Source organism: Variovorax sp. 10L421 (genome assembly GCF_056395365.1).
Genome location: NZ_JBFTJJ010000005.1, coordinates 55,619 through 217,448, shown reverse-complemented (window position 1 = coordinate 217,448; position 161,830 = coordinate 55,619). Strand labels below are relative to the sequence as shown.

At 66.7% G+C, this 161,830-nt stretch carries 154 protein-coding genes and 1 tRNA gene (1 of these 155 only partly in view); 89 read left to right on the top strand and 66 right to left on the bottom strand.

Annotated features, from left to right (window positions below):
• From AC1DFC_RS10820 to AC1DFC_RS10750, 15 genes are all read left to right on the top strand, one after another.
• Window positions 1–145 (top strand): EF-Tu C-terminal domain-related protein (locus AC1DFC_RS10820; protein ID WP_478084152.1); only part of this gene is annotated, 145 nt, incomplete at its 5' end.
• Between the two features lie 21 nt (window positions 146–166).
• Complete coding sequence (gene rpsJ, locus AC1DFC_RS10815; protein WP_007838118.1) at window positions 167–481, top strand: 30S ribosomal protein S10; 315 nt, start codon at window positions 167–169, stop codon at window positions 479–481.
• A 388-nt stretch (window positions 482–869) separates the two neighbouring features.
• Window positions 870–2,258 (top strand): hypothetical protein, encoded by a 1,389-nt coding sequence (locus AC1DFC_RS10810; RefSeq protein ID WP_478179219.1) that lies wholly within the window; start codon window positions 870–872, stop codon window positions 2,256–2,258.
• 17 nt (window positions 2,259–2,275) lie between these two features.
• Complete coding sequence (locus AC1DFC_RS10805) at window positions 2,276–2,830, top strand: hypothetical protein (protein ID WP_478179218.1); 555 nt, start codon at window positions 2,276–2,278, stop codon at window positions 2,828–2,830.
• Between the two features lie 213 nt (window positions 2,831–3,043).
• The gene (gene rplC / locus AC1DFC_RS10800) at window positions 3,044–3,724 is read left to right on the top strand and encodes a 50S ribosomal protein L3 (RefSeq protein ID WP_007838124.1); all 681 of its coding nucleotides are present in this window, start codon (window positions 3,044–3,046) and stop codon (window positions 3,722–3,724) included.
• Complete coding sequence (gene rplD, locus AC1DFC_RS10795) at window positions 3,724–4,344, top strand: 50S ribosomal protein L4 (RefSeq protein WP_478179217.1); 621 nt, start codon at window positions 3,724–3,726, stop codon at window positions 4,342–4,344. The genes rplC and rplD overlap by 1 nt, the downstream gene beginning before the upstream one ends.
• A complete protein-coding gene (rplW, locus tag AC1DFC_RS10790) occupies window positions 4,341–4,676 on the top strand; it encodes a 50S ribosomal protein L23 (RefSeq protein WP_007838129.1) in 336 nt (111 codons plus the stop codon). Before rplD ends, rplW begins: the two co-directional genes overlap by 4 nt.
• Before the next feature lie 2 nt (window positions 4,677–4,678).
• Window positions 4,679–5,503, top strand: a complete 825-nt coding sequence (gene rplB, locus AC1DFC_RS10785; protein WP_007838130.1) for a 50S ribosomal protein L2 — start codon at window positions 4,679–4,681, stop codon at window positions 5,501–5,503.
• Window positions 5,504–5,513: 10 nt separating this feature from the next.
• Window positions 5,514–5,792 (top strand): 30S ribosomal protein S19, encoded by a 279-nt coding sequence (rpsS, locus tag AC1DFC_RS10780; protein WP_007838132.1) that lies wholly within the window; start codon window positions 5,514–5,516, stop codon window positions 5,790–5,792.
• Between the two features lie 9 nt (window positions 5,793–5,801).
• Window positions 5,802–6,134, top strand: coding sequence for a 50S ribosomal protein L22 (gene rplV, locus AC1DFC_RS10775; protein ID WP_007838134.1), 333 nt, complete (start codon window positions 5,802–5,804; stop codon window positions 6,132–6,134).
• A 17-nt stretch (window positions 6,135–6,151) separates the two neighbouring features.
• A complete protein-coding gene (gene rpsC / locus AC1DFC_RS10770; RefSeq protein ID WP_007838135.1) occupies window positions 6,152–7,063 on the top strand; it encodes a 30S ribosomal protein S3 in 912 nt (303 codons plus the stop codon).
• Window positions 7,064–7,092: 29 nt separating this feature from the next.
• On the top strand, window positions 7,093–7,509 hold the full coding sequence (rplP, locus tag AC1DFC_RS10765; RefSeq protein ID WP_007838137.1) for a 50S ribosomal protein L16: 417 nt from the start codon (window positions 7,093–7,095) through the stop codon (window positions 7,507–7,509).
• A gap of 55 nt (window positions 7,510–7,564) precedes the next feature.
• A complete protein-coding gene (rpmC, locus tag AC1DFC_RS10760) occupies window positions 7,565–7,774 on the top strand; it encodes a 50S ribosomal protein L29 (protein ID WP_056589463.1) in 210 nt (69 codons plus the stop codon).
• Between the two features lie 9 nt (window positions 7,775–7,783).
• Window positions 7,784–8,053, top strand: a complete 270-nt coding sequence (rpsQ, locus tag AC1DFC_RS10755) for a 30S ribosomal protein S17 (RefSeq protein ID WP_007838145.1) — start codon at window positions 7,784–7,786, stop codon at window positions 8,051–8,053.
• Window positions 8,054–8,128: 75 nt separating this feature from the next.
• Entirely contained in the window at window positions 8,129–8,635 is a 507-nt protein-coding gene (locus AC1DFC_RS10750; RefSeq protein ID WP_007838146.1) for a peroxiredoxin, read from the top strand.
• Window positions 8,636–8,720: 85 nt separating this feature from the next.
• Here the strand turns inward: AC1DFC_RS10750 and AC1DFC_RS10745 are convergent, their stop codons facing one another.
• Both AC1DFC_RS10745 and AC1DFC_RS10740 read right to left on the bottom strand, forming a co-directional pair.
• Window positions 8,721–9,308 carry a GNAT family N-acetyltransferase gene (locus tag AC1DFC_RS10745; protein WP_007838148.1) on the bottom strand — a complete coding sequence of 196 codons (588 nt, stop codon included), beginning with the start codon at window positions 9,306–9,308 and terminating at the stop codon, window positions 8,721–8,723.
• Window positions 9,305–10,015, bottom strand: coding sequence for a cytochrome b/b6 domain-containing protein (locus tag AC1DFC_RS10740; RefSeq protein WP_007838150.1), 711 nt, complete (start codon window positions 10,013–10,015; stop codon window positions 9,305–9,307). Before AC1DFC_RS10740 ends, AC1DFC_RS10745 begins: the two co-directional genes overlap by 4 nt.
• A gap of 158 nt (window positions 10,016–10,173) precedes the next feature.
• On the opposite strand from AC1DFC_RS10740, the gene AC1DFC_RS10735 reads away from it, so the two are divergent.
• Window positions 10,174–10,620, top strand: coding sequence for a c-type cytochrome (locus tag AC1DFC_RS10735; protein ID WP_007838151.1), 447 nt, complete (start codon window positions 10,174–10,176; stop codon window positions 10,618–10,620).
• Between the two features lie 68 nt (window positions 10,621–10,688).
• On the opposite strand, the gene AC1DFC_RS10730 is transcribed toward AC1DFC_RS10735, so the two are convergent.
• The gene (locus AC1DFC_RS10730) at window positions 10,689–11,186 is read right to left on the bottom strand and encodes a TlpA disulfide reductase family protein (RefSeq protein ID WP_007838153.1); all 498 of its coding nucleotides are present in this window, start codon (window positions 11,184–11,186) and stop codon (window positions 10,689–10,691) included.
• A gap of 91 nt (window positions 11,187–11,277) precedes the next feature.
• On the opposite strand from AC1DFC_RS10730, the gene AC1DFC_RS10725 reads away from it, so the two are divergent.
• The 15 genes from AC1DFC_RS10725 to AC1DFC_RS10655 all read left to right on the top strand — a co-directional run bounded on the left by AC1DFC_RS10725 (window position 11,278) and on the right by AC1DFC_RS10655 (window position 25,030).
• A complete protein-coding gene (locus AC1DFC_RS10725; protein WP_007838154.1) occupies window positions 11,278–11,823 on the top strand; it encodes a hypothetical protein in 546 nt (181 codons plus the stop codon).
• Between the two features lie 132 nt (window positions 11,824–11,955).
• Window positions 11,956–12,411 carry a PTS sugar transporter subunit IIA gene (locus AC1DFC_RS10720; protein WP_007838155.1) on the top strand — a complete coding sequence of 152 codons (456 nt, stop codon included), beginning with the start codon at window positions 11,956–11,958 and terminating at the stop codon, window positions 12,409–12,411.
• A complete protein-coding gene (locus AC1DFC_RS10715) occupies window positions 12,380–12,649 on the top strand; it encodes an HPr family phosphocarrier protein (protein ID WP_007838156.1) in 270 nt (89 codons plus the stop codon). Before AC1DFC_RS10720 ends, AC1DFC_RS10715 begins: the two co-directional genes overlap by 32 nt.
• 10 nt (window positions 12,650–12,659) lie before the next feature.
• Window positions 12,660–14,468 (top strand): phosphoenolpyruvate--protein phosphotransferase, encoded by a 1,809-nt coding sequence (ptsP, locus tag AC1DFC_RS10710; protein ID WP_413333411.1) that lies wholly within the window; start codon window positions 12,660–12,662, stop codon window positions 14,466–14,468.
• A gap of 132 nt (window positions 14,469–14,600) precedes the next feature.
• Window positions 14,601–14,975 (top strand): DUF4148 domain-containing protein, encoded by a 375-nt coding sequence (locus AC1DFC_RS10705; RefSeq protein ID WP_413316128.1) that lies wholly within the window; start codon window positions 14,601–14,603, stop codon window positions 14,973–14,975.
• Window positions 14,976–15,028: 53 nt separating this feature from the next.
• Window positions 15,029–15,493, top strand: coding sequence for a Spy/CpxP family protein refolding chaperone (locus AC1DFC_RS10700; protein WP_413316129.1), 465 nt, complete (start codon window positions 15,029–15,031; stop codon window positions 15,491–15,493).
• 94 nt (window positions 15,494–15,587) lie between these two features.
• Window positions 15,588–15,989, top strand: a complete 402-nt coding sequence (locus tag AC1DFC_RS10695) for a DUF4260 domain-containing protein (RefSeq protein ID WP_413316130.1) — start codon at window positions 15,588–15,590, stop codon at window positions 15,987–15,989.
• On the top strand, window positions 15,983–16,375 hold the full coding sequence (locus tag AC1DFC_RS10690; RefSeq protein WP_478179216.1) for a hypothetical protein: 393 nt from the start codon (window positions 15,983–15,985) through the stop codon (window positions 16,373–16,375). The genes AC1DFC_RS10695 and AC1DFC_RS10690 overlap by 7 nt, the downstream gene beginning before the upstream one ends.
• A gap of 50 nt (window positions 16,376–16,425) precedes the next feature.
• Complete coding sequence (locus tag AC1DFC_RS10685) at window positions 16,426–17,124, top strand: response regulator transcription factor (RefSeq protein ID WP_007830136.1); 699 nt, start codon at window positions 16,426–16,428, stop codon at window positions 17,122–17,124.
• A gap of 38 nt (window positions 17,125–17,162) precedes the next feature.
• Window positions 17,163–18,518: a HAMP domain-containing sensor histidine kinase gene (locus tag AC1DFC_RS10680; RefSeq protein WP_413316132.1), complete on the top strand. Its 1,356-nt coding sequence runs from the start codon at window positions 17,163–17,165 to the stop codon at window positions 18,516–18,518.
• A gap of 118 nt (window positions 18,519–18,636) precedes the next feature.
• Window positions 18,637–19,680, top strand: a complete 1,044-nt coding sequence (locus AC1DFC_RS10675; protein ID WP_007830142.1) for an NADP-dependent oxidoreductase — start codon at window positions 18,637–18,639, stop codon at window positions 19,678–19,680.
• A gap of 170 nt (window positions 19,681–19,850) precedes the next feature.
• Window positions 19,851–20,420, top strand: coding sequence for a fimbrial protein (locus AC1DFC_RS10670; RefSeq protein WP_478179215.1), 570 nt, complete (start codon window positions 19,851–19,853; stop codon window positions 20,418–20,420).
• A gap of 151 nt (window positions 20,421–20,571) precedes the next feature.
• Window positions 20,572–21,348, top strand: a complete 777-nt coding sequence (locus tag AC1DFC_RS10665; protein ID WP_007830144.1) for a fimbrial biogenesis chaperone — start codon at window positions 20,572–20,574, stop codon at window positions 21,346–21,348.
• A 20-nt stretch (window positions 21,349–21,368) separates the two neighbouring features.
• A complete protein-coding gene (locus AC1DFC_RS10660) occupies window positions 21,369–24,032 on the top strand; it encodes a fimbria/pilus outer membrane usher protein (protein WP_478179214.1) in 2,664 nt (887 codons plus the stop codon).
• Window positions 24,029–25,030 carry a fimbrial protein gene (locus AC1DFC_RS10655; protein ID WP_007830156.1) on the top strand — a complete coding sequence of 334 codons (1,002 nt, stop codon included), beginning with the start codon at window positions 24,029–24,031 and terminating at the stop codon, window positions 25,028–25,030. Before AC1DFC_RS10660 ends, AC1DFC_RS10655 begins: the two co-directional genes overlap by 4 nt.
• Window positions 25,031–25,037: 7 nt before the next feature.
• Here AC1DFC_RS10655 and AC1DFC_RS10650 read toward each other — a convergent pair whose 3' ends face one another.
• The 9 genes from AC1DFC_RS10650 to AC1DFC_RS10610 form a co-directional block, all read right to left on the bottom strand.
• A complete protein-coding gene (locus tag AC1DFC_RS10650) occupies window positions 25,038–25,361 on the bottom strand; it encodes a hypothetical protein (protein ID WP_007830158.1) in 324 nt (107 codons plus the stop codon).
• Window positions 25,362–25,437: 76 nt separating this feature from the next.
• Complete coding sequence (locus AC1DFC_RS10645; RefSeq protein ID WP_007830159.1) at window positions 25,438–26,277, bottom strand: DMT family transporter; 840 nt, start codon at window positions 26,275–26,277, stop codon at window positions 25,438–25,440.
• Between the two features lie 199 nt (window positions 26,278–26,476).
• Window positions 26,477–27,187: a helix-turn-helix transcriptional regulator gene (locus tag AC1DFC_RS10640; protein ID WP_413333424.1), complete on the bottom strand. Its 711-nt coding sequence runs from the start codon at window positions 27,185–27,187 to the stop codon at window positions 26,477–26,479.
• Between the two features lie 79 nt (window positions 27,188–27,266).
• Window positions 27,267–28,418, bottom strand: coding sequence for an SLC13 family permease (locus tag AC1DFC_RS10635; protein WP_413333426.1), 1,152 nt, complete (start codon window positions 28,416–28,418; stop codon window positions 27,267–27,269).
• Entirely contained in the window at window positions 28,415–29,668 is a 1,254-nt protein-coding gene (locus tag AC1DFC_RS10630) for an MFS transporter (protein WP_478179213.1), read from the bottom strand. The genes AC1DFC_RS10635 and AC1DFC_RS10630 overlap by 4 nt, the downstream gene beginning before the upstream one ends.
• A gap of 18 nt (window positions 29,669–29,686) precedes the next feature.
• Entirely contained in the window at window positions 29,687–30,439 is a 753-nt protein-coding gene (locus tag AC1DFC_RS10625; RefSeq protein ID WP_478179212.1) for a hypothetical protein, read from the bottom strand.
• 150 nt (window positions 30,440–30,589) lie between these two features.
• Entirely contained in the window at window positions 30,590–31,945 is a 1,356-nt protein-coding gene (locus AC1DFC_RS10620) for a sigma-54-dependent transcriptional regulator (RefSeq protein WP_478179211.1), read from the bottom strand.
• Complete coding sequence (locus AC1DFC_RS10615; RefSeq protein WP_478179210.1) at window positions 31,930–33,390, bottom strand: sensor histidine kinase; 1,461 nt, start codon at window positions 33,388–33,390, stop codon at window positions 31,930–31,932. The genes AC1DFC_RS10620 and AC1DFC_RS10615 overlap by 16 nt, the downstream gene beginning before the upstream one ends.
• Window positions 33,387–34,916: a class I adenylate-forming enzyme family protein gene (locus AC1DFC_RS10610; protein WP_478179209.1), complete on the bottom strand. Its 1,530-nt coding sequence runs from the start codon at window positions 34,914–34,916 to the stop codon at window positions 33,387–33,389. Before AC1DFC_RS10610 ends, AC1DFC_RS10615 begins: the two co-directional genes overlap by 4 nt.
• A 195-nt stretch (window positions 34,917–35,111) precedes the next feature.
• Between AC1DFC_RS10610 and AC1DFC_RS10605 the strand changes: the two genes are divergently transcribed.
• Window positions 35,112–35,354 carry a GlsB/YeaQ/YmgE family stress response membrane protein gene (locus AC1DFC_RS10605; RefSeq protein WP_007830172.1) on the top strand — a complete coding sequence of 81 codons (243 nt, stop codon included), beginning with the start codon at window positions 35,112–35,114 and terminating at the stop codon, window positions 35,352–35,354.
• A gap of 13 nt (window positions 35,355–35,367) precedes the next feature.
• Window positions 35,368–35,862 carry a hypothetical protein gene (locus tag AC1DFC_RS10600; RefSeq protein WP_007830173.1) on the top strand — a complete coding sequence of 165 codons (495 nt, stop codon included), beginning with the start codon at window positions 35,368–35,370 and terminating at the stop codon, window positions 35,860–35,862.
• Window positions 35,863–35,877: 15 nt separating this feature from the next.
• On the opposite strand, the gene AC1DFC_RS10595 is transcribed toward AC1DFC_RS10600, so the two are convergent.
• From AC1DFC_RS10595 to AC1DFC_RS10555, 9 genes are all read right to left on the bottom strand, one after another.
• Window positions 35,878–37,305, bottom strand: coding sequence for a glycosyltransferase family protein (locus AC1DFC_RS10595; protein ID WP_007830177.1), 1,428 nt, complete (start codon window positions 37,303–37,305; stop codon window positions 35,878–35,880).
• Window positions 37,306–37,351: 46 nt separating this feature from the next.
• The gene (locus AC1DFC_RS10590; RefSeq protein WP_478179208.1) at window positions 37,352–38,458 is read right to left on the bottom strand and encodes a DegT/DnrJ/EryC1/StrS family aminotransferase; all 1,107 of its coding nucleotides are present in this window, start codon (window positions 38,456–38,458) and stop codon (window positions 37,352–37,354) included.
• On the bottom strand, window positions 38,455–39,408 hold the full coding sequence (locus AC1DFC_RS10585) for a Gfo/Idh/MocA family protein (protein ID WP_478179207.1): 954 nt from the start codon (window positions 39,406–39,408) through the stop codon (window positions 38,455–38,457). Before AC1DFC_RS10585 ends, AC1DFC_RS10590 begins: the two co-directional genes overlap by 4 nt.
• 19 nt (window positions 39,409–39,427) lie before the next feature.
• The gene (locus tag AC1DFC_RS10580) at window positions 39,428–40,204 is read right to left on the bottom strand and encodes a hypothetical protein (RefSeq protein WP_478179206.1); all 777 of its coding nucleotides are present in this window, start codon (window positions 40,202–40,204) and stop codon (window positions 39,428–39,430) included.
• A complete protein-coding gene (locus tag AC1DFC_RS10575; protein ID WP_478179205.1) occupies window positions 40,201–41,571 on the bottom strand; it encodes a glycosyltransferase in 1,371 nt (456 codons plus the stop codon). The genes AC1DFC_RS10580 and AC1DFC_RS10575 overlap by 4 nt, the downstream gene beginning before the upstream one ends.
• Before the next feature lie 101 nt (window positions 41,572–41,672).
• A complete protein-coding gene (gene lipA, locus AC1DFC_RS10570) occupies window positions 41,673–42,674 on the bottom strand; it encodes a lipoyl synthase (protein WP_007830183.1) in 1,002 nt (333 codons plus the stop codon).
• 7 nt (window positions 42,675–42,681) lie between these two features.
• Entirely contained in the window at window positions 42,682–43,410 is a 729-nt protein-coding gene (lipB, locus tag AC1DFC_RS10565) for a lipoyl(octanoyl) transferase LipB (RefSeq protein ID WP_478179204.1), read from the bottom strand.
• A 31-nt stretch (window positions 43,411–43,441) separates the two neighbouring features.
• Window positions 43,442–43,750 carry a YbeD family protein gene (locus AC1DFC_RS10560; RefSeq protein WP_478179203.1) on the bottom strand — a complete coding sequence of 103 codons (309 nt, stop codon included), beginning with the start codon at window positions 43,748–43,750 and terminating at the stop codon, window positions 43,442–43,444.
• Entirely contained in the window at window positions 43,747–44,640 is an 894-nt protein-coding gene (locus AC1DFC_RS10555; RefSeq protein ID WP_478179202.1) for a D-amino acid aminotransferase, read from the bottom strand. Before AC1DFC_RS10555 ends, AC1DFC_RS10560 begins: the two co-directional genes overlap by 4 nt.
• A gap of 157 nt (window positions 44,641–44,797) precedes the next feature.
• On the opposite strand from AC1DFC_RS10555, the gene AC1DFC_RS10550 reads away from it, so the two are divergent.
• From AC1DFC_RS10550 to AC1DFC_RS10455, 20 genes are all read left to right on the top strand, one after another.
• The gene (locus tag AC1DFC_RS10550) at window positions 44,798–45,283 is read left to right on the top strand and encodes an ATP synthase subunit I (RefSeq protein ID WP_007830187.1); all 486 of its coding nucleotides are present in this window, start codon (window positions 44,798–44,800) and stop codon (window positions 45,281–45,283) included.
• 4 nt (window positions 45,284–45,287) lie between these two features.
• Window positions 45,288–46,157 (top strand): F0F1 ATP synthase subunit A, encoded by an 870-nt coding sequence (atpB, locus tag AC1DFC_RS10545; RefSeq protein WP_007830189.1) that lies wholly within the window; start codon window positions 45,288–45,290, stop codon window positions 46,155–46,157.
• A gap of 61 nt (window positions 46,158–46,218) precedes the next feature.
• Window positions 46,219–46,482, top strand: a complete 264-nt coding sequence (gene atpE / locus AC1DFC_RS10540; RefSeq protein WP_007830191.1) for a F0F1 ATP synthase subunit C — start codon at window positions 46,219–46,221, stop codon at window positions 46,480–46,482.
• Window positions 46,483–46,563: 81 nt separating this feature from the next.
• Complete coding sequence (locus AC1DFC_RS10535) at window positions 46,564–47,034, top strand: F0F1 ATP synthase subunit B (protein WP_007830193.1); 471 nt, start codon at window positions 46,564–46,566, stop codon at window positions 47,032–47,034.
• An 8-nt stretch (window positions 47,035–47,042) separates the two neighbouring features.
• A complete protein-coding gene (locus AC1DFC_RS10530; protein WP_007830197.1) occupies window positions 47,043–47,573 on the top strand; it encodes a F0F1 ATP synthase subunit delta in 531 nt (176 codons plus the stop codon).
• 39 nt (window positions 47,574–47,612) lie between these two features.
• A complete protein-coding gene (gene atpA, locus AC1DFC_RS10525; RefSeq protein WP_007830199.1) occupies window positions 47,613–49,226 on the top strand; it encodes a F0F1 ATP synthase subunit alpha in 1,614 nt (537 codons plus the stop codon).
• A gap of 33 nt (window positions 49,227–49,259) precedes the next feature.
• Complete coding sequence (gene atpG / locus AC1DFC_RS10520) at window positions 49,260–50,135, top strand: F0F1 ATP synthase subunit gamma (RefSeq protein WP_007830201.1); 876 nt, start codon at window positions 49,260–49,262, stop codon at window positions 50,133–50,135.
• A gap of 89 nt (window positions 50,136–50,224) precedes the next feature.
• Window positions 50,225–50,611 carry a hypothetical protein gene (locus tag AC1DFC_RS10515; RefSeq protein ID WP_007830202.1) on the top strand — a complete coding sequence of 129 codons (387 nt, stop codon included), beginning with the start codon at window positions 50,225–50,227 and terminating at the stop codon, window positions 50,609–50,611.
• A 134-nt stretch (window positions 50,612–50,745) separates the two neighbouring features.
• Window positions 50,746–52,146 (top strand): F0F1 ATP synthase subunit beta, encoded by a 1,401-nt coding sequence (gene atpD / locus AC1DFC_RS10510; protein WP_007830203.1) that lies wholly within the window; start codon window positions 50,746–50,748, stop codon window positions 52,144–52,146.
• A gap of 12 nt (window positions 52,147–52,158) precedes the next feature.
• Window positions 52,159–52,578: a F0F1 ATP synthase subunit epsilon gene (locus AC1DFC_RS10505; RefSeq protein WP_007830205.1), complete on the top strand. Its 420-nt coding sequence runs from the start codon at window positions 52,159–52,161 to the stop codon at window positions 52,576–52,578.
• Between the two features lie 226 nt (window positions 52,579–52,804).
• Window positions 52,805–53,974, top strand: a complete 1,170-nt coding sequence (locus AC1DFC_RS10500; protein ID WP_478179224.1) for an ROK family protein — start codon at window positions 52,805–52,807, stop codon at window positions 53,972–53,974.
• Window positions 53,971–55,509, top strand: a complete 1,539-nt coding sequence (locus AC1DFC_RS10495) for a sugar ABC transporter ATP-binding protein (RefSeq protein WP_478179201.1) — start codon at window positions 53,971–53,973, stop codon at window positions 55,507–55,509. The genes AC1DFC_RS10500 and AC1DFC_RS10495 overlap by 4 nt, the downstream gene beginning before the upstream one ends.
• Complete coding sequence (locus tag AC1DFC_RS10490) at window positions 55,472–56,503, top strand: ABC transporter permease (RefSeq protein WP_007830211.1); 1,032 nt, start codon at window positions 55,472–55,474, stop codon at window positions 56,501–56,503. The genes AC1DFC_RS10495 and AC1DFC_RS10490 overlap by 38 nt, the downstream gene beginning before the upstream one ends.
• A gap of 43 nt (window positions 56,504–56,546) precedes the next feature.
• Window positions 56,547–57,509, top strand: coding sequence for a substrate-binding domain-containing protein (locus tag AC1DFC_RS10485; RefSeq protein WP_007830212.1), 963 nt, complete (start codon window positions 56,547–56,549; stop codon window positions 57,507–57,509).
• A gap of 109 nt (window positions 57,510–57,618) precedes the next feature.
• Window positions 57,619–58,782: a Gfo/Idh/MocA family protein gene (locus AC1DFC_RS10480; protein ID WP_042672931.1), complete on the top strand. Its 1,164-nt coding sequence runs from the start codon at window positions 57,619–57,621 to the stop codon at window positions 58,780–58,782.
• 25 nt (window positions 58,783–58,807) lie between these two features.
• Window positions 58,808–59,512 carry a phosphatase PAP2 family protein gene (locus tag AC1DFC_RS10475; protein WP_007830214.1) on the top strand — a complete coding sequence of 235 codons (705 nt, stop codon included), beginning with the start codon at window positions 58,808–58,810 and terminating at the stop codon, window positions 59,510–59,512.
• 77 nt (window positions 59,513–59,589) lie between these two features.
• Window positions 59,590–60,117, top strand: a complete 528-nt coding sequence (locus AC1DFC_RS10470; RefSeq protein WP_007830215.1) for a DUF3617 domain-containing protein — start codon at window positions 59,590–59,592, stop codon at window positions 60,115–60,117.
• Window positions 60,118–60,208: 91 nt separating this feature from the next.
• Window positions 60,209–61,336, top strand: a complete 1,128-nt coding sequence (locus tag AC1DFC_RS10465) for a ligase-associated DNA damage response exonuclease (RefSeq protein ID WP_007830216.1) — start codon at window positions 60,209–60,211, stop codon at window positions 61,334–61,336.
• Entirely contained in the window at window positions 61,333–62,988 is a 1,656-nt protein-coding gene (locus tag AC1DFC_RS10460; RefSeq protein WP_478179200.1) for an ATP-dependent DNA ligase, read from the top strand. Before AC1DFC_RS10465 ends, AC1DFC_RS10460 begins: the two co-directional genes overlap by 4 nt.
• Window positions 62,985–65,738: a ligase-associated DNA damage response DEXH box helicase gene (locus AC1DFC_RS10455; protein ID WP_478179199.1), complete on the top strand. Its 2,754-nt coding sequence runs from the start codon at window positions 62,985–62,987 to the stop codon at window positions 65,736–65,738. The genes AC1DFC_RS10460 and AC1DFC_RS10455 overlap by 4 nt, the downstream gene beginning before the upstream one ends.
• A 5-nt stretch (window positions 65,739–65,743) precedes the next feature.
• Here the strand turns inward: AC1DFC_RS10455 and trxC are convergent, their stop codons facing one another.
• The gene (gene trxC, locus AC1DFC_RS10450; RefSeq protein WP_413313317.1) at window positions 65,744–66,193 is read right to left on the bottom strand and encodes a thioredoxin TrxC; all 450 of its coding nucleotides are present in this window, start codon (window positions 66,191–66,193) and stop codon (window positions 65,744–65,746) included.
• Window positions 66,194–66,270: 77 nt separating this feature from the next.
• On the opposite strand from trxC, the gene pdeM reads away from it, so the two are divergent.
• Window positions 66,271–66,948 (top strand): ligase-associated DNA damage response endonuclease PdeM, encoded by a 678-nt coding sequence (gene pdeM / locus AC1DFC_RS10445; RefSeq protein ID WP_478179198.1) that lies wholly within the window; start codon window positions 66,271–66,273, stop codon window positions 66,946–66,948.
• A 45-nt stretch (window positions 66,949–66,993) separates the two neighbouring features.
• On the opposite strand, the gene AC1DFC_RS10440 is transcribed toward pdeM, so the two are convergent.
• From AC1DFC_RS10440 to AC1DFC_RS10430, 3 genes are all read right to left on the bottom strand, one after another.
• Window positions 66,994–67,524 (bottom strand): TPM domain-containing protein, encoded by a 531-nt coding sequence (locus AC1DFC_RS10440; protein WP_007830225.1) that lies wholly within the window; start codon window positions 67,522–67,524, stop codon window positions 66,994–66,996.
• A gap of 5 nt (window positions 67,525–67,529) precedes the next feature.
• Window positions 67,530–68,390 (bottom strand): TPM domain-containing protein, encoded by an 861-nt coding sequence (locus tag AC1DFC_RS10435; protein ID WP_478179223.1) that lies wholly within the window; start codon window positions 68,388–68,390, stop codon window positions 67,530–67,532.
• A 125-nt stretch (window positions 68,391–68,515) separates the two neighbouring features.
• A complete protein-coding gene (locus tag AC1DFC_RS10430) occupies window positions 68,516–69,115 on the bottom strand; it encodes a LemA family protein (RefSeq protein WP_007838488.1) in 600 nt (199 codons plus the stop codon).
• 46 nt (window positions 69,116–69,161) lie between these two features.
• On the opposite strand from AC1DFC_RS10430, the gene AC1DFC_RS10425 reads away from it, so the two are divergent.
• On the top strand, window positions 69,162–69,938 hold the full coding sequence (locus AC1DFC_RS10425) for a hypothetical protein (protein WP_007838490.1): 777 nt from the start codon (window positions 69,162–69,164) through the stop codon (window positions 69,936–69,938).
• Here AC1DFC_RS10425 and AC1DFC_RS10420 read toward each other — a convergent pair.
• From AC1DFC_RS10420 to AC1DFC_RS10390, 7 genes are all read right to left on the bottom strand, one after another.
• On the bottom strand, window positions 69,918–70,592 hold the full coding sequence (locus tag AC1DFC_RS10420) for a cysteine hydrolase family protein (protein ID WP_478179197.1): 675 nt from the start codon (window positions 70,590–70,592) through the stop codon (window positions 69,918–69,920). The two genes, AC1DFC_RS10425 and AC1DFC_RS10420, sit on opposite strands and share 21 nt — an antisense overlap.
• A complete protein-coding gene (locus AC1DFC_RS10415) occupies window positions 70,589–71,521 on the bottom strand; it encodes an ABC transporter permease (protein WP_478179196.1) in 933 nt (310 codons plus the stop codon). Before AC1DFC_RS10415 ends, AC1DFC_RS10420 begins: the two co-directional genes overlap by 4 nt.
• Complete coding sequence (locus AC1DFC_RS10410; protein ID WP_478179195.1) at window positions 71,518–72,642, bottom strand: ABC transporter permease; 1,125 nt, start codon at window positions 72,640–72,642, stop codon at window positions 71,518–71,520. Before AC1DFC_RS10410 ends, AC1DFC_RS10415 begins: the two co-directional genes overlap by 4 nt.
• Window positions 72,635–74,152, bottom strand: coding sequence for an ABC transporter ATP-binding protein (locus AC1DFC_RS10405; protein ID WP_478179194.1), 1,518 nt, complete (start codon window positions 74,150–74,152; stop codon window positions 72,635–72,637). Before AC1DFC_RS10405 ends, AC1DFC_RS10410 begins: the two co-directional genes overlap by 8 nt.
• A 23-nt stretch (window positions 74,153–74,175) precedes the next feature.
• Window positions 74,176–75,285: a BMP family ABC transporter substrate-binding protein gene (locus AC1DFC_RS10400; protein WP_413313306.1), complete on the bottom strand. Its 1,110-nt coding sequence runs from the start codon at window positions 75,283–75,285 to the stop codon at window positions 74,176–74,178.
• A gap of 68 nt (window positions 75,286–75,353) precedes the next feature.
• The gene (locus tag AC1DFC_RS10395; protein ID WP_413331651.1) at window positions 75,354–75,740 is read right to left on the bottom strand and encodes a VOC family protein; all 387 of its coding nucleotides are present in this window, start codon (window positions 75,738–75,740) and stop codon (window positions 75,354–75,356) included.
• Window positions 75,741–75,744: 4 nt separating this feature from the next.
• Window positions 75,745–76,746, bottom strand: coding sequence for an isopenicillin N synthase family dioxygenase (locus AC1DFC_RS10390; RefSeq protein WP_007838509.1), 1,002 nt, complete (start codon window positions 76,744–76,746; stop codon window positions 75,745–75,747).
• Window positions 76,747–76,939: 193 nt separating this feature from the next.
• Between AC1DFC_RS10390 and rutR the strand changes: the two genes are divergently transcribed.
• Window positions 76,940–77,644, top strand: coding sequence for an HTH-type transcriptional regulator RutR (rutR, locus tag AC1DFC_RS10385; RefSeq protein WP_413313304.1), 705 nt, complete (start codon window positions 76,940–76,942; stop codon window positions 77,642–77,644).
• A 156-nt stretch (window positions 77,645–77,800) separates the two neighbouring features.
• On the opposite strand, the gene rutF is transcribed toward rutR, so the two are convergent.
• Genes rutF through rutA form a run of 6 tightly spaced genes read right to left on the bottom strand, consistent with a single transcriptional unit; the run spans window position 77,801 to window position 82,106 of the window.
• The gene (rutF, locus tag AC1DFC_RS10380) at window positions 77,801–78,349 is read right to left on the bottom strand and encodes an NADH-dependent FMN reductase RutF (protein WP_413313302.1); all 549 of its coding nucleotides are present in this window, start codon (window positions 78,347–78,349) and stop codon (window positions 77,801–77,803) included.
• A gap of 12 nt (window positions 78,350–78,361) precedes the next feature.
• Entirely contained in the window at window positions 78,362–78,964 is a 603-nt protein-coding gene (locus AC1DFC_RS10375) for a malonic semialdehyde reductase (RefSeq protein WP_007837396.1), read from the bottom strand.
• Entirely contained in the window at window positions 78,961–79,767 is an 807-nt protein-coding gene (gene rutD, locus AC1DFC_RS10370) for a pyrimidine utilization protein D (protein WP_478179193.1), read from the bottom strand. Before rutD ends, AC1DFC_RS10375 begins: the two co-directional genes overlap by 4 nt.
• A 5-nt stretch (window positions 79,768–79,772) precedes the next feature.
• On the bottom strand, window positions 79,773–80,165 hold the full coding sequence (gene rutC / locus AC1DFC_RS10365; RefSeq protein ID WP_007837393.1) for a pyrimidine utilization protein C: 393 nt from the start codon (window positions 80,163–80,165) through the stop codon (window positions 79,773–79,775).
• Window positions 80,166–80,188: 23 nt separating this feature from the next.
• On the bottom strand, window positions 80,189–80,980 hold the full coding sequence (gene rutB / locus AC1DFC_RS10360) for a pyrimidine utilization protein B (RefSeq protein WP_478179192.1): 792 nt from the start codon (window positions 80,978–80,980) through the stop codon (window positions 80,189–80,191).
• Window positions 80,981–80,993: 13 nt separating this feature from the next.
• On the bottom strand, window positions 80,994–82,106 hold the full coding sequence (rutA, locus tag AC1DFC_RS10355; RefSeq protein ID WP_478179191.1) for a pyrimidine utilization protein A: 1,113 nt from the start codon (window positions 82,104–82,106) through the stop codon (window positions 80,994–80,996).
• Window positions 82,107–82,323: 217 nt separating this feature from the next.
• On the opposite strand from rutA, the gene AC1DFC_RS10350 reads away from it, so the two are divergent.
• From AC1DFC_RS10350 to AC1DFC_RS10340, 3 genes are read left to right on the top strand one after another with little or no spacing between them, the layout of a single operon-like run.
• On the top strand, window positions 82,324–82,776 hold the full coding sequence (locus AC1DFC_RS10350) for a YybH family protein (RefSeq protein ID WP_007837388.1): 453 nt from the start codon (window positions 82,324–82,326) through the stop codon (window positions 82,774–82,776).
• Entirely contained in the window at window positions 82,776–83,804 is a 1,029-nt protein-coding gene (locus tag AC1DFC_RS10345) for a YheT family hydrolase (protein ID WP_413331644.1), read from the top strand. Before AC1DFC_RS10350 ends, AC1DFC_RS10345 begins: the two co-directional genes overlap by 1 nt.
• Window positions 83,805–83,823: 19 nt before the next feature.
• Window positions 83,824–84,387 carry a DUF2946 family protein gene (locus AC1DFC_RS10340; protein WP_007837384.1) on the top strand — a complete coding sequence of 188 codons (564 nt, stop codon included), beginning with the start codon at window positions 83,824–83,826 and terminating at the stop codon, window positions 84,385–84,387.
• A 75-nt stretch (window positions 84,388–84,462) separates the two neighbouring features.
• Here AC1DFC_RS10340 and AC1DFC_RS10335 read toward each other — a convergent pair whose 3' ends face one another.
• The 4 genes from AC1DFC_RS10335 to AC1DFC_RS10320 all read right to left on the bottom strand — a co-directional run bounded on the left by AC1DFC_RS10335 (window position 84,463) and on the right by AC1DFC_RS10320 (window position 91,055).
• Window positions 84,463–85,065 (bottom strand): c-type cytochrome, encoded by a 603-nt coding sequence (locus AC1DFC_RS10335; protein ID WP_007837382.1) that lies wholly within the window; start codon window positions 85,063–85,065, stop codon window positions 84,463–84,465.
• A 115-nt stretch (window positions 85,066–85,180) separates the two neighbouring features.
• Window positions 85,181–86,602 carry an efflux transporter outer membrane subunit gene (locus AC1DFC_RS10330; protein WP_007837380.1) on the bottom strand — a complete coding sequence of 474 codons (1,422 nt, stop codon included), beginning with the start codon at window positions 86,600–86,602 and terminating at the stop codon, window positions 85,181–85,183.
• Window positions 86,595–89,759, bottom strand: a complete 3,165-nt coding sequence (locus AC1DFC_RS10325) for an efflux RND transporter permease subunit (protein ID WP_478179190.1) — start codon at window positions 89,757–89,759, stop codon at window positions 86,595–86,597. Before AC1DFC_RS10325 ends, AC1DFC_RS10330 begins: the two co-directional genes overlap by 8 nt.
• 18 nt (window positions 89,760–89,777) lie before the next feature.
• Window positions 89,778–91,055: an efflux RND transporter periplasmic adaptor subunit gene (locus AC1DFC_RS10320; protein ID WP_478179189.1), complete on the bottom strand. Its 1,278-nt coding sequence runs from the start codon at window positions 91,053–91,055 to the stop codon at window positions 89,778–89,780.
• Window positions 91,056–91,231: 176 nt separating this feature from the next.
• Here AC1DFC_RS10320 and AC1DFC_RS10315 point away from each other — a divergent pair, with 176 nt between their 5' ends.
• The 9 genes from AC1DFC_RS10315 to AC1DFC_RS10275 all read left to right on the top strand — a co-directional run bounded on the left by AC1DFC_RS10315 (window position 91,232) and on the right by AC1DFC_RS10275 (window position 97,887).
• Window positions 91,232–91,906, top strand: coding sequence for a TetR family transcriptional regulator (locus AC1DFC_RS10315; protein ID WP_042674111.1), 675 nt, complete (start codon window positions 91,232–91,234; stop codon window positions 91,904–91,906).
• A 43-nt stretch (window positions 91,907–91,949) separates the two neighbouring features.
• Window positions 91,950–92,024: transfer RNA gene (locus AC1DFC_RS10310), tRNA-Arg, on the top strand.
• Between the two features lie 175 nt (window positions 92,025–92,199).
• Window positions 92,200–93,429: a tyrosine-type recombinase/integrase gene (locus AC1DFC_RS10305; RefSeq protein WP_478179188.1), complete on the top strand. Its 1,230-nt coding sequence runs from the start codon at window positions 92,200–92,202 to the stop codon at window positions 93,427–93,429.
• A gap of 478 nt (window positions 93,430–93,907) precedes the next feature.
• Window positions 93,908–94,621: a hypothetical protein gene (locus AC1DFC_RS10300; protein WP_478179187.1), complete on the top strand. Its 714-nt coding sequence runs from the start codon at window positions 93,908–93,910 to the stop codon at window positions 94,619–94,621.
• A 188-nt stretch (window positions 94,622–94,809) separates the two neighbouring features.
• Window positions 94,810–95,145: a helix-turn-helix transcriptional regulator gene (locus tag AC1DFC_RS10295; RefSeq protein WP_478179186.1), complete on the top strand. Its 336-nt coding sequence runs from the start codon at window positions 94,810–94,812 to the stop codon at window positions 95,143–95,145.
• Window positions 95,146–95,194: 49 nt separating this feature from the next.
• The gene (locus tag AC1DFC_RS10290; protein WP_478179185.1) at window positions 95,195–95,779 is read left to right on the top strand and encodes a hypothetical protein; all 585 of its coding nucleotides are present in this window, start codon (window positions 95,195–95,197) and stop codon (window positions 95,777–95,779) included.
• Window positions 95,766–96,176, top strand: a complete 411-nt coding sequence (locus tag AC1DFC_RS10285) for a hypothetical protein (RefSeq protein ID WP_478179184.1) — start codon at window positions 95,766–95,768, stop codon at window positions 96,174–96,176. The genes AC1DFC_RS10290 and AC1DFC_RS10285 overlap by 14 nt, the downstream gene beginning before the upstream one ends.
• On the top strand, window positions 96,173–97,366 hold the full coding sequence (locus tag AC1DFC_RS10280) for an AAA family ATPase (protein WP_478179183.1): 1,194 nt from the start codon (window positions 96,173–96,175) through the stop codon (window positions 97,364–97,366). Before AC1DFC_RS10285 ends, AC1DFC_RS10280 begins: the two co-directional genes overlap by 4 nt.
• On the top strand, window positions 97,366–97,887 hold the full coding sequence (locus AC1DFC_RS10275; RefSeq protein ID WP_478179182.1) for a hypothetical protein: 522 nt from the start codon (window positions 97,366–97,368) through the stop codon (window positions 97,885–97,887). The genes AC1DFC_RS10280 and AC1DFC_RS10275 overlap by 1 nt, the downstream gene beginning before the upstream one ends.
• A gap of 1,066 nt (window positions 97,888–98,953) precedes the next feature.
• On the opposite strand, the gene AC1DFC_RS10270 is transcribed toward AC1DFC_RS10275, so the two are convergent.
• From AC1DFC_RS10270 to AC1DFC_RS10255, 4 genes are all read right to left on the bottom strand, one after another.
• Window positions 98,954–100,006 (bottom strand): asparaginase, encoded by a 1,053-nt coding sequence (locus AC1DFC_RS10270; RefSeq protein ID WP_478179181.1) that lies wholly within the window; start codon window positions 100,004–100,006, stop codon window positions 98,954–98,956.
• 242 nt (window positions 100,007–100,248) lie between these two features.
• Window positions 100,249–100,857 (bottom strand): glutathione S-transferase family protein, encoded by a 609-nt coding sequence (locus AC1DFC_RS10265; RefSeq protein WP_478179180.1) that lies wholly within the window; start codon window positions 100,855–100,857, stop codon window positions 100,249–100,251.
• Window positions 100,858–100,885: 28 nt separating this feature from the next.
• Entirely contained in the window at window positions 100,886–101,746 is an 861-nt protein-coding gene (gene fghA, locus AC1DFC_RS10260; protein WP_478179179.1) for an S-formylglutathione hydrolase, read from the bottom strand.
• A 3-nt stretch (window positions 101,747–101,749) separates the two neighbouring features.
• Window positions 101,750–102,868: an S-(hydroxymethyl)glutathione dehydrogenase/class III alcohol dehydrogenase gene (locus tag AC1DFC_RS10255; RefSeq protein WP_478179178.1), complete on the bottom strand. Its 1,119-nt coding sequence runs from the start codon at window positions 102,866–102,868 to the stop codon at window positions 101,750–101,752.
• Between the two features lie 658 nt (window positions 102,869–103,526).
• Here AC1DFC_RS10255 and AC1DFC_RS10250 point away from each other — a divergent pair.
• From AC1DFC_RS10250 to AC1DFC_RS10230, 5 genes are read left to right on the top strand one after another with little or no spacing between them, the layout of a single operon-like run.
• On the top strand, window positions 103,527–104,705 hold the full coding sequence (locus tag AC1DFC_RS10250) for an aminotransferase class V-fold PLP-dependent enzyme (protein WP_478179177.1): 1,179 nt from the start codon (window positions 103,527–103,529) through the stop codon (window positions 104,703–104,705).
• A gap of 44 nt (window positions 104,706–104,749) precedes the next feature.
• Window positions 104,750–105,649 carry a transporter substrate-binding domain-containing protein gene (locus AC1DFC_RS10245; protein WP_478179176.1) on the top strand — a complete coding sequence of 300 codons (900 nt, stop codon included), beginning with the start codon at window positions 104,750–104,752 and terminating at the stop codon, window positions 105,647–105,649.
• A 33-nt stretch (window positions 105,650–105,682) separates the two neighbouring features.
• Window positions 105,683–106,450 (top strand): amino acid ABC transporter permease, encoded by a 768-nt coding sequence (locus tag AC1DFC_RS10240; RefSeq protein ID WP_478179175.1) that lies wholly within the window; start codon window positions 105,683–105,685, stop codon window positions 106,448–106,450.
• A complete protein-coding gene (locus tag AC1DFC_RS10235; RefSeq protein ID WP_478179174.1) occupies window positions 106,447–107,139 on the top strand; it encodes an amino acid ABC transporter permease in 693 nt (230 codons plus the stop codon). Before AC1DFC_RS10240 ends, AC1DFC_RS10235 begins: the two co-directional genes overlap by 4 nt.
• A gap of 19 nt (window positions 107,140–107,158) precedes the next feature.
• Entirely contained in the window at window positions 107,159–107,950 is a 792-nt protein-coding gene (locus AC1DFC_RS10230) for an IclR family transcriptional regulator (RefSeq protein WP_478179173.1), read from the top strand.
• Between the two features lie 443 nt (window positions 107,951–108,393).
• Here AC1DFC_RS10230 and AC1DFC_RS10225 read toward each other — a convergent pair whose 3' ends face one another.
• The 5 genes from AC1DFC_RS10225 to AC1DFC_RS10205 all read right to left on the bottom strand — a co-directional run bounded on the left by AC1DFC_RS10225 (window position 108,394) and on the right by AC1DFC_RS10205 (window position 111,546).
• Entirely contained in the window at window positions 108,394–108,663 is a 270-nt protein-coding gene (locus AC1DFC_RS10225) for a hypothetical protein (RefSeq protein ID WP_478179172.1), read from the bottom strand.
• A 553-nt stretch (window positions 108,664–109,216) separates the two neighbouring features.
• Window positions 109,217–110,059 carry a hypothetical protein gene (locus AC1DFC_RS10220; protein WP_478179171.1) on the bottom strand — a complete coding sequence of 281 codons (843 nt, stop codon included), beginning with the start codon at window positions 110,057–110,059 and terminating at the stop codon, window positions 109,217–109,219.
• Between the two features lie 8 nt (window positions 110,060–110,067).
• Entirely contained in the window at window positions 110,068–110,523 is a 456-nt protein-coding gene (locus AC1DFC_RS10215) for a hypothetical protein (protein ID WP_478179170.1), read from the bottom strand.
• A 1-nt stretch (window position 110,524) separates the two neighbouring features.
• Window positions 110,525–111,337 (bottom strand): TIGR04255 family protein, encoded by an 813-nt coding sequence (locus tag AC1DFC_RS10210; protein ID WP_478179169.1) that lies wholly within the window; start codon window positions 111,335–111,337, stop codon window positions 110,525–110,527.
• Window positions 111,334–111,546 carry a hypothetical protein gene (locus tag AC1DFC_RS10205; protein WP_478179168.1) on the bottom strand — a complete coding sequence of 71 codons (213 nt, stop codon included), beginning with the start codon at window positions 111,544–111,546 and terminating at the stop codon, window positions 111,334–111,336. Before AC1DFC_RS10205 ends, AC1DFC_RS10210 begins: the two co-directional genes overlap by 4 nt.
• Window positions 111,547–111,975: 429 nt before the next feature.
• Between AC1DFC_RS10205 and AC1DFC_RS10200 the strand changes: the two genes are divergently transcribed.
• Entirely contained in the window at window positions 111,976–113,529 is a 1,554-nt protein-coding gene (locus AC1DFC_RS10200; protein WP_478179167.1) for a DNA cytosine methyltransferase, read from the top strand.
• Window positions 113,530–113,683: 154 nt separating this feature from the next.
• Here the strand turns inward: AC1DFC_RS10200 and AC1DFC_RS10195 are convergent, their stop codons facing one another.
• The 6 genes from AC1DFC_RS10195 to AC1DFC_RS10170 are packed head-to-tail and all read right to left on the bottom strand — an operon-like array spanning window position 113,684 to window position 123,918.
• The gene (locus AC1DFC_RS10195; RefSeq protein WP_478179166.1) at window positions 113,684–114,172 is read right to left on the bottom strand and encodes a very short patch repair endonuclease; all 489 of its coding nucleotides are present in this window, start codon (window positions 114,170–114,172) and stop codon (window positions 113,684–113,686) included.
• A gap of 58 nt (window positions 114,173–114,230) precedes the next feature.
• The gene (locus AC1DFC_RS10190) at window positions 114,231–116,000 is read right to left on the bottom strand and encodes an AIPR family protein (protein ID WP_478179165.1); all 1,770 of its coding nucleotides are present in this window, start codon (window positions 115,998–116,000) and stop codon (window positions 114,231–114,233) included.
• A 2-nt stretch (window positions 116,001–116,002) separates the two neighbouring features.
• On the bottom strand, window positions 116,003–117,013 hold the full coding sequence (locus tag AC1DFC_RS10185) for a PD-(D/E)XK motif protein (RefSeq protein WP_478179164.1): 1,011 nt from the start codon (window positions 117,011–117,013) through the stop codon (window positions 116,003–116,005).
• Complete coding sequence (locus tag AC1DFC_RS10180; protein WP_478179163.1) at window positions 116,997–119,921, bottom strand: Z1 domain-containing protein; 2,925 nt, start codon at window positions 119,919–119,921, stop codon at window positions 116,997–116,999. The genes AC1DFC_RS10185 and AC1DFC_RS10180 overlap by 17 nt, the downstream gene beginning before the upstream one ends.
• Window positions 119,918–121,411, bottom strand: coding sequence for an ATP-binding protein (locus tag AC1DFC_RS10175; protein ID WP_478179162.1), 1,494 nt, complete (start codon window positions 121,409–121,411; stop codon window positions 119,918–119,920). Before AC1DFC_RS10175 ends, AC1DFC_RS10180 begins: the two co-directional genes overlap by 4 nt.
• Window positions 121,408–123,918 (bottom strand): sigma-70 family RNA polymerase sigma factor, encoded by a 2,511-nt coding sequence (locus AC1DFC_RS10170; protein ID WP_478179161.1) that lies wholly within the window; start codon window positions 123,916–123,918, stop codon window positions 121,408–121,410. Before AC1DFC_RS10170 ends, AC1DFC_RS10175 begins: the two co-directional genes overlap by 4 nt.
• A 770-nt stretch (window positions 123,919–124,688) precedes the next feature.
• On the opposite strand from AC1DFC_RS10170, the gene AC1DFC_RS10165 reads away from it, so the two are divergent.
• Entirely contained in the window at window positions 124,689–125,381 is a 693-nt protein-coding gene (locus tag AC1DFC_RS10165) for a glutathione S-transferase family protein (RefSeq protein ID WP_007837376.1), read from the top strand.
• Here AC1DFC_RS10165 and AC1DFC_RS10160 read toward each other — a convergent pair.
• Both AC1DFC_RS10160 and AC1DFC_RS10155 read right to left on the bottom strand, forming a co-directional pair.
• On the bottom strand, window positions 125,367–126,269 hold the full coding sequence (locus AC1DFC_RS10160; RefSeq protein ID WP_042674124.1) for a LysR family transcriptional regulator: 903 nt from the start codon (window positions 126,267–126,269) through the stop codon (window positions 125,367–125,369). The two genes, AC1DFC_RS10165 and AC1DFC_RS10160, sit on opposite strands and share 15 nt — an antisense overlap.
• Window positions 126,270–126,392: 123 nt before the next feature.
• Complete coding sequence (locus AC1DFC_RS10155) at window positions 126,393–126,635, bottom strand: helix-turn-helix domain-containing protein (RefSeq protein ID WP_007837372.1); 243 nt, start codon at window positions 126,633–126,635, stop codon at window positions 126,393–126,395.
• Window positions 126,636–126,847: 212 nt separating this feature from the next.
• On the opposite strand from AC1DFC_RS10155, the gene AC1DFC_RS10150 reads away from it, so the two are divergent.
• The 3 genes from AC1DFC_RS10150 (at window position 126,848) to AC1DFC_RS10140 (ending at window position 128,699) form a co-directional block, all read left to right on the top strand.
• Window positions 126,848–127,522, top strand: coding sequence for a hypothetical protein (locus tag AC1DFC_RS10150; RefSeq protein WP_478179160.1), 675 nt, complete (start codon window positions 126,848–126,850; stop codon window positions 127,520–127,522).
• Between the two features lie 90 nt (window positions 127,523–127,612).
• Window positions 127,613–128,242: a restriction endonuclease gene (locus AC1DFC_RS10145; RefSeq protein WP_478179159.1), complete on the top strand. Its 630-nt coding sequence runs from the start codon at window positions 127,613–127,615 to the stop codon at window positions 128,240–128,242.
• Between the two features lie 4 nt (window positions 128,243–128,246).
• The gene (locus AC1DFC_RS10140; RefSeq protein WP_478179158.1) at window positions 128,247–128,699 is read left to right on the top strand and encodes an amidohydrolase family protein; all 453 of its coding nucleotides are present in this window, start codon (window positions 128,247–128,249) and stop codon (window positions 128,697–128,699) included.
• On the opposite strand, the gene AC1DFC_RS10135 is transcribed toward AC1DFC_RS10140, so the two are convergent.
• Window positions 128,603–129,817 (bottom strand): citrate synthase, encoded by a 1,215-nt coding sequence (locus tag AC1DFC_RS10135; RefSeq protein WP_478179157.1) that lies wholly within the window; start codon window positions 129,815–129,817, stop codon window positions 128,603–128,605. The genes AC1DFC_RS10140 and AC1DFC_RS10135 overlap by 97 nt on opposite strands.
• Before the next feature lie 117 nt (window positions 129,818–129,934).
• Here AC1DFC_RS10135 and AC1DFC_RS10130 point away from each other — a divergent pair, with 117 nt between their 5' ends.
• Both AC1DFC_RS10130 and AC1DFC_RS10125 read left to right on the top strand, forming a co-directional pair.
• Entirely contained in the window at window positions 129,935–130,888 is a 954-nt protein-coding gene (locus AC1DFC_RS10130) for a 2-hydroxyacid dehydrogenase (RefSeq protein ID WP_478179222.1), read from the top strand.
• 89 nt (window positions 130,889–130,977) lie between these two features.
• Window positions 130,978–131,952, top strand: a complete 975-nt coding sequence (locus AC1DFC_RS10125; RefSeq protein ID WP_007837361.1) for a Bug family tripartite tricarboxylate transporter substrate binding protein — start codon at window positions 130,978–130,980, stop codon at window positions 131,950–131,952.
• 15 nt (window positions 131,953–131,967) lie between these two features.
• Here AC1DFC_RS10125 and AC1DFC_RS10120 read toward each other — a convergent pair whose 3' ends face one another.
• The gene (locus AC1DFC_RS10120) at window positions 131,968–134,388 is read right to left on the bottom strand and encodes a CHASE2 domain-containing protein (RefSeq protein WP_478179156.1); all 2,421 of its coding nucleotides are present in this window, start codon (window positions 134,386–134,388) and stop codon (window positions 131,968–131,970) included.
• A gap of 3 nt (window positions 134,389–134,391) precedes the next feature.
• A complete protein-coding gene (locus AC1DFC_RS10115) occupies window positions 134,392–135,126 on the bottom strand; it encodes a response regulator transcription factor (protein ID WP_007837353.1) in 735 nt (244 codons plus the stop codon).
• A gap of 208 nt (window positions 135,127–135,334) precedes the next feature.
• Here AC1DFC_RS10115 and AC1DFC_RS10110 point away from each other — a divergent pair, with 208 nt between their 5' ends.
• The 6 genes from AC1DFC_RS10110 (at window position 135,335) to AC1DFC_RS10085 (ending at window position 155,547) form a co-directional block, all read left to right on the top strand.
• The gene (locus tag AC1DFC_RS10110; RefSeq protein ID WP_413313269.1) at window positions 135,335–136,315 is read left to right on the top strand and encodes a LysR family transcriptional regulator; all 981 of its coding nucleotides are present in this window, start codon (window positions 135,335–135,337) and stop codon (window positions 136,313–136,315) included.
• 455 nt (window positions 136,316–136,770) lie between these two features.
• The gene (locus AC1DFC_RS10105) at window positions 136,771–137,364 is read left to right on the top strand and encodes a hypothetical protein (protein WP_478179155.1); all 594 of its coding nucleotides are present in this window, start codon (window positions 136,771–136,773) and stop codon (window positions 137,362–137,364) included.
• A 128-nt stretch (window positions 137,365–137,492) separates the two neighbouring features.
• Window positions 137,493–140,405: a beta strand repeat-containing protein gene (locus tag AC1DFC_RS10100; RefSeq protein WP_478179154.1), complete on the top strand. Its 2,913-nt coding sequence runs from the start codon at window positions 137,493–137,495 to the stop codon at window positions 140,403–140,405.
• 208 nt (window positions 140,406–140,613) lie between these two features.
• Window positions 140,614–147,846, top strand: a complete 7,233-nt coding sequence (locus AC1DFC_RS10095) for a hypothetical protein (RefSeq protein ID WP_478179221.1) — start codon at window positions 140,614–140,616, stop codon at window positions 147,844–147,846.
• Window positions 147,827–154,735 carry a beta strand repeat-containing protein gene (locus tag AC1DFC_RS10090; protein ID WP_478179153.1) on the top strand — a complete coding sequence of 2,303 codons (6,909 nt, stop codon included), beginning with the start codon at window positions 147,827–147,829 and terminating at the stop codon, window positions 154,733–154,735. Before AC1DFC_RS10095 ends, AC1DFC_RS10090 begins: the two co-directional genes overlap by 20 nt.
• Window positions 154,736–154,818: 83 nt before the next feature.
• Window positions 154,819–155,547, top strand: coding sequence for a glutathione S-transferase (locus tag AC1DFC_RS10085; protein WP_007837340.1), 729 nt, complete (start codon window positions 154,819–154,821; stop codon window positions 155,545–155,547).
• On the opposite strand, the gene rsmI is transcribed toward AC1DFC_RS10085, so the two are convergent.
• On the bottom strand, window positions 155,544–156,494 hold the full coding sequence (rsmI, locus tag AC1DFC_RS10080; protein ID WP_478179152.1) for a 16S rRNA (cytidine(1402)-2'-O)-methyltransferase: 951 nt from the start codon (window positions 156,492–156,494) through the stop codon (window positions 155,544–155,546). The genes AC1DFC_RS10085 and rsmI overlap by 4 nt on opposite strands.
• 46 nt (window positions 156,495–156,540) lie before the next feature.
• Here rsmI and AC1DFC_RS10075 point away from each other — a divergent pair, with 46 nt between their 5' ends.
• The 3 genes from AC1DFC_RS10075 (at window position 156,541) to AC1DFC_RS10065 (ending at window position 158,495) form a co-directional block, all read left to right on the top strand.
• Window positions 156,541–156,918, top strand: a complete 378-nt coding sequence (locus tag AC1DFC_RS10075; protein WP_007837338.1) for a YraN family protein — start codon at window positions 156,541–156,543, stop codon at window positions 156,916–156,918.
• 129 nt (window positions 156,919–157,047) lie between these two features.
• On the top strand, window positions 157,048–157,692 hold the full coding sequence (locus AC1DFC_RS10070; protein ID WP_007837337.1) for an SIS domain-containing protein: 645 nt from the start codon (window positions 157,048–157,050) through the stop codon (window positions 157,690–157,692).
• Window positions 157,689–158,495 (top strand): BON domain-containing protein, encoded by an 807-nt coding sequence (locus AC1DFC_RS10065; RefSeq protein ID WP_007837336.1) that lies wholly within the window; start codon window positions 157,689–157,691, stop codon window positions 158,493–158,495. The genes AC1DFC_RS10070 and AC1DFC_RS10065 overlap by 4 nt, the downstream gene beginning before the upstream one ends.
• A 147-nt stretch (window positions 158,496–158,642) precedes the next feature.
• Here the strand turns inward: AC1DFC_RS10065 and AC1DFC_RS10060 are convergent, their stop codons facing one another.
• From AC1DFC_RS10060 to AC1DFC_RS10050, 3 genes are all read right to left on the bottom strand, one after another.
• Window positions 158,643–159,551: an NAD(P)-dependent oxidoreductase gene (locus AC1DFC_RS10060; RefSeq protein WP_042673388.1), complete on the bottom strand. Its 909-nt coding sequence runs from the start codon at window positions 159,549–159,551 to the stop codon at window positions 158,643–158,645.
• A 161-nt stretch (window positions 159,552–159,712) separates the two neighbouring features.
• On the bottom strand, window positions 159,713–160,849 hold the full coding sequence (locus AC1DFC_RS10055; RefSeq protein WP_007833325.1) for a PilT/PilU family type 4a pilus ATPase: 1,137 nt from the start codon (window positions 160,847–160,849) through the stop codon (window positions 159,713–159,715).
• Between the two features lie 136 nt (window positions 160,850–160,985).
• Window positions 160,986–161,830, bottom strand: the 3' portion of a protein-coding gene (locus AC1DFC_RS10050) for a type IV pilus twitching motility protein PilT (RefSeq protein ID WP_007833310.1). Its footprint extends 199 nt past the window's final position; 845 of the gene's 1,044 nt are visible here — the last part of the coding sequence; the start codon falls outside the window, past its right edge; its stop codon occupies window positions 160,986–160,988.

Below are 161,830 nucleotides of genomic sequence, written 5' to 3'. Positions count from 1 at the left end.
GGAAATGGTCATGCCCGGCGACAACGTCAGCATCACCGTGAAGCTGATCAACCCGATCGCGATGGAAGAAGGCCTGCGCTTCGCCATCCGCGAAGGCGGCCGCACCGTGGGTTCGGGCGTCGTGGCGAAAATCCTCGACATCTAAGCCGGACGCAAAGGAATCACCATGGCTACCAAGCAAAAAATCCGCATCCGCCTGAAGGCATTCGACTACAAGCTGATCGACCAGTCGGCCGCTGAAATCGTGGACACCGCCAAGCGCACCGGCGCGATCGTCAAGGGCCCCGTGCCCCTGCCGACCCGCATGAAGCGCTTCGACATCCTGCGTTCGCCGCACGTCAACAAGACGTCGCGCGACCAGCTGGAAATCCGTACGCACCAGCGCCTGATGGACATCGTCGACCCGACCGACAAGACCGTGGACGCGCTGATGAAGCTCGACCTGCCGGCCGGCGTGGACGTCGAAATCAAGCTGCAGTAATCCATTCGGCTTCGCGCCGCGGTTACTGACGAAGCCCGCCTGCAGAAATGCAGGCGGGCTTTGTTTTTTGTCTCACGAATGTGGCATCCTCGCCGGTCTGCGGCCCCCATGGGGCGGGGCGCAATGCAGCTGAAACGAGGGCAGCACAGCTATGAGACAAGGCATCTCTTTTGCGTCCGGTTTGATGGCGTGCATCGCGGCGGCGTTGTTGGCCGCTTGCGGCGGTGGAGGAGGAGGGGGCGGTGGGGGTCTTCCTGTGCTGTCCCTGCCTCCTGCGGCAACAGGAGGCGGCGGTGGTGATGTGCCCGTGCCTCCTGTGGCAACGACGCAAGTCGCTTTGACCGGTACGACTACCTATGAGTTTGTGCCCAATCCGAATGGCCCTCTCGTGTACGCCGACACCTCGGTCAAGCCGGTGCGTGGCGCTTTTGTCGAAGTTCTCGATGCCACCAGCGGCAGCCAACTGGCCACGACCTCCACAGACGACGGTGGCGCCTATGCTGTGACCGTTCCGGCGAACACGGCTGTCATCGTACGGGTGCGGGCCCAATTGACCCGCACCGGCTCGGCGCCGAGCTGGGACGTCACCGTGCGCGACAACACCCGGTCGAACGCGATCTATTCCATGCAGTCGTCGGCGTTCGCCACGGGAGGCGCGGCACTCACCCGCGATCTGCGCGCCGGCAGCGGCTGGGGTGGATCGAGCTACACCAGCCAGCGCGTGTCCGGGCCGTTCGCCGTGATGGACACGATCTACACCGCGATGCAGAAGGTGCTGTCGGTGGCGCCGGCGACGGCGTTTCCGTCGCTGAAGGTGTTCTGGAGCGTCAACAACACGAACGCCAGCGGAAACATCGCGCTGGGACAGATCGGCACCACGTTCTTCGTCGGCAGGAGTTCGGGTGCAGAAATCTATGTGCTCGGCAAGGAGGATGTGGACACCGACGAATTCGATGCGCCGGTGATCGCGCACGAGTGGGGGCACTACTACCAGGCCTCCTTCAGCCGGGACGATTCGACGGGCGGCGCCCATTCCACGAGCGAGCTCATCGATCGCCGGCTTGCCTTCTCCGAAGGATGGGGCAACGGCTGGTCGGGCATCGCGTTGGGGCGGAGCAACTATGTCGATTCGGGTGGGCCCGGCCAGGCCCAGGGCGGCAGCCTCGACCTCACGAGGGGGCCGGCATCCAACCCGGGCTGGTTCCGCGAATCCTCGATCCAGTCGATCTTCTGGAATCTCAACCAGCAGGTCGGGTTCAAGCCGATCCACGACACGATGACGGGGTTCCAGTTCCGCAGTGGTGCGCCGGTCACGTCGATCCATCCGTTCGCGGCGGCATTCAATACGACGGCGCCGGGCAGTGCGCAGGCGCTGGCTGCGCTGCTGGCGGGGCAGAACATAGCGGGCAGCAGCGATGCCTATGGCTCATCGGAAAGCAATGATGGCGGCTTGCCGATCGTGCTGCCGATGTACAAGCCGGCAGCGATCGGCGGCTCGATTACACAAGCTTGTGTGACGAATGCCGCCGATCCGCAGCGCGATGGCAACAAGCTGGGCAGCTTTGCGTACTTGAGGTTTACGGCTCCGGCTAGCCGCAGTTACCAGTTCGTGGTCTCCCCGCCGGTGGGTGCCAGCACCAATTTCGCGATCTACAAAGGTGGTGTGGTGAGCCGCAATACCAGTGCGGTCAACCTTTCGGCCGGCGACTATGTCCTGGTTGTCAACGATCTCAATAACTCCGCTGCTAGCACGTGTTTCAACGTAACCATTCAATAGCGGTGAGGAAGGCCACCATGAACCCCCGTTCCAGCTCGATGATTGCCGCTGCGGCATGGCTGACGCTCGCTGCCACGTCGGCGCCGGTTTTCGCGGACGGCGTGCCCGCGCCCCGAGCGGCCAAGCACGCTGCTTCTTCGCGCCATGCGGCCATGACGGTCGCGGCGCGCAAGCCCAATGATTCCGGTGTCGTGATCCAGTACAGGGTCGACGGCAGGGCCCAGATCGGCCGGCCGGTTTCTGTCGTTCTGCAGTTCGACGGCGTGAGCGATCCGGCCGGGGCCACCGCGCGCCTGACGACGGATGCCGGCCTGACCCTGACGACGAGCAGCAGCCTGGCTCTCCCGGCCGGCCAGCGTACGACCGCCACCGCCACGGTGACGAGCGACCGCGAGGGCCTTGCCTACCTGAACGTCTTTGTCACGCAGAACGGCGCCATGAGCATCGTCGCGATCCCTGTGCAGACCGGATCGGCGGTGCCGGCCATGAAGGGTGCCGGCGAGGTGAAATCGTCCGACGAGGGCGAAAAGATCATCTCCTTGCCCGCCAAAGAGCCAAAAGAGCCCAAATAGGGCCCCAAACAGGCGCAACAATCGCCCTTGCAATGGGCCCGCGCCGCGGGCTATAATCGCTGGCTCTGCCCTTGGTGCGTCCATGCGGGTGTAGTTCGGGCAGAGATTTATCAACCTTCTTTCGCGGGCCGGGAACCTTGGGGAATCGGCCAAACGCTGTCGCCAATTGAAGTGGCAGCGGCGAAGGAAGTCTTCCATTTTTGGAGAAAACAAATGAGTCTGAGCAACTCCCTCGGGTTGCTGGGCCGCAAGGTGGGGATGATGCGTCTCTTCACCGATGACGGGGACGCAGTTCCTGTCACGGTGGTGGATGTGTCCAACAACCGTGTGACCCAGATCAAGTCCCAAGAGACCGATGGCTACGTCGCCCTGCAGGTGACGTTCGGTTCGCGCAAAGCATCGCGCGTGACCAAGCCCGAAGCCGGCCACCTCGCCAAGGCGGGTGTCGAAGCTGGCGAAATCATCCAGGAATTCCGCGTTACCGCAGAAACCGCAGGTCAGCACAAGGCTGGCGGCGTGATTGCGGCAGCCAGCGTGTTTTCCGTGGGCCAGAAGGTGGACGTGCAAGGCACCTCCATCGGTAAGGGCTACGCTGGCACGATCAAGCGCCACAACATGAGCTCGCAACGCGCGTCGCACGGTAACAGCCGTTCGCACAACGTTCCCGGCTCGATCGGCATGGCACAAGACCCCGGTCGCGTGTTTCCCGGCAAGCGCATGACGGGCCACCTCGGCGACGTCACGCGCACGACGCAAAACCTCGACGTGTTCCGCATCGACGAAGCACGTCAACTGCTGCTCATCAAGGGCGCGATTCCGGGTTCGAAGGGTGGCTTCGTCACCGTGCGTCCCGCCATCAAGGCCAAGCCGCAAGCGGCTGAAGGAGCGAAGTAATGGAACTCGAACTCCTGAACGAACAAGGCCAGGCCGCGTCGAAGTACGACGCCCCCGAGACCGTGTTCGGCCGTGACTACAACGAAGACCTGGTCCACCAGATCGTCGTTGCGTTCCAGGCCAACGCCCGCCAAGGCACGCGCGCCCAGAAGGACCGCGAGCAGGTCAAGCACTCGACCAAGAAGCCTTTCAAGCAAAAGGGAACGGGCCGCGCCCGTGCCGGTATGACGTCCTCGCCGCTGTGGCGCGGGGGTGGCCGGATCTTCCCGAACATGCCTGACGAAAACTTCTCGCAGAAGATCAACAAGAAGATGTACCGCGCCGGCATGGCCGCCATCTTCTCGCAGCTCGCTCGCGAAGGCCGTCTGGCCGTGGTGGATTCGCTGACCGTGGATTCGCCCAAGACGAAGCCGCTGGCAGCCCGTTTCAAGGCAATGAATCTCGAGTCCGTGCTCGTGATCGCCGAAGAAGTCGACGAAAACCTGTACCTTGCCTCGCGCAATCTGGTGAACGTTCTCGTGGTCGAACCCCGCTACGCCGATCCGGTGTCGCTGGTTCACTACAAGAAGGTGCTGGTCACCAAGGGTGCCGTCGACAAGCTCAAGGAGATGTTCRCATGAGCCGCGTGAACCCTACCGCCGCTGAACGTACGTTCGAAGAAGGCCGCCTGATGGCGGTGCTGGTCGCCCCGATCGTGTCCGAAAAGGCCACGATGGTCGGCGAGAAGTCGAACGCTGTCACTTTCAAGGTGCTGCAAGACGCCACCAAGCCCGAGATCAAGGCCGCTGTCGAACTGATGTTCAAGGTCGAAGTCCAGGGCGTGTCGGTGCTCAACACCAAGGGCAAGACCAAGCGCTTTGGCAAGTCCATCGGCCGCCGCGACAACGTTCGCAAGGCCTATGTGACCCTGAAGCCCGGTCAAGAGCTCAACCTCGTCGGGGAAGGCGCTTAATCATGGCCGTCATCAAGATGAAACCCACTTCGCCGGGCCAACGCGGCGCGGTGAAGATCTCGCGTGACCACCTGTTCAAGGGGGCTCCTCACGCTCCCCTGCTGGAACCCCAGTTCCAGAAGGCCGGCCGCAACAACAACGGCCACATCACGATCCGTCATCGTGGCGGCGGTGCCAAGCACCACTACCGCGTTGTCGACTTCGTGCGCAACAAGGACGGCATCCCGGCCAAGGTCGAACGCATCGAGTACGACCCGAACCGCACCGCCCACATCGCCCTGGTGTGCTACGCCGACGGCGAGCGCCGCTACATCATCGCCCCGCGCGGTCTGGAAGCTGGTGCAACGCTGCTGTCGGGCGCTGAAGCCCCGATCCGCGCCGGCAACACCCTGCCGATCCGCAACATTCCGGTCGGCTCGACGATCCACTGCATCGAACTGCAACCCGGCAAGGGCGCGCAGATCGCGCGTTCGGCCGGCACGTCGGCCACGCTGCTGGCTCGCGAAGGCGTCTACGCCCAGGTCCGCATGCGTTCGGGTGAGGTGCGCCGCATCCACATCGAATGCCGTGCAACCATCGGCGAAGTGGCCAACGAAGAGCACAGCCTGCGCCAACTCGGCAAGGCCGGTGTGAAGCGTCACATGGGTATCCGCCCGACCGTTCGCGGCGTGGTGATGAACCCGGTCGACCACCCGCATGGTGGCGGCGAAGGCAAGACTGGCGAAGGCCGCCATCCTGTCGACCCATGGGGCAATCTGACCAAGGGCTATCGCACCCGTAACAACAAGCGCACGCAGGTCTTCATCGTGTCGCGTCGCAAGAAGTAAGGGATAGCCAATGACTCGCTCTCTCAAAAAGGGTCCTTTCGTCGACCATCACCTCGTGGCCAAGGCCGACAAGGCCGTGACGACCAAGGACAAGAAGCCGATCAAGACCTGGTCGCGCCGCTCGATGGTTCTGCCCGAGTTCATCGGTCTGACCATCGCTGTGCACAACGGCAAGCAACACGTGCCCGTGTACATCACCGACCAGATGGTCGGCCACAAGCTCGGCGAATTTGCGCTCACGCGTACGTTCAAGGGGCACCCCGCGGACAAAAAAGTCCAGAAGAAGTAAGGAACGACCATGTCTGAAACACGTGCAGTCCTCCGCGGTGTCCGCCTGTCGGTCGACAAGGGCCGTCTGGTCGCGGACCTGATCCGCGGCAAGAAGGTCGATCAAGCGCTCAACGTTCTGCAATTCACGCAGAAAAAGGCCGCTGTGATCATCAAGAAGGTGCTCGAGTCGGCGATTGCCAACGCCGAGCACAACGACGGTGCCGACATCGACGAGCTGAAGGTCAAGACCATCTACGTCGAGCAAGGTGCAACGCTCAAGCGTTTCACCGCTCGGGCCAAGGGTCGCGGCAATCGCATCAGCAAGCCCACGTGCCATGTGTACGTGACGGTCGGCAACTAAGAAGGCCTGGAAGAAATATGGGACAGAAAATCCACCCAACCGGGTTCCGCCTTGCGGTCACCCGTAACTGGTCCAGCCGCTGGTACGCAAGCGACCGCGATTTCGCGGGCATGCTGGCCGAAGACATCAAGGTTCGCGAATACCTGAAGAAGAAGCTGAAGAACGCTTCGGTCTCGCGCGTCATGATCGAACGTCCCGCCAAGAACGCACGCATCACGATCTACTCGGCACGTCCGGGCGTCGTGATCGGCAAGAAGGGCGAAGACATCGAGAACCTCAAGCGCGAACTGGGCAAGCAGCTCGGCGTGCCGGTTGCAGTCAACATCGAAGAAGTGCGCAAGCCTGAAATCGATGCGCAGCTGATCGCCGACAGCATCACGCAGCAGCTCGAAAAGCGGATCATGTTCCGCCGCGCCATGAAGCGCGCCATGCAGAACGCCATGCGTCTGGGTGCCCTGGGCATCAAGATCATGTCGGCTGGCCGCCTGAACGGCATCGAAATCGCGCGTACCGAGTGGTACCGCGAAGGCCGCGTGCCGCTGCACACCCTGCGCGCCGACATCGATTACGGCACCTCGGAAGCCAAGACCACCTACGGCGTCATCGGCGTCAAGGTCTGGGTCTACAAGGGCGACACGCTGGGTCGCAACGACCTGCCGGCCGTCGAAACGCCGCGTCCCGAAGAAGAACGTCGTCCGCGTGGTCCGCGCCGCGATGGCCGCCCGGGTGGCGACCGTCCGGGTTCGGACCGTCGTGGTCCCGGCCCGCGCGCCGGTGCCCGCGGCCCGATCGGTGGCAACACCGCTCCGGCCGATGGCAGCGACAAGCCTGCAGAAGCAACCGGCGGTGCCGGTGACTCGAAACCCGCCGTTAAGCGCGTCCGCAAAGCCGCGCCAGCTGCAGCAGCTGACGGTGCCAAGACCGAGTGATCGGTCTTAGAACTACGGAGTAACAAAACATGCTGCAACCTGCACGCAGAAAGTTCCGCAAGGAACAAAAGGGCCGCAACACCGGCATCGCAACCACGGGTAACTCGGTTGCGTTCGGTGACTTCGGTCTCAAATGCACCGATCGCGGCCGCCTCACGGCGCGCCAGATCGAAGCCGCTCGCCGCGCGATCTCGCGTCATGTGAAGCGCGGTGGCCGTATCTGGATCCGCGTGTTCCCGGACAAGCCGATCTCTACCAAGCCCGCTGAAGTGCGGATGGGTAACGGTAAGGGCAACCCCGAGTACTACGTCGCCGAAATCCAGCCTGGCAAGATCGTGTTCGAGATCGTCGGCGTGCCCGAAGAACTCGCCCGCGAAGCGTTCCGCCTGGCCGCCGCCAAGCTTCCGCTGCGTACGACGTTCGTCGCTCGCCAGCTCGGCGCCTGAGAGGAGAACACTGATGGCAACCCGTAAGAAAAAAGAAACCGCGGCTCCGGCCAAGGTGACGAAGGCCGCAACCCTGCGCACGAAGGACGTCGCAGGCCTGCAAGCCGAAATCAAGGATCTGCAGAAGGCCCATTTCGGTCTGCGCATGCAGAAGGCCACGCAACAGCTGTCGAACACCTCGACGCTGCGCGTGACGCGTCGCGACATCGCTCGCGCAAAGACCATTCTTGCTCAGAAGCAGCAAGAAACCCCCGCCGCCAAGTAAGGAGTGAACATGACGGAACCTAAAAAATCCCTCAAGCGCACCTTGATCGGCAAGGTGGTCAGCGACAAGCGTGCCAAGACCGTGACCGTGCTGGTCGAGCGCCGTGTGAAGCACGAGCTGTACGGCAAGATCGTGGCCAAGACGAGCAAGTACCACGCCCATGACGAAAAGGGTGAGTACAAGCTGGGTGACACCATCGAGATCACGGAAAGCCGTCCGATCTCGAAGACCAAGAACTGGGTCGTGACCCGTCTGGTCGAGAAGGCCGTTCTGGTCTGATCTCCCCGGCTCGCTACAGCCCATCCGGAAACGGCCCACAATGTGGGCCGTTTTTCTTTTTCAGGAGCACTTTCAATGATCAAAGTCGGCGACACCCTTCCCTCGGCCACCCTGCAGGAATATTCCGAAGTCGAGGGCGAAGGCTGCAGCATCGGCCCGAACGCCGTGGACGTGGCCAAGGCTTCGGCGGGCAAGACCATCGCGCTGTTCGCGCTGCCCGGCGCCTTCACGCCCACCTGCTCGGCCAAGCACGTGCCGGGCTACGTGCAGCACTTCGACGACTTCAAGGCCGCTGGCGTGGACGAGATCTGGTGCGTGAGCGTGAACGATGCCTTCGTGATGGGCGCCTGGGCGCGCGACCAGAAGACTGGCACCAAGGTGCGCATGCTGGCTGACGGCAGCGCCGACTTCGCCAAGGCCACCGGCCTCACGCTGGACCTGACCGGCCGCGGCATGGGCCTGCGCAGCAACCGCTACTCGATGCTCGTGAAGGATGGCAAGGTCGCGACGCTCAACGTCGAAGGACCGGGCAAGTTCGAAGTCAGCGACGCCGACACGCTGCTGGCCCAAGCCCGCGGTTAAATAAATCCGGATCCTTCGAGGGGCCTCCCCGCCCACCCCCGGCAGGGGGCGTAGCGACACGAAGTGCGCGCAGCCTGGGGTCGAGCTAAAGCTCCACTTTCAGGTAGTGGGCCCCGGCGACGGGGTTGTGATAGTAGGGTGGTACCTCTGCGAAGCCCAGGTCTTCATAGAGGGCGCGCGCCGATTCCATGTCGTCGAGTGTGTCGAGCAGCACGCAGCCATATCCCGCGCTGCGTGCGGCATCGAGGATCGCCTCGGCCAGTTGCCGGCCCAGGCCCAGGCCGCGGAAGCCGGGGCGCACATACAGGCGCTTCATCTCGGCGGCGTTCGCGTAGTCCGCGCTGTCGAGCGGGCGCAGCGCGCAGCACCCCGCCACATGCGCCAGCGTGCCGTCGGCGCGCCGCAGGGTCGGCGCCTCGCGCCCGGCGTCTTCCTTCACGTTGGCCGGATCGACCAGCGCCAGCAGCAGCAGGCCGCGCGGTTCGGCGTATTCGCCCGGCAGTTGCGCCAGTTCGCCGTCGAAATCCTGAAAGTCCAGGTCGATGTCCAGCGAGGCCGCGTAGTCGCGGAAGATCGCGCGTGTGGCCTCGATCTCGTGAGCTTCTTCGGGTGTGAGCAGCACGACCGCCGGCATGTCCGACAGCGGCAGGGGGCGTGAAACAGAAAAGCTCATACGCGCAGCGAGGAAACCCAATACGCCACGCCCGCGCACAGTGCGAACAGCACCAGCGCCAGCCAGCGCGACGCCGCGTCGTCGCGGCTCGGCGCCACCTCGGCGTTCTCGGCGGAAACCAGCTTGTCGCCCGTCACCATCGGCCGCACCAGTCGGTGCCGCTTGACCAGCACGTAGAACAGCACCGCGAGCAGGTGCAGGCTCACGAGGGCGATCACGATCCACTTGCCCTGCGCCTTGTGCCAACCGGTGGCCAGGCTCACGAGCTCGCCCGAGACGAAACGCGTGAGCGGCCCCGATGCCGAGATTTCGTCGTCCGCCATCAGCCCGGTTGCCACCTGCAAGGCCAGGATCGCCAGCACCGCGAACACCGACAGTGCGCCCAGAGGCGTGTGCCCGATCAGATGGTCCGGGCGCGCTCGTCCGCGCAGATAGGCCGCCATCGAACCCGGGCCGTAGACGAAGGCTGCAAAGCGTGACCAGCGTCCGCCCACGAAGCCCCAGAGCAGCCGGAACAACAGCAGCGCGAGCACCGCGTACCCCAGGCGGAAGTGCCATTCCATGGCATCGTTCAACCCGGTGCCGATCATGCCGATGACGGCTGCGGCCAGCGCCCAGTGGAAAAGGCGTGTCGGCAGGTCCCAGACCCGCGTGCGGGCGCTGGAGCCTGAGGCCGCCGGGAAGGCAGCCACGGAAGAATCGGTCATCGAGAAGGGCGCGGGGCGCAATGCTGCGGAAGGCGCAGATTAGCAAAGTCCAGGCCCCGGCCTGCTTCGGGTTGTTGCTATGCGGCTGTCGCAGGCAGCCCCTACACTCGGCCGCTGCGCCGCGCTCGACGGCATTTCCCCCACAATGAGGACCCCCGATGACCCGACTTGCTCCGTTCGCCCTTGCAGCCGCCTGCGCTGTCCTGTCCCTGCCCGCTGCAGCGCAGTTCGCCAAGTCCGAGGACGCCATCAAGTACCGCCAGAGCGCGCTGTTCGTGATGAGCCAGCATTTCGGCCGCCTAGGCGCCATGGCCAACGGACGCGCGCCCTACGACGCCTCGGCTGCCGCGGCCAACGCCGAAATGGTCGCCGACATGGCAAAGCTGCCGTGGACGGCCTTCGGCGCCAGCACCGAGGGCGGCAAGGCCAAGCCCGAAATCTGGAAGGAAGACGCCAAGTTCAAGGAGCGCCAGGAGAAGCTGATCGCCGAAACCGCCAAGCTGGTGACTGCCGCCAAGGCCGGCAATCTCGACGCGCTCAAGGCCCAGTTCGGTCCGACCGCAGCGAGCTGCAAGGCCTGCCACGACAGCTTTCGCAACCAGTAAGCCGTCGCCTCGCGAAAAAAAACAAAGGCGCTCTTTCGGGAGCGCCTTCTTGCGGGAGGAGCGGAAGATCAGGCCTCGGCCAGCAGCTTCTCGATCAGCTTGTGGAGTTCGGCGAAATCGGGCTCGCCCACATAGCGCTTCACGATCTCGCCGCGCTTGTTGACCAGGTAAGTGGTCGGCGTGAGCTTCACGTCGCCCCAGGCTTGTGCCACGCTGCCGGTGTTGTCGATCGCCACCTTGAACGGCAGCTTGCGCGTTTGCGCGAAGTTGACGACATAGCTCGGCGGGTCGTAGCTCATGGCCACTGCCAACGTGTCGTAGCCCTGTGCCTTGTACTTGTCGTAGGTCGCGATGACCTTGGGCATTTCGCCGACGCAGGTCACGCAGCTCGTGGCCCAGAAATTGACCAGGGTGACCTTGCCCTTCAGGTCTGCCGTGCTCTTTTGCGTGCCGTCGAGCAGCACGAAGGTAGAGGCCGGTGCGGCGGTGGCGCCGGAGCCGAGGTACACGCCCACGCCGGCGGCCAATGCGAGGACGACGGCGGCAGCGGCGATGTATTTCTTCATGGCAACACGGAAGACAAGGGCGGCGCGATTTTAGTTCCGCCCGCCGGATCGTGCTCGCGGCGCCTGGGCGCGGCTCGATAATCGTTCTCCGATGCCGTCTCCCGTCCTCCATTCCCGGTTCGTGCTGGCAGCGGCAGCCTTGGTCGCCGCCTGCAGCCCGACCTTCAACTGGCGCGAAGTGCCGGTCGCCGAATCCGGCCTGATCGTGCTGCTGCCCTGCAAGGCCGACCGGGCGAACCGCGCGCTGCCGCTGGGTGCCGAATCGGTGCAGGTCGACATGACGGGCTGCGAAGCCGGCGGTGCGACCTTCGCCATCGCGCACGCCTCCGCCAGCGGCCCCGAGCAGGCCGAGGCCTGGCTCCGCGCATGGCACGCCGCCACCCGCGGCCAGCTGGGCGAGGCGCAGGTGGCGGAAACTCCCGCCAGCGTCCAGCGCGCGACCGCCGCGCCGGCGCCGCTGCGGCTCGATGCCCAGCCGCGGCAGCAGCAGCAGGGCGCATCGGCGCCGGTACAGGTGCTCTGGTTTGCCCAGTCGCAGAAAGACGGCACCGTGGCGCTCTACCAGGCCACCGTGCTGGGCAAGCCTTCTTCGCCCGAAGCATCGAAAACCTTCTTCGAGAGCTTGCGGCTTCCATGAAGGCCGATCTGCTATGGTTCTGATAGCTACCCGGCTGGCGGCACTGTCCGTTTTTCGGGGCTGCTGCGTTGTGTCGTATATCTACTTCCCCTGGGCGCCCCCGCATAATCGATGCGTCGCCCTCCGCCTCGCATGAACAGCATCCTCATCATCGCCCACTCACCGTTCGCGCACGCGCTGCGGCAGTGCGCGCTGCATGTGTTTCCCGATTGCGAGCAGGCCATCGTCGCGCTCGACGTCCTGCCCAACGTGTCGCCCGAAGAAACGCTGGCCGCCGCGCGCATCACGCTCGCGCAGCAGCTGCACACGCCGCGCTCGCAGGTGCTGGTGCTGGCCGACGTGTTCGGCGCCACGCCCTGCAACGTGGCGCAGAAGCTGGTGGACGGCGTCCGGTCGCGGCTGGTGGCGGGGGTCAATCTTCCGATGCTGCTGCGCGCCGTCACCTATCGGCACGAGCCCCTGGATACGCTGGTGCAGCGCGCCCTCGCGGGCGGCACCGCCGGCGTCATGCAGGTGGCGGTGGCGGCTCCCCAGAACCAGGCAAAAAGAAAGCACAGTGATCAAGAAATCCGTGACCATCAGCAATAAGCTGGGCCTGCATGCACGCGCGTCGGCCAAGCTGACCAAGCTCGCAGGCAGCTTTCCCTGCGAGGTGTGGCTCTCCCGCGGCGACCGCCGCATCAACGCCAAGAGCATCATGGGTGTCATGATGCTGGCCGCCGGACTGGGCAGCACCGTCGAGCTCGAAACCAACGGCGAGCAGGAAGATGAAGCAATGAACGCCATCGTGCTCCTGATGGACGACAAGTTCGGCGAAGGCGAATAAGGACCGTCCCATGACTTTTGCAGTCCACGGCCTTCCCGTCGCCCGTGGCATTGCCATCGGGCGCGCGGTGCTGGTGGTGTCGAGCCGCATCGACGTGGCCCACTACTTCATCAAGCCTGAAGAAATCGAGACCGAGATCGACCGCGTGCGCACCGCGCGCAACGCGGTGGCCGACGAGCTCACCAAGCTGCAGGCCAGCGTTGCGCAGATGGGCCCGAACGACACGCCGCACGAACTCTCGGCGCTGCTCGAGGTGCACCAGATGCTGCTGCAGGACGAGGTCCTCACCGGCGGCGTCAAGCACTGGATCACCGATCGGCTCTACAACGCCGAATGGGCGCTGACCACGCAGCTCGAGATCATCGCGCGCCAGTTCGACGAGATGGAGGACGAGTACCTGCGCGAGCGCAAGGCCGACCTCGAGCAGGTGGTCGAGCGCCTGCTGCACCGCATGAAGGGCACGGCCGCCGTGCTCGCGCCGAGCCCGCCTCGCCGCAAGCGCGCCACCTCCCAGGACGACGACAACGACAACGACGATCCCACCGCGGGCGACGGCATCGACGTGCCGCTGGTGCTCATCGCGCACGATCTCTCGCCGGCCGACATGCTGCAGTTCAAGAAGAGCGTGTTCGCCGGCTTCGTCACCGACGTGGGCGGTCGCACCTCGCACACCGCCATCGTGGCGCGCAGCATGGACATCCCGGCCGTGGTCGGTGCGCGCACCGCGAGCCAGCTGGTGCGCCAGGACGACTGGGTCATCATCGACGGCGACGCCGGCGTGGTGATCGTCGACCCTTCTCCGATCATCCTGGCCGAATACGGCTTCAAGCAACGCCAGGGCGACCTCGAACGCGGCCGGCTCGCGCGGCTGCGCCACAAGCCCGCCGTCACGCTCGACGGCCAGCGCGTGGAGCTGCTCGCCAACATCGAGATGCCGGAAGACACCGTGGGCGCCGTCAAGGCCGGCGCGGTGGGCGTGGGGCTGTTTCGCAGCGAATTCCTCTTCATGGGCCGCGAGTCGACCACGCGCCAGACCCGCCTGCCCGACGAAGAGGAGCAGTACCAGGCCTACAAGCGCGCGGTCGAGGGCATGCAGGGCATGCCCGTCACCATCCGCACCATCGACGTGGGCGCCGACAAGCCGCTGGACGGCAAATCGGCCAACAAGCAGGAGCACCTGAACCCCGCGCTCGGCCTGCGCGCCATCCGCTGGAGCCTGGCCGACCCGGCGATGTTCCTCACGCAGCTGCGAGCCATCCTGCGCGCTGCGGCGCACGGCGAGATCCACCTGCTGATTCCCATGCTCGCGCACGCGAGCGAGATCCGCCAGACGCTGTCGCTGATCGACTTCGCGCGCACCGAGCTCGACAACCGCGGCGCGGTGTACGGCCCGGTGAAGCTCGGCGCCATGATCGAGATTCCCGCGGCCGCGCTCACGCTGCGCATCTTCCTGAAGCACTTCGACTTCCTGTCGATCGGCACCAACGACCTGATCCAGTACACGCTGGCCATCGACCGCGCCGACGAGTCGGTGGCGCACCTCTACGACCCCGCGCACCCGGCGGTGCTGCGCCTCGTGGCCGACACCATCGCCGAGTGCCGGCGGCAGGGCAAGGGCGTGGCCGTGTGCGGCGAGATGGCGGGCGACGTGGCCTTCACGCGGCTGCTGCTGGGCCTGGGCCTGCGCAGCTTCTCGATGCATCCCTCGCGCATCCTCGCGGTCAAGCAGGAGGTGCTGCGCGCCGACACCGGCAAGCTCGAAGCGTGGGCGAAGGGCGTTCTCGAATCGGACGATCCCGCCGCAGCCATGGCGGGTTGAGCGTACTTTTCATCCGCGTCCGGCGGCGGGTGAAAAGAAACGAAACACGCCGAAACCGCGGCGAAAGGACTTTCGGCAGCGCCGCGAGCACGATCAGGTCTTCTCTTCAACCCCGAAAGAAAGACCTGCATCATGAAATCTCTCTCCCTGACCCAGCTCGTTGCCGTCGGCTCCTTCGCCATGCTCGCCGCCGCGGGCGCCAAGGCCGAAAGCTACGAGGGCGTGCAACCCGCCGTGTCGGCCAAGAGCCGCGCCGACGTCAACGCCGAAGCCGTGCGTACCGCATCGGCACCCGACCAGAACGTGGTGCGCGGCTCGCGCGGCGCAGAGGGCATGGCCGTGTCGACCGAGCGCGCACGCGTCGTCGCCGAAGCCGTGCGCGCCGCCGCCGCACCCGACCAGAACGTGACGTCCAGCTCGCGCGTGAACAGCCGGGTCGTCTCGACGATGCAGAACCCCGTCGACGCGCGCGCCGCAGCCGCCAGCGCCAAGAGCAGCCGGCTGTAAGACCTCCCCCCAACGATGCCCTCGGGCGACTCGAGGGCGAGCAAGGAATCATCATGAAGCACTGGATCAAACGCACTCTTTTCGGATTCGCGGGCGCCGCGATGGTCGCCGGCAGCATTGCCGGCTGCGCCGGCCAGCGACATGGCTGGGACGGCGACAGCGCCGACTTCCGCGCGAAGATGGTCGAGCGCGTGGGCAGCAAGCTCGAACTCGACGCCAACCAGAAGCAGAAGCTCACCGTGCTCGCCGAGAAGCTGCAGGCGCAGCGCGAAGCCATGCGCGGCGCCGGCGGCTCGGGCGACCCGCGCTCGCAGTTCAAGGCGCTGTTCGCGGGCAACAAGCTCGACCAGGCCGGCGCCGCGCGCCTGGTCGACGAGAAGACCACCGCCGTGCGCAACGGCAGCCCCGAGATCATTGCCGCCGCCGCCGACTTCTATGACAACCTGAATGCGGCGCAACAGCAGAAGGTGCGCGACTTCATGGAGCGCGGCGGCCGCCGCTGGAGTCACCGTGGCTGAACCCGGCTCACCTCCAGGTTTTGCGCACTTCGTGTCGCTGCGCCACCCCCCTCTCCGGGGGCGACACCAGTGGCCCGGCGAAGCCGGTTCCACGGTGTCTCCCGAAGAGGCCGCGGCGGTAGCCGCGGGCGGCGTGCGCACCCTGCTGCGCCTCGAAGGCGCAGTGGTGCTGGGCGTGGCGCTCGCCGCCTACGCCCGGTTCGGGGCGGGCTGGGGCGTGTTCGCGCTGTGGCTGCTCGCGCCCGATCTGTCGCTGCTGGGCTACCTCGCGGGACCGCGCACGGGAGCGGCGCTCTACAACGCCGCGCACTCGTACGTCGGCCCGGTGCTGCTGCTGGCGCTCGGCGTGTTCGCGGCCATGCCGTGGGCGGTGGCCGGCAGCCTGATCTGGCTGGCCCACATCGGCATGGACCACGCGCTCGGCTACGGGCTCAAATACGCGACCGGCTTCGCCGCCACGCACCTGGGCCGCATCGGCAAGGCTGATCCATGGTGAGCCGCGACGGCGGCGCTTCCCATGCCATGCACGCGCCTGCCGCGCGCGCATGGATGCTGACAGAGGCGCTCGCGCTGGGCATCGCGTCGATGGTGCATGCGGGGTTCCTCGCGCCCGGCTACGCGCATTCGGCAGCCCGCACCGCAGAGGCGGTGATCGCCGCCGTGCTGGTGCTGGCCTCGGTCGAGACCTGGCTGCGGCCCCACCATGCGCGCCGCGCGGCCATCTTCGGCCAGGGCTTCGCGCTGCTGGGCACGCTGGTCGGGCTCGGCACCATCATCGCGGGCATCGGCCCGCGCACGGTGCCCGACGTGGTCTACCACGCGCTGCTGCTTTCCATCCTCGTGACGGGCCTGACCTGGGCGCTGCGATGCCGGCGGGTCTGATGGTCAGCGAGGTCATTCGCCACCTTCTTGTCCGGAGGCACAATCCCGCCATGCCGCGCATCCTGCTGATCGACGACGACGAACATCTCGCCGCGCCGCTGACCACCTACTTCGCACGCTTCGGCTGCACGCTGGAAAGCGCCGTTCGCCCGAGCGAAGGCCTCGCCAAGTTGCGTGCAGGCACCTACGACGCCGCCATCCTCGACGTCATGCTGCCCGAGATGGACGGCTTCGAGCTGTGCCGCGAGATCCGCAAGGAAAGCGACATTCCCATCGTGATGCTCACCGCGCGCGGCGAGGTCATGGACCGCGTGGTCGGCCTCGAACTCGGCGCCGACGACTACGTGCCCAAGCCGTTCGAGCCGCGCGAACTGGTGGCGCGCGTGCAGACCATCCTGCGCCGCCAGCGCAGCGCCGCGCCGCAGGCAGTGGCCAACGGCACGCAGCATCGCGTGTTCGACGGCCTGGCTATCGACCTCGACCGGCGCCAGGTGCTGCGCCACGGCGAGCGCGTAGAGCTCACCGGCACCGAGTTCGAACTGCTGGCGTTGCTGGCGGCCGAGCCCGGCAAGGTGTTCAGCCGCGACGACATCCTCAACCGCCTGCGTGGCCACGAGGCCGAGCTCTACACGCGCGCGGTCGACATCGTGGTGAGCCGGCTGCGCAAGAAGCTCGAGCCACTGGACTGCATCAAGACACTGCGCAACGCCGGCTACGCGCTGGCGGTTGCGCGCAGCGAGCCCGCATGAGATCTCGCCGGGGAGGTTTGCGCAAGGCGTGGCGCGAAATGGCCTGCCGCCGTGACGAGCTGCACAGGCAATGGCATGCCCAGTGGCACGAGAAGGTGCAGGGCAAGCGCCGCTGGCGCCGCTCGCTGCGCATACGGCTGGTGATGATGTTCGTGATGCTCGCGCTGGTGATGGCGGCGGTCTTCATGGTCGGCATGAAGAAGTCTTTTTCCACCGGCTGGGCCGAGGCCGCCAAGCCGATGCTCACGGACTACACCGACCGCCTGGTCGCGGAGATCGGCACGCCGCCCGACGTGGCGCGGGCGCAGGCGCTGGTGGCGCGGCTGCCGATCACCATCCGCATCGTCGGCCCCAAGGTCAACTGGGACTCCAACCCCCGCGGCGCGAGCAGCCCGGGCGGCTGGATGCACGACCGCGAAGAGGCGTTCGGAGGCGACAAGTGGTTCATCCGACCCACTACCGACGGACACCGCGTGATCTTCGGCTGGGCGCCCAAGCTCTGGCAGCTCGCGCCGCGGGTCATCGGCTGGGCCACGCTGGGCGTGCTGCTGTCCTGCGTGCTGCTGGCATATGCCTACGTGAGCCGGCTGCTGCGGCCGCTGATCGACATCCGCGAAGGCGCGCAGCGCTTCGGCCGCGGCGAGTTCACACAGCCCATTCCGGTGCGCCGCAACGACGACCTGGGCGACCTCGCGCAGCACATCAACACCATGGCCGACGACATCCAGGCGATGCTCGATGCCAAGCGCGGCCTGCTGCTCGCGCTGAGCCACGAACTGCGCTCGCCGCTCACGCGCGCGCGCCTCAATGCCGAGCTGCTGCCGGCTACGCCCGAAGGCCAGGCAGAGCGCGAGGCACTGCTGCGTGACTTGAACGAGATGCGCGACCTCATCAGCGACCTGCTCGAAAGCGAACGCCTCGCGAGCCCGCACGTGGCGCTGCTGCGCGAGCCGGTCGACCTGGCGGCGCTGATCCGCGAGATCGTGGCCGAGATGCCTGGTGCGCAGCACGTGCACCTCGACCTGGCCGATGGCCTGCCGCCGCATGCCGTCGACCGCATGCGCATCCGCCTGCTGGTGCGCAACCTGCTGGACAACGCGCTGCGCTACAGCGCCGACGCACCGCGGCCGCCGTGCGTGTCGCTGCGCGCGGTACTCGACGGCAAGAAGCAGGGCATCGAGATCGAGGTGCGCGACCACGGCCCCGGCGTGGACGTCGAACAGCTCGGGCGCCTGACCGAACCCTTCTACCGCACCGACGGCGCGCGGGCGCGCGCCACCGGCGGCGTTGGCCTTGGCATGTACCTGTGCAGGCTGATCGCCGAAGCGCACGGCGGCGAGCTGACCGTGCGCAACGCCGAGCCCGGGCTGCAGATCGTCGTCCGGCTGGCCTGACGCCCGGCGGAGCTGGCGGGCCGGCGGGTGCTGTCGCCTGCGCTACCAGCGCGCCTGTGGCCCGCGGCTACGATGCGCCTCCGTGCCAGCGTCCGGCATTCAAGGTCAAGGAGACACCATGAGCAGCCCCCTCACCAACCACCAGGTCCGCCTCGCCAAACGTCCCGAAGGCGCGGCCACGCGCGAGAACTGGAAATTCACCACCGAACCCGTCGGCGAGCCGGCCGAGGGCGGCGTGCTGGTCAAGACGCTGTCGCTGTCGCTCGACCCGGCCATGCGCGGCTGGCTCAACGACGCCAAGAGCTACATCCCGCCCGTGGGCATCGACGAAGTGATGCGCGCCGGCGGCGTCGGCCGCGTCATTGCCTCCAAGAACCCGCAGTTCGCGGTGGGCGACACCGTGTACGGCACGCTGGGCGTGCAGGAATACATCCTGATCCCCGAAGACCAAGTCAAGCGCAACGGCCTGGTGAAGATCGACTTGCGCGTGGGCACCATCACCCAGTGGCTCAACGTGCTGGGCATGCCCGGCATGACTGGCTACTTCGGCCTGATGGACGTGGGCATGCCCAAGGCCGGTGAAACGGTGGTGGTTTCCGGCGCGGCCGGCGCCGTGGGCCAGACCGTGGGCCAGTTGGCCAAGATCAAGGGCTGCCGCGTGGTCGGCATTGCCGGCGGCGCCGCCAAGTGCGACTGGGTGGTAAAGGAGCTGGGCTTCGACGCCTGCATCGACTACAAGGCCGGCGCCGGTGCAGTGCGCGAAGGCCTCAAGGCTCATTGCCCGAAGGGCGTGGACATCTACTTCGACAACGTCGGCGGCGAGATCCTCGACATGGTGCTGGCGCGGCTCGCGCGCAAGGCCCGCATCATCATCTGCGGCGCCATCAGTCAGTACAACAACGCCAACAGCATGCCGGCGGCCGGCCCGAAGAATTACCTGAGCCTGCTGGTCAACCGCGCGCGCATGGAAGGCATCGTGGTGTTCGACTACGCCGACCGCTATCACATCGCCGTCGCCGAAATGGCCGGCTACCTGAAAGACGGGCGCATGAAGAGCAAGGAAGACGTGGTGAAGGGCCTGGACACCTTCCCGGAATCGCTCAACAAGCTGTTCGCCGGAGAGAACTTCGGCAAGCTGGTGCTGCAGGTGGCTGACGAATAGCGTCCCGATTTCCAGTAGCGGGGGTTTATTTCACGGTTATTCGAAAGAGACTATTAACTATAGTTAACTCCACTAACTTCACCCATTTTGCGTTTTTGAGTCCCTAGACTGCGGCTGCCTTGCCGAAATGCAGGTAGTTACATAGTCATATCAATACTCAGGGAACGCAAATGCCAAAGACCATCTTCGTCAAACTCGCAACGCTGGCCGTGGCCGGCATGCTGTCGCAAGGCGCTTTCGCCGCGGACGGCACCGTCAACTTCACCGGCGAGATCGTCGACGCGCCTTGCTCGATTTCGCCCAACAGCCAGAACATGACCGTGCCGCTGGGCAAGGTTTCGCGCACCGTGTTCGGCACTGTCAGCGGTACGCCGCCCGTGAGCACCGCGACGATCGGCAAGAAGTCCACGCCCGCCCACTTCACGATCGACCTGCTGGGTTGCGGCGCGACCGCCAAGGGTGCGACCGTGACCTTCTCGGGCACCGCCGACCTCGACGACGCCAGCTATCTGCGCGTGGCCAACTCTGGCCAGGTGGGCGTGGGCGCGGCTTCGGGCGTGGCGATCGAGCTTGGCGATTCCGCCGGCACCAAGATCGCGCTGGGTTCGCCGTCCGGCGAATACGTCCTGGGCCTCGGTGACAACTCGCTGAAGTTCCAGGCTGCGTACGTCGCGACCCGCACGGCCCTGACGGTCGGCCCGGCCAACTCGGTCGCGCAGTTCACGGTTGCCTACAAGTAAGTAGCCCCCTTCGCCGGCGCCGAGCCCGGACCCCGCGTCCCCGGCCGGCGCCGGCATTTCCCTCTTTCCCGTTTTCTCGGCGGTGCCGCGATGCGCCGCCGTGCCGGGGTGCGTGCGTTGCGCATCTCGCTCGCGCCAAGGACTTTTTCTCATGTGCAGCAACAATCGCTTCCGCTGGGCTCTTGCCGTCCTGCTGATGCTGGGTCTCCAGTGGCCGGCCGGCGCGGGCGTGATGCTCGGCGGCACCCGCGTGATCCTCGGTGAAAAGGACCGCGAAGCTTCCATTCCGGTGAAGAACACCGGCACCACGCCCTACGTGGTCCAGGCCTGGATCGATGCCGGCGAAGGCAGGAACAAGACCCCGCTGCTCGTCACGCCGCCGCTGTCGCGGCTCGACCCCGGCATGGAAAACATCCTGCGCATCATGCGAGTGGGCGGCGAACTGCCGGCCGACCGCGAGTCGGTGTTCTGGCTCAACGTCAAGGAGATTCCCGAGAAGCCGAAGGAAGAAAACGTGCTGCAGATTGCGGTGCGCAGCCGCATCAAGCTGTTCTACCGGCCTGCGAAGCTCGCGGGCAAGCCCGAGGAATCGCGCGCCCAGCTCAAGTGGGCGGTCGGCGCCGGTGCGCAGGGGCAGGGCGCCGTGCTCAAGGTCGGCAACCCCACGGCCTATCACGTGACCTTCACCGCGCTGAACGTCAACGACGGCCAGCAGCTGATCAATGCCGACATGGTGCCGCCGTTCGGCGAAATGGCGTATCCGCTGAGCGCCGTGAAGACGCCGCAGGCGGTCCAGCTCAACTTCACCACGCTCAACGACTACGGCGGCGAGTCGCCCGAAGAGTTCGTCAAGGTGCCCGCAGGTGCCGAGCCGGTGGCCGTGCAGGCCGAGCCGGTCCCGCTGCCCGCGCGCAGTGCGAAGCCTTGAGACGCGAGGGATGAACCGCCATGCGTTGCTCACCCGCTTTCCACGCGCTGTTCCGGCTGACGATATGCGCCGCCTTGCTGGGCGCCGTGGGCCTGCCCGGCCATGCGCAGCAGCAGGTGGCCGGCTCCAGCTTCAATGAAGAGTTCCTCGGCATCGGCGGCGACCAGCCGCATGCGGACCTGTCGCTTTTCTCCTTCGGCAACCGCGTGCTGGCCGGCAGGTACATGGTCGACGTGTCGCTCAACGAACGCGGCGCCGGACAAACCGAAATCCGCTTCGTCGAGAAGGATGGGAGGAACGACGCCGTGCCCTGCCTCACGCGCCCCATGCTCGACGACTGGGGTGTCAACGTGGCGGTGTTCCCCGCGCTGGCGAACGTTGCGGAAGATGCCTGCGTCGACCTGGCTGCGACCATTCCCGATGCGGCGTTCACCTACGACGGCGGCAAGCAGCGCCTGTTCGTCAGCATTCCGCAGGCGGCGCTGAAGCGCTCGGCGCGCGGCGCGGTCGGTCCCGAGAAATGGGACAGGGGCATCACCGCCGGCATGTTCGACTACCAGCTGAATTTCGCGCGCTACAGCGGCAACCGCTACCGCAACGATGCCAACCCCTTTGCGGTGCCGCAGAACGTGTTCGACGGCAACCCCTTTGCCGATCGCAACAGGAACATCCTCCAGCGCAACACCCTGTTCGCGGGCCTGCGCGCCGGCTTCAACCACGGCGACTGGCGCTTGCGTCACTTCTCGACCTACAACCGGGGCATCGACGGCCGCAGCCGCTGGCAGGGCATCAGCACCTACGCGCAACGCGACCTCGCCTCCATCCACGGCCGGCTGCTGATCGGCGACGGCAACACGCCGGGCAACTTCTTCGACAGCCTGCCGTTTCGCGGTGTGCAGCTGTCGTCCGACGATGCGATGCTGCCCGACAGCCAGCAAGGCTATGCGCCCACCATCCGCGGCGTGGCGCAGACCAACGCACGCGTCACGGTGCGCCAGAACGGCTATGCCGTCTACAGCACCTTCGTGGCGCCGGGCCCGTTCGTCATCGACGACCTCTATCCGACCGCGTCGAGCGGCGACCTCGAGGTGACCATCGTCGAGGCCGACGGCCGGCAGACCCGGTACACCCAGGCCTTCTCGGCCGTGCCCACGCTGCTGCGCGAAGGTACCTGGCGCTATTCGGCCACCGCGGGCAAATACCGCAACGGCTATCACGGCGGCACACCGGGCATGCGGCGTTCCCTCTCGCAGCCGGCTTTCATGCAGGCGACGCTGGCGCGCGGCCTGGGCAACGAGGTCTCGCTCTACGGCGGCGCGCTGATGGCGAACATGTACCAGTCGCTGCTCGTGGGCGTGGGCAAGAACCTGCGCGATTTCGGGGCCGTGTCGGTCGACTTGTCGAGCGCGCGCACCACCGACCGCACCCGCGCCCAAGGCGTGAGGACATACGGCGGGCAGTCGCTGCGCTTCCTCTATTCGAAAGCCTTTCTCGATTCGGGCACCAATTTCCGCGTGGCCGGCTACCGCTATTCGACCAGCGGCTACCGCACCTTCCAGGAAGCGGTGCAGATGCAGGACCTGCGACCCTTCGAATCGTTCAACAGCCGCCGCAACGAGGTGCGCTTCGAACTCTCGCAGCAACTCGGCGACCAGGGCACGGTGTACGCGTCCGCACGCCAGCAGAGCTACTGGGGCACCGCTGCCAAGGACCGGCTGGTGCAGCTGGGCTACTCGGGCAACTACAAGCAGTTCGGCTACAGCGTGTTCTACAACCACACCACCAGCCTGAACCGGCCGGCTAGCCGCCAGATCATGTTCACGCTGACCGTTCCGCTCGGCGACACCCGCGCCAGCGCCCAGTACGCCGTGACCCGCGACGGCAGCAGCCGCGTCAACCAGCAGGCCAGCGTCTATGGCTCGGCCTTCGAAGACAGCCGCCTGACTTACAACGTGACGGCCGGCCATGCGAACCGGGGCGGTAGCGACAGCGGCAGCGCGGGTGCGAGCTACCTGTCGCCGGTCGGGCGTTTCGACGTCGGCCACTCGATGGGCCGCGGCTATGGCCAAAGCACCTTCGGCATGGCCGGTGGGGTGCTGTTCCATGGCGGCGGCGTCACGCTGTCGCAGCCGCTCGGCGAAACCGTGGCGCTGGTGCGGGCGCCAGGGGCGCAGGGCGTGGGCTTCGAGTCGCAGCCCGGCGTGGCAACCGACCGGGCCGGCAATGCCGTCGTTCCCAACCTGACGCCGTACCGCCTGAACCGCCTGGCCATCCGCACGGCCGATCTCGGCGACACGGTGGAAGTGAAGAACGCCGCGACCGAGGTGGTGCCCACGCGCGGCGCCGTGGTGCACGCGAAGTTCGAGACCTCGGTGGGCTTCCGCCTGCTGATGACGCTGACCGATCCGGGCGGCCGCATGCTGCCCCTGGGCTCGAAGGTCGAGAACGAGGCGGGCCAGGAAGTCGGCGTGGTCGGTCCCGAGGGGCAGGCCTTTGTCACGGGGGCGGGCAGCACCGGCCGCCTGACCGTGCGGTGGGGGGCTGGCAAGGCCGACCAGTGTGTCGTGTCCTACAGCCTTCCCGAAGAAGAGAACCCACCGCCGATCCGCGAGCTGAGCGGGCAATGCGATACCACCACAACCGCGCCCACGCCAAACGACAAACAACCAAAGGGAACGGAATGAGCCACAGCATTTCTTCTGGCCTCATGCGTATCGCCGTTGCAGCAGCGGCGGCGCTGCTCGGCGCGCAAGGCGCCTGGGCGGCGTGCACGCGCTACCCAGGTGCGACGGAGAAGTTCATCACCATGGACATGGGCAAAGTGATCATTTCCAATGATCTGCCTGTCGGAGCCGTGATTGCGAGGAAGGTGTTTCCTATTCCAACCAGGGGCACGTCGGAGTACATGTTCGACTGCACCCGGGGCGGCGGCACGCTCATCGGGGAGATGCTGCTGGGAGCACCGATGCCGAGCGATCCGACGACCTACTCGACGGCGGTGCCAGGTATCGGCATCCGCTTGTCGCGAGTGATCGACGCAACCTTGACCGTGAACTACCCGCACCGGCTTCCGCGTGGACCCTTCTACATCTACTTTCCGCTGGGAACGCAGTTCCAGGTCGAGCTGATAAAAACAGCGGCCGCTACAGGAAACGGGGCACTGGCCTCGGGGACCTATACCCGCTACTACGGTGACGGCGACGGTGTGTCGATGCTGACTACCGTGCTCTCCGGCAATGGCATCACCATCGCCGCGCCGTCATGCTCGGTGGACCTGGGCTCCCGGAACGTTTCGGTGCAGTTCGGGAGGGTGCCCCAGAGCAACTTCAAGGGCAGGGGCTCCACCACCGGCGACCGCAACTTCAACATCAAGCTCAGCTGCCAGGCCGGGCAGAACACGCAGAACACCGTCTACCTGCGGATGGATGCGACGCAGGACCCGTCGAACGAACAGGGCGTCCTGAAGATCACCCAGGGCGGCTCGGGCACCGCCACTGGCGTGGGCATCCAGGTGGTCGACAACCAGGGCGTGCCGGTGAAGTTCGGCGAAGACACGCTGGTCGGCCCGTCGAAGAATGGCGACTATGTGCTGCCGTACACCGCGCGCTACTACCAGACGGGCAACAAGGTGACGCCGGGGCGTGCGGACGGCACGGCCACCTTCACCCTCGACTACAAATAGCCTGCGCTCAGTTTTCGTCGGGGCGCATGGGAATGTCGCCCATCGCCTCGTCCTCGCGCAGGCCGCGCGCGGCCTTCAGCAGCTCGATCGACAGCCCTTCGCCGTGGCCGGCGAAACCCTTGGCGATGCCTTCGAGCACCGTCGACAGGCCGGTTTCGCCGTCGCTGCGCGCGTCCATGCTGATGTTCAGCACCCGGGCCGCCATCTGGCGGTAGGTGACGGCGCCCGCGCCCTCCAGCGCGGCCACGAGGTCGAGGTACAGCGCCAGGTTCAGGTCGAACACCAGCTTGGGCGTGATCTCGAAATCCTCGCTCTTGTTCTTGCTGTCCATGGGAATTGGCTCCTTTTTTTCCTTGGCCCCCACTCTAGCCAGAAAAAAGCGGGCAATCCGTCGGATACAGCCTGATTCAGCGTGCGCGGGTGCCCATGATTGCGGCCGAGATGATGAGCCAGGCCGCGAGCACGATGGTCCAGGTCAGCGGCCTGCCGGTGACGAGCAGCAGCAGCGCAGTCGAGCCCAGCGGCGTGATATAGCTCAGGATGCCGATCTGCCGCGCGTCGCCGCGCTTGAGCGCCATGTCCCACACGAAGAAGGCCGCGCCCAGCGGACCGAGGCCGCACAGCACGAGCAGCAGCCAGTCGCGGCCCGACAGCGTCACGGAAGGTTCGAGCACCGCATGGCAGGCCAGCGAGAGCAGGCCCGAGACCAGCCCGAACAGCCCGATCGCCGAGGTCGGGAAGGCCGCGACGCGCTTCGTCCACAGCGAGTAGCTGGCCCAGACGAAAGCCGAGGCCAGCGCCGGCAGGAAGCCCCAGTAGCCGGCGACGGCCGTGGCGCCAACCCTTGCGCCGAGGATCGCGGCAGCCGCGCCTGCGAAGCCCAGCAAGCCCGCCACCAGGTGCAGCGGCCGCAGCGAAACGCCCGGCAGCAGCACCGGCGCCAACACCACCATGAGCAGCGGCCACAGGTAGTTGACCAGGTTGGCCTCGACCGGCGGGGCGTAGCGCAGCGCGATGAACAGCAGGAAGTGATAGCCGAACAAGCCGTAGATGCCCAGCGCCAGCGTGCGCGGCGGCACCCTCCAGGCGCGGCGGTCGCGCAGCACGAGCGGCCAGCTCGGCACGCTGCCGATGATGAGCGCGAGGCCGGTGAGCAGGAACGGGGGCAGGTGGGACAAGGCCGTGCCGAGCGAGGCGAGTGTGGTCCAGAGCGCGATGGCGAGAAGGGCGTAGACGGTCGACGACATGGAGGCCGAGGCTACGCGATGAGGTCGTCGTGCAATGACGGTTCGTCGTCGCGTAACGACGGTTTGCTCTCCTGCTCCTTCCCCCTCTGGGGGAAGGTCGGGATGGGGCAGGCCTTGGAGCGGGTGCTGCGCCGTTTTCGACGCCGCCGTGCCCCCACCCCGGCCCTCCCCCAGCGGGGGGAGGGAGAAAGGCGGGGGATCAGCGACGCAATGCGGCGGTCAGAGCCGATGGCGAGCGATAGCCCGTTAGGCGCGCCGTTTCGGCCACGCTCATTCCGCCGAGCCGCAGCTCGCGTGCATGCGCCAGCCGCAGCGAGCGCAGCCAGTGCATCGCGCCCATGCCCTGTTCGTCGCGGCAGCGCTGCGCGAACTGGCTCGGGCTGAGGCAGGCGGCACCGGCCAGGTCGGTCACGCCCAGCGGCTCGTGCCAGCGGGCGCGGGCCCAGTCGGCGAGCACAGGCCAGTCGATGCGACGGCGGCGTGAATCCGCATGAGAGGGCGGCGCGGGGTTCCAGGCCTCCAGCAGCAGCGCGGGGCCGTTCTGCAGGGCCAGGGCCGAGGCCTGCGGCTGCCGCAGGCATTGCGCCAGGTAGCGCGCCAGCGTGTGCAGCTGCGGCGCACCGGGCGGTGCGCGCTCGGCGCAGCGGGCCCATGCCGCGTGTGTGGTGTCGAGCACCAGGCACACGCTGCCTTGCTTGCGCGCGCTGAAGTCGTGCCGGTCGCCGGGTGCGACCACCTGCGCCTCGCCCACGCCGATGCCGGCACCGCGGCCTTCCACTTCGATCTCCAGCACGCCGTCGAGGCCGATCAGCACCTGGAAATGATCGTGCGCGTGGCTGCCGTGCGAGTCGCCGTAGTTGCGCAGCGAGAGTGCGTGGCTCGTCGGCGGGGAAGAGGCAGGGACGTGCATGTTCTTGCGTATTCTCCGTGCAGCCTCTTCGACGCGCCAGCTGACGGCCTTCAGGCTCCTGAAGGCGTGCGCGGCGCCATCAACCGAGCCGCAGCAGCACCGCCGACGCCGCGCACACGATCAGAAACGGAATGCTGATGCGGTGGAACTCGCGCAGCCCGTGCGGCACCTTGGCCAGCCGCAGCGCGATCAGGTTGGCCAGCGAGCCCAGCACGCAGCCGAAGCCGCCCACGCTCACGCCGGCCGCGAGCGCGGGCAGGTCGTGCACGTAGCGGTCCAGCAGGATGGTTGCCGGCACGTTGCTGATGAATTGCGAGGTGACGATGGCCGCGAAGTACGCGCGCCAGCCTTCGGCAATCGGCCACCGTCCCACGGTCGCGGCCACGGCCGGCAGCTCGGCGAGCTGGCGCAGGTCGACGAACATCAGTGCGATGATCGCCAGCAGCGCCCAGTCGACATCGCGCAGCACGCGGCGCTGGAACAGCAGGTAGGCGCCGAACACCACCGCCAGGCCCGCCAGCAGCCAGTGCCGGTCGAGTGCGACGACGAAGCCCACGAACAGCACGCCCGACAACGCCAGCAGGCGCGGTCGCACCGCGGCAGGCTCGGCGGCGGGCTTGAGCGCGATCGGCGTTCGCGGCGCCAGCAGCCACACGGCCACGACCAGCCAGAGCAGCATGACGAGCACCGTGGGCGCCATCATGGCCATGAAGCCGCCGAAGCTCTCGCCGGTGCGGTGCCACAGGTACAGGTTCTGCGGATTGCCGATGGGCGTGAGGGCAGAGCCCGCGTTCACCGCCAGCGCTTCCAGCACCACCAGCCGCGCCAGCGGCAGGTGCGCCTGCGTGGCCAGCACGCGCGTGAGCGGCACCAGCAGGAACAGGCTCACGTCGTTGGTGACGAGCGCTGACAGCACGGCGGCGGTGGCGCTGAGCAGCAGCGCGAGCTGGCGCAGGTTGGTGGTGCGTGCGAGCAGGCGCTGCGCGGCCGATTGCAGCATGCCGCTCCTCTCCACCCCCTGCGTGATCGCGAGCAGCCCGGCCAGGGCTCCCACGGTCTGCCAGTCGACCAGCTGGAGCCAGTCCATCGGTGCGCGCGGCCGCAAGAAGGCGAACGCCACAGCCACCACCAGCAGCACCCAGAGCAGGCCATTGCCGCCGCTTTCGTGCGGCAACGGGGCGTTGTCGTCGGGGGCGGCAGGAGGCAGGACGGGCGCAGTATCTTTGGTCATGGGGCGGTGGTGGTCAGGGCGGAGGCGGCCGGCGCGCTCGCGGGAGAAGAACGAGGCCGGTGGCGAGTTTCGGGCATTGCCAGGGCAAACAGCGTCAAGGCCCCGGCCGCAATGCCCGCGAGCATGACAAATGCCGTGCCGTAGCCGGCCAGGTGCGCGACCGTGCCCGCGACCAGGTTGCTGAGCGCAGCGCCCAGCCCCACGCAGGCCCCACCGAGGCCGAGCGCGAAGTTGAAGTGGCCGCTGCCGCGCGTCAGGTCGCCGATCATCAGTGTGAACATGGCGCCGAAGACGGCCGCGCCGATGCCGTCGAGCACCTGCAGCGCCAGCAGCGCGGCAGGGCTGTCGGCCAGCAGGTAGAGCAGCCCGCGCACCGGCAGCACCGCGAAGCCGACCAGGAAGATCGGCTTGCGCGCGAGCCGAGGCGCCCAGCGACCGACCGCGAGGCCGATCGGGATGGTCACCAGCTGCGTGACGATCACCCCGCCCGAGAGCCACAGCGTGGCTGAACTGCCGGACTGCGTGCCGACCTTCTGCGCCACCAGCGTGAGCATCGCGGCATTGGCCAGGTGGAACAGGAAGGCGCAGGCGAGCAGCACGAAGAGGCGGTGGTCGTGCCAGCGTGCCGTGGAGGGCGCACCGCCGGCGTGCGCATCGGCGCCGCGCGCAAGGCGCAGGTCGATGTCCCGGTGGCGGATCGCGAGCGCCGCCGCGATGGTCGGCAGCGCCATCGCCACCGCATAGAAGAACATCGCATGCGGCCCGAAGGCATGGCCCACCCAGCCGGTGCCCAGTGCCCACAGCACCGTGCCGGCCGCCGTGATCGCGACGTTGCGGCCGATGCGGGCATCCAGCCCCGCACGGCCCACCATGCCCAGGCTGATGGCGGCGATGGCGGGCGCAACCAGCGTGCCGGCCGCGCCGATCAGCGACTGTCCCGCGAGGATGACGCCGTATCCCGGCCAGTTCGCCATGACCACGAGGCAGCTCGCGATGAGCGCGATGGCCCCGGCGATCCAGCGCGGCTTGTGCCGCGCGCTGTCGATCAGCGCGCCGGCCGGCGCCTGCATCGCCAGCCCGACCAGCGCCGAGACGAACATCACGGTGCCGATGCGCTGTGGATCCCAGGCCAGCGTGCCGGCCATGAAGACGATCAGGAACGGACCGACGCCGCCCTGGATGTCGGGCGCGAAGAAGGCGAGTGCGTCGAGTGCGCGCAGGCTGCGGCGGGAGGGGGCGGCGGTGGTCATGGCGGGCCGGTGCGGGGATCAGGAAGCGGGCGCTGGCGGGGGCGGCATCATCATCGGCGCGGCGGGCGGCATGGGACCGGCGCCGCGCGGACCCCAGGGGACACCGGCCCCGCCGAACACTTCGCGCACCGTGTCGGCGGTCGGGCCGAGGCTCGTCGCTTCGAGGGCGGTGCCTTGTGCGCCGCGCGTGCCCCAGCCGCGCGCATGCAACTGCGCGCCGGGCTGCAGCTGGGCGCCGTACATCGCGCCGATGTGCGGCGGGAAGCGCACGATGGTCTTGTCGGCGAGCACCACGCCGTGCACGTCGCCGCGGTCGGTGTACAGCAGGCGCTCGATGCGGCCCCCCGCCGACATGGCCACGAGCGTGCCCGGGTCGCGCAGCGGCGGCGGGGCCATGCCCGGCATCGGCGGCTGGTCGGCCACGCTGCGGCCGTTGGCGCCGATGGTCTGTGCGCGCACCACCGGCACGCTGGGGGCGCGCCAGCCGCTGACCTGCGCCGTGTCGCCGGGCCTGAGCATCTGCATCATGGCGGCCGAGAGGTGCGGTGGAAAGGCGACCTGCGTGCCATCGGAAAGCAAGAGGCCATCGGCCTCGCCGTTCGGGTTGATCAGCCATTGCTGCACGCGGCCGGTGGCAACCATCCCGGCCTGGAATGCGATGGCGCCGTGCGGCGGGGGCATGGGTCCGTGCGGCGGCGCGGGTGGCAGCTGGGCGAAGGCGGCGCTGCCGGCCAGCAGGCAGGCGGCGGTGAGGGCGAGGCGGGAGGTCATGAGCGGTTCCTTGTGGAATGGAGACCCCAAGGACATCTCACACAACGTGCCAGCGCATGAACCCTTTGAAATCAACGACTTGCGCGCACCGTGCGGGCGGCGGCCGCATGATCCGGGGACACCATGCGTCCGCTTTCCGGACGCTTCGTCTCAGTCGATCCCGTACTGCGTCAGCTTGCGATAGAGCAATTGACGGTGAATGCCCAGGCGGCGTGCGGCCTCGGCACGGTTGCCCTGCGTTTGGGCCAGCGCGTGGGCGATCAGCAGGCGCTCGAGCTTTTCGACGGCGGCGGGCAGTTCGCCTTCGAGCCACTCGGCCGGCACCGTGCCGGGCGCTTCGCCGCGTGGCGCGGCCCCGGGGCCGATGGCCAAGTCCGCCGCGCCGATCACGCGGTGCCGTACCAGCGCATGGCAGCGCTCCATCACGTTGCGCAGTTCGCGCACGTTGCCGGGCCATGGGTGGCTCAGCAGCCGTTGCGCGGCCTCGGCCGACAGCGCCTTCGGCGCATCGGATGCGGCCGCGCGGCGCAGGAAGTGCTCGGCCAGCGGGATGATGTCGGCCAGCCGCTCGCGCAGCGGCGGCATGCGGATCGACAGCACGTCGAGCCGGTACAGCAAGTCTTCGCGAAAACGGCCCTCGCGCACGGCGGCGGCCAGGTCGCGGTGCGTCGCGGCGATCACGCGCACGTCGACCTTCACCGTCCGGTGGCTGCCCAGCGGCGTAACCTCGCCCTCCTGCAACGCACGCAGGATCTTGGCCTGCACGTCCAGTGCCATGTCGCCGATCTCGTCGAGCAGCAGCACGCCGCCATCGGCCGCGCGAAAGCAGCCGGGGCGTTCGCCGCTCGCGCCGGTGAAGGCGCCGCGCACGTGGCCGAAGAGTTCGCTTTCGAGCAGCTCCTTCGGAATCGCCGAGCAGTTGACGGCTACGAAGGGCCGGTCGGCTCGGGCCGAATGGCGGTGCAGCGCGCGCGCCACCATTTCCTTGCCGGTGCCGGTTTCGCCGAGGACCAGCACCGGCATCGCGCTGGCGGCGGCCAGGCCGATGCGCTTGTGCACCTCGCGCATCGCGTGGCTCGGGCCGATCAGGTTGCTGCCGTCGCCGTCCTGCGGCACACCGGAGGGCGACGCTGCCGCGGGCTGCTGCAGCGCGCGTTCCAGCACCTCGCGCACCGCCTCGCGGCTGATCGGCTTGGCCAGGTGATCGAAGGCGCCCAGGCGCATCGCCTCGATGGTGTTGCCCGCGCTCGCGAACGCCGTGAGCACGATCACCGGCGGCAGGCGCACGAGCCTGGCCTGCATGGCTGCGAGCGTCTGCAGGCCATCCATGCCGGCCATGCGGTGGTCGAGGAACACGGCGTCGAAGCGCTCGCGCGACGACGACAGCGTTTCCAGCGCCTCGGCGCCGCTGGCCGTCGCCACCACGCAGTGGCCGAGGCCCTGCAGCGTTTCGGCGAGCGTGTCGCGGAAGGCGTTGTCGTCGTCGACGATCAGGAGGTGCGCCACGGAAGCTCCAGTTCGAAGCGGGTGCCCGGTTGCATGGGAACATGATGCAGCTCGCCGCCGTGCGCCAGCGCCACTTCGCGTGCCAGCGCCAGGCCCAGCCCGGTGCCGTCGGCGCGGCCGGTGGCAAAGGGCTCGAAGAGGCTGGCCTGCAGCGGTTCGGGTACGCCCGGGCCGTCGTCGTCCACGCGGATGAGCAGCATGCGCGCATCGGGCTGCACGACGGCCAGCACCACGTGGCCGCCGCGCGGCGCATGGCGCACGGCGTTGTCGAGCAGGTTGTCGACGGCGCGCGCAAGGTGTACCGGGTCGAACACGGCGCTGGCGGGCAAGTCGTGATGCAGCGAGATCTGCACGCCGCCTGCCGCTGCCTTCGGCGCGACGGCGGCCACGCGCTCTTCGAGCCAGCGATGAAGCGCCACCTCGGCCGGTGCGAGGGCTACCGGCTGCACCAGCGCGAGCAGGCTTTGCACGAGGCCGTCGAGCCGGTCGATCTGCCCGACGATGACCTGCAGCGCCTGGCCCTGCCGCTCGGGCGCGGCGGCCAGCGCGTTCTCGGCCTTCAGCCGCATCGTGGCGATCGGGTTGCGGATCTCGTGGGCGATGCCGCCGGTCATGCGGCCGAGCGCCGCCAGGCGCTGGTCGCGGCTGTGCTGCTGAGCGGCCGCCCGCACGTTCATGCGCGCCTCCTCGAAGCGCAGGCGGTAGCGGTTGAAGCCGTCGACGATGCGGTCGAGTTCGTGCACGCCGGTGCGCGGCAGCTCGGGCATGGCATCGCCGTCCGCATCGGCCTGCGCGAGCCGGGTTTCGAGGCGCTGCACATGGCGCAGTCCGCGTCGAAGGATGAAGCCAAGCCAAAGGCCCGATGCCAGCACCAGCGCCAGCAGGACGCCCAGGCCGGTGCGCAGGCTGTCCTGCGCGGCCAGCGCGCCGCTGCTGGTGCGAGTCATGGTCCACGCCGCCAGGTCGTTGCCCGGCGCGGCCAGCGGGCAGGCCGAGACGATCAGCGCCTCACGGCTGCCGCGCACCACATCGGTCTGCGGCTGCCGGGTGCGCGTCGCGAGCTGTGCCATCTCGGCGATCAGCGGCTGCTCGGCCGCGGGCACGTCGCGCTTGACGCCGCTGCCTTCGTAGGTGGGGTAGGCATAGGCCAACTGGCCGCCGGCGGCCTGCCACACGCCGCCCTCGACATGGGGCGCCTCGATCAGCACCAGCTGCAGCAGTACCTGCAGCAGATCGACCTGCGGCTGCGCCGAGGAAGGTGCGGCCGCCGACCTGGCATAGCGCGCCGCGATCGCGCGGCACGACTGCTCGGTCGCAGCGCGCCCCGCAGCCACCTGCGCGCCGGCACTGCTGCGGTAGAGCGTGAGCATCACCACGGCCAGTGCGGCGCACATGCCGAACAGAAGCATCCAGAAAAAGACCAGCTGACCGCGAAGGGATTTCATCCACCGCGTTCACGCAGTTCGCGCTTGAGCACCTTGCCGATGGCGCTGCGCGGCAGCTCCTCGATGAAGGAGAGACGTGCCAGGCGCTGCGTCTTGCCGAGCTGGGCGTTGGTCCATTGCAGCAGCGCGTCCTCGGTTGTGCTGTCGCCCTCGCGGCGCACCACGAAGGCCACCGGCGTTTCGCCCCATTGCTCCGACGGCACTCCGATTACCGCCACGTCGGCCACCGCCGCATGGCCGCGCAGCACGGCCTCGAGGTCGCTCGGGTAGATGTTGAAGCCGCCGCTGATGATCATGTCCTTCTTGCGGTCGAACAACGTGAGGAAGCCGTCGGCGTCGAAGCGCCCTATGTCGCCGGTGCGGATGAAGCGCTTGCCGGTGGCGTCGAACCATTCGGCCTCGCGCGTCTTCTCGGGCTGGCGGTGGTAGCCGGTCATCATGCCGCCCGAGTGGCCCACCACCTCGCCGGCCACCTCGGTGTTGCCGCGCGGCAGTTCGTTGCCTTCCTCGTCGATCAGGCGGATGTCGCTGCCCTCGGCGGGCTGGCCTACCGTGTGCAGCTTGGTCGGGTGCAGGTGCGCCTCCAGGATGCAGGTGCCGCCGCCCTCGGTCATCCCGTAGAACTCGATCAGCCCGCCGGGCCAGCGCTTGAGCACGTCGGCCTTGAGTGCGGCGTTGAAGGGCGCGCTGGTGCTGAACTTGAACCGGAACGACGACAGGTCGTGTGCGTCGAAGCGCGGATGCGCCATCAACCGCTGGTACTGCACCGGCACGAGCATGGTGTGCGTCACGCGGCGTTGCTCGGCCAGCTGCAGGTAGCCGAGCGCGTCGAACTTGGGCATCAGCACCACGCAGCCGCCGAAGGCGATGGTGGGGAAGAACACCACCAGCGTGGTGTTGGAGTACAGCGGCGTTGACAGCAGCGTGACGGTGTCGGGACCGTATTCGTATTTGGCGCCGCGCTGTACGTGGGCCCAGCGCATGCCGTGGCCCTGCACGATGCCCTTGGGCTCGCCCGTGGTGCCCGACGAATAGATGATGTTGAAGGGCCACGAAGGCTGCGTCTCCACGGCCTTGGGCTGCACACCTGCCGGCGCGAGCCAGCCTTCGAAGTCGCGGCCCACGTTCGAGCCGTCGAGCGCAATGCGTGCAATGCCGCCTTCCTTCGCGGGGCCGATCACCTCGGCGGCCGAGGCGTCGCTGAACAGGATGCGCGCATCGGCGTCCTCGATCATCCGGGCCAGGCTGGCGGGCGTGGAGCCGGGCGCCAGCGGGGCCACCGCGACGCCCGCGCGCAGCGCGCCCAGGAACACCGCCGCGTAGTTCACCGACGACGAGGCGCAGATGGCGATGGCATCGCCGGGCTGGAGCCCGTCGCGCTGCAGGCTGGCCGCGACGCGGTCCATGAGCGCGTCGAGTGCGTGGTAGTCCAGCGTGCGCCCGGCATCGGCCAGCGCGGCGTGGTCGGGCGTGTGTTGCGCATGGAGGTGGACCAGATCGGCAATGGCGCCGAAATTGCGTTCCATTTCGGCTTGAACGGCAGGGTGCGTTTGCAAGGTCATTCCTTCTTCTTGAGCAACCGGCAGGATAGCGAAATGCTGCCGCTTTCGGCCAGCTCCTTGGCGACCGCGCGGCTGTCGGAGGGCATACCGTCAGGCCGCGCTCAGGATGGGCGGGCAACGATCCCGCATCATCTTTTTTCAACAGACAGGGAGTCTCTCTTGCACATCATCTGGACCATCTTGATCGGCTTCATCGCGGGGCTGATCGCCCGCGCCATCCTTCCGGGCAACAACTCCATGGGGTTCATCCTCACCGTGGTCCTGGGCATTGCCGGGTCGCTGGTGGCGACCTATGCAGGACAGGCCCTGGGGCTGTACGCTGCGGGCGCGGGCGCCGGCTTCATCGCCTCGGTGATCGGCGCGGCCCTGCTGCTCGGGGTCTGGCATCTCGTGGCCCGGTAACAAGGAGATCTCCATGGGTTTACTCGACATCCTCCAGCAGGCCATCGGCGGCAACGGCAGCCCCGAGGCCCACCTCGACAAGGTCACGCAGCAGGCATCGACCGACGAAGTCGGTGCGGGGCTCGCCGCGGCCATGCGATCCGACCAGACGCCGCCTTTCGGCGACATGGTGGGCAAGCTGTTCGGCCAGTCGTCGCCGCAGCAGCAGGCCGGCGTGCTCAACCAGATCCTGGCCACGCTGGGCCCGGCAGCGGCCTCGGCGCTGGCCGGCGGCGTGCTCGGCCGCATGCTGCAGCCGGGGCAGACGCAGGTCACGCCCGACCAGGCCTCGCAGCTGTCGCCTGCGCAGGTGACCGAGATTGCCGCGCATGCCGAGCAGCAGCACGCGGGCGTGATCGACGAGGTGAGCCGGTTCTATGCGCAGCACTCGGGGCTGATCAAGACACTGGGCGGCGCGGCGATTGCCATCGCGCTGGCGAAGATGAAGGAGAACGCCACGCGCGGTTGAGGCTGCGCGGCCCCGTCAGCGGGACGACGCAGTGGTGTCGGGCTGCGCCGTGTCGCCGCCGCGTTCGTACGCATCACGCGCCAGGCTGCGCCGGTTCCATAAATGCATGGATGCCGCACGCTGCGGCGTCAGCTGCGTCGGGAAATGCACGAAGTGGCTGTCGGCGGTCGCGTAGATCGCGGGCGCGTCCAGCGACAGCGTGTCCACCACCTGGGCTTCGGTGACGAGGCCGTGGGCATTGAAGACATTCGCGAAGTAGGTCTGGTCGCCGCCGTTGGCGTGCACCGACGAGCGGTCGGGCGCGGCCTCGATCTGCCGGCAGACGTCTTCCACCAGCGCGTGCATCGCGGGCGTGTTGCGCACGCCGACCACGCTGGAGTTCATGTTCCAGGCCGTGTGGTCGTTGCCCACCAGCGCCTGCCGGCCGTCGACCAGCGGCTCCATGCGCAGCGACTGGTTCATGGCCAGGATGTCCGCATCGATCCACAGCAGGAACTCGTGCTCCGCGAGGTGGCGCCGCATGACGTGCGGCTTGGCCCACGAGCCTGTCAGGCCGTTGGCAAAGCCGGGCACCTTGCGGTAGAGGTGGTAGCCGTAGCCATGGCGCAGGCAGTAGCGCGCGAGGCTTTCTTCGTGGATGCGGCCGTAGCTGGCGATGTGGTGCGTGTAGATGCTGACGAAGGCGATGCGCGCGCCGGGGTTCAGGTGCAGGTCGTCCTCGGGTGGGGGCGTGGTCCCGGCGAGTAAGAGGAAGGGCGGGCGTTCGTCGGCGGCCAGGGCCGCGGCGTCCTCCACGAGGTTCTGCACGCCGCGGAAGTCGTAGTCCAGCGCCGGCGTCCACTGGTTTCCGGCGCCTGCGCGGCGCCAGGTGGGCGCGTCGCTGGCCACCAGCGGGCGCACACCCTGGATCGATTCGTAGTAGCTGCCCGCGGGCCAGTTGGCCTGCACATTGGCGTGGATGCCGTTGAGCAGGGGAAGGGCGCAGGGGCGGGGCGGGAAGACACGGGCGACCAGCGCGTTCTCGGGCTGCTCGTTGTCCTCCAGGATGCGCACTGCCCAATGGGAGACATGGTCGACCAACTGGCGCACCTGCTCGCGCACCGCGGCCGTGTTGCGCAGCAGCAGCATGCTGGTGTTGCAGAGCGCGTCGTCGTCGGGTTGCGCGCAGACCAGCGCGTCGATGCCGTCGAACACCTCTTCCAGCGGTCGGGGCCAGTAGACGACAGCGAACTGGTCGAGTACCAGCAGCAGGCTGCCCTCGTCGGCCTGCGCCAGGTGCTGGTAGATCGCGTGGTAGCGGAAGAAGACCGGCTGGCGCGGACCCCACACATGGGTGCTGTCGGCGATGCGGTGCGCGTAGCCGTACCGGCGCGCATAGGCTGCGTGGTTCTCGACCAGGCCCTCGACGGGGCGTGTGGCCAGCGTGGTCAGGATGGTGGCCATCTGATCCGTTCTCCCTTTCGATGTGGTCCCGCGGCGTTGGCCGCCGCTATGCGCCGGAAGCTTGCCGTACGACGCCGATGATGTACTCGATTTCCTCGTCGCCAAGCATCGGATAGAGCGGCAATGCGAGCGAACAGCCGGCCAGTTTTTCGCTGTGCGGCAGGGCGCGGGTGCCATGCCAGGGCCGCAGCGCCTCGTGCCGGTGCAGCGGCTGCTCGTAGTAGACCCGGGTGGCGATCCCTGATGCGGCCAGCCGCCCCGCGAAGGCCGCGCGTTCGCGGGGGCCGGGCAGGGTGATGACGAAATAGTTCCACGCGTGGCCCGCCGAGCCTCGCGGCAAACCGATCGGACAGTCCGCCCAGGCCGCCATGTAGCGCGCTGCGATGGCGCGCCGTCGCGCGATGTTGTCCGGAAAGTCATCCAGCGCGGCATTGAGCAGGCAGGCCTGCAATTCGTCCATGCGGCTGTTGTGTCCGAGGCAGTGGTGCCGGCCGTCGGCGTAGCCGTGGTTGCGCAGCAGCCGCGCCTTGCGGGCATGCTGCGGATCCTTGAAGGCCAGCGCACCGGCGTCGCCGGCGGCGCCGAGGGTCTTGGTCGGATAGAAGCTCATCGCCGCGGCGTCGCCCCAGGTGCCGGCGGCATGGGCGCCCAGGCATTGCGCTACGTCCTCGACCAGCCACAGCTTCTCGTCGCGGCAGTAGGCGGCCAGTTCGGGCAGGCCGCTCGGGTCGCCGAAGAGGCCGACCGCGAGGATTGCGCGGGTGCGCGGCGTGCGGGCGTCGCGGAAATGCGCGAGCGTCGGCAGGAAGTCGTCCGGCGCGCTGTCGACGAAGACCGGCCGCGCGCCCGCAGCGAGCACCGCTTCCGCGCAGGCGACGAAGGTGTAGCTCGGCAGCAGGACTTCGTCCAGCGCGTCCCCTCCGCCCGCGCTTCCGATGCCGAGGCTCTTGAAGGCCAGCAGAAGCGCTTCGGAGCCCGATCCCACGGCCACGGTCTCGCGGCCTTGCAGCAGGCCGGACAGCCGTGCCTCGAAAGCCTCGGCCTGCGGACCGAGGATGTACACGCCGCTGCGCAGCACTGCGGCGAGGGACTGGGCCAGGTGCGCCGCTCTCGGTTCGGTGGATGCGGCCGACCGGAACAGCGGGATCTTCATGCGTGCAGTACCTGGCAAGCCCGGGTCACGGCCGCCAGGCCATCGGCACCCGACGCGACGCGGCTGGCCTGGCCCAGGATGGCGCGCCTGAAGCCGTGGTACTGACGTGCCAGGGCGTCGTCGCTGGTCGTCGTCGTCGAACGCGCGCCGCTGCGCAGGTCCAGCAACTGCTCCCGGTGGCCGTCGCACACCTGCAATCGAGCGATCGCCGGCGTGCTGGCGTAGCCGCTCTCGAATTCGGCGACCAACGTGCCCAGCCGCACGCGCGCACGCACGCTGTGCACGTCGATGTGCCGTGCGAGCACTTCCATTGGCGCTTCCGCGGGAATCGCGCACAGCCAGGCGAACAGGTCGAGGTCGTGCACCATCAGGTCCAGCACGCTGTCCCTGGCCATGGCAACGCGCGTCGAATAGCGGCGAAACCGCATGAACGGACGCTGGTCCTGGCGGTGGCTTGCCGCGGCATTGCGCAGCCGGGCGAGGAGCACGGTGCCGAACACGGGGTTGAAGCGCTCGATGTGGCCGGTGCTCAGCGTCACGCCGCATTGCCGCGCCGTGCGGACCATCAGGGCACCGTCGTGCCGGTCGATGCAAAGCGGCTTTTCGACCAGCACGTGGCAGCCGCGCCGCATCAACGACAGGGCAAGCTCGGCGTGCGCGTCGTCGCTGGTGGCAACGGTGGCCGACGCGATACCCGGCGGCAGGTCGTCAAGGCTGGACAGCAATGGCAGCGCCGCGAGTTCTGCGCCGGCGCGGGCCGACGACGAGCAATCCACGAGGGCACGCAGCTGGAAGCCGCGCAGGGCGAGGAGTTTTCGGGCGTGGATGCTGCCGAAGCGGCCAAGGCCCACGATCGCATGGGCCAGTGCGGCGTCGACCGGGCTCGCGGCTGCCGTATCGGCGGCGATGGCGGTCGTGCTGTCGTCGCTGGCTGGCGTCGTGAAGGTCATCGAGGCATCGATGGATGTGTCATCGCGTCGCGTCGCGCAGCCGATCCGCCACGGCCTGCAGATGCGCGCCGCGGATGACGTGCTTGTAGACGCCGGCCGCGACGCGTTCCTCCCCGAAGATTTCGAAGGCGGGTTTGGTGGCGGGCGCCTCCGCCAGTTCATAGCGCGTGGGCTGCGCGGCGAAGAGGCATTCCCGGCCGTAAGCCTGGGCGCCGAACTCGGCGATGAAGCCCGCCAGCTCGCGTTCCAGCTGGCCGCCGAAGCTGTGCGCGTAACCGTGCATGTCGTCGAGCTTGGCCTGCAACTCGGGGCCGTCGAGCTCGACCATGACATGGCGCTCGGAAGCCAGCCGTGCCGGTGGACTCGGATGGCCCACGGTGGGATAGCCGAGCGATACGACCGTGCGGCCGCGCGCCACGGCGTGCGCGGCGACCTGGTTGGCCAGCAGGCGGCACAGGTCGTGCGAAGGGTTGTAGTCCTCGGCTTCATCGGCAACGATGCAGTCGATGCCTTGCTCCACGACGTGCGTCGTCAAGGCGTGGACCCACTGCGTGAACAGGCGCGTGTCGCCTTCGAGCAGCGCCCGATAGATGTCGGCATCGGCAACCGGCTGCACCACATCCGCAATCCAGCGGGCCCCCGCGCGTGCGAGGTTGTCGATCGTCGGTTCGAGCCGCGGCACGCCGCTCGAACCGGCGCCGTTGGTCAGCACCACGAAGTCCGGCCGCTCGTTGCGCAGCCACTTCCACAGCAGCAGTTCGTGCCCCGAATGGGCGGCGATCACCAGCGCCTTCATGCGCGCGGACCGCCGGGCCGGACGAGGGTTGATACCCGCCGCAGCGGTCCGGTCACACGCCACGAACGGCTGGCGTAGACCTCGCGCAGCTGTGCCTGGAGCAGGGCGAGTTCGGTGCGCGCCTGCCGGGTCTGCTGCTCGGCTTCGGCCAGCCGTGCGTTGCAATCGGCGTTCGATTGCGACGCCTGCGCCGCCTGTACGGCCTGCGCGGCGGTCTGCATGGCGAGCTGCGCTGCGGCCTGCATGGCGGCGAGCTCCGTCCGCCGGCGTGCCTCTTCGGCCTGGCGTTGCAGCTCTGCCTGCAGCGCGTCGATTCGAGCCTGATGCATGCGTTGATGGTCGTTGAAGGATTGCTGGATCCACCCGATGTGCTGCTGCAAGGACGCAACAGCCAGATGCGCCGCCGACGGGTTGCCGCGCCGGATCCAGTCCTCCATATAGCGGGCCACCTCATTCGCGCGCTGGCTTGCGGGCACCTCGATCACGGGGTGCTGCAGGGCCATGCGCTGCGCGCAGCGCTCAAGCGCGCCGAGCGTTGCGTCGAGGCCGCCATGCGCACGCATCCATTCGCCGGCCTTGCCCGCATCCTCGGCGTCGTATCGATCGAGTTCGGCGCCCACGTTCTCCCGCGTGATCGGCCGGATCAGCAGCGCCCGGCCGAAATTCCAGCGCCGCGCGTGGGCCACGGTGGCCGCCGTCACCATCTCGCCCATGCCCGAACTCGGATCGAGCACCACCACCGCGTTGCCGGTGCACAGCGCCTCGGTGGCGCAGCGCCCCTTGCCGAAGACGATGTCGTAGCGGCCGAGTGCCTCGGCCGGGTCGGGCAGGTGGTTGCCGGTGCCGCTGCCGATCACGTCCAGCGACAGTCCGCGCTGCACGCAGGCGGCGCGGATTTCCTCGAGCTGCGCGTCGTGCGAGGCGTAGTTGCTGAAGACCAGCGCCGTCCGGGGCCGGGCCGGCAGCCCGCCGCGCCGCGGAAAGCGCGAAAGATCGATCCCGTTCTGGATCAGCTCGATGCGTTCGCGCGCGATGCCGAACTCGTGCACCAGGCGCTCGGCGCAGTTCTCGTCGACGGCCACATGGCATACGACCTGCGTGAACTGCGCCGGGCGTCCGTGTTCGGCGCTTCGGTCGTGGCATATCGTGAGGACCGGCACGTCGTGGAAATGCAGCAGCGCGCGAACCGTCTCGTGGTGCGTGTTGCCGATGATCACGTCCGGCCGCGCCGCAATGTCGCTCAGTTCGGTGACGCAGGCAATCGAGGCAAAGCGCAGTTCGTCGGCCATGTCCCCGAAGGCCGTTGCAAAGATCGTGACGGCGTGGCCGCGGCGGCGCAGCCACAGCGCCAGGTCGCGGGTGAACATTTCCGCCCCCGTGCGATGCACGAGATAGCACATCGCCAGCAGGATGTGCAGGGGCCTGCCTGACTGCGGCGCGTCCGCCGCTGGGACGGTCGCCGCGGCGTTCAATCGAGCGAGGGCGCGCCGGCCAGAACGTGTCCTGCCTGCTGGTCGGCGTGGTAGCTGGAGCGCACCATCGCGCCCACCGCCGCGTGGCTGAAGCCCATCTTGTAGGCCTCTTCCTCGAACATCTTGAAGGTGTCCGGGTGCACGTAGCGGCGCACCGGCAGGTGCGAGCCCGACGGCGACAGGTACTGGCCGATGGTCAGCATGTCGATGCCGTGCGCGCGCATGTCGCGCATGACTTGCAGGATCTCCTCGTCGGTCTCGCCGAGGCCCACCATGATGCCGCTCTTGGTCGGCACGTCGGGGTGCAGCGCCTTGAACTTCTTCAGCAGGTTCAGGCTGAACTGGTAGTCGCTGCCGGGGCGCGCTTCCTTGTACAGGCGCGGCGCGGTCTCGAGGTTGTGGTTCATCACGTCGGGCGGCGCGGCCTTGAGGATTTCAAGGGCGCGGTCGTCGCGGCCGCGGAAGTCGGGCACGAGGATCTCGATCTGCGTCGTCGGCGAGAGCTCGCGGATGTTGCGGATGCAGTCGACGAAGTGCTGGCTGCCGCCGTCGCGCAGGTCGTCGCGGTCGACGCTGGTGATCACCACGTACTTCAGGCGCAGCTTGGCGATGGTCTTGGCCAGGTTGAGCGGCTCGTCCTTGTCGAGCGGGTCGGGGCGGCCATGGCCCACGTCGCAGAACGGGCAGCGGCGCGTGCACTTGTCGCCCATGATCATGAAGGTGGCCGTGCCATTGCCGAAGCATTCGCCGATGTTCGGGCACGAGGCCTCTTCGCAGACCGTGTGCAGGTTGCTCTCGCGCAGGATCTGCTTGATCTCGTAGAAGCGCGTGGTCGGGCTGCCGGCCTTGACGCGGATCCACTCGGGCTTCTTGAGCACCTCGCCCTGCTGCACCACCTTGACGGGGATGCGCGAGAGCTTGGCCGCGGCCTTCTGCTTGGCCAGCGGGTTGTAGTTTTCGGCGCTTTGGGCGTCGCGGACGACTTCTGTGGTGCTCATTGGTGTGTCAAGGCGCGAGGAAGGCGCCGAGCTTCTGGCTCAGCACCGTGGCGGCTTCTTCCCATGTGGTTTGGATGCCGATTGTAGAAAGGTCGACCGTCTGCAGCCCCGCATACCCGCATGGGTTGATGCGGGAGAAGGGTTCGAGGTCCATCTCGACATTGAGCGCCACGCCGTGGTAGGTGGCGTGGCGGCTCACCTTGATGCCCAGCGCGGCGATCTTGCCGAGACCGCGAAACGGGTCGCCCGCAGGCAGCGGGCCGGCCAGCGCCGAACCGTTTGAAGGCGATGCTTTCAGCATCGCGTGCGAGAACGGGTCGTCCAGCCGTACGTAGATGCCCGGTGCGCTCGCCACGCGGTGGCCGGTGACGCCGAAATGAGCCAGCGTGCGCAGCACCGATTCCTCGATGCGATAGACGTATTCCTTGACGAAGTAGCCCGCGCGGCGCAGGTCGATCAGCGGGTAGGCCACCACCTGGCCGGGGCCGTGGAACGTGACCTGGCCGCCGCGGTCGGTCTGCACGACGGGAATGGCGCCGGGGTTCAGGATGTGGTCCTGCTTGCCCGCAATGCCTTGCGTGAAGACCGGGGCGTGTTCGCAAACCCATAGCGCATCGGGCGTGTCCGCTGTGCGCTCCTGCGTGAACTGCTTCATTGCCGCGAAGGTGTCGGCGTAATCGACGCGGCCCAGCGGGCGCAGCTCGATGGCGGGGACGATGGCGGCGGTGCCTGTCATGGCGTGGTTCGCCGTGCGGACGGCACGGGGGTCAAAGCACGACCTTGACCATCGGGTGCGCCGACAGCGCGCGGTAGATGTCGTCGAGCTGCTCGCGGCTGGTGGCCGTGACGGTGATGGTCACGCCGAGGTAGTTGCCGGCCTTGCTGTCGCGCAGCTCGACGGTGGTGGCGTCGAAGGCGGGGTCGAAGCGCTCGGCGATCTGGGTGACGGCGTGCACGAAGCCGTCGACCTTGGCGCCCATCACCTTGATCGGAAACGGCGAGGGGTACTCGATCAGCGATTCCTTGCGCGGATCGGGGATCGCGGTGGTGTCGGTGGTGGTCGTGTTGTCGGTCATGCCGGGGCTCCGTGTTTCTGTGCGTTGTGTTGCTTGGCCTGCTGGTAGGCCGCATACAAGCTCTGGTAGATGGGGCCGGGGCGGCCATTGCCAATAGCCTGCCCGTCGAGGCTGACGACGGGCAGCAGCTCCTTGCTGGCCGAGGAGATCAGCAGCTCGTCGGCGGCGAACACCTCGTCGCGCGAGATGGGGCGCAGCGCGAACGCAATGCCCTGCGCCTTGCACAGGCGCTCGAGCAGCCCGTAGCGGATGCCGGTCAGCACGAGGTTGTTCTTCGGCGGGCCCGCCAGCGTGCCGTCCTTCACGATCCACACGTTGCTCGACGAGGCCTCGCTGAGCCATTCGTCGCGGAACATGATGGTCTCGGTCGCGCCGGCTTCCACGCTGATCTGGCGCGCAAGCACGGCGCCCAGCAGGCTGGTGCTCTTGATGTGGGCCTTCTGCCAGCGGAAGTCGGCCGCGGTGACGCAGGCCACGCCCTTGGCGCGGATGGCATCGGAGATGGGCGGCAGCGGGTTCACCATCACGAACACCGTCGGGCGGATGCCGCGCACCATCGCGTGGTCGCGCGGGGCCACGCCGCGCGTCACCTGAAAGTAAACGGACTGGGGGGCGTTGCCGCCGGGCGCGACCAGCCGCATCACGATCTCGCGCCACTGCGCGAGCGACAGCGGGTTCTCGATCTGCAGTTCGGCGAGCGAGCGGTCGAGGCGGGCCATGTGCTCCTCGAAGCAGAAGGGCTGGCCGAAGTAGACGGGGACGTATTCGTAGATGCCGTCGCCGAAAATGAAGCCTCGGTCGAGGACGCTGATCTTCGCGTCGCGCAGGGCGGTGTATTCGCCATCGAGGTAACAAAGCGTGGCGGGCAGGGCATCGGTGATAGGGTGCATGCCGGAATTATGGTTGCGTGCGCCGCGTCGGGTTCGCGTCAGGGAATGCGGCATCGATTTGCATGCGCGGCAGCACGGGTGGCGGGACAGGCTGGGTTTTTACTTATAATCAATGGCTTTGTAGAAATTCTGGGTCGTCATCCGGGCTTCATTCGAAATGAAAAAAATCGCCCGTCAAGACTCGGAGGTCGCTGAAGACCTCGACGCAGAATTCAAGCCGTTGACCGCCGATGAGGCGCGTGAACTGCGGGCAAAGAACCCTTCGGTCTCCCCATGGCGGGTGGTCGCGGGGCAGTTGGTTGTCGGTCTGGTGGTGGCTCTGGCCGCCTGGGGACTGACGGGGAGGCAAAATCTGGGTTGGTCCGCCGCTTATGGCGCGATCGCGGTGGTCATTCCGGCGGCGGTGTTCGCACGCGGGTTGACCGGCAGGTTCTCTTCCCTGAATCCAGGCACTGCGGTGTTCGGATTCTTCCTCTGGGAAATGGTCAAGATGGCCTTGTCCGTGGCGATGCTGATCGCCGCGCCGAGGCTGATAACGGCGCTGAGCTGGCCAGCAATGCTGATCGGCCTGGTGGTGACAATGAAGGCGGCCTGGTTGGCGGTGATGTTCTCGCCCCGGCGCCGGCAACAACGAGACGAGTAACGGAATGGCTGCTGAAAACGCTGCGGAACATGGTCAGACCGCTGGTGAATACATCGTTCACCACTTGACGCATCTGCAAAGCTCCAAGCCTGCAGGTGTGGCCGATCTTTCGGTCTTCAACTTCGATTCGCTGTTTTTCTCCATCGCTCTGGGTGTCCTGGGCTGCTGGTTGCTCTGGCTGGCTGCACGCAAGGCCACGTCGGGCGTTCCGGGCCGCTTCCAGGCTGCCGTCGAACTGCTGGTTGAAATGGTCGACCAGCAAGCCAAGGGCATCGTCCACAACGCCACGAGCCGCAAGTTCGTCGCACCGCTGGCCCTTACCATCTTCGTGTGGATCTTCCTGCTGAACGCAATGGACCTGTTTCCGGTCGATTTGTTCCCGGCGATCTGGGCCAAGATCTTCCACATCGCGGGTGAAGACCCGCACCACGCCTACCTGCGCGTCGTGCCTACCGCCGACCTCTCGGTGACGATGGGCATGTCGGTGGCCGTGCTGCTGATCTGCATCTTCTACAACATCAAGATCAAGGGCGCCGGCGGCTGGATCCACGAACTGTTCACCGCACCCTTCGGCAACCACTGGGCGCTGTACCCCTTCAACTTCGCCATGCAGATGATCGAGTTCATCGCCAAGACGGTCTCGCACGGCATGCGGTTGTTCGGCAACATGTACGCCGGCGAACTGATCTTCCTGCTGATCGCCCTGATGGGCGGTGCCTGGTCCGTGTCGGCCACCGGCATCGGCCTGGCCATCGGCCACATCATCGCGGGCACGGCCTGGGCCATCTTCCACATCCTGATCATCACGCTGCAAGCCTTCGTGTTCATGATGCTGACGCTGGTCTACATCGGCCAGGCCCACGATCACCACTGATCATCCGCTTTCGTTTTTTGTTTTTCGTTTTCTCTTCAACCAAAGTCCTCTAGGAGTCATCATGGAAGTTATTAGCTTTGTTGCACTGGCCGCCGGCCTGATCATCGGTCTGGGCGCTGTGGGCGCATGTATCGGCATCGGCATCATGGGCAGCAAGTACCTCGAGTCGGCCGCACGTCAGCCTGAACTCATGGGCGAACTTCAAACCAAGATGTTCCTGCTGGCTGGTCTGATCGACGCCGCTTTCATTATCGGCACCGGTATCGCTCTGTGGTTCGCAACGGCCAACCCGTTCCTGGCTCAGATCGCCAACCTGCCGAAGTAAGTCTTTCTCGTCGGACCTGCGTCGTCGTTCCCTAGTCCCCTAGCGAATGGCTTCGATTCAATCCCAAAGAGAGGGTGAAAAGTGAGCATTACCGGTACCCTGATCGTTCAGATGATCGTGTTCCTGATCCTGGTCGGGTTCACGATGAAGTTCGTGTGGCCGCCGATCGCGAAAGCGCTGGACGACCGCGCTGCGAAGATCGCCGAAGGCCTCGCTGCCGCCGACAAGGCCAAGTCCGAGCTGTCCGCCGCCAACAAGCGCGTGGAAGCCGAATTGGGCCAGGCACGCAACGAGTCCGCACAGCGTCTTGCCGACGCCGAACGTCGCGCCCAGGCCATCGTTGAAGAGGCCAAGGCCCGCGCGACCGAGGAAGGCAACAAGATCGTTGCAGCCGCACGCGTCGAAGCCGACCAGCAGGCACTGAAGGCCCGTGAAGCCCTGCGCGAGCAGGTTGCTGCGCTGGCCGTCAAGGGCGCAGAGCAGATTCTGCGCAAGGAAGTGAATGCGGGCGTTCACGCCGATTTGCTCGCCCGCCTGCAGACCGAACTCTGATAGAAGCCATGGCTGAACTCGCCACCATTGCACGCCCCTACGCCGAGGCGCTTTTCAAGGCGTCGTCGTCCGACGTCGCCGGAACCAGCGTCTGGCTCGAAAAGCTTGCCGCCATCGGGGCCAATCCGGAGCTCCAGCAGCTCGCCGACAACCCCAAGGTTACGGCCGAGCAGGTTCTCGGCGTGGTCGCCGGTGCATTCGCTGCGCCGTTGCCCGCAATGGCCCAGAACTTCCTGGCTGCGCTCCTCGAGAACGGGCGTTTCTCGGTGCTGCCGGAAATTGCGAAGCAGTTCCGGACACTGTCCAACGCGAAGAGCGGCTCGTCCGACGCCGTGGTCTACAGCGCTTTCCCGATCGAAGTCTCGGCTCTGGCCAGTGTGGCGGCCGCGCTCGAAAAGCGCTTCGGTCGCAAGCTCCAGGTCACGGTCCAGCAGGAGCCGGAACTGATCGGTGGCATTCGTGTGGTGGTCGGCGACGAGGTGCTCGACACCTCCGTCAAAGCGCGCCTTGAACAAATGAAAGTTGCGCTGGCGGCCTGACCGGTCTCCATCGCCTTACAAAGAAAGAAGGAAAGAGTCATGCAACTCAATCCCGCAGAAATTTCCGAACTGATCAAGAGCCGCATCGAGGGCCTCGGGGTCAGCGCCAACATCCGCAACGAAGGCACCGTGGTTTCGGTGACCGACGGCATCGTGCGCGTGCACGGCCTGTCGGACGCGATGCAAGGCGAAATGCTTGAATTCCCGCCGAGCGCAGACGGCACGCCGTCGTTCGGCCTCGCACTGAACCTCGAGCGCGACTCCGTCGGCGCCGTGATTCTGGGCGAGTACGAGCACATCTCCGAAGGCGACACCGTCAAGTGCACGGGCCGCATCCTGGAAGTGCCCGTGGGTCCTGAACTCATCGGCCGCGTGGTGAATGCCCTGGGCCAGCCGATCGACGGCAAGGGTCCCATCAACGCCAAGATGACCGACGTGATCGAAAAGGTCGCTCCCGGCGTGATCGCACGGAAGTCCGTCGACCAGCCGATGCAGACCGGCCTGAAGTCCGTCGACTCGATGGTGCCCGTCGGCCGTGGCCAGCGCGAGCTGATCATCGGCGACCGCCAGACCGGCAAGACGGCTGTCGCCATCGACGCGATCATCAACCAGAAGGGTCAGAACATGACCTGCGTCTACGTTGCGATCGGCCAGAAGGCTTCGTCGATCAAGAACGTGGTGCGCGCACTCGAACAAGCCGGCGCGATGGACTACACCATCGTGGTGGCGGCATCGGCTTCCGAATCGGCGGCCATGCAGTACGTGTCGGCCTACTCGGGCTGCACGATGGGCGAATACTTCCGCGACCGCGGCCAGGACGCGCTGATCGTCTATGACGACCTGTCCAAGCAAGCCGTGGCCTACCGCCAGGTCTCGCTGCTGCTGCGCCGCCCGCCAGGCCGCGAAGCCTACCCCGGCGACGTGTTCTATCTCCACAGCCGCCTGCTCGAGCGCGCAGCCCGCGTGAACGCCGACTACGTCGAAGCTTTCACCAAGGGTGAAGTCAAGGGCAAGACCGGCTCGCTGACCGCACTGCCGATCATCGAAACGCAAGCCGGCGACGTGTCCGCTTTCGTGCCGACCAACGTGATCTCGATCACCGACGGCCAGATCTTCCTGGAAACCAACCTGTTCAACGCCGGTATCCGTCCCGCCATCAACGCCGGTATTTCGGTGTCGCGCGTGGGTTCGTCGGCGCAGACCAACCTGGTGAAGAACCAGTCTGGCGGTATCCGTACCGACCTGGCGCAGTACCGCGAACTCGCGGCCTTCGCCCAGTTCGCCTCGGACCTCGACGAAGCCACCCGCAAGCAGCTCGACCGCGGTGCCCGCGTGACCGAACTGCTCAAGCAGACCCAGTACAGCCCGCTGCCCATCTCGCTGATGAGCGCCACGCTGTTCGCGGTGAACAAGGGCTTCATGGACGACATCGACGTCAAGAAGGTTCTCTCGTTCGAACACGGCTTCCACCAGTTCCTCAAGTCGAGCCACGCACCCCTGCTGGCCACGATGGAAAAGAACGGCGCCAAGTGGGACCCGAAGCCCGCGAAGGCCGACGACAGTGACGAGAAGAAGGCTTTCAAGAAGGTCTGCCAGGACGCGGAAGCCGAACTGCTGGCCGCCGCCACTTCGTTCAAGAAGTCGTTCGCCTGATCGACGCCTTGATCGACGCAAGAAGGAGCTCTCATGGCAGCTGGTAAGGAAATCCGCGGCAAGATCAAATCGGTGGAAAACACCAAGAAGATCACCAAGGCCATGGAAATGGTCTCGGTTTCCAAGATGCGCAAGGCGCAGGAACGCATGCGCGCCGCTCGCCCCTACAGCGAAAAGATCCGCAACATCGCGGCCAATCTCGGCAAGGCGAACCCGGAGTACACCCACGCGTTCATGAAGACGACCGAGGCCAAGGGCGTCGGTTTCATCATCGTGACCAGCGACAAGGGCCTGTGCGGCGGCTTGAACACCAACCTGCTGCGTGCCGTGACGGCCAAGCTGCGCGAAGCGCAGGCAGCGGGCAACGTGGTCGAGTCGGTTGCCATCGGCAGCAAGGGTCTGGGTTTCCTCAACCGCATCGGCGCCCGCGTGGTGGCGCATGTGACGCACCTGGGCGACACGCCGCATCTCGACAAGCTCATCGGGCCGGTCAAGACGCTGCTCGACGCCTATGCCGAGGGCAAGCTGTCGGCTGTGTACCTGTGCTACACGAAGTTCATCAACACCATCAAGCAAGAGCCGATGGTGGAGCAACTGCTGCCGCTGAAGGCCGAGACGCTGCAGGTCGAGTCGGGTCATCATTCGTGGGACTACATCTACGAACCCGACGCGCAAAGTGTGATCGACGAGCTGCTGGTGCGCTACGTGGAATCGCTGGTGTACCAGGCCGTGGCCGAAAACATGGCGTCCGAGCATTCGGCGCGCATGGTGGCCATGAAGGCTGCGACCGACAACGCGGGCAACGTGATCAGCGAACTGAAGCTGGTCTACAACAAGACCCGCCAGGCCGGCATCACCAAGGAGCTGTCCGAGATCGTGTCCGGCGCGGCTGCGGCCGCAGGCGTTTGATCGAGGCAATGCAACAGGCCGCGTTGCTGATCGGATGCGCTCTGCGCATTCGCTAACCCAAGGCCTATTTTTAGGGGACTCTGCGCAAAATGAAGAAGATTCTTGCCCTGGTGGCGGTTGCCGCCGCCCTGACTGCCTGCTCCAAGAAGGAAGAGGCGCCTGCGCCTGCACCGGCTCCCGCCGCTGCACCCGCAGCGCCCGCTCCGGCCCCAGCTCCCGCAGCAGCGCCGGCCGCTCCCGCCGCAGCAGCCCCGACAGCATCGGCCGACCTGCCGCAGGAGTGCAACGACTACCTCGCCAAGGTGCAGGCGTGYGTTTCTTCGCAAAGCGGTGCTGCCGCCGACGCGATGAAGGCCAACCTCGACCAGACGAAGGCCACCTGGGCTTCGATGGGCGCGGACAAGGCTGCACTGGGCCAGGCCTGCAAGGCAGCTTCGGACGCCTTCGCTGCGCAAGCAACGGCCATGAAGTGCTGATGAGCTGACGACGACAAGAAACTCAAGGGTGCCGGCCCGTCCGGCATTCTTGCAAAAGCGGCCCGTTTCGGCACCAGGACGCTTCTGCAAGAACCTGTCGCAAATTTATTGAGATCCATCCAGAAGGAAACGCCATGGCTGAAGGAAAAATTGTCCAATGTATCGGCGCCGTGGTCGACGTGGAGTTCCCGCGTGACCAGATGCCCAAGGTGTACGACGCCTTGAAATTCGAAGGCAGCGCGCTGACTCTCGAAGTCCAGCAGCAGCTCGGCGACGGCGTGGTGCGCACGATTGCGCTGGGCTCGTCCGACGGCCTGCGCCGCGGCATCATCGTGAAGAACACCGGCGCACCCATCACGGTGCCCGTGGGCAAGGCCACGCTCGGCCGCATCATGGACGTGCTGGGCGCGCCCATCGACGAACGCGGCCCGGTCGGCCAGGAGCTCACCGCTTCGATCCACCGCAAGGCTCCCGCGTACGACGAACTGTCGCCTTCGCAAGACCTGCTGGAAACCGGCATCAAGGTGATCGACCTGGTGTGCCCGTTCGCCAAGGGCGGCAAGGTGGGCCTGTTCGGCGGCGCCGGCGTGGGCAAGACCGTGAACATGATGGAACTCATCAACAACATCGCCAAGGCTCACTCGGGTCTGTCGGTGTTCGCCGGTGTGGGTGAACGTACCCGCGAAGGCAACGACTTCTATCACGAGATGGCCGACTCCGGCGTGGTGAACCTCGAGAAGCTCGAAGACTCGAAGGTCGCCATGGTCTACGGCCAGATGAACGAACCCCCGGGCAACCGTCTGCGCGTGGCGCTGACCGGCCTGACCATTGCCGAGTCGTTCCGCGACGAAGGCCGCGACGTGCTGTTCTTCGTGGACAACATCTACCGCTACACGCTGGCCGGTACCGAAGTGTCGGCTCTGCTGGGCCGCATGCCTTCCGCCGTGGGCTACCAGCCGACGCTGGCCGAGGAAATGGGCCGCCTGCAGGAGCGGATCACGTCGACCAAGGTCGGCTCGATCACCTCGATCCAGGCCGTGTACGTCCCAGCCGACGACTTGACCGACCCGTCGCCCGCTACCACCTTCGCTCACCTGGACTCCACCGTGGTGCTGTCGCGCGACATCGCTTCGCTCGGTATCTACCCCGCCGTGGACCCGCTGGACTCGACCTCGCGCCAGCTCGACCCGAACGTGGTCGGCGAAGAGCACTACAACGTGGCCCGCGCCGTGCAAGGCACGCTGCAGCGCTACAAGGAACTGCGCGACATCATCGCCATCCTGGGCATGGACGAGCTGGCTCCCGACGACAAGCTCGCCGTGGCCCGCGCCCGCAAGATCCAGCGTTTCCTGTCGCAGCCGTTCCACGTGGCCGAAGTGTTCACGGGCTCGCCTGGCAAGTACGTGCCGCTGGCCGAAACCATCCGTGGTTTCAAGATGATCGTGAACGGCGAAGCCGACCACCTGCCGGAACAAGCGTTCTACATGGTGGGCAGCATCGACGAGGCGTTCGAAAAGGCCAAGAAGGTCGCTTAAGAAGGAATCACCATGGCAGGCACCATTCATGTGGACGTGGTCAGCGCGGAAGAGTCGATCTTCTCGGGCGAAGCCAAGTTCGTCGCGCTGCCCGGTGAAGCCGGTGAGCTCGGCATCTACCCGCGCCACACCCCGCTGATCACGCGCATCCGCCCCGGCGCCGTGCGCATCGAAACGGCCGACGGCGGCGAAGAGTTCGTCTTCGTGGCCGGCGGCATTCTCGAGGTGCAGCCCAATGCCGTCACCGTGCTGTCCGACACCGCGATCCGCGGCAAGGACCTCGACGACGAAAAGGCCAATGTGGCCAAGGCCGCAGCCGAGGAAGCACTGAAGAATGCGAAGAGCGACATCGACATCGCGATGGCGCAATCGGAGCTGGCCGTGATGGCCGCCCAGATCGCTGCGCTGCGCAAGTACCGCCAGAAAAAGTAATCGGCCTTCCCGATTGCTCGGTCAAGAAGCCGCCCTCGGGGCGGCTTTTTGCTTTTGAAGCTCGCATCGCTCCGTCTCGCTTCGATCTGAATTTGGTCAAAGTTCAGCCTTGTCCGGCTAAAGGCCTCCGCCTAGTATTCGCCTTCGCCCCAACCAGGGCGCGGCGAAGACAAGAACACCGGAGACAAGACGCGTGGCACGTTGGAGTGGCATCACTGCGGACGAGATGCGGCTGCTGGAAACGACCTTCTGGTCGGCCGGCGGTTCGCGCCATGCCATGGCCGAACAGCTCGGTTTTTCCAAGAGCAAGGCCAACGGGCTGATCGCCGGCCTCGTCGACCAGGGCCTGCTTGCCGAAGCCGGCCTGCAGCGCTCCTCGGGCGGGCGCCGCGCCGAGAATCTCCAGCTGAATGCCGGGCTCGGCGTGCTCGTCGGCATCGACATCGGCGCCACCAGTCTCGATGTGGCCGTGCTGCGGCCCGACCTCACTGTGCTCGCGCAGCACGACGAACCAGCCGACGTGCGCGAAGGCCCGGCCGTGGTGCTGGCGCGCGTGCGCACGCTCATGCGCGAACTGCTGGCCCGCTGCAATGTGGGCGCCAGGGACGTGCTCGGCATCGGCATTGGCGTGCCCGGCCCCGTGAACTTCGAGATCGGACAGCTCGTGAACCCGCCACTGATGCCGGCGTGGGACAGCTTCTCGATCCGCGACTACCTGCGCGAGGACTACGCGGCGCCTGTCTTCGTCGACAACGACGTGAACCTGATGGCGCTTGGCGAACTCTGGCGCCTCAAGCGTTCGCTGAGCAACTTCCTCGTCATCAAGATCGGCACCGGCATCGGCTGCGGCATCGTCTGCCACGGCGAGGTGTACCGCGGCGCCGCCGGTTCGGCCGGGGACGTGGGCCACATCTGCGTCGACCAGGAAGGCCCGCGCTGCCACTGCGGCAATCTCGGCTGCGTCGAGGCCATGGCCGCCGGTCCCGCGATCACGCGCATGGCGATGCAGGCGGCCGAAGCCGGCGAAAGCGCGGCGCTCGCCGAGTGCCTGCGCGTGCACGGCCGTATCGACGCGATCGATGTGGGCCAGGCCAGCCGCGGCGGCGATACGGCGGCCAACGCCATCATCCAGCGCGCAGGCAGCCTGATCGGGCAGATGCTTGCGTCGGTCGTCAACTTCTTCAACCCGTCGCACGTGTTCATCGGCGGCGGCATCACGCGCATCGGCCCGCTGTTCCTCGCGGCCGTGCGGCAGAGCGTGTACCAGCGCTCGCTGGCACTCTCCACGCGGCATCTCGAGATCCAGTACACGCCGCTCGGCACGCAGGGCGGCCTCGTCGGCGCGGGTGTGCTCGCGATGCACGAGACGCTGAAGGTCCGAGGAGTGGCGCCATGACGGCGGCAGGCACCGGCAAGGGCAGCGTGGCCGTCGAGTTCGACGGCGTGGTGAAGGCCTTTGGCCCCGTGCAGGTCTTGCATGGCGTGAGCTTCGCGCTCGCGCCCGGCCGCGTGTATGGGCTGCTCGGCGAGAACGGCGCGGGCAAGTCGACGCTGATGAAGATCCTCGCGGGCTATGAATCGCTGAGCGGCGGCACGCTGCGCATCAACGGCCAGCCGCAGCAGTTCGGGAGTTCGCGCGACGCCGAGGCGCTGGGCATCGTGCTCATCCACCAGGAGTTCAACCTCGCGGAAGACTTGAGCGTGGCGCAGAACATCTTCCTGGGCCATGAAAAGAAGAAGGGCTGGCTGCTCGATGACGCATCGATGGAGCGCGACGCCGCCACGGCACTCGCCGCGGTCGGGCTGAACATCGACCCGCGCACCAAGGTCCGTCGCCTCATCGTCGCCGAGAAGCAGCTCGTCGAGATCGCCAAGGCCATCGCCCGCCGCGCGCGCCTGCTCGTCATGGACGAGCCCACCGCGACGTTGACGCCGGGCGAAACCGAGCGCCTGTTCAAGCTCATCGCCCAACTGCGTGCCGACGGCGTGACCATCGTCTACATCTCGCACAAGCTCGACGAAGTGGAGCAGGTCACCGACGAAGTGATCGTCATGCGCGATGGCCGCTTCGTCGCGCGCGCGCCCACGGCCGAGGTCACGCGCCAGCAGATGGCCAACCTCATGGTGGGCCGCGAACTGGCCGACCTCTACCCGCCGCGCGACGTGGTCGTCGCCGCCGACGCGCCCGCCATGCGCGTGCGCAACTTCTGCGTGCCCGGCTGGGCGCAGGACGCGAGCTTCGAAGTGCGCCCCGGCGAAATCCTCGGCTTCGCGGGCCTCGTCGGCGCGGGCCGCACCGAACTCTTCGAAGGCCTGCTAGGCCTGCGTCCCGCGAGCGGCAGCGTCGAGATGCTCGGCAAGCCCGTGCCCCACGACAAGGGCTGGCGCAACCCGCGCGATGCCGCCAAGCACGGCCTCACCTACCTCAGCGAAGACCGCAAGGGCAAGGGCCTGCACGTCAACTTCGGCCTGCGTCAGAACCTCACGCTGATGGCGCTCGAGCGCTATGCACAGCCATGGCTCAGGCCCGAGGCCGAACGCGGCGCGCTGGCCGAGGCGGTGAAGGACTACGGCATCCGCACCGGCTCGCTCGACGTCAGGGCCTCGTCGCTGTCGGGCGGCAACCAGCAGAAGCTCGCGCTCGCCAAGGTGCTGCAACCTCGCCCCAATGTGGTGGTGCTCGACGAGCCCACGCGCGGCGTCGACGTGGGCGCCAAGCGCGACATCTATTTCCTGATCCAGCGACTCGCCCGCGAAGGGCTCGCGGTGATCGTCGTTTCGTCGGAGCTGATGGAGCTGATCGGCCTGTGCCACCGCGTCGCGGTGATGCGCGCGGGCCGGCTCGTCACCACGCTCGATGCAGGCCATCTGACCGAAGAGGAGCTCATCGCTCATGCCACCGGAACCGCAAACTCCCCCGCAGTCGCTTGAGGCCGCGCAGCAGCAGCACCGCAGCGAGGCGGCGCCGCGCTGGACGCAGCGCCTGCACGGGCTCGGCCCGGTCATCGGACTCGCGCTGCTGTGCATTGCCGGCACGCTGCTGAACGGCGACTTCGCCACGCTCGACAACGCGATGAACGTGCTCACGCGCACCGCCTTCATCGGCATCATCGCGGTGGGCATGTGCTTCGTGATCATCTCGGGCGGCATCGACCTGTCGGTGGGCTCGATGGCCGCGCTCATCGCGGGCAGCGTGATCATGTTCATCAACTGGGCCGGCCCGGCGTCGGGCTCGCCGCTGTTGGCGGTGGTGATGGGCGCGGTGCTGGCGGTGGTGCTCGGCGCGGTGTTCGGCCTTGCGCACGGCCTGCTGATCACCAAGGGGCGCATCGAGCCCTTCATCGTGACGCTGGGCACGCTCGGCATCTTCCGTGCCTACCTCACGTACTTCGCCGACGGCGGCGCGCTCACGCTCGACAACGAGCTGTCGGACCTCTATGCGCCCGTGTACTACGCGAGCCTTGCGGGCATCCCGGTGCCGGTGTGGGTGTTCGTGATCGTCGCGATCATCGGCGGCGTGATCCTGAATCGCACGGCCTATGGACGCTACGTGCAGGCCATCGGCTCCAACGAGCAGGTGGCGCGCTATGCGGCCGTGGACGTCGACCGCGTGAAGATCCTGACCTACGTGCTGCTCGGCGTGTGCGTGGGCATCGCCACCCTGCTGTACGTGCCGCGCCTGGGCTCGGCATCGCCGACCACCGGCCTGCTGTGGGAACTCGAGGCCATCGCGGCCGTGATCGTCGGCGGCACCGCGCTCAAGGGCGGCGCGGGCAGCATCACCGGCACCGTGGTGGGCGCGATCCTGCTCTCGGTCATCAGCAACATCCTGAACCTCACCAGCATCATCAGCGTGTACCTGAACGCTGCGGTGCAGGGCTTCGTGATCATCATCGTCGCGTTCCTCCAGCGAGGTCGCCGCTAATCCCTTTCCCGTTCGTTCCATCAACCACAAGGAGACACCCAGCATGACGACTTTCACCCGACGCCTCGCACTCACGGCGGTTGCCGCCGCAGCGTTCGCCAGCCTGCCCGCGTTTGCCGCGGAAAAGGTCAACCTCGGCGTTTCGATTCCCGCGGCCACGCACAGCTTCATGGGCGGCATCAACTACTGGGCCAACCAGGCGAAGAAGGACCTCGAGAAGGAACACAAGGACCTGAAGATCACGATCAAGACTGCGGCGAACGCGCCCGAGCAGGCCAACCAGCTGCAGGATCTTTCGACGGTCACCAAGATCAACGCGCTGGTCGTGTTCCCGTTTGAATCGGCCGCACTGACGAAACCGGTCGCGCAGGTCAAGGCCAAGGGAGCGTACGTCACCGTGGTCGATCGCGGCCTGACCGACACCAGCGCGCAGGATGCGTACGTGGCGGGCGACAACACCGCCTTCGGCAAGATCCCGGCCGAGTACATCGTCAAGCAGCTCGGCGGCAAGGGCAACGTGGTGGCGCTGCGCGGCATCGCGACCACGCTGGACAACGAGCGCATGGACGCGTTCAACGCCGTGCTCAAGGGCAGCCCCGACATCAAGCTGCTCGACGCCAAGTACGCCAACTGGAACCGCGACGATGCCTTCAAGGTCACGCAGGACTACCTCACGCGCTTCAAGAACATCGACGCCATCTGGGCGGCCGACGACGACATGGCCGTGGGTGTGCTCAAGGCCATCGAGCAGGCCAAGCGCGACGACATCAAGATCATCTTCGGCGGCGCGGGCGCCAAGGGCATGGTCAAGACCATCATGGACGGCAAGGACAAGCGCATTACGGCTGACGTGAGCTACTCGCCGAAGTTCATCTACGACGCGATCAAGCTGACGGCCGAGGCGCGGCTGAAGGGCGAGAAGCTGCCGGCGACGACGATCATTCCTTCGGTGCTGATCACGAAGGAAAACGCCAAGGACTTCTACCACCCCAACTCGCCGTTCTGAGTTCTCCCCCAGGCTTCGCGCACTTCGTGTCGCTACGCCAACCCCCTTCCGGGGGCAACACCTGCGGCCCGGCGAAGCCGGTTCCGCGGTGTTCCTTGAAGAACACGACATGACCGATACCTCTCTTCGCAAGCTCCGATATGCCATGGTCGGCGGCGGCCGCGACGCCTTCATCGGCGGCGTGCACCGCAAGGCCATGGCGCTCGACGGCCAGATCGAACTCGTGGCCGGCGCGCTGTCGTCGAGCCCGGACAAGGCGCGCGCCTCGGGCCGCGACCTCGGCCTGGCCGACGGCCGCAACCACGGCGACTGGCAGTCGCTGCTGGCCGACGAGCTGAAGCGCCCGCTGGAAGAGCGCATCGACTTCGTGTCGATCGTCACGCCCAATCACGTGCACTTTCCGGTGGCGCAGGCCTTTGCCGAAGCCGGCTTCCATGTGGTGTGCGACAAGCCGCTGGTGCACACGCTCGCGCAGGCCGAGGCGCTGGTCGCCGCCGTGGCGAAGCAGGGCACGGTGTTCGGCGTTACCTACAACTACACGGGCTACCCGATGGTGCGGCAGGCGCGCGAGATGGTGCGCTCGGGCCAGATCGGCGAGGTGCGCAAGGTCGTCGTCGAATACAACCAGGGCTGGCTCGCGAGCCATGTCGAAGGCGGCACCAACAAGCAGGCCGACTGGCGCACCGACCCCGCGAAGAGCGGTGCGGCCGGTGCCATCGGCGACATCGGCTCGCATGCCGAGAACCTCGTCGCCACCGTCACCGGGCTGCAGATCGACAGCTTGTGCGCGGACCTGAGCGCGCTGGTGCCGGGCCGCATGCTCGACGACGACGGCAGCCTGCTGCTGCGCTTCGAGGGCGGCGCGCGCGGCGTGCTGATCGCCTCGCAGATCAACACCGGCCTGGAAAACGACCTGCGCCTGCGCGTCTCCGGCACGCTGGGCACGCTCGAGTGGCGCCAGGAGCAGCCGAGCCAGTTGATGCATCTGCCGCACGACGGACCGAAGCGCGTGCTGACGCGCGGCGCGCCCTGGCTGTGCGAATCCGCGAAGCGCGCGAGCCGGCTGCCGGCGGGGCATCCCGAAGGTTTCATCGAAGCCTTCGCGAATGTCTATGCGGGCGTGGCGGCGGACATCCGCGCGCGGCTGGCGGGTCAGCCGGCCGACCCGCTGGACGCCGACTACCCGCGCGTGGAGGACGGCGCGCGCGGCGTGCGGTTCATCGAGCGCACTGTGGCCTCTGCGAAAAGCGAATTAAAGTGGACGCCCTGGTAGCGCGCTGCGCGCTGCACAGGCTTCCATGACACCTTCCGCCTCCGACGCATCTTCTTCATCGACGGCACAGCAGCCCTGGGTGCCTGCCCTGTGGCGGCGCTGCATCACGCTGTTTCCGTTGAAGCTGGTCGGCAACACGGTCGCCACTCTCGGCTTCTTCCCCCTGTACTTCTGGATCATGAAGCACGCCGGCCAAGCCTGGGTGCTGCCGCTCACGGCCGTCGACCATCTCATCGCCTTCTGGCCAGCACTGCTGCCGGTGTACCTCTCGCTCTGGGGCTACATCGCGCTGCCGGTGCTGCTGGCCAAGGACAAGCGCGAGCTGTCGAGCTTTTCCTTCGGCTGCGCGGCGATGACGGTCTTCGCGCTGCTCGTGTTCTGGTTCGTGCCCACGGCGATTCCGAACTTCGTGGTCGACACCGCGCCGGGCACCTCGCTGCAGTTCCTCAAGATGGTCGACTCGGCGGGCAACGCCTTTCCTTCGCTGCACGTCTCGTTCTCGGTGTTCACCTGCGTCGCGCTGGCGCGGCAGCTGCGCGAAATGGGGGCGCCGCGCTGGTTGCGCATCGCCAACATGGCCTGGGCCGTCGGCATCGTCTACTCGACGATGGCGGTGCGCCAACATGTTTTGATCGACGTGCTGGGCGGCCTGGCGCTGGGCGTGGCGCTCGGTGTCGCCACACGGCAGCGCGGCCCGGCGCTCGCACCGGTGCACGCGCGACCGGCGTAGGCCGATTGCGGTATTCCGCCGCGGCGGGGTGCGCGGTACAACCCGGGCATCGTCGTCCACCGGTGCGGGAGCCCGCCATGAAGATTCGTTTGTCCTCCCTCGCAGCCTGCATCGCGGCCGGTGCCGTCGCATGCCCTGCGTTCGCCCTCGACTTTCCCTCGCGCAAACCCGGCCTGTGGGAAATCCAGACCGGGGACGGCACGGGCAAGGGACCCGGCGCCGGCCACACCGTGCAGCAGTGCATCGACGCGGCCAGCGACAAGGCGCTGCGTGACATGGGCCAGGGCATGGGCAAGGACATGTGTTCGAAGCAGGAGCTGCGTTCCGACGGCGGCAAGCTGGTGATGGACTCGGTCTGCAAGATCGGCAATACGGTCGCCACCTCGCATGCGGTGTTGAGCGGCGACTTCGGCACGGCCTATCGCATGGAAAGCAAGTCGACCTACAACCCGCCGCTGATGGGCCGTGCCGAAGGCGCGAGCGTCATGGAGGCCAGGTGGATCGGCCCCTGCAAGGCCGACCAGAAGCCGGGCGACATGGTCATGTCCAATGGCATGAAGATGAACGTGCTCGACATGGCGAAAAACCGGCCGAAGAAGCCGTAGCCCGCCGCACGCCGGGTAGGCGCCGGCCCACAGCGCTTTGCGCCCGCCGTGGCGCGGCGGGAAACCGTCGCTGCGCCTACGATGGCGTGCCATGCCCGCACAGCAGGAAGCAGACCTCCTCGTCGTCGCCCGGCCCGAGGGCCTCTATTGCCCACCCGGCGATTTCTACATCGACCCGTGGCGGCCGGTGGCGCGCGCCGTCATCACGCATGCGCATTCGGATCATGCGCGCGCCGGACACGCACGCTACCTGGCCCACACCGACAGCGCCGGCACGCTGCGTGCGCGCCTTGGCAGCGGCATCGACCTGCAGACGCTGGCCTACGGCGAGGCCATCGAGCACCGTGGCGTACGCGTCTCGCTGCATCCGGCCGGCCATGTGCTGGGCTCGGCGCAGGTGCGGCTCGAACATGGCGCTCGCGTGTGGGTGGCCTCGGGCGACTACAAGACCGAGCCTGACGGCACCTGCCCGCCCTTCGAGCCCGTGCCTTGCGACACCTTCATCACCGAGTCGACCTTCGGCCTGCCGATCTACCGCTGGCCCACGCAGGCCGTGCTGTTCGCGGAGATCGACGCGTGGTGGCGCGCCAATGCGCAGGCCGGGCGCGCATCGGTGCTTTTTTGCTATGCGTTCGGCAAGGCGCAGCGCATCCTGCATGGCGTGGATGCGAGCATCGGGCCGATCGTCGTGCACGGGGCGGTGGAGCCGCTCAATGCGGTGTACCGGGCGGCGGGCGTCTCTTTGCCGCCCACCTTGCGTGCGGACGATGAGGGTGTCGACGCCGCGTTGCTGAAGCGTTCGCTGGTGCTCGCTCCGCCATCGGCGCAGGGCTCGCCATGGATGCGCCGCTTCGGCAACTACGCCGATGCGTTCGCCAGCGGGTGGATGCAGCTGCGCGGCACGCGCCGCCGAAGAGGCGTGGACCGCGGCTTCGTGATGTCCGACCATGCCGACTGGCCCGGCCTGCAGCAGGCGATTGCCGGCACCGGCGCAGAGCGCGTGTTCGTCACGCACGGCAGCGTGCAGGTGATGGTGCGGTGGCTCACGGAGAACGGCCTCGATGCGCAGGGCTTCAAGACCGAGTACGGCGACGAAGACGATCAGGAAACTCCCTCCCCTTCCGGGGGTGGGCCGGGGAGGGGGCTTGCGGCGCTCGATGGAGACGCCGCGAGCCCCCATCCCAACCTTCCCCCAAAGGGGGAAGGAGAAATACCGTGAGAGCGTTTGCCGCGCTCTACCGCGAGCTCGATGCGAGCACGTCTAGCCTCGCCAAGCAGGTCGCGCTGCAGCGGTACCTGCGCGAGGCCGACGCGGCCGATGCGGCATGGGCGGTGTACTTCCTGGCCGGCGGCAAGCCGCGCCAGCTCGTGCCCACCAAGCTGCTGCGCCTGCTCGCACAGGAGGCGGCGAGCCTGCCCGAGTGGCTGTTCGACGAAAGCTACGACGCCGTGGGCGATCTCGCCGAGACCATCGCGCTGCTGTTGCCGCCGCCGAGCGAGGTGCACGACCTCGGTCTCGCGGGTTGGGTCGAGCAGCATCTGCTGCCATTGCGCGAAGCCGCGAAGACGGCACCCGGGCAGCTCGCCGACCGGCTGCGCGCGCAGTGGCGACAGCTCGCGGTCGAAGAGCGGCTGGTGTACTTCAAGCTCATCACCGGTGCATTTCGCGTGGGCGTGTCGAAGCTGCAGGTGACGCAGGCGCTCGCCGCGGTGGGCGGCATCGATGCCAAGCGTGTCGCGCAGCGGCTCATGGGCTACACGCACATCGGGGCACGGCCCCGGGGCGACGACTACCGCGCGCTCATCGCACCCGAGTCGAGCGCCGAGCAGGTGCAGAAGACCAGCGGCCAGCCGTATCCCTTCTTCCTCGCGCATCCGTTCAACATTCCGCTCGAGCAGTTCGATACCGTGCTGGGGTCGCCGTCCGGCTGGATCGTCGAGTGGAAGTGGGACGGCATTCGCGCGCAGCTCGTGAAGCGCGCAGGCGCCGTCTGGGTGTGGTCGCGCGGCGAAGAGCTGGTGACGGAGCGCTTCCCCGAGCTTGCCGTGCTGGGCGAGGCCTTGCCTGACGGCACGGTGCTCGACGGCGAAATCGCCGTGTGGCGTGAAGGCAAGGTACAGCCCTTCGCCGAGCTGCAGAAGCGCATCGGCCGCAAGACGCTCGGCGCCAAGCTGCTGCGCGACATTCCCGTGGTGCTGCTGGCCTATGACCTCCTCGAATGGGAAGGGCGCGACCTGCGCGCGCTGCCGCAGTCGGAGCGCCGCGTGTTGCTCGACGAGCTGATCACGCGGATGCAGCACCCTTCGCTGCTGCCGAGCCCGATGCTCACCGGCACCGGCTGGCCCGATCTCGCAAGGCAGCGCGAGGCCGCGCGCACCATGGGCGTCGAAGGCATGATGCTCAAGCGCCGCGATGCGCAGTACGGCGTGGGCCGCACCAAGGACGTCGGCGTGTGGTGGAAGTGGAAGATCGACCCGCTCAGCGTCGACGCGGTGCTGATCTACGCACAGCGCGGCCACGGCCGGCGCGCGAGCCTCTTCAGTGACTACACCTTTGCCGTGTGGGATGCTCCGCCCGAGCAAGCCGACCGCAAGCTCGTGCCCTTCGCCAAGGCCTACTCGGGCCTTACCGACGCCGAGATGGCGCGCGTGGACGCGATCATCCGCAAGACCACGGTGGAGAGCTTCGGGCCGGTGAAGAGCGTGAAGCCGACGCTGGTGTTCGAGCTGGGCTTCGAGGGCATCGCGCGCAGCACGCGGCACAAGAGCGGCATTGCGGTGCGCTTTCCGCGCATGCTGCGCTGGCGGGAGGACAAGCCCGTGGAGGAGGCGGACACCTTGCAGACGCTCGCTGCGTTGCTTCCCTCATGACCGACCCAATGGATCCCGAATTTCTCCCTCCCCCTTTGGGGGAGGGCAGGAGTGGGGGCAAGCGGCGTATCCGGAGCCAGCGGCCTGTCGTCGAAGGCCGCTTGCCCCCATCCCGGCCTTCCCCCGGCAGGGGAAGGAGCAAATCCAAGTCCGTGAAGCCTGCGCTCGACGCGTGGTTCGCCGCACGCGGGTGGAAGCCTTTCAAGTTCCAGCGCGAGGTGTGGAAAGCCATCGGCGAAGGCAGGTCCGGCCTGCTTCACGCGACCACCGGCGCGGGCAAGACCTACGCCGTGTGGCTCGGTGCGTTGCAGGCTTTCTCTCAAGCGCGCAAGGCAACGGCACACCCCGCCGCCCCTCCGCTCACTGTGCTGTGGCTCACCCCGATGCGCGCGCTTGCGGCCGACACGCTGCGTGCCCTGCAGCAGCCCCTCGAAGCCCTCGGCGCCGATGTGCATCCGTGGAGCACCGGCGTGCGCAGCGGCGACACCTCGTCGGCCGAACGCAGCGCGCAGAACCAGCGCCTGCCCAGCGTGCTCGTCACCACGCCTGAAAGCCTGTCGCTGCTGCTCTCGCGCGCCGATGCAAGCGAAGTGCTCGGCCATGTGCGCATGACCGTCGTCGACGAATGGCACGAGCTGCTCGGCAACAAGCGCGGCGTGCAGGTGCAGCTCGCGCTGGCACGGCTCAAGCGCTGGAATCCCGGCCTCGCGATCTGGGGCATGTCGGCCACGCTGGGTAACCTGCACGAGGCGATGCATTCGCTGCTGGGCCATGCGGACGGCGTGCTCGTGCAGGGTCAGGTGCCGAAGAAGCTCGTCATCGATTCGCTGCGGCCCGGCACCGCCGAGCGCTTTCCCTGGGGCGGCCACCTCGGGCTCACGATGCTGCCCCAGGTGATCGCGGAGATTGCCGCGAGCAAGACCGCGCTGGTCTTCACCAACACGCGCTCGCAGTCGGAGATCTGGTACCAGGCCATGCTGGAGGCCAAGCCCGAGTGGGCCGGCCTCATTGCGCTGCACCACGGCTCGCTCGACCGCGAGGTGCGCGAATGGGTCGAGCTGGGCCTCAAGAGCGGCGAGCTGAAGGCCGTGGTCTGCACCTCGAGCCTGGACCTGGGCGTGGACTTCCTGCCGGTCGAGCGCGTGCTGCAGATCGGCTCGCCCAAGGGCGTGGCGCGGCTGTTGCAGCGCGCCGGCCGTTCGGGCCATGCGCCGGGGCGGCCGTCGCGCATCACGCTCGTGCCCACGCACAGCGTCGAGATGGTCGAAGGCTCGGCCGCGCGCGCGGCCATCGCGGCGGGGCATATCGAGGCGCGCCACTCGCCCGACCAGCCGCTCGACGTGCTGGTGCAGCACCTGGTGACGGTGGCGCTGGGCGGCGGCTTCATGCCCGATGACCTGTATGACGAGGTGTGCGGCACGGCCGCGTACCAAGGCCTCTCGCGCGAGAGCTGGCAGTGGTGCCTCGACTTCGTCTCGCAAGGCGGCCCCTCCCTCGCGGCCTACCCAGACTACCGGCGCGCGGTGCCCGATGCCGAGGGCGTGTGGCGCGTGCCCGACGCGCGGCTCGCGCGCCGGCATCGCACCAACATCGGCACCATCGTGAGCGATGCGAGCATGTCGGTGCAGTATCTCGGCGGCTCGAAGATCGGCAGCGTCGAAGAAAGTTTCGTCGCGCGCATGAAGGCCGGCGACTGCTTCCTGTTCGGCGGGCGGCTGCTCGAACTCGTGCGCATCCACGACATGACCGCATGGGTGCGGCGCGCGAGCGGCAAGCGGCCCGCGGTGCCGCGCTGGAACGGCGGGCGCATGCCGCTGTCGAACACGCTGGCCGACGCGGTGGTGCAGCAGCTGGCGCAGGCCGGCGAGGGGCGCTACGACTCGCCCGAGCTGCAATGCGTGCGGCCGCTGCTCGAGATACAGCAGCAGTGGTCGGCGCTGCCGACGCCGCAGACGCTGCTGGCCGAGACGCTGGACACGCGCGAGGGCTCGCACCTGTTCCTCTATCCGTTCGCGGGCCGGCATGTGCACCTCGGGCTGGCAAGCCTGCTGGCCTGGCGTGTCGCGCAGCACGAGGCGCGCACCTTTTCCATCGCGGTCAACGACTACGGCTTCGAGCTGCTGAGCGCGACCGGGGTCGATTGGGCCGTGCTGCTGCCGCAGGTGCTGAGGCCGCCGGAAGGCGAAGCGCCCGCGGTGCTGCTGCACGAGGTGCTGGCCTCGCTCAACGCGGGCGAACTCGCGCAGCGGCGCTTCCGCGAGATCGCGCGCGTATCGGGGCTGATCTTCCAGGGCTACCCAGGCGAGAAGCGCAGCAGCAAGCAGCTGCAGGCCTCGTCCTCGCTGTTCTGGGAGGTGTTCCGCAAGTACGACCCCGGCAACAGGCTGCTGCAGCAGGCCGAGCAGGAGCTGCTCGCGCAGGAGCTCGAGATCGGCCGCCTGCGCGCCAGCCTCGCGCGCATGGCCACGCAGCAGCTCGTGCTGAAGCCGCTCGCGCGGCCGACGCCGTTTTCGTTTCCGCTGATGGTCGAGCTGTTCCGCGAGAAGCTGTCGAACGAGAACGTGGCGGACCGCATCGCCCGCATGGTCGAGCAGCTCGAGAAGGCCGCGGGCGGCGTGGTCACGGCCGGCGGCGTCGAGCGCGTGAAGGGCACGCTGTCCTTCGGCCAGGAGGGGCCGGGCAAGCCGCCGAAGCCCGTGGGGCAGCGGCGCGACCGGCGCAGGCCGTCACGCCCGTTGCCGCCGCTGTGAGCCGCTCAGCCCGCGCCGTGCGCCTTCACCCACCGCACGATGTCCGCCGCGCCCATCGCGCCGGCCTGCCGCGCCACCTCGCGGCCGCCGCGGAACAGCACCAGCGTCGGGATGCTTCGGATATTGAAGCGCGCACCCAGGGCAGGCACGGCCTCGGTGTCGACCTTGGCGAGCCGCACCCGTGGTTCCAGCTGGGCCGCGGCCTGTTCGTAGCCCGGCGCCATCTGGCGGCAGGGGCCGCACCAGGGCGCCCAGAAGTCGACCAGCACCGGGATCTCGTTGCGCGCGATGTGGCGGTCGAAGGTGGCTTCGTCCGGCAGCGCGGTGGAATGGCCGGCGAACAGCGGGCGGTGGCAGCTGCCGCAGTCGGGCGCGCTGTCCAGCTGCGCCGCGCGCACGCGGTTGGTCGTGTGGCAGTGCGGACAGACGATGTGCAGCGGGGGCGATTCGGTCATGTGCAGGAACTGGGGACGGCCAGGGCCGATTGCAAGGCGGCCGCGGGAACCTGCGTCTTTTGCGACACTTCCAGCCCGTGAGCCATTCCGATTCTTTCCCGTCGCCGTTCCCGCTCCGCTGGGCGGGCGAGCTGCTGCAGCTCTTGCCCGAGCGGGCGCTGTGGTGGCCCGATGCGCGCGTGCTGTTCGTGGCCGACCTGCACCTGGGCAAGGCCGCGGCCTACCGCGCGCTCGGCCAGCCGGTGCCGGGCGGCACGACGCAGGAAAACCTTGCGCGGCTCGATGCGTTGATGGCCCGGCTGGCCCCGCACCGCATCGTATTCCTCGGCGACTTCCTGCATGCGGCGCAGGCGCGCACGGTGCTCGCCGCGGTGGAGGCCTGGAGGGCGCGCCATGCCGGCATCGCGATGACGCTGGTGCGCGGCAACCACGACAGCCGTGCGGGCGATCCGCCGGATGCGCTCGGCATCGACGTGGTCGACGAGCCTTTTCTGCTCGGGCCGTTCGCCTGCTGCCACCATCCGCAGACGCATGCCACGCACTTCGTGCTCGCGGGGCACCTGCACCCCGTTTGCAGGCTCCACGGCCCGGGGCGCGACAGCGTGCGGCTGCCGTGTTTCGTGAGCGATGCGCAGCAGGCGGTGCTGCCGGCTTTCGGCGAGTTCACGGGCGGGTGGCTGATGGAGCAGGCGCCGGGGCGGCGCTTTCATGCAGTGGGTGGCGACGCGGTGTGGGCGCTGCCCGAGCAGGAATGATTTGGGCTCCTTCCCCCAGCGGGGGAGGGAGAAAGAAAGAGAAAGTCAGAGCACCACCGGCTCGTCCGGCAGTTCGTTCACGTCGATTTCGTTCTCGCCCAGCGGAAAGTGCTGCACCAGCAGGGCCGAGATTTCTTCCAGCGCCTGCGTGAGCCCGTCCTCGAAGCGGCCCTCGCGGAAGGCCGCGCCCATGCGCTGCGCCATCGCGGCCCATTCGGCATCATCGACGCGCGCGTTGATGCCGCGGTCCGCCACGATCTCGATCGCGTGCTCGGCCAGCAGCAGGTAGATCAGCACGCCGTTGTTGTGCGCGGTGTCCCACACGCGCAGCTTGCCGAACAGCGTGACGGCGCGCTCGCGCGGCGGTGCATGGCGCCACAGGTACGACATCGGCAGGCCGGCCTCGACGCAGATGCGGATCTCGCCGCTGTGGCGCCGCTCGCTCGCGGCGACGCGGCCTGCGAGGCGCTCCAGCGCGGCTGCGGGCAGCGCGCGGCGAACCTCGGACTCGTCGATCCAGCGGTGGCGCCAGATGCGGCCGAGCTTCGAGAAGAAGGTTGCGTCGGTTGCCGTCATCGTGTTCACCAGTCCCCCGACGCACCGCCGCCGCCGAAATTGCCGCCGCCGCCGGAGCTGAAACCTCCGCCGCCGCCGCCACCACCACCACCGCTCCAGCCTCCGCCGCCACCGGAACTCCAGCCGCCCCCACCGCCGCCGCCCATCCGCCCGGCACCTGCGACCAGCGAGACGATGAGCGCGACAAGCGCCGCGATCACCGCGATGGCGATGCTGGTGGTGATGAAGAACACGACCACGCCGACGCCGCCCCCCACGACCACCGTGCCCAGCTTCTTGCCGAGGATGGCGCGCGCGATCGGCGCGCCGATGAAGACGCCGACGAACAGGAAGATCGCGAGGTTCTCCCAGTCGAAGCCACCGCCGCCTCCGCCGCCGTGGCTGCCCGTGTCGCGCGAGGGCTCGGGCAGCGGCTCGCCGTCGACCAGCCCGATGAGCCGGTCCACCGCCGCGTTCAGCCCGCCCGCGAAGTCGTTGCCGCGAAAGCGCGGCTTCATCTCCTCGTCGATGATGCGCACGGCCGCAAGGTCGGGCACCGCGCCTTCGAGCGCCTTGGCGGTGGCGATGCGCATCTTGCGGTCGTCCTTGGCCACGACCACCAGCAGGCCGTCGCCGACGTCCTTGCGGCCGATCTTCCAGGCGTCGCCCACGCGCTGCGTATAGCTGGCGATGTCCTCGGGCGCGGTGGTCGGCACCATCAGCACCACGATCTGCGAGCCCTTGCGCTGCTCGAAGGCCGCGAGCTTGGTGTCGAGGCCGTTGCGCTGCGCGGCATCGAGCGTGCCGGTCTGGTCAATCACGCGCGCGGTGAGTGCGGGCACCGGCAGCAGGCCTTGCGCGAATGCGCCGCCCATCGTCAGCAGCATGAGTGCCGCCAGGAGGCGCGCGCCCCATTCCAGAAACACCGCGGAACCGGCTTTGCCGGGCCGCCGGTGTTGCCCCCGGCGAGGGGGAAGGCGCAGTGACACGAAGTGCACGAAGACTGGGGGAGTTACTTTTTCGGGGTGCTGAAGTCGACCGTCGGCGGCGTGGAAATCTGCGCCTCGTTCTGCACCGAGAAGTTCGGCTTCGGCGCGTAGCTGAAGATCTTGGCCGTGATGTTGGTCGGGAAGCTGCGTGCGAGCACGTTGTACTCCTGCACGCTCTCGATGTAGCGGTTGCGCGCCACGGTGATGCGGTTCTCGGTGCCTTCGAGCGTCACGCGCAGGTCGCGGAAGGCCTGGTTGGCCTTGAGCTCGGGGTAGCGTTCCGCCACCACCATCAGCCGCGACAGCGCCGACGAGAGCTCGCCCTGCGCCTGCTGGAACTTGTTGAAGGCCTCGGGGTTGTTAAGCGTCTCGGGCGAGACCTGGATCGAGGTGGCCTTGGCGCGCGCCTCGATCACCTTGGTGAGCGTGTCCTGTTCGAAGCTGGCCTCGCCCTTCACGGTGGCCACGATGTTGGGCACGAGGTCGGCGCGCCGCTGGTACTGGTTGAGGACCTCGCTCCAGGCCGACTTGCTGGCCTCGTCGAGGGACTGGAACTGGTTGTAGCCGCAGCCGCTCAGGGACACGACAGCCGCAAGGATCAATAGCCAGCGCTTCATCATCATTTGCATTACCTCCGCAGAAGATGCGGAAGGTAGCATAGGTGGCTCGATGTCCCTCGATCCCCTCCACGCCCTGCAGGCCGCCAACCGTGCGGTATTGCCCGTTGCTTCCGACGCCTTCGGCACCCTGCTGGTCGCCGGTGCGACTGGCGCATTGGGGGCGGAACTGCTGCGCCGGCTCGCGGGCAGCCACCGCCATGCCCACACGCGCGTGCTGGCGCGCGAGCCGATCCGCGACGGGCTGCGCGGCGTCGAGACCTGCCTGAGCCCGGCCGAGCCGATCGCGCAATGGCCGCTCACCTCCGCCCACACGGCCATCGTCGCCTTCGACCCGCCGCGGCTGTACCACGACCGCGAACGCGCGCTGTGGGTGCCCGAGCCCTCGGACCTGCCCGCGCTGGCGCGCTGGCTGCGCGCCAGCGGCGTGCAGACGCTGGCCATCGTGCAGCCGCACGACCAGGGCCGGCTGCCCGAGGCGCTCAAGCGCGGGCTCGCGAGCCTCGACGAGCAGGCGGTGGTGGCCTGCGGCTTCGAGCGCGTGATCCTCCTGCGCTCGGCGCGCAAGCCGGCGAACGCGAAGTTCGCCAATCCCCTCGAGCGGCTGGCCGCATGGATGCTGTCCGTCGTGCGCTTCATGGTGCCGAGCAGCGAGCAGCCGGTGCGCGCGTCGAAGGTGGCGGAGCTGGTCGACGTGGCGCTGCGCATCGCGCCGCCGGGCGTGCACGTGGCCGCGCCCGAGATGGTGTGGCAGGCCGCGCAGGGCGACATGCTGGCGGTGGCCGAGCGCTGGCTCAGTCCTGCCGCTTCAGCCGCGCCATTGGCGTAGCAGCTGGGCCGAATCGACCACCAGCCCGAGGTGCAGCGACACCATCGCCAGCGCCGCGCCTTCCAGATGCGGGTCGGTGCCGCGCACGAGGTCGCGCAGCACGATCACGCGGTAGTTGTGGTTGTTGGCGTCGAAGGCCGTGTTGAGCACGCAGCAGTCGGTGAAGCCGCCGTTGAGCACCACCGTCTCGATGCGCTGGTTGCGCAGCAGAAAGTCGAGGTCGGTCGGGTAGAACGCCGACAGCCGGCGCTTGCTGTCCACGCGCATGTCGCCGGGCTCGACGCGCGTGACCCACTCGGTCCACTTCGAGCCTTCGATGGCGTGCGCGTCGGCGTTCGGAATCTCGCCCACGTGCAGCGGAAAGGTGCGCCGCCACGCTGACGGAATGCCGCGGATGTCGTCCACGCCATCGGGGCGCAGCACCGACTTGATGTGCACGATGCGCACGCCGAGCGCGCGCACCTCGTCATGAAAGCTGTCGATGGGCGCCACCACGTCGCGCGCCCGGGGCGCGGGGCAGGGGCAGTCGGGGCTGTCGTCGAGGTGGCCGCGGTGCATGTCGATGGAGACGACTGCCGTGGTCGCGGGGTTCAGGTAGTCGGCGAACCGCGCCGCGTCGAGTTCGCGCTCTTCGTTGTAGACCCAGGCCTTCATCGCCGTTCTTCTCTCACATAGGGTTGACCCAGCGCACCGGGCTCTTCATCGGCGCCGCGCCGCGAGAGAGCGACCCACACCATCACGCCGAGCGTCACCGCATACGGCGTCATCATCACGAAGTACTGCGGCAGTTGCACGCCGGCCGCGGCCAGCTGCGGAATCAGCGCTTCGATGCAGCCGAACAGCACGGCGCCCGCCAGCGCCTTCCACGGCGACCAGCGCGCGAAGATCACCAGGCCCACCGCGATCCAGCCGCGCCCACCCGTCATGCCCGCGATCCACAGCTTGGTGCTGACCACCGAGATGTACGCGCCCGCCAGCCCCACGAGGGCCGAGCCTGCGAGCACGGCAGCGAAGCGCCATGCCGTCACGCGAATGCCGGCCGCGTCCGCCGCCTGCGGGTTCTCGCCCACGGCGCGCAGCCGCAGGCCGGTGGAGGTGCGTGCGAAGAACCACGCCACCGCGCCGAAGATCGGCAGCGTGAGCCACACCATCGCGTTCTGCTCGAAGAGCTTGCCCACACCCGGCAGCATCGACAGCGGCCACAGGCCCATCGCGCCGATGCCTTCGGTCGCGTGGTTGGTCCAGTCGGCCATCGAGCCCACCAACGCCGTGAGCCCCTGGCAGAAGAACACCAGCGCGAGCCCGGCAATCACCTGGTTCACGCGCAACCAGATCACCATCACCGCGAACAGCACCGACACCATGCCGGCCGCCAGCATCGCGAGCACCAGCGACACCGCCGGCTGCCCGATGGCGATCTGCGCGCCGATGCCGGCCAGCGCGCCGACCAGCATCAGCCCTTCGGCGCCGAGCGAGAGCACGCCCGCGCGCTCGCTGATGATCAGGCCCAGTGCGGCCAGCGCATACGGCACGGCGAAGTCCGGCGTGCTCGCGAGCCAGTTGAGAACGATGCTGACGCTCATGCTGCGGCCTCCCCGCCCACCCGGCGCAGCCGGTGGCGAATGAAGAAGTCGCTCGACGCCACGCACACCACGATGACCGCCTGGATCAGCTGCACCATGGAGAACGGCACCTGGTAGAACACCTGCAGGCTGCGGCCGGTGACGAACAGCGCCGCCACCAGCAGCGCCACCACCGTGGCCGCAAGCGGGTTGTTGCGCGCGAGGAAGGCAATGAGGATGCCCGAGAAGCCATAGCCCTGGTAGAAGGCCTGCGTGAGCCGGCCCTCTTGCCCCGCGACCACCGCGAAGCCCGCGAGCCCGGCCATCGCGCCCGACAGCAGCACCGCGCCATAAATAGTGCGCCGCACCGGTACGCCGTTGGCATGCGCCACGCGCGGGTTGGCATCGACGAAGCGCAGATACAGCCCCACGCGGCTCACGCTCGCCAGCCACCACGCCAGCAGCGCGACCACGCCCGCGAGCAGGATCGAGCTGCCCACGCCGGCGCCCAGCTCAGGCAGCCGCTCGAAGGCGCGGAACTGCGGCGAGTAAGGGAAGTTGTCCTTCGGGTCCTTCCAGCTGCCATAGACCAGATGCAGCAGGAAGTTGGCCGCCATGTAGTTGAGCATCAGCGTCGAGATGATCTCGTTCACGCCGAGCTTCAGCTTGAGCCACGAAGGCCCCAGCACCCACAGCAGGCCGCAGCCGATGGCAGCCGCGAACATCAGCGGCAGGCGCAGGTTTTCGGGGCCGATCTGCCACATCGAGACGGTGGTCGCGCCGATGGCGCCCCAGATCATCTGGCCTTCGAGCCCCAGGTTCCAGAAGCGCGCGCGGAAGGCGATGGAGCCCGCGAGGCCGACGAGGATCATCGGCGCGGCCTGGAACAGCACGGCGCGGAAGTTCTGGCCGTCGAAGAAGGTCTGCATGACGAACTCGTTCGCGAGTTCGTCGGCTGGTACGCCCGCCGCCACGAGGATCGCGGCGGAGATGGCGAAGCCCACGAGCAGGGCGGCCGCGAGGATCAGCGCCTGCCAGCGCCAGGCCATGTGCTGGCGGATTTCGAGCGCGTAGCGGCGGCCGGCGAGCGGCGGGGTCTTGGGAGGATGTGCCATGTCGGCTGCCAACGCTGCTTCAGCCATGGTCCACCATCGCCTGTCCGATGGCTTGCCGGTCGGCGGGCTGCGCGAATTCGCCGGCGATGCGACCGCGCGCCATCACGCCCACGCGGTCGGCCAGCTGCAGCACCTCGTCGAGGTCCTCGCTGATGAGCAGCACCGCCGCGCCGCTGTCGCGCGCGGCGCGAAGCCGCGCATGCACCTCGGCGCTGGCGCGCACGTCGAGCCCGCGGCTGGGGCTGTGCGCGAGCACCAGCGTGGGCGACTTGCCGAATTCGCGCGCCAGCACGAGCTTCTGCGCATTGCCGCCCGACAGCAGTGCGGCCTTCTGCGCGACCGAGCGCACGCCCTGCACGTCGAAGGCGCGCACGGCTTCCTGCGTATCGCTCTGGATGCGGTTGCGGCGCAGGCGCCACACGGGGCCGTAGCGGCCGGTGTGCACGCGGCCGATGGCGTAGTTCTCGGCCACCGAGAGGCCACCCGCGAGCGCGAGCCCGTAGCGGTCGGCCGGAATGGCGGCAATGCCGATGCCGCGGCGTGCCGATGCGGCCATGGCGCCATGGCCCTCGAGCCGGATCTCGCCTTCGGTGGCTTCGCCCGGCAGGCCCATGATCGCGCCCGCCAGCTCGCCCTGTCCGTTGCCGCCGACACCGGCGAGGCCGTAGATTTCACCGGCGTGCAGTTCGAGATCCACGCCGTCGAGCACGCGCCGGCCTTCGGGCGAGGCCGGCGTGCGCAGTCCGCGCACGGACAAGCGCACCGGGCCACGCGATATGGTCGAGGCCTGGAAGCCTTGCATTGCAATCGACTCACCCACCGTGAGCTTCACCAGCTCGGCAACAGAGGCTTCGTTGGGCCGCAGCGTGGCCACCGTGCACCCGCCGCGCATCACCGTCACGCGGTCGGCATACGTCTTCACGTCGGCCATCTTGTGCGTGACCAGCACCACGGCCGCCCCGGCGCGCGCCAGCCCTCGTACCGTTTGCAGCAGGCGCGAGGCCTCCTGGTCGGTCAGCACGGCCGTGGGCTCGTCGAGGATCAGGATGCGTGCGCCCGCGAGCAGCACCTTGAGGATCTCGACGCGCTGCTGTTCGGCAATCGAAAGCGCATCGATGCGCTTCGACGGATCGATGTCGAAGCCCAGCTCCGAGGCCTTGTTGCGAATGTCGCGCTCGATCTCGCGAAGCCGCTCGCCATGGCTTTGAAACTCGGCCGGCGGCGGTGCCGTGAGCAGAATGTTCTGCGCCACCGTGAAAGGCCGCACCAGCTTGAAATGCTGGTGAACCATGCCGATACGGTGCTTCGCTGCGTCGCGCGGACCGGCGAAGCGCACCGCGTTGTCGTCCACCATCAGTTGCCCGGCCTCGGGCGCATAGAGCCCGGCCGCGATGTTCATCAGCGAAGACTTGCCCGCGCCGTTCTCGCCCAGCAACGCATGCACCTCGCCCCAGCGCGCGGCAAAGTGAGCGTCGGTCAATGCCGCGAAGCCGTCGAAGGACTTGCGGATGCCGGTGAGTTCGAGCGCATTGGGCATGAGGTTCCGGAGGCCTTGCTTGCTTACTTCTGCGTAACCACGCCCTTGACGAACCAGTCCATCTTCCACAGGTCCGCATCGGACAGCACCGCGCCCTTGGCCACGCGCTCCTTGCCGTCGCGGTCGGCGAGCGGGCCGGCGTAGACCTGCTTGCCCTTCATGATCGCGTCGCGCTCGGCGGTGATGAGCGTGGCCTTGTCCTTGGGCACCGCGGGGCCAAACCCCGCAATGTCGGTGCCGCCGTCCTTCATCTCGATGAAGGCTCCGTATGGCGAAGGCTTCCATCCACCCGCCATCACCTTCTTCAGTTCGGGTGTCAGGAAGCGGTCCCACACCCACACCGACGAGCACAGCGTGGCCTTGGGCGCGAACTGGCGCAGGTCGCGGTGGTGGCCGGTGCCGTACACGCCGCGTTCCTGCGCGACGATCTGCGGCGTGGGGCTGTCGACGTGCTGGCCGATCACGTCGGCGCCCTGGTCGATCAGTGCGGCGGCGGCGGCGCGTTCCTTCACCGGGTCGTTCCAGGCGCCGGTGTAGATCACGTTGACCGTGGCGTTCGGGTTCATCTTCTGCGCGCCGAGAGCGAAGGCGTTGATGGTCCAGTTCACCACGCCGAAGGGATTGGCCGCGACGAAGCCGAGCTTGCCGGTCTTCGACGCCGCGCCGGCCGCCATGCCGCAGAGATACTGGCTCTCGTAGGTGCGGCCGTAGAAGGATTCGAGGTTGCTGCCGTTGGTGGTGCCCGAGCCGTTGAGGAAGGCCACGTCGGGGTACTTGGCTGCCAGGTCCTTGAAGCTGTCGGAGTAGCCGAAGGCCGTGCCGATCACGATGTTGGCGCCGCGCTGGATGAACTTCTCGGCCGCGGGCTTGATGGCCGAGGCGTCTTCCGGCACGTTCTCGACGAACTGGATCTTCTGGCCGATTTCCTTCTCGACCTTCGCTCGGGCTTCGTCGAAGGCCTGCGTCCAGCCGCCGTCGTTCTTCGGGCCGAAGTAGAGCATCGCGATCTTCGGCTTGTCCTTCAGCGTGAAGCCATCGGCGGCCGCGGCGGGCAGCGTGGTGAAGAACGCGCCGCCGGCCGCGATGGTCATCGCGAGGCCCAGGCCGGGAGTGAGGGTGCGCAGCTGCTGCATGGAACTACCTTGGGTGAGGGGCTTTGAAGAAAGGGAGGGACGAGAAAATCGAAAACGGGCAGTGCGCGTCACATCATGAAGTTGATGCGGAACACATTGCCCTCGGGGTCCAGCAGCACCGACTGGTACCAGTTGTAGTAGGTGACGTACGGCGGCTTGACGAGCGTGGCACCCGCTTCGAGCGCAACGGGCACCATGCGGTCGACGTCGGCTTGGCTGTCGACGTCGATGTTCAGCAGGAACTTGACGCCGCGCGTGTCGGAGAACTCGGCGAGGTGCAGCAGTTCGTAGGCATCGAGCGCGTTGAAGCCCAGGCTCGACTTGCCGGTGTCCAGCCCGCGGAAGATCGGCGAGCGGATCGCCTCGATCTCGGCGAAGCCGAACACGCGCTGGTAGAAGCCGCTGAGTGCGACCACGTCCTTCGCGAAGACGTTGACGTAAGACAGGTGGGCCATGCGTTCAGGCCGTCACTTTGGTGCCGCCGAAGGTCGTCTGCTTGACGAACTTCGATGTGAGGTGGTCGCCCGAGGAGATGGGCGCGTACTTCGCCTCTTCGCCCGGCGCGAGGCAGCTCGGCAGGCACTCGACCATCGCGTCGTAGTTGGGCTGATGGAAGAACACCAGCGACTGCCGGCGGTTGGTGCTCGCCACCTCGAACGGCGGATTGATCACGCGGTGCAGCGTGGACACCCATTGGTCGTTGGTCCACTGCATCATGAGGTCGGCGATGTTGACCACCAGGCCGCCTTCGACCTGCGGCACGTCGACCCACTGGCCGGCTTTGTTGAAAACCTGCAGGCCCTTGTCGTCGGGCAGCACGATGGTGAGGCTGCCGTAGTCGCTGTGCGCGCCCGCACGCAGCTGGCCGGGCAGCGGCTGTTCGCGCTGGGGCGGATAGCTCAGCACGCGGAACATGCTGATGTGCCTGTCGATCTTGTCGTCGAAGAAGGTCTCGGGCAGCGACAGGCCGAGCGCGAAGACGCGCATCAGCGAGCGCGAAAGATCGCTCATCGCCTCGAAGTAGCCTTCATAGGCTTCGCGGAAACCTTCGATGGGCGGCCAGCTGTTGGGCTCGAAGTGCGGTCCGGCGGCGGGACCGCGGTGGTAGTCGTCGTTCGGCACGTTCGACGGGCCGATGGAGAACGATTCCTTCAGGTCGCCCGGCGCCGCTTCTTCGAGGCTGTACGAAAGGCCTTCCTCGCCCACTGCGCTGTAGCCGCGCACCGCGTCTTCGCGCGGGCGATCGACCTTGCGCTTCTCGCCCAGCGGCATGTCGAAGAACCTGCGCGAGAGCGACGACACGCGCGAGATCAGCTCGGGCGAAATGCCGTGGTTGGTGATGACCAGGAAGCCGATGCTGCGGCAGGCCGCATCGACCTTCTTCGCGACCTCGGCCTTGCCTTCGGCAGTGCCGGCGAAGTAGGGCGCGAGATCGATGATGGGGACGGACAGCAGGGTCATGGCAGGTTCCTCATGCTTGGCATGCCTTTCGCCATGCAACGTCTGTGCCAGTTGGACCAAATGGACAAAACGCATCCGTCGCGTCAGCATGGTGCGCAACCTTGCGCCGCGAAGGCAACAGCGGCGCAAGGCGATGCACCGTGGCCTTACAGTGGTGCGCCGTCTGCCGATTCATGAACTAGAGCGAGGGAAGATGCCGAAGACCAAAGCGCTGGCCGCAAGCGCCAGCAAAGAGAGCCCGGTGCGCAAGCGCGCCAAGCCCGCGGTGCGCAGCGCGTCCGCGGTGAACCGCCGGCTGCGCCAGATCGAGGACAAGCGCAGTGCGATCCTTGGCGCGGCGCTGGGGTTGTTCTCGCGCTTCGGCCTGCACGGCACGTCGATCGACCAGGTGGCGGCGCGCGCCGATGTGTCGAAGAGCAACCTGCTCTATTACTTCGCGAACAAGGAAGAGCTTTACGTCAATGTGCTGCGAGACCTGCTGGCGCTGTGGCTCGAACCGCTGCGCGGCTTCAGCGCCGAGCAGGACCCGGGCGAGGCCATCGGCGGCTACATCCGCCGCAAGCTGGTGGTGTCGCGCGACCGGCCCGATGCGTCGCGGTTGTTCTGCCTTGAAATGATCCAGGGCGCGCCGCTGCTGCGCGATGAACTCGACCGTGAGCTGCGCACGCTGGTGGAGAAAAAATCGGAAGTGATTCGCGCGTGGATCGAGGCCGGCAAGCTGGCGCCGGTCGACCCGCATCACCTGATTTTCGCGCTGTGGGCGGTGACGCAGCACTACGCGGACTTCGGCGTGCAGGTGCAGGCGCTGACGGGCCACACGCTGGACGATGCGGCGTTCTTCGAGCAGACCGTGGAGAGCGTTCAGCGCATCGTGCTGCAAGGCGTTGCGCCCCGCTGAATCTTGCCTTGCTCCCTCTCCCTCTGGGGGAGGGTTGGGGTGGGGGCAAGCAGCGTGTCCATCGAGCGCTCTGCCTGCCCCCATCCCAGCCTTCCCCCAGAGGGGGGAAGGAGCAATTCAAAGGCATTGCCTGCGAATGCAGAAGGGTAAGAAGCGTCAGTGCTGCGGCGGCGCAGCGATCTCGTGATAGCTCCTGTCGAAGTAGATCAGCCCCTGCGCCGCGCCACCGATGGCAATCGCCACCGCTTCGCAGAACAGCACGTCATGCGTGCCCGCGCTCGTTGAATGCACCACGCGGCAGTCGAAGGACACGGCCGCGTCGTCGAGCATCGGCGAGCCCGTGGTCTTGTGGCTCCAGTTGCCGGCGGCGAAGCGTTCGTCCATCGGCGTCTTGCCGCCGAACAGCGCGGAGAGCGACTGGTGCCCCGCGGCCAGCACGTTCACGCACAGCACGCCGTTGGCCTTGAACGCCGGATACACCGAGGCCGAGCGGTTCAGGCACACCAGCAGCGTCGGCGGTTCGTCGGTCACGCTGCACACGGCCGAGGCCGTGAAGCCGGCGCGGCCTGCGGGGCCGTCGGTGGTGATGATGTTCACCGCGGCGCCCAGGCGTGCCATTGCATTGCGGTAGTCGGCCTTCGGCAGGCCCGTAGGCAGGCCGGGTGGGTTCGATGCTGCAGGGTGGGAGGCCATGGCGTTCAGCATGTCGTGACTCTTTCAGGCCAGCACACAGGCTTCGTCGAAGGGCAGCCGCGGCAGGCGGCCGAACACCTTCGACGCATCGCCGTGGCCCAGGTTGATGAGGAAGTTGGTGGTCCAGTCGGTGCCCTCGAAGAAGGCGGCATCGACCTTCGCCTTGTCGAAGCCCGACATCGGCCCGGCGTCGAGGCCGACCGCGCGCGCGGCGAGCAGCAGGTAGCCCGCCTGCAGGCTGGCATTGCGGAAGGCGGTCTCGTGCGCGGCCTCGGGGCTGCCGGTGAACCAGCTGCGCGCGTCGGCATGCGGGAACAGCGTGGGCAGCTTGTCGTAGAACCTGCGGTCCCATGCGGCGATGACCGTAACGGGTGCGGCCATTGTCTTGTCGAGGTTGCCCTTGGAGAGCGCCGGTGCGAGGCGCTGTTTGCCTTCAGGCGTGCGCACGAACACGAAGCGGGCAGGCGAGCAGTTGGCCGAGGTCGGGCCGAGGCTTGCGAGCGCGTAGATCTGCTGCAGTTGTGCATCGGTGACCGGTTCGCCGGTCCAGCCGTTGTGGCTGCGCGCGCCGGTGAAAAGCAGCGACAGCGCGGCGTCGTCGAGTGTGGTGGAAAGCGTTTGGGTCATGCGGGAACGGCGGGTGCGCTGACCCGGGAAAGAAAGTCGAGCAGGCTGCGGTTGAAGGCTTCGGCCTCGGTCACGCTGTGGGCATGGCCGCCGTGCGGCATGAAGTCGAGCGTGACGTCGCGCAGGCCATCGGCCAGGCGCTGCGAGCAGGTCCAGGGCACGAGCGCGTCGTCCTTGGCTGCGGCGACCAATGCAGGGGCGGCGATGTCGGCGAGGCGCGCGTCGATGTCGAAGGCCCGCAGCGCGGCGATGCGCGCGCGCATGTTGGCTTCGCCGGGGAAATGCGCGAAGGCGTGGTCGACTTCGTCGGCGACGCGCTGCGCGTGTTCGGCGCACCAGGCAGACGGGTACAGGAAGATCGGTTGCGCTTCCACGTATGCGCGCGGGCCGCAGGCGCCGAGCAGCGCGAGCCGCGCGTCGAAGCAGCGCGCCGAATGCGGATTGGGCCGGGACCATGCATTGATGAGCACGAGACTCGCGATGCGCGAGGGCGCATCCAGCGCGAGCTGCAGGCCCACCAGGCCGCCGAGCGCATGGCCCGCGAAGTGGCATTGCGAAGTCTTCGTGGCATCGAGGATGCCGAGCACGTCCTGCGCCATGTGTTCGATGGCATACGCATCGGGCAGCGCAGCGGGGCTGCGGCCCGTACCGCGCTGGTCGTATGCGATGACGCGGTGCCCGGCGGCGACCAGTGCGCCGAGCTGCGGCTGCCAGAAACCCGCCGAGCCACCGAGGCCGGACGACAGCAGCACGGTGGCCGCCGCATCGGCCGGCCCATGCACTTCGTAGTGCAGCGACGGCATGAGTGTCAGGCCTTCTTGCCGACGTGTGCGATCGAGGCGATCTCGATCAGCGCATCGGGCTTCACGAGGCCGCACTGGATGCAGTAGCGCGCGGGCTTGGTGCCGGGAAAGAACTCGGCATACACCGCGTTGATCTTCGCGTAGTCGGCCCAGTCCTTGAGCATGATCTGGTTGAAGGTCACGTCGTCCATGGTGCCGCCCGCGGCTTCGACCACGCCCTGGATGATGGTGAGTACATGCCTTGCCTGTGCGCTCGCGTCGCCGACGTGGACCACGTTGTTGTCCTTGTCGAAGGGCAGCGTGCCCGACACGTAGAGCACGCCGTCGGCGAGCGTGCCGGGGACGTAGGGGGCGAGCGGTACGCCGGTGCCGGGCGGGATGATGGCTTGCTTGGGCATGAGGGGAGGCTCCTTGAAGTGAATCAGGCGATGGCCGTTTCGGCCGGTGCGGGTTGGGTGATCGATGAAGGCGCGAAGATGCGGCAGAAGTCGTCCATCGTGGAGACCCATCCGAAGAAGGTCTCGACGTTGTAGACCGATGCCTTCTGGATCGCAGGGCCGCCGAGTTCGTGCGTGGCGTCTTCGAGCATCACGGCGAAGTATTCGAGGTGGAAGGCATCGCGCAGCGTCGATTCGACGCACACGTTGGTCGCGATGCCGGTGAACACCAGGTGGCGGATGCCGCGTGCACGCAGCGTGCTGTCGAGCGTGCTGTTGAAGAAGCCGCTGTAGCGCGTCTTCGGCACGACGATGTCGCCGGGCTGTGGCTTAATCTCTTCGATGAGGTCGTAGTCCCAGCCGCCCTTGGCGAGGAACTTGCCCTGCAGCTCGGGCCTGGCGCGCATGGTCTTGAGCGCGTTCGACTTGTGCCAGTTCGGCGAGCCGGGGCCGCCGGCTTCGATGTACGCCGCGTCCCAGCCGTTCTGCAGGAACACAACGAGCATGCCGGCCGCGCGTGCCGCTGCGATGGTGCGCGCGATGTTCGCGATGGTGCCTTGCGCGCCCGAGATGTCGAAGCCTGCCGAGTCGACATACCCGCCGATGGAGGCGTAGGCGTTCTGCATGTCGACGACGATCAGCGCGGAATCGGTCGCGTGCAGCGCCAGTGGCTCGGGGCGCGCGGGCAGCACCTGCGGTGCGGGGGCGCCGGGCAGCCGCGGTGCGCCAACGGGGATGTTCGATGTGAGAGTCGTGTTGCGTGCGGGAGTGCTCACGTGATGCTCCTGCTCAGGCCGCGAGGCGCTCGGGCTCGGCCTGCGAAGGCACGGGGCTCTGCACATGCGCGCGGCTCTTCATGAGCGGCTGGATGCGCTCGCCGAAGGCTTCGACGCCCTGCACGAAATCGTCGAAGGTCAGCAGCACGCCTTCGGTGCCGGGCACCTCTGCCATTTCGTCGAGCAGGCGCGCGACGGTGGCGTAGGAGCCGACCAGCGTGCCCATGTTGATGTTGACGGCGGAGGTCGGGTCGGTCATCTGGCGCACGTTGGTGTCGGCGCCCGACTTGGTGTCGGCTGCGCCCTGCTGGCCCAGCCATGCAATCGCTTCATGGTCGGCGCCGGCCTTGTAGTGCTCCCACTTGGCGCGCGCGGCGTCATCGGTCTCGTCGGCGATCACCATCATCAGCACGTAGGTGGTGACGCTGCGGCCGGTCTTCGCGGTGGCCTCGATGAGCTTCTCGGCCGCGGGCGCGAAGGCCTTGGGCGTGTTCACGCCCTTGCCGAAGCAGAAGTTGTAGTCGGCGTACTTCGCGGAAAAGTCCATGCCCGCATCGCTCTGGCCCGCGCAGATCACCTTCATGTCGGCCTGCGGCTGCGGGCTCAGGCGGCAGTCGTCCATCTTGAAATGGTCGCCCTTGAAGTCGGACTGGCCGGTGCCCCAGAGGTCGCGCAGCACCTGGATGTATTCGCTGAGGTACTGGTAGCGCGTGCCGAAGAACTGGTCGCCGGGCCACATGCCCATCTGCGAGTACTCGGGCCGCTGCCAGCCGGTGACGAGGTTGAGGCCGAAGCGGCCATTGGAAATGGAGTCGATGGTCGACGCCATGCGCGCCACGATGGCCGGTGGCATCACCAGCGAGGCGGCCGTGGCAAACAGCTTGATCTTGCTGGTGACGGCGGCGAGGCCGGCCATCAGCGTGAAGGATTCGAGGTTGTGGTCCCAGAACTCCGTCTTGCCGCCGAAGCCGCGCAGCTTGATCATAGACAGCACGAAGTCGACACCGTAGCGCTCGGCCTTCAGGGTGATCTGCTTGTTGAGTTCGAAGCTGGGCTTGTACTGCGGCGCGTTTTCGGAAAGCAGCCAGCCGTTGTTGCCGATGGGAATGAAGATGCCGACGTTCATGAAAGCGCTCCTGTTGCGAGGTTGCGAAGCTCCTGGCATGCGCCGTGCCAGTTGAATAAGTTGTTTTAAATCAATGGGTTAGGGAAAAATTGCATCCATGTTTTGACCATTTGGTCCAAAGTGGAGCAGGTGTTCTGCCGGGATCGCGGCAGCACGGTGCAGCATGGACCAAAGAGGTGCAGTGCCGCCGTCACGCACGGCGCGGCAAAATCACGCCATGCCCAAGACCCCACTCCGCGCCGCCGCGGCCATCGGCGGCACTGCCGACGACGTCGAAGCGGCCTTCTACGAAGCGCTGCAGCGCGGCGACATCGACGCGCTGATGGCCTGCTGGGCCGACGAGGACGAGGTGTTCTGCGTGCATCCCGGGGGCCCGCGGCTGGTGGGGGCCGTGGCGATCCGCGCGGCCTTCGAGCAGATGTTCGGCAACGGCGCGATCCACGCCACGCCGGCGCGGGTGCGCAAGATCGAGTCGCTCGCCAGCGCCGTGCACAACGTGCTCGAACGCATCGAGGTGCTCACGGCCGAGGGCCCGCGCCATGCCTTCGTGCTGGCCACCAACGTCTATCACAAAACCGTCCAGGGCTGGCGCATGGTGGCGCACCATGCAAGCCCGGGCAGTGCGCGCGAACCGGACGAAGCGAACGATCCGCCCCAGGTCCTGCACTGATGTCTTCCTTCGTCGCCACCTCCGGTCCCGTTTCCGCGCCCCAGCCGCTGGACTACGCGGCGCCGCGCTGGCTGCCCGGCGGCAACCTGCAGACCATCTGGGCCGCGCTCTATGCGAAGCGCTTCGACGGGCCGGCCCCGGTCTACCGGCGCGAGCGCTGGCCCACGCCCGACAGCGACTTCATCGACGTCGACTTCGTCGATGCGCCAATGCCGGGCCCGAGGCCGTTGCTGGTGCTGTTCCACGGGCTCGAAGGCTCGTCGCGCAGCCACTACGCCGAAGCCTTTGCCGCATTCGCCGCATCTCGCGGCATGGCCTTCGCCGTGCCGCATTTCCGCGGCTGCAGCGGCGAGCTGAACCTGGCGCCGCGCGCTTACCACTCGGGCGACTTCGAGGAGATCGGCTGGATCCTCGCGCGCATGCGCGACCAGCATGCACGCAAGGGCGGCGGGCCGGTGCTGGCGGCGGGCGTGTCGCTCGGCGGCAATGCGCTGATGCGCTGGGCCTCGGAGGCGGGCGAGAGCGCCTCCGGCGTGGTGAGCGCCGTGGCATCGGTCAGCGCGCCGCTCGACCTCGCGGCGGGCGGCGAAGCCATCGGGCAGGGCTTCAACCGGCTGGTCTACACGCGCATGTTCCTCGCGACCATGAAGCCCAAGGCGCTGGCCAAGCTGGAGCAGTTCCCGGGGCTGTTCGACCGCGAGCGGCTGATGTCGTCGCGCAACCTCTACGACTTCGACAACGTCTTCACCGCCCCGCTGCACGGCTTTCGCGATACCGAGGACTACTGGACGCGCGGCTCAGCCAAGCCGCACCTGGCCTCGGTGCGCGTGCCCGCACTGGTGGTGAACGCCCGCAACGACCCGTTCATTCCCGCGGCGAGCCTGCCGAAGCCCGGCGAGGTCGGCGCGCACGTCACGCTGTGGCAGCCCGCGCACGGCGGGCACGTCGGCTTTCCGATGGGCCCGCCGCCGGGGCATGTGCGCGGCATGCCGGAGCGGGTCGGCGGCTGGCTGGCAACGCACGTCTGAGGGCGAGCAAAATAGCGCGATGGACGACATCGTCAAACAAGCCCTCGCCAAATGGCCCAACGTGCCGCACTGTTACGGCTGGCTCGGCCTCGACGCGCGCGGCAACTGGTACATGCGCGACGACCGCACCCAGGCCATGGGCCCGTTCCGCGCGGCCAAGGGCTCGATGCTCAGGCACGACAAGCTGATCGACTTCATCCACCGCAACTACGAGCACGACGACGAGGGCCAGTGGTTCTTCCAGAACGGGCCGCAGCGCGTGTATGTGGAGCTGGAGGCTGCGCCGCTGGTGTGGCGCGTGGCCGAAAAGGAGGGCGGTGGGTTCACCGTCACGTCCCACACCGGCAAGGCGGTGGAGGTGTCGGGCTGCCTGCTCGATGGTGAAGGCCGGCTCTATCTGGTCTCGCCCCTCGGGCTTGGACTGGTGCACACGCAGGACGTGGGCATCGCCGCCGAGGCGGTCGAGCGAGGCCTGTGGACGCCGGAGGCGGTGCAGGCCAGCGAACTGCCCGACCGCTTCGGCCATGTGCTGAGCCCGGCGCAGCGCCATGCCGGCACGGCTTCCGCGCCGGCGAAGCCCTGAACTCCGCAGCCTGCCGATCCGCCAATGAAGAAAGCCGGCGCTGGGCCGGCTTCTTCGTGTGACTAGGGGAAACGCTTACTTGGCAGGAGCACTGGCCGCAGAGGCTGCGCCTTCAGCGGGGGCTGCGGCTGCCGGGCGGTCGGGCACCGGGAACTTGGCGCCGCCGGCATTGGCCATGTAGACCACGGCGCGGCCCACTTCGAGGTCTTCGAAGTCGCCGCCACCTTGCGCGGGCATGGCGCCCTTGCCCTTCAGGGCATGTTCGAGGAGGGTGGCATAGCCCTGGCCGATGCGCGGGCCCCAGGCGGCCGCGTCCTGGAAGTGCGGTGCGCCGGGAATGCCGGGCGCGCCGTGGCAGGCGACGCACTGGGCCTTGAACACGGCCTCGCCTGCAGCGAGCGGGCGGTTGGCGTCGCGGATCTCGATGGTGCCGACCTTCCTGAGGCGTTCGGCCACTTCGCGGTCGCGCGCTTCCTTGGTCACGCCGTAGAGCGCCATGTTGTCGCCTTCCGCGGTGCCGGCGGGCTTGGTGCCCGAGACCACGTAGGAGACAAGACCCACGATGATCAGGATCGGGGCAATGAAGGAGAAAAATACCGCGAGCAGCAGTTGCTTCGGGTTCTTGATCGGCCCGGTGTGGGCTTCTTCTGTGGCCTGGTAATGCGGGTCTGCGCTCATTGGCGTCCTCAATAACGGGGGCTCGTCGGGGGGCTTTTCCTAACCAACCGGCGATTATAGAGAGGCCCCTTGCCCGAAGGGACAAGGGACCACCCTTATCGAGCGCCTCGGCGCATCAACCCTTGTCGCGTGCGGCCCAGCCGCCGCCCAGCGTCTTGTACAGCGTGACCTGGTTCTGCAACTGCAGCAGGCGTGTCGTCACGGCCGATTGCTGCGCGGTGAACAGCGAGCGCTGCGCGTCGAGCAGATCGAGCGCGCTGGCGATGCCGTTGCGGTAGCGCAGGTCGGAGAGCTTGAATCGCACGGCTTCCGCGTCGGCCTGCGCACGCTGCGCGCGCACCTGCTCGCCCAGGGTGGCGCGGCCCGCGAGCGCATCGGCCACTTCGCGGAACGCCGTCTGGATCGACTTCTCGTACTGCGCCACCGCGATCTCGCGCCCGGCCTTGGCCGAATCGAGCGTGGCGATGTTGCGGCCGGCATTGAAGATCGGCAGTGTCACCGACGGCGCGAACGACCAGGCCTTGGAGCCGCGGTCGAACAGGCCCGAGAACTCGCTGCTCGCGGTGCCGATGGAGCTCGTCAGCGACACGCGCGGGAAGAAGTTCGCGCGCGCGGCGCCGATGTTGGCGTTGGCCGCGATCAGCTGCTGCTCGGCCGAACGGATGTCGGGCCGCTCGGCCAGCAGGTCCGAAGGCAGGCCAGCCGGCACGTCGGGCATCGGCTTGATCCCGTCGAGGCCCTTGATTCCGCCCGACGTGGCTTCGGCCGGCACCGGCGCGCCCAGCAGCAGGGCGAGGGCGTTCTCGTCCTGCAGGCGCGCACGCTGCTGCTGCGCATAGGAAGCGCGCGCCGTTTCCAGCAGCGAGTTCGCGGCCTGGAAGTCGAGCTCCGACGACACGCCGTTGTCGAAGCGCATCTTCGTGAGGCGCACCGACTCCTCGCGCGTGACCATCGTCTGGCGCGTGATCTCCAGCAACTCGTCGTCGGCCAACAGCGTGAGCCAGCCGTTGGCGACCGACGCGATCAGGCTGATCTGCACCGCCTTGCGCGTCTCGTCCGTGGCGAGGTACTGCGCCAGCGCCTGGTCCTTCAGCGCGCGGATGCGGCCGAAGAAGTCGATTTCCCAGGACGTGAAGCCGACGCTGACGCTGTACTGCGAGGCCACGCTGCCGGCGCTGCTGTTGTAGACCTGAGCCGGGTTGGGGCTCGAGCGCGAGCCGCTGCCCGTCAGGCCGAGTGCCGGGAACAGATTCGAGCGCTCGATCTGGAACTGCGCGCGCGCCTGCTCGATGTTGAGCACCGACACCCGCAGGTCGCGGTTGTTCGTGAGCGCCGTCTGGATCAGGCCTGCGAGCCGCGGGTCGGTGAAGAAGTCCTGCCAGGGCAGGTCGGCCGCGGCCTGGCCGGGCGGTTGCGCCGGGTCGCCCGGGAAGGTGGTCGGCACCGGCGCCGCGGGACGCTCGTAGGTCGGAATCAGCGAGCAGCCAGCCAGCAGCATTGCCGCGGCCAGGGCTGTGGGAATCAATTTTTTAGTCATGTGCTTTCTCTTCCGTGATGCCGGCGGCTTCCGCATGCCGCTTGTCGACCTCATGCTGGCGCGCACTGCCCTTGAACAGCGTGCGCACCACGACGAAGAACACCGGAACGAAGATCACGGCGAGTGCCGTACCCGTCACCATGCCGCCGAGCACACCCGTGCCGATGGCGCGCTGGCTGGCCGAACCGGCGCCCGAGGCGATCACCAGCGGCACCACGCCCAGGCCGAAGGCCAGCGAGGTCATGATGATCGGGCGGAAACGCAGATGGGCTGCGGCCAGCGCCGCTTCGATGACGCCCTTGCCCTGCGCCTGCAGATCCTTGGCGAACTCGATGATCAGAATCGCGTTCTTCGCCGAGAGGCCGATGATGGTGATCAGCCCCACCTGGAAGTACACGTCGTTCGAATAGGCGCGCAGCATCGTGGCCAGCAGCACGCCCAGCACGCCGAGCGGCACCACCAGAATCACCGACAGCGGGATCGTCCAGCTTTCGTACAGCGCGGCCAGGCACAGGAACACCGCCAGGATCGCGAAGCCGTACAGGATGATGGCCTGCGAACCCGCGAGCTTTTCTTCACGCGACTGGCCGGTCCATTCGAAGCCGAAGCCTTGCGGCAGCTGCTTGGCCAGCTTTTCCATCTCGGCCATGGCGGCGCCCGTGCTGAAGCCCGCGGCGGCGGAGCCGCTGATGCGGATCGCGGGATAGCCGTTGTAGCGCACCGTCTGCGTGGCGCCCGTGACCCACTTGGTGGTCGCGAAGGCCGACAGCGGCACCGGCTGGCCCTGCGTGTTGCTGGCGTTCAGCTTGAGCAGGTCGTCGGGCTGCATGCGTGCGGGCGCATCGGCCTGCACCACCACGCGCTGCAGGCGGCCGCGGTTCGGGAAGTCGTTGATGTAGCTCGAACCCAGGCCCGTCGACAGCGTTGCGTTGATCGCATCGAAGGTCACGCCCAGGGCGCTGGCTTTGTCGCGGTCGATGTCGATCTGCAGTTGCGGCGCGTCTTCCAGGCCGTCGGGGCGAACCTGCGTCAGGATCTTGCTCTGCGAAGCCATGCCCAGCAGCTGGTTGCGTGCGTTGATCAGCGCCTCGTGGCCTGCGCCCGAGCGGTCCTGCAGCCGGAAGCTGAAACCGCTCGCGTTGCCCAGTTCGGGAATGGGCGGCGGGCTCAACGGGTAGATGAAGGCGTCGCGGATGCCCGAGAGCGCCCCGAAGGCACGTCCGGCCAGCGCGCTGGCCGAGTGGGCCGGATCTTTGCGTTCTTCCCAGTCCTTGAGCGTCACGAAGGCGAGGCCCGCGTTCTGGCCCTGGCCCGAGAAGCTGAAGCCCATCACGCCCACCATGCTCTGCACTTCGGGCTGCTTGAGGATGAAGCCTTCGACCTGCTGCATGACCGACAGCGCGCGCTCCTGCGTCGCACCCGGCGGCAGCTGCACGTTGACGATGATGTTGCCCTGGTCTTCTTCCGGCAGGAAGGAGCTCGGCAGGCGTGTGTAGGTGAACACCACCGCGCCGATGATCGCGACGTAGATGACCAGGTAGCGCGCGGCGCGGCGCAGGATGCGTGCGACGATGCCTTCGTAGCCCTTGGCCGTGCGCGTGAAACCGCGGTTGAACCAGCCGAAGAAGCCGGTCTTCTCATGGTGGTGGCCTGCTTCCACGGGCTTGAGCAGCGTGGCGCACAGCGCCGGCGTGAGCGACAGCGCCATGAAGGCCGAGAAGCCGATCGACGTCACCATCACCGCCGAGAACTGGCGGTAGATGTTGCCCGTCGAACCCGCGAAGAATGCGAGCGGCACGAACACCGAGATCAGCACCACCGTCACGCCGATGATGGCGCCGGAGATCTGCCTCATGGCCTTGCGCGCGGCTTCGAGCGGCGAGAGCCCCTCCTCGCTCATGATGCGCTCGACGTTCTCCACCACCACGATGGCGTCGTCCACCACGATGCCGATCACCAGCACCATGCCGAACATGGTCAGCACGTTGATCGAGAAGCCGAGTGCGAGCAGCGAGGCGAACGTGCCCAGCAGCGAGATGGGCACCACGATGGTCGGGATGAGCGTGTAGCGCCAGTTCTGCAGGAACAGGAACATCACGATGAACACCAGCGCCACGGCTTCCAGCAGCGTCTTGACCACTTCGGTGATCGAGATCTGCACGAAGCGCGAGCTGTCGTATGGAATGTTCCACTTCACGCCCGGCGGAAAGAAGCGCTCGAGCTCGGTCATCTTGGCGCGGATCGCCTTGGCCGACTGCAGCGCGTTGCCGTTCGGCGTGGGCTGCACGCCGATGCCGACCGCGGGCACGCCGTTCAGGCGCGCCGAGGTCGCATACGACTGGCCGCCGAGCTCGACGCGTGCCACGTCCTTCAGCCGCACGGTCGAGCCGTCGGTGTTGGCGCGCAGCACGATGTTCTTGAACTGCTCCACGTTGGCGAGCTGGCCGTTCACCACCACGGTGGCCGCGATGGCCTGGCCGGGAATGTTGGGCAGGTCGCCGATCGTGCCGGAGGACACCTGGGCGTTCTGCGCCTTGATCGCGTTGTTCACGTCGGTGGCCGACAGGTTGAAGCCCTGCAGCTTGGCCGGATCGATCCACACGCGCATCGCGTTCTCGGTGCCGAACAGCTGGGCCTGGCCCACGCCCACCACGCGTTGCAGCTCGGGCACGATGTTGCGCGAGGCGTAGTCACCGAGCGCGACGGGGTCGAAGTTCGGGTTGTCCGAAGACAGCATCGCGAACAGCAGGAAGTTGTTGCGCGACTTGTCCACGCGCACACCCTGCTGTGTCACGGCGGCCGGCAGGCGCGGCGTGGCGCGCGAGAGCCGGTTCTGCACATCCACCTGCGCGAGGTCGGGGTTGGTGCCGGCCTCGAAGCTGATCGTGATGGAGCCGGTGCCGTCGGCCTGGGCCACCGATTCCATGTAGATCAGGCCCGGCGAGCCGTTCATCTCGCGCTCGATGACGGACAGCACGCTGTCCTCCAGCGTCTGCGCCGAGGCGCCGGGATAGGCGGTGTTGATGACGATGGCGGGCGGCGCCACCGGCGGGTACTGCGAGATCGGCAGCTGGGTGATTGCCACGCTGCCCATCACCAGGATGAACAGCGCGATCACCCACGCGAAGATCGGGCGGTCGATGAAAAATTTGGCCATTTGCGGGCGCTTTCCTGATTACTTCTTGTCGGTCTTCTCGGCCGCGGCAGCCGCCGCCGGTGCGGCCCCCGCAGCGGCGGGCGCGGCTGCGGCATTCGGGTTGGGTTTGGTCCACGGCACTGCCTTCACCGGCGTGCCGGGCGGCATCATCTGCAGCTTCTGGAAGCCGTCGACCATCACCTGCTCACCGGCCTTCAGGCCATCGAGCACCACCCACTGGTTGTCCTTGGCGGCGCTGATCTTCACGGTGCGCTTGCTGATCTTGCCGTCCTTGTCGACCACCGACACCGTGTCGCCCTGCTGGGTGCGCGTGACGGCCTGCTGCGGCAGCGTGATCGCGTTGGTGGCCTGCGCCTGTTCGAGCTTCACCCGCACATACAGGCCGGGCAGCAGTTCGCCCTTGGGATTGGGCACTTCGGCGCGCAGCGTGACCTGGCCGGTGGTGGAGTCGACCGTGAGGTCGGAGAACAGCAGCTTGCCTTCCAGCGGGTAGTCGCTGCCGTCTTCCAGCACCACGCGGATGCTCGCGGCGTCCTCGCCGCTCGCGCGCTTGTACTGGCCGGCGGCCACCGCGCGGCGCAGCTTCATCGCGTCGGAGGCCGACTGCGTGAAGTTCACGTACAGCGGGTTGATCTGCTGCACCACCGCGAGCTCGGTGGCGTCGCCCTGGCCCACCAGCGCACCTTCGGTGACGAGGGCGCGGCCGATGCGGCCCGCGATGGGCGAGGTCACGTCGGCATAGCCGAGGTTGATCTTGGCCGTCTGCACCGCGGCGCGCCCGGCGGCCACGTCGGCTTCGGCCGTTTTCTGCGAGGCCACGGCCGTTGCGTATTCCTGCTTGCTCACCGCGTTGGCCTCGACCAGCGGCTTGTAGCGGTCCGCCAGGGCCTTGGCCTGCACCGCGTTGGCCTCGGCGCGCGCCAGCGTGGCCTGGGCGTTCTGCGAAGCGGCCACCAGCGGCGCCGGGTCGATGCGGAACAGCAGCTGGCCGGCCTTCACGTCGCTGCCTTCGCGGAATTCGCGCTTCAGCAGGATGCCCGAGGCGCGGGCGCGAACCTGCGCCACGCGCGAGGCTTCGAGCCGGCCCGGCAGTTCGGTCACCAGGCCCACGTCGCCCGGTGTGGCAACCACCACCCCCACCTCTGGCGCGGGGCGGGCGCCGCCGCCGGCACCGCCACCCGGGCCGGCCGGCGCATCGCCCTTGGAACAGGCCGCGAGCACCAACACCACAGCAGCGGCCACGATCGCGAGGCGCGGCGAGAACGAAGATTGACGCGAAACATGCAGGAGAGGCATGCGAATCCTTTGAAGCAAAGACGGGAGATGGCGCGTTCGCGGAGCGAACAGAAAGCCAGCATAAACAGCCGGGCCATCGGGGAAGCCCGGTAGTTTACATACATTCATGGATGTATAGTGACAGCATCGAATGGCCCCACGAATCGGAAAGGGCTTGGCTTTGCAAATTGGGAGACTTGGTGGCACGTCGTACGAAGGAAGAGGCACTGGCCACGCGGAATCGCTTGCTCGATGCCGCGGAGCTGCTGTTTCAGGCGCAAGGCGTCTCGCAGACCTCGCTGCAGCAGATTGCGCAGCAGGCCGGAGCCACCCGCGGCGCCATCTATTGGCACTTCAAGGACAAGGCCGCCCTCTTCAACGCGATGATGGAGCGCGTCATCCTCCCGCTGGAGGCCGGCCCCCGGGCCGCCGCCGCGGCCGTGGGCATTGACGACGACCCCCTGGCCGAAATAGAGGAGGGCATGGTGCACGCGCTCACCCTCATGACCACCGACCCCCAGGTGCGCCGCGTGTTCGACGTGGCCACCCACAAGGTCGAATACACCCACGACATGGCCTCGGTGCAGCAGCGCCACCTGAGCGCGCGCAACGCCTGCGTGAGCGATTTCGAAAAAGCCCTGCGCCTGGCCGCGCGGCGCGACCACATCAAGCTGCCCGTGCCCGGCGACGTGGCGGCCCAGGGCCTGCACGCGCTGATCAGCGGGCTCATCCAGAACTGGCTGCTCGACCCCACCGCCTTCGACCTGGTGCCCACCGGCCGGCGCACCTTCAACGTTTACCTGGCCGGACTGGGCTTTGCGCGGAACTTGGCGGCGGGCATCGGAAACGAAGCTGAAGAAGTCGCCGTCTGATGGGCGATAATGCGTGGCTCCGGTTCTGCCGGAGCCCAGATTCCTCGCTGTATTTCAACGGATAGAATTCGGCCCTCCGAAGGCTGAGATCCAGGTTCGATTCCTGGCGGCGGGACCAGACACTGAGATCACAACGTCTCACAAAGCCTCAAAACCCGCACGTTTCCCCAGCGTAGCGGGTTTTTCTTTGCCCCACGACGTGTCACGGCGTAGCATGTCATCGCAGAGAAATACCAACATTTTTGTTGGTATCTCGGAAAGCCCGAAAGCCAGATACCAACAGGAGGGCGGCGATGACACTCACCGACACCCGCGTCAGGCAGCTCAAGCCCCTGGGCGCGGCCAGCGGGGAGAAGTACGCGGACGGAGGCGGCCTGTACCTGCACGTCACCGCGACCGGAAAGTACTGGCGGCTGAGCTACCGCTTCGCCGGGAGGCAGAAGACCCTGGCCCTCGGGGTCTACCCCGATGTCACCCTGGCCAAGGCCCGTGAACGGCGGGCCGAGGCCAGGACGCGGCTGGCGGACGGCATCGATCCCGGTGTCGCCAAGCGCGAGGACAAGCAGCGCAAGGCCGACGCGGCCGCGAACACCTTCGAGAAGGTCGCCCGCGACTGGCTCACCAAGACGGCGAACAAGCGCGCCGCCGTCACCCAGGCCAAGGTCACCAGCTGGCTCGAGAAGGATGTCTTTCCGTTCATCGGCAAGTTGCCCGTGTCGACCATCCGCGCGAAGGACGTCCTCGACAGGGTCGCCCGCCGCATGGAGGCGCGTGGCATCCACGAAAGCGCGCACCGCACCGTGCAGATCTGCTCGCAGGTGTTCCGCTACGCGGTGGCGGTCGGCTTGGTGGACCGTGACGTGACGGCCGACCTGCGCGGCGCGCTGGTGGCGGTGGAAAAGACCAACTACGCGGCGATCACCGAGCCCCGGCAGGTCGGCCAGCTCCTGCGCTCGCTCCATGCCTACGGCGGGCACCCGACGGCCGTGGCCGCCTTGAAGCTCACGCCGCTGGTGTTCGTGCGCCCCGGCGAGCTGCGGGCCGCGGAGTGGGCCGAGATCGACCTGGACGCCGCCGAGTGGCGTCTCCCGGCCTCCCGGATGAAGATGAAGGTCGAGCACCTCGTGCCGCTGTCGCGCCAGGCCGTGGAGGTCCTGCGCGCCCTGCAGCCCTTCAGCGGGCACGGCCGCTACGTGTTCCCCAGCATCCGCACCGGCGAGCGCTGCATGAGCGAGAACACCATCAACGCCGCGCTGCGCGGCATGGGCTACGCCAAGGAGGTGATGACCGCCCACGGGTTCCGGGCCATGGCCCGCACCATCATGGACGAGGTGCTGGGCGAGCGCCCCGACCTGATCGAGCACCAGCTCGCGCACACGGTCAAGGACCCGAACGGCCGGGCCTACAACCGCACCGCACACCTCCCGGCCCGCCGGGACATGATGCAGCGCTGGGCCGACTACCTGGACAAGCTGCGCATCGGGGCCGACATCGTGCCCCTCACCCGGATCGCCGCCCGATGACACTCTTCCAGCCCGTCGAGGTGGCGCACATGGTGAAGCACATGACGGCCGTCCACGCGGCGTGCGGGCCGGCGCATTGATGCGAGCCCTCGACGCCCATCCAGGGCAGCGCGCCACCTGCGCGCCCACCGCTCTGTCCGTGCCGCTGTCCAGGGGGGGGCCCACCCCCTCCACGCCTCGGGGGAGGCCACCCCTCGTTCCAGGACCGCGCGCTGGACGATTCCCGCCGCCCCTGGGAGGTTCGTCTCCCTCGGCATGACCGACCACCGCGGCGTCTACATCGCCCCTTGCCGCCAGCGGATGACGTCCTGGGCCCCCCACCTCGATCGCCTGCGATCAGGGCGCGGGTGAGCGTGTTCACGCGTGACCCCGTGCGGCCTCTGCGCGTCGTGCCTGATCACCTGGAGCCGGTCCTTGCCGGCTCCAGCGCGGGGGTTTTTTCCTTTCTTTCTTTAATTTGAAACACGGAGAAATACGCATGGATTCACTGGAACATTGGCGCTCGAGCACCGACCTGAGCGTCGTTCAAGCAGCACTGCTGATGGTGGGCATTGACCCGAGCAGCGAGGTGGGAGCGAATTGCGATAGCTGGAAGACGCACGAGCAGCCGCCGGCCTACGTCTCGGCAAAGAGTGCGCTGACGAAGGCCATCCTGAACGGCAGGCTCGACGCGGCGATCCGTCGCAGTGCATGGCACCGCGGCTGGGACGAAGAACCCGGAGTTGGAGAGCACCTTGCGAAAATCGTCGAGATTTATCCGGACTACTCTGCCGAGCTCGAATCGTCCGGTCCTTTCGGAGATCCTCCTTGGCGGACCGCGAAATTGCGCAAGGTGATCTACCGGGCAGAGCCGGACTGGAACATGACGACGGTGGAGGTGACGGCGCTGCGCAAGTGGCTGTCGACGCAGGACGTCAGGAGCGGGTTCTTCTTTCCGGAGGCGCGGCAGGCTGCCGACGTGCCGGACTATCTCGACAAGAATCACCAGCGCTACTCGCCCTGGATCGCTGCGGTCATCATGGCCTGGCGGCACGCCAAGGTCGTCCCGGGTAAATCCGTGAAAGCGGGGATCGAGCAGTGGCTGCGCAAACACGCCGGCGACTACGCGCTGAGCGAATCGGGCATTGAGGCGTGCAGTAAGGTTGCCAATTACGTACGCAGCGGTGGCGCTCCGAAGACTCCGACCGAATAACTACCCCCCACCGGAACCCGCGCCGTTGCTCGCGATGCGGTGATGCGGGGGAATAAACCTACCCCCTTTAGGCCTCGAACCTACCCCCTTTCTGCTTGCAAAGGGGGGTAGGGTTTTGTGAACCTTCCCCCTTATGCTGGCGTCGCGGACTTCCGATGATTGCCTCCTGTTCATTCATGGAGGCGCTCATGCAAGCCGCACCGATCACCAAGCCGCAGGCCGTCCGCTCCAAGCACAGCACCACCAAGCCGCTGCCCCCCGGCGCCAAGCGCGGCCACGTCGACCCGCACCCGCCTCGCCGCAAGCGCGGCACCGTCAACCCGCAGCCGCTGCACGTGGCGCAGATCGCCGAAGCCCTGCTGGTCATGCGCACGGTGTCGGCTCTGACGGGGTTCTCCGCAGCGACGATTTATCGCAAGCTGGCGCTCGGCGCTTTTCCCCTGCCGGTGCGCTTCGGCGCGCGCTGCACCCGCTGGCGCGCTGGCGACGTGACGGCTTGGCTGTCGGCCCAGGCGGAGGCGTAACGCCATGGCCTCACATCGCAAAAGCGGCGCGCAAGCGCCGGGCCCCTCCGTGCCGCCCGCGGCCGACCTGAAACCCACCAAGAACGAAGCCCCGGCCGTTGGCGCGGCGCAGGGCTTCAAGAGTCAAGATACGAAAGAGCAACGCGATTCTCTGCGCGACTTCAACCCGGAGCAAGCGCTGAAGACGCTGCATCAGGGGCTCCGGATGGTGGAGCAAGCCATGCGGAAGCAATACAACCAGGGCCGGCGCTGCGCCATGGTCTACCTCAAGCACATGCGCTCGGGCGAGCTGGTTCCTGAAGACGAGCTGGCGAGCACGGTGTCGTCGATGCAAGGCTACACGCTGAAGATCTTCTGCCGCTTCCTCGAACGCGCCCTGCATCAGGGCCTCATGTCCGAGGTGGCGGTCACCGTGCTTCGCAGCGAGATCGCCCCCCAGCAGAAGCGCTTCGGGGATCTGGCGGTGCGTTTCGCACAGGCCGGCTGTGCGCTGCTGTCCAAGAAAGTGGACGGCTACCAAACCAGCTATCAAGTGATGTGCATGGGTCGCCTCATCGAGACCCTGCCCAGCCTCGATGCTGCAGAGCGCTTCCTGCAGCTGAACACCATGGGTGGCAGCCATGCCGCCGATTAACCACTTCCTGCAGCGGCTCGAATCCGTCAAGCCCTCGGGCCGTGGTTTCACTGCACGCTGCCCGGCGCATGAGGATGGAAGCCCCTCGCTGTCGATCAAGGAAGGCGAGGACGGCCGCGTCCTGCTGAACTGCTTTGCGGGCTGCCCTCCCCAGGAGGTGGTCGCCGCCCTCGGGCTGACGATGGCCGACCTGTTCCCCGCGAACGGCAAGCCGCGCCGCCCCCCGCCGGCGCCCGGCGTCACCCGCGCGGCGCTGCACGCGGCGATCAAGTTCGAGCAAGAGATCCTCTACTTCATCGCGTCCGACCGCGCGAAGGGCAAAGCTATCGGCGAGACCGACGCGGCCCGAGAGCACCTCGCCAAGCAACGCATCGAACTTGCGCGGAGGACCAAATGAGCCTCCACGCCTCAGTATGGGCAGGCATGCCCCCGGTGACGGAGCTCGATGGCGTGGTGCTCGTCAACGGTGCCGATCTGACGCCCGAGGCAGTCCGGTGGCTGTGGCTCTGGTGGCTGGCGCTCGGCAAGCTGCACATCCTTGCGGGAGCGCCGGGCCAGGGCAAGACCTCGATCGCCATCGCCATCGCGGCGATCGTCACCAGCGGAGGACGCTGGCCCGATGGCGCCCCGTGTGCTGCCGGAAATGTGCTGATCTGGAGCGGCGAAGATGATCCCGCGGACACGCTCCTGCCACGACTGATCGCTGCCGGGGGCGATCGCAAGCGCTGCTACTTTGTGCGCGGCACCCGGATCGGTGGCGAGGTGGGCCCCTTCGACCCGGCGAGCGACATGGACGCGCTGGAACGAGAGGCTCGCGCCGTCGGCGGTGTGAAGCTGCTGATCGTCGATCCTGTCGTTTCCGCCGTGGCCGGTGACAGCCACAAGAACACCGAGGTGCGCCGCGCGCTGCAGCCGCTGGTCGACCTCGCGAGCCGACTCGATGCAACCGTCTTGGGCATCAGTCATTTCAGCAAGGCCGGGGCCGGCACCGATCCCGCCAGCCGCGTCGTGGGATCGATCGCCTTCACGGCCGTGGCCCGTGTCGTGCTGGTGGCCGCCAAGGTGAAAAGCGACGACGGCGAGGACCTCCGGATCCTGGCGCGGGGCAAGTCCAACATCGGACCGGATGACGGTGGCTTCGAGTACCGCATCGAGCAAACCGAGGCTCTGCCCGGAATTCAGGCCAGCCGGATCGCATGGGGGAAACAAGTCGCCGGCACTGCGCGGGAGCTGTTCACCGACCCGGGCGATGATGGTGGCGCGGAAGGCAAAAGCGCAGTCGAAGCTGCGGCCGACTTCCTGCGGCAGGTTCTGGCCGACGGCCCGACGCCCACCAACAAGGTGAAGGCGGAGGCCACCAGCGCGAGCGTGTCCTGGGCATCGGTAAAGCGGGCGGGTGATGCGCTGGGGGTCGTCAAGACCAGAGGCGCCGGCGGGGTCTGGTACTGGAAACTGCCCACGTCGCGCACCCAACTTGCTCAACTTGCTCAACATTCAAACGTTGAGCAAGTTGAGCAACATGAGCCGATTGCGGCTCCCAGCCGCCTGAATGGTGCCGCTGGCGCCGAAGATGCGGAGGTGTTCTGATGCCGCCGGTGCAGGACGTAGTCGATGTCCTCTGCGCCGCCGGCCTGTCCCTGACAGCGACCGGCCAGGCCTTGAAGGTGACGCCAGCGAGCGCTCTCACGGCCGAATTGCGCGAACTGATCCGTGCCAGCAAGGCGGAGCTGATGTGCTGGCTGGCGGGCGAGAACGCCCCCGGGGCTGATCCCGACCGCTGGTGCTGGCCGTCTTCAGGCGCGATGAACGGCACCGAGCTCGACTGTTTCACCGTGCGCCTGGCGAGGTTCACCGACCAGGGGCTCTCCCTGATCGAAGCTGAAGCGCTGGCTGACAAGCTGGTGCTTCGTGATCGAGACGGCGATGACCGTCGGCTGTGCCTGGAGTGCGAACACCTGAGCGGCCGGCGCTGCGGCGCGTGGCAGCGCGCAAGCGTGGGCACCCAGGCTCTGCCGGCCAGCCTGCTGGCGTTGCCCCAGCGATGCGCCGCGTTCGACGCATGGCGGACGGAGGAGGATGTTGCCGCATACAACACTCCGCGAACCTAGAACTCCCTTGTGTACGCTTGGCATAGAGCGCCGCGGCTTCGTAAACGCAGCTTTGTCCCAGGCTCAGCTCGCGGCGGATCAACTTGTTAGGCGGCCCGAATGGCCTGCAAGAAGGCAGCGGCCTGCTTCGACAGGCTCGCGCCCGTAGGCCTCTCTCCATACAGGGGTCACCCCCCTTTTCACAGGGCACGAAAAGTAATCGCCGCGGTCCACCTCTTTACGGGCGGGGAATACGGTTGGCTGAAAGCCGTGGATGATCCAGCGGTGAACCGATGCAGTCCGCACATGATTCCGCAAGACGCGCCGCCGCCCACCAACATGCCGAAGGTGCGTTCTCGTTGATGTGTTTCGGGGGCTGCCCCACGGGAACGTTCGGCAGTGGGCTGCACATGAGCGCTTTGTCGGACGCGCTTGGGAACGTTGTCATCATGTCGTGAGCGACCGGACCGGGCGCACGGGCGGCTCCTCATCGTCGCTGGCGCGAGAGGCACCAACTGCAACGCAGGGGTACAAACGGGACCGCAAGGTCGGCAGGACGTGGGTCATCCCTGCATCCGTGCGGGTTGCAGCGCACCCTTCAATCGGTTTCATGGGCCCGAGTCCACGCACGACATGCGGCCCTTCACCGAGGCCCGCCGAGTTGGCCCGCTCTCGCGGCGTTTGATACCGGCTTTACCGCTACAGAGGGAGGACACCATGAGCGAAGGGATCGCATGCTTGTCCTGCTCATGCATGTGCCAAGGCGGCGATTCGGTCGCTGAGAGGCATTTCTGATGCCTGCGAATCGACGCGCTAATCCTTTTTTATGCTGTGCACAAACTGCCAAAACCCATCGAGGCGTAGCGCATCCAACCCGCTGAAAAACTCGCGAGGGGGTCCTGGATCAACCGGCCTGTAGTACTGTCCAGTCGCTATGGGTGTGCTCGAATGGCTGATCCTCAGGGCGGTGGTCCTCATCGTCGCCGTGGCCATCTATGGCTTTTGGCTTGGCCGCAAGGACCGCGACGGCTGAGCACGATCAGTTTGCTAACTGTCCGCCGCAGAACAGTCCGTTGGACTGGAGCGATCAATACGTCTCGAACATTCGTTGAATGATTTGTACGTCTGTTGTTTTGGTGAGCGCAAGCATTAGTAGGATCCGCGCCTTCTGCGGATTGAGCGAGTCGGCCGTAACGAACCCCATCTGATCATCGTTGTGTTCGCCGTTACGCTCGACGATACCGCCATTGACTCGTGCAGCTCGCACAAACGGTAGCCCAGCTTTGACAAGGCTGAGCGCGGCAGGTTGCATTGCCTTCGGGACGCTGCCGTTGCCAGTGCCGGCATAGACGACCCCCTTGACCTTGGCATTCACCGTGTCTGTCAGCGAAGGCGGCTCTACACCGACAAAGCTGTACACGATGGACACCTTGGGCAGCGAGCTCAGCGCGGCAACATCGAATTCGGTGCCGATCGTGTGTTTGCGAATCGGTTCGCGATAGAACCTGGCACGGCCTGCCTGGACGTATCCCAGAGCTCCGAAATCAGGGCTGACGAATGTGTCTAAGGTGAAGGTGTTCGTCTTGGTCACGTCTCGCGCGGCCAGGATACGGTCGTTCAGGGTGACGAGTACACCCTTTCCCTTTGCGTCTGCGCTGCTTGCGATGATCACTGCGTTGAGCAGGTTCGCCGGTCCATCTGCACTCGGACTTTTCGAACCACGCATCGAACCCACGAGAACCACGGGTTTGCTGCTCTTCACAACAAGATCGAGGAAATATGCCGTCTCCTCCATGGTGTCGGTGCCATGCGTGACAACAACACCCTGGACGTCGTCGCGGGCCAGGAGCTGATTGATGCGCTTGGCCAGGGTCAACCAGTTCTCGACGGTGATGTCCGGACTCGAGACCTGGAAGAGCTGCTCTGCCGAGACCTTGGCGACCGAGCGGATCTGGGGAACCGCATCGATGAGTTGATCGACAAGAAGCTTCGCTTCCTTTGAGTCGGTTTGCGCAATCGTGCCGCCTGTGGCGATCACCACGACGTTCGGCTGCGGTATTGCCTGTTGCGCCAGCGCTGGAGCACTTGAGAGAAGAACGCTCAACGAAAGTGCTGCAGCTTGGAGGACTTTGGAAATCATGGGGCACCTCAAGGGTTGATGGAACTTTTATCCTGAGAGAGCGATGCAATGGTCATGCGCAATGCACCTTGCGGCGTCCGGATTTCGGGCGCTTTCGGAGTACTCAATTGAGAAAGGGCGTGCTGTTGCGCGCCCTCTTGTCGTTCAATTGAAGCGTCCGAAATTCGATGCATAAAGACGTGTCTTCAGGCCTGCCATCGCCGGAAAAGTCATTGGAGCGCGGGCGCGCGCGCTCCTCGACGTCAGGCCGCGGCAGGTATTCCTGGCATCGGGATGAACCCGGGCAGACGCTTGATGCGCTCGATCCACGCCAACACGTTCTTGTAGGCGCTCAGGTCGATACCGCCTTCACCGGCAAGCGCGGTATAGGGAAAGCATGCGATGTCGGCAATGGTGGGGTGATCCATTTCGAGGAACTGACGACTGGCCAGATGGTCATCCATGATCTTGAACACCCTGTTGGCGCCGGCGTGCAGCTTGTCGATGTCGAGCGGATAGTTGAGCACCTTCACGAGGCGAGCACCTGCAGCGTTCATCACCTCGCCGCCGCCCGTGGAAAGCCACTGCGCGATCTTGCCCTGTGAGGCAGCATCTTCCGGGAACCATTGACGCGCCTTGTCGTACCTGCCCGCGATGTAGACCAGGATGGCCTGAGCGTCCCGCAGGCGCAACTCGCCATCTTCGAAGATCGGGATCTCGCCGAACGGGTTGAGCGCCAGGTAGGGCGCGGTCTTGTGCTCCTTGTTGACGAAGTCCACGGGAATGGCGTCGTACGCGACCCCGAGGATGTTCAGAAACAGACGAATTTTGTAGCAGCTGCCGGAAATGTCGCAGTCGTAGAGTTTGGGCACGGTTGTCTCCTTGGGAGGGGGAAAGCATTCAGCTCCGGCTGGAACTGAGGATGCGGTGGTGATGGCGGAGGTGGTCCGCCATGAAGGTCTGGACGAAGAAGTAGCCGTGGTCATAGCCCACATGCTTGCGAAGCGTCAGCGACTGACCGACCTTGGCGCAGGCCGCCTCGAAGCGATGCGGGTGCAACTGATCGATCAGGAATTTGTCGAGCAGACCTTGATCGACGAGCACGCCCTCGGGCCACGGTGCGGCAGCCTGGCGCTGCATGAGCGCACAGGCATCGTGCTCGCGCCATGCCGCCAGGTCGTCTCCGAGGTAGCCGGTAAAAGCCTTCTTGCCCCACGGCACTTCTGATGGCGCGCAAATGGGCGCGAATGCCGACACCGATCGAAATATCCCGGGATGCCTCATGGCCAGCGTAAGGGCGCCATGCCCTCCCATGGAGTGGCCGAAGATGCCCAGCCGATCGCGGTCGATCGGCAGCCTGTCGGTGATGCCTGGCAGCAACTCCGCCACCAGATAGCTTTCCATGCGCCAGTGCCTTGCCCAGGGCTCCTGTGTGGCATCCAGGTAGAACCCGGCACCAACGCCGAAATCCCAGCTCTCGGATTCGCCGGCGACGTCAGCGCCGCGCGGGCTGGTGTCGGGCGCGATGAGGGCCATCCCCAGTTCCGCAGCCAGGCGTTGCGCCCCGCCCTTGGTGGGAAAGGTTTCTTCCGTGCAGGTCAGGCCGGCCAGGTAGAGCAGTGCCGGGACCTTCTCGAGTGCGCAGGCCTGCGGCAGGAAGACCGAGAAACGCATCGGCAGGCCGATGGTGAATGACACGTGCTCATAGAAGCGCTGAACGCCGCCATGGCAGACGTGCTCCGAGGCGAGCGTGAAACTCATCGCTCAGTACAGCACCACGCCGCGGATCGACTCGCCGCGTTTCATGAGGTCGAAGCCCTTGTTGATGTCCTCCAGCGGCATGGTGTGCGTGATCAGGTCGTCGATGTTGATCTTGCCTTCCATGTACCAGTCGACGATCTTCGGCACGTCGGTGCGCCCGCGCGCGCCGCCGAAGGCCGAGCCTTCCCATTTGCGGCCGGTGACCAGCTGGAACGGGCGCGTGCTGATCTCGGCACCCGCTTCGGCCACGCCGATGATGATGCTGCGGCCCCAGCCCTTGTGCGTGCATTCGAGCGCCTGGCGCATCACCTTCGTGTTGCCGATGCACTCGAAGCTGTAGTCGGCGCCGCCGTCGGTCAGCTGCACGATGGCATCGACGACGTTCTCGCCAGCTGCCTCAAGTTGCTTCGGGTTGATGAAGTGCGTCATGCCGAACTTGCGGGCCATGGCCTCGCGCTCGGGGTTCAGGTCGACGCCGATGATCTTGTCGGCGCCCACCATCTTCGCGCCCTGGATCACGTTCAGGCCGATGCCGCCCAGGCCGAACACCACCACGTTGGCGCCGGCTTCCACCTTGGCCGTGAAGATCACCGCGCCGATGCCGGTGGTGACGCCGCAGCCGATGTAGCAGACCTTATCGAAGGGGGCGTCTTCGCGGATCTTGGCCAGCGAGATCTCGGGGGCGACCGTGTAGTTGCTGAAGGTCGAGGTGCCCATGTAGTGGAAGATCGGCTTGCCGTCGAGGCTGAAGCGCGAGGTGGCGTCGGGCATCAGGCCCTTGCCCTGCGTGCCGCGGATCAGCTGGCAGAGGTTGGTCTTGCGCGAGAGGCAGAACTTGCACTGGCGACACTCGGGGGTGTAGAGCGGAATGACGTGGTCGCCCTTTTTCAGCGTGGTGACGCCGGGGCCGACATCGACCACGATGCCCGCGCCTTCATGGCCGAGGATCGCGGGGAAGATGCCTTCGGGGTCGGCGCCCGAGAGCGTGTAGTAGTCGGTGTGGCAGATGCCGGTGGCCTTGATCTCGACCAGCACCTCGCCGAACTTCGGGCCTTCGAGGTCCACGGTTTCGATGGTGAGGGGGGCTCCGGATTTCCAGGCGACGGCGGCTTTGGTTTTCATGGGGTCAAGGTTCCTCAAGGTTCAATCGCCGGGACTGCGCGGCGACGTATGTCTGTCTCGTGATGGATAGCGGGCTGCGAGCCTCGAAGTGCGTGGCGCTGCAGCAGTCCGACCATGAGGCCCTGCAGTTGCAGAGCGCGGCGGATGGTATGTCTCTGCGCCGACTGGGTGTGTTCAGATTTCGATACGCAGCAGCCCGGTGAGCAAGCTCTCGCAAGGCGCCTCTTTCATCGTGTTCGCCCGTGCAGCGCCCTGGTCGGATGCGCGTCCGAAAAGTGCAACGCAAAAAAAACGAGAGCCGATTCCTGTTCGGGCGTCGCCCCGGCATGGTGCGAGGAGTTGACTCCTGCGAGGGCGCCGTCTTGGGGTCGAGCACCCTCGTTCAACGCTCTAAAACCCTGCGAACAGCGTATGAAAGAACCTGAACCAGGCTGCTCGCGACGAAATTTCGTCTCGAAATCCGGACGCTACTTTCGGAGCGAACTACCCGTACTTTTCCTCACGAGTCCGGCCTTCGATATGGCCGAATATCGAGACGTGGTGACTCGAAGGTACTCCTAGGATGACACCGTCGCATCGATTCACGTCACACGGTGGTCATGCGTTCCGTGCACCCGCCGCCCCACATCGGGGCAATGATTGATGAACTGAGGAAACCATGTCCGCCATTCTCGAAATTGATTCCATCCGCCAGGAATTTCCGGTCACCAAGCGGATGCTCTACCTGGACTCCGCGCACCAGACACCCATGGCAACCTGCGTACGCCAGGCGCTTTCCGAATTTCTCGCGGAAGGCAACGAAATGGCCGGCCCGAAGCCGGTGTGGATGCGCCGCGTCGAGCGCGCCCGGGAGGACGTCGCGGCGCTGCTGAATGCATCGCCCAGCGAGATCGCCTTCACGAAGAACACCTCCGAGGGCCTCAACATCGCAGCGAATGCCGTTCCGCTTGCGGACGGGGACACCGTCCTGATGCTCGAGGGCGACCATCCGAACAATGCCTATGCCTGGCTCAACCTGAAGCGCAAGGGCGTGCAGGTGCGCTTCTTGAAGGTGGCAGACGATGAAATCGCGACCGCGGAAACCTTCGAGCCCTTCATCGACGCCAGGACCAAGGTCATCTCGTTGTCGCACGTGACCTTCCATGCGGGCCAGCGGCACGACATCGCCAGCATCGGCCGGCTGTGCGCCCAGAAGGGCATCTACCTGGTCGTCGACGTGATGCAGTCTGTCGGCGTGCTTCCGGTCGACGTCAGGAAGCTGGGCGTGTCCGTGCTGGCTGCCGGCTGCCACAAGGGTCTGCTCGTGCCTCAGGGCCTGGGAATTCTCTACGTGAAGGCCGGCCTGGATGAGTTGCAACCGGCCTACCTTGCGATGAGCAGCCTGGCGAATCCCCCCGAGGACTACATCGCGCGGCCCGACGATCTGGCGCCGCGCAAGGATGCGGGGCGCTTCGAGTTCGGCAACTACAACCTTCCCGATCTGCATGCCTTGTCCAGCTCGATCGACCTCATCCGAAAGACCGGCGTCGAGCGCATCGAAGCGCATGTGCTCGAGCTGGGCGACCGCTTGATCGCACATCTTGAAAGGCTCGGTGTGCGCCTCGTCGGTCCACGCACCCGTGCCAGCCGCGCACACATCTACGTGCTGGATCTGCCGGTCGCCGAGTGGCTGGACTACTTCACGCAGAACCAGGTTCGCGTATCACCCGAGCGCGGTGGCATTCGCATCTCCTTCGGCCTCTTCAACACCTCCGAGGACGTCGACCAGGTCGTATCGCTGATCCAGCAGCGCTTGAACCGCAGCGCCCACCCGACCGCGGCAACCCAGGTCGACTGATTGCCATCCGCTTTTTTTTCTTTATTGACCGCAGGAGAATCTTCATGAACCCGAAGTCGTCGTCTCTCACCCTTGCAGCCGCATGCCTGCTGGCCGCGAACATGCCCAGCTTCGCCCAGACCGGCGGAGATACGCTGCAGAAGATCAAGGAAACTGGGGCGATCACGCTCGGCTACCGCGAGTCGTCCGTGCCGTTCTCGTTCCTGGACAGCCAGCAGAAGCCCGTCGGCATCTCGATGGACCTGTGCGCGGCCGTTGTGGACAAGGTGAAGCAGCAGCTGAGCATGCCCAAGCTGGAAGTCAAGCAGGTGGCCGTCAACTCGTCGAACCGCATCCCGCTGGTCGTCAACGGCACCGTCGACATCGAGTGCGGCGGCACCGCGAACAACGCTGCGCGGCAGAAGCAGGTCGCCTTTTCCGTGGCTACCTTCGTCAGCCAGCCGCTCTGGCTGGTGCGCGTGGACTCCGGCGTGAAGAGTCCGGCGGACCTCAAGGGCAAGACCATCGTGGTCACGCAAGGATCCAACGCCGTCGGCTTCGCACGCAAGTTCAACGAAGAGCAGAAGATGGCGCTGATGACGATCGCGGCCAAGGACCATGGCGAGTCGATGCTCACGCTCGACAGCAACCGTGCCGTCGCTTGGCTCGAGGACGACATCCTGCTGGCGGGCGAGAAGGCGAACTCACGCAACTCGGCGTCGTTTGCCCTCATGCCCGGCGGCTTCGACAATATCTACTACGGCCTGATGCTGCGCAAGGACGACCCGACGTTCAAGGCCCTCGTCGACGGCGTGATCGGCAACCTCATGAAGAGCGGCGAGTACGACAAGCTCTACAAGAAGTGGTTCGAGGCGCCGATCCCGCCGCGCAACGTGAGTCTGGCCTTTCCGATGACGGAGAAGCTGAAGGAGCGAATCAAGGCGCCCAGCGACCGGATCGACTGAAGCACCACCACCTGAAACTGACCGGAGCTCGATGTGTTCGAAGTTCTTTTCGAGACAGTCCAGGACGGCGAGGAGCTGTATCTCGCCTGGCTGCTCAATGGCTTGGCCTGGACGGTCGCCCTGGCGCTGGTGGGTTGGTGTGTTGCCTTCGTCCTGGGGGTGCTGGTCGGCTGTGGCCGGACGTCCTCCAACCGGGCGATCGCGCTGGCCGCGCGGCTCTACGTCGAGGTTTTCCGCAATATCCCCATCATCGTCCAGATGTTCCTCTGGTACTTCGTGCTGCCGGAACTGCTGCCGCCTGACCTCGGCAATGCGATGAAGAAGATGGTGCCGCCCTGGGGAGCCTTTTTTCCCGCGTTGATTGCGCTTTCGCTCTACACCGGTGCTCGCGTGGCAGAGCAGGTCAAGGCGGGGATCGAAGCGTTGCCCTACGGTCAGCGATCGGCAGCCAAGGCACTGGGCATGACCGAACTGGAGCTGTATCGCACCATCCTGCTTCCGCAGGCGCTGCGCATCATCATGCCGACGCTGACCAGCGAGGTGATGGGCATCTTCAAGAACACGTCGGTGGCACTGACCATCGGGCTTCTTGAGCTCACCGCCCAGGCTCGACAGATCAACGAGTTCACCTTCAAGACGTTCCAGGCCTTCGGCGCGGCAACCATCCTTTATCTGCTGCTCGCACTCTCCGTCTATGCAGTCATGCATGGCCTGGAAAAGCGCCTTCGCACGCCCGGCACGGAGCCCACGATCGCGAGACGCCGCTTCTTTCCGATGCGAAAGGAGGCAGCCAAGCCATGAACCACTTCGACTTTTCCGTGATCGCGCAGGCCTATCCGTTCCTGCTCGACGGGCTGGTGTTCTCGCTGAAGCTCACCGCGGTCGGCTTTCTCGGCGGCCTGTTGCTCGGTATCGGCCTCGCTCTTGTGAGGCACCTTGAAGTTCCGGTCGCGTCCCAACTCGCAAGCGCGTACATCACGCTGATCCGCTCGGTGCCCCTGATCATGGTGCTCTTCTGGTTCTTCTTCCTGATGCCGCTCGTGCTGATGTGGATGACCGGAGCCTCGAGACCGGTGCAGATCGGACCTGTGTGGACGGCCTTCGTGACGTTCACGCTGTTCGAGGCCGCGTACTACGCCGAGATCATTCGCGCGGGGTTCAAGTCGATGGCAAAGGGTCAGTACGGTGCGTGCAAGGCGCTGGGGATGTCGACCTGGCAGACCTATCGACTGATCATCCTGCCGCAGGTGCTGCGTGTCGTCAGCCCGATACTGCTCACGCAGACGATCATCCTGTTTCAGGATACGTCGCTGGTCTACGTGCTGTCGGTCACCGATCTGCTGGGAGCCGCCTCGAAGATCGCCCAGCGTGATGGACGTCTCGTCGAGATGTACCTGGCGGTCGCCGTGATCTACATGGTGCTTTCCTCGCTGACGTCGCAGCTCGTGGCCATTCTGAAGAATCGCTATGCAGTTCCAGGACGTCGATAGAGATCTGAATAATGCGGCCATGAGCACGACGACCAAGAAAGCGAAGAAGGCTTCGACAGCCGTTGTGGGAACGCCTGTCGAGCGGCTGTTTGCGGTCCTCAACCTGGCGGCGAAGATGGGCATGATCTCCGCCGCCGACATCGTCTATCTCCTCGACCTGCCCAGGCCGACGGCACACCGCATGATCGCCACGCTGGAGGAGCTTCAGTTTCTCCAGAAGATGCCGGTCAAGGGCAAATACGCCGTCGCGCCCAAACTGGTTGGACTGGCGACGTCGATCCTAAGCTCCACAATCGTCTACGCGCCGATCCAGGCGCTGCTGACGGCCGTTGCGCAAAAGACCGGCGAGACCTGCGGCCTGGCGTTGATGTCTTTCGGCGAGGTCGAGTACATCGCGAGCGTCATGGGGCAGTCTCCCCTCACGCTCCAGTTCCAGGCCGGGCAGAAGGCGCCGCTTCATTGCACGTCCAGCGGACAGATCTTCCTTGCCGCACTGCCGCCGGACGAACTCGCCAAGTTCATGGCTTCCGGTCCTTGGGAGCCGCTGACACCCAAGACCGTGACCGAGCCGAAAGTGCTTCTCGAGCGCCTTCGGAAAGTGAAGAGCCAGGGCTACGCAGCCAACGAGTCCGAGTACATCGCAGGCGTCGTCGGTGCCGCAGTACCCATACAGAACACGGATGGTCAGGTCGTGGCGGCGCTCACGATCTCTGCGCCGAAGAGCAGGCGCACGCTGGAGGACGTCGTGGCGATGGTGCCGATACTGACGACATACGCGGATCGGATCAGGCGGGCGATCCAGCCCCGATGAGATCTTGTCGGTAGCAGGCTGTGTCGTTCAAGCGTCAACTCTGACTGGCCGCATCAGGGGGTAGCAGTTGCACGAAACAAGACGGCGAGTATCGTTTCACGGAACTCCTGCACGGACTTCACTCCGATTTCACTTGGGTCACGCACACTGCCTCTCGACAGTGGTTCGGCGCTGGTAGAGGCCAGGGAGAAAAAAGCCGCTCAGGGAACCGCCTCGATGCCGACCGCTGTCGCTCTTCATACTTAGGCTTTCGTCATCGATGCGGTCAAGGACTCACCGCTGTCGAAAGTTTGAGCGGCGGCCGCACAGGTCAAGCGATCGCAAGCAATTTGACCCTGGGTGCAGACATCCTCTGTCTGACTCCTCGGCTTTGATCGACAAACGGACCTCGAGGGGTCCGTTTGTAGTTACCTCTTAGGCTTGCCGGCCCTGCCAAGGAAAATCTACTCGGCGGCCTCATCTTCCTCTTCGTTTTCGGCTTCTTCAACGCGGCGAACCGTCACAAAGTTTGTAGCATCTTCCACGAACGCCATGAGCTTTTCGTCGGGCGCCATCCCGCGTACTTCTGTCTGGAGGCCATCGCCATTTTTGTAGTCGACTTGCACCAGCGCAAAACAGGTCAGCGGCTCTTCCATTTCCCCTTCATCGCCGCCGTCGTATACAGCGACCCACCCTTCAGCGGGCATGATCTGAAGGATTTTCACATCTTCCATCGATTCACTCCAAGCTCAAAGATTGCGTTGCGCCGCGCAGCATATCCCATGGAAAAGAGCCTCGAAGGGCTCACGGTTCGGATCGCGATTTACTCAGACCGAGGAGTACATGCGCCAGCCAGGCGGGACAGGGCGATGGGACTAGTCGGCGTCTACGGCGTGTGGCGCGGCTGGACCGGCCGATGAGCACAGCACGATCAGTTTGCCAATAGCCCGACGTAGCGCTGCGCAAAATTCGGCCCCAGTGCCGGTACAGTCGTTCGTGGTTCACCACGAAAAAAGAGGACGAAGGACAAACTATGGCGGCGCAACTGTTCGTCAGGCTAATCAACGCCTTCTGGTCGAAGGCATCTTCATTCCGGGCTACCAGCGCGGCTACCGCAGTCGGCGACACGTAGGCGGCGCAGTTGGCTGGTTCGGGCTCATCGCGGTCACGCGAGCCGTCAGGACCAACGTCCGCTTTCGATGCCCGCGCAATTTCGGTGGAGCGGTTCGCCAATTGCTGGCTTGGCCTCGTCTCAGGAGCCCTCTGATCGAGCGGGCAAGATTGCCTTCACTTGAGTCCCGCCGGATTCTGCTCCCCCTCGGCAGGCTCAGCAGGTTCGACTTCTGTCGCAGCTTCCCTCTTTGCGACAAGCTGCGCCAGTGCCTCTTCGTATTGCTTCACGCATTTGGCGAAGATTCCACCTTCCGGCGGCTCCGTGCATGCCTGCTGCATTTCGGCAACCGCCTGCTGGCAGAGTTGAGCCAAAGCCGCTTGCGCGGCCGGTCTCTGCACCAGAGGCAATTGGCTGGCAGCGGCGACCTCCTCCGGAAGCAGTCGAAAGCCCTCATTGTTGACTCTAACGATCTTGGCTTGACCATACGCCTGCGTGGCTGGTTCCTTTTTTGCATACGCCAAAAGCATGCACTCGATGGCTTGGCCCCATATCCGGTTTTCGTCAGAGTCACGCCAAGTGTTCAGGTCCACAAGCGGAGTTCGCGCAGATCTGAAGGTATCGGCGACGATCGTGGCGCAGGTGTGGCCGTCGGATCCCTCCGGAGGAACATACAACCCGCCCTCTTGAATCGACCCCAGGCTGAGCTTCAGATTGATTCCGTAATTCGGTCCACCGCCGCCCTTTCCGGGAAACTGGTCCCCGAGAGCGCGAAGAATCGCCACGACCGACGCAGAAGCCACAGGCGGCAGCGGCACGATTGCTGCCGACCATTGCCCGGGCTGACCCGGGTAGGCGTCCTTACGAAAGAGTCGGTGGAAGGCCAAATGCATGACGATAGGAGCGCCATCCTCGCCTTGGATCGCAACGCCCAAATGAGTGCCGAGGACTCCATACCCCAGCGCGATGACCACTTCGTCCTCGCCAATAGCGACACTGGACGCAGCCTGGAACGGCATGCTCGTGCTTACTTGCGGGGAATCATGCCAAGCAGAGCATCCTGCGGGTCCATGCCATCACGCACCAGAGCGCGTTCGGCCAAGGCAAGAGCGTCTCTCCAAGCTTGGGTATCTTCCAGTTCGTCAGCTGTAGAGCGCAGCACCACTGCGAGGTGCACACCGTTCACATGCTCGGGCTCGGGCAAGTGACGGAGATTGATCGCTTCGAGACCGAACTGCGAGAGCGCGCCGAAGACGGCCTTGACGGTCTTCGTGAGTTCCGAGGAGGTCGGCGCCAAGCTCCTATCCAGGACGCGCGCAAGCCATTTGCTCGTGGCCTCCTGACGCTTCGCCCAATGCTGACGCTCGGATGGATCCATTTCGTTGAGGAACTCAGCACGGCTCAGTCCCGGCCCGCGGTCCGCAGCGACGCTCGAGCCCCTAATGGAGCGCATGGGCGACTCGATCTTGCTGATTGTGAGCATGTCAGGCCTTCTTTTTTTCGGGCATCAGGTGGGCGATTGGTGCCATGAGCTTCTTGAATGACGAGGCGATTAGTTCGTGAGCCTCGTTGAAGGCGGCCATCACCGCATCGGCTTCCGGCGCAATGGGGAATGCAAAGCTGACGGCGGTTTCCATAAGAAGCGCAGGGGTGTCGTTGGCTCTCCCGTCGCCGATAGCAACGGCTAAAAGCACGTTAGATCGCACCGGGATATGGAACTGCAAGAACGGTTTCCACGCCGCTCCTGGCTGGAGATGTTGTGTTAGCGCTGACGGAAGTGCGATCTGGATGCCGAGAACCTCGCGCACAAACGTCGCGCTGTCGCGACCTTCGGTCAGGAGAGGCCCGAATGCGTCCAAGTAGCGGAGTGTCGCGCCGAGAAACTGCGCGTCTCGCTCGGCCACGTCCCTCGACTTCAAAAGCGCCTTCACCCCTGATTGAACGAGCGGCCCGAAACTGGACCATGACTCATAGGGGGGCACAGCGTTCGCGGAGAACAGCCCGGGGCCCACTTGGTAAAGAGACTTCGTCCCGCCCTCACTCCGTGAGTTGAATCTGTAGATTGGTTGGTGCGCCAGCATCGGAACCTGCTCGGGGGCCAGCCGCTCGCCCTTTGAATAACCCGCCTCATGGACTTCCCTCCCGAACCGCATGAAGAACTCATCAAGCCCCTTGACCTGTGCGGGGATGATCGCAGGCCTCGTGGCAGGTTCAACGTCGTGCGGCAGGCCGATCGGCCTCCATCGAAGCTCCGCGATCAACTCCAGCAAAGGAGCGTTCTCGACACTGGTGCTCACGCTTGCTCCTTTGGCGTCTTGCCATGCTGATAAGACGGCTCGCTATCGATGCCCCGGACTTCGGACGAAGCAACCCGGTCCATGACCAACACCTCCAGCATGTTCACCATGCTCCTGTTTTCGGTTTCCGCGAGCTGCTTCAATGCGGCCTTGAACGACGGAGAGACCCGCAGGTTCAGCGCTTCCGTCTTCCCGTCATCGAACCGCATTTGGTACCTTCTTGTGCTGTAACGTATTTGCCTGTGCAAATACGTTACAGCGCGCCCGGCCCCGCGTCAAGCGCTCCTATTGGCCGCTGGATCCGCAACGGCATCACGTGGGCGAGACTTGGATGTCACCTATGGATGGAAATCGAGAGCCGAGACAATAGCGGAATATGTGCTCGGACTCGAACGCCAGATGTTTCGCCAGAGCGTCCCATCGGGAGTGACTCGACAAGCATGAGCAGGCCCGGAAATAACCTTGCGGCGGTGACGGGGCAACCGTCCGCTTCGGGGGCTGCCACGAATCGAGTCCCGAGTGAACCGGCTAAGATGTAAGGTTACCAAGATTGTGTCCGACGTGTCGCTATGGACCTCGTTTGGCGCTTCATCGGGCGTTCCGATGACTCCACGAATTGAGCACGAGAAAAAGAACTGATGTCGCGGCGCAGTGAGATTCCGGTGATCGACTTGTTCGCCGGGCCGGGAGGGCTTTGTGAAGGTTTTTCGTCCATCTTCGACGACACCGGCGCGCGGCGCTTCGCCGTCAAAGTCTCCGTGGAGAAGGACCCCATCGCCCACCGGACCTTGCTGCTTCGCGCGATTTTCCGCAAGTTTCCCAAGGGCAAGGTTCCCGACTGCTACTACGAATACGTGCGCGGGAAGATCACACGCGAGCAGTTCCTCGCTCACCCCGAGATCAAGGATGCTGCCGAGCACGCGGCCAAGGAAGCCAAGTGCGCGGAGCTCGGGCTGACCCCGCACGAGGATATCGACGCTTGGATTCGGGAGGCTCTTGGCGATGAGACCGATTGGGTGCTCATTGGAGGCCCGCCATGCCAAGCCTACTCGCTGGCCGGTCGGTCCCGGTTGCGTGGCAAGGACCCTGAGAAGTTCGAAGCCGACTCCAAACACTTCCTCTACACCGAATACCTGCGGATCATTCAGGAATTCGCCCCTGCAGTCTTCGTCATGGAGAACGTCAAGGGGATGCTCAACTCTACGAACGGTGGCAAACACATCTTCGAGCGCATCCTGGCCGACCTCAAAAAGCCACGAGAAGATTTGCGTTATGAGATTCGTTCTTTGGTGGTGAACAAGGACGAACTCGAGCCCAACGACTACGTGATCGAAGCCGATGACCATGGCGTGCCCCAAAGCCGCCATCGGGTGATCCTCTTTGGCATCCGGTCGGACATCGCCAAGGCGACGACGGCGCTGAGTCAAAACCCGAACAGCTTTTTGCTCAGGAAGTTCCTTCCCAAGGTGGGCTTGAGCGCGGCACTCGCAGGCCTGCCGCCGCTTCGCAGCAGACTCTCGAAAGAACCGGACTCTCAAGAGGCGTGGATGAAGGCGTTGCGCGCCGCGCCGCTCTCGCTCAAAGGCTGGCGCGTTCCGCTGCGAGCCGAGATCGAGACTTTGATGGCCAAGTTCATGAAAAAGGCCGAGAAGAACGTGGCATCCGGCGGTAGATTCATTGAGATGCCCGTCGCTCCCGGTGAGGCCATGCCCAAAGACCTGCGCTCTTGGTATCTGGATCCCAAGCTCGGCGGCGTTCTCCAACACGAGACGCGCAGTCACATGCGATCGGACCTGCATCGATACATGTTCGCGGCATGCTTTGCAGCATCACAGAAATATCCGCCGAACCTGCGCAACTTCCCGCCCAAGCTCCTGCCTGACCATGTGAACGTGGACGCTGAGACGGTTCCCTTCGTGGACCGCTTCCGCGTGCAGATGGGCAACGCGCCATCATCCACAGTGGTGGCCCACATCAAGAAGGATGGGCACTACTACATCCACCCGGACCCGGCGCAGTGTCGCAGCCTGACAGTGCGCGAGGCCGCCCGTTTGCAGACCTTCCCCGACAACTACTTCTTTGAGGGAAACCGCACCGAGCAATATGGCCAGATCGGCAACGCGGTTCCACCCCTGCTGGCCAAGAAGATCGCCAAGATCATTTTCAAGTTCATGTCGTCGCCGCGCGGGTGAATGGGGGTCATCCCCTATCCGTGCCTGCGGCGTGGGCATGTATCCCCCAGTAGTCGATCGCGCGAACCACTTCGAAGAGCAGAACAAACCGATCCAGGCGGTCTGAGGGGGAGTTGTTTGAGAAGGTCCAACCGATGGGACTCGGCCGGTTCTCTCAGGGCTTGGGCAGCTGATTCGACCATGGCTCAGCTTCGCGATGGCCGCTGATTTCGCCGAGCTGCGCGTCGCTCTCGATCCATTGGCGCAAGGCGTCTTGGAGGCTGGCAGCGGCCTGGGCGTCGCGCGTCGAGCATTCCCAGACGCACAGCACGCGCCAGCCCGATGCTTGGAGCTTCTCGACTGCGCTGCGGTCGCGCTCGACATTGGCTTCGAGCTTCGCCTTCCAGAAGTCGGCGCGCGTGGCTGGCATCTTGGCGTATCGACATCCCTGGTGGAGGTGCCAGAAGCAGCCGTGGACAAAGATGGCGACCTTGCGGCCTGGCATGACGATGTCGGGCGTGCCCGGCAAGTCGCGCCGATGCAGCCGGAATCGGTAGCCCGACGTGAAGAGCAGCCGGCGGACAAGAAGCTCGGGCTGCGAGTTCTTGCCCTTGATGCCGGCCATCATCCGGCTGCGGTCGGCGGGCGACACGACATCAACCATGGGCTCGTCCTGTTGATGTCGCGCGCCGCATGGAGGTTCGACGACCGCGCCGGCCGGCCTACATCACTTCCGGGATGTTGGTCGCCGGGGCCGAGTAGCTCGCGCCCATCACGGCTTCTTTGCACTCCGGCCGCTTGGCCCATTCGGAGACCATCTTGCCGCCGGACGAGGAGTGCAGCACGTCGTTGACCTCTTTGGCCCAAACGGCGATCTGCGCGAGCAGCTCCGGCGATGCCGCCTGCTTTGCCCAAATCTTGTCGAGGTCGATTCGGTCGCCGAGCTTCTCGGCCACCAGTGAGACCGTGTAGGCTGTGACGTTGGCTTGGAAGGCTTGGAACATCGGCCGCAAGAGCTTCTGCGCGTCGCGGTAAATCTTGGCCTTGGCGATCATGGCCTTGAAGTCGGCGACGGTGGGCAGCGGCGCCTCTTGTCCATCGGTCGGCGTGAGGCCCGCCATGAACTTGTCGAAGTTTTTCTGCGAGCCGAGGCTCACGATGTCGGGCTTCCTGTCCCAGGCGGTGATGTATTTGGCCAGATCTGTCTTGGTGACGCGGCGCGCGGTGGGGATGGCATCCTTCAAGGCCTTGAGCTTGGCGACCGTGGTTCCCTCGCGAGCGAGCAGCGTGTTGTAGCTGCCCGAGGCGCGCTCGTAGAACCATTGGCCAACGCCATCGGGGCAATAGACCGAACGCGAGAGCTTCTCGATCTCGACGTGGAAGGGCTTGTTGGCCGACAGGTCCGATTGCCGCACGGCGTTCTGACTGTTGGCGAAGCGGGAAATGTCCGAGACGAGAGCCTCTTCCTTGGCCGAATCCTGGGCGCGCATCACGATGATCTTGGCGGGAACGCGCACGCGGCTCAGGTCCGTGTCGGGATACTTCTTCTTGGCGAAGTAGATCGAGGCGGTGGTCTGCCCACCGTTGACGATTTGCAGGCCTTTGAGCCAGGCAATACCGGCCGAACCGTCGCCAGGCTTGCCCAGGCGCATCTCGTCAGCCACGATCACGATGCCGTTGTTGTAGGCCATGAAGCGCTCGGGAGCCGAGCGCAGCGTGTTTTGGATGCCGGCGTTGACGCCCTTGCCCTTGACGCTCAGGAAAGAGCGGACGTTGGCCTCCAGCAGGCGCGCGCCGAACTTCTCGTAGAGCAGCCGGAGCGCCTCGGCCGGGATCGCCGTCAGGGCATAGTCGTAGTCGTCGTTTTCGCCCGGCACGAAGACGCAGGGCAGGGGCGCGCCGGACACCTCGGCGAAATCGACCACCAGCTCGTCGCGCGGCTTGCCCTCGGACCAATGCCGGTGAAGCCGCTCGATGTCCATGACCTCCAGGCGCACAGCCTTGCCGCCGATGTCGCGGGTCTTGAAGCTCTTGGACTTGGCGACGCGGTCGGTGATGACGTAGACCCGAACCTGCTCCAGGTCGTCGTAGATCGCCTGCAGCGTCTCGGCCAGCGAGCGCACGTCGCTTGACGGGTCCAGCTTGGGCGCCATCTTGCCCTCGGCGCACAGCGACAGAAAGCGCAGGCACTGCTCGACGGCGGTCTTGGTCTCGGAGTCCGGGACCGGCGTGGGAACATCGACATTGGCGTAGAGGCTCACGAACAAGTCGAGCTGGTCGTTTTCCTCCGATAGCGAATAGCCACTCAGGCGCAGGTTCGCGTTGCCGACCTTGCCCTCGAAGTGGCACTCGACGGGCTCGAAGGTCATGCCGATGTCCGACATGTGGTCCATCACGATGCCGGAGAACACCAGCTCTTCATAGAGCGCGCCGTCTCGCATCTGCGAGCGGACGGCAGCCTGCGTCTCGCGCAGGAATTCAGGCAAATTCATTCTTAGATGGCTCCCATTTTTTTTAACGCGCCCGCGGCGCCGACGTTGTCGCCGGGCGCCTTGTCGAGGTCGATTTCATACATGGCCCTCATGATGCCCGCTGGCACCGTGCCCGATGTCATTCGAGGGAAGTTGCCAGCGACCTCGACGACGCGCGTTCCAGCCTGCTCAAACTTCCTTGGGTAGCGGTCGGAGTGCGAATCGATGTAGCCCGCGGCCAGCAGACGCTCGGCCAACAGCCTCTCAGCCTCGCCGTCGCCCTTGATCGCCACACGCATCGCTTCGACGATCCCTGGCAGGTTCTGTCCGCTTTCGGTTTGCCGCAGGCGGGCGCCGGCCACAAACAGCGGCTGGCGCGTCGAGTCGTCGAGTTGCTCGAGTGAGCCGATCTTGGCGGGAAATCCAGCAGCCGACAGCGTGGCCTTGACCTCCAAGGCGCCTGTGCCGAGCTCAAAGTCTTGGATGCCGTCGAGCGGTCCCACCCATGATTCGATGGCGAGCGCTGGAGGGACGCCCGCATCAATAATGGCCCGCAGCAGCATGAGCTCGCCAATCAAGCCGATCTCGGCCTCGGGGCTGAGGACCTGCGTTCCCTTGCGCATGAACTCCTGCCAGGCCCCCACCCGCCCGATGAACACCCGCATGAGCTTGGCTTCATCGGCGCCGGCTGCCACAGCGTCATCAAGAGCTCCGACGACATCGCACGCCATGGCGGCGAAGAGTTCCGCGCTGCCAGCCGACTTTCGGGTCAAGGCGAGCCACAGCCTGCCGTTGCCTTCGGGGTCTGCGCGCTCGACCGCGAAGCCTTGGCCCTCGGGGAGCTTGTCGGCAGCAGCCAGCTGTGCGGTGGGAAAGCCGACCAGGACCGCTTCGGCGTTGTCAGGCGAGCGCCGTCCGGCCATCAACTGAAGCGGGCCAGCGGAGGGTAGCGAGATGGCTTGCCATCCTGGCTCGGTGTCGGCGCTGGTGAGCGACGACCACGCCAAGAGAAATTCGTTACTCGGACGGGCCATATTCCTGCATCCAATAGAGAAGGTTCACTTCGTATTCAACACGGATGCCGTTCTCGCTTGACGGGAAGGCGATGGCGAATGCCATGATGGGCTTGTCCCAGCCAGGCACGATCAGGTTTTTAGAGAACTTCTCCTTACCCTTGTAGTAGGGGGCAAGGGAGTAAACCAGCAGCAGCCCGCGATCAGCCTCGCCCCCAAGCCTGTCGCGCGCCTCGCGGATGCCCTTGCCGCTGGGGCTGTTTGGCATGTTGACCCGGCCTCGCGCCGGCTCGGGCTTCCACGCCGCGCGGGTGCGAGCGAGGGCGTCGCGCCAAACGTCGTCGTCGAGGTCGATGCCTTCGTCCTTGGGGTCAGTGAGCACTCCAATGGCGAACATGGACGCATCCCTGGCCGCTGGCGGGTCAGGGTCGTCGGTCTTGCGCGTTTGGAAAGAGCTGACTTTGAAGTCACCGGGGAAAACGTGCGTTTCGCCGATGCCTTCACCTCCGGTCAAAAGCGCCACGCTCCACTGCTTCAACTTGCCGATGTCGAGCATCTTCGTGATGAAGTCCGTGAGGACCGCCGCCTTGGCGCTGGTGGCATTTGGGTGGGTCGCATAGGCGCCCAGGAATGCGAGCACCTTCGGTGCTTCCACGTCTTGCCACAGGCGAGCGCCAGGCCAAGAGTCGGCGTCACCGTCGCGTGGATACTTCGGCCCCTCCACGAACTTCGTCCCGAGGGAGCCGATCAACGCATCGGTCGCATCGAGGTTTGCCTGTTGAACTTTGTCGTCTCTGTGAAAGAGGATGGTCTGGGGCCGAGTGCCACTGTAGGTCAGCGACAGCGTCTGGGCGTTGCGCATCTTCAATGGCGACGTGACCGTGAGGATCTCGTGCGACATGACCTTGAGGCCATACAGCTCTGGCGTGAGCTTGGCCTTCGCCATGAAGTCGAACTCTTCGCGCAGCTCCTCGGAGGCGTCGGCGATGTGGCCGAACCACTTCACCAAGTCCGGCGACGTATAGAGACGGCAGAGGTCCAAATATCCGGGCCGGTAGCCAAACCAGCGGCCCATCTGCATCAGCGTGTCATACATCTTCGTCGTGCGGACGAAGTAGCTCACGCAGAGGCCTTCAAGGGTCAGGCCCCGTGCGAGCTTGTCGCCGCCGATGGCGATGACCTTGAGCGCGGCGCCAGGCGTGGCGTAGTCCAGAGCGTCCTTGGCCGTGCCATTGATCGAGCGAACGACGATATCGTCGAGAACGTCCGGCAGCTTCGCAACCACCTCGACCCAGGAAGGCAGCTCAGGAGGCCGCTCTTCCCCGGGCGAGAGCTCGGCGACCTTGTCGCGCGTCGGGATGAAGTCCTCGTCCCAGAGCTTGCGCATTTGCGTGAGCAACTCATCGGCGTCGCTGCCTCGGGTGATCTTCTGGCGCATGCGGCGCACGGTCTCCTCGACTTGCTCGCGCACATGGTCCTGCACCGCCACATAGCGGGTGACGTGAATCAGCATGGAGCTGTGTTCGAGACCTTGGCCCCGCAGTTCGCGCGCCGCGCAGACAAGCACGAATGAATGGATGGCGTTGCGAAGCGACAGCGGAATGGTCTCTTGCCCGTTGTGGACCGGGACGTGCGTCTTCTTGTGCTTGGGCGGCATCCATCCAAGATCGGCCTCGGGATCGTAGTGGTCCTGGATGCTGCGGGACAGCGGGAGAGCTCCCACACGGCCGTCCTTCGTCAACTTGCCGAACATGCGGGCGGGGCCGACATAGTTCGACGGAGCGGCCAGGTTGATGATGAAGGCCTTCGGAAAGAGGTCGGGGCCTTCCAAGGTTGTGGCGCCCTTGTGATGGATGTAAATGTTGGCGAAAGGCGTGGCCGTGTAGCCAACATAGGCCTTCCGAGAGAAGGAGTGCAGCAACCGACGAATCAGGCTGTTGATGGTCTTGGGCGAGTGCTCCTCGTCCGGCGTTCCGTCCTCGTTGAAGGGTTGCTCCCCGGTATCTACAGAGGCGTTGTCCGCTTCGTCATCGATCATCAGGAGCGGCAGCTTGGTCACAAGCTTCCAATCTGGCGCTTTTGGCAGCAACGGGCTAGGTGTGTCAGCGACGCGCGTCTGAATCCATTTCAGCAACTCGGTGAGCACGGTCTTTTGCTTCTTCACCACGAAGACCCAGGGTCGCTCCTCTGGCGAGATGCCGTGGAAGTGCTTTGCGATGGCCTTGCTGAAATCGCCGTTTTCCGCCCGCGTCGTCGCCGAGTTGGTTTTCAGGTCTTCGCCGAACGCGGCCACGCCGATGGGCGCGCCCGGGTCGCGGTCCGCCGTCGTCTCGTAACCCAGGAACCCCTCCTCAAGGCGCATCTGGGTCTGCGAGCGCAGGTTGTTGTGCATGCCTGCCAGCACGATGATGATCTTGTAGCCTGCGTCGGCGGCCTTGTTGATCAAGCCCGTGTAGTTGCTGGTTTTGCCCGACTGCACATGGCCGACGACGAGCCCACGGCGGTCCCAGGAGTCCGTCCGCAAGGGGTCTTCGAGGAGCCCGAGGATGTCGTCCGTCGCCTCGTCGAGGCCATCGACGACCACGTCCGACAATTTCGATTCCTGATAGTCGCGGTAGCGGCGCCAGTAGTGCCAGTCCTTCTTGCGGGCGGCGTTGAGCCAATCGAAATGCCCGGTGTTGTCCTTGAGGGTGGTGGCCTTGCCCATCCGGTGGCTGAACCGCTGGATCAGCGTGGCGACCGCCTTGGCCTCGTCCAAAGGGGCCGGTGGATCGCTGGCGAACATCGCGGCGGCCAGCTTCACCTTCTCAGCGATGTAGGCTGGCGTGATCTTTGACGAGTCTTTCTCCGCCTTCACCAGACGCTGCGCGGTGGCTATGACATCTTCAAGCAACTGCACCTGCGCTGCGGCCTCTTCTGCTGCGGTCATTTCTTACCCCCTAGTTTTGCGACGAGCGCTGGATATTTTTGGAACGGTTCTGTGCGCGACATCGACTTGCGCGCCTCCTCGACGCTGAGGCCCTTGCGTTCGATGAGGTCATCGAAGAGCACGCGCGCGACCTCGATCACTGCCGCGTTGGGTTCGCCCTCGAAGCCCGTCCGCGGCGTCTCCTTGTTTTCGGCCGTGTCCAGCCAGATGCGCTGCACGGGCACGGTCTCTTCGATCACCCGAAGCATCGACTTGATCAATGGCGCAAGTGTTCCCGCGCTTTCCAGGACGGCAGCGACAGACGGGTGGGTTTCTTCAATCCGATATCGCATGCCCGCCTTGACGCGCTCGACACGCCACGCCTGTTCAATGGGGATGTTGCCTTTCGCGGGCGCTGGCGTGCCCCGATAGGCAAACACGCGCCGAGCGCGCTCGCGAGTGTTCTCGGCCAAGAGGGTGAGCCAAGGCCGAAGCGACACGGGCGGGCGGGCTGTGGATTTGCGAACGTCGATCTTCCAGTCGGCGTCGGCAGTGTTCGGGATGTCCAGGCGAATGCGGGCGAGGCGGTGCGCCTCTTCGCGGTTCCACGCGCGAGAATTGCCAAGGCCAAGCCAGCCGCCTGCGACCAAGAGGCGCTCGTTGCGGTAGACGTAAAACCCTTGCTGCGCGGTCCACCCGGCCGGGCCTGCGTTGTCGTCGAACTCGGCAGCGGTTAATTTGTCGCGATGGGGCAGCACGTGGGCCTGCACCGTGACGGTTCCGTAGTCAGTCGGGTGGTTGGTTGGCGGCGATGTCCATGGCTTCGCGGGGTGGCCGATCATGAAGGGGTCCCATGGCGCGACTGCCCGACCGTTCAGGAGCAATTTCAGCTTGGCGCGCGGCCCTTGGAGGAGGCGATGGAAGACCATCGCCAAATGCGACTCGACGGTGTCGATGAGATCGTGGAAGTCGTCGGAGGTGTAGCCGGCGGTGACCACGCGGTCCATCGTCTCCCAGAGCACGACAGTGCCCGCTTTCTTGCCCTTCAAGCCGGTGATGAATGGCTTTGATCCTTGCGCAGGGCCTTCGAACAAGAGCCACCCGCCGTCGGGATCTGCAGCAAGCTCGTCGAGGTCCCACCGCAGGCAGCTTGCGGCGCCTTTCTTGACGGTAGCGACGGTGAGGCGGCGGCACTGCGAGAAGGACGCTGTTTTCAGGCCCATGCCGAAGCGCCCGAGGTCATGGGACGCGCGAACGTCCAGTGGGTTCTTGTCGCCCAGGCGCATGGCGCTCTCGAGCTCGGCGTCGTCCATGCCGCGCCCGTCGTCGAGGACAGTGATACGGCTCGCCGGTCCGTGCCAAGCGAAGTCGATGCGGACTTCCCTGGCACCGGCCGAGATGCTGTTGTCGACAATGTCGGCCAGGGCCGCGCCGGTCGAGTAGCCCAAGCCTCGCAGGGACTCGAGCATCGCCATGGCGCGCGGCGGCGCGCTTCTTGTTTTGGATTTCATCGCCAATAGCCTTTCCCTGGCCAGAACTCGAATCCAAGTCCAATCAGCTTTCGAACGAGCTTGCGGGAACGGTTGTCGGGCGTATCGGTAATGCGGACCCATATCCTTTGCTCCCCCTCGCGATCGTTCACGACCGCGACACCAGCCGCTCGGGCTTGGTCGAGAAGCTTGTCGAGAACCGTGGGGTCGGAGCCCTTCGGTCGATCGGGCCCCGGGGACTCCTGCGATGCTGGCCCGGGCGACTCGGTGCTGGCGCCCGCTTCGTCGTCTGAGCCCTCATCGCGCTCGTCGCGCCGTGAAGACGGGGCGCCGCCGAGCTCGAGCGCGGTCCGGCGCCTCAACGTGCGGAGGGATGCCGCCTCGATTTGGCGGATGCGCTCACGGGTCACGTCGAGCCGCACACCGATTTCTTCGAGAGTCATCGAATCTCGAATCCCGATGCCAAAGCGCATGCAAATGATGCTTTTATCCTTGAATTTGAGTGTGCCCAGGAGTCGATGTGCCCAGCCGACCCGCTGCATGTCGTCGACGATGTCCATCGGGTCATAGGCCGTGAATTGGTCCTTGACGTCGGCGGCGATGAGATCATCCAATGCCTCGATCTCATGAAGCGGCAGCGGCTCCATTGTTGCGCGGGCAAGCGCCAGAACCTTTTGAATCGGCAGCTGCACCAGCGCGGCGATCTCATCGATCGTGGGGGCGTGTCCGTGCCGGAGCTCGAAAGCATGAGCGGCTTGCGCGATGCGCTGGGTCTTTTCGTGGAGATGGACCGGCAGGCGGATGGTCCTGCTCTTGTCGGCGACGTGGCGCCCCACCTGCTGGCGTATCCACCATGTGGCATATGTCGAAAACTTGAAGCCCCTGCGCCAATCGTAACGATCCACCGCCTTGATAAGGCCAATGTTCCCCTCCTGCAGCAGGTCGTTCAAGGGTTGGCCGCTGAAGAGATATTTCTTCGCAATGGAAATGACGAGCTTCAGATTGGCGACGACCATCTGGTCGCGCGCGCCACGATAGGCCTTCATCGATTGTGCGAACGCAAGAGCGGGCCCGCGCTCCCCGGCCAAACCGGAGTCGGCCAGCTCCATGAGGAGGCCGCGGGTCAGGCCCAGCGAGGCGAGCGCGTCTCGGCAAGCGCTCCATTCGGGGGCGTCTTGGCTGGCGCCGATGGCGAGGCCCGACAACAGCTCCGCGTTGGCGCAGAACTCCGACAGCTCGTCGACGGACTCCTTGGCATCAAGGCCAAATTGGGAGTGGCCTTCGTTGTCCTCGCCAGCGGCCTCGGTCGGTAGTTGAGGTTCGGCGTCGGGCTCCGCGCTTGAAGTGGGGTCAAGATCTTGAGTCTCGTCCTGTGGGCCGGAGGACACCCAGCGCAGCGGCTTCGCGCCCGACGCCACCTTCCTAGCTGCGTCCAGCACTGCGCCAATCCCAGAAGGCCACGAAGCCAGCGCGTCGAGGGCCTTCGCCAAGCCGTGCTCCATGGCTTGACCAAGGGCGACCTCGGCCTCCGCCGTGAGGAGTGCCTCGCGCTGGAATTCCCGTTGATAGATGCGGAAGGGCTCGTTGCGGTGCCCAGCCAGATCGTCAACGAACGCCATTGCTTCGGCGACTGCATCTTCCTCGCCAGGTTTCTCCGCGGGCTCGACGAACACCTCAAAGCTCTCGTGGGAAGTCGAATACTCGAATCGCTCGTCAAGCTCGGCGCCGAGATCGTTGATGACCATGCCCAAGAGCGCCCCCGCCTGCTCGTTGGGATCGCCATCATCATCGAGTGTCAGGTCCTCAATCGCCGAATACGGGACGCTGCCCTCGCGAATTGCGCGAAGCAAAACCAGGCGCAGCCGCTCGCGAGCCTCGGCGTCGTCGGCGCGCGGAAGCGGGGTCGCTCGATCAGGCAGAAAAGCCTCAAAGTCTTCCCAGTCGGCGGACGCGTCGATGGGCTGGTGTTCGGAGATGACGTCTTGGAGTTCAAAGGCTGCAGCCGAAAGCGCAGGGTCTCCCTCGGGTGGTGGCTGGTCCTCTTCGGCTTCCCATCCGGTCAAATCGAATGCATCGCCATCCTCGCCGAAGGCCCGTCCGATGACGGGCGTGGCGGCAGGCGCAAGTCCCTGGACGGAGGCAGGCTGCTCAATGGGCTGCGGGGGGGAGGCATCGACAAGGTGGACGGCTGTCGGATCGTTGGCGGCCTGCACCCCTTGCCCGGCGAGCAAGGCATGCGCAGGCTCACAAAGGACATCGTCCCCGCGCGAAGCCTTCAGCGGCATACACGCCGCCTCAATGGTCGAGGCCGCTTCAAGGGCGCCTGCAGCCTGCGCGATGCCAAGAGCACTCCGCCCCGAAGGATCAAGCAGATCGGCATCGGCGCCGGCGGCAAGAAGGAGTTTGCAGATGGCGGATTTATTGCGGGCCGCCGACAGCATGAGGGGCGTTTGTCCCTTGTCGTCTCGTGCGTTGAGGTCGTCGCCGCGGTCGATGTGAATTTGGACTGCGGCCTCGACGCCTGCCACGACGGCCATCCTGAGGAATCGGCTCAGAGGAGGGACATCTTGGACAGCCCTGTCTGTCACACGCGAGCCTCATCCCAGAGCGCTCGAACGGCGATTTCCGTGTTTGGCCGAAGGTTTCCTCTACCCCCCGGTTCAAAGCGCCGACCATGGCGGCGCGGCGTAGTCGTCTCTGCGGCCATTGTGGCTCTGTTGAGTTTGAACTGTTACCAAATTCTACAGGGGCGGCATAGGGGAAATGGGCTCGTTTTCCTATCCCCAGCGGGGTGCGCGCGTAGGGTCAGCGGTCGCCGGCCATCAGGGTGACTAAAGTTGCCACCAAGCCCAGGCTCCGTCGCCGGGAGCTGAACCTGAGCGACACATTGCGATTTGCAGGTATTTTTGTTGGTATGTGGAAAGACGAAATCTTTTTGCCTGAGCATTCATGCGGATCATGGAACGACTTTCGATTCCTGGCGGCGGACCAGATATGAAGCCGGACACTCTCAAAAAGGTGTCCGGCTTTTTGTTTTTTGTCTGGGGAATGCGGTTCTGTCGCCAGACTGGTCCGAGGAAATTTGACTGCAGCCGATGGACCCGGCCGATCCCTCTCCATCTTCTGGCCCTGTGTTGGATGCCGAGCGCGATGAGACTCATCGAGTTCGGGACCTTCCAGCCAACGCAGGTGAGCGCGCCAGCACCTACAAGTTTCTGCACAGCGGCCTGCACAAGCTTTCGATGGTGCTGCCTGCCGCCTGTGCGTAACGTCGTGTGCTCATCCACAAGGAAATGGCATGCACAACTTTGAACTCATCAGTAACATCCTTTGCCCGTATACGCAGCGGGCAGCCATCCAGCTTGCCGAGAAGGGCCTGGAAGCCAGGCGAACCTACATCGACCTTGCAGACAAGCCGGACTGGTTCATCCGACTGTCGCCACTGGGCAAGGTGCCGCTGCTGCGCGTGGGCGACACGGCCGTGTTCGAGACCGCCGTCATCTGCGAGTACATCGAAGAAGCAACCGTCGGCCAGGCGCCGATGTGGCCTGATCGCGCTCTGGATCGCGCTCGGCACCGCGCATGGGCCGAGTTCGCCTCGACCGTGATCGCAGATGTGTTTGGTTTTTATATGGCGCCAGAAGAAGCAGCGTTCGAACGCGAACGGTCCGAGCTTGCTGGACGTTTCGCGCGGCTTGAGAGCCAGCTGGCTGGAGCCGGCCCGTATTTCGGCGGCGAGCGCTTCGGTCTGGTAGACGCCGCGTTTGCACCAATCTTCCGGCTACTCGAAACCTTCGACCGATTGGCGGACTTCCGCCTTCTTCAAGGGCTTCCGGCAACAGCCGCCTATCGCCACAAGCTGGCGGAGCGGCCAAGCGTGCGCGCAGCCGTGGTGCCCGAATACGGACAGGTCTTCATGCGTTATCTGGCCGGGCGCGGTTCCTACATGTCTCGACTCGTCACCGCCGAGGCGACTTCAGTCGAGGCCTGACATCAGCTGAGACGATCTCGCGATCTCTTCGGACAGCGCCGCGCTCGCACGGCGCATGCGCGGCACGCGCGCGACGTCCTCATGCATCAGCAGCCACAGCGGCTGCGCCAGCTCGTCCAGCGGTGGACCGACGCGAACGAGTTCCGGGATCGAGCCGCCGACGAAGCAAGGCAGAACGGCGCAACCGATTCCCGCGCGTGCGGCTTGCGCGGCGCCCAGCAGGGTGTTCGCGCGAAACCGCACCTCGTCGGGAGCAACGTTGCTCGCCAGCCAGATTCCAGGCGCACTGCAGGCCAAGCCAGCGTCGAAGCCGACCCATGGCAGGCGGATGGACGGCGCTGAGGCCTCTTCCGCCTCGGTCAACTGGCGCGGTGCATAAACCGCCATCGCGACGGTACCGACCTCGCGTCCGCGCAAAGTCTCTTGTGGTGCTCTGGTCACGCGAAGTGCAATGTCAGCCTCGCGCCGCGCCAACGAAACAACATCGTTGGACACATGAAGCTCGAGCTGCAATCCGACCTGCGTTCGGCACACAGCGGCCAGCACACCGGGTAGCAGGTACTCGGAGACAGCGTCAGGGGCAGTGACACGCACCGGCCCGTCATGGCCATCGTCACGCCCGCAGACGCGGCGCTCCAGGCCGGCGATCTCGTCTCGAAAGCGGAGCGCAAGCGCCCTGACCTCTTCTCCCGCCTCCGTCGGCCGAAGGCCTCCCGAGGTACGCTCGAACAGCCGCGTTCCGAGGCGCCGCTCCATCAGCTGCAGACGGCGCGATAGCGTTGGATGGCTCACGTGCAGCGTGGTTGCGGCACCGGACAAGGTGCCGCTCTCCATGATGGCGAGTGCAATACGCAGGTCATCCCATTCGAAAGCGGAGGTGCGGCTCATGATTGGCATTGTCGCTGCACACATCCAAGATTTGCTCCCGATTCGCGATCCGCGCTAGCACTCGGTTCTGCAAGTCGAGGGCGGCAACCGCCGAACTGCTCTCGGGATCAGATCGTTGGACTGCTAGTTCTGCGTCCCTATCAATTTGTCCAAGGTCTTGCCTGGCTTGACCCCGCAGGCCGAACACCACCGAGCAAACAGCAACACGTCGACGAAGTTCTCACCGCGTTCCAGCTTGGAGACGTAGGACTGGCCCACGCCCAGGGCTTCGGCCATCTGCACCTGCGTTAGGCCGGCCTTCACCCGAACGCTGCGCATCAAGTTGCGCAGCGCTTCGTATTCAGCGTGGTAGAGGGAAACGGACATGCGCTAATCGTCTAGTCCGATATGGAATAGTCGTAACGCGACTTTTCGAGATACGATCCGACAAGCAACGGCGAAGACCGGAGCGAAAAAATCAATCAGGGATGGATTGAAATGAATAACGGGATATTTCTCGTGGGCGCAGCCTTTGTGCTGTCGGCTCGCGGTGGCAGCGGCGGAGTCGATGTTGGGGGAGGGGATCGAGGACCGTTGCCATGAAACGGCCAGAAGGCAAGCTGGAGCAGAACTCCCGCTTCTCTCGACACACGCCCTTCGACAGGGCTTTCATGGAATGCAAGACCTTGGCCCAGTTGGCGGACTGGTATGACCGCCGCATGGCGTCCGGCCGCCGGATGTCAGCCGACGAGCTGGGTTTTCTCGTCGCACATGTCTCGGGCCTCAGGGCCGCGGAGAAGATGGCACGCAGCGACCGCGCCGTGGAGAGAAAGGCCGACGAGTTCGCCAGGTTCTTCTACGGTCAGGACCATCGCGACTTCGGCGACATCCGCGCAAGGCAGATCGTGATCGAAGGGGCTCTGTTCGACGAGGTGCCGCGTCACGCGGTGTGGACGCTCGGCTCCAGGCTCTGGTGCCTGCGGGTGCCGAAGGAAAGCACCGCAACCGGGTCGAGCCACGCGCTCAAGCTCATGGAGCTTGGCGGCAAGCTGATCCGCGGCAGCTCCAGGGTTGCGGGGCATGCGGAGCCACTGATCTCCGCATTCGCGCAAGGGGTGGTCCTGGGGTTCTACCGGCTGGCGAAGATCGACATTTCCACGGCGCTGGAGGGCGTGGGTTTCTGGCGGCGCTGCGAGCTGGTCAGCATCCACCAGGTAGGCGTTGACCGGGGTCAGCGGATTCGTGCGGAGGATGGTCGGAAGCCGGGGCGGTAGCTACTTCGCGGCGCAACTGGGCAGCAAGCCGGCCCGGAGAAGTGCTGCAACACTGCGTTACATTGGTGCCTCAAGAGGCGGAGGTGACGTATGGCGGGATGGCTGAGCACACTGAAGAAAGAACTCGCAGGCGAAACCGGCGAGGCTGCTCATGCGCCCCAGCGGGCGTGGTCTCCTCAGGTATTCGAGGACATCGAGTGGCGCCGCTTCGAGGCGTTGTGCGAAACACTGATTGGGCAGGCCGGCGTGCGTACGGAGAGCCAGTCTCACGGTGCAGACGGCGGCGTCGACATCTGGCTCTATTCGGCGCACAGCCCAAAACCGATGATCGTTCAGTGCAAGCACTGGCGCCGCAAGCCTGTTGGCGTGCAGCAGTTGCGCGAGTTCTTCGGCGTGCTCAAGGCCAACGACCTGCAATACGGCACCTTCGCTACAAGCTCCACATTCACTGACGACGCGTTGGTCTTCGCCAAGGCCAATGGCATCAACGCACAAGATCGATCAGGCCTGCTGCGCCTCATTGGCACGCGCACGGCTGAGCAACAACAGGCACTGCTCGCAGTCGCCTATGAAGGCGAGTACTGGAAACCGACCTGCGTGAACTGCGGTGTGAAGATGGCGGAGAGAAAGCCCAAGGAGGGCGGGACACCGTTCTGGGGCTGCGTGAACTACGGCAAGACGCGTTGCCGGTTCAAGCTCTACATGGCGTCTGATCGGTAGCTACTTGACCGCGCTGCCGGTGCCCGTGGTCATCGACCATTTCGCGCGCATCAATGCCGAGCCCGCGATGTCGGGCCGCGTGAAGGCCGTCCTTCTGCGCATGATGGGCAGCGGCAACGTGTGGATGAAGATGTCGGCGCCCTACATTGCCTCGCCCGACTCCAAAGCCTATGAAGACCTCGACGACTTCGTCCGCCACCTTGCGGGTGACCGCCTCGACCGGCTGGTTTGGGGTACCGATTGGCCGCACGTCACGGAGTCGCGCAAGCCCGATGACGCCGTCTTGATCAATCTGCTCGCACGGTGGCTGTCCGAAGACGAAATTCGTGTCGTTCTTGTCGAGAACGCAGCACGCCTTTATCACTTCACTTCCGGTGGGCGTGATCGACCGGCGCCTACAGGCACTGATACGGGGGGCCGTGCGTGCTGCGCCAAGTCGGGCATCGGACCCACATAGCGTCCGCGCGGGCGGATCACTTGCGCCACGCCCAGTTGTTCCAGGCTGTGCGCCAACAGCCCGACGCTGCGCGCCGTCGCGAACAGGCCAAAGGCCGCGTCGGCGGGCAGTCGATGGACCGCGACCAGCGCGGCCAGGGCCACGTCGATGTTGGGATGCAATCCGGTCAGACGCGTCACTTTCTGGATGAAGCGCGCGATCACCTCCGGGGGCTCGAACAACGCCAGCAGGGCGGCTGCGCGAGGATCGCCTTCGGGATAGAGGTGGTGGCCAAACCCGGCCAATGGCAAGCCGGTCGACAGGTATTGCGCCACCACCTGGTCCTCGCCCAGTCGCTCCACTTCGCCGAACAGCGCCTGGACGCGGCCCGAGGCATCGCCATGCAAGGGGCCCGATAGGGTGGTGAGTCCGGCCAGCAGGCATGCCGGCAAGGAGGCGCCCGTCGATGCCGCAATGCGCGCCACGAACGCCGAACTGGTCAACTCGTGGTCGACCAGCAGCACCATGGCGGTTCGCAGCAACTCGGCGACCTCGGGCGGTTGCTTCCATCCCTGCCCAAAGCGCAGGTGCAGCGGCCCATGTCCTGGCTCGGCGCCGAACGCGTTGGCCACTGCACCCACCAAAGCCTGGCCCTCGGCGTGCAGCACCCGGGTCAGGCGTCCACGCGTGGAGTGCCCGGTGGCCGCCAGGCCCGCCAACGCAGTGAAGGCGGCTACCCGCCCAGACGCGCCCGAGCGCATTGCGGTGGCGCACGAAAAGTCGACGGGTTGCTCGGCCTCCCACAGCAGCTGCGCGACGTCTTCGAGGGTGGCCGTCCGGGCCAGGCCGACGGCGTCCTCGCCCCGGTAGTACGGGCGCCCGCGAAAGAAGGCGCAAAGGGCCGTCGGGATGCTGGGCTCCGAGCCGAAGAGCGTGTTGGCTGCCAGCGTCTCGTGCTTGCGGCCGGCCTGCTTGCGTCTGGCCAGGCCAGCAACGTCCTCGGCGCGATACAGGCTGCGGCGTGCGTCAGCCGGGTCGGGCGCGACTTCCAGCTTGCCGCGGCTGACGTAGGCGTAAACCGTCTGGGGCTGCACCCCGAGGAGGCGGCAGGCCTCGTCCATCGAAATCCAGGAAGCCATGGTCGGGTGCGTGAGTCCAAATATGTTGATTTTATATATCAATATTGACGATCTCATCAATCAATAACTAGCATGCCTCCAGCCTTGAAAACATCGCATCCATTGAACGAATTCGATATGAATCCCCAGGTCCTGCAACTCAATCCGATCCTGATCCCCTCGGTCAACGACAAGCTCGCGGCGCGCTACACCGTTCACAAATACTTCGAGACCGCAGGCCAGGAAGCCTGGCTGCGCGAACATGGCGCATCCATCGACGCAGTGATCACCGGAGGGCACACCGGTATTTCGCGCGGCATGCTGGAACAGTTGCCCGGCCTCAAGGTCGTGGCCATCAATGGCGTCGGCACCGATGCCGTGGACCTGGTGTACTGCCGCGGCCGCGGTCTGCCCGTTACGGCAACCCTGGGCGCGCTGACCGAGGACGTGGCCGATCTCGCGATCGGATTGCTGATCGCCGCCTGCCGAGGGCTGTGCGCCGGGGACCGCTTCGTGCGCGACGGCCAGTGGGAGCGCTTCCCCCAGCCGAGCGCCATCCCGCTTGCGCGGCGGTTCAGCGGCATGCGCGTGGGCATCGTCGGCATGGGGCGCGTGGGGCGCGCCGTCGCGGCTCGGGCAGCGGCCTTCGGCTGTCCGATCGCCTACACCGACCTGCGCCCCATGAACGATGTTGCCCACGGCTTTGTCGCGGACCTGGTGGAACTTGCGCGGAATTCCGATGCGCTGGTGCTCTGCGCGGCGGCGGACAAGGCCGAAGGCATCGTCAACGCGGCCGTGCTGGACGCCCTGGGCCCACGCGGCTTCCTGGTCAACGTTGCGCGCGGCCGACTGGTCAACGAGGACGACCTGACAAGGGCGCTGGCCGCAGGGCGGATTGCCGGGGCGGGCCTGGACGTGTTCGTCGACGAACCCCGCGTTCCCCTTGCGCTTCGCCAGTCCGACCGCGTGACCCTGCAGGCCCACCGCGCCAGCGCCACCTGGGAAACCCGGACCGCAATGGCCGAGATGGTGCTCGAAAGCATCGCCCAGGCCCTGGCAGGAGAACGTCCGGCGATGAGCCTGACCACCTGAGGCCAGGGCGAACGCGCAGCCCTGGCCATCGGTGAGTTCGCCGGGGCTTCATGACGATTTACCTATCAACAAAAGAGAGAGACACACCAATGCAACTCGCAGCCCTGTTCAAGATCCTCGCCGTCTCGGCGTCCCTGGCCGTGGTGCCATCCCTGTCGTCGGCCCAGGCCTATCCGAGCCGTGCCATCAAGATCATCGTGCCCGCCCCGCCGGGCGGCGCGATCGACACCATTGCGCGTGTCGTCGGAGACAAGCTGGCGGCGTCGATGGGGCAGCCGGTGATCGTCGACAACCGGCCCGGCGCATCCAACAATCTCGGCACCGACGTCCTCGCCAAATCTGCGCCCGACGGCTACACGATCGGCATCGTGGGCGGCAGCCACAACATCAACAAGTTCCTGTTCAAGAACCTGAGCTGGGATCCGGAGAAGAGCTTCGAGCCGATCATCTACACCCACGAGGTTCCGCTGGTGTTTGCCATCTACCCGCGAATCCCGGCCAGGACATTGCCCGAGTTCGTGGCTTGGATGAAGGCCAACCCCGACCAGGCCAAGGTCGCCACCTCCGGTCGCGGCAGTGCACAGGAAATGGCCGCCGAGATGTTCCGCATGGCCAGCGGCGTGCAGATGCTGCTGGTCCCGTACAAGGGCTCTTCCGCCGCCCACCCCGATCTGCTGGCCGGACGCACTGCGCTGTTCATCGACACGATCAGCGCCATCCAGTCGCAGGTGAAGGCCGGCAACGCGCTGGCGATCGCGGTGTCGACCCGCAAGCGAACAGTGTCCCTGCCCGGCGTGCCGACCGCGGACGAACAGGGGCTCAAGGGCTACGACGCGAACACGAACGGCGGGTTCCTGGCTCCTGCCGGCACGCCTCAGGCGATCGTCGCGAGGCTCAATGCCGAAATCAACGCGGCGCTGAAGCTGCCCGATGTCCGGGCCAAGCTGGAGGCTGTCGGCGTCGAGATCCAGGGCGGAACGCCACAGGCATACGCCGCCTTGATCAAGTCAGATCTCGCCAAGTGGGGCAAGGTCGTCAAGGAGGCGGGGATCCAGCCGGAGTGAGGCCGCCGCACGATTTCAGGGCAAGCTGCCGCGAAGCGGAAGGCTGATCCAGAAGGTCGTGCCCGCGCCGGTCGCACTCGCGGCCTCGATGTGCCCGCCATGGCGCCGCAGCACCGTGCGCACCACTGCAAAGCCCAGTCCCATGCCCCGGCGCCTGATGGGTGCATGGGGTTCGTCGGCCGAACCATGCGTCACGTCGTCGTTGCTGCGCGGCGGCCGCGTTCCGTTCAGGAGGCCGTTCAGTTGCGCATGGGACATGCCCTCGCCGTCGTCGCTGACCGCGATGAAGGCCCGCGCATCTTTCTCTGCCCCGGCGCCGGGCTCGGCCGCGAGGCAGAGCGTGATGCGCCCGCCCGCGGCGCTGTGGCGAATGGCGTTGTTCAGCAGGTTCACGATCGCGCGAGTGAGCAGCACACCGTCGGCATGCATGGCGAGTTCATCGGCGTCGCTGATGCGGGTCTCGATCTGCACCTGGCTGGCGCGCGCATACGGCCAGACCTGGTCGCGCGCGTCGAGCAGCACGGTGCCGAGGTGGGTGTCTTCCATGCTGTAGTCGTCGGAGCCTGCTTCCACGAAGTCCATGAATCCTTCCGCCAGGCTCACGGTGCGCTCGGCTTCGCGGCGCACCGCGTGCAGCAGCACGTCGATGCTTTCCGTGGGCCTGTGCATCGACAGCAGGCTGAGGATCGTCATCTGGGGGCTGCGCAGATCGTGCGACAGCAGGCGGCGCCATTCTTCCCGCTGGTTCTGTGCCTCGCGCTCGGCGGTCATTTCGGGCAGCACGACGATCCAGTTGCGATCGCCGGCTTCGGTGGTGCCGAAGGCTTCGGCTTCGAGCTGAAAGATGCGGCCGTCGGATGTCCGGTACTCGCGCCGCAGATCCTCGCTCCAGTGGGCGCCGACGGCTTCGATGCCCTCGCTCGCAACGCCGCCAAGGCTGCCGAGCAGGGTCGGCAGGTGCATGCCATGGGGCGGCCGTGCCGGGGCGTGCATGGTGGCGCGCAAGGTTTCGTCGAGCAGCCGCTGCGCCGCGGCATTGCTCGAACCGATGCAGCCGGTGTCATCGCAGATCAGCACGGCTGCCGGCATGATCTGGAGCGCCTCGTCCATCAGCGTCTGCATGCGGCCGATTCGCGCAATCGCGCGGTCGAGCGCCTGCTGCGGATTTGCCGGCGGAGCCTGCATCGGGAGGGCCAGGGCCGCCAGCGCCTGGAAAGCGCTCGCTGGCAGGCTGTCGAGTGTTCTCGCGCGCTGGCGGAAGTAGACGAACTGCGATTCGAGCCGGCGCCAACTCCACAGCAGGTAGAGCGCCAGCATGCCGAGGATGGGGGCCGCCGGCGGCAGCCACCAGTGCAGCAACGGCATGGCCAGCACGCAGAGCAGCAGCCACGAGAGCGCGAGGCCGGAAATGAATACCAGCGCATGGCGCCTGGCATGCACCAGGAGCAACAGCACCAGCCAGATCGGCAAGGTGGTCCAGGCGGCATATGCCAGCGGTGCCGGCATGCGCACGTTGCGGCCGTGCAGCAGTCCGTCGATCAGGTTGGCATGCACCTCGATGCCCGGCAGTGCGGCGACGCCCGCGTTCGGCGTCGGCACCTGGCCGCCCAGGCCGTGCGCCGTGGCGCCGACCAGCAGCAGCTTGCCCTGCAGCAGCGCGGCCGGCACCTCGCCGCGCAGAACGCTCGCATAGGACACCGTGCGGTAGCTGCCCCGGGCCCCGGCGAAGAACATGCGCACGGGTTGCTCGTGCTTCCAGGCGCCAGGCGCGATCGCTGCAGGCTCGGCTTCGAGCTCGGCCGCCGACCCGTACCCGGCCATCAGCGCGCCCACGTAATATTGACCACGGCCAGCCGGACCTTCGCGCAGATACAGCGTGCGCGACACGCCGTCCCCATCGAGCGCCAGCTCCGCATGGCCGACACCGCGCGCATGGGCGGCGAACACCGGCAAGGGCGGCAGGAAGCCCGACCAGCGGCCCGGCGAAGGCGCAGTGCCGCTGTCGCGCAGCATCGGCAGGTAGACGGGCAAGCGATCCATGGCCCGGGCCAATTGCTCGTCGTCTCCGGCATCGGGGCTGGGTTCTGTCAGGAACAGATTGAGCAGCACTGCTCGGGGTGCTGCCGGTGCGAGTTGCTCCAGAAGCCGTGCATAGGTTTCGCGCCGCCAGGGCCAGCGTCCCAACTCGCGCAAGCTTCGCTCGTCGATCGCAATGATCAGGATGTCCGGCGACGGCGGGGGCGCGGCGAGCGGCAGCACGGAGTCGTAGACCATCGTGTCGAGCATTTGCAGCCAGCCGGGCCGATCGACGAGCCACAGCATGGCGGCGGGCAGCAGCAGCGCAATCAGCAGCCGCGCGACCATTGCACGTGCGCGCGTTCGGGTGGGGAGGCGCTCGCGATCACTCGATCGCTGCATCGAGTTTCGCGGGTCCACGGTTCAGGCGGCCGCTTCCAGCGTGGCGTCGAGGCAATAGCCTCGCCCATAGACCGTGCGCAAGGTGAGCCCCTGCGCGGCTTCGAGCTCGAGCTTGTTGCGCAGCCGGTAGATGTGCATGTCCAGCGTGCGCGAGGGCAGGTCTCCGTCGTAGCCTGCGCTTTCGAGCAGGTGCGCGCGCGAAACCACGTGGCCGATGTTCTGGAACAGCATCAGCGCGAGCTTGAACTCGCGGCTCGAAAGTTCCTGGCGCCGCGGCGGTGCGCCGTCGTCGTGCTCCGGATGGATCAGAACGCTGTGCGAAACCTGGTCGAACTCCCAGCGCCCGAAATGTCTTCGGTCGGACGGCTCGAGCGAGTGGCTTCTCTTCAGCAGGCGCTGCAGGCGCGCCCGCAGTTCCAGCAGGCGCACAGGCTTGACCATGTAGTCGTCGGCGCCGAGGCCCAGGGCTTTTGCCACGTCGCGCTCCGAAGACCGCGAGCTCAGCATCAGGACGGGCACCGGGCTCTTCTGCCAGGTGCGCAGCCACTGCAGCAGCTCGGCGCCGTCAAGCCCCGGCACGTTCCAGTCCAGCACGATCAGGTCGAAGGTTTCGCGGCGCAGCGTTCTCTGCAGCGAAAGCCCGTCGGCGAACGCAACGCAGGTGCTGGTGACGTCTCCCTGCGTGAACTGCTCTTGCAGCACGCGGACCAATTGAGCCAACTGGTCGGGCTCGTCTTCGAGTACGGCGATACGCATGGGTTCGGTTGTCGGTGTCCGGTACCGAATGCGGAGCCTCGACTGCGAGCGGCTGCAGCCTTGGCGCCCACGAAGACTGGCGGTGACCAGGCAAAAGAAGTGAGTGGTAACAACTGTTAATAGTTTATCACCAAATCTCACATTTGTAAGACGAACCAAATCGCTCTTGAGACCATCCAGGCATGGGAAGCCATTGGATCACTGAGAGATGATGAAGATGTCTTTAAATGATGTTGACGTTCGAGCCGAAAATTCGAATTCGAAGTCGAGCGCGCAGGATTTGATATTGCCGGATGTCCGCCTTTTCGTGAAAGCGGTTGAGGCCGGGGGCTTGACGCACGCAGCCGGGGCGCTGGGAATTCCCAAAGCCACCGCATCCAGGCAGCTCAAAAGACTTGAATCGACGCTCGGGCATTTATTGATGCACCGCAGTGCGCATCGATTTGGATTGACCGACGAAGGGCGCTCTTTTTTATCGGCTGCGCGCGACATTCTTATCGCGGTCGACGATGCAATGGCGCAGCGCGCGAGCACGAGCGACGACCTCAGGGGGCGGCTTCGCGTCTCGGCCTCCAGCTATTTCGGCCGGGCTCTGCTGGCCCCGCATCTTCCCGCTTTCATGGCCGCGCATCCCCGGCTCGAAATCACGGTGCGCCTGGGATCCCACAAGGTGGATCTTTCCCGCGAGGAGGCCGACGTGCTCATCCGGGCGAGCCGCGAAGGGTGCGAAGACCTCGTGGCGCGCCGCGTCGCGAGCGAGCCGCTCGTGCTATGCGCAGCGCCGTCCTACCTCGAACGGCGTCCCGAAATCAAGGATCTGGAAGACCTGGCGCAGCACACTTTCCTGACTTGCGACACCGAGCGCGCCGGCCAGGAAATGATCATTCCGATTGTTTCCCGAGAGCACAGCGTGCAGCCCATCGGCCTGTTCCGCTCCAACGATCCGGAATTGCTTTTGAGGCTTGCCTGCGCGGGCAAGGGCATTGCCTTGATTCCGCTGATTCTGGCAAAACCCAATATAGAAGACGGATCGCTTCAGGTTGCATTTCCGACGCTCGAATTGAGGCCGATGGAATTCGATCTCATGTATCTCCCGGGCAAGCGAAATTCCCGGAAGGTCAGGGCCTTTGCCGATTACCTGCTTGGCGCCCTGAAGCAGCCGGCCGGTCGCCCGTCATCGGGTGCTTGAAGGAAATGCGCTTTTTTCACATTTTTTCCGCAAAGTCGTTGACTGCTATTCCGCATGCGCTGTTGTGCGTTTGCGTCAACCAGCGATGCCGTGACCGACCTCTCTCGATGACGAAATTTGGAGGCAAAAGTGAGGTGATTGAGGGGATTTAGCCCGATTTTCTAGAGGCTCGTGCTTGGTTGTTCTGGCTGGAACCATGAGTCTCGATCCAAAAGTGGAACTTTTCTAGTAGAAAAATGGTAGATCACTTACATAATTAACGGTTGGAAATAAATGTATCAACTGGGCCGAAGGCGAGCCCTTCCTGCCCCTGAATCGCAAAGAAATTCCTGTCCCTTGCAGCCCGAGCTGCTGTTTCCCTCGCCGGCGATGGACCGGCATGCCTGTGACTTTCGAACCCGGAGCAAGCATTCGTGCCCACTGAAAAATCTACTCAATACTTTTTCCGCCCCCGCATGGGCGGTTTCCCGGGACTTGCGGTCCGCATGGCGGCCGGCGTGCTCATGGCGGCCTGCCTGATGGCGCCTGCGGCGGCGCAGCGCGTCGCCTCGCCGGAGGCTGGTGCCGGCAGCAAGACCGTTGCCGTGGCGCTCACGCAGCACAAGGTCGTGAAGACCGCCGACGGCAAGGAGCAACTGCTGGAAGCCTCCTCGGTGAAGCCGGGCGACATCCTCGAATACCGCGCCACGTACACCAACAACACCGGCAAGGCGGTTTCCGGCCTGGTTGCCGACCTGCCGATTCCCGAGGGGCTCGAGTACCTGCCCCGCAGTGCCAAGCCCGGCGCGGCGCTGGTCAAGGCGGCCGCCAAGGATGGCGTCTACGGGGCCGAGCCGTTGATGCGCAAGGCCGACGGCAACAAGACCGAACCGGTGCCCTACAGCGACTACCGCGCGCTGCGCTGGACGCTCGGCCAGCTGCCCGCCAACGGCGTGACTGCCGTGAGCGCGCGCGCCAAGGTCGAGGTCGTCGTGCCGCCTGCTCCCAAGGCCGCCGCCGCGGCAGTGCAGGCACCCGCCGTCACGGTGCAGCCCGCTCCCGCGCGCTGATCACCCGGACAGCGGTCTCTTTCTTGGGTTCATTCCGCTGATCACACGCAACCCGGCTGATGTTCCGTTCGCGGACGGGGCCGGGATTTTTTTGTCCCTTTTTTTGACAACAACCGAGGAGAAACCACGTGAGTCCCATCTCGCCAGCCAAGGGCGTCGGCTTCAGGCCGAACGCCACCTGGGCGGGCGCCGCAGTTTTGTCGCTGGGCTTCCTGTTCGGAAGCTCGAGCGTCCTTGCCGCGCCGCCGCCCGCCAACACCGTCATCGGTAACCAGGCTTCGGCCACCTATTCGGATTCCGCCGGGACAACGCAGCTGGCAACCTCCAACCTGGTGCAGACCACGGTGCAGCAGGTGGGCTCCTTCACGCTGGACACGGTCAACCAGGTCACGACCACGGTCGTCAACACCAAGCTGGGTGCCGCGGGCTCGGTGGTCTACGCGCCACACACCCTGACCAACACCGGCAACGGCACGGACAGCTTCACCATCACGGTGGACGCCGATACCAACGCTTTCTCGAAGGTCGAGGTCTACCCCGACACCAACGGCGACGGCGTCCCCGACGGCACCACGCCGCTGTGTACCGCCACCTCCGCCGCGGTCTGCAACGTGCCCGCGCAGAACGTGCCGGGCAACAATGGCACCTTCCAGTTCGTGGTGGCGTACACCATTCCTGGCACGGCCACCACGCCGACGACGCCTTTCGACACGGCCACCATCACTGCCGTTCCCGGCACGCCGGCCTTGTACACGGCGCCGAACACCTCGGCGGCGGACAAGGACCAGGTGAACCTGACCACCGTGGCTGCGTTCAATGCCACCAAGTCGATCGGTGCTCCGGCTGTCGCCGGTCCCGGCGGCGCGGCCTGGCCGCTCGCGAGCACCGGCGGTCCGCGTTCCTCGTCGGCTACCTGCTCGACGACGTGGGCGGCCGGCCTGGCTTCGAGCGCCACCTGCAAGTACACGGTCTACACGCTCAGTTTCAACAACACCGGCGGAGCGCCCGGCAAGTTCGCCCTGTCGGACACGCTGCCATCGGGCCTCACGTACGTTGCGGGCTCCGCCGTCTGGAGCAGTGCACCAGGCGTCGCGCTGGGTGACGGTGCCGCCGGCGATCCGGCCGGCATCGACTTCCAGGTGACCGGCAACACGCTGAACGCCGTGGTCGCTTCGCTGGGCCAGAACGTCACGCAGACGATCAGCTTCGTGGTGCTGGTGAACAACACGGCGGTGGTCGGCACCTCGACCACCACCAACGTGGGCCAGTACAACCCGACCGATTCCCCGGCCGCCACGGCCGCGGCCATCGGCACCCTGGGTTCGAGCACCAATCCGGCGGCCTACACGGTCACGGCCAGCTACGGCATCGTGCTGGGTACCAACCCCTCGACGGCCGCGACGGCGGTCGACACGGTGGCTGGCACGCCCAACGGCACCGCGGCGGACACCACCACGCGGCCTTCGGTCGTTGCCGGCGGCAGCGTCAAGTTCGCGCAGACCGTGTTCAACGCCGGCAGCGGCGTGGACAGCGTCAACCTGAGCATTGCGAACGGGACTTTCCCGGCAGGCACGACCTTCCTGCTGTTCGCGGCCGACGGCGTGACGCCGCTGCTCGATACCACGGGCGACGGCGTTCCCGACACCGGCCCGATTCCGGTCGGCGGCAGCGTCAACGTCGTCGTGCAGGCCAATGTGCCGGCCAGCGCCACGGTAGGTTCCGGTCCGTTCGACGCGGTCGTCACCGGCCGCTCCGCGGGCGATGCGACCAAGCTCGATGCGACGCTCGACCGCGTCACGGTGGTTGTCGGTTCACTCGTCGACCTGACCAACAGCGCTGCCGGTACTGGTTCCGGTTCGGTCGGCGGCGGTGACCTTGGCCCGGGCCCGAGCCCGCAGCCGACCACGACCAACACCACGCCAGCGGGCACCGGCACGATCTTCACGCTGTTCGTCAAGAACAACGATGGAACCGGCCCTGCAACGCAAACCTACAGCCTGGCAGCCAGCCAGTCGACCAGCTTCCCGGGCACGCTGCCGGCGGGCTGGAGCGTGAAGTTCGTGGCCGCGGGCGGTACCTGTACCGCTGCAGCGATCACCAGTGTGTCCGTGGCTGCCGGCGCGCAGCAGCAGGTCGACGCCTGCGTGACGCCGCCTGCAACGCAGACGCCGGTGACCGCCCAGGCGATCTACTTCCGCGTGCAATCCACTGCCGTGGCATCGACCGGCGTGCTCGTGTCCGACGTCAAGCTCGACGCCGTGACCGTGACCACCGCACAGACGCTGGGCGCAACGCTCACGCCGAACAACGTCGGCCAGGTCGCTCCCGGCGGCACGGTCGTCTATGCGCACACGCTGACCAACACCGGCAACCAGAGCTGCGGCGCGTACCAGCTCACGGCCACCGTGCCGGCGGGCGATGCCACGCTGGGCTGGACCACCGCGATCTACCTCGACGTCAATGGCGACGGCCAGATCAATGCGGGCGACACCCTGGTCACCGGCCCGATCGCAGGGCCGCTCGCGGCCGGTGCAACGCAGAAGCTGCTGGTGCGCGTGTTCGCTCCGGGCGGTGCCAGCGCGGGCGCGACCGACACCGCGACCGTGACGGCGACGTTCACGGACCCGGCCCCGAACTGCGGCGCGCCGTCGGCCACCGACGTCAGCACCGTGATCACGGGCCAGCTGCGCGTCGTCAAGACGCAGGCCCCCGACGTCGCCTGCGACGGCACGGCGGACGCCGCCTTTGCCGCGACGCCCCTGTCGCTGAAGCCCGGCCAGTGCATCGTCTACCAGATCGTTGCCACCAACGAAGGCAGCGCGCCGGTCACCAACATCGCGATCAACGATGCGGCGCCCGCGTACACCACGATGAGCCCCACGCAGCCCCCGGCGGCCACGCGGTGCGTCTCCACGGGTGTGAGCGGAACGGCCCTGGCCTACGCGCAGACCGCCACCGCGGTGAGCTGCGGCAGCGCGGCCAACACCGTGGCCCCGAGCGGCACGGCCACCCTGACCTTCGCCGTACGGATCAACCAGTGATGCGCGATTGAGTCGCCGGCGGGCCTCGGGGTCCGCCGGCTTTGAGCGAAGCGCCGCCCTGTCGGCCGCGCTTCGCCTTTTTCCCCTGCCGCTTTCGTGCGCCGTGCATGCGCATCGGCGCGGAAGCGGCAGCGGAAAAAGATCCAGTCATTCACGGCCCGGAGGGGCCGACGGAAGGTTTCGCGGAGTGCAATTCTTGTCTGATTCAATGAGCGTGAGCGGCAGCTCGCATCGATGGCGCCGCGCCCGCGCCACGCTCGCGATCGGGCTGGCATTCCTCCTTGCTCCGGCCGCGGTGCTGGCCGCCCCCGCCCCCGGCGGCACCGTGATCCGCAACGTGGCAACGGCCACCTACGTGCCGGCCGGATTTGCCCAGACCGAAACTTCCAGCTCCAACAGCGTGGTGGCGAACGTGCTGCCGGTCGAGGCGCTGGTGCTGACGCAGGACCAGACCGTCACGCGTCCGCCCGCCACCGTCGTCACGCTGAGCCACCTGCTCACCAACACCGGCAACGTGCCGTCGAGCTACATGCTGGGCTTTGCCAACAACGCCGGCGGCTGCGCGGCCGACACGCTGGACCTTTCGGCCCTGCGGGTGGTGCGCGACACCAACAACAACGGCGTGGTGGACCCCGCCGATCCGGAGCTTCCGCTCGGCGCCGGCGCTGCGCTGGCGCTGCAGCCCGGCGAGACGGCCGCGCTGCTGGTGCAGGGAACGATCCCGGCGAGCGCGAACGGTGTCGCCTGCGCCGCATTGACGGCCACCACCGCGCTGCAGAACCTGAGCGCCACCAACCGCGACGTCGTGACCGTCGGCGACGTCGCGGTGATCTCCATCACCAAGGCCGCGAGCTATCCCGGCATCGTCGTGCCGGGGCAGACGCGCATCGACTTCACCGTTTCCGGCACCAACATCGGCGCCCGCGATGCGCAGCCCGCCAACAGCGCCGCGCCGGCCGGCACGCCGGTGCTGGTGAACGGCGCGCCGGCCAGCCTCGTGCTGGTGCGCGACCTGGTGCCAGCCGGCACGCAGTACATCGCCGGCACGCTGCAGAGCACTGCCGCGGGCGCGGTGCGCCTGTTCCGCCTGCCGGGCGATCCGGCCTTCAGCTACCGCACCGCGGACGATGCCGCCGCGATCGAGGTGGCGATCGGCGTGCCCACTCCCGTGTCGCGCAATGCATCGATCGCGATGCAGTTCGCCGTGCGGGTCAGGCCGGACCAGACCGGCGACATCCGCAACACCGCGCAGAGCTACTACAACGACGGCGTCGCGCTGGCGGTGTCGCCGTCCAACACGGTGCTCATCACCACGAGCCAGAGCCGCATCGGCGTTGCCAAGGCCGCGTCGGCGCCGCGCCCGAACCGCGGCGCCGATGGCCTGCTCGACGGAACCGCCACGGTTCGCTTCAGCGTGGACATCCGCAACTACGGCGCCGTGTGGCTCTACGGCGTGCAGGCGGCCGACCTGCTCGAAGGCAGCGGTGCCACTCAGTTCGGCAGCTACACGACCGCGGCGGTACCGGGGCCGAACCAGTACACGGTGGTGGCCGGCTCGATCGGCATCGCGGGCAACCAGGGCAATGGCGTGAGCGGCACCGTGGCTGCGGCCAACGCTGCCTTCACCGGCACGCCGGCCGCGCAGAACCTGCTGGCACCCGGGGCCGTGCTGCCGGTCGGGGCGCGGTTCACGGTGCAGTTCGATCTGCGCATCAACCTCAGCGGCCGCACCGGCACGCTGCTGAACAGCGTGCGCGCACAGGGCGCGCTCACGCCCGGCGGCGCGCCCGTGGCTTTCGACGATTCGGTCGATGGCGCCGACCCGGACCCGGACGGCGACGGTAACCCGAACAACAACAGCTCGCCAACGCCGGTGTCCATGGAGCTTCCCTCGCTCACGCTCGTGAAGAGTGTCTCGCTGCCGCGGCGCATCGGGCAGGGCGTGTACGAACTCGACTACCGGCTGCTGGTCACCAACACCGGTATCGCCCCGGCGCCGCACGTGCGCGTGATCGACAACCTGAACTGCACCTTCGACATGGACAAGCCGGACGGCTCGGTCGCGTCCTGGGAGCTGGTCGGTGCGCCCAAGGCGCGCAGCGGACTGCTCGACGTCGCGGGAAGCTTCACCGGCCGCGCTACCTGCAACCGCGGCGCGCTCGCCAGCAGCGATCCCTTCCAGCTGCCGACCGAGGCGGTGCTCAGCCTGAGCGACGGCAACCGCGGCCTGGCGCCCGGCCAGAGCGAGCAGATCGGCTTCACGGTGCGCATCACCGAGAAGGCCGGTGCGGTGGGCAGCCGCGTGGCGGTCACCAACAAGGCCTGGGCCGCGGCCTTCGACCAGAACACCATCAACGTCACGCCCGCCATGCTGGTGGCGGCCAGCGCGAGCTCGGTGCAGTCGCTGCTGGCTGATCCGGCAGGCACGGTCTACAACGCGGTGACGCGCGAGCCCGTTGCCGGCGCGGTGGTCACCTTCACGCGGCAGTCCTGCAGCAGCGGGGCCGCGACGCCGATCACGGCGGGGGAGATCTTTGGCGGCTCGTCGGGCGCCTATACATTCAATACGAACGGCAGCGTCTCGATGACCACGGGCGCCGACGGCAGCTACCAGTTCTTCCTGCAGTCGCCGCCGGTCACCGGCATGTGCACCTACTCGCTCGGCGTGGTGCCGCCGGCGGGCACCGGCTATGTCTACCCGTCGCAGCTGATCCCGGTCACGGCCGGCACTTTCTCGGGCTGCGGCCAGATCGCGCCCAACGCCACGCCGCCCAAGGGTGCCGATCCGACGACCCACTACTTCTCCGTCAACGCCGGCTTCAATGCCTCGGGCGCGGCTTGCGACATCGTGCACAACCACATCCCGCTCGACCCGGGCAACGTGCTCGGGCTGGTGCTGCGCAAGGACGGCAGCAAGCGCCAGGTGGAGTTCGGCGACTTCATCGACTACGCACTGACCGTGACCAACAAGACCGGATTCCCGGTCACCGGCGTGCGCTTCAGCGACAGCCTGCCGCCGGGCTTCGCCTATGTGGCCAACAGTGCGCGCCTCAACACCGCCGCGGCCGGCAACCCGGCGGGCGGCGCGGGCCCGCAACTGGTCTTCGACTACCCGACGCTCACCCTCGGTATCGACCAGGCGGCCGTGGTGCGCTACCGCGTGCGCATCGGCGTGGGTGCGCCCACCAATGGCGACGCCGTCAATCGTGCGCGCGCCTATTCGGGGCCGCTGCAGTCCAACCTCGCGAACTGGACGGTACGCGTCACGGGCGGCGTGTTTTCCGACGACGCCTTCCTGTTCGGCAAGGTCTACATGGACTGCAAGGCGGACGGCAGGCAGGAAGGCGCCGACGAGATCGGCGTGCCCGGCGTGCGCCTGTTCATGGAGGACGGCACCAACGTCGTCACCGACGTGGAGGGCAAGTGGAGCCTCTACGGCCTCAAGCCGCTCACCCACGTGCTGCGCCTGGACCAGACCACGCTGCCGCCCGGCGCCCGCCTGGAGCTGCTGGACAACCGCAATGCCGGCCGCCCCGAGAGCCGATTCGTCGACCTGAAGAAGGGGGAGTTCCACAAGGCCAACTTCATCATCGGCAATTGCGGCGACCAGGCCGTGGTGGCCGACGTGGTGGCGCGCCGCGCCGCCATTGCCGCGATCCCGGACACCGAGGCCGAGGCCCAGGTGCGGCTGCGCCTGAATCCGGAAGGACAGATCGTTGCAGTGGGCGATCTCCGCTCGCTGCCGGCCAGCGGCCAGGCGCTTGCGAGCGGCAGCAGCGGCTCGACCATGGCGTCGTCGGCGCCGCTGATCGCGATGCCCGATGCGCCGGCCAACGCCAGCAGCTTCGTCGGTGCCGCGTCGGGCAGCATGAGCGGCACGCTGGGCGCCACCGCGCCGGCGGCCGCGACCCCGGCCGGAAGCCTGTTCGCCGCGCTCAACGGCCTGCCGGCCGCTGCGCAGGGCGCTTCGGCCGCGGGTGGCGCGGCGGCCGGCATCGGCGCCTTCGCCAGCCGGCCCGTCAACACCTCCGCCGCCATGCTGGCGCCGCGCAGCGCGCCGCTGCTGCCGCAGGCCGCGCCCAGCCCGATCGAGCTGGAAGTGCTGCTGCCCGAGCTCGACGGCAACGCCCTCGGCTTCCTCGGCCTGAAGGAAGGCGACACCGTTCCCGGCCAGTCGATCAACGTGCGCGTCAAGGGCGAGTCCGGCGTGGCGCTGCGCCTCTCGGTCAACGGCCAGGCGATCGACGAACGACGCGTCGGCAAGAAGACGCAGCTGCCGTCGAAGAGCATCGGCGCCTGGGAATACGTCGGCGTGGTGCTGCAGCCCGGGGCCAACCGCCTGCAGCTCGACGCGGTGGACGATTTCGGCAACGTGCGCGCCACGCAGCGGATCGGCATCGTCGCGCCGGACAAGCTCGGCGCCATCCAGGTCGACTTGCCCGAGCTTGCATATGCCGACCTGCGCACCCCCGTGGCTGTCAAGGTGCGGCTGGTCGACGCGGCCGGCGTGCCGGTGACCGCGCGCACCCAACTCACCCTGGAGACGGACCGCGGCCGCTGGCTCGACGAGGACCTGAACCCCGCCGAACCGGGCACGCAGGTCTTCATGGACGGCGGCGCGGCGGAGTTCCGCCTGCTGCCGCCCGGCGAGCCGGGCGATGTGCGCCTGCGCGTGAGCGCCGGCAGCTTTGTGAAGGAAGTGCGGTTGGCGTTGCTGCCCGAGATGCGGCCGATGCTCGGCGTGGGCATTGTCGAAGGCGTGCTGGACTTCACCAGGCGCGGCAGCGTACCGCTCGGCGCCATGCCTGCCGGCGCCGCGTTCGAGGCAGAGTTGACGGGCCTTGCCGACGAGCGCAAGGACCGCCGCGCCGGCGCCCGCGCCGCCTTCTTCTTCAAGGGTGCCGTCAAGGGCGACTACCTGCTCACCGCCGCCTTCGATTCCGACAAGACGCGCGACGACCGGCTGTTCCGCGACATCCGGCCCGACGAGTTCTACCCGGTGTACGGCGACTCGTCGGTCAAGGGCTTCGACGCGCAGAGCACGCAAAAGCTCTACGTGCGCATCGACAAGAACCGCTCCTTCCTGCTGTACGGCGACTTCACCACCGCGAGCAGCACCGAGGTGCGCAACCTGAGCCAGAACAACCGCTCGCTGACCGGCCTCAAGCACGTGTACGAAGACCGCAATGTGCGCGCGACCAGCTATGTCTCGCGCACCGCGCAGACCCAGCAGGTGGAGGAATTCCGCGCCGTCGGCACTTCCGGCCCCTACTACCTGAGCGCCACCAGCGGCGAGTTCGTCGACAACAGCGAGCAGGTCGAGGTCGTGGTGCGCGACCGCAACCAGCCCGACGTCGTGCTGCAGCGCACGCCGGTCACGCGCTTCGTCGACTACACGGTCGAGCCGCTCACGCGCCGCATCCTGTTCACCCATGCGATCGCGTCGGCCGATGCCAACCTCAACCCGCAGTCGATCCGCGTCACGTACGAAGTCGACAGCGGAGGCCCCAAGTTCACGGTGGCCGGTACCGACGTGCAGGTCAAGGTGGCGGAGCGCCTGCAGCTGGGCGTGGTCGCCAGCACCGACCAGAATCCCGAGAACCACCGCAACCTGCGCGCCCTGACGGCGGTGGCCCGCATCGGCGACAACACCACGGCCGCGGCCGAGCTGGTTCGCACCGATTCCGATGCGAAGGGCAAGGGCGAGGGCACGCGCCTCGAAGTGCGTCACCAGGACGAGAAGCTCGCGGTCGTGGCGCTGGCCGGCAAGACCAGCGCGGGCTTCGACAACCCCGGCGCCAGCTTTTCCGCAGGCCGCACCGAAGCCTCCGTACGCGCCGAATACAAGATCGACGCAAGCACTGCGGTGCGCGCCGAGATGATCTACAGCAAGGACGCCCTGCTCGAAGGCGACCGCAAGGGCGCTACCGCGAGCGTGCAGAAGAAGTTCGGCGACACCCTGGTCGCCGAAGTGGGCCTGCGCCAAGGCCAGCGCAGCAGCGGCCTCGCCTCCGGCTCCGGATTCGACTACGGCGAGGTCTCCACCTCCACCGGAAGCCTAGGCAGCCGCGTGGGTGCCAACAACGTGACCGCACTCGGTGCGGCGGCCACCGCCAATGCCGACAGCGAGAGCCTGACCACCGTGCGCGCACGCCTGTCGGCGCAGGTGCCCGGCGTGCCGCTGGCCCAGGTCTTCGTCGAAGGCGAGCAGGACCTGCACGATTCCGCTCGCCGCACGCTGGCCGTTGGCGGCAACTACGCCATCACCGACAAGACCCGCGTCTACGGCCGCTACGAACTCGTCTCCAGCCTCTACGGCACCGACGGACTGAGCGCGACGCAATCCAACAACGTCGGCATCCTGGGCATCGAGAGCAACTACATGGAGGGCGGCCGCGTCTACAACGAGTTCCGGCTCGCCGACAGCATCGACGGCCGGGCCGCGCAGGCGGCGACCGGCGTGCGCAACACCGTGAAGCTCACCGACCGCTTCAGCGTGACGGGCGGCCTCGAGCACACCCGCCAGCTGGGCGGCTACGCCAACAGCGCGAACAGCGGCACCGGCTATGCGGGCGGTCTCGGCCAGTCCACCGCCATCACCGCCGGGGTCGAGTACCTCACCGACACCTACAAGCTCAGCGGCATCCTCGAAGGACGCAAGGGTGACGATGCCGACACCCGGCTCTTCAGCGCCGGCTTCGGCTACAAGATCAGCCCCGCCTGGAGCCTGCTGGCGCGCAGCGTGGTGAGCGACAGCGAAGGGCAGGGCACCAATGCAGGCAACGAGCGCCACCTTCAGCGCCACCAGATCGGCATGGCCTACCGCCCGGTGGACACCGACAGCTGGAACGCGCTGCTGCGCTACGAGCGCCGCTCCGAGCGCATCGTGGGGGGCGGCAATGCGGCTGGCGCGTTGAACGGCGGCAGCGCCTTCGGCAGCGATTCCGGCAACAGGAGCCTGCCGGGCAGCACCAGCGCCGACATCGTCTCGGCCCACCTGAACTACAACCCGCAGCGCGGCAGCGTTCTCAGTGCGCGCTACGCGGGCAAGATCTCGCGCGCCGACGACGGTTTCCTGGCGAGCCGCTACTGGGCCCATCTGCTGCATGCGCGCTACACGCGCGACATCAACAAGGACTGGGACTTCGGCATGCAGGCCGGCGTGCTCTACGGCAAGGGCGGCGCGCTGCAGAAGACCGCGGGCGTCGAACTCGGCTACCAGGTGGCCAAGGACCTGTGGGTCTCGGCCGGCTACAACTTCGTCGGCCTGCGCGACCGCGAGCTGACGGCCAACGAATACACCAGCAAGGGTGCCTACATCCGGCTGCGCTTCAAGTTCGACGAGACGGGGCTGGGCTTCGCGTCGGCCAGCGCCCCCGCCGCATCGGCCTCTCGAAAAAACACGGATCAGGCAAGCGAACATGCAAAGACTCAAGAATAGGCTGCGCTCGCATGCGGCCGCCGCGCGGCGATGGCTGCTGCTCGCAGCCTGGCTGCTGGTCTTTCCGCTTCTCGGACATGCGCAGCAGGTGCTCGTGCCGCAGGGGGCGGTAAGGCTCAACGGTACCGTGGTGGGCACCAACGACGGCCAGGTCGTGCAGACGGTTTGCGCCAACGGCTTCCCCACAGGACTGACCATGTGGGAGCGCATCAACGGCCCCGAGGTCAGCGGCACCTTCGCCAACCTGACCGGCGGGTTGCGCGCGGTCGAATTCGGCTGCACGCCATTCACCGTGAGCGAAGGCGCGGGCGCGGCGACCATCGCGTTCGGCTCGTCGGCCTCGGCGGGATGGTGGGGCCGACCGATCAACGGCATGACGCAGCGCGGTCCCCAGGTCTGTCCGGCCGGTACCGTGATTGCCGTGCTCGGCGGCTTCGACCGCATGTTCAACGGCGCCTCGGGCAACATCTATCCGACGCAGATCACCTTCGTCTGCCGCCCGGTCATGGTCACCGCGGGCGACTGGTTCCAGGCGGCGTCCAGCGGCGGCGCGAACTTTACGCTGGGCCTCACCGCGGACGACGGCGGCACGGGGCCGGGCTCCGCGGTGCCCGGGCCCGTGAACGCCGAAAAGACGGTCTGCCCGTTTTCCGCGACGGGCACCTGCAGCGGCCTGGTCGATACCGGCGGCGGTGAACTGATCGACGGCTTCTCCGGCGTGAGCGGCAAGTTTCCCGATGCGCGCGTTTCGCAGCGCATCAGTTTCGTCAACTACGCGTGGGACCAGACGCTCGGCAGCAGCACGAACACGGCCGCCTGGCGCCCGAGCGTTGCCGGCGTGGTCTTTTATCCGCCGGGCGTTTCCAACAACACGGCGCGCTACCAGCAGACCTACGAGACCTACACCTCCGCGGGCACCAACTACAGCGGCAACGCCCTGGCGCCGACCGGGACCAACAGCAACAGCTACTCGAAGACCGGCACCTGCGCTACCGCGCACGCGCTCGGCACCAACGAGGACTACACCTGCTCGAACATCATCACCGGCCGTCCGGACCTGCAGGTACAGGTGGTCGTGCCGAGCGATGGCTGGACCAGCTACGGCCAGCAGCGCAACGTCAGGCTCATCGCCAAGAACTTCGGCCCTGCGCCGACCACGGGCTCGGACAATTCGACCGCGGTGCTGACCCTTCCGGCCGGATGGGACACGGGCACCTTGCCCGCCAACTGCGCGAAGGCCGGTTCGCCCGTGGTGGTGACCTGCCAGGTCAACCCCACGCCGCTGGCTGCTTCCAGCGGCCCGAACCTGACGGACGGCGGCGAGGTCGGCTTCGACATTCCCGTGTTCCCGCAGCCCAGCGTGGCGACCGGCAGCTACTCGGTTCCCAACGGCGCCAAGGTGTGCGTGCAGGCCGCGACGCCTGGCGCCACGCACTTCTGCACGGTGCCCAACGACGCGGATCCGAACAACGACGATGGCGTGAACGTCAATGAAACGGCGACCCTCGTGCTCGCCTACAACACGCCGCCCAAGGTGGCGCCCAGCATCACGACCACCGTGGTCTCGAACGGCGGCGTGGGGTCGTTCAGCTACCTCGGCAACAACGGCGCGGCCGCCAGCCCCATCGTCACGACTTCGCCAGGGGTCGGGGCCTCCGGACCCGCCAAGTTTCTGACCACGCCCGCAATCTCGACGTTCATCCTGCAGAGCTCCGCGCCAGCCGGCTTCGTGCTGACCGGCATCAGCTGTACCGGCATGGCGCCGGGCGGCACCGCGACCTACGATCTCTCGACCCGAAGAGTGACCTTCGATGCGGCCGCCACCGACTACGGCGCCACCATCTTCTGCACCTTCACCTACACCCGCGTGGCCGTGACCGTCAGCAAGGTCACCGAAGGCGGCACGGGCAGCTTCGGCTTCAGCGGCACCAATGGCTTCACCGCGCAGGGCATTGCGACCACAGCGGCCGGCACGCCCGTGGCCGGTGCGCAATCGGGCCTCACCACCGTGGGGGCTGCCACCACCATCACGGAAGACGCGCCGCCCGCCGGCTGGAGGCTCAAGAGCATCGTCTGCACCGGCATGGGCGCCGGCGGCACGGCCACGCCGGACCTCGCAACGAGGTCCGTTGCGCTGAATGCCGCTGCCACTGCGGCGGGCAGCAACATTGCCTGTACCTTCACCAACTCGATCGAGCCGCAGCTCAATCTGACCAAGACCGCCAGCGCGCCGAGCTTCGCAGTCGGCACGCCGGCCAGCTACACGCTGACACTCGCCAATACCGGCCCGGTCGCCACGACCGCCGTGACCACCATCAGCGATACGGTGCCTGCGACGCTGACGCTCGGCACCATGCCCGCCGGCTGCACTGCCACCGGACAGGCCGTGAGCTGCACGGTGCCCGCGGGGCTCGCGGCCACCACTGGCAGCGTCTCTTTCGTCATTCCGGTCACGCCGCTGGCCGGCGCGGTGCCGAGCGTGGACAACACCGCGACCGCCAGCGGCGGCGGCGATCCGGCCTGCAACGCCGCGGGCAACTGCACGAGCAGCGTGACGACCCCGGTGCTCGCGCAGCCCCGCATCACGGTGCGCAAGACCAAGACCAACGTGACGGGCACCCAGACCTTCGGCTACACGCTCACGGGTGTCACCAATCCGGCGGACAGCATCGACGTGACGGCGCTGTTCACGCCGCAGGCCTCGGCCACGGTCCATCTGGGCACGGCCGGAATCGCGGCGACGGTGCAGGAGTCGAGCGTGCCCGCGGGCTGGCCGGCCAATCCGGTCTCGGCGTCCTGCCTGGACTCGGCGGCCGCGACCAGCGGCAATCCCGCGACCGAGCTGGCGACGTTCGCCGGCAACACCGCGACCCTGCCCGCGAGCGCGATGCGGTCCGGCGCGGCCATCACCTGTACCTTCACCAACACCGCGGCCCCGGTGATTGCCGTGGACAAGACCGCGCCCGCGACCGTGGCAGCCGGCGGCAACATCGCCTACGGCCTGAACCTGGCCAACACGGGCGCGGTGGACTCGGGCACCTCGCTCGTCGTGAGCGAGCAGTTGCCGCCGGGCGTGGTGGCCACGTCGGCCGTGGCCGGCACCGGCGTCACCTCGGTGAACTGCGGCACGCTGCCCAGCGCCGCCGGTGCACTGCTCAGCTGCACGATGACGCTGCCTGCCGGCGGCATTCCGGCCTCCACCGGTGTGCGCGGCTTCACGCTGAACGCGACCGCGCCGATCGCGGCAACCGGCACGGTGCTCACCAACTACGCCAGTACCAGCACGAGCGGCGTTGGTGCGCCAGCCACGGCAGCCGGCGCGGGCTGCGTGTCCGGCAACGGCGTGAGCTGTGACAGCGCCCAGACGAGCATCGTCGTCGGCTCCGGCACCGCCAGCCAATCGGGCCTGCGCATCGTCACCGACAACCAGCTTGCCAACGGCGCGGCACAGGACGTGCTCGAGGTCTTCATCCGCGACGCGGCCGGCAACCCGGTTCAGGCCGGCACGGTGGTGAGCTTCGGCGCGACGCCGAACGTCGCCTTCAACGGCGGCGCGGTGGGCGCCGCCGGCAGCTGCACGACCACGGCGGCCGCGACCTGTCAGGTGACGGCCACCTCCACCGTGGCCGCCGTCTACAGCACGACACAGGTGACGGTGGGCGGCGCGGTCCTGAGCGGCAGCTTCAGCGTCGGCGCCAACAGCTACCTGCCCAGCCCGCAGCCCTACAGGTTCGGAACCATGCCGACGGTGACCATCCGCAAGACCTCGCTCGGCGGCACCGGCACCTTCAGCTTCACGGGCACCAACGGCCTGGCGGCGACCCAGAACATCACGACCACGGTGGACGGTACGCCGGCCAGCGCGGCGACGCGTTCGCTCGCGGCAGCCAACACCGCCACGACCATCACCGAGGGCGTGCCGCCGGGGACCTATGCGCTGGTCGATGCCTCCTGCACCGGCATGGGCGCCGGCGGGACGGCCTCGCGCAACGGACGCGTGCTCACCCTGGACGCAGCCGCGACCGCGCCCGGCAGCAACATCGTCTGTACCTTCACCAACACCGCCGACACCAATCCGCCTTCGCCGCCCATCGCGCCGACGGTGATGTGCTCGACCAATGCGGCGATCTTCAACACGGGCTTCGACGGCCCGGTCGGACCACCGCTGACGACGGGCCGCGATCCGGTGTGGGAGTCGGGTATCGGCGCGGCGACGGGCGGGCCCGGCACCGTCGCCACCTGGGCGCGCTCCTACGTCGGCAACAAGGCGCCGACGGCCTGGATCGCCTCGCCCTTCGGCAATGCCAACTGGATCTCGCAGTACCAGACCACGCACGCCGGCAATGTCGACATCTACCACCGCTTCACCTTCAACATGGCGGCGTCGGTCAACCCGGCGAGCTTTTCTTTGAAGCTGGACTTCTATTCCGACAATTCGGTCGCGGAGATCTACGTCAACGGCGTGCTGCAGAGCGTTGGAGGCGTGCCGCAGGGCGGGGCGACCCCGTACACCTTCCGCGGCTTCGACCCGGGTGCCGCGGCCAGCGCGACGCTGGCGAGCAACTGGCAGTCCGGGTCGAACACGGTGGTCGTCCACATCAAGAGCGGCGCCCCCTACCAGGGCTTTCTCGCCCAGGCGACCACCAGCGCGCTCTGTTCGCCGGCCACGGTCACCTTGCAGAAGACCACGACCGGCGGCACCGGCGGCCCCTTCAACTTCACGTTGACCAACACCACCCAGGCAGCCGGCAGCGTCAGCACCGTGGCCGCCGGCACGCCGGCGCAGGTGGACGGCAACACGGCAGCCGCGGGCACGCAGGCCTTCACCGCCAGCTCGAACGGCGCGGTCATCAGCATCACCGAAGCCGCGGTGCCCGGCTGGAACCTGGCCGGTGCAACCTGTACCGACGCGGGCACGCCGGTGGGCAGCCTGGGCACCGGGGCGAGCGGCCGGACCTACACGATCCCGGCGGCCAGCGTGCAGCTGGGCAAGTCGCTGCAATGCGTGTTCACGAATGCCGCATCGGCGAGCGTGACCATCCGCAAGGTTTCCGTGGGCACCACCGGCACCTTCGGCTTCACGGGCGACAACGGCCTGGCGGCGCAGAGCATCACCACCACGGCCGCCGGCACGCCCGCCGCGGGCGCGGCCCAGACCCTGACCACGCCCGGCGTGGCGACGACCATCACGGAAGATCCGCTGCCGGCCGACTACGTGCTGACGGGCATCAGCTGTACCGGCCTGGGTGCCGGCGGAGCCGCCACGCCCGATCTGCCGAACCGCAAGGTGACGCTGAACGCCGCCGCCACGGCACCGGGCAGCAACATCGCGTGTACCTTCACCAACACCTATTCGCCGCCGTTTCCCCGGGTCCAGATCGTCAAGACCACCGTCGGCGGCGTCGGCGCCAATCTCTTCGGCTTTGCGCTCAGCGGCCTTTCAACGGCGACCGACAGCATCACCGTGACGGGCGAAGGCAGCGCGAACGGCGCCGCCAACATCACGGGCACCGCAGGAACCGGCGTCACCATCCGGGAAAGCTCGCCGGACGGCTGGCCCGCCAATCCGATGAGCGCCAGCTGCGTGGACGCGAACAGCGGCACGCCGACCGCCAAGTTCGGCACGCTCACGGGCAACCAGCTGACCATTCCTGCCGCCAACATGGTGGCCGGAGCGGCCATCACCTGCACCTTCGTCAACGGCTATCCCAGGAGCGTGACCGGCCGGGTGTTCCTGGACAACGGCGTGGGCGCCGGAATCGCCAACGACGGCCTGATCAACGGCGGCGAGGCCGGCATCCCTGGCATCACCGTGCGCTTGACCGATTGCGGCGCCACCACGCTCGCAACGACGATCACGGACGGCAGCGGGCAGTACGCGCTGGGAGCGCCCCTCGGCCTCGGCTTGAACGATCCGGTGTGCGTGGAAGAGACCAACGCCGCTTCGCGCATCTCCACGGGCGCCTCGCTGGGCAGCGTCCCGCTGCGCTCCGGCCAGGCCGTCGCCATCGCCGGCATCAGCTACACCTACACCCGCAGCGGCACGCCGGATCGCATCGCCTTCACCTGGAACGGCACCGGCCACGCGGGGCTCAACTTCGGCGACGTGGACCGCAACACGCTCGCGGCCGACGGCGCGAAGACCGGCCAGCCCGGCAGCACGGTGAGCTATCCGCACACCTTCATGGCCCGGACCGCGGGCGCCGTGAGTTTCGACATCCCGAGCTCGATCGACACGCCTGCCGTCAGCGGCTGGAGCGGGAAGATCTTTGCCGACGTGGGCTGCACCGGTTCGCTGCAGGCGGGCGCCGCACTGCTGTACCCGCCGGCCGCGCCGGTGAACGTCGTGGCCGGGCAGAGCGTCTGCATCCTGATGCAGGAGTTCATTCCCGCCAACGCGGCGACCGGCAACGGCAACGCCAGCGTCGTGCAGGCCAGCTTCGTGTTCACCAATGCCGGCCCGGCCCTGAGCGCCACCTACACGGTGACCGACACCACGACCGTCTCGACCAGCGCGCTGGAGCTCAAGAAGGAAGTGCGCAACGTGACGCAGGGTGGCAGCTTCGGCATCAACAACCAGGCGAAGCCTGGAGAGGTGCTGGAGTACCGCATCACCTACACCAACAACGGCTCCAGCCCGATCAGCGGCATGACGGTCAACGACACGACGCCGCAGTTCACCGCCTTCGTCACGGCGCAGGCGGGCACGACGCCGGCGACGCTCGCGAACTGCCAGAAGCGCACGCCCGCCAATCCGATTCCGGCGGCCACGGAGGCCTGCGCAACGGCGCAGACCGCGGGAGGCACGGGGGCGCTGAGCTGGCAATTCACGGGACCGCTGGACCCGGGTGCTTCGGGGGCTGTTCTTTTCACGGTCAAGGTGAACTGAGGCCGAAGAGATGCGGGCCGAATAATCCGGCGCTGCCGGCGGGCGCGATTGCAACCGCCCCGGCCTCATGACACCATGCCCGCATGCCCTACCAACTGCATTACTGGCCCACCATCCAGGGCCGCGGCGAATTCGTGCGGCTCGCGCTCGAGGCGGCCGGTGCCGACTACGTCGACGTGGCGCGCCTGCCTGAAGCCGAGGGCGGCGGCGAGTCCGCGCTGGGCCGGCGGCTGGGCGACCCCGACAGCGCGCGGCCCGCGTTCGCGCCGCCCTTCCTCGTCGACGGCGACATCGTGGTCGGACAGACGGCCGCGATCCTGCTCTACCTCGGGCCCCGGCTCGGGCTGTCGGGCGTGGGCGAATCAGACGGACTGTGGACGCACCAGCTGCAGCTCACCATTGCCGACGTGGTCGCCGAGGCGCACGACACGCACCATCCGATCTCGACCGGCGCCTACTACGAAGACCAGCGCGACGCGGCCGTGCTGCGCGCACAGGCCTTTCGCAACGAGCGCATCCCCAAGTTCCTGAACTGGTTCGAGCGCGTGCTGCAGCGCAACCCGGCGGGCAGCCTGCACCTGGTGGGCGACGTGCTGACCTATGCAGACCTGTCGCTGTTCCAGCTGGTGGACGGTCTGCACTACGCGTTCCCGAAGGCCACGGCGCGGGCGCTGGCTGCAACGCCCGCGGTCGAGAAGCTGCATGCCAACGTCAGGCGGCGGCAGCGCGTGCACGACTACCTGCAGAGCCCGCGCCGCGTCGCGTTCAACGAGGACGGCATCTTCAGGCGCTACGCTGAATTGGACGGCTAGCCTTCCCCGGCCTCGTTGCGTATGCGCAGCGCCAATTCATACAGCGTGTTGCGCGGCGCGCCGCTGATCTCTGCAGCCAGCTTCACCGCCGTTTTCACCGGCAGTTCCGCCATCAACAGGCGCAGCACGCGTTCGCCTTCCGCGCCGCCGTCGCCGCTCACCACCACCGGGTGCAGCACCAGCGCGAACTCGCCGCGAATGCGGTCGCGGTCGGCGCAGAACCAGTCGGGCAGGGTGCTGGCCGCCACCGTCGCGATTTCCTCGAACTGCTTGGTGAGCTCGCGGCCCACGGTGATGCGGCGCTCGCCCAGCGTGGCCAGTGCGCGCGCGAGGTTCTCGATGCGGTGCGGTGCTTCGAGCAGTACCACGGCGCGCGGCTCCTGCGACAGCGCCTGCACGGCCGTGTCGCGCTCGCCGGCCTTGCTCGGCAGGAAGCCCGCGAAGACGAAGGCACTGCTGCTGGCGTTGGCGTCGCCGCCTTCGGCCACCAGGCCCGCCGCGCCCACCAGGGTGGTCACGCTGCTCGCACCGGGCAGCGGCAGCACGCGCTGCCCGGCCGCGCGCACGGCCGCAGCGAGCCGCGCGCCGGGGTCGCTCACGCCGGGCGTGCCGGCGTCGCTGACGTAGGCGATGCGCTCGCCCTGCGCGAGCCGCGCGACCACGGCCTGTGCGGCCTCGGCCTCGTTGTGCTGGTGCACCGCCAGCAGTTGTGCGCCGGGGCGGTCGATGCCGTAGGCGCGCAGCAGGCTTTGCGTGTGGCGCGTGTCCTCGCAGGCAATGGCGTCCACCAGCTGCAGCACATGCAGCGCGCGCAGCGTGATGTCGGCCAGGTTGCCGATGGGCGTGGCGACCACGTAGAGCGTGCCCTGCGGATAATGCTGCGCACCCGCGGCGTCGCGCGCGGCCGCGAGGGCGGCGCCGAATGAAGCAGGGGCGAGTGAAGCCAAGGGGTTTCTCCGTCAGAACGAACAAGAAGATTGCAGGCAGGGAGCCATGAAGACAGACACCACAACGAAGCATCGCGGCGATGCGGCGGAAGACGCCGCGCTCGACCATCTGCAGGACGCCGGCCTCGTGCTGGTCGCGCGCAATTATCGGACGCCCGGGCGCGGCGGCGGCGAGATCGACCTGATCATGCGCGATCCGCGCCATTCGCCGCAGGGCACCCTGGTGTTCGTCGAGGTCCGCCAGCGCAGCACCGGCACGCACGGCGGCGCGGGCGGCAGCATCACCGGACTGAAGCAGCGACGCATCGTGTTCGCCGCGCAGCATTACCTGAGTCGGCTGCGCACGGTACCGCCATGCCGTTTCGACGTGGTGCTGGTCGAGGAGACAATCACCTGGCTCCCGGGCGCCTTCGACGCGAGTTGATCCAATCGAACACCCGTGGAGCAACCCATCCCATGCCGGGCACCCGCAAGTGACGCGAAGTGCGCGGAGATTCGGGGTGGGGCATTCCAAAACGTCTTGTTTCACAACCCCCAGTTATCATCCCGCCTCATGCTCGAGCAACGGATTCAGCAGCACTTCATCGACAGTGCCGACCTCAAGTACCAGACCGGACCGGTCCTCAGCAAACCCATCTCTCAAGCGATGCAGGCCATCCTGGCGTGCGTGACCAGCGGCGGCAAGGTGCTCGCCTGCGGTGCTGGCGTGTCGGGGCTGCTGGCGGCCCAGTTCGCCGCGCAGTTCGTGGGCCGCTTCGAACGCGAGCGGCCCGAGCTCGGCGCCATCGCGCTGCCCGGGGACACCACCGACCCCGAGGCCGACAGCGCGAGCGCGACGGACGTCGACCGCTTCGCCCGCCAGGTGCGCGCGCTCGGCCAGGCCGGCGACGTGCTGCTGGCGTTGAGCGCCAGCGGACAGTCGGCGTCGGTGCTTGCCGCGGTGGCAGCCGCGCACGAACGCGACATGACCGTGGTCGCGCTGCTCGGCAACGCCGTCTCGGGGGCGCCCTCGGCGCCGGCTGCGGGCAGCAGCGGTTCGGGCGGCGCCATCGGCCGTGCGCTGCGCGAGACCGATGTCCAGATCAGCGTGCCGCACGAGCGTGCGGCGCGCATCCACGAAATCCACCAGATCGCGCTGCATTGCCTGTGCGACGGCGTGGATGCCCAGTTACTCGGAGAACAGGAAGCTTCCTCATGACCATGACGACCATGACGATGACATCATCGACCCGGCGTTTCGCCCTGGCCCTCACCCTGGGTGCCGCGCTGGTCGCCGGCCTTTCCGCCTGCGTGCCGCTCGTCGTGGGCGGTGCGGCCGTGATGGGCGTGGGCATGGTGGCCACCGACCGCCGCAGCTCGGGCGCGCAGCTGGACGACCAGGGCATCGAGTTGCGCGCCGCGGCCCGCGTGCGCGACATCGCCAACGACCAGATGTACGTGAGCGTCACCAGCTACAACCGCCAGGTGCTGCTGACCGGCGCCGTGGGCAGCGAAGCCGACCGCCGCCGTGTCGAGGAGGAAGTGAGCCGCATCGTGAACGTGCGCTCGGTGGTGAACGAGCTGACCGTCGGCTCCTCGAGCACCTTCCAGGACCGCTCGAACGACCTCTACATCACCGGCAAGGTGAAGGCCTCGCTGCTCGACGCCAAGGACATCTTCGCCAATTCCTTCAAGGTGGTGACCGAGCGCGGCGTGGTCTACCTGATGGGCATCGCGACGCGGCGCGAAACCGACCGCGCCACCGACATCACGCGCGGTGTGTCGGGCGTGGTGAAGGTCGTGCGCGTGGTCGAGGTCGTGAGCGAGGCGGATCTGGCGGCCAGCCAGGCGGCAAACCAGGCTGCGGCGCAGCGCGGCGGCACGGGTCCGGCGCCGGTGACCTCGGCAACGCCGTCCGCGCCTTCGCCGTCGCCAGCGCCTTCTTCCTCCAGCTCGCGCGTGCCGCTGCCGCCGATGGAGCCGCTGCCCGCAAGCGGCGCGACGACGTCGCCGATCCGCTGAAGAACGAGCGCCGAACCAAAAATGCCCGCTGCTCGTCGCGGGCATTTTTCGTGGAACACCGCGGAACCGGCTTCGCCGGGCCGCAGGTGTTGCCCCCGGTAGGGGGAAGGCGAAGCGACACGGAGTGCGCGCAGCCTGGGGGCGAGCCTATTTCAATCGGATGATGAGGCTCGACGTGTCCCAGCGCCGCCCGCCGGCCTGCTGCACGTCGGCGTAGAACTGGTCGACGAGCGCCGTCACCGGCACGCGCGCGCCGTTGCGCTTGGCTTCGTCGAGCACGAGGCCCAGGTCCTTGCGCATCCAGTCGACGGCGAAGCCGTAGTCGAACTTGCCTTCGATCATGGTCTTGCCGCGGTTTTCCATCTGCCAGCTCTGGGCTGCGCCCTTGCTGATGACGCCGAGCACCGCCTCCATGTCGAGCCCCGCGCGCTGGCCGAAGGCGATGGCTTCCGACAGGCCCTGCACCAGGCCCGCGATGGCGATCTGGTTCACCATCTTGGCGAGCTGGCCGGCGCCGCTGTCGCCCAGCAGCGTGACCGCGCGCGAGAACGCCATGGCCACCGGCCTGATGCGCTCGAACACAGCCGCATCGCCACCGCACATCACGGTGAGCGCGCCGTTCTGCGCGCCGGCCTGGCCGCCCGAGACGGGCGCGTCGATGAAGTGCAGGCCCAGCGCCTGAGCGGCCTTGGAGAGCTCGCGCGCCACGTCGGCCGAGGCGGTGGTGTGGTCGACCAGCACCGCGCCCTTCTTCATGCCGGCGAAAGCGCCGTCGTCGCCCAGCACCACGGAGCGCAGGTCGTCGTCGTTGCCGACGCAGCAGAACACGATGTCGGCGCCGGCCGCGGCTTCGCGCGGCGTCGGGGCGTGGCGCCCGGGTGCGCCGAATTCGGCGGCCCAGGCCTGCGCCTTGGCGGGCGTGCGGTTGTAGACCGTGACTGTATGGCCGGCCTTGGCCAGGTGTCCGGCCATGGGCCCGCCCATGACGCCGAGGCCAAGGAAGGCCACCGTCTGGGCGGGAACGGATTCGTAGGTGCGGGGGTTGATGCTGCTCATGGCCACAGCTTAAAGCCAAAGAAAGCCGATCCCCTCAGGCATGAAACCCGCGCGATCCAGTCGCGAGACACCGCAGAACCGGCTTCGCCGGGCTGCAGGTGTCGCCCCCGGCAGGGGGAAGGCGAAGCGACACGAAGTGCGCGAAGCCTGGGGGCGAGCCCTTACACAATTGCGAAGTGCTCCGTGCCCGCCGACAGGTCGGTGCTGCGCGCGCGCTGGCTGTTGAGCTTGATCTGCAGCCGCAGGTCGTTCGCCGAGTCGGCGTTGCGGATCGCGTCCTCGAAGTTGATCGAGTGGCTCTCGAACAGGTCGAACAGCGCCTGGTCGAAGGTCTGCATGCCCAGGTTGCGGCTCTTGCGCATGATCTCCTTGATCTCGCCCACCTCGCCCTTGAAGATCAGGTCGGAAATCAGCGGCGTGTTCAGCAGCACTTCCACCGCCGCCACGCGGCCCGTGCCGTCCTCGGTGGGCACCAGGCGCTGCGACACCAGCGAGCGCAGGTTCAGCGACAGGTCCATCAGCAGCTGCGCGCGGCGCTCTTCGGGGAAGAAGTTGATGATCCGGTCCAGCGCCTGGTTGGCGCTGTTGGCGTGCAGTGTGGCCATGCACAGGTGGCCGGTTTCGGCGAAGGCCACCGCGTGTTCCATGGTCTCGCGGTCGCGGATTTCGCCCATCAGGATCACGTCGGGCGCCTGGCGCAGCGTGTTCTTCAGCGCGGCTTCCCAGCTGTCGGTGTCGATGCCCACCTCGCGCTGCGTCACCACGCAGTTCTTGTGCGGGTGCACGAACTCGACCGGGTCCTCCACCGTGACGATGTGGCCGTACGAATTTTCGTTGCGCCAGTCGATCATCGCGGCCAGCGTGGTCGACTTGCCCGAGCCGGTGGCGCCCACCAGGATGCACAGGCCGCGCTTGGTCATCGACACATCCTTCAGGATCTGCGGCATGCCCAGCCCGTCGATGGTCGGCAGCTTGGCGGGGATGGTCCGCATCACCATGCCGACCTTGCCCTGCTGCACGAAGGCGTTTACGCGGAAGCGGCCGATGCCGGTCGGCGAGATCGCGAAGTTGCACTCCTTGGTGCGCTCGAACTCCGCCGTCTGGCGGTCGTTCATGATCGAGCGCGTGAGCGCCAGCGTGTGCTGCGCACCCAGCGCCTGCTGCGACACCTTGGTGACCTTGCCGTCGACCTTGATGGCCGGCGGAAAGTCGGCGGTGATGAACAGGTCGCTGCCGCTGCGGCTCACCATGAGCTTGAGCAGGTCGTTGATGAACTGGCTGGCTTGATCGCGTTCCATGAGAGCGCTCCTTGATCTGTTTAGTTTGATGCTGCCGGCGGCCGACCGCCGGGCCGCCCCAAGGCGGCCGCGCCTCCCCCTTGGGGGGTGGAGTTACACGCAGCGCAGCGAAGTGAAAAGCCGGGGGGCTTCATGGCTAGCCTGGGAAGTTCTCGGGGATCTTCGCCTTGCCGCGGGCTTCTGCAGCCGAGATGGTATTGCGGCGCACCAGTTCCGTCAGGTTCTGGTCGAGCGTCTGCATGCCCGAGCCCTGGCCGGTCTGGATGGTGGAGTACATCTGCGCGACCTTGGCCTCGCGGATCAGGTTGCGGATGGCCGGCGTGCCCAGCATGATCTCGTGCGCCGCCACGCGGCCCTGGCCGTCCTTGGTCTTGCACAGCGTCTGCGAGATCACGGCCTGCAGCGACTCCGACAGCATGGCGCGGATCATTTCCTTTTCCTCGCCGGGGAACACGTCGATGATCCGGTCGATGGTCTTGGCCGCCGACGAGGTGTGCAGCGTGCCGAACACCAGGTGGCCCGTTTCGGCCGCGGTCATGGCGAGGCGAATAGTTTCCAGGTCGCGCAGCTCGCCCACCAGGATGGCGTCGGGGTCTTCGCGCAGTGCGGAGCGCAGCGCGTTCGAGAACGACAGCGTCATCGGCCCCACTTCGCGCTGGTTGATCAGGCACTTCTTCGATTCGTGCACGAACTCGATCGGGTCTTCCACCGTGAGGATGTGGCCGTACTCGTTTTCGTTGAGGTAGTTGACCATGGCCGCCAGCGTGGTCGACTTGCCCGAGCCCGTGGGGCCCGTCACCAGCACCAGTCCGCGCGGCTTGAGGGCGAGTTCGCCGAAAATCTTCGGCGCATTGAGCTGCTCCAGCGTCAGGATCTTCGAGGGAATGGTCCGGAACACCGCGGCCGCGCCGCGCGCCTGGTTGAAGGCATTCACGCGGAAGCGCGCGAGGCCGTCGATCTCAAAGGAGAAGTCGACCTCCA

Coding starts and splice junctions, on each gene's coding strand:
- rpsJ (WP_007838118.1), top strand. CDS start 167: ATGGCTACCAAGCAAAAAATCCGCATCCGCCTGAAGGCATTCGACTAC.
- AC1DFC_RS10805 (WP_478179218.1), top strand. CDS start 2,276: ATGAACCCCCGTTCCAGCTCGATGATTGCCGCTGCGGCATGGCTGACG.
- rplC (WP_007838124.1), top strand. CDS start 3,044: ATGAGTCTGAGCAACTCCCTCGGGTTGCTGGGCCGCAAGGTGGGGATG.
- rplW (WP_007838129.1), top strand. CDS start 4,341: ATGAGCCGCGTGAACCCTACCGCCGCTGAACGTACGTTCGAAGAAGGC.
- rplB (WP_007838130.1), top strand. CDS start 4,679: ATGGCCGTCATCAAGATGAAACCCACTTCGCCGGGCCAACGCGGCGCG.
- rpsS (WP_007838132.1), top strand. CDS start 5,514: ATGACTCGCTCTCTCAAAAAGGGTCCTTTCGTCGACCATCACCTCGTG.
- rplV (WP_007838134.1), top strand. CDS start 5,802: ATGTCTGAAACACGTGCAGTCCTCCGCGGTGTCCGCCTGTCGGTCGAC.
- rpsC (WP_007838135.1), top strand. CDS start 6,152: ATGGGACAGAAAATCCACCCAACCGGGTTCCGCCTTGCGGTCACCCGT.
- rplP (WP_007838137.1), top strand. CDS start 7,093: ATGCTGCAACCTGCACGCAGAAAGTTCCGCAAGGAACAAAAGGGCCGC.
- rpsQ (WP_007838145.1), top strand. CDS start 7,784: ATGACGGAACCTAAAAAATCCCTCAAGCGCACCTTGATCGGCAAGGTG.
- AC1DFC_RS10750 (WP_007838146.1), top strand. CDS start 8,129: ATGATCAAAGTCGGCGACACCCTTCCCTCGGCCACCCTGCAGGAATAT.
- AC1DFC_RS10745 (WP_007838148.1), bottom strand. CDS start 9,308: ATGAGCTTTTCTGTTTCACGCCCCCTGCCGCTGTCGGACATGCCGGCG.
- AC1DFC_RS10740 (WP_007838150.1), bottom strand. CDS start 10,015: ATGACCGATTCTTCCGTGGCTGCCTTCCCGGCGGCCTCAGGCTCCAGC.
- AC1DFC_RS10735 (WP_007838151.1), top strand. CDS start 10,174: ATGACCCGACTTGCTCCGTTCGCCCTTGCAGCCGCCTGCGCTGTCCTG.
- AC1DFC_RS10730 (WP_007838153.1), bottom strand. CDS start 11,186: ATGAAGAAATACATCGCCGCTGCCGCCGTCGTCCTCGCATTGGCCGCC.
- AC1DFC_RS10725 (WP_007838154.1), top strand. CDS start 11,278: ATGCCGTCTCCCGTCCTCCATTCCCGGTTCGTGCTGGCAGCGGCAGCC.
- AC1DFC_RS10720 (WP_007838155.1), top strand. CDS start 11,956: ATGAACAGCATCCTCATCATCGCCCACTCACCGTTCGCGCACGCGCTG.
- ptsP (WP_413333411.1), top strand. CDS start 12,660: ATGACTTTTGCAGTCCACGGCCTTCCCGTCGCCCGTGGCATTGCCATC.
- AC1DFC_RS10705 (WP_413316128.1), top strand. CDS start 14,601: ATGAAATCTCTCTCCCTGACCCAGCTCGTTGCCGTCGGCTCCTTCGCC.
- AC1DFC_RS10700 (WP_413316129.1), top strand. CDS start 15,029: ATGAAGCACTGGATCAAACGCACTCTTTTCGGATTCGCGGGCGCCGCG.
- AC1DFC_RS10690 (WP_478179216.1), top strand. CDS start 15,983: ATGGTGAGCCGCGACGGCGGCGCTTCCCATGCCATGCACGCGCCTGCC.
- AC1DFC_RS10685 (WP_007830136.1), top strand. CDS start 16,426: ATGCCGCGCATCCTGCTGATCGACGACGACGAACATCTCGCCGCGCCG.
- AC1DFC_RS10680 (WP_413316132.1), top strand. CDS start 17,163: ATGGCCTGCCGCCGTGACGAGCTGCACAGGCAATGGCATGCCCAGTGG.
- AC1DFC_RS10675 (WP_007830142.1), top strand. CDS start 18,637: ATGAGCAGCCCCCTCACCAACCACCAGGTCCGCCTCGCCAAACGTCCC.
- AC1DFC_RS10670 (WP_478179215.1), top strand. CDS start 19,851: ATGCCAAAGACCATCTTCGTCAAACTCGCAACGCTGGCCGTGGCCGGC.
- AC1DFC_RS10665 (WP_007830144.1), top strand. CDS start 20,572: ATGTGCAGCAACAATCGCTTCCGCTGGGCTCTTGCCGTCCTGCTGATG.
- AC1DFC_RS10660 (WP_478179214.1), top strand. CDS start 21,369: ATGCGTTGCTCACCCGCTTTCCACGCGCTGTTCCGGCTGACGATATGC.
- AC1DFC_RS10655 (WP_007830156.1), top strand. CDS start 24,029: ATGAGCCACAGCATTTCTTCTGGCCTCATGCGTATCGCCGTTGCAGCA.
- AC1DFC_RS10650 (WP_007830158.1), bottom strand. CDS start 25,361: ATGGACAGCAAGAACAAGAGCGAGGATTTCGAGATCACGCCCAAGCTG.
- AC1DFC_RS10645 (WP_007830159.1), bottom strand. CDS start 26,277: ATGTCGTCGACCGTCTACGCCCTTCTCGCCATCGCGCTCTGGACCACA.
- AC1DFC_RS10640 (WP_413333424.1), bottom strand. CDS start 27,187: ATGCACGTCCCTGCCTCTTCCCCGCCGACGAGCCACGCACTCTCGCTG.
- AC1DFC_RS10635 (WP_413333426.1), bottom strand. CDS start 28,418: ATGACCAAAGATACTGCGCCCGTCCTGCCTCCTGCCGCCCCCGACGAC.
- AC1DFC_RS10630 (WP_478179213.1), bottom strand. CDS start 29,668: ATGACCACCGCCGCCCCCTCCCGCCGCAGCCTGCGCGCACTCGACGCA.
- AC1DFC_RS10625 (WP_478179212.1), bottom strand. CDS start 30,439: ATGACCTCCCGCCTCGCCCTCACCGCCGCCTGCCTGCTGGCCGGCAGC.
- AC1DFC_RS10615 (WP_478179210.1), bottom strand. CDS start 33,390: ATGAAATCCCTTCGCGGTCAGCTGGTCTTTTTCTGGATGCTTCTGTTC.
- AC1DFC_RS10610 (WP_478179209.1), bottom strand. CDS start 34,916: ATGGAACGCAATTTCGGCGCCATTGCCGATCTGGTCCACCTCCATGCG.
- AC1DFC_RS10600 (WP_007830173.1), top strand. CDS start 35,368: ATGGGTTTACTCGACATCCTCCAGCAGGCCATCGGCGGCAACGGCAGC.
- AC1DFC_RS10595 (WP_007830177.1), bottom strand. CDS start 37,305: ATGGCCACCATCCTGACCACGCTGGCCACACGCCCCGTCGAGGGCCTG.
- AC1DFC_RS10590 (WP_478179208.1), bottom strand. CDS start 38,458: ATGAAGATCCCGCTGTTCCGGTCGGCCGCATCCACCGAACCGAGAGCG.
- AC1DFC_RS10585 (WP_478179207.1), bottom strand. CDS start 39,408: ATGACCTTCACGACGCCAGCCAGCGACGACAGCACGACCGCCATCGCC.
- AC1DFC_RS10580 (WP_478179206.1), bottom strand. CDS start 40,204: ATGAAGGCGCTGGTGATCGCCGCCCATTCGGGGCACGAACTGCTGCTG.
- AC1DFC_RS10575 (WP_478179205.1), bottom strand. CDS start 41,571: ATGTTCACCCGCGACCTGGCGCTGTGGCTGCGCCGCCGCGGCCACGCC.
- lipA (WP_007830183.1), bottom strand. CDS start 42,674: ATGAGCACCACAGAAGTCGTCCGCGACGCCCAAAGCGCCGAAAACTAC.
- lipB (WP_478179204.1), bottom strand. CDS start 43,410: ATGACAGGCACCGCCGCCATCGTCCCCGCCATCGAGCTGCGCCCGCTG.
- AC1DFC_RS10560 (WP_478179203.1), bottom strand. CDS start 43,750: ATGACCGACAACACGACCACCACCGACACCACCGCGATCCCCGATCCG.
- AC1DFC_RS10555 (WP_478179202.1), bottom strand. CDS start 44,640: ATGCACCCTATCACCGATGCCCTGCCCGCCACGCTTTGTTACCTCGAT.
- AC1DFC_RS10550 (WP_007830187.1), top strand. CDS start 44,798: ATGAAAAAAATCGCCCGTCAAGACTCGGAGGTCGCTGAAGACCTCGAC.
- atpB (WP_007830189.1), top strand. CDS start 45,288: ATGGCTGCTGAAAACGCTGCGGAACATGGTCAGACCGCTGGTGAATAC.
- atpE (WP_007830191.1), top strand. CDS start 46,219: ATGGAAGTTATTAGCTTTGTTGCACTGGCCGCCGGCCTGATCATCGGT.
- AC1DFC_RS10530 (WP_007830197.1), top strand. CDS start 47,043: ATGGCTGAACTCGCCACCATTGCACGCCCCTACGCCGAGGCGCTTTTC.
- atpA (WP_007830199.1), top strand. CDS start 47,613: ATGCAACTCAATCCCGCAGAAATTTCCGAACTGATCAAGAGCCGCATC.
- atpG (WP_007830201.1), top strand. CDS start 49,260: ATGGCAGCTGGTAAGGAAATCCGCGGCAAGATCAAATCGGTGGAAAAC.
- atpD (WP_007830203.1), top strand. CDS start 50,746: ATGGCTGAAGGAAAAATTGTCCAATGTATCGGCGCCGTGGTCGACGTG.
- AC1DFC_RS10505 (WP_007830205.1), top strand. CDS start 52,159: ATGGCAGGCACCATTCATGTGGACGTGGTCAGCGCGGAAGAGTCGATC.
- AC1DFC_RS10500 (WP_478179224.1), top strand. CDS start 52,805: ATGCGGCTGCTGGAAACGACCTTCTGGTCGGCCGGCGGTTCGCGCCAT.
- AC1DFC_RS10495 (WP_478179201.1), top strand. CDS start 53,971: ATGACGGCGGCAGGCACCGGCAAGGGCAGCGTGGCCGTCGAGTTCGAC.
- AC1DFC_RS10490 (WP_007830211.1), top strand. CDS start 55,472: ATGCCACCGGAACCGCAAACTCCCCCGCAGTCGCTTGAGGCCGCGCAG.
- AC1DFC_RS10485 (WP_007830212.1), top strand. CDS start 56,547: ATGACGACTTTCACCCGACGCCTCGCACTCACGGCGGTTGCCGCCGCA.
- AC1DFC_RS10480 (WP_042672931.1), top strand. CDS start 57,619: ATGACCGATACCTCTCTTCGCAAGCTCCGATATGCCATGGTCGGCGGC.
- AC1DFC_RS10475 (WP_007830214.1), top strand. CDS start 58,808: ATGACACCTTCCGCCTCCGACGCATCTTCTTCATCGACGGCACAGCAG.
- AC1DFC_RS10470 (WP_007830215.1), top strand. CDS start 59,590: ATGAAGATTCGTTTGTCCTCCCTCGCAGCCTGCATCGCGGCCGGTGCC.
- AC1DFC_RS10465 (WP_007830216.1), top strand. CDS start 60,209: ATGCCCGCACAGCAGGAAGCAGACCTCCTCGTCGTCGCCCGGCCCGAG.
- AC1DFC_RS10455 (WP_478179199.1), top strand. CDS start 62,985: ATGACCGACCCAATGGATCCCGAATTTCTCCCTCCCCCTTTGGGGGAG.
- trxC (WP_413313317.1), bottom strand. CDS start 66,193: ATGACCGAATCGCCCCCGCTGCACATCGTCTGTCCGCACTGCCACACG.
- AC1DFC_RS10440 (WP_007830225.1), bottom strand. CDS start 67,524: ATGACGGCAACCGACGCAACCTTCTTCTCGAAGCTCGGCCGCATCTGG.
- AC1DFC_RS10435 (WP_478179223.1), bottom strand. CDS start 68,390: ATGCTGCTGACGATGGGCGGCGCATTCGCGCAAGGCCTGCTGCCGGTG.
- AC1DFC_RS10430 (WP_007838488.1), bottom strand. CDS start 69,115: ATGATGATGAAGCGCTGGCTATTGATCCTTGCGGCTGTCGTGTCCCTG.
- AC1DFC_RS10425 (WP_007838490.1), top strand. CDS start 69,162: ATGTCCCTCGATCCCCTCCACGCCCTGCAGGCCGCCAACCGTGCGGTA.
- AC1DFC_RS10420 (WP_478179197.1), bottom strand. CDS start 70,592: ATGAAGGCCTGGGTCTACAACGAAGAGCGCGAACTCGACGCGGCGCGG.
- AC1DFC_RS10415 (WP_478179196.1), bottom strand. CDS start 71,521: ATGAGCGTCAGCATCGTTCTCAACTGGCTCGCGAGCACGCCGGACTTC.
- AC1DFC_RS10410 (WP_478179195.1), bottom strand. CDS start 72,642: ATGGCTGAAGCAGCGTTGGCAGCCGACATGGCACATCCTCCCAAGACC.
- AC1DFC_RS10405 (WP_478179194.1), bottom strand. CDS start 74,152: ATGCCCAATGCGCTCGAACTCACCGGCATCCGCAAGTCCTTCGACGGC.
- AC1DFC_RS10400 (WP_413313306.1), bottom strand. CDS start 75,285: ATGCAGCAGCTGCGCACCCTCACTCCCGGCCTGGGCCTCGCGATGACC.
- AC1DFC_RS10395 (WP_413331651.1), bottom strand. CDS start 75,740: ATGGCCCACCTGTCTTACGTCAACGTCTTCGCGAAGGACGTGGTCGCA.
- AC1DFC_RS10390 (WP_007838509.1), bottom strand. CDS start 76,746: ATGACCCTGCTGTCCGTCCCCATCATCGATCTCGCGCCCTACTTCGCC.
- rutR (WP_413313304.1), top strand. CDS start 76,940: ATGCCGAAGACCAAAGCGCTGGCCGCAAGCGCCAGCAAAGAGAGCCCG.
- rutF (WP_413313302.1), bottom strand. CDS start 78,349: ATGCTGAACGCCATGGCCTCCCACCCTGCAGCATCGAACCCACCCGGC.
- AC1DFC_RS10375 (WP_007837396.1), bottom strand. CDS start 78,964: ATGACCCAAACGCTTTCCACCACACTCGACGACGCCGCGCTGTCGCTG.
- rutD (WP_478179193.1), bottom strand. CDS start 79,767: ATGCCGTCGCTGCACTACGAAGTGCATGGGCCGGCCGATGCGGCGGCC.
- rutC (WP_007837393.1), bottom strand. CDS start 80,165: ATGCCCAAGCAAGCCATCATCCCGCCCGGCACCGGCGTACCGCTCGCC.
- rutA (WP_478179191.1), bottom strand. CDS start 82,106: ATGAACGTCGGCATCTTCATTCCCATCGGCAACAACGGCTGGCTGCTT.
- AC1DFC_RS10350 (WP_007837388.1), top strand. CDS start 82,324: ATGCCCAAGACCCCACTCCGCGCCGCCGCGGCCATCGGCGGCACTGCC.
- AC1DFC_RS10345 (WP_413331644.1), top strand. CDS start 82,776: ATGTCTTCCTTCGTCGCCACCTCCGGTCCCGTTTCCGCGCCCCAGCCG.
- AC1DFC_RS10340 (WP_007837384.1), top strand. CDS start 83,824: ATGGACGACATCGTCAAACAAGCCCTCGCCAAATGGCCCAACGTGCCG.
- AC1DFC_RS10335 (WP_007837382.1), bottom strand. CDS start 85,065: ATGAGCGCAGACCCGCATTACCAGGCCACAGAAGAAGCCCACACCGGG.
- AC1DFC_RS10330 (WP_007837380.1), bottom strand. CDS start 86,602: ATGACTAAAAAATTGATTCCCACAGCCCTGGCCGCGGCAATGCTGCTG.
- AC1DFC_RS10325 (WP_478179190.1), bottom strand. CDS start 89,759: ATGGCCAAATTTTTCATCGACCGCCCGATCTTCGCGTGGGTGATCGCG.
- AC1DFC_RS10320 (WP_478179189.1), bottom strand. CDS start 91,055: ATGCCTCTCCTGCATGTTTCGCGTCAATCTTCGTTCTCGCCGCGCCTC.
- AC1DFC_RS10305 (WP_478179188.1), top strand. CDS start 92,200: ATGACACTCACCGACACCCGCGTCAGGCAGCTCAAGCCCCTGGGCGCG.
- AC1DFC_RS10300 (WP_478179187.1), top strand. CDS start 93,908: ATGGATTCACTGGAACATTGGCGCTCGAGCACCGACCTGAGCGTCGTT.
- AC1DFC_RS10295 (WP_478179186.1), top strand. CDS start 94,810: ATGCAAGCCGCACCGATCACCAAGCCGCAGGCCGTCCGCTCCAAGCAC.
- AC1DFC_RS10285 (WP_478179184.1), top strand. CDS start 95,766: ATGCCGCCGATTAACCACTTCCTGCAGCGGCTCGAATCCGTCAAGCCC.
- AC1DFC_RS10280 (WP_478179183.1), top strand. CDS start 96,173: ATGAGCCTCCACGCCTCAGTATGGGCAGGCATGCCCCCGGTGACGGAG.
- AC1DFC_RS10275 (WP_478179182.1), top strand. CDS start 97,366: ATGCCGCCGGTGCAGGACGTAGTCGATGTCCTCTGCGCCGCCGGCCTG.
- AC1DFC_RS10270 (WP_478179181.1), bottom strand. CDS start 100,006: ATGATTTCCAAAGTCCTCCAAGCTGCAGCACTTTCGTTGAGCGTTCTT.
- fghA (WP_478179179.1), bottom strand. CDS start 101,746: ATGAGTTTCACGCTCGCCTCGGAGCACGTCTGCCATGGCGGCGTTCAG.
- AC1DFC_RS10255 (WP_478179178.1), bottom strand. CDS start 102,868: ATGAAAACCAAAGCCGCCGTCGCCTGGAAATCCGGAGCCCCCCTCACC.
- AC1DFC_RS10250 (WP_478179177.1), top strand. CDS start 103,527: ATGTCCGCCATTCTCGAAATTGATTCCATCCGCCAGGAATTTCCGGTC.
- AC1DFC_RS10245 (WP_478179176.1), top strand. CDS start 104,750: ATGAACCCGAAGTCGTCGTCTCTCACCCTTGCAGCCGCATGCCTGCTG.
- AC1DFC_RS10235 (WP_478179174.1), top strand. CDS start 106,447: ATGAACCACTTCGACTTTTCCGTGATCGCGCAGGCCTATCCGTTCCTG.
- AC1DFC_RS10230 (WP_478179173.1), top strand. CDS start 107,159: ATGAGCACGACGACCAAGAAAGCGAAGAAGGCTTCGACAGCCGTTGTG.
- AC1DFC_RS10225 (WP_478179172.1), bottom strand. CDS start 108,663: ATGGAAGATGTGAAAATCCTTCAGATCATGCCCGCTGAAGGGTGGGTC.
- AC1DFC_RS10220 (WP_478179171.1), bottom strand. CDS start 110,059: ATGCCGTTCCAGGCTGCGTCCAGTGTCGCTATTGGCGAGGACGAAGTG.
- AC1DFC_RS10215 (WP_478179170.1), bottom strand. CDS start 110,523: ATGCTCACAATCAGCAAGATCGAGTCGCCCATGCGCTCCATTAGGGGC.
- AC1DFC_RS10205 (WP_478179168.1), bottom strand. CDS start 111,546: ATGCGGTTCGATGACGGGAAGACGGAAGCGCTGAACCTGCGGGTCTCT.
- AC1DFC_RS10200 (WP_478179167.1), top strand. CDS start 111,976: ATGTCGCGGCGCAGTGAGATTCCGGTGATCGACTTGTTCGCCGGGCCG.
- AC1DFC_RS10195 (WP_478179166.1), bottom strand. CDS start 114,172: ATGGTTGATGTCGTGTCGCCCGCCGACCGCAGCCGGATGATGGCCGGC.
- AC1DFC_RS10190 (WP_478179165.1), bottom strand. CDS start 116,000: ATGAATTTGCCTGAATTCCTGCGCGAGACGCAGGCTGCCGTCCGCTCG.
- AC1DFC_RS10185 (WP_478179164.1), bottom strand. CDS start 117,013: ATGGCCCGTCCGAGTAACGAATTTCTCTTGGCGTGGTCGTCGCTCACC.
- AC1DFC_RS10180 (WP_478179163.1), bottom strand. CDS start 119,921: ATGACCGCAGCAGAAGAGGCCGCAGCGCAGGTGCAGTTGCTTGAAGAT.
- AC1DFC_RS10175 (WP_478179162.1), bottom strand. CDS start 121,411: ATGAAATCCAAAACAAGAAGCGCGCCGCCGCGCGCCATGGCGATGCTC.
- AC1DFC_RS10165 (WP_007837376.1), top strand. CDS start 124,689: ATGCACAACTTTGAACTCATCAGTAACATCCTTTGCCCGTATACGCAG.
- AC1DFC_RS10160 (WP_042674124.1), bottom strand. CDS start 126,269: ATGAGCCGCACCTCCGCTTTCGAATGGGATGACCTGCGTATTGCACTC.
- AC1DFC_RS10155 (WP_007837372.1), bottom strand. CDS start 126,635: ATGTCCGTTTCCCTCTACCACGCTGAATACGAAGCGCTGCGCAACTTG.
- AC1DFC_RS10150 (WP_478179160.1), top strand. CDS start 126,848: ATGAAACGGCCAGAAGGCAAGCTGGAGCAGAACTCCCGCTTCTCTCGA.
- AC1DFC_RS10145 (WP_478179159.1), top strand. CDS start 127,613: ATGGCGGGATGGCTGAGCACACTGAAGAAAGAACTCGCAGGCGAAACC.
- AC1DFC_RS10135 (WP_478179157.1), bottom strand. CDS start 129,817: ATGGCTTCCTGGATTTCGATGGACGAGGCCTGCCGCCTCCTCGGGGTG.
- AC1DFC_RS10130 (WP_478179222.1), top strand. CDS start 129,935: ATGAATCCCCAGGTCCTGCAACTCAATCCGATCCTGATCCCCTCGGTC.
- AC1DFC_RS10125 (WP_007837361.1), top strand. CDS start 130,978: ATGCAACTCGCAGCCCTGTTCAAGATCCTCGCCGTCTCGGCGTCCCTG.
- AC1DFC_RS10115 (WP_007837353.1), bottom strand. CDS start 135,126: ATGCGTATCGCCGTACTCGAAGACGAGCCCGACCAGTTGGCTCAATTG.
- AC1DFC_RS10110 (WP_413313269.1), top strand. CDS start 135,335: ATGATGAAGATGTCTTTAAATGATGTTGACGTTCGAGCCGAAAATTCG.
- AC1DFC_RS10105 (WP_478179155.1), top strand. CDS start 136,771: ATGGGCGGTTTCCCGGGACTTGCGGTCCGCATGGCGGCCGGCGTGCTC.
- AC1DFC_RS10095 (WP_478179221.1), top strand. CDS start 140,614: ATGAGCGTGAGCGGCAGCTCGCATCGATGGCGCCGCGCCCGCGCCACG.
- AC1DFC_RS10090 (WP_478179153.1), top strand. CDS start 147,827: ATGCAAAGACTCAAGAATAGGCTGCGCTCGCATGCGGCCGCCGCGCGG.
- AC1DFC_RS10085 (WP_007837340.1), top strand. CDS start 154,819: ATGCCCTACCAACTGCATTACTGGCCCACCATCCAGGGCCGCGGCGAA.
- AC1DFC_RS10075 (WP_007837338.1), top strand. CDS start 156,541: ATGAAGACAGACACCACAACGAAGCATCGCGGCGATGCGGCGGAAGAC.
- AC1DFC_RS10070 (WP_007837337.1), top strand. CDS start 157,048: ATGCTCGAGCAACGGATTCAGCAGCACTTCATCGACAGTGCCGACCTC.
- AC1DFC_RS10065 (WP_007837336.1), top strand. CDS start 157,689: ATGACCATGACGACCATGACGATGACATCATCGACCCGGCGTTTCGCC.
- AC1DFC_RS10060 (WP_042673388.1), bottom strand. CDS start 159,551: ATGAGCAGCATCAACCCCCGCACCTACGAATCCGTTCCCGCCCAGACG.
- AC1DFC_RS10055 (WP_007833325.1), bottom strand. CDS start 160,849: ATGGAACGCGATCAAGCCAGCCAGTTCATCAACGACCTGCTCAAGCTC.